Annotated in this window: 204 protein-coding genes, 2 tRNA genes and 1 pseudogene (1 of these 207 cut by a window edge); 137 read left to right on the top strand and 70 right to left on the bottom strand. The window is 44.7% G+C overall.

Features of this window, described 5'->3' with window-relative positions; all coding sequences use genetic code 11:
- A protein-coding gene (gene hemL / locus AB4585_RS07485) for a glutamate-1-semialdehyde 2,1-aminomutase (protein WP_010436060.1) crosses the window boundary here: on the bottom strand, window positions 1-852 show its 5' portion. 444 nt of this gene lie to the left of the window's left edge; only the first 852 of its 1,296 coding nucleotides appear in the window; its start codon is at window positions 850-852; its stop codon lies beyond the left edge, outside the window.
- Between the two features lie 296 nt (window positions 853-1,148).
- Here hemL and erpA point away from each other — a divergent pair, with 296 nt between their 5' ends.
- The 3 genes from erpA (at window position 1,149) to AB4585_RS07470 (ending at window position 6,080) form a co-directional block, all read left to right on the top strand.
- Complete coding sequence (erpA, locus tag AB4585_RS07480; RefSeq protein WP_004734539.1) at window positions 1,149-1,490, top strand: iron-sulfur cluster insertion protein ErpA; 342 nt, start codon at window positions 1,149-1,151, stop codon at window positions 1,488-1,490.
- 362 nt (window positions 1,491-1,852) lie between these two features.
- Window positions 1,853-2,977: an efflux RND transporter periplasmic adaptor subunit gene (locus AB4585_RS07475; RefSeq protein ID WP_017059405.1), complete on the top strand. Its 1,125-nt coding sequence runs from the start codon at window positions 1,853-1,855 to the stop codon at window positions 2,975-2,977.
- Between the two features lie 10 nt (window positions 2,978-2,987).
- Window positions 2,988-6,080, top strand: coding sequence for an efflux RND transporter permease subunit (locus tag AB4585_RS07470; RefSeq protein ID WP_372154982.1), 3,093 nt, complete (start codon window positions 2,988-2,990; stop codon window positions 6,078-6,080).
- A gap of 84 nt (window positions 6,081-6,164) precedes the next feature.
- Here AB4585_RS07470 and AB4585_RS07465 read toward each other — a convergent pair whose 3' ends face one another.
- Entirely contained in the window at window positions 6,165-7,454 is a 1,290-nt protein-coding gene (locus AB4585_RS07465; RefSeq protein WP_065584911.1) for a peptidoglycan DD-metalloendopeptidase family protein, read from the bottom strand.
- A 129-nt stretch (window positions 7,455-7,583) separates the two neighbouring features.
- On the opposite strand from AB4585_RS07465, the gene tyrS reads away from it, so the two are divergent.
- Window positions 7,584-8,771 (top strand): tyrosine--tRNA ligase, encoded by a 1,188-nt coding sequence (gene tyrS / locus AB4585_RS07460; protein WP_017059402.1) that lies wholly within the window; start codon window positions 7,584-7,586, stop codon window positions 8,769-8,771.
- 384 nt (window positions 8,772-9,155) lie between these two features.
- Window positions 9,156-10,001: a magnesium transporter gene (locus AB4585_RS07455; RefSeq protein ID WP_102428941.1), complete on the top strand. Its 846-nt coding sequence runs from the start codon at window positions 9,156-9,158 to the stop codon at window positions 9,999-10,001.
- A 125-nt stretch (window positions 10,002-10,126) separates the two neighbouring features.
- Here AB4585_RS07455 and dacB read toward each other — a convergent pair whose 3' ends face one another.
- Both dacB and AB4585_RS07445 read right to left on the bottom strand, forming a co-directional pair.
- Window positions 10,127-11,560, bottom strand: a complete 1,434-nt coding sequence (dacB, locus tag AB4585_RS07450; RefSeq protein WP_372169491.1) for a serine-type D-Ala-D-Ala carboxypeptidase — start codon at window positions 11,558-11,560, stop codon at window positions 10,127-10,129.
- A gap of 111 nt (window positions 11,561-11,671) precedes the next feature.
- Window positions 11,672-12,730 carry a porin gene (locus AB4585_RS07445; RefSeq protein ID WP_372169489.1) on the bottom strand — a complete coding sequence of 353 codons (1,059 nt, stop codon included), beginning with the start codon at window positions 12,728-12,730 and terminating at the stop codon, window positions 11,672-11,674.
- A gap of 511 nt (window positions 12,731-13,241) precedes the next feature.
- Here AB4585_RS07445 and greA point away from each other — a divergent pair.
- A complete protein-coding gene (greA, locus tag AB4585_RS07440; RefSeq protein ID WP_017059397.1) occupies window positions 13,242-13,715 on the top strand; it encodes a transcription elongation factor GreA in 474 nt (157 codons plus the stop codon).
- 125 nt (window positions 13,716-13,840) lie between these two features.
- On the opposite strand, the gene yhbY is transcribed toward greA, so the two are convergent.
- Window positions 13,841-14,137 (bottom strand): ribosome assembly RNA-binding protein YhbY, encoded by a 297-nt coding sequence (gene yhbY, locus AB4585_RS07435; RefSeq protein WP_004738252.1) that lies wholly within the window; start codon window positions 14,135-14,137, stop codon window positions 13,841-13,843.
- Window positions 14,138-14,251: 114 nt separating this feature from the next.
- Here yhbY and rlmE point away from each other — a divergent pair, with 114 nt between their 5' ends.
- From rlmE to AB4585_RS07350, 17 genes are all read left to right on the top strand, one after another.
- Window positions 14,252-14,881: a 23S rRNA (uridine(2552)-2'-O)-methyltransferase RlmE gene (gene rlmE / locus AB4585_RS07430; protein WP_017059396.1), complete on the top strand. Its 630-nt coding sequence runs from the start codon at window positions 14,252-14,254 to the stop codon at window positions 14,879-14,881.
- 107 nt (window positions 14,882-14,988) lie between these two features.
- Window positions 14,989-16,956, top strand: a complete 1,968-nt coding sequence (ftsH, locus tag AB4585_RS07425) for an ATP-dependent zinc metalloprotease FtsH (RefSeq protein ID WP_372132660.1) — start codon at window positions 14,989-14,991, stop codon at window positions 16,954-16,956.
- Window positions 16,957-17,044: 88 nt separating this feature from the next.
- Complete coding sequence (folP, locus tag AB4585_RS07420) at window positions 17,045-17,875, top strand: dihydropteroate synthase (RefSeq protein WP_372169487.1); 831 nt, start codon at window positions 17,045-17,047, stop codon at window positions 17,873-17,875.
- Between the two features lie 21 nt (window positions 17,876-17,896).
- On the top strand, window positions 17,897-19,237 hold the full coding sequence (gene glmM, locus AB4585_RS07415; protein ID WP_372169485.1) for a phosphoglucosamine mutase: 1,341 nt from the start codon (window positions 17,897-17,899) through the stop codon (window positions 19,235-19,237).
- Window positions 19,238-19,531: 294 nt separating this feature from the next.
- Window positions 19,532-19,864, top strand: coding sequence for a preprotein translocase subunit SecG (secG, locus tag AB4585_RS07410; protein WP_017059392.1), 333 nt, complete (start codon window positions 19,532-19,534; stop codon window positions 19,862-19,864).
- Window positions 19,865-19,880: 16 nt separating this feature from the next.
- Window positions 19,881-19,965: transfer RNA gene (locus AB4585_RS07405), tRNA-Leu, on the top strand.
- 53 nt (window positions 19,966-20,018) lie between these two features.
- Window positions 20,019-20,095, top strand: a tRNA-Met gene (locus AB4585_RS07400).
- 234 nt (window positions 20,096-20,329) lie between these two features.
- Window positions 20,330-20,785 (top strand): ribosome maturation factor RimP, encoded by a 456-nt coding sequence (rimP, locus tag AB4585_RS07395; protein ID WP_004738265.1) that lies wholly within the window; start codon window positions 20,330-20,332, stop codon window positions 20,783-20,785.
- A gap of 35 nt (window positions 20,786-20,820) precedes the next feature.
- Window positions 20,821-22,308: a transcription termination factor NusA gene (gene nusA, locus AB4585_RS07390; protein ID WP_017059230.1), complete on the top strand. Its 1,488-nt coding sequence runs from the start codon at window positions 20,821-20,823 to the stop codon at window positions 22,306-22,308.
- Between the two features lie 22 nt (window positions 22,309-22,330).
- Entirely contained in the window at window positions 22,331-25,021 is a 2,691-nt protein-coding gene (infB, locus tag AB4585_RS07385; protein ID WP_017059231.1) for a translation initiation factor IF-2, read from the top strand.
- 134 nt (window positions 25,022-25,155) lie between these two features.
- Window positions 25,156-25,569: a 30S ribosome-binding factor RbfA gene (gene rbfA / locus AB4585_RS07380; RefSeq protein WP_017065964.1), complete on the top strand. Its 414-nt coding sequence runs from the start codon at window positions 25,156-25,158 to the stop codon at window positions 25,567-25,569.
- Entirely contained in the window at window positions 25,569-26,522 is a 954-nt protein-coding gene (gene truB / locus AB4585_RS07375) for a tRNA pseudouridine(55) synthase TruB (RefSeq protein WP_017059233.1), read from the top strand. Before rbfA ends, truB begins: the two co-directional genes overlap by 1 nt.
- Before the next feature lie 213 nt (window positions 26,523-26,735).
- Window positions 26,736-27,005: a 30S ribosomal protein S15 gene (gene rpsO / locus AB4585_RS07370; RefSeq protein WP_010436144.1), complete on the top strand. Its 270-nt coding sequence runs from the start codon at window positions 26,736-26,738 to the stop codon at window positions 27,003-27,005.
- A gap of 378 nt (window positions 27,006-27,383) precedes the next feature.
- Complete coding sequence (gene pnp / locus AB4585_RS07365; RefSeq protein WP_019819855.1) at window positions 27,384-29,504, top strand: polyribonucleotide nucleotidyltransferase; 2,121 nt, start codon at window positions 27,384-27,386, stop codon at window positions 29,502-29,504.
- A gap of 124 nt (window positions 29,505-29,628) precedes the next feature.
- Window positions 29,629-30,552, top strand: coding sequence for a lipoprotein NlpI (nlpI, locus tag AB4585_RS07360; RefSeq protein ID WP_048658156.1), 924 nt, complete (start codon window positions 29,629-29,631; stop codon window positions 30,550-30,552).
- 140 nt (window positions 30,553-30,692) lie between these two features.
- Window positions 30,693-31,100: a MarR family winged helix-turn-helix transcriptional regulator gene (locus AB4585_RS07355; protein WP_009847536.1), complete on the top strand. Its 408-nt coding sequence runs from the start codon at window positions 30,693-30,695 to the stop codon at window positions 31,098-31,100.
- Window positions 31,101-31,189: 89 nt separating this feature from the next.
- Window positions 31,190-32,527 (top strand): MATE family efflux transporter, encoded by a 1,338-nt coding sequence (locus tag AB4585_RS07350; protein ID WP_055319586.1) that lies wholly within the window; start codon window positions 31,190-31,192, stop codon window positions 32,525-32,527.
- Window positions 32,528-32,613: 86 nt separating this feature from the next.
- Here AB4585_RS07350 and AB4585_RS07345 read toward each other — a convergent pair whose 3' ends face one another.
- The 3 genes from AB4585_RS07345 to AB4585_RS07335 form a co-directional block, all read right to left on the bottom strand.
- Window positions 32,614-33,492 (bottom strand): U32 family peptidase, encoded by an 879-nt coding sequence (locus AB4585_RS07345; RefSeq protein WP_048668750.1) that lies wholly within the window; start codon window positions 33,490-33,492, stop codon window positions 32,614-32,616.
- Window positions 33,493-33,510: 18 nt separating this feature from the next.
- Window positions 33,511-34,524 carry a peptidase U32 family protein gene (locus AB4585_RS07340; RefSeq protein WP_017068227.1) on the bottom strand — a complete coding sequence of 338 codons (1,014 nt, stop codon included), beginning with the start codon at window positions 34,522-34,524 and terminating at the stop codon, window positions 33,511-33,513.
- Between the two features lie 164 nt (window positions 34,525-34,688).
- Window positions 34,689-36,728 (bottom strand): EAL domain-containing protein, encoded by a 2,040-nt coding sequence (locus tag AB4585_RS07335; protein ID WP_372154984.1) that lies wholly within the window; start codon window positions 36,726-36,728, stop codon window positions 34,689-34,691.
- Between the two features lie 258 nt (window positions 36,729-36,986).
- Between AB4585_RS07335 and AB4585_RS07330 the strand changes: the two genes are divergently transcribed.
- The 6 genes from AB4585_RS07330 to AB4585_RS07305 all read left to right on the top strand — a co-directional run bounded on the left by AB4585_RS07330 (window position 36,987) and on the right by AB4585_RS07305 (window position 41,736).
- Window positions 36,987-37,514 (top strand): SCP2 domain-containing protein, encoded by a 528-nt coding sequence (locus tag AB4585_RS07330; protein ID WP_029235120.1) that lies wholly within the window; start codon window positions 36,987-36,989, stop codon window positions 37,512-37,514.
- Window positions 37,498-38,001 (top strand): GNAT family N-acetyltransferase, encoded by a 504-nt coding sequence (locus tag AB4585_RS07325; RefSeq protein ID WP_017063279.1) that lies wholly within the window; start codon window positions 37,498-37,500, stop codon window positions 37,999-38,001. Before AB4585_RS07330 ends, AB4585_RS07325 begins: the two co-directional genes overlap by 17 nt.
- Window positions 38,002-38,199: 198 nt before the next feature.
- Window positions 38,200-38,598 (top strand): DNA polymerase III subunit psi, encoded by a 399-nt coding sequence (locus tag AB4585_RS07320; protein WP_017063280.1) that lies wholly within the window; start codon window positions 38,200-38,202, stop codon window positions 38,596-38,598.
- Complete coding sequence (gene rimI, locus AB4585_RS07315; RefSeq protein ID WP_372154985.1) at window positions 38,591-39,046, top strand: ribosomal protein S18-alanine N-acetyltransferase; 456 nt, start codon at window positions 38,591-38,593, stop codon at window positions 39,044-39,046. The genes AB4585_RS07320 and rimI overlap by 8 nt, the downstream gene beginning before the upstream one ends.
- Before the next feature lie 172 nt (window positions 39,047-39,218).
- Entirely contained in the window at window positions 39,219-40,799 is a 1,581-nt protein-coding gene (gene prfC / locus AB4585_RS07310) for a peptide chain release factor 3 (protein ID WP_017059244.1), read from the top strand.
- Window positions 40,800-40,905: 106 nt separating this feature from the next.
- Entirely contained in the window at window positions 40,906-41,736 is an 831-nt protein-coding gene (locus AB4585_RS07305; RefSeq protein WP_136989294.1) for a LysR family transcriptional regulator, read from the top strand.
- On the opposite strand, the gene AB4585_RS07300 is transcribed toward AB4585_RS07305, so the two are convergent.
- Together AB4585_RS07300 and AB4585_RS07295 are read right to left on the bottom strand one after the other, a co-directional pair.
- Window positions 41,733-42,446 (bottom strand): hypothetical protein, encoded by a 714-nt coding sequence (locus AB4585_RS07300; protein ID WP_372111984.1) that lies wholly within the window; start codon window positions 42,444-42,446, stop codon window positions 41,733-41,735. The genes AB4585_RS07305 and AB4585_RS07300 overlap by 4 nt on opposite strands.
- 97 nt (window positions 42,447-42,543) lie before the next feature.
- Window positions 42,544-43,695, bottom strand: coding sequence for a hypothetical protein (locus AB4585_RS07295; RefSeq protein ID WP_372154986.1), 1,152 nt, complete (start codon window positions 43,693-43,695; stop codon window positions 42,544-42,546).
- 165 nt (window positions 43,696-43,860) lie between these two features.
- Between AB4585_RS07295 and AB4585_RS07290 the strand changes: the two genes are divergently transcribed.
- The 7 genes from AB4585_RS07290 (at window position 43,861) to deoD (ending at window position 51,207) form a co-directional block, all read left to right on the top strand.
- A complete protein-coding gene (locus AB4585_RS07290) occupies window positions 43,861-44,016 on the top strand; it encodes a DUF5363 family protein (protein ID WP_017066983.1) in 156 nt (51 codons plus the stop codon).
- Window positions 43,997-44,809 carry a TatD family hydrolase gene (locus AB4585_RS07285; protein WP_102319908.1) on the top strand — a complete coding sequence of 271 codons (813 nt, stop codon included), beginning with the start codon at window positions 43,997-43,999 and terminating at the stop codon, window positions 44,807-44,809. Before AB4585_RS07290 ends, AB4585_RS07285 begins: the two co-directional genes overlap by 20 nt.
- A 204-nt stretch (window positions 44,810-45,013) precedes the next feature.
- On the top strand, window positions 45,014-46,276 hold the full coding sequence (locus tag AB4585_RS07280) for a NupC/NupG family nucleoside CNT transporter (RefSeq protein WP_017058833.1): 1,263 nt from the start codon (window positions 45,014-45,016) through the stop codon (window positions 46,274-46,276).
- 520 nt (window positions 46,277-46,796) lie between these two features.
- Window positions 46,797-47,573, top strand: coding sequence for a deoxyribose-phosphate aldolase (gene deoC, locus AB4585_RS07275; protein WP_010436196.1), 777 nt, complete (start codon window positions 46,797-46,799; stop codon window positions 47,571-47,573).
- Between the two features lie 223 nt (window positions 47,574-47,796).
- Window positions 47,797-49,125, top strand: coding sequence for a thymidine phosphorylase (deoA, locus tag AB4585_RS07270; protein ID WP_017063283.1), 1,329 nt, complete (start codon window positions 47,797-47,799; stop codon window positions 49,123-49,125).
- Between the two features lie 76 nt (window positions 49,126-49,201).
- On the top strand, window positions 49,202-50,422 hold the full coding sequence (locus tag AB4585_RS07265) for a phosphopentomutase (protein ID WP_017068223.1): 1,221 nt from the start codon (window positions 49,202-49,204) through the stop codon (window positions 50,420-50,422).
- A gap of 65 nt (window positions 50,423-50,487) precedes the next feature.
- Entirely contained in the window at window positions 50,488-51,207 is a 720-nt protein-coding gene (gene deoD, locus AB4585_RS07260) for a purine-nucleoside phosphorylase (RefSeq protein ID WP_017063285.1), read from the top strand.
- Window positions 51,208-51,334: 127 nt separating this feature from the next.
- Here deoD and AB4585_RS07255 read toward each other — a convergent pair whose 3' ends face one another.
- Window positions 51,335-51,946 (bottom strand): YtjB family periplasmic protein, encoded by a 612-nt coding sequence (locus AB4585_RS07255; RefSeq protein ID WP_076655999.1) that lies wholly within the window; start codon window positions 51,944-51,946, stop codon window positions 51,335-51,337.
- Between the two features lie 109 nt (window positions 51,947-52,055).
- On the opposite strand from AB4585_RS07255, the gene serB reads away from it, so the two are divergent.
- Window positions 52,056-53,036 carry a phosphoserine phosphatase gene (gene serB / locus AB4585_RS07250; protein WP_017058828.1) on the top strand — a complete coding sequence of 327 codons (981 nt, stop codon included), beginning with the start codon at window positions 52,056-52,058 and terminating at the stop codon, window positions 53,034-53,036.
- Between the two features lie 122 nt (window positions 53,037-53,158).
- On the opposite strand, the gene AB4585_RS07245 is transcribed toward serB, so the two are convergent.
- Complete coding sequence (locus AB4585_RS07245; RefSeq protein ID WP_017058827.1) at window positions 53,159-55,504, bottom strand: PilZ domain-containing protein; 2,346 nt, start codon at window positions 55,502-55,504, stop codon at window positions 53,159-53,161.
- A gap of 161 nt (window positions 55,505-55,665) precedes the next feature.
- Between AB4585_RS07245 and radA the strand changes: the two genes are divergently transcribed.
- Together radA and fusA are read left to right on the top strand one after the other, a co-directional pair.
- Window positions 55,666-57,045 carry a DNA repair protein RadA gene (gene radA / locus AB4585_RS07240; protein ID WP_017063288.1) on the top strand — a complete coding sequence of 460 codons (1,380 nt, stop codon included), beginning with the start codon at window positions 55,666-55,668 and terminating at the stop codon, window positions 57,043-57,045.
- A 234-nt stretch (window positions 57,046-57,279) separates the two neighbouring features.
- The gene (gene fusA / locus AB4585_RS07235; RefSeq protein ID WP_017058825.1) at window positions 57,280-59,367 is read left to right on the top strand and encodes an elongation factor G; all 2,088 of its coding nucleotides are present in this window, start codon (window positions 57,280-57,282) and stop codon (window positions 59,365-59,367) included.
- A 229-nt stretch (window positions 59,368-59,596) separates the two neighbouring features.
- Here the strand turns inward: fusA and AB4585_RS07230 are convergent, their stop codons facing one another.
- Together AB4585_RS07230 and AB4585_RS07225 are read right to left on the bottom strand one after the other, a co-directional pair.
- The gene (locus AB4585_RS07230; RefSeq protein ID WP_012604684.1) at window positions 59,597-59,809 is read right to left on the bottom strand and encodes a VF530 family DNA-binding protein; all 213 of its coding nucleotides are present in this window, start codon (window positions 59,807-59,809) and stop codon (window positions 59,597-59,599) included.
- A gap of 45 nt (window positions 59,810-59,854) precedes the next feature.
- Window positions 59,855-60,805 (bottom strand): LysR substrate-binding domain-containing protein, encoded by a 951-nt coding sequence (locus AB4585_RS07225; RefSeq protein ID WP_372169479.1) that lies wholly within the window; start codon window positions 60,803-60,805, stop codon window positions 59,855-59,857.
- 104 nt (window positions 60,806-60,909) lie between these two features.
- Here AB4585_RS07225 and AB4585_RS07220 point away from each other — a divergent pair, with 104 nt between their 5' ends.
- Window positions 60,910-61,116 (top strand): DUF1127 domain-containing protein, encoded by a 207-nt coding sequence (locus AB4585_RS07220; protein ID WP_372169477.1) that lies wholly within the window; start codon window positions 60,910-60,912, stop codon window positions 61,114-61,116.
- 49 nt (window positions 61,117-61,165) lie between these two features.
- On the opposite strand, the gene AB4585_RS07215 is transcribed toward AB4585_RS07220, so the two are convergent.
- On the bottom strand, window positions 61,166-62,854 hold the full coding sequence (locus AB4585_RS07215) for an AMP-binding protein (RefSeq protein WP_372169476.1): 1,689 nt from the start codon (window positions 62,852-62,854) through the stop codon (window positions 61,166-61,168).
- A gap of 93 nt (window positions 62,855-62,947) precedes the next feature.
- Complete coding sequence (locus tag AB4585_RS07210; protein WP_171732469.1) at window positions 62,948-63,691, bottom strand: AraC family transcriptional regulator; 744 nt, start codon at window positions 63,689-63,691, stop codon at window positions 62,948-62,950.
- A gap of 193 nt (window positions 63,692-63,884) precedes the next feature.
- Between AB4585_RS07210 and AB4585_RS07205 the strand changes: the two genes are divergently transcribed.
- The 17 genes from AB4585_RS07205 to AB4585_RS07125 all read left to right on the top strand — a co-directional run bounded on the left by AB4585_RS07205 (window position 63,885) and on the right by AB4585_RS07125 (window position 79,946).
- On the top strand, window positions 63,885-64,073 hold the full coding sequence (locus AB4585_RS07205; RefSeq protein ID WP_136973754.1) for a Flp family type IVb pilin: 189 nt from the start codon (window positions 63,885-63,887) through the stop codon (window positions 64,071-64,073).
- A gap of 169 nt (window positions 64,074-64,242) precedes the next feature.
- Complete coding sequence (locus AB4585_RS07200; protein ID WP_372132630.1) at window positions 64,243-64,773, top strand: prepilin peptidase; 531 nt, start codon at window positions 64,243-64,245, stop codon at window positions 64,771-64,773.
- A 37-nt stretch (window positions 64,774-64,810) separates the two neighbouring features.
- Complete coding sequence (locus tag AB4585_RS07195; protein ID WP_372169475.1) at window positions 64,811-66,148, top strand: AAA family ATPase; 1,338 nt, start codon at window positions 64,811-64,813, stop codon at window positions 66,146-66,148.
- A gap of 3 nt (window positions 66,149-66,151) precedes the next feature.
- On the top strand, window positions 66,152-66,901 hold the full coding sequence (gene cpaB / locus AB4585_RS07190; protein ID WP_372169474.1) for a Flp pilus assembly protein CpaB: 750 nt from the start codon (window positions 66,152-66,154) through the stop codon (window positions 66,899-66,901).
- 8 nt (window positions 66,902-66,909) lie between these two features.
- A complete protein-coding gene (locus AB4585_RS07185) occupies window positions 66,910-68,364 on the top strand; it encodes a type II and III secretion system protein family protein (protein ID WP_061032537.1) in 1,455 nt (484 codons plus the stop codon).
- On the top strand, window positions 68,354-68,626 hold the full coding sequence (locus AB4585_RS07180; RefSeq protein WP_061032538.1) for a hypothetical protein: 273 nt from the start codon (window positions 68,354-68,356) through the stop codon (window positions 68,624-68,626). Before AB4585_RS07185 ends, AB4585_RS07180 begins: the two co-directional genes overlap by 11 nt.
- Before the next feature lie 16 nt (window positions 68,627-68,642).
- A complete protein-coding gene (locus AB4585_RS07175; RefSeq protein ID WP_372169471.1) occupies window positions 68,643-69,911 on the top strand; it encodes a pilus assembly protein TadG-related protein in 1,269 nt (422 codons plus the stop codon).
- Window positions 69,912-69,913: 2 nt separating this feature from the next.
- Complete coding sequence (locus AB4585_RS07170) at window positions 69,914-70,342, top strand: TadE/TadG family type IV pilus assembly protein (protein WP_105057538.1); 429 nt, start codon at window positions 69,914-69,916, stop codon at window positions 70,340-70,342.
- Window positions 70,342-70,836 (top strand): TadE/TadG family type IV pilus assembly protein, encoded by a 495-nt coding sequence (locus AB4585_RS07165; RefSeq protein WP_061032541.1) that lies wholly within the window; start codon window positions 70,342-70,344, stop codon window positions 70,834-70,836. Before AB4585_RS07170 ends, AB4585_RS07165 begins: the two co-directional genes overlap by 1 nt.
- 16 nt (window positions 70,837-70,852) lie before the next feature.
- The gene (locus AB4585_RS07160) at window positions 70,853-72,067 is read left to right on the top strand and encodes an AAA family ATPase (RefSeq protein ID WP_136973749.1); all 1,215 of its coding nucleotides are present in this window, start codon (window positions 70,853-70,855) and stop codon (window positions 72,065-72,067) included.
- A 33-nt stretch (window positions 72,068-72,100) separates the two neighbouring features.
- Entirely contained in the window at window positions 72,101-73,549 is a 1,449-nt protein-coding gene (locus tag AB4585_RS07155; protein WP_029222298.1) for a CpaF family protein, read from the top strand.
- Between the two features lie 9 nt (window positions 73,550-73,558).
- Window positions 73,559-74,524 carry a type II secretion system F family protein gene (locus AB4585_RS07150; RefSeq protein ID WP_102393194.1) on the top strand — a complete coding sequence of 322 codons (966 nt, stop codon included), beginning with the start codon at window positions 73,559-73,561 and terminating at the stop codon, window positions 74,522-74,524.
- A gap of 3 nt (window positions 74,525-74,527) precedes the next feature.
- On the top strand, window positions 74,528-75,499 hold the full coding sequence (locus AB4585_RS07145) for a type II secretion system F family protein (RefSeq protein WP_017080031.1): 972 nt from the start codon (window positions 74,528-74,530) through the stop codon (window positions 75,497-75,499).
- Window positions 75,496-76,500, top strand: coding sequence for a lipopolysaccharide assembly protein LapB (locus tag AB4585_RS07140; RefSeq protein ID WP_108117509.1), 1,005 nt, complete (start codon window positions 75,496-75,498; stop codon window positions 76,498-76,500). The genes AB4585_RS07145 and AB4585_RS07140 overlap by 4 nt, the downstream gene beginning before the upstream one ends.
- Window positions 76,501-76,518: 18 nt before the next feature.
- Entirely contained in the window at window positions 76,519-78,297 is a 1,779-nt protein-coding gene (locus AB4585_RS07135; protein ID WP_371722712.1) for a hypothetical protein, read from the top strand.
- Entirely contained in the window at window positions 78,294-79,223 is a 930-nt protein-coding gene (locus tag AB4585_RS07130) for a glycosyltransferase family 2 protein (protein WP_372169469.1), read from the top strand. The genes AB4585_RS07135 and AB4585_RS07130 overlap by 4 nt, the downstream gene beginning before the upstream one ends.
- A 9-nt stretch (window positions 79,224-79,232) precedes the next feature.
- Window positions 79,233-79,946 carry a class I SAM-dependent methyltransferase gene (locus tag AB4585_RS07125; protein ID WP_372169467.1) on the top strand — a complete coding sequence of 238 codons (714 nt, stop codon included), beginning with the start codon at window positions 79,233-79,235 and terminating at the stop codon, window positions 79,944-79,946.
- Between the two features lie 75 nt (window positions 79,947-80,021).
- Here AB4585_RS07125 and chrA read toward each other — a convergent pair whose 3' ends face one another.
- Window positions 80,022-81,170, bottom strand: a complete 1,149-nt coding sequence (gene chrA / locus AB4585_RS07120; protein WP_372169465.1) for a chromate efflux transporter — start codon at window positions 81,168-81,170, stop codon at window positions 80,022-80,024.
- A 101-nt stretch (window positions 81,171-81,271) separates the two neighbouring features.
- On the opposite strand from chrA, the gene AB4585_RS07115 reads away from it, so the two are divergent.
- Complete coding sequence (locus tag AB4585_RS07115) at window positions 81,272-82,198, top strand: LysR family transcriptional regulator (RefSeq protein WP_372169463.1); 927 nt, start codon at window positions 81,272-81,274, stop codon at window positions 82,196-82,198.
- Between the two features lie 235 nt (window positions 82,199-82,433).
- Here AB4585_RS07115 and AB4585_RS07110 read toward each other — a convergent pair whose 3' ends face one another.
- Window positions 82,434-83,507, bottom strand: coding sequence for a LacI family DNA-binding transcriptional regulator (locus AB4585_RS07110; RefSeq protein ID WP_372169461.1), 1,074 nt, complete (start codon window positions 83,505-83,507; stop codon window positions 82,434-82,436).
- A gap of 248 nt (window positions 83,508-83,755) precedes the next feature.
- Here AB4585_RS07110 and AB4585_RS07105 point away from each other — a divergent pair, with 248 nt between their 5' ends.
- Window positions 83,756-85,858 carry an alpha-galactosidase gene (locus AB4585_RS07105; protein WP_102398350.1) on the top strand — a complete coding sequence of 701 codons (2,103 nt, stop codon included), beginning with the start codon at window positions 83,756-83,758 and terminating at the stop codon, window positions 85,856-85,858.
- 102 nt (window positions 85,859-85,960) lie between these two features.
- Window positions 85,961-87,655: a solute:sodium symporter family transporter gene (locus AB4585_RS07100; RefSeq protein ID WP_102319935.1), complete on the top strand. Its 1,695-nt coding sequence runs from the start codon at window positions 85,961-85,963 to the stop codon at window positions 87,653-87,655.
- A 93-nt stretch (window positions 87,656-87,748) separates the two neighbouring features.
- Here the strand turns inward: AB4585_RS07100 and AB4585_RS07095 are convergent, their stop codons facing one another.
- Both AB4585_RS07095 and AB4585_RS07090 read right to left on the bottom strand, forming a co-directional pair.
- Window positions 87,749-89,089: an MATE family efflux transporter gene (locus AB4585_RS07095; RefSeq protein ID WP_372169460.1), complete on the bottom strand. Its 1,341-nt coding sequence runs from the start codon at window positions 89,087-89,089 to the stop codon at window positions 87,749-87,751.
- A 278-nt stretch (window positions 89,090-89,367) separates the two neighbouring features.
- Window positions 89,368-90,450 (bottom strand): ABC transporter ATP-binding protein, encoded by a 1,083-nt coding sequence (locus AB4585_RS07090; RefSeq protein WP_136973744.1) that lies wholly within the window; start codon window positions 90,448-90,450, stop codon window positions 89,368-89,370.
- 296 nt (window positions 90,451-90,746) lie between these two features.
- On the opposite strand from AB4585_RS07090, the gene AB4585_RS07085 reads away from it, so the two are divergent.
- From AB4585_RS07085 to AB4585_RS07070, 4 genes are all read left to right on the top strand, one after another.
- Window positions 90,747-91,667 (top strand): carbohydrate ABC transporter permease, encoded by a 921-nt coding sequence (locus tag AB4585_RS07085; protein ID WP_050619981.1) that lies wholly within the window; start codon window positions 90,747-90,749, stop codon window positions 91,665-91,667.
- Window positions 91,667-92,518 carry a carbohydrate ABC transporter permease gene (locus AB4585_RS07080; protein WP_050649668.1) on the top strand — a complete coding sequence of 284 codons (852 nt, stop codon included), beginning with the start codon at window positions 91,667-91,669 and terminating at the stop codon, window positions 92,516-92,518. The genes AB4585_RS07085 and AB4585_RS07080 overlap by 1 nt, the downstream gene beginning before the upstream one ends.
- A gap of 177 nt (window positions 92,519-92,695) precedes the next feature.
- A complete protein-coding gene (locus AB4585_RS07075) occupies window positions 92,696-93,922 on the top strand; it encodes an ABC transporter substrate-binding protein (RefSeq protein ID WP_372154702.1) in 1,227 nt (408 codons plus the stop codon).
- 161 nt (window positions 93,923-94,083) lie between these two features.
- Window positions 94,084-97,200, top strand: coding sequence for a beta-galactosidase (locus AB4585_RS07070; protein WP_372169458.1), 3,117 nt, complete (start codon window positions 94,084-94,086; stop codon window positions 97,198-97,200).
- A gap of 172 nt (window positions 97,201-97,372) precedes the next feature.
- Here the strand turns inward: AB4585_RS07070 and ygjK are convergent, their stop codons facing one another.
- From ygjK to ebgR, 7 genes are all read right to left on the bottom strand, one after another.
- Complete coding sequence (ygjK, locus tag AB4585_RS07065) at window positions 97,373-99,766, bottom strand: alpha-glucosidase (protein ID WP_372169457.1); 2,394 nt, start codon at window positions 99,764-99,766, stop codon at window positions 97,373-97,375.
- Between the two features lie 15 nt (window positions 99,767-99,781).
- Window positions 99,782-100,846 (bottom strand): protein YgjJ, encoded by a 1,065-nt coding sequence (gene ygjJ, locus AB4585_RS07060; protein ID WP_004734431.1) that lies wholly within the window; start codon window positions 100,844-100,846, stop codon window positions 99,782-99,784.
- Between the two features lie 427 nt (window positions 100,847-101,273).
- Window positions 101,274-102,707: an amino acid permease gene (locus tag AB4585_RS07055; protein ID WP_017069519.1), complete on the bottom strand. Its 1,434-nt coding sequence runs from the start codon at window positions 102,705-102,707 to the stop codon at window positions 101,274-101,276.
- A gap of 574 nt (window positions 102,708-103,281) precedes the next feature.
- Window positions 103,282-104,706 carry an amino acid permease gene (locus tag AB4585_RS07050; RefSeq protein ID WP_372154704.1) on the bottom strand — a complete coding sequence of 475 codons (1,425 nt, stop codon included), beginning with the start codon at window positions 104,704-104,706 and terminating at the stop codon, window positions 103,282-103,284.
- Window positions 104,707-104,848: 142 nt separating this feature from the next.
- Window positions 104,849-105,301: a beta-galactosidase subunit beta gene (locus tag AB4585_RS07045; RefSeq protein WP_017066026.1), complete on the bottom strand. Its 453-nt coding sequence runs from the start codon at window positions 105,299-105,301 to the stop codon at window positions 104,849-104,851.
- A 3-nt stretch (window positions 105,302-105,304) separates the two neighbouring features.
- Window positions 105,305-108,436 carry a beta-galactosidase subunit alpha gene (gene ebgA / locus AB4585_RS07040; protein WP_372154705.1) on the bottom strand — a complete coding sequence of 1,044 codons (3,132 nt, stop codon included), beginning with the start codon at window positions 108,434-108,436 and terminating at the stop codon, window positions 105,305-105,307.
- Between the two features lie 324 nt (window positions 108,437-108,760).
- Window positions 108,761-109,744 (bottom strand): transcriptional regulator EbgR, encoded by a 984-nt coding sequence (gene ebgR / locus AB4585_RS07035; RefSeq protein ID WP_017069515.1) that lies wholly within the window; start codon window positions 109,742-109,744, stop codon window positions 108,761-108,763.
- A gap of 393 nt (window positions 109,745-110,137) precedes the next feature.
- Here ebgR and galE point away from each other — a divergent pair, with 393 nt between their 5' ends.
- The 4 genes from galE (at window position 110,138) to galM (ending at window position 115,022) form a co-directional block, all read left to right on the top strand.
- Window positions 110,138-111,148, top strand: a complete 1,011-nt coding sequence (gene galE / locus AB4585_RS07030; protein ID WP_371720860.1) for a UDP-glucose 4-epimerase GalE — start codon at window positions 110,138-110,140, stop codon at window positions 111,146-111,148.
- 228 nt (window positions 111,149-111,376) lie between these two features.
- Window positions 111,377-112,432 carry a UDP-glucose--hexose-1-phosphate uridylyltransferase gene (locus tag AB4585_RS07025; RefSeq protein WP_065584017.1) on the top strand — a complete coding sequence of 352 codons (1,056 nt, stop codon included), beginning with the start codon at window positions 111,377-111,379 and terminating at the stop codon, window positions 112,430-112,432.
- Window positions 112,433-112,670: 238 nt separating this feature from the next.
- Window positions 112,671-113,831, top strand: coding sequence for a galactokinase (galK, locus tag AB4585_RS07020; protein ID WP_372154706.1), 1,161 nt, complete (start codon window positions 112,671-112,673; stop codon window positions 113,829-113,831).
- 111 nt (window positions 113,832-113,942) lie between these two features.
- Complete coding sequence (gene galM / locus AB4585_RS07015) at window positions 113,943-115,022, top strand: galactose-1-epimerase (protein ID WP_017063325.1); 1,080 nt, start codon at window positions 113,943-113,945, stop codon at window positions 115,020-115,022.
- 219 nt (window positions 115,023-115,241) lie between these two features.
- On the opposite strand, the gene AB4585_RS07010 is transcribed toward galM, so the two are convergent.
- Window positions 115,242-116,240, bottom strand: a complete 999-nt coding sequence (locus AB4585_RS07010) for a substrate-binding domain-containing protein (protein WP_017066816.1) — start codon at window positions 116,238-116,240, stop codon at window positions 115,242-115,244.
- Between the two features lie 197 nt (window positions 116,241-116,437).
- On the opposite strand from AB4585_RS07010, the gene AB4585_RS07005 reads away from it, so the two are divergent.
- Window positions 116,438-116,770: a tRNA-binding protein gene (locus AB4585_RS07005; RefSeq protein ID WP_017060796.1), complete on the top strand. Its 333-nt coding sequence runs from the start codon at window positions 116,438-116,440 to the stop codon at window positions 116,768-116,770.
- 46 nt (window positions 116,771-116,816) lie between these two features.
- Here the strand turns inward: AB4585_RS07005 and AB4585_RS07000 are convergent, their stop codons facing one another.
- On the bottom strand, window positions 116,817-117,371 hold the full coding sequence (locus AB4585_RS07000) for a gamma-glutamylcyclotransferase family protein (protein WP_017060795.1): 555 nt from the start codon (window positions 117,369-117,371) through the stop codon (window positions 116,817-116,819).
- A 288-nt stretch (window positions 117,372-117,659) separates the two neighbouring features.
- On the opposite strand from AB4585_RS07000, the gene AB4585_RS06995 reads away from it, so the two are divergent.
- Window positions 117,660-118,844 carry an NnrS family protein gene (locus AB4585_RS06995; protein ID WP_050619970.1) on the top strand — a complete coding sequence of 395 codons (1,185 nt, stop codon included), beginning with the start codon at window positions 117,660-117,662 and terminating at the stop codon, window positions 118,842-118,844.
- A 67-nt stretch (window positions 118,845-118,911) separates the two neighbouring features.
- Here AB4585_RS06995 and AB4585_RS06990 read toward each other — a convergent pair whose 3' ends face one another.
- Window positions 118,912-119,919, bottom strand: coding sequence for an adenosine deaminase (locus AB4585_RS06990; protein WP_017060793.1), 1,008 nt, complete (start codon window positions 119,917-119,919; stop codon window positions 118,912-118,914).
- 354 nt (window positions 119,920-120,273) lie between these two features.
- Between AB4585_RS06990 and AB4585_RS06985 the strand changes: the two genes are divergently transcribed.
- Window positions 120,274-120,591: a DUF3622 domain-containing protein gene (locus tag AB4585_RS06985; RefSeq protein ID WP_017069509.1), complete on the top strand. Its 318-nt coding sequence runs from the start codon at window positions 120,274-120,276 to the stop codon at window positions 120,589-120,591.
- Between the two features lie 202 nt (window positions 120,592-120,793).
- On the opposite strand, the gene AB4585_RS06980 is transcribed toward AB4585_RS06985, so the two are convergent.
- Window positions 120,794-121,840, bottom strand: a complete 1,047-nt coding sequence (locus AB4585_RS06980) for a succinylglutamate desuccinylase/aspartoacylase family protein (protein ID WP_017060792.1) — start codon at window positions 121,838-121,840, stop codon at window positions 120,794-120,796.
- A 271-nt stretch (window positions 121,841-122,111) separates the two neighbouring features.
- On the opposite strand from AB4585_RS06980, the gene AB4585_RS06975 reads away from it, so the two are divergent.
- The gene (locus AB4585_RS06975; protein WP_017070352.1) at window positions 122,112-122,651 is read left to right on the top strand and encodes a DUF3332 domain-containing protein; all 540 of its coding nucleotides are present in this window, start codon (window positions 122,112-122,114) and stop codon (window positions 122,649-122,651) included.
- A gap of 138 nt (window positions 122,652-122,789) precedes the next feature.
- Here AB4585_RS06975 and AB4585_RS06970 read toward each other — a convergent pair whose 3' ends face one another.
- Window positions 122,790-124,262: an aminoacyl-histidine dipeptidase gene (locus AB4585_RS06970; protein ID WP_017060790.1), complete on the bottom strand. Its 1,473-nt coding sequence runs from the start codon at window positions 124,260-124,262 to the stop codon at window positions 122,790-122,792.
- A gap of 1,063 nt (window positions 124,263-125,325) precedes the next feature.
- Between AB4585_RS06970 and AB4585_RS06965 the strand changes: the two genes are divergently transcribed.
- From AB4585_RS06965 to pgpA, 14 genes are all read left to right on the top strand, one after another.
- A complete protein-coding gene (locus AB4585_RS06965) occupies window positions 125,326-126,615 on the top strand; it encodes an NCS2 family permease (protein ID WP_017060789.1) in 1,290 nt (429 codons plus the stop codon).
- Window positions 126,616-126,699: 84 nt separating this feature from the next.
- Window positions 126,700-127,164, top strand: coding sequence for an oxytetracycline resistance phosphoribosyltransferase domain-containing protein Tet(34) (gene tet(34), locus AB4585_RS06960; protein ID WP_009847475.1), 465 nt, complete (start codon window positions 126,700-126,702; stop codon window positions 127,162-127,164).
- Between the two features lie 89 nt (window positions 127,165-127,253).
- Entirely contained in the window at window positions 127,254-128,507 is a 1,254-nt protein-coding gene (frsA, locus tag AB4585_RS06955; protein ID WP_372169453.1) for an esterase FrsA, read from the top strand.
- Window positions 128,508-128,651: 144 nt separating this feature from the next.
- Window positions 128,652-129,041: a sigma factor-binding protein Crl gene (gene crl, locus AB4585_RS06950; protein ID WP_017060787.1), complete on the top strand. Its 390-nt coding sequence runs from the start codon at window positions 128,652-128,654 to the stop codon at window positions 129,039-129,041.
- 76 nt (window positions 129,042-129,117) lie between these two features.
- Window positions 129,118-130,302 carry a glutamate 5-kinase gene (proB, locus tag AB4585_RS06945; protein WP_012604650.1) on the top strand — a complete coding sequence of 395 codons (1,185 nt, stop codon included), beginning with the start codon at window positions 129,118-129,120 and terminating at the stop codon, window positions 130,300-130,302.
- A gap of 66 nt (window positions 130,303-130,368) precedes the next feature.
- Window positions 130,369-131,619 carry a glutamate-5-semialdehyde dehydrogenase gene (locus tag AB4585_RS06940; protein ID WP_017060786.1) on the top strand — a complete coding sequence of 417 codons (1,251 nt, stop codon included), beginning with the start codon at window positions 130,369-130,371 and terminating at the stop codon, window positions 131,617-131,619.
- Window positions 131,620-131,775: 156 nt separating this feature from the next.
- Window positions 131,776-132,225 (top strand): transcriptional regulator NrdR, encoded by a 450-nt coding sequence (gene nrdR / locus AB4585_RS06935; protein ID WP_004734394.1) that lies wholly within the window; start codon window positions 131,776-131,778, stop codon window positions 132,223-132,225.
- Between the two features lie 40 nt (window positions 132,226-132,265).
- The gene (gene ribD / locus AB4585_RS06930) at window positions 132,266-133,345 is read left to right on the top strand and encodes a bifunctional diaminohydroxyphosphoribosylaminopyrimidine deaminase/5-amino-6-(5-phosphoribosylamino)uracil reductase RibD (protein WP_017060785.1); all 1,080 of its coding nucleotides are present in this window, start codon (window positions 132,266-132,268) and stop codon (window positions 133,343-133,345) included.
- A gap of 69 nt (window positions 133,346-133,414) precedes the next feature.
- Window positions 133,415-134,071, top strand: a complete 657-nt coding sequence (locus tag AB4585_RS06925; RefSeq protein ID WP_010436361.1) for a riboflavin synthase — start codon at window positions 133,415-133,417, stop codon at window positions 134,069-134,071.
- Window positions 134,072-134,179: 108 nt separating this feature from the next.
- Window positions 134,180-135,289, top strand: a complete 1,110-nt coding sequence (gene ribBA / locus AB4585_RS06920) for a bifunctional 3,4-dihydroxy-2-butanone-4-phosphate synthase/GTP cyclohydrolase II (protein WP_372169452.1) — start codon at window positions 134,180-134,182, stop codon at window positions 135,287-135,289.
- Between the two features lie 295 nt (window positions 135,290-135,584).
- Window positions 135,585-136,055 carry a 6,7-dimethyl-8-ribityllumazine synthase gene (ribE, locus tag AB4585_RS06915; protein ID WP_004741508.1) on the top strand — a complete coding sequence of 157 codons (471 nt, stop codon included), beginning with the start codon at window positions 135,585-135,587 and terminating at the stop codon, window positions 136,053-136,055.
- Window positions 136,055-136,522 (top strand): transcription antitermination factor NusB, encoded by a 468-nt coding sequence (gene nusB, locus AB4585_RS06910; protein WP_004734399.1) that lies wholly within the window; start codon window positions 136,055-136,057, stop codon window positions 136,520-136,522. The genes ribE and nusB overlap by 1 nt, the downstream gene beginning before the upstream one ends.
- Before the next feature lie 114 nt (window positions 136,523-136,636).
- Window positions 136,637-137,611, top strand: a complete 975-nt coding sequence (gene thiL, locus AB4585_RS06905; protein ID WP_017060783.1) for a thiamine-phosphate kinase — start codon at window positions 136,637-136,639, stop codon at window positions 137,609-137,611.
- On the top strand, window positions 137,611-138,117 hold the full coding sequence (pgpA, locus tag AB4585_RS06900) for a phosphatidylglycerophosphatase A (protein ID WP_146492068.1): 507 nt from the start codon (window positions 137,611-137,613) through the stop codon (window positions 138,115-138,117). The genes thiL and pgpA overlap by 1 nt, the downstream gene beginning before the upstream one ends.
- 144 nt (window positions 138,118-138,261) lie before the next feature.
- On the opposite strand, the gene dxs is transcribed toward pgpA, so the two are convergent.
- From dxs to xseB, 3 genes are read right to left on the bottom strand one after another with little or no spacing between them, the layout of a single operon-like run.
- The gene (gene dxs, locus AB4585_RS06895) at window positions 138,262-140,145 is read right to left on the bottom strand and encodes a 1-deoxy-D-xylulose-5-phosphate synthase (RefSeq protein ID WP_327783568.1); all 1,884 of its coding nucleotides are present in this window, start codon (window positions 140,143-140,145) and stop codon (window positions 138,262-138,264) included.
- Between the two features lie 21 nt (window positions 140,146-140,166).
- The gene (gene ispA / locus AB4585_RS06890; RefSeq protein ID WP_372169451.1) at window positions 140,167-141,051 is read right to left on the bottom strand and encodes a (2E,6E)-farnesyl diphosphate synthase; all 885 of its coding nucleotides are present in this window, start codon (window positions 141,049-141,051) and stop codon (window positions 140,167-140,169) included.
- Between the two features lie 20 nt (window positions 141,052-141,071).
- The gene (gene xseB / locus AB4585_RS06885; RefSeq protein ID WP_004734405.1) at window positions 141,072-141,314 is read right to left on the bottom strand and encodes an exodeoxyribonuclease VII small subunit; all 243 of its coding nucleotides are present in this window, start codon (window positions 141,312-141,314) and stop codon (window positions 141,072-141,074) included.
- A 297-nt stretch (window positions 141,315-141,611) separates the two neighbouring features.
- On the opposite strand from xseB, the gene pomA reads away from it, so the two are divergent.
- The 7 genes from pomA to rlmM all read left to right on the top strand — a co-directional run bounded on the left by pomA (window position 141,612) and on the right by rlmM (window position 148,775).
- On the top strand, window positions 141,612-142,376 hold the full coding sequence (pomA, locus tag AB4585_RS06880) for a flagellar motor protein PomA (protein WP_017060778.1): 765 nt from the start codon (window positions 141,612-141,614) through the stop codon (window positions 142,374-142,376).
- Between the two features lie 12 nt (window positions 142,377-142,388).
- The gene (locus tag AB4585_RS06875; RefSeq protein WP_017060777.1) at window positions 142,389-143,336 is read left to right on the top strand and encodes a flagellar motor protein MotB; all 948 of its coding nucleotides are present in this window, start codon (window positions 142,389-142,391) and stop codon (window positions 143,334-143,336) included.
- Between the two features lie 318 nt (window positions 143,337-143,654).
- On the top strand, window positions 143,655-145,103 hold the full coding sequence (gene thiI, locus AB4585_RS06870; RefSeq protein ID WP_029235325.1) for a tRNA uracil 4-sulfurtransferase ThiI: 1,449 nt from the start codon (window positions 143,655-143,657) through the stop codon (window positions 145,101-145,103).
- 671 nt (window positions 145,104-145,774) lie between these two features.
- The gene (locus tag AB4585_RS06865) at window positions 145,775-146,683 is read left to right on the top strand and encodes a transcriptional regulator GcvA (protein WP_012604639.1); all 909 of its coding nucleotides are present in this window, start codon (window positions 145,775-145,777) and stop codon (window positions 146,681-146,683) included.
- On the top strand, window positions 146,676-147,299 hold the full coding sequence (locus AB4585_RS06860) for an alpha/beta fold hydrolase (RefSeq protein WP_017069501.1): 624 nt from the start codon (window positions 146,676-146,678) through the stop codon (window positions 147,297-147,299). Before AB4585_RS06865 ends, AB4585_RS06860 begins: the two co-directional genes overlap by 8 nt.
- A complete protein-coding gene (locus AB4585_RS06855) occupies window positions 147,289-147,687 on the top strand; it encodes a DUF423 domain-containing protein (RefSeq protein WP_017060774.1) in 399 nt (132 codons plus the stop codon). The genes AB4585_RS06860 and AB4585_RS06855 overlap by 11 nt, the downstream gene beginning before the upstream one ends.
- Window positions 147,684-148,775 (top strand): 23S rRNA (cytidine(2498)-2'-O)-methyltransferase RlmM, encoded by a 1,092-nt coding sequence (gene rlmM / locus AB4585_RS06850; protein ID WP_017070491.1) that lies wholly within the window; start codon window positions 147,684-147,686, stop codon window positions 148,773-148,775. The genes AB4585_RS06855 and rlmM overlap by 4 nt, the downstream gene beginning before the upstream one ends.
- An 80-nt stretch (window positions 148,776-148,855) precedes the next feature.
- Here rlmM and xni read toward each other — a convergent pair whose 3' ends face one another.
- The 5 genes from xni to queF all read right to left on the bottom strand — a co-directional run bounded on the left by xni (window position 148,856) and on the right by queF (window position 156,176).
- On the bottom strand, window positions 148,856-149,629 hold the full coding sequence (gene xni / locus AB4585_RS06845; protein ID WP_372169450.1) for a flap endonuclease Xni: 774 nt from the start codon (window positions 149,627-149,629) through the stop codon (window positions 148,856-148,858).
- A 92-nt stretch (window positions 149,630-149,721) separates the two neighbouring features.
- Window positions 149,722-151,086, bottom strand: a complete 1,365-nt coding sequence (gene ppnN / locus AB4585_RS06840) for a nucleotide 5'-monophosphate nucleosidase PpnN (RefSeq protein ID WP_372083585.1) — start codon at window positions 151,084-151,086, stop codon at window positions 149,722-149,724.
- 243 nt (window positions 151,087-151,329) lie between these two features.
- Window positions 151,330-152,895, bottom strand: coding sequence for a GGDEF domain-containing protein (locus AB4585_RS06835; RefSeq protein ID WP_017069497.1), 1,566 nt, complete (start codon window positions 152,893-152,895; stop codon window positions 151,330-151,332).
- Window positions 152,896-153,013: 118 nt separating this feature from the next.
- Window positions 153,014-155,272: a tetratricopeptide repeat protein gene (locus AB4585_RS06830; RefSeq protein ID WP_372169449.1), complete on the bottom strand. Its 2,259-nt coding sequence runs from the start codon at window positions 155,270-155,272 to the stop codon at window positions 153,014-153,016.
- Window positions 155,273-155,330: 58 nt separating this feature from the next.
- Window positions 155,331-156,176, bottom strand: coding sequence for an NADPH-dependent 7-cyano-7-deazaguanine reductase QueF (gene queF, locus AB4585_RS06825; RefSeq protein WP_372169448.1), 846 nt, complete (start codon window positions 156,174-156,176; stop codon window positions 155,331-155,333).
- 131 nt (window positions 156,177-156,307) lie between these two features.
- On the opposite strand from queF, the gene syd reads away from it, so the two are divergent.
- Together syd and AB4585_RS06815 are read left to right on the top strand one after the other, a co-directional pair.
- On the top strand, window positions 156,308-156,853 hold the full coding sequence (gene syd, locus AB4585_RS06820; RefSeq protein WP_050633962.1) for a SecY-interacting protein: 546 nt from the start codon (window positions 156,308-156,310) through the stop codon (window positions 156,851-156,853).
- A 4-nt stretch (window positions 156,854-156,857) separates the two neighbouring features.
- Window positions 156,858-157,634 (top strand): Zn-ribbon-containing protein, encoded by a 777-nt coding sequence (locus AB4585_RS06815; protein ID WP_372154714.1) that lies wholly within the window; start codon window positions 156,858-156,860, stop codon window positions 157,632-157,634.
- A gap of 120 nt (window positions 157,635-157,754) precedes the next feature.
- On the opposite strand, the gene AB4585_RS06810 is transcribed toward AB4585_RS06815, so the two are convergent.
- The 3 genes from AB4585_RS06810 to metN form a co-directional block, all read right to left on the bottom strand.
- A complete protein-coding gene (locus AB4585_RS06810) occupies window positions 157,755-158,564 on the bottom strand; it encodes a MetQ/NlpA family lipoprotein (protein WP_017060765.1) in 810 nt (269 codons plus the stop codon).
- A 66-nt stretch (window positions 158,565-158,630) separates the two neighbouring features.
- Complete coding sequence (locus AB4585_RS06805) at window positions 158,631-159,314, bottom strand: methionine ABC transporter permease (RefSeq protein WP_017060764.1); 684 nt, start codon at window positions 159,312-159,314, stop codon at window positions 158,631-158,633.
- On the bottom strand, window positions 159,304-160,338 hold the full coding sequence (gene metN, locus AB4585_RS06800) for a methionine ABC transporter ATP-binding protein MetN (RefSeq protein ID WP_017060763.1): 1,035 nt from the start codon (window positions 160,336-160,338) through the stop codon (window positions 159,304-159,306). Before metN ends, AB4585_RS06805 begins: the two co-directional genes overlap by 11 nt.
- 207 nt (window positions 160,339-160,545) lie before the next feature.
- Between metN and gmhB the strand changes: the two genes are divergently transcribed.
- The 5 genes from gmhB (at window position 160,546) to treC (ending at window position 166,058) form a co-directional block, all read left to right on the top strand.
- Window positions 160,546-161,130, top strand: coding sequence for a D-glycero-beta-D-manno-heptose 1,7-bisphosphate 7-phosphatase (gene gmhB, locus AB4585_RS06795; RefSeq protein ID WP_017060762.1), 585 nt, complete (start codon window positions 160,546-160,548; stop codon window positions 161,128-161,130).
- A gap of 112 nt (window positions 161,131-161,242) precedes the next feature.
- The gene (locus AB4585_RS06790; protein ID WP_017060761.1) at window positions 161,243-161,584 is read left to right on the top strand and encodes an MliC family protein; all 342 of its coding nucleotides are present in this window, start codon (window positions 161,243-161,245) and stop codon (window positions 161,582-161,584) included.
- Between the two features lie 91 nt (window positions 161,585-161,675).
- Window positions 161,676-162,620 carry a trehalose operon repressor TreR gene (gene treR, locus AB4585_RS06785; protein ID WP_017060760.1) on the top strand — a complete coding sequence of 315 codons (945 nt, stop codon included), beginning with the start codon at window positions 161,676-161,678 and terminating at the stop codon, window positions 162,618-162,620.
- A 205-nt stretch (window positions 162,621-162,825) separates the two neighbouring features.
- Window positions 162,826-164,250, top strand: a complete 1,425-nt coding sequence (gene treB / locus AB4585_RS06780) for a PTS trehalose transporter subunit IIBC (RefSeq protein WP_372169447.1) — start codon at window positions 162,826-162,828, stop codon at window positions 164,248-164,250.
- A 122-nt stretch (window positions 164,251-164,372) separates the two neighbouring features.
- Window positions 164,373-166,058 carry an alpha,alpha-phosphotrehalase gene (gene treC / locus AB4585_RS06775; protein WP_136973729.1) on the top strand — a complete coding sequence of 562 codons (1,686 nt, stop codon included), beginning with the start codon at window positions 164,373-164,375 and terminating at the stop codon, window positions 166,056-166,058.
- Between the two features lie 180 nt (window positions 166,059-166,238).
- Here the strand turns inward: treC and AB4585_RS06770 are convergent, their stop codons facing one another.
- Window positions 166,239-166,841 carry a YitT family protein gene (locus AB4585_RS06770; RefSeq protein WP_048616195.1) on the bottom strand — a complete coding sequence of 201 codons (603 nt, stop codon included), beginning with the start codon at window positions 166,839-166,841 and terminating at the stop codon, window positions 166,239-166,241.
- Window positions 166,842-167,188: 347 nt separating this feature from the next.
- Here AB4585_RS06770 and glyA point away from each other — a divergent pair, with 347 nt between their 5' ends.
- The gene (gene glyA / locus AB4585_RS06765; protein WP_372169446.1) at window positions 167,189-168,439 is read left to right on the top strand and encodes a serine hydroxymethyltransferase; all 1,251 of its coding nucleotides are present in this window, start codon (window positions 167,189-167,191) and stop codon (window positions 168,437-168,439) included.
- A gap of 603 nt (window positions 168,440-169,042) precedes the next feature.
- On the opposite strand, the gene AB4585_RS06760 is transcribed toward glyA, so the two are convergent.
- The 6 genes from AB4585_RS06760 to tsaA all read right to left on the bottom strand — a co-directional run bounded on the left by AB4585_RS06760 (window position 169,043) and on the right by tsaA (window position 173,630).
- Entirely contained in the window at window positions 169,043-169,369 is a 327-nt protein-coding gene (locus AB4585_RS06760; RefSeq protein WP_017072003.1) for a hypothetical protein, read from the bottom strand.
- 232 nt (window positions 169,370-169,601) lie between these two features.
- The gene (locus AB4585_RS06755) at window positions 169,602-169,793 is read right to left on the bottom strand and encodes a DUF4250 domain-containing protein (RefSeq protein WP_004738555.1); all 192 of its coding nucleotides are present in this window, start codon (window positions 169,791-169,793) and stop codon (window positions 169,602-169,604) included.
- A gap of 1 nt (window position 169,794) precedes the next feature.
- Window positions 169,795-169,998, bottom strand: a complete 204-nt coding sequence (locus tag AB4585_RS06750; protein WP_009847436.1) for a YaeP family protein — start codon at window positions 169,996-169,998, stop codon at window positions 169,795-169,797.
- Between the two features lie 205 nt (window positions 169,999-170,203).
- On the bottom strand, window positions 170,204-170,893 hold the full coding sequence (locus tag AB4585_RS06745; RefSeq protein WP_108092863.1) for a tellurite resistance TerB family protein: 690 nt from the start codon (window positions 170,891-170,893) through the stop codon (window positions 170,204-170,206).
- Between the two features lie 224 nt (window positions 170,894-171,117).
- A complete protein-coding gene (locus AB4585_RS06740; protein WP_102503515.1) occupies window positions 171,118-172,833 on the bottom strand; it encodes a proline--tRNA ligase in 1,716 nt (571 codons plus the stop codon).
- A 101-nt stretch (window positions 172,834-172,934) separates the two neighbouring features.
- Entirely contained in the window at window positions 172,935-173,630 is a 696-nt protein-coding gene (gene tsaA / locus AB4585_RS06735; RefSeq protein ID WP_017063354.1) for a tRNA (N6-threonylcarbamoyladenosine(37)-N6)-methyltransferase TrmO, read from the bottom strand.
- 123 nt (window positions 173,631-173,753) lie between these two features.
- Between tsaA and AB4585_RS06730 the strand changes: the two genes are divergently transcribed.
- From AB4585_RS06730 to AB4585_RS06720, 3 genes are all read left to right on the top strand, one after another.
- The gene (locus AB4585_RS06730) at window positions 173,754-174,014 is read left to right on the top strand and encodes a type B 50S ribosomal protein L31 (RefSeq protein ID WP_054541634.1); all 261 of its coding nucleotides are present in this window, start codon (window positions 173,754-173,756) and stop codon (window positions 174,012-174,014) included.
- Entirely contained in the window at window positions 174,014-174,139 is a 126-nt protein-coding gene (gene ykgO, locus AB4585_RS06725) for a type B 50S ribosomal protein L36 (RefSeq protein WP_010436457.1), read from the top strand. The genes AB4585_RS06730 and ykgO overlap by 1 nt, the downstream gene beginning before the upstream one ends.
- 386 nt (window positions 174,140-174,525) lie before the next feature.
- Window positions 174,526-176,112: an AbgT family transporter gene (locus tag AB4585_RS06720; protein ID WP_029225911.1), complete on the top strand. Its 1,587-nt coding sequence runs from the start codon at window positions 174,526-174,528 to the stop codon at window positions 176,110-176,112.
- Between the two features lie 112 nt (window positions 176,113-176,224).
- Here AB4585_RS06720 and AB4585_RS06715 read toward each other — a convergent pair whose 3' ends face one another.
- Together AB4585_RS06715 and AB4585_RS06710 are read right to left on the bottom strand one after the other, a co-directional pair.
- Window positions 176,225-176,668, bottom strand: coding sequence for a YaiI/YqxD family protein (locus tag AB4585_RS06715; RefSeq protein ID WP_017063355.1), 444 nt, complete (start codon window positions 176,666-176,668; stop codon window positions 176,225-176,227).
- A gap of 54 nt (window positions 176,669-176,722) precedes the next feature.
- Window positions 176,723-177,010 (bottom strand): hypothetical protein, encoded by a 288-nt coding sequence (locus AB4585_RS06710; protein WP_017069390.1) that lies wholly within the window; start codon window positions 177,008-177,010, stop codon window positions 176,723-176,725.
- 768 nt (window positions 177,011-177,778) lie between these two features.
- Here AB4585_RS06710 and AB4585_RS06705 point away from each other — a divergent pair.
- On the top strand, window positions 177,779-178,297 hold the full coding sequence (locus AB4585_RS06705) for a GNAT family N-acetyltransferase (protein WP_017060749.1): 519 nt from the start codon (window positions 177,779-177,781) through the stop codon (window positions 178,295-178,297).
- On the opposite strand, the gene AB4585_RS06700 is transcribed toward AB4585_RS06705, so the two are convergent.
- Window positions 178,263-178,571: a DUF3301 domain-containing protein gene (locus tag AB4585_RS06700; protein ID WP_017060748.1), complete on the bottom strand. Its 309-nt coding sequence runs from the start codon at window positions 178,569-178,571 to the stop codon at window positions 178,263-178,265. The genes AB4585_RS06705 and AB4585_RS06700 overlap by 35 nt on opposite strands.
- Before the next feature lie 84 nt (window positions 178,572-178,655).
- On the bottom strand, window positions 178,656-179,696 hold the full coding sequence (locus AB4585_RS06695) for a DUF3549 family protein (RefSeq protein WP_017060747.1): 1,041 nt from the start codon (window positions 179,694-179,696) through the stop codon (window positions 178,656-178,658).
- 87 nt (window positions 179,697-179,783) lie between these two features.
- On the opposite strand from AB4585_RS06695, the gene AB4585_RS06690 reads away from it, so the two are divergent.
- Together AB4585_RS06690 and truC are read left to right on the top strand one after the other, a co-directional pair.
- Window positions 179,784-180,098 (top strand): YqcC family protein, encoded by a 315-nt coding sequence (locus AB4585_RS06690; RefSeq protein ID WP_017063358.1) that lies wholly within the window; start codon window positions 179,784-179,786, stop codon window positions 180,096-180,098.
- A complete protein-coding gene (truC, locus tag AB4585_RS06685; protein WP_017060745.1) occupies window positions 180,098-180,847 on the top strand; it encodes a tRNA pseudouridine(65) synthase TruC in 750 nt (249 codons plus the stop codon). Before AB4585_RS06690 ends, truC begins: the two co-directional genes overlap by 1 nt.
- A 153-nt stretch (window positions 180,848-181,000) precedes the next feature.
- On the opposite strand, the gene AB4585_RS06680 is transcribed toward truC, so the two are convergent.
- The 3 genes from AB4585_RS06680 to map form a co-directional block, all read right to left on the bottom strand.
- Window positions 181,001-181,384 (bottom strand): DUF3461 family protein, encoded by a 384-nt coding sequence (locus AB4585_RS06680; RefSeq protein ID WP_004734354.1) that lies wholly within the window; start codon window positions 181,382-181,384, stop codon window positions 181,001-181,003.
- A 181-nt stretch (window positions 181,385-181,565) separates the two neighbouring features.
- Window positions 181,566-184,187 (bottom strand): bifunctional uridylyltransferase/uridylyl-removing protein GlnD, encoded by a 2,622-nt coding sequence (gene glnD / locus AB4585_RS06675; RefSeq protein WP_372169445.1) that lies wholly within the window; start codon window positions 184,185-184,187, stop codon window positions 181,566-181,568.
- 138 nt (window positions 184,188-184,325) lie between these two features.
- Window positions 184,326-185,204, bottom strand: coding sequence for a type I methionyl aminopeptidase (gene map, locus AB4585_RS06670; protein ID WP_017060743.1), 879 nt, complete (start codon window positions 185,202-185,204; stop codon window positions 184,326-184,328).
- Window positions 185,205-185,661: 457 nt separating this feature from the next.
- On the opposite strand from map, the gene rpsB reads away from it, so the two are divergent.
- The 21 genes from rpsB to AB4585_RS06565 all read left to right on the top strand — a co-directional run bounded on the left by rpsB (window position 185,662) and on the right by AB4585_RS06565 (window position 208,388).
- Window positions 185,662-186,393: a 30S ribosomal protein S2 gene (rpsB, locus tag AB4585_RS06665; RefSeq protein ID WP_032546326.1), complete on the top strand. Its 732-nt coding sequence runs from the start codon at window positions 185,662-185,664 to the stop codon at window positions 186,391-186,393.
- 141 nt (window positions 186,394-186,534) lie between these two features.
- Window positions 186,535-187,380: a translation elongation factor Ts gene (tsf, locus tag AB4585_RS06660; RefSeq protein WP_017063361.1), complete on the top strand. Its 846-nt coding sequence runs from the start codon at window positions 186,535-186,537 to the stop codon at window positions 187,378-187,380.
- 161 nt (window positions 187,381-187,541) lie between these two features.
- Window positions 187,542-188,273 (top strand): UMP kinase, encoded by a 732-nt coding sequence (gene pyrH, locus AB4585_RS06655; protein ID WP_017063362.1) that lies wholly within the window; start codon window positions 187,542-187,544, stop codon window positions 188,271-188,273.
- 98 nt (window positions 188,274-188,371) lie between these two features.
- Window positions 188,372-188,929, top strand: a complete 558-nt coding sequence (frr, locus tag AB4585_RS06650; RefSeq protein ID WP_017060741.1) for a ribosome recycling factor — start codon at window positions 188,372-188,374, stop codon at window positions 188,927-188,929.
- A 98-nt stretch (window positions 188,930-189,027) separates the two neighbouring features.
- Window positions 189,028-189,780, top strand: coding sequence for an isoprenyl transferase (locus AB4585_RS06645; protein ID WP_372169444.1), 753 nt, complete (start codon window positions 189,028-189,030; stop codon window positions 189,778-189,780).
- A 15-nt stretch (window positions 189,781-189,795) separates the two neighbouring features.
- The gene (locus tag AB4585_RS06640; RefSeq protein WP_017063365.1) at window positions 189,796-190,638 is read left to right on the top strand and encodes a phosphatidate cytidylyltransferase; all 843 of its coding nucleotides are present in this window, start codon (window positions 189,796-189,798) and stop codon (window positions 190,636-190,638) included.
- Window positions 190,639-190,689: 51 nt separating this feature from the next.
- Window positions 190,690-191,898, top strand: a complete 1,209-nt coding sequence (gene ispC, locus AB4585_RS06635) for a 1-deoxy-D-xylulose-5-phosphate reductoisomerase (protein ID WP_017060737.1) — start codon at window positions 190,690-190,692, stop codon at window positions 191,896-191,898.
- Window positions 191,895-193,253 (top strand): sigma E protease regulator RseP, encoded by a 1,359-nt coding sequence (gene rseP, locus AB4585_RS06630; RefSeq protein WP_017060736.1) that lies wholly within the window; start codon window positions 191,895-191,897, stop codon window positions 193,251-193,253. Before ispC ends, rseP begins: the two co-directional genes overlap by 4 nt.
- A gap of 48 nt (window positions 193,254-193,301) precedes the next feature.
- Entirely contained in the window at window positions 193,302-195,707 is a 2,406-nt protein-coding gene (gene bamA, locus AB4585_RS06625; protein WP_372169443.1) for an outer membrane protein assembly factor BamA, read from the top strand.
- A gap of 27 nt (window positions 195,708-195,734) precedes the next feature.
- Window positions 195,735-196,235 carry an OmpH family outer membrane protein gene (locus tag AB4585_RS06620; protein ID WP_017056311.1) on the top strand — a complete coding sequence of 167 codons (501 nt, stop codon included), beginning with the start codon at window positions 195,735-195,737 and terminating at the stop codon, window positions 196,233-196,235.
- A 5-nt stretch (window positions 196,236-196,240) separates the two neighbouring features.
- Complete coding sequence (gene lpxD / locus AB4585_RS06615; protein ID WP_372154726.1) at window positions 196,241-197,272, top strand: UDP-3-O-(3-hydroxymyristoyl)glucosamine N-acyltransferase; 1,032 nt, start codon at window positions 196,241-196,243, stop codon at window positions 197,270-197,272.
- A 93-nt stretch (window positions 197,273-197,365) separates the two neighbouring features.
- Window positions 197,366-197,818: a 3-hydroxyacyl-ACP dehydratase FabZ gene (fabZ, locus tag AB4585_RS06610; protein ID WP_009847408.1), complete on the top strand. Its 453-nt coding sequence runs from the start codon at window positions 197,366-197,368 to the stop codon at window positions 197,816-197,818.
- 1 nt (window position 197,819) lies between these two features.
- Entirely contained in the window at window positions 197,820-198,608 is a 789-nt protein-coding gene (gene lpxA, locus AB4585_RS06605) for an acyl-ACP--UDP-N-acetylglucosamine O-acyltransferase (RefSeq protein WP_017069381.1), read from the top strand.
- Between the two features lie 129 nt (window positions 198,609-198,737).
- Complete coding sequence (gene lpxB, locus AB4585_RS06600) at window positions 198,738-199,934, top strand: lipid-A-disaccharide synthase (RefSeq protein WP_372169442.1); 1,197 nt, start codon at window positions 198,738-198,740, stop codon at window positions 199,932-199,934.
- Between the two features lie 33 nt (window positions 199,935-199,967).
- Complete coding sequence (gene rnhB / locus AB4585_RS06595; RefSeq protein WP_017063371.1) at window positions 199,968-200,588, top strand: ribonuclease HII; 621 nt, start codon at window positions 199,968-199,970, stop codon at window positions 200,586-200,588.
- A gap of 113 nt (window positions 200,589-200,701) precedes the next feature.
- Window positions 200,702-204,181 (top strand): DNA polymerase III subunit alpha, encoded by a 3,480-nt coding sequence (gene dnaE, locus AB4585_RS06590; RefSeq protein WP_050649624.1) that lies wholly within the window; start codon window positions 200,702-200,704, stop codon window positions 204,179-204,181.
- 45 nt (window positions 204,182-204,226) lie between these two features.
- A complete protein-coding gene (gene accA / locus AB4585_RS06585) occupies window positions 204,227-205,186 on the top strand; it encodes an acetyl-CoA carboxylase carboxyl transferase subunit alpha (RefSeq protein WP_017060731.1) in 960 nt (319 codons plus the stop codon).
- 124 nt (window positions 205,187-205,310) lie between these two features.
- A complete protein-coding gene (gene tilS, locus AB4585_RS06580) occupies window positions 205,311-206,645 on the top strand; it encodes a tRNA lysidine(34) synthetase TilS (protein WP_372113547.1) in 1,335 nt (444 codons plus the stop codon).
- A 58-nt stretch (window positions 206,646-206,703) separates the two neighbouring features.
- On the top strand, window positions 206,704-207,015 hold the full coding sequence (locus tag AB4585_RS06575; protein ID WP_372135703.1) for a cytochrome c: 312 nt from the start codon (window positions 206,704-206,706) through the stop codon (window positions 207,013-207,015).
- A gap of 130 nt (window positions 207,016-207,145) precedes the next feature.
- Complete coding sequence (glnB, locus tag AB4585_RS06570; protein WP_017063373.1) at window positions 207,146-207,484, top strand: nitrogen regulatory protein P-II; 339 nt, start codon at window positions 207,146-207,148, stop codon at window positions 207,482-207,484.
- A gap of 61 nt (window positions 207,485-207,545) precedes the next feature.
- Window positions 207,546-208,388 (top strand): endonuclease/exonuclease/phosphatase family protein, encoded by an 843-nt coding sequence (locus tag AB4585_RS06565; protein WP_372169441.1) that lies wholly within the window; start codon window positions 207,546-207,548, stop codon window positions 208,386-208,388.
- Window positions 208,389-208,494: 106 nt separating this feature from the next.
- Here AB4585_RS06565 and AB4585_RS06560 read toward each other — a convergent pair whose 3' ends face one another.
- From AB4585_RS06560 to gloB, 3 genes are all read right to left on the bottom strand, one after another.
- Window positions 208,495-209,181 (bottom strand): YIP1 family protein, encoded by a 687-nt coding sequence (locus AB4585_RS06560; protein ID WP_065583991.1) that lies wholly within the window; start codon window positions 209,179-209,181, stop codon window positions 208,495-208,497.
- Entirely contained in the window at window positions 209,178-210,752 is a 1,575-nt protein-coding gene (locus AB4585_RS06555) for a LysM peptidoglycan-binding domain-containing protein (RefSeq protein WP_017063374.1), read from the bottom strand. Before AB4585_RS06555 ends, AB4585_RS06560 begins: the two co-directional genes overlap by 4 nt.
- Window positions 210,753-210,822: 70 nt before the next feature.
- Complete coding sequence (gene gloB / locus AB4585_RS06550; RefSeq protein WP_372169440.1) at window positions 210,823-211,581, bottom strand: hydroxyacylglutathione hydrolase; 759 nt, start codon at window positions 211,579-211,581, stop codon at window positions 210,823-210,825.
- Window positions 211,582-211,634: 53 nt separating this feature from the next.
- Here gloB and AB4585_RS06545 point away from each other — a divergent pair, with 53 nt between their 5' ends.
- Complete coding sequence (locus tag AB4585_RS06545) at window positions 211,635-212,417, top strand: class I SAM-dependent methyltransferase (RefSeq protein WP_017060724.1); 783 nt, start codon at window positions 211,635-211,637, stop codon at window positions 212,415-212,417.
- A gap of 98 nt (window positions 212,418-212,515) precedes the next feature.
- Here AB4585_RS06545 and rnhA read toward each other — a convergent pair whose 3' ends face one another.
- Window positions 212,516-212,980 (bottom strand): ribonuclease HI, encoded by a 465-nt coding sequence (gene rnhA / locus AB4585_RS06540; RefSeq protein ID WP_017063376.1) that lies wholly within the window; start codon window positions 212,978-212,980, stop codon window positions 212,516-212,518.
- Window positions 212,981-213,036: 56 nt separating this feature from the next.
- Here rnhA and dnaQ point away from each other — a divergent pair, with 56 nt between their 5' ends.
- Both dnaQ and AB4585_RS06530 read left to right on the top strand, forming a co-directional pair.
- Complete coding sequence (gene dnaQ, locus AB4585_RS06535) at window positions 213,037-213,804, top strand: DNA polymerase III subunit epsilon (RefSeq protein ID WP_017060722.1); 768 nt, start codon at window positions 213,037-213,039, stop codon at window positions 213,802-213,804.
- 9 nt (window positions 213,805-213,813) lie between these two features.
- Window positions 213,814-215,061, top strand: a complete 1,248-nt coding sequence (locus AB4585_RS06530) for a TIGR03503 family protein (protein WP_372169439.1) — start codon at window positions 213,814-213,816, stop codon at window positions 215,059-215,061.
- Window positions 215,062-215,189: 128 nt separating this feature from the next.
- On the opposite strand, the gene fadE is transcribed toward AB4585_RS06530, so the two are convergent.
- Complete coding sequence (gene fadE, locus AB4585_RS06525; RefSeq protein WP_372169438.1) at window positions 215,190-217,655, bottom strand: acyl-CoA dehydrogenase FadE; 2,466 nt, start codon at window positions 217,653-217,655, stop codon at window positions 215,190-215,192.
- A 329-nt stretch (window positions 217,656-217,984) separates the two neighbouring features.
- Between fadE and lpcA the strand changes: the two genes are divergently transcribed.
- Entirely contained in the window at window positions 217,985-218,560 is a 576-nt protein-coding gene (lpcA, locus tag AB4585_RS06520) for a D-sedoheptulose 7-phosphate isomerase (RefSeq protein ID WP_017063379.1), read from the top strand.
- 67 nt (window positions 218,561-218,627) lie between these two features.
- Entirely contained in the window at window positions 218,628-219,473 is an 846-nt protein-coding gene (locus tag AB4585_RS06515; protein WP_136973718.1) for a class II glutamine amidotransferase, read from the top strand.
- A gap of 109 nt (window positions 219,474-219,582) precedes the next feature.
- Here the strand turns inward: AB4585_RS06515 and purN are convergent, their stop codons facing one another.
- Window positions 219,583-220,257, bottom strand: coding sequence for a phosphoribosylglycinamide formyltransferase (gene purN / locus AB4585_RS06510; RefSeq protein ID WP_372122443.1), 675 nt, complete (start codon window positions 220,255-220,257; stop codon window positions 219,583-219,585).
- 132 nt (window positions 220,258-220,389) lie between these two features.
- On the bottom strand, window positions 220,390-221,430 hold the full coding sequence (gene purM, locus AB4585_RS06505; RefSeq protein WP_017071054.1) for a phosphoribosylformylglycinamidine cyclo-ligase: 1,041 nt from the start codon (window positions 221,428-221,430) through the stop codon (window positions 220,390-220,392).
- A gap of 169 nt (window positions 221,431-221,599) precedes the next feature.
- On the opposite strand from purM, the gene upp reads away from it, so the two are divergent.
- Window positions 221,600-222,226, top strand: a complete 627-nt coding sequence (gene upp, locus AB4585_RS06500) for a uracil phosphoribosyltransferase (RefSeq protein ID WP_017060716.1) — start codon at window positions 221,600-221,602, stop codon at window positions 222,224-222,226.
- Window positions 222,227-222,367: 141 nt separating this feature from the next.
- Here upp and AB4585_RS06495 read toward each other — a convergent pair whose 3' ends face one another.
- Entirely contained in the window at window positions 222,368-223,606 is a 1,239-nt protein-coding gene (locus tag AB4585_RS06495) for a uracil-xanthine permease family protein (RefSeq protein ID WP_017060715.1), read from the bottom strand.
- 277 nt (window positions 223,607-223,883) lie between these two features.
- Between AB4585_RS06495 and AB4585_RS06490 the strand changes: the two genes are divergently transcribed.
- Window positions 223,884-225,143, top strand: a complete 1,260-nt coding sequence (locus tag AB4585_RS06490) for a DUF2066 domain-containing protein (RefSeq protein WP_372169437.1) — start codon at window positions 223,884-223,886, stop codon at window positions 225,141-225,143.
- A 110-nt stretch (window positions 225,144-225,253) separates the two neighbouring features.
- On the opposite strand, the gene AB4585_RS06485 is transcribed toward AB4585_RS06490, so the two are convergent.
- From AB4585_RS06485 to AB4585_RS06470, 4 genes are all read right to left on the bottom strand, one after another.
- Window positions 225,254-225,691, bottom strand: coding sequence for a DUF2069 domain-containing protein (locus AB4585_RS06485; protein WP_017060713.1), 438 nt, complete (start codon window positions 225,689-225,691; stop codon window positions 225,254-225,256).
- Window positions 225,688-226,281 carry an NAD(P)H:quinone oxidoreductase gene (gene wrbA, locus AB4585_RS06480; RefSeq protein WP_017066556.1) on the bottom strand — a complete coding sequence of 198 codons (594 nt, stop codon included), beginning with the start codon at window positions 226,279-226,281 and terminating at the stop codon, window positions 225,688-225,690. Before wrbA ends, AB4585_RS06485 begins: the two co-directional genes overlap by 4 nt.
- A 6-nt stretch (window positions 226,282-226,287) precedes the next feature.
- Complete coding sequence (gene arsC / locus AB4585_RS06475) at window positions 226,288-226,638, bottom strand: arsenate reductase (glutaredoxin) (protein ID WP_017060711.1); 351 nt, start codon at window positions 226,636-226,638, stop codon at window positions 226,288-226,290.
- Between the two features lie 122 nt (window positions 226,639-226,760).
- A complete protein-coding gene (locus AB4585_RS06470) occupies window positions 226,761-228,215 on the bottom strand; it encodes a M48 family metallopeptidase (RefSeq protein ID WP_017060710.1) in 1,455 nt (484 codons plus the stop codon).
- Window positions 228,216-228,393: 178 nt separating this feature from the next.
- Here AB4585_RS06470 and AB4585_RS06465 point away from each other — a divergent pair, with 178 nt between their 5' ends.
- Together AB4585_RS06465 and AB4585_RS06460 are read left to right on the top strand one after the other, a co-directional pair.
- Window positions 228,394-228,633, top strand: coding sequence for a sulfurtransferase TusA family protein (locus AB4585_RS06465; protein ID WP_017060709.1), 240 nt, complete (start codon window positions 228,394-228,396; stop codon window positions 228,631-228,633).
- Window positions 228,626-229,702 (top strand): AI-2E family transporter, encoded by a 1,077-nt coding sequence (locus tag AB4585_RS06460; protein WP_017060708.1) that lies wholly within the window; start codon window positions 228,626-228,628, stop codon window positions 229,700-229,702. Before AB4585_RS06465 ends, AB4585_RS06460 begins: the two co-directional genes overlap by 8 nt.
- Window positions 229,703-229,850: 148 nt before the next feature.
- On the opposite strand, the pseudogene AB4585_RS06455 reads toward AB4585_RS06460, so the two are convergent.
- Window positions 229,851-229,988: pseudogene (locus AB4585_RS06455) on the bottom strand (thioredoxin-dependent thiol peroxidase); the annotation flags it as partial.
- Between the last annotated feature and the right edge of the window lie 698 nt (window positions 229,989-230,686).

Genomic DNA, 230,686 nt, shown 5'->3' with positions numbered 1-230,686 from the left:
TTGCATCACGTCTTTACGACCACCGAAAGCGCCCACAGGCATGCCGCCGCCGATCACTTTACCAAGACACGTTAGGTCTGGCTTGATGTTGTAGTAAGCCTGAGCACAACCTTCAGCAACGCGGAAACCTGTCATTACTTCATCAAAGATTAGCAATGCACCTTCTTGGTCACAGATTTCACGTAGACCTTCGTGGAAGCCTTCTACAGGAGGGATACAGTTCATGTTACCCGCTACTGGCTCAACGATGATACAAGCGATCTCGCCTTTGTTTGCTGCGAAGATTTCACGTACTGAATCTAGATTGTTGAAGGTTGCCGTTAATGTCAGCTTAGCAAAGTCAGCCGGTACACCAGGAGAGCTTGGTTGACCTAAAGTCAGTGCGCCGGAACCAGCTTTTACCAGTAGACTGTCTGCGTGGCCGTGGTAGCAGCCTTCAAACTTAAGAATTTTGTCACGACCAGTGAAGCCACGAGCTAGACGAATCGCGCTCATTGTTGCTTCTGTACCTGAGCTCACCATACGTAGCTGTTCCATTGATGGAACCATCTCAGATACAAGTTCAGCCATTTTGATTTCAGTTTCGGTTGGAGCACCGAAGCTAAGGCCGCGTTGAGCTGCTGCAATCACAGCATCACGAATAACAGCGTGGTTGTGACCAAGGATCATTGGCCCCCAAGAGCCAACGTAATCGATATACGCTTTACCATCAGCATCAAAAATAAGTGGGCCATCAGCGCGTTCAACGAAGATTGGAGAACCACCTACGCCATTGAATGCACGAACTGGAGAGTTTACGCCACCAGGAATAGTTTGCTGTGCTTTTTCGTACAGCTCTGCTGATTTGGTCATTGATATATCCTCTTTTGACTGTCGGACCAATTGGCACGCATTGTACCTATCCCTAATCCAACTAGGAATGCTTTCGCCCAGATAATCACCCGAATCTGGTTGTTTTGTGTGGTTACACGTTTTAATTGTTAGATATTGGTGAGTTTACAGCAGTAAAAGGACCGATCCTGTGGTGAATACTTGAACGTTTCAGTCAGGTATTAGATAATCACCGGAATATAAGAAAATACTCAACAACTATGGTCTCGAATTAGATTTGTATCATGTTGTTTTTGACACAGGTAAGAGAGGTTGTCGTGAGCGAAGTAAATATCCCATTGTCTTTTTCTGATGCAGCAGCTACCCGCGTACAAACGCTAATTGCTGAAGAAGAAAACCCAGAACTAAAACTGCGTGTATACATTACAGGTGGTGGTTGTAGCGGTTTCCAATACGGCTTCACATTTGATGAAAAAGTAAATGATGGCGACACTACAATTGTAAACAGCGGTGTAACGCTGGTTGTTGACCCAATGAGCCTACAGTACTTAATGGGCGGCATGGTTGATTACACAGAAGGCCTAGAAGGCGCTCGTTTCTTTGTGAACAACCCGAACGCGACAACAACATGTGGTTGTGGTGCATCATTTAGCGTATAGCATGAGCTCAAAGCTGCATTAGCTGAAAGCCACACCAGAAGGTTGTAAACGCCGAACTTATGTTCGGCGTTTTTGTTTTTATATCCCCAAATTTCTCTTCATAACAAAGCTCCTTTCTTAGCAAGGCTCTTGTTTGTCACGCAGCCTCAAAATTGCTAAGACATATTAAGTTATTGCTTTTAAAATCATTCCAACCTTCTATTTTGTCATTTTTAGTACACGGCATATTTTTTAAACTGTCGATAGCGTCCAACTTCGTTGAGGATTGGTCTGTTAAGGTTACCTTTGTGCATAAGGAAGTTGCACATCACGCTATTAAGCCAACTAGCGCGCCTGAATGACATCGGACAAAAGGATTTGTTATGCCCACTCTATTTTCTAACTCACCACTTTTTCAGAAATTGAAGCAGCCGTGGCTGGTTTCTCTGACTCTAGTCGTGTTGTTGTCGATCTGGCTTGGTTTAGGCGTAGGGCAAGCAGAAGAGTCACCTGAAAAAAAGGCAACAGAAATTCCGCTGGCTAAGGTTTCCTTTCAAACCTTCACCTCATCACCGACCTTTAAAACGATTGATCTCTATGGAAGAACGGCGCCCGATAGGCATGCTCGTCTAGGTGCAGAAGTCGCGGGTAAGATTGTCAGATTGAATGTTGTTAAGGGGGGGATGGTTAAAGCAGGACAAGCCATTGCCCAGATAGATAAGGGTGATTTAGAGATTCAACTAGAGCGAGCATCTGCGTTATATCGCTTGAAGCAGAAAGAGTTCAAAGCGGCGCAGTCACTGAAGAAAAGAGGACTGCAAGGTGAAATCGCCTACACCACAGCTGAGGCTTCATTAACAGAAGCAAAAGCCATGATGCGCAATGCGGAGTTGGCTTTAAAGAATACTGTGATTACTTCGCCTTTTTCGGGTGTGGTTCAAGATTTGATGGTGGAGCTCGGTGATTTCGTTAGTGTTGGCGATCCTGTTGCTGGCGTGATTGACCTCGATCCTTTGGTTATTGAGGCGGATGTCAGTGAGCGTCATATCCAACATTTGCTAGTCAATCAATCTGCTTTGGTTCGTTTGTTAGGGCGAGAAGAAGCGGAAGGCCGTTTACGCTATGTTTCTCGTATCTCTTCTGTTGCTACTAATACCTTCCCAATCGAGATAGAAATCGATAACTCTAAAGGCCTATTACCAGCAGGTGTCAGTGCCGAAGTTAAACTCAACCTAGAAACAAGAGATGCAATAAAGATAACACCGGCGATGCTAGCATTGGATGAGGCGGGTAACCTAGGGGTCAAAACCTTGGTTTCAGTCGATGACTCACCAACGGTGAAGTTTGTAGGCATTCAGCTAGTAAAGGCCGAACAAGATGGAGTGTGGCTCACGGGGCTAGGTCAACGCGTCGATATCATCACAGTAGGCCAAGGGTTTGTGCGTGATGGTGATTCGGTGATTGCTGTTGAGCAAGTCGCTGAACTCTCTAACGTAACCGCAGAGTAGGAGATAACCGATGTATTCAATTATTGATGCAGCCTTGTCTCGTGCTCGAACAATGCTCTCCCTTTTAGCGTTAATCCTTGTAGCCGGTGTCGTCACCTATATCACGATACCTAAGGAATCGAGCCCAGACATTACCATCCCAATTATCTATGTTTCGGTCGGGCACCAAGGGATCTCGCCAACGGATGCAGAACGTTTATTGGTTCGACCTATTGAGCAAGAGCTGAGGTCGATTGAAGGCGTAAAAGAGATGACAGCAACCGCAGCAGAAGGGCATGCCTCTGTTGTGTTGGAGTTTAATGTTGGCGTCGATCTCACCAAAGCAATGGCCGATGTGCGTGACGCGGTTGATCTGGCTAAACCAAAACTACCAGAAGACAGTGACGAACCGACCGTAAATGAGGTGACGCTGGCTTCTGAGCAACCTGTTTTGTCTGTTGTGCTATTCGGTACCGTTCCTGAGCGCACCATAGTGCAAATTGCCCGAGAGCTTGGAGACAAATTAGAAAGCTATCGCCAAATCCTTGAAGTCGATATTGCGGGCGATCGCGCTGACATCGTCGAGATCATTGTCGATCCGTTATTGATGGAGAGCTACAGCTTAGATCAAGCGGATATCTATAATCTGATCGTTCTGAACAATCGAGTGGTGGCCGCAGGTTTTGTTGATACTGGCTACGGACGTTTTTCTGTCAAAGTCCCTTCGGTATTTAACTCCTTAAAAGACGTGCTTGAGTTGCCTATTAAAGTGGATGGCAAGCAGGTGGTCACTTTTGGCGATGTCGCTACGGTTCGTCGAGCGTTTCGAGATCCTGAAAGTTTTGCTCGTTTAGATGGCAAATCTGCGGTGGTGTTGGATATCAAGAAGCGTGCAGGTGAGAACATCATCGAAACCGTTGAGCTAGTCAAAGCGGTAATGGCTGGTGCTCAGCAGCAAGCGGAATGGCCAAATAACCTGTTGGTCAAATACACCTGGGATGAATCTAAAGATGTGAAGATCATGCTTAATGATCTGCAAAACAATATCTTATCCGCCATTATTCTGGTGGTGATCGTTATCATCGCGATTCTTGGTGTGCGTACCGCTTTGTTAGTGGGTATTTCCATTCCAGGCTCATTCCTAACCGGGTTATTGGTTCTTTCGGTGTTTGGCTTAACCGTCAACATCGTAGTGCTGTTCTCTCTGATTATGGCGGTGGGGATGCTAGTAGACGGTGCGATTGTGGTGACCGAATTTGCAGACAGGCGAATGCAAGAGGGTGAAGGGCGCAAAGCCGCTTACCGAGATGCAGCGAAACGGATGGCGTGGCCGATAACCGCATCGACTGCCACAACCTTAGCCGCATTTGCTCCGTTACTGTTTTGGCCTGATGTGACGGGCGAATTTATGAAGTTCTTACCACTAACTCTGATCGCGACTTTAACTGCATCATTGATCATGGCGTTGTTGTTTGTGCCCGTGCTGGGCGGTTTGATTGGCAAACCTCAATACGTATCGTCTAAAAGCCAAGCTCGAATGGTCGCACTGCATAATGGTGACTTTTCACAGGCTACTGGTTTAACCAAGGCTTACTACCACACGCTTTCTTTAGCGATTAAACACCCCTTTAAGATTTTGTTCAGTGCGGCACTGCTCGCGGTTGCAGTTGGTTTTACTTATTCAAAAGCGGGTCTAGGTGCAGAGTTCTTCCCAGAAGTTGATCCGCCATTCTTTAATGTCAAAGTTCGCTCGCATGGGGATCTGTCTATCCAAGAAAAGGATGACATCATGCGTGATATTGAACTGATGATGCTCAATCATGATGAGTTCGATACCGTTTACACGCGTACTGGTGGTGACGACCAGATTGGTTTGATCTCAATTACGCCTGTTGACTGGCAATATCGACGCAGCGTTAAGGCGATTATTGATGAGTTGAAGGTACAAACCGATCAATACGCTGGTGTTGAGATTGAATATAAGTTCCCTGATGCTGGGCCTCCGGTTGAAAATGACTTAGTGATTGAGCTGTCGGCAAGAACTCCAGAGCAGCTCAATCAGGCTGCAAAAATTGTGAGAGGTTGGGCTGATGGAAATAAAGCACTGACCAATATCAGCGATACTGCGAGTAAAGATGGCATCGATTGGAAGGTGGATATTCGCCGCGACGATGCTGCGCGCTTTGCAGCTGATGCGACCTTAGTGGGTAATACCGTTCAATTCGTGACTAATGGTCTCAAGATTGGTGATTATCTGCCCGATGACTCTTCAGAAGAGGTCGATATCTTGGTGCGCTACCCTAATGATAAGCGTGATATCGGGCGCTTCGACCAGCTTAGGGTGAAAACGCCAGCAGGTTTAGTACCTATTACTAATTTCGCTCAGATCGTTCCCGACCATAAGCAAGACACCATTAAACGCCTTGATGGCAAGCGTGTGGTGAACATCATGGCGGATATGGAAGAAGGGTATAACCTTGCTCTCGAACTACCAAAGATCGAACAAGCATTGAGTGAGCTAGGGCTGCCGAGTAGCGTGGAATTTCGCATCCGTGGTCAAAACGAAGAACAAGAAAACTCGTCAGCCTTTTTACAAAGTGCTTTCTTGGTTGCTTTGGCGGTAATGGCTTTGATTCTGATTACTCAGTTCAATAGCTTCTATCAAGCGTTTTTGATTCTGAGTGCTGTATTGTTTTCGACCGTTGGCGTGTTCGTTGGCTTACTGATCTTCCAACGTCCGTTTGGCATTGTGATGTCGGGAATTGGGGTAATAGCGCTCGCCGGCATAGTCGTGAACAACAACATCGTGTTGATTGATACTTATAATCAGCTCATCAAAAGAGGCTTGGACAAGCGAGATGCGATTCTAAGAACCGGTGTTCAGCGTTTAAGGCCAGTAATGCTCACGACGGTTACGACTATCTTAGGTTTAATGCCGATGGTGTTAGAGATGAACATCGACCTGATTAATCAAAAGATAGAGTTTGGCGCGCCAAGTACACAATGGTGGTCACAGCTTGCGACCGCTATTGCTGGTGGTTTGGCGTTTGCCACGGTGCTGACTTTAGTATTAACCCCTTGTTTGTTAATGCTTGGACGGAACAACAAACCTGAAAAACAGTAGCTAGTTGTGGTATGTGAGCATAAAAAAGAGCGCCTTGATGGGCGCTCTTTGCATTTTTCTATTTTGCAGTGAAGCTACAAACGCCTAGTTAGTCGCTAGTAACTGACCGTATCGCTCAAGGTTTCTTAATCGAATCTCTGAGTTGGCAATAAAGGTTGCTTTTGCTTTACCAGTTAACGACTTGGATTGAGGCAATTTCACGGTACGCGCATTTTTATGTACGCCATTAACCAAGAATTCATAATGTAAGTGCGGGCCAGTCACACGGCCTGTACCGCCCAAAGTACCAATGGTTTGGCCTTGTTTTACGCGCTGACCGGTTTTCACCATACGTCGCTTCATGTGCAGGTACTTGGTGATGTAGGTGTTGCTGTGGCGGATGAACACGTAGTTACCATTGAATTGGTTGTAACCTGACTTCTGAACAATACCGTCACCGGCTGCCCAGATAGGCGTGCCAACAGGGGCTGCGTAGTCAGTACCGCGGTGAGCTCGAATCTTACCGGTTACTGGGTGTCTCCTGGTAGGGTTAAAGTTCGATGTTACGCGACGAAAATCAATTGGTGAGCGCAAGAACGCCTTCTTCATCGCACGACCATTTTCATCGAAGTAGTTGCCGCTTTTATCATCCAATACCGCGGTAAATGAATCGCCTTGGTTTTTGAATACGGCTGCCATGATCTTACCGCGACCAACTACTTCACCTTCAACCACTTTCTCTTGGTATAAGATTTTGAAGCTGTCGTTCTTACGAATATCTAACGCAAAGTCGATATCCCAACCGAAGATGCCGGCCAGTTCCATAATTTGGTTTGCGGTTAAACCTGCGCTGACGCCAGCGTTCCAGAAGTTAGAGGTGATGTTGGCTTCGGCATAATTGTATTGGTATACCACTTCTTTTTTGTCGAAACTTGATGAGAAAGAATCGCCAGATTTAGTGATCTTGAAGCTTTCAAACGCACTAAGTTGTCGTTTTAACTGAATAAGGTCGTTGTTTTCATCAAAGCCGAACTGCAAGACATCACCAGGTCTTAGGTTAGACAGCTGCTTCTTAATATCATTATTGGTATTGAGTAGCGTGATCAGCAGACGGTATGAGAGGCCAATACGTTCAAATAAAACAGAGGTGCTTTCGCCAGAGCGAACGGTGTATTTCTCCCAATTGAGCACTGCCGTCGGTGGAGCGTCACTTGAGCTAATAAGTGCAGAGGCATTGATAGTCAGTGGGTAATGTTTTCCCACAACTAAAGCGCCCGAATCGTCACGCAAACTGTTGACGTCGGGGAGTAAGAAAATCGCGACGAAAATTATGGCACTAAAAAATGCGATAAAAGCCCGGTGCAAAATAGGAAGGCGTGCAAAAATAGACAACATGTTCCGGTTCGTTCTGTAAATATTATGAAAATCGACGACGGAATAGTGTAACTGGTTTCAAAATACATCGCTATTCAAGTAAGATGTCTAATTAATGTATTTTTGCCAAATCTGTGGGAGTGAACAAGAATGGCGAGTATTGAAGCTGCACTAGCCGAGATCAAACGTGGCGTAGAAGAACTGATTCCAGAAGACGAACTGATTGCAAAACTAAAAGAAGGTCGTCCTTTACGCATTAAGCTGGGTGCCGATCCAACAGCTCCAGATATCCACCTAGGCCATACGGTTATCTTTAACAAGCTTCGTGCTTTCCAAGAGCTTGGTCATGAAGTGACATTCCTTATCGGTGATTTCACTGCAATGGTTGGTGACCCATCAGGTAAAAACTCAACACGTCCACCGCTAAGCCGCGAAGACGTATTGAAGAATGCTGAAACTTACAAAGAGCAAGTATTCAAGATTCTAGATCCTGCGAAGACGCAAATTCGTTTCAACTCTGAATGGCTATCTGAGCTTGGCGCTGAAGGCATGATTCGTCTTGCTTCTAACCAAACTGTTGCTCGTATGCTTGAGCGTGATGACTTCAAAAAGCGTTACGCTGGTGGTCAACCGATCGCAATCCACGAATTCATGTACCCACTTCTACAAGGTCACGACTCTGTTGCACTAGAGAGCGACGTTGAGCTTGGCGGTACTGACCAGAAGTTTAACCTTCTAATGGGTCGTGAACTGCAAAAAGCAGCAGGTCAAAAACCACAAGCGGTACTAATGATGCCACTACTTGTTGGTCTAGACGGTGTTAAGAAGATGTCTAAGTCTGCGCATAACTACATCGGTATTAGCGAAGCACCAAGCGAGATGTTTGGTAAGATCATGTCTATCTCTGACGATCTAATGTGGAGCTACTACGAGCTGCTGTCTTTCCGTCCTCTTGAAGAAGTTGCGGAACTGAAAGCTGGCGTTGATGCAGGTAAGAACCCGCGTGACGTTAAAGTGCTTCTTGCTAAAGAGATCATCGCTCGTTTCCACAGTGAAGCAGATGCTGAAGCCGCTGAGCAAGAGTTCGTTAACCGTTTTGCTAAGAACCAAGTTCCTGATGAAATGCCGGAGTTTGAATTCGAAGCAGGCCTGCCAATTGCGAACGTTCTAAAAGAAGCGGGTCTTGTAAACTCGACTTCTGATGCGATGCGTATGATCAAGCAAGGCGCTGCTAAGCTTGAAGGCGAGAAGATTGAAGACAGCAAATTCGTGCCTGAAGCAGGTACTGCCGTTTACCAAGTAGGTAAGCGTAAGTTTGCTCGTATTACTATTAAGTAATAATGCACATCAATAATTGAACCAAAGGCATCCACGGATGCCTTTTTTATTGACTTAAAATTGACGAAACTTTGAAACGCCTATTGCTACACTATGCGCGCTGTCAAATTGACAGTAATTCTGGAGATTTTTATGAACAATACCGACCATCCTCCTAGTTTGAATGGAGAAGAATAACCTGTCTCGGTATTGATCTATTGTCCTGCCGTTCAGGTAGGGTATCTTTGTTTTTCCCCCTCATTCTTTTCCACACACTAGATTCTAACAAGTAGACACACCAGTAGCTTTCAGCTCTTGGTGCGCATAAATCTATAAATCTATAAATCTATAAATCTATGCTATTTGTTTTGATGGTCGTTACCTTTGCCAATCGGGAGATTCGCCATGACGGTAATGAACAACACTTTTTTATCTATTGAAGCTCTGTACTCAGAGCAAGACATCCAAGCTGTGTCGAATGCATTTCAACAGTACGGACGTGAACAACAAATTAACCTTTTGAACCGAATGCCGCTCGAAGATGCGGTGTTAGTGCTGGGGCAATGCTCTCTTAGTACGATTCAGACTTTACTTAGTGAGCTAGAAGAGCAGGGCTTTGAGAAGCGCTCTCGACATCTAGCTCACCAACTAGGGCTGATTTACTCAGAGGTAGAACCTCAGCAGGGCTATCTTTCTACTGGCGTCATGAGCCACGTTAGACAGCGTATCGGTTGGATTATTGCGTTAGCACTATTGGGCATCGTCTCAGGGCTTATTATCGCTCAATATGAAGACATTCTCAGTCAGTTGGTACTTTTGGCTATCTACATGCCGGTAATTGCTGCAGCTGGTGGTAATACCGGGACACAAGCCGCGACTTTGGTTATCAGAGCCTTAGCCACAGGTGAGTTAAAAAAACGCCAATGGGCTAACGTTCTGTGGAAAGAGTTTAGAGTCGCTATTTGTTTAGCTTTAGCTATTGCTGTGGTGATGATTGGACGTATTTTGCTCTTTAGTGAAAACCAAGCGACAGGTGGTTATGATATCAACATGATTGCGTTAGCTATTGCGGTAGCGCTGTTTATTCAGGTGACCATATCAACCGTGCTAGGTGGCGGATTGCCGATAGTTGCTAGGCTATTTAAGCTTGATCCAGCGGTGTTAGTGAGCCCAGTGCTTGCTTCCATAGTTGATATCTCAGGAATGTGGATCTACTTCACTGTGGTTAACTCATTCCTCGGTATCGCTTAGCTCCTATAAAAATAGGCACCTATAAAAATAGCTAAATACATCTGAGAAACAAAAATGGCGCTGAAGATTTAAGGTCTTTAGCGCCATTTTTATTGTTTGAGTAGAAGTTTACACAGAGCCAAACATTACTTCGATTTGCTTTGTGTTTGACTGAACTCAACTACATCTTTGTAGAAAGCACGCTCAAACTGGGTGATTGGAGCCTCTACCGGTCTGTCTGGATCTTGCTCTTCAGGGAAGTAATCACGAATAAACTGCACAAACAAAGAGTTTGGTTTCCCGGACTCATCTAAACCATATCCCGCCATGTTGTACGTTCCGTACAAAGAACCACTTTTGGCTGTGATGTTGCCCTGAATCGGTGCTTTTCTCATGCTTGGACGGTACTTGAGCGTTCCATTTACACCTGATGTAGGCATAGCCTCAATTAGGTTGAGCTGTTGATCGTTTTCCCAGATATAACGAAGCACTTGAGCCATGGTCTGTGACCTCATTCGGTTATTTCTAGATAGCCCTGAACCATCGACGAGCTGCGCTTTACTGAGGTCAATATTAGCCTTGGTCAGCAATATCTGCTTTATCGCTTCAGTACCGTTATTGAAACTGCCTGGTTGAACATAAAATGTGGCTCCTAGCGTTTTAGTTAGATTATCTGCGATAAGGTTATCCGACTTCTTGAGCATGATATCGAGCAGTTCAGGAAGCTTTTCTGAGTTGTGACTAGCGACTAACGTGGTTTTGTCTGCTTTCTCTTTTTTACCAATAATCACATCACCTTTTACTTCTATTTTCAGTTCTTTGAGAAGCGATGCAACAACTTGATAGGTGTAAAGTTCTGGATTTTGAATGGCGAACTTAAGTGGCAGTGGCTTTTTGCGCTCAACCAAGCAACCAGAGAGCTTGTAAGCGTTATCTGGTGTGGTGATGAGTTCCAAGTCGCATTGTGTCGCCTTCTGCCCAGAGCGAGTTACCGTGGCAGCGGTGGTTGTAACGTCTATCGGGTAGTGAGCGGGAATATAAACGCGTGTCGCACCATTATCTTTTGTATAAATAGAGGCTTGTGCGCAGTTGCTGTCCAAGGTCATTGCACTAGAAGGCGCGCTGTAACAAACCCCTAGAATGTCCCAAGGCCAACCCACCGCTCGCTGATAGCCCGTAAAAGTCGAGTTATCGAGGTATAAGTTGCCTTTGATAGTTCTTGATTGAGACTTAGCGTATTGAGCTAAAAGGCTTTTAAGCTGTTCTCGTTGCAGGGTTGGGTCGCCACTAAATGAAATGATAGAGTCATTCCTAGAACGAGCAATGCTGGTCGTGTAGTGAAAGTCATCTCCTAACTCCAACTTAGCCGCCAACGCTGTCACCAGCTTTAAAGTACTAGCGGGAGGATAGAAGCCATCACTGTTGGAATTCATTTTGTTTGAATCGCCCGTCAGGGATTCCAAAATCACACTGGTGCTACTGCCATCAGGCAGCTTATCTAGTGGTGAATAAGCGAAAGCGTTAATTGAGAAAGCGCTAATGGAAAAACTACATACCAGTAGTGTGGATAGAAGGCGCATAGAAGATTTCTTGGATGGCTGATGTTTTCAGTATACAGATATAAAAAACGCCCGCTAGATAGCGGGCGTTTTGATTCTCAATTAACTAATTAATCAATTAGATAATCAGAATTAGAAGTCGTAACGTAGACCTAGAGCGATTTCGTCTTCAGCTTGAGCAGAAGTTGCTTTGCCGTTAGAAGCTAGGTTTGTTGTACCGATCGTATCATTTTCAGAGATTAGGTTGAAATTGTACGAGATGTACGTACGGAAGTTAGGCTTGAAGTAGTAAGTTGCATCGATTGCAACGTTATCTGCAGAAGTTTCACCGTCAGTTTCTGCATTGTTGTACGTTAGCGTGAATGCAGTTTTATCTAGTGTGTACGCAGTTGCGAATTCGTAACCTGTGTAGTCTACAGAATCGTTCTTGATTACACCTGTAGTCTGTTTTTCGCCATCAGTGAATACACCAGCGAAGTAGAAATCGCTCATGCGGTAAGATGCAGAAAGCATGTATTCGTTAGATTGATCTTGGTCTGCGTAACCAGCACCTAGCTTAACGCCAGAATCGCCGATTGCGTAGATAGCAGATAGAGAGTAGCCATCTTTACCGTTGTCGCTGAACTCATCGTTAGCGTCAACATCACCGTCAGCGAAGCGGTAGCTTGCTTTTAAGCCTAGGTCTTGGAATTGACCTTTGTAAGAAAGCATGTTGTCTGAACGGTCAGCTACTGCGATTTTGTCTGCCGCTGAGTTACCGTGGTAAGACATGATATCGGTAAAGTCAGTGATAACGCCTAGCGCACCGTCGTTTTTACCGTATGTAACTTCACCGAATGTACCGCCAATACCAGCGTATGTGTAACGGTTTGTGATGCTGTCGCTGTTGCTGTCTGTAGCACCACCGTTTTCAGCAGTTGTGAATTCGCCTTCGTAGAAACCAACGCCGTATAGGCCGTCTTGGATTTCAACTTTACCTAGGAAGTTAAGACGTACACGTGTTTTGTCTTCAGCTTTGCCATCTTTTAGAGATAGACGAGCTTCAGCACGACCACCGATTTCTAGAGAAGTGCCGTTTGAGCTGTATACAGAAGTACCGGCAATATCACCAGCTTGTTTACCGTCGGCTGCCACTGCGTTAGTAGCAAGAGCTGCAGCAGATACAGCAAGCGCGATCATAGTCTTGTTCATGTTATTATTTCCTAATTACTGTCCATAGAAGTTTTATTAAGGATTTGAACCCTTTTGTGTATTGCCTGTATTAATCAGGCTTCATAATCATGATTAGAACAGAAGTCTGAAAATGCCAGTGCAATCCATGGGTTACTTTTTACCTCTAAAGTTCCATGGTCAGTTAGTAAAATGATATAAAACTAAAAAATGAACACTGTTTTATTATATCTTTTTTGTTTAAGTGGTTGTTTTTGAGTGTATTTTATAAAAGTGTGATCTGTGTTTATTTTGTTTGTTTTTTGTTTTTTTAGGTATTTAGCTCTCCACTTATTGATGGGGAGGTTATTATTCATTTTTGTGATGTCTGTAATTTAGACCTAGATAAAGCTTTTATAACGCAAAGTGGAATAAAGGTGATTTAGCCATAAAGTTTGTTTACACTAAGCCAAATCGTTTTGTTTCTATCACCCAATAAATACGTTGGGTGTATTTATGTTGGCCAAAGAAAGCTTTGGCATAGAGGTAAAAAATGGAAAAGGTTCCAATGACAGTACGTGGCGCTCAGCAGCTACGTGACGAATTAGATCGCCTACTTAAGCTACGCCCTGTTATCTCAGCAGCTATTGGTGAAGCACGTGAACTAGGTGACCTGAAAGAGAATGCTGAATACCACGCCGCTCGTGAAGAGCAGGGTATTTGTGAAGCTCAGATCCGTGATATTGAATATAAGCTATCACTGGCTCAGATCATCGATGTAACGCAAATGGATAATACGGGCAAGATTATCTTTGGTACGACAGTGACACTGATTGATGTGGATACCGATGATGAGTTCCGCTACCAAATCGTTTCAGAAGACGAAGCAGACATCAAAACGGGTCGCATTTCTGTGAAATCGCCAATTGCTCGCGGTCTTATCGGTAAAATGGAAGGCGACGAAGTCATGATCTCTACCCCTGGTGGTGACAAAGACTTCGAAATCGACAAAGTAGAATATATCTAATTGAATTTTCTTTGTTTCTGATAAGTAAAAAGGTCGCTAAATGCGACCTTTTTCGTTTCTCACGCTACACTAAAAGATAAGCGCTGTGGCTTCCTATTAGTGAAGTTAGCTTATATCAAACTCGCTTATTTACGTGGAATCTCGATTTTACGTGCTTCTGACTGGCGGAACAGTACTAGAACTTTACCGATAGTCTGTACTTTCTCAGCTTTAGTTTCACGTACAATTGCATCGATAATCAGTTGCTTAGTCTCACGGTCTTCTGATGCAACTTTAATCTTGATCAGTTCGTGGTGGTCTAGAGCTAATTCGATTTCCGCTAGAACAGCTTCAGTAAGTCCATTTGCGCCCATTAGCACAACAGGTTTTAAACTGTGAGCTAGGCCCTTTAGATGCTGCTTTTGTTTGGTACTTAGGTTCATTACGCGGCCAATTTTCTTTACTATTAGGGTTGAAAAAACCTATTTTAACGCCATCTAAAGCTGAAGACTATAATTTATTCAGCAATTAGTACTTTCCTCCAATTTAGGTATCCAATGAGCAAACAGAAACACTCGGCCAGTTCAGGCCGTTGGTTGAAGGAACACTTCGACGACAAGTACGCAAATGAAGCAAGAAAGAAAGGCTATCGTTCACGTGCTTATTTCAAAATGGAAGAGATTCAAACGAAAGATAAATTGCTGTCTCCTGGGATGACCATTGTGGATTTGGGTGCAGCACCTGGCGGTTGGTCTCAATATGCTGCTAAGATTGTTGGAGACAACGGACAAATCATTGCGTGTGACTTGTTACCAATGGATCCGATTGCTGGTGTTAGCTTTTTACAAGGCGATTTCCGCGAAGAAGCTGTGCTAGATGCCTTGTTGGAACGTATACAACCAAACATGGTTGATGTCGTGATGTCAGATATGGCACCTAATATAGCAGGCAACAATTCTGTGGATCAGCCAAGAGCTATGTATTTAGTTGAATTAGCTTTGGATATGTGTCGACAAGTTCTAGCTACCAATGGTAGTTTTGTTGTAAAAGTATTCCAAGGCGAAGGGTTTGACCAATACGTTAAGGACGTCCGCGAGATGTTTAAAACAGTAAAAGTTAGAAAACCCGACTCTTCTCGAGCTCGATCTCGTGAAGTGTTTATCGTAGCCACTGGTTACAAAGGTTAACGATTCTCTTCCAAGAGTGAGAGTTAACAACATGGCTACAGGTTACAAACTGTAGTACCCTACCTTTAATTACAATTAGTTATCGAGAGGCTTACACCTTGAGTGACATGGCAAAAAATTTAATTCTGTGGCTTGTTATCGCGGTAGTGTTGATGTCGGTATTCCAGAGCTTCGGCCCTGGGGAAAGTAACGGCAGAGCAGTAGATTACACCACGTTTGTACAGGAAGTTGGCCAAGGCCAGATTCAAGACGCACAGTTCAATAACAGCGAAATCACTTTCACACGTCGTGGTGGTGGTTCTAAGTATGTAACTTACATGCCTGTTTATGATCAAAAGCTTCTTGATGACTTAATTAATCAAAACGTAAAAGTTCAGGGTACGCCACCTGAAGAGCAGAGCCTGCTTGGCACTATCTTCATCTCATGGTTCCCAATGATCTTACTGATTGGTGTATGGATTTTCTTCATGCGTCAAATGCAAGGCGGCGGCGGCGGTAAAGGCGCGATGTCTTTCGGTAAGAGTAAAGCTCGAATGATGAGCGAAGAACAAATCAAAACGATGTTTGCTGATGTTGCTGGTTGTGACGAAGCAAAAGAAGACGTGAAAGAGCTTGTGGACTACCTTCGTGACCCAAGCCGCTTCCAAAAGCTAGGTGGTAAGATCCCGACAGGTATCCTGTTGGTTGGTCCTCCTGGTACGGGTAAAACATTGCTTGCAAAAGCGATTGCCGGTGAAGCGAAAGTACCGTTCTTTACTATCTCTGGTTCTGACTTCGTTGAAATGTTTGTTGGTGTTGGTGCATCTCGTGTGCGTGACATGTTCGAACAAGCGAAGAAAGCGGCACCTTGTATCATCTTTATCGATGAAATCGATGCTGTAGGTCGTCAACGTGGCGCTGGTGTTGGTGGTGGTCACGATGAACGTGAACAAACACTGAACCAAATGCTGGTTGAGATGGATGGTTTCGAAGGTAACGAAGGTATTATCGTTATCGCTGCGACTAACCGTCCAGACGTACTAGACCCTGCATTACTTCGTCCTGGTCGTTTTGACCGTCAAGTTGTGGTTGGTCTGCCTGATGTACGTGGTCGTGAACAGATTCTTAAAGTACACATGCGTAAAGTGCCACTATCAGGTGATGTTGAACCATCGCTGATCGCTCGTGGTACTCCAGGCTTCTCTGGTGCAGATCTTGCGAACCTTGTGAACGAAGCGGCGCTATTTGCTGCTCGTGGTAACAAGCGCAATGTATCTATGGTTGAGTTTGAACTTGCGAAAGACAAAATTATGATGGGTGCAGAGCGCCGTTCAATGGTTATGTCTGAAGAAGTGAAAGAGTCAACGGCTTACCACGAAGCGGGTCACGCAATTGTTGGTCGTTTGGTACCTGAACACGATCCAGTGTACAAGGTGTCAATCATTCCACGTGGTCGTGCGCTTGGTGTAACTATGTACCTACCTGAGCAAGACCGCGTAAGCATGTCTCGCCAACATCTAGAATCAATGATCTCTAGTTTGTACGGTGGTCGTCTTGCTGAAGAACTTATCTACGGTAAAGACAAAGTTTCGACTGGTGCGTCTAACGATATCGAACGTGCAACTGATATTGCTCGCAAGATGGTTACGCAGTGGGGCTTCTCTGAAAAACTGGGTCCTCTTCTATATGCTGAAGAAGAAGGTGAAGTTTTCTTAGGTCGTGGTATGAGCCAAGCGAAACATGTTTCTGACGATACGACTAAGCTGATCGATGAAGAAATTCGTATTCTTATCGACCGTAACTACGATAGAGCTAAGAAGATTCTTGAAGATAACATGGATATCATGCATTCGATGAAAGACGCTCTAATGAAGTTCGAAACGATCGATGCAGGTCAAATTGATGACTTGATGGAGCGTAAGCAAGAGATTCGTGATCCAGCTGGGTGGGGTGATCAGGTAAAAGCTGAACCTACAAAGGAAGAAGCAAAACCTGAAGCTAAGGCAGAAGAAGCTAAAGCGGAACCAAAAGCTGAAGAGTCGAAAGTTGAAGAAGCTAAATCTGAAGCAGATGATGCTCAAAACAAAGATTCTTAATTGCTAAGCTTTAAATTAAAACCCTGAGTACGCTCAGGGTTTTTCTGTTTCTAGCCCTAGATGTTTTTACCTTTAAGACCCACCTTCCATGATATTAAAAGCACACAATAAAACGCTCGTTTTAGACCGCCCACATGTGATGGGTATCCTCAATGTTACGCCTGACTCTTTCTCTGATGGCGGAAAATTCAATTCATTAGATAGTGCTCTACTGCAAGCAGAGCGAATGATTCAAGCTGGTGTTAGCATTATTGACATTGGTGGTGAGTCAACTCGCCCGGGAGCACCTGATGTACCTTTAGAAGAAGAGCTCGCTCGCGTTATTCCTGCCATTAAAGCAATTCGCGCTAAGTTTGATGTGTGGATCTCCATTGATACCAGTAAAGCTGAAGTGATGCGCCAAGCCGTTGAAGCGGGGGCTGATTTGATCAATGATGTGCGCGCACTACAAGAGCCCGGAGCTCTGGAAGCGGCCGCCGATGCTAATGTGCCAGTTTGCCTGATGCACATGAAAGGTCAGCCAAGAACCATGCAAGCTAACCCTAATTACGATGATGTCCTAATGGATGTTGAAGCGTTCTTTAAAGAAAGGGTGGAGGCTTGTGAGGCTGTTGGTATATCAAAAGACCAGCTGATTCTGGATCCTGGTTTTGGTTTTGGTAAAACCATTGAGCATAATTACCACCTATTAGCGCACCTTGAAAAGTTTCATTCGTTAGGCTTACCTGTTTTAGCGGGGATGTCGAGAAAATCGATGATCTTTAAATTGCTAGACAAGGTTCCGGCCGACTGCATGGTCGCAAGCGTCACTTGCGCGACGATTGCCGCGATGAAAGGCGCACAAATTATTCGCGTTCATGATGTCGAGGAGACACTGGAAGCGATGAAAATAATCGAAGTGATGAACAACAATCACTAAATATAATTAAGGAAAATCACTATGTCTGATAAAAGACGTTATTTCGGCACAGATGGTGTGCGTGGCAAAGTAGGCCAGTACCCGATTACACCTGATTTTGTTCTGAAGCTTGGCTGGGCTGCGGGTCGTGTTCTTGCGAAGCAAGGCACAAAGAAAGTCATCATTGGTAAAGATACTCGTATCTCTGGTTACATGCTTGAGTCAGCGCTAGAAGCTGGCCTTGCTGCTGCTGGTCTTCAGGCTACGTTTACTGGCCCAATGCCAACACCTGCTGTGGCTTACCTAACTCAAACCTTCCGCGCTGAAGCCGGTATTGTTATCTCTGCATCACACAATCCATACTACGATAACGGTATCAAGTTCTTCTCTTCTGAGGGAACAAAACTGCCGGACGATATCGAGTTGGCAATTGAAGCAGAGTTGGATAAAGACATCGAATGTGTTGATTCTTCAGAGCTAGGTAAAGCAGTACGTTTGAACGATGCGGCTGGCCGTTACATCGAGTTCTGTAAAAGTACGTTCCCACATAAAATGACATTAGCTGGCATGAAAATTGTTGTCGATTGTGCACATGGTGCGACTTACCACATAGCTCCTGCTGTATTTAAAGAACTGGGTGCTGAGGTCGTTGCGATTGGTGTTGAGCCAAACGGTACTAACATCAACCACGAAGTCGGTGCGACGGATGTACGTGCTCTGCAAGCAAAAGTGCTTGAAGAAAAAGCGGCATTAGGTCTTGGCTTTGATGGTGATGGTGACCGTATCATCATGGTTGACGAGCTAGGCAACAAAGTTGATGGCGACCAAATCGCTTACATCATTGCTCGTGATGCACTGCGTCGCGGTGAGTTGAAAGGTGGCGTTGTTGGTACACTAATGACCAACCTTGGTATGGAAAATGGCCTTAAGCAGTTAGGTATTCCGTTTGTTCGTGCTGCTGTTGGTGACCGTTACGTAATGGAACAGCTTCTTGCTAAAGGCTGGAAGATCGGCGCTGAAAATTCGGGGCATGTTATCCTACTAGATAAAGTGACGACGGGTGATGCTATCGTTGCAGCTCTGCAAGTGTTGGCTTCAGTTGTTGATAGTGAAATGACGCTGAATGAGCTGTCTCAGGGCATGACGTTATACCCTCAAGTTCTAGAAAACGTTCGTTTCAGCGGAGATTCAAACCCATTGGAAGCTGAAGCGGTAAAAGCAGCGGTTGTTGAAGTAGAAGCTGAGCTTGGCGAGAAAGGTCGTGTGCTATTACGCAAGTCTGGTACCGAGCCACTACTGCGTGTCATGGTTGAAGGCGAAGATGCAGAGCTTGTTCAAGCATCAGCGCTTAAGATTGCAGATGCAGTAAAAGCAAACTGCTAATTTAACCTTTTACTTAGCTGGCGCAGCGAATAGCGCCTGTGATTAGAAGTGGTTGACTTATATCACGGTCAAAAGATATAACGGTCAAAAGAGACGTAAATGAGTTTTGTGTCGCTTTTGACCTTTTTTTGACCATTCACTTGGTAAAGGCTTATTTTTTAGCAAATTCTCCTTGTCAGCCATCGTCGCATTCGCTAGTATTGCTCGGCCTTCAGTTAGGAGGTCGCTAGCCTTGTTCTTAAAAATAGTTTTTTGAACGGCGCTGGCTCAACAATTAGGAACATAGGTGGAAAAATGTTTACAGTTCTACTTGTGATTTACCTGTTGGCAGCGCTTGGTGTAATTGGCCTAGTGTTGATTCAACAAGGTAAAGGCGCAGATATGGGAGCCTCTTTCGGTGCTGGCGCTTCAAACACTGTGTTTGGTGCTGGTGGCTCAGGAAATTTCCTTACCCGAATGACTGCAATTTTTGCAACTACATTTTTTATCCTTAGCTTAGTGCTTGGTAATATGTCTACACATAAAACTGAGTCACAATGGATTGACCCGACCCAAGGTCAGGTGATTCAACAAGCTGATGATGCAGTGAGTGAAGTTCCGGCGCAAGGCGACGAAATTCCACAATAATCTGTAAAGATTTGATGCCGAGATGGTGAAATTGGTAGACACGCTAGCATGAGGTGCTAGTGCCTTAGGGTGTGAGGGTTCGAGTCCCTCTCTCGGCACCATGTTTACAAACTTGTAAAACATCTTGTTGGGCGTATAATGCTCGCAAGTCGGACGCGGGATGGAGCAGTTTGGTAGCTCGTCGGGCTCATAACCCGAAGGTCGTCGGTTCAAATCCGGCTCCCGCAACCAATTTCAATGCTATTATATAGCTTGTATTGGTAGCAAGTTTGCACAGTGTGAACCTCACTGTGAGTTAGGTGCGATATCGAATGTGATGGCACTTAACATATAAGGGTCCAGCAACAAAAACCCCGGCTTATACGGGGTTTTTTGTTATCTAAGCATTTGTAAATGTATTTAGATAATGTTTGCTTGGAATTTAAATTGGGCTTTGAGCCCTTTTTTTGTTTCTGGAGTGGTTAAATGACTGGTTTAGAAAGACAACTTACTGAAATGCTTGACGCTCCAGTAGCAGCATCAGGTTATGAGTTAGTTGGATTAGAATTTATTCGTGCTGGTGAGCACTCAACGCTACGTATTTACATCGATTCACCAAACGGTATCAATGTAGATGATTGCGCTGAAGTTAGCCACCAAGTAAGTGCCGTAATGGACGTTGAAGATCCAATTTCAGTGGCTTATAACCTTGAAGTGTCTTCACCAGGTTTAGAGAGACCACTGTTCAAAGCAGAGCATTACCAACAATTTATTGGTCACGAGGTAAGCATCGTTTTGAAAATGGCTGTCGGCAACCGTCGTAAATGGAAAGGTGATATCCAATCTATCGAAGGCGAGACAGTGAAAGTATTGGTTGAAGGACAAGAAGAAGAATTCGTCCTGAGCAATATTGCGAAAGCTAACCTGATCCCTAAATTTTAGTTCTCCTAGAGAGAAGAGCTTAAGAGGCTAGATTAATGAACAAAGAAATTTTGGCGGTAGTAGAAGCTGTTTCAAATGAGAAAGCAGTTCCTCGTGAGCGTATTTTTGAAGCGCTTGAAATCGCGCTTGCAACGGCAACAAAAAAGAAAAGCGAACTAGAAATTGAAGTTCGTGTTGAAATTGACCGTAAAACAGGTGATTTCGAAACTTTCCGTCGTTGGGAAGCTGTTGAGGAAGTTGAATTCCCAACAAAAGAAATCTCTATTGAAGCTGCAAAGTACGATGACCCAGAGATCGAACTTGGCGGTTTCATTGAAGATGATATCGAATCAGTAACGTTTGACCGTATTACGACTCAAACGGCTAAGCAAGTTATCGTACAGAAAGTACGTGAAGCTGAACGCGCTCAAATCGTTGAGCAGTTCATCGATAACGAAGGCGAGCTAGTAACTGGCGCAGTTAAGAAAGTTAACCGTGACACTATTATTCTAGACCTAGGTAACAACGCTGAAGCGGTAATCCTTCGTGATGACCAACTTCCTCGTGAAAACTTCCGTCCAGGTGACCGTGTTCGTGGTCTTCTTTACGCAGTTAAACCAGAAGCTCGTGGTTTCCAGCTTTTCGTTACTCGTTCGAAGCCAGAAATGCTAGCTGAACTATTCCGTGTTGAAGTGCCTGAGATTGGTGAAGAGCTAATTGAACTTAAAGGTGCTGCACGTGACGCTGGTTCTCGTGCTAAAATCGCTGTGAAAACAAACGACAAACGTATTGACCCAGTTGGTGCGTGTGTTGGTATGCGTGGCGCACGTGTACAAGCTGTTTCTAACGATCTTGGTGGTGAGCGTATTGATATCGTTCTTTGGGATGATAACCCGGCTCAATTCGTAATCAACGCAATGGCTCCTGCTGATGTTGCTTCAATCATCGTTGATGAAGACGCACACTCTATGGATATCGCTGTTGAAGCGGATAACCTAGCACAAGCGATTGGCCGTAGCGGTCAAAACGTACGTCTAGCGTCTCAACTTACTGGTTGGGAACTGAACGTAATGACTGTTGCTGATCTTGAGAAGAAGCACCAAGAAGAAGCAGTTGCTTCTATTGAAAACTTCATGAAGCACCTAGACATTGAAGAAGACTTTGCTCAAATGCTTGTTGAAGAAGGCTTCTCTACGCTTGAAGAAGTAGCATACGTTCCTGTGAACGAGCTTCTTGAAGTAGACGGTCTAGACGAAGGTATCGTTGAAGAACTACGTAACCGCGCAAAAGACGCACTGACTACTCTAGCGCTAGCGAAAGAAGAAACTTTCGACGGTGTTGAGCCTGCTGAAGACTTACTTGCACTTGAAGGTCTTGAGCGTGAAATGGCTTACAAGCTAGCAGCAAAAGGCGTTGCGACACTGGAAGACCTAGCTGACCAAGGCGTTGATGAACTAGAAGGCATCGAAGACCTAACTGCAGAGCGTGCAGGCGAGCTAATTATGGCTGCGCGTAACATCTGTTGGTTCGGCGACGAAGAATAATTCAGCAAGGAGAGAAAGCGGTATGACACAATTAACAGTTAAAGCACTGAGTGAAGAGATTGGTACGCCAGTTGACCGCTTAATTGAACAACTTGCTGATGCAGGCATGAAGAAAGCAGGGTCGGATCAAGTGACTGATTCAGAGAAGCAAACATTGCTAACGCACCTTAAAAAGGAGCACGGCGATACTTCAGGCGAAACAGAACCGACTCGTTTAACTCTTCAACGCAAGACCCGCAGCACGCTAAGTGTTGCCGCTGGAGGCGGTAAGAGTAAGGATGTTCAAGTAGAGGTACGTAAAAAGCGTACTTACGTGAAGCGCAGCACTATTGAAGATGAAGCGAAACGTGAAGCTGAGGAAGTAGCTAATCGTGAAGCGGAAGAGAAAGCACAACGCGATGCTGAAGAGCAAGCGAAACGTGATGCTGCAGAGAAAGCACAGCGCGAAGCTGAAGAAAAAGTAACACGTGAAGCGGATGCAAAACGTGAAGCTGAAGAGAAGGCTCAACGCGCACAAGCTGAAAAGGCTAAAAAAGACATGAATTCAAAAAATGCAGACGCTAACGCACAAGCGAAAAAAGAAGCGGATGAACTTAAAGCTCGTCAAGAGCTAGAAGCAACTCGTAAAGCAGAAGCTGAAGCAGCTAAGCTTGTTGAAGAAGCTCGTAAGTTAGCAGAAGAGAACCAAGAACGTTGGTCTGAAGAAGAGAAGAAGAAGAAAGAGCAAGAGAAATCTGCGGATTACCATGTGACTACTTCTACTTACGCTCGTGAAGCTGAAGATGCGGCAGATAAGAAAGATGAGAAAGCACCTCGTCGTCGCAAGAAGAAAGCAGCTCCTGCTAACCAACCTGCAAACAACCGTGGTGGTCGTAACCAGCGTGGTCGTGGCGGTAAAGGTAAGCTTGCTAAACCAACTTCAATGCAGCAAGGCTTCGATAAGTCAGCAACTGTTGCTAAATCTGACGTTGCTATCGGCGAAACTATCGTTGTTTCTGAACTGGCTAGCAAAATGTCAGTTAAAGCAACTGAAGTTATCAAAGTAATGATGAAGATGGGCGCTATGGCGACTATCAACCAAGTGATCGACCAAGAAACAGCACAACTTGTTGCTGAAGAAATGGGTCACAAGGTAATCCTACGTAAAGAAAACGAACTTGAAGAAGCAGTACTAGCTGACCGTGATAGCGATGCTATCGCTGAAGGTCGTGCTCCTGTTGTTACTATCATGGGTCACGTTGACCACGGTAAAACTTCAACACTTGATTACATTCGTAAAGCACACGTTGCTTCTGGCGAAGCTGGCGGTATCACGCAGCACATTGGTGCTTACCACGTAGATACTGACAACGGTATGATCACTTTCCTTGATACTCCTGGACACGCGGCGTTTACAGCTATGCGTGCTCGTGGTGCTCAAGCGACAGATATCGTTGTACTTGTAGTTGCAGCAGACGATGGCGTAATGCCACAAACAATCGAAGCAATCCAGCACGCGAAAGCGGCAGGCGTTCCTCTGATTGTTGCTGTGAACAAGATCGATAAAGAGGGTGCAAACCCAGACAACGTTAAGAATGAGCTAGCTCAATACGACGTTATCCCTGAAGAATGGGGTGGTGAGAACATCTTCGTTCACATCTCTGCTAAACAGGGTACAAACATCGATGGTCTTCTAGAAGCTATCCTTCTTCAGTCTGAAGTTCTTGAACTTACAGCGGTTAAAGAAGGCATGGCGTCTGGTGTTGTTGTTGAATCTCGTCTTGATAAAGGTCGTGGTCCAGTTGCAACAGTACTAGTACAGTCTGGTACTCTAAACAAAGGCGATATCGTTCTTTGTGGTCAAGAGTACGGCCGTGTTCGTGCAATGCGTGATGAAAACGGTAAAGACATCGAAACTGCAGGTCCATCTATTCCTGTAGAAATTCTAGGTCTTTCTGGTGTTCCTTCGTCAGGCGATGAAGCGACTGTTGTACGTGATGAGCGTAAAGCACGTGAAGTTGCGAACTACCGTCAAGGTAAATTCCGTGATGTTAAACTAGCTCGCCAACAAAAAGCGAAACTAGAGAACATGTTCGCGAACATGACGGCTGGCGAAGTTGCTGAGCTTAACGTGGTACTTAAAGCTGACGTTCAAGGTTCTGTAGAAGCGATTGCTGACTCTCTACTGAAACTGTCAACTGACGAAGTGAAAGTGAACATCGTAGGTTCTGGTGTTGGTGGTATTACTGAAACTGATGCAACGCTTGCTGCAGCTTCTAACGCTATCATCCTTGGTTTCAACGTTCGTGCTGACGCAACTGCGCGTAACACGGTTCAGAACGAAAACCTAGATCTACGTTACTACTCAATCATTTACCAACTAATTGACGAAGTTAAACAGGCGATGGGCGGTATGCTTGCTCCTGAATTCCGTCAAGAGATCATTGGTCTTGCACAAGTTCGTGACGTATTTAAGTCGCCTAAACTTGGTGCAATCGCTGGTTGTATCGTGACTGAAGGTACGATTAAGCGTAGCAACCCAATCCGTGTACTTCGTGAAAACGTTGTTATCTACGAAGGTGAACTAGAGTCACTTCGTCGCTTTAAAGATGACGTTCAAGAAGTTAAGAACGGTTACGAGTGTGGTGTCGGCGTTAAGAACTACAACGACGTTCGCGTTGGTGACCAGATCGAAGTATTCGAAATCGTTGAGGTTAAACGTACTCTAGACTAATCAGTCTGTACGACTCGACATATTGACTAAGGTTACTAACATTACTAGTAAAGGTAATAAGTAATCGGTTGTTGAATACACCATGGGGGGCTGGTTATTACCAAGCCCCCCATCTTTCTAAGTGAGAAAAGAAAATGTCAAAAGAATTTAGCCGCACACAACGTGTGTCTCAGCAGCTTCAAAAAGAGCTTGCGCTTATCCTACAACGTGAAGTTCGTGACTCACGTATTGGTATGGTAACTATCTCAGACGTAGAAGTGTCTCGTGACCTTGCTTACGCAAAAGTGTTCGTGACTTTCCTATGTGTTGGTGAGCAAACACCGGAATCATGCCTTAAAGCTCTTAAAGAGCATGAAGTGCCAGTTCGTATGGCTCTTGGTAAGCGTATTCGCCACCGTCTAACGCCTGAAGTTCGTTTTACTTACGACAACACACTAGTAGAAGGCATGCGTATGTCTAACCTAGTAAGTGAAGTTCTGAACGACGACAAGCGTAAGCAAGAAGAAGCTGGCCGCACTGACGAAACTCAGTCTAAGGGCGAAGAGTAATGGCTCGCCGTCGTAAAGGTCGCCCTATCAACGGGGTAATTCTATTAGATAAGCCGACTGGCATTTCGTCTAATGATGCACTGCAAAAAGTAAAGCGTATTTACTTTGCAGAGAAGGCAGGGCACACCGGTGCTCTGGATCCTCTTGCGACTGGCATGCTGCCAATTTGTCTTGGTGAAGCAACGAAGTTCTCTCAGTTTCTTCTAGATTCTGATAAGCGCTACGTTGTTATCGCTAAGCTTGGTGAGCGTACCAATACCTCTGACTCTGATGGTGAAGTGGTAGAGACACGTGATGTTAACGTGACTCAAGAACAGCTTGAACGTTGCATTGCGAGCTTCAAGGGTGAAACCGATCAGATACCATCAATGTTTTCGGCATTGAAGTATCAAGGTAAGCCTTTGTACGAATACGCACGTGCAGGTATCGAGGTTCCTCGTGAGTCTCGTAAGATCACTGTGTACTCTATTGAACTGCTTCGCTTTGAAGGTGATGAAGTTGAAATGGAAGTGCATTGTTCGAAAGGCACATACATCCGCACAATTACCGACGACCTTGGTGAAATGCTAGGTTGTGGTGCTCACGTGACCATGCTTCGTCGTACAGGTGTCGCAAAGTACCCATACGAGCGTATGGTGACTTTGGAGCAGTTAAACGAGATCCTAGAGCAAGCACAGGCGCAAGAAATTGCACCGAAAGAGCTGCTTGATCCACTGCTGATGCCAATGGACACTGCCGTTGAAGACTTACCAGAAGTAAACCTGAACGCGGAACTGACTGACCTAGTTCAGCACGGTATGCCAGTTCAGGTTGCTGGTGCGCCAACTGAAGGCACGGTTCGTATGACAAGTGGCGAAGAGAAGCTGTTTGTCGGCGTAGCTCAGATTGCTGAAGATGGCCGAGTTGCACCGAAGCGTTTGGTTGTTTTCAGAGATGAAGAGCCACAAGCGTAGCGCTTACATCGGATCTTAGCGCTGAGTCGTGAAAAGTGAGCAAATAAGATAGAAAGCGAACGCCTAATTTAGGTGGTTCGCTTTTTTCGTTTTTAATGGGTTCGATTGTTATTGCACCAACTGACAAACTTCCCTATAATCCTCGGCTCGCGTAGCGGCTGAATCAGAGATTGGCTGCTACAAATATAAACTTACTCTTATCAGGAGAGAATTATGTCTCTGAATGCAGAAACTAAAGCAGCAATCGTTGCAGAATACGCACAATCTGAAGGCGACACAGGTTCACCAGAAGTACAAGTAGCACTACTTACTGCTTCTATCAACCACCTACAAGGTCACTTCAAAGCGCACAAACACGATCACCACAGCCGTCGTGGTCTACTACGTATGGTTTCTAGCCGTCGTAAGCTTCTTGATTACTTGAAAGGCAAAAACCTTGCTCGTTACCAAGACCTAATCAAGCGTCTAGGCCTACGTCGCTAATAGCGATGTCTGCAAAGACAGTTTGAAGAAAAGGAGCATTTATGCTCCTTTTTTTGTGCCTGTAAGAAAATGCTAGGCTGGATGCTCAGAATATCATCTGGCTTTTTCTGATAGGAAATATATCTCCTAATAAAAATAGTTTATACTACGCCCGCCTATAGCGTTTTCAGCGTTTGGCAATCAACCTCTCAAGAGATTACAGTCACAGATGTCGGCCAATAGGTCGCGACTATTCAAAGGCGGATTTGGTCTTAATTCGGCGTATGAACACATACAAAGAGTCACCATCCTAAGTCCCTTTTCACTAGTCGCGATTGGTAATGTCTTGAGTCATTATTCACTTAATCTAAAGTCTGACTTTAGAGCTAAGGATATACAATGTTTGAAAAACCAGTTGTAAAATCGTTCCAGTACGGTAACCACACCGTTACTCTAGAAACGGGCGTAATTGCACGTCAAGCTACTGCTGCTGTAATGGCGACTATGGACGATACTTCAGTATTCGTTTCTGTTGTTGCTAAGAAAGAAGCAGTTGCAGGTCAAGACTTCTTCCCACTAACAGTAAACTACCAAGAGCGTACATACGCTGCGGGTAAAATCCCTGGTGGTTTCTTCAAGCGTGAAGGTCGTCCATCTGAAGGCGAAACACTAACAGCTCGTCTGATTGACCGTCCAATTCGTCCACTTTTCCCAAGTGCGTTTAAAAACGAAGTTCAAGTTATCGCTACGGTTGTTTCTATCAACCCTGACGTAAACCCAGACATGATCACTATGATCGCAACATCTGCTGCGCTTGCTATCTCTGGTGCTCCATTCAATGGTCCTATCGGTGCTGCACGTGTTGGTCACATCGACGGCGAACTTGTTCTTAACCCATCAAATACTGAGCTTGAAAACTCTAAACTAGACCTAGTTGTGTCTGGTACAGAAGGCGCAGTACTTATGGTTGAATCTGAAGCAGATAACCTATCTGAAGAAGAAATGCTTTCAGCTGTTGTTTACGGTCACGACCAACAGCAAGTTGTAATCAAAGCAATCAACGAGTTTGCTGCTGAAGTTGCAACTCCATCTTGGAACTGGGAAGCACCAGCAGTTAACACTGAGCTTAAAGCTCAAGTTGCTGAACTTGCTGAAACTCGTCTATCTGACGCGTACCAGATCACTGAGAAAATGGCTCGTTACGAGCAAGTTGGCGCAATCAAGAACGACGTTGTTGAAGCTCTAATCGCACAAGACGAAAACCTAGATGAGCGCGAAATCCGCGGCATGCTTGGTTCTCTAGAGAAAAACGTAGTACGTAGCCGCATCATCGCTGGCAACCCACGTATCGATGGCCGTGAAAAAGACATGGTTCGTGCGCTAGACGTACGTACTGGTGTTCTTCCACGTACACACGGTTCTTCTCTATTCACTCGTGGTGAAACTCAAGCACTTGTTACTGCAACGCTTGGCACACAACGTGATGCTCAAATCATCGATAGCCTAATGGGTGAGAAGAAAGACAACTTCCTTCTACACTACAACTTCCCTCCATATTGTGTAGGTGAAACTGGTTTCGTTGGTTCTCCTAAGCGTCGTGAAATTGGTCACGGTAAGCTTGCTAAACGTGGTATCCAAGCAGTAATGCCTTCTGTTGAAGAATTCCCATACACAGTTCGTGTTGTATCGGAAATCACAGAATCTAACGGTTCTTCTTCAATGGCTTCTGTATGTGGTACATCTCTAGCGCTTATGGATGCTGGTGTTCCAATCAAAGCTTCTGTTGCAGGTATCGCAATGGGTCTTGTTAAAGAAGGCGACGATTTCGTTGTTCTTTCTGACATCCTTGGCGACGAAGATCACCTAGGTGACATGGACTTTAAAGTAGCAGGTACTAACGCTGGTATCACTGCACTTCAAATGGACATCAAGATCGAAGGTATCACTAAAGAGATCATGCAAATTGCACTTAACCAAGCGCAAGGTGCACGTAAGCACATCCTTTCTGTAATGGATGAAGCTATCTCTGGTGCTCGTGAAGATATCTCTGAATTCGCTCCACGTATCCACACAATGAAAATCAGCTCTGATAAGATCAAAGATGTTATCGGTAAAGGCGGCGCAGTTATCCGTGCTCTTTGTGAAGAAACGGGTACTACAATCGAAATCGAAGACGATGGCACAATCAAGATTGCTGCTACTGAAGGCGCAGCTGCTAAAGAAGCTATCCGTCGTATCGAAGAGATCACAGCTGAAGTTGAAGTTGGCCGCATTTACCAAGGTAAAGTTGCTCGTCTAGCTGACTTCGGTGCATTCGTTACTATCCTTCCAGGTAAAGATGGTCTAGTACACATCTCTCAAATCGCTGACAAGCGCGTTGAGAAAGTGTCTGACTACCTAACTGAAGGTCAAGAAGTTCCTGTTAAGGTTCTTGAAATTGACCGTCAAGGCCGTGTACGTCTAAGCATGAAAGAAGCAGTTGAAACGCCAGCTGAAGGCGAAGCACCTGCTGCTGAGTAATTCTCAGTGTGTCGATGGTGATATCGCTTTTTAGTGATTTCTAACCTATCGTCAACAAAGCATGTTATAAAGGGGAGCATATCGCTCCCCTTTTTTATTGCGGTCATAACAGGAGTAATTATTTGTGAAATGGTTTCAAACCGCGAGTATGTGTTTACTGCTTGTACTAACAGGTTGTGCGACAACATCAGATAACGCCTCACGTTGGGTTTATCCACCGATGGCAGTGCCACTGCAACCAAGCGTTCAGCAAGAAGTTCAAATTGCACGTCTTAGTCAGTTATTACAGCGCCCAGATTTGAACGATGAAGTTCGAGCTAAGATGCTGTTTGAACGTGGTAACTACTACGACAGTGTTGGCCTGCGTGATCTCGCGCGTCTCGACTTCAACCAATCTCTTTCATTGAACCCAGCTCAACCTGATATCTTCAATCTTTTGGGTGTTTACTTTACGCAGGTAGGGGAGTTTGATGCGGCTTATGAATCTTTTGATTCTACGTTAGAGCTTGATCCTGCAAACTCTTACGCAGAAAGAAACCGTTCTATCGCGCTTTATTATGGCGAACGTTACGACTTAGCTAATGAAGAGATGATGAAGCACTATGCCGATGATCCTAGCGATCCGTTTCGCGCTCTGTGGTTGTACATCATTCAGCATGAGCTAACGCCAGAGCAAGCTAAGCTTGATTTACAAAAACGTTACGAGAGTCGCGATGAGCAGTGGGGCTGGGTATTAGTCGCGATTATGCTTGATGACATTACTGAAGAGCAGGCTTTTAAGGCGATCTTAACCGGTACTCGTGACAACACGTTACTAGCGCAGCGTCTAACAGAGACGTACTTCTACCTTGCTAAGCGTTACCATATGAATGGTGACTACGCGAATGCGATCTCTTTGTACAAGTTGTCAGTCTCTTTCAACGTGTATGAATATGTAGAGCACCGTTACTCTTTCTTAGAGCTAAGCCGTATCTTCACCACGCTTAAAGCCGAGCACTTAGCACAAGTTAAGTTAGCTGAGGCTGAAGAAGAAGCCAGCGCTAAGTAAGCAATACATTTTGACTCCGAGAAGCCGCTGCCTGTCAGCGGTTTTTTTATGATCTTCATCTCGTTTTGATTGCTTTTTATTTAAACAACACTAAAATAGTTAGCCTTGCTAACTAAATGCTATTCTTTGATTGGGTGAGTATGCTAAACCAGAATTTAGAAAAGATTGAGCGTTTTGCTTCAAAGATATGGCGAACTCAGGTAAATGAAGATCCTATTTGCCAATTGAGCTTTAACGAGTATGACTATTTGAAGGTCATTCAATCCTCTCCTGAACCGATCCGATTGACTGATCTTGCAATTGAGATGCAGGTGACCAAGCCTTCAGCAACCACTATGGTTCAGAGACTAGAGAGAAAGGGGCTTGTTGAGCGTAAAGCTTCGCTCGAAGATGCGAGGTCTAAGTTGGTTGTACTGACCAGCAAAGCTGAAGTCGGCTTAGAAGAAGAAAGTAAGATCTATCAGGTCATGGCACAAATACTGGAAAGTCGTTTGTCTGAGCAAGAATCTCAGCAGCTAAACCTATTATTAAATAAAGCTTTGAAGTAAATAATTTAGATATTTAGTTAGCCTTGTTAACTAATTTTTCGAGTCATATCTTGTTGATATGCGACTCACAAATGAAAGTAGAGTAAGAAATGAGTAACTCAATTAGTCGTCAGTTTTGGCGATACACAATCCCTACCGTGGCAGCCATGTTGGTTAATGGCCTGTACCAAGTGGTGGATGGCATTTTCATTGGCCGCTATGTGGGGGCTGATGGACTTGCAGGTATCAATGTTGCGTGGCCTGTGATTGGTTCGATTCTCGGTATTGGTATGTTGGTGGGCGTGGGTACAGGTGCACTGGTCTCGATTCGCCAAGGTGAAAAAGATACTCAAGGCGCTAAGCAGATCTTAGCAACGGGCTTAACCTTGTTGTTAGCGATAACGCCTATTGTCTCCGCATTGCTGTTTTTGTTTGCTGATAACTTCTTGCTTTGGCAGGGCGCTGAAGGGCGAGTGTATGAACTTGGCTTGCAGTACTTACACATTCTGATTGGTGCTAGTGTCTTCACGCTAGGTTCGATCGCGATGCCGTTTCTACTGCGTAACGATGACAGCCCTAATTTAGCGACGATATTGATGATCGTTGGTGCTGTGATTAATATCGTACTCGATTACCTGTTTATCGCTCTGTATGGTTGGGAGTTGATGGGCGCGGCACTAGCAACAGCTATCGCACAATTTGTGGTAACGGGCTTAGGTCTGGCTTACTTCTTTTCACGTCGAGCAAATTTACGCTTACGTTGGAATGAGTTACGACTGAAGCTATCGGTTATCCCACAGATCTTCGCCATTGGTACATCAAGCTTCTTTATGTACGCTTATGGTTCGATGATGGTGGCGCTGCACAATGCGTTGTTCTCCCAATATGGCGACCAGTTGATGATTGGTGCTTACGCGATTTTGGGCTACATCGTGACGGTTTATTATCTCACGGCTGAAGGTATCGCCAATGGCATGCAACCTTTGGTGAGCTACAACCATGGTGCGCGTAACCAAGCGAACATTCGTAAGTTACTTAAGATTGCGATGCTGAGTTCGGTATTGATTGGTGTGGCGTTCGTGCTGCTTCTGAACGCATTCCCACGTGAGTTTGTATCAGTCTTTAACTCGGACGAACCTCAGTTAGTTGAGTACACAGTATTAGGTATTCGACTACACATGTTTGCATTGGCGCTTGATGGTTTCTTAGTGGTAGCGGGCGCTTATTACCAAGCGGTAAACAAGGGCAGCAAGGCGATGTTTGTAACGATAGGCAATATGCTGATCCAGTTACCTTTCTTGTACATTATGCCTAAGTTGTACGGTGTGCCGGGGATCTGGATTGCATATCCACTGTCTAATATCGCGTTGAGCGCGGTGGTAATGGTGATGCTCTACAAAGACGTAAAGAAGCTCGACGCCTCGCCGATGGAAACCGCAACGGCATAGGTCGATTTTCTTGAGACGAACTAAAAAGGTCTAGCATGTGCTAGACCTTTTTAGTTTTGAAAATCGCTTCGTTTTGAAAATAGTATTTAGATGTTTTTGACGTCTAAACCGGCAAGCTGATGCCAGTAACCATTACATTGGCGGCTTTCAATCTTCATCGGGTTTTGACCGCGTTCATTCGCTCTGAAGTTATTAATTTCAGAGAAGGTATCAACGCCGAGTGGGCTTAAGCGAACCACATCAACCAGGTCGTGCATGTTGGGTAAATCATTGACTAGGTTGTAGCAGTAGCCCGATTGGGTCTGGATACCATTAAGGTTGAATACTGATTGGCCTTCTTGGCTTTCTACTTGTAGCCCTGTTGGGTACTTGATACAGCAGGTTTCGCAATCGTCTTTAGCTTTGTTTTCAGCGCGAGCGGTAAAGCAGCGTGCTGAGTAAGCAAGCGGTAGGTAGCCGTGGCTAAATACTTCTACTTCGAACTTATTACGAATATTGATTTCTTCGCACTGGGTCATTACGTTACTTAACCATTCGCGAGAAAGCTCAACCGGCATACACCAACGCGTCATACCTTGTTTCAAGAACAAGTTCAGCGTGCGTGCGTTGTAGGTGTTCACCGCAGGACCAACCACGAAAGGGACTTTGCTTTCGCTGGCCAGTTGAATTGCAGACACGTCGTTTGCTTCAATCGCGAAGTCACCGTTATCGATGTACTTCTTCATGATGTTGACTTCACTTGGCGCTTCGAGCAACGCCATGGTCGACAGTACCACTTGCTTACCTGAAGCAGACAGCTCTTTAGCGATGTCCATCCAGTGTTTTGCTTTCATCTCACGACGCTTTGAACACACGGCTTCACCGAGATATATGATATCAGCAGAGCTTGATTTCGCTTGCTCATAGAAGCTTTCAACGTCTTGTTTTGGCCAAAAATAAAGTAGAGGGCCTAATGCGTATTTCATTGAGTTCTCCATTTGGCTCTATTGCCATTTACGATGATAAGCGCCAAGCGTGGTTTGTGTACCTTCCGATACATTCGCCAGTGTCGCATTCCAAGCTTGTTCTACTTGGTATTGTTCAGGATTTGCTAAGTAGCGGTCGATGGCTGCGCGCCACGTACGAGTAACTTGCTCTACATAAGCAGGGCTACGCTGACGACCTTCAATTTTCACTGAAGCAACATTGGCAGCGAAAAGCTCTGGCAGCATTGATAGCGTGTTTAGGCTGGTTGGTTCTTCAAGTGCGTGATAGCGCTTACGTTCACCATCGATCTCTGCTTCAAAGCGGCCTTTACACAGCGTTGGGTAACCTGCGTTCTCACCTGCTTCATATTTATCGATAAGGATTTCGTTCAAGCGAGATTCGAGGCCTGTTTCTGTTTCTTGCCAGCGAACGTATTTCGCAGGAGAGCAAGCGCCAACCGTATTTGGTGATTCGCCAGTCATGTATGAAGAGAGGTAGCAACGACCTTCTGCCATGATGCACAAACTACCGAAAGCGAATACTTCAAGGTCAACGTCAGAAGTGATATTACGAGAAAGCTGTTTGACCTGATGGATCGATAATACACGCGGCAGTACCACACGCTTAACATTGAAGTTTTTATGGTAGAAGTCGATAGCAGCGGCATTGGTCGCTGATGCTTGTACCGATAGATGCAGTTCTAGATCTGGATATTTGTTTGCTGCGTACTCAAGCACCGCGATGTCTGCGATGATCAGTGCATCGACACCTAGCGCAGCAGCGTTGTCTACGGCATTGGTCCAACGGTCGAAGCCATTTGGGTGAGCAAACGTGTTTAGGGCAACATGAATTTTCTTGTTGTGGTCATGCACATACTGCACAGCACGATCGAGCTTTTTACCCGCAAAGTTTAGGCCTGCAAAGTGTCGGGCATTGGTATCGTCTTTGAATCCGATATAGACAGCATCCGCACCACAATCAATAGCGGTTTTCAAAGCAGGTAAGTTACCCGCTGGGCATAAGAGTTCCATTTGCTCACTACCAGTAGAATTGAGTTGAAGCGAGCATTTTATGAAGAATTGTGAATGACGGAATTGATGTAAGGCAGGTTTAGATGGATAAATCTGCTTTTACTCCGTTTGAGGTACTGACGAGTGACCGTTTTACATGTTGGCTTGGTTTAAATATGAGGTACTTAATTTTTATGGCGGCGGTTTTGGGCAAACAACTCTTCGACATCTTGTTTTGGTTGCGGACGGTAGAAGTGGAAGCCTTGAATCGAACTACAGTTGAGATTAGACAGCAGAGTCGCTTGCTCACTAGTTTCGACACCTTCAGCAACCACAGTTAAATCGAGAGACTTACCCAGGTTGATGATGTTTTCAATTACGGTGATTTGCTTTGGTAGGGTATCGATATCGGAGATGAAAGCACGGTCTATCTTTAGCTCATCAATTGGGAAGCGAGCAAGGTAAGACAGTGAAGAGTAACCAGTACCAAAATCATCGATGGAGAGAGCAAAGCCAAGTTTCTTGATGGCGTTAAGCATTTGAAGTGTGTGTTCACTATCACTCATTACCGCGCTTTCCGTTAGCTCAAACGTAATCGCACTTGGATCAAGCTCGGTCGAACGCAGCAATTTTTCCATATAATCAATCAGCTTTGGGTTACCAAACTGTTCTGGAGATAGGTTGATCGCGACACGACCTGGAAGGATACCTTGCATCTTCCAGCGCTTAACCGTAGCAAACACTTCACGCATTACCACTCGGCCAAGTTGTTCAATAAGTCCAGCTCGCTCTGCCACAGGAATGAACGCAGCAGGACTGATATAACCTTCGACAGGGTGCTTCCAACGTACTAGAGCTTCAGCGCCGTTAATGGTGAAGTCACGGGCATTGACCTTAGGTTGATACCAAACCTCAAGTCCATTTTGTTGCAGCGCCTTTTGTAGCTCTATCTCAAGCCACAGTCGCATGCGCGCTTCTTTGTTCATCTGTTCGTTGAACTTGATCAGGCGGTTGCGACCACGATCTTTGGCTTCATACATTGCTGTGTCTGCATTTTGCAGCAAGATACGAGCATCAGTCCCATCTTGAGGAAAGCTCACGCTACCAATTGAGCAGGCTAAGCGTTTGCTAAAGTGGTGAAGATCGAAGGGTTGGTTGATAAGGGATATGATCTTTTCAGCGAGCATTTCAGGTGTTCGCTGATGTTCAGGTTCTGGCAAGATAATACCAAACTCATCCCCGCCTAAATGCCCAATCACGGCCTTACGAGGCAGTAAGCGTTTAAGGCGCGAAGCGACCTCTTTTATCACCTTGTCACCGATGTGATGACCAAGTGAGTCATTGATATTCTTGAAGTTATCAATGTCTAAGTAGAGCATCACCACCGGCGTATCGTTGTGAATGAACTGCTCAAGACGCTTAGTAAACCCAACTCGGTTGTAGAGCTTGGTCAGTGCATCGATGTAGGCATCTTCACTGTTTGCCGGTGTGTATTGTTTTGCGGTTTCTTGTGCGTCTTGGATAAGCACCAACTGAGTGTTGCTTCCAAGAACAGTGGTGGAGTCGATGTTGAGCTGAACCTTACGTTCAAAGCCGCATCGTGCACCCGTTAAGCAAACCAAACCAGACTCAGAAATAATAGAGCTGAGGTTATTATTGAAGACTGTTTTGGTTTGTTCATCGATAAATAGGCGTCCCAACTCTTCACCAATTAACTCTGTGGTTGAGTTAAAGCCAAGCAAGCGCGCTGCTGCTGGGTTAGATGACAAGATGTAGTCACTTTCAACGAGCAGTAATCCATCTGGAAGTAGTTGAGATAGTTTGTGGAATTTGGCTTCGGATTCTTCTAAAGAACGGACAAGTACTTGGTTTTCTGATGTGTCGAAGGCGTGAAAGACGATGTAGTCGGTTTTGTTGCCATTGGTAAGCGGAGATAGGCTGAAATGAAGGCTGGTATCGAGGTCTGTTTCGTTGAGGGTGACTTCGGCCTCAATCGTTTCGCCACTGAATGCACGCTCATAGTAAGGCTTGAGATGTTGGTAGAACTGTTCGCCCAATGTTTGGCGATCATTCATGCCTGCAAGCTCTGGTTGACTCAAACCAGCAATATCGCAGTAACGCTCATTCACCATAAAATAGTTATGTTGAGCATCAAGTACTGCAAAAAAGAACGGACTATTTGCAGTTAGCTGGGTAAACCAATGTTGTAGTTGTTGGGGAGGCATCAAAGTACTACCAATTCTCCAAGAGCTTGAATATTCACTATCGATAAATATTTATTACTTTTTGTGTGGCTATCGATATTTACCTGTGAGTGCAGCGATCCGCTGTAATTCTCATTACCTGAGTTACTATAACTGTGATTTTCAGGATATTAAAGGTCGAGTATCAAACAGAAGTTAATTTGATACATAACAGTAACTGAGATCTCAACATCATCTATGATGCATTCCATATTATTGACAAAGTTACGGATAAGTCACGTGATAAACAAGATTCGCACTCAACTAGTTCAAAATGCCGCATCAATTTTGCGATCTCCAGTCCAGTTATTGCCTAAAACAGTACAAAAAAGAGCCTTATTGGAGGCGCTTAAGAATGTATTCAAGGAAGCTTTAGAGGACGGTGACTTTGAGTTTTTAGAAGACAAATGGCTGAAAGTCTCAATAAAAGACATGGGGTTAAGTTGGTGTATTAGCTACAAAAATGAGCAACTGGTTGTAGCTGATAAAGAGGTGGTTGAAGATGTAAGCTTTAGCGGCAATCTTAACGATCTTGTGTTGATTGCGGGGCGTAAAGAAGACCCAGATACGCTTTTCTTCCAACGTAGACTGTCTATTGAAGGCGATACCGAGCTCGGTTTAGAAGTTAAAAACTTGATGGATAGCGTAGATTTGGACTTATTGCCGACTCCTATGAAAACTTTGTTAAATCAATTAGCTGATTTTGTGCAGAAGGGAGTACAATCCCCAGATACACAAAGTGAGGTAATGAATGCTTATTCGAACTGAAGCACCGGCAGATATACTTGTCATTGATCGTTTATTGAAATCTGTTTTTGAAACAGATGCAGAAGCTAACTTGGTTATGAGCTTGCGTGAGAATAGCCATTTAACGCTATCGCTGGTGGCTTGTTCTGATGAAGGCGAGGTGGTTGGTCACCTGATGTTTAGCCCTATCACTCTTGATGGCGACGATCATAACTGGCAAGGGCTTGCGCCTCTCGCTGTGAAAGAAGAGTTCCGCAACCAAGGCATTGCCAAATCTCTAGTTGAAGATGCGTTTTCCACTTTGGTTGATTTTGGTTACCCAGCTTGCGTTGTGTTGGGTGACCCTGCTTATTACAGCCGCTTTGGTTTCAAGGCTGCGAGCGAGTTTGGCCTGAGTTGTGTTTGGGATGTGCCTGAAGGTGCTTTCCAAGCGATTGAATTGGTAAACGGTGCGTTTGCTGGACATGCTGGTGAGATTGCTTACAGCCCCGAGTTCAACGACTTATAAGCTGATTTATCACGCAACAAGATACAAACTGATTTAGTCTAAATAAAGGAGCTTGATGCTCCTTTATTTTTTGTTAGTATCAGCCCTGCTCTAATAAGCGCTCTTTCAATAGAGGCAGCTTTCACAAAACTAGTTCTAACAAACTTCTGGTTTCAATAAACTTTGGCTCCAATAAACTTAAGGTTACTACCGCTAGATATGTCACAAACACACGCGCAATACCTACATGAGATGGGCATTAGCCAATGGGAACTAAGTCACCCAGAGCGTTTAGCAGGTTATGAATCTGAATTGACTCCGCTCTCGAGCGATTGCAAGTTACTGTTGGTTTCGCCTGAAAAACCTCAGGAAGATCTCGCCGTGATGTTTGAGCGAGTACTCAAAAGTATCAAGCTCGACTTATCTCAGGCTTTACACCTTCAACCGCAACACTTGTCTACTGTGGATTTAGGTTCGGTTGAGTGGATATGGTTTGCTGGTTGTGAGTCGGCTCAAGAGCTGAAGGCTAAAACACTTCAATCGCCATTACTGTCTGACATTAACGGTAACAACCAACACCGCCGCGACTTATGGCAACAAATTTGTGCTTATGACTAATCAATTTTTACCGACTTCACAACAACACCTAGACGCCATTTGGAAGATAGAGCAGGCCGCGCATTCTTACCCTTGGTCTGAAAATATGATCCGAGATCTTGATAGCCGAGGCGCTTGTCATCATGTCCTTGAAGTTGATGGACAAGTGGTGGGCTATTTCTTCGCGCAAAACATCGTTGGCGAAGTCACATTGCTTAATATCGCGGTAGACCCAAGCCAGCAAGGCAAAGGGTATGGAAAAGCGTTAACGGAACATTTCCTTGATATGTGTGAGCAAGCTGACGCGGAAAGTGCTTGGCTAGAAGTTCGCGAAAGTAATGTGAACGCGTTTAATCTTTACGAAAAGGCAGGCTTCAACGAAGTTGATCGCCGTCGTAACTATTATCCAACTAAACAAGGCAACGAAGATGCCATCATTATGAGCTATCTTTTTATGTCTTTTAGCTAGTCATGTTACGTCTTTTCGCTAACTAGATAGCTAATCACAAAATTAGCCAAAAAATAGGGTGTAAACTGACCCTTTAGAAAGTGATACGCTTTCTGTATAATCCGCACACAGAATTCAAGGGCAAGTATTATCTACTTGCCCTTTTTACGCTTTAGATCAGCAAAGGGCGACTATGTCTTTCCAACAAGAAGTGAGCAAACGTAGAACGTTTGCGATTATCTCTCACCCGGATGCGGGTAAAACCACGATTACTGAAAAAGTTCTTTTATTCGGAAACGCGATTCAAAAAGCGGGTACCGTAAAAGGCCGTGGCTCTAACCAGCACGCTAAATCTGACTGGATGGAGATGGAAAAAGAACGTGGTATCTCGGTAACTACGTCGGTAATGCAATTCCCATACAATGATTGCCTAGTAAACCTACTAGATACTCCAGGACACGAAGATTTCTCGGAAGATACGTACCGTACGCTAACAGCGGTTGATTCATGTTTGATGGTTATCGATGCTGCGAAAGGTGTCGAGGATCGTACTCGTAAACTAATGGAAGTAACACGTCTGCGTGATACGCCAATCGTAACGTTTATGAACAAACTTGACCGTGACGTTCGTGACCCAATGGAAGTGCTTGATGAAGTAGAGAGCGAGCTAGGTATGGCTTGTGCTCCAATCTCATGGCCAATTGGTTGCGGTAAAGAGTTTAAAGGTGTTTACCACATTCACCGTGATGAAACGATCTTGTATGAATCTGGCCACGGCCACGAGATCCAAGAAGTTCGTATCATCAAAGGTCTAGATAACCCTGAGCTAGATGAAGCAGTAGGTGCTGATCTTGCGGAAAGCGTACGTGAAGAGCTAGAGCTTGTTATCGGTGCTTGTCCTGAGTTTGACCATGAATTATTCCTAGCGGGTGAACTAACGCCGGTTTACTTCGGTACTGCATTGGGTAACTTTGGTGTTGACCACATGCTTGATGGTCTAACGAAATGGGCTCCAGCACCTCAAACGCGTCAAGCGAACGAGCGTGATGTTGAAGCGACAGAAGAGAAGTTCTCTGGTTTCGTATTTAAGATCCAAGCAAACATGGACCCTAAACACCGTGACCGTATCGCATTCATGCGTATCGTTTCGGGTACTTACAACCAAGGTATGAAGATGAACCATGTTCGTACAGGCAAGAGTGTAAGTATCTCTGATGCGGTAACCTTTATGGCGGGTGACCGTGCACGTGCTGAAAAAGCATACGCGGGTGATATTATCGGTCTACATAACCACGGTACTATCCAGATTGGTGATACCTTTACTCAAGGTGAGAGCCTTAAGTTCGCTGGTATTCCTAACTTCGCACCTGAGCTATTCCGTCGTATCCGTCTACGCGATCCACTGAAGCAGAAGCAACTTCTAAAAGGATTAGTTCAGCTTTCAGAAGAGGGCGCAGTACAAGTATTCCGTCCTATGCAAAACAACGACCTGATCGTTGGTGCGGTTGGTGTGCTTCAGTTCGACGTGGTTGTAGCGCGCTTGAAAGCGGAATACAACGTAGAAGCTATCTACGAAGGTGTTAACGTTGCAACAGCTCGCTGGGTTGAATGTGATGACGCTAAGAAACTAGAAGAATTCAAACGTAAGAACCAATCTAACCTTGCGCTAGATGGCGGTGACAACCTGTCTTACATCGCACCAACTATGGTGAACTTGAACCTAGCTTCTGAACGTTTCCCTGAAGTTCAATTCCGAGCGACGCGCGAGCACTAATAGCGACAGTTCTACATAACATTGTTGGATAATATTAAAGCCGAATTGCTTCTAGCATTCGGCTTTTTTGTTACACTAAGAGTACACCGTTTTGATGGAGTAAAGCGTGTTTGATCTCAATTTAGTAAAGCCATTCCTCTCTGTATATCAACAAAGATCGATAACCAAAGCGGCTGAATCGTTAGAGCTAACTCAACCTGCGGTTAGTGCTGCAATCAAGAGGTTTGAAGCGGTGGTAGGCTATGCGTTGTTCGTAAGAGTAGGGCGTTCAATAGAACCAACGTCAATGTCTCACAAACTGGCTGGTCAATTATCTGATGCTTTAGAGTTGATGGAAGGTGCAGTATCAAGAAAGCGTGATTTTACGGTTTATATGCCTGCGAATCTGCTCCACAAAATGCCCATGCTCAATGGTGTTCAGTTAGTTGAATCCCCAATTTCTGTAGAGAATGTTGTCGAGGATATCCGACTCAATCGAGTAGATTTAGTGGTCGATACTGGTTTACCTAAACAGTCAAGTTTAGCGTCTGAATTTGCAACTACTGATAGATTGCTTCTTATGAGTGATCCTGAAAACAGTCAATTTGGTGAGAAGATTTCGATGGATGAGTTTCTTGAAGCACGGCATGTAACCTTGAAGTTACTTCGCCAAGATACTCAAATAGTCGACTTTCTTTCCGAAAAGAGCTTTACTCGTGATGTTGCTATCGAAGTAAGAAACATCACTAACTTGATATTGGCGGTAAAAGGGACTGACTATATTGCAGCTGTTCCGGTTAGCATGATCCATTTAGCAAAAATCATTGGCTTACAAATTCATGAGCCTCCATTCTCAATGCGTCCCGTGGAGTTTGAGTTTTTCTATCACAAGAAGTATCAAACTAATGGGCAACATCAAGAGTTACGAGATGAGCTTAAACAGTTATTAAATAGCTAGAAATCGAAGGCTAAACCGAATTCCACATAGTTTTTGGTTTCAGGGTATATGGTATAGGTAACGGACGGTTTTACGTACTTCAAGTTAAAGAATACAGCTACTTCGTGATAATGAATGTTGGTCCTAGTTTCATTTCTGATATGTCTAGATCTCGTAGTAGTCTCATCTTTAATATAAAAGTCTTGGGTATCTTTTTTGAATCCGATTTCTTGGTTGAATTTGTAAAGAAAGTCAGCATATTGAATCGGGCTCCACAGAGCGCCTGCACTATAATCGAATGTGTCAGAGGTTTTATATTCCATGCATAAGTTTGGAAGACAAGCATCGAAATCTCTGTCCATATAGTTGTAGTTGATATCGCCAAGCAGTGTCCAATTTTCATGAATCAACTTAGCAACAAAAATGCCTGTTGTGATCTCATGTTCGCTGACTTTTACGGTGTTTTCAGTGTAGTACGTGTCCCCTTGCCAGAATGAATATCCCAACCCTGCTTGCCAATAGTCTTGAGTATCAACCTCTCCAAAAACACGCAATTTATCATTGATTTGATAGTTTATATCAAGTGTGGCGACTGTCTTATCATTGTCTGGGCTTTGAGATAAGCTGACGGAAAAGATATCTGTAAAACGCTCAATAGATTCAATAAGGGTGTCATTTGCAGACGAGTAAAAAGGGAAAGTCAAAGCAAGTATTAATAGAAGGCGTTTCATATTCAAATTCCGAATCGCTTTCCTTAGCTAGTGAGTAAAAACACCCGATAATAGCGTTCACTATTATCGGGTGAGCGGGTTCAACTCAGGTTGAATTTTAGCCGCGTAAACGTTGTTGAATAGCGGATTTAGCTTTCTGTAGTTTAGTTGGGTCGATAGATTGAAGCTTGCTACGGTCGATGTTTGAACCATCAAACACATGATCGTGATTCTTTGTTTGAATACGTACACCGTCATCTATTTTTGAAACAGTCGCAACCCATTGACCGTTGCCTTTGACTAAAGAGAATTGGTCAGAAGTAACATCGCCTTCCACACGAAGTAGTGTTTTTTCAAAGTCACCGTTGCCAATAAATACGAGCTCGCCATCTTTGCGTTGTACAGTACCTACCCACTCGCTGGTGTTTTCGTCGATAATGTGGATTTCGCCGTTAATGATCTTAACTGTCAGGTCACGCTCTTCCATCTCGGGGCGGTCTTCACCGAAATCTGGAGACCAACGAGGTGTATCATCAAAGTCCATATCTGGGTGCTCTGGAGAGGCTGGGAGAGCAGGTCGTGGGCTATCAATTACAATAGTTCCCTTGCCACTAGTTATCTCAAAACCACTATCCACACGCTCAACAGTTGCTAACCATTCGCCATTACCTTTAACGATGGCTGCACTGCCGTTAGCTTCTAGGTCACCTTCAACTTTTACTAGAGTTTTTTCGAAGTCTCCGTTGCCACGGAAAATGATCTCACCATCCTTGCGTTGTACAGTACCTACCCACTCACTGGTGTTTTCGTCGATAATGTGGATTTCGCCGTTAATGATCTTAACTGTCAGGTCACGCTCTTCCATTTCAGGACGGTCTTCACCGAAATCTGGAGACCAACGAGGTGTAGCGTCAACATCAACGTCTGGGTGTTGTGGGAGATAATCCACATCATTGTCGCTATTGGAACTAGACGACGTGCTCAAAAGCCCTGCAACCAATGCAGCAGAAGCGGCACCAACTGCAGCCCAAGTACCGTTAGATTGTTTTTCGTAAGTGACGTCATCGATTGTGGCTGTCGTGCCTGGAGTTGCATTCGCGTATTGTTCGTTTAACTTATACTGAACAGACGCATCGATAGCGTTCATCTGCTCGTCAATAAGTTGAAGTGTTTGTTGGTTTGCTAGTTCTACGTCAACTTGAGGTGCAGAAGCAAAAGCAGGTGCTGCTAATACGCTAGAAATTGATATGGCTAAGAGTGATGCTTTCATAAAGTAGGATCTCGTTATTGAATGGAGCGTCTTGCTATCAATGCCTCCTTGGCAAGTGCGTTTATTATTCGCTGTGGTGAGATTTTCAACAATATAGCCAGCTAGTGTTGATGTATAAATCTAATTTATGCATTTGCGCTTTTTAGGTTGAGACTTGAGGTAAGTATGTTGGGTTGGATAAAAACTTGGGTTAAAAGATATGATAAGTGGTGTGAAGAGCTTGGCTTAACGCCTGAGAACAAGCGCAGTTGTGTTGCTTATCGTCGTGATCCTCAAGGGAAACAAATGGAGAGTAGGGAAAATGACACAGCAAATAAGTGACTTTCCGCTGTTTGATACTCATTGCCACGCGGATTTTGAGGCGTTTGAGCAAGGTTTTACACCTGATCAAACTATTGATGGCTATCTTAAAGAAGCGAAACAAGCGCAAGTCGAGAAGTTAATCATCCCTTCTATCGGCCAACGTAACTGGAGGAAGCTCGATGAAATCGCTCAATCTCACCCCAATATTTACTATGCATTAGGCTTCCATCCTTACTTTTTAGAACCGGCCAATGACGAACAATTTTCGGAACTTCGCCAATTACTCGCTTCAAAAAACAGCCAATGTGTCGCGATAGGTGAGTGCGGGCTCGACTTTTTTGTGGACGTTGAACGAGAGAAACAAGAGCGCTTTTTCATCCAACAAATGGAGCTTGCGAAGGAGTTTGACCTGCCTTTAATCATCCATGAGAGGAAGTCTTACAACCGACTTATCGAGCTAATAAAGCAGCATAAGTTCACCTTAGGTGGTGTGATTCACGGTTTTTCTGGGAGTGAACAGCAAGCTTTGGCGTGGATCAAGCTCGGTTTCTATATTGGCGTCGGTGGAACGATAACTTACCCAAGAGCGCAAAAAACACGCACAACCATCGCAAAATTGCCCCTTGAATGTCTGGTATTGGAAACGGATGCTCCGGACATGCCCATGTATGGAAACCAAGGAAATGTTAATCATTCCAAATATTTAGTTACGATCTTAAATGAACTTTTTTTGCTTAGAAAAGAGCCAAAGCAATCGATTGCAGCGCAAATTTGGCAAAATAGCCATCGCGCATTCGGTATATGTGAATAAAATCGAAGGTTTTTGTTTATCGTTTGCGTAAATTGCACTGAGCTTGTGATTTGGGTCACATTTGCGTGTGAATGGTACATGAATCTTCTACGAAAGTGTGAGGACGGCATTACTTTATTAGTGGTCGCATGAGTATAATTGCCTCCGCTTTATAGCCCCATTTTGTAACACGCCAATAAATAACTAATAAGGAAGTCATAAACTATGAGCCTGTTTATGAGCCTAGTCGGAATGGTTGCACTGATCGCAATCGCAGTACTACTATCTGACAACCGCAAAGCTATTAATCTAAGAACAGTGGGTGGCGCTTTCGCTATCCAATTCGCACTTGGTGCATTCGTACTTTACATCCCTTGGGGTCGTGATCTACTTGCAGGTTTCTCTGCTGGTGTAGCAAACGTGATCGACTACGGTAAAGACGGTACTGGTTTCCTATTCGGCAGCCTAGTTAACTTCTCAGTTGACGGTATCGGTTTCATCTTTGCTTTCCAAGTACTACCAACTCTGATTTTCTTCTCTGCACTTATCTCTGTACTTTACTACATTGGTGTTATGCAAATTGTAATCAAAGTTCTTGGTGGTGGTCTTCAGAAAGCTCTAGGTACTTCTCGCGCCGAGTCTATGTCTGCAGCAGCAAACATCTTCGTTGGTCAAACTGAAGCACCTCTAGTTGTTCGTCCATTTGTTCCTAAAATGACTAACTCTGAACTATTCGCAGTAATGTGTGGTGGTTTGGCTTCTGTAGCTGGTGGTGTACTAGCGGGTTACGCATCTATGGGTGTACCTCTAGAGTACCTTGTAGCAGCATCATTCATGGCAGCACCAGGTGGTCTACTATTCGCTAAAATCATCAAGCCTGAAACAGATACGCCAGACGACAACATCGCTGACGAAATGGACGGTGGCGATGACAAACCAGCTAACGTTATCGACGCAGCAGCAGGTGGCGCATCAGTTGGTCTACAACTAGCACTTAACGTTGGTGCAATGCTACTAGCATTCATCGGTCTAATTGCTCTAATCAACGGTATCCTAGGTGGCATCGGTGGTTGGTTCGGTATGGAAAACCTAACTCTAGAACTTCTTCTAGGTTGGATCTTCGCACCGCTAGCATTCATCATTGGTGTTCCATGGGAAGAAGCAACTATCGCTGGTTCTTTCATTGGTCAGAAGACAGTTGTTAACGAATTCGTTGCATACCTAAACTTCGTACCATACGTTGGTGAAAACGCTCAAGTTGTTGCAGCAACTGGTCAAGTGATGTCTGAGAAGACTCAAGCTATCATCGCATTCGCACTATGTGGTTTCGCAAACCTTTCTTCAATTGCGATTCTTCTAGGTGGTCTAGGTGGTATTGCACCAAGCCGTCGCCACGACATCGCACGTATGGGTGTTAAAGCGGTAATTGCTGGTACTCTATCTAACCTGATGGCAGCAACAATTGCTGGCTTCTTCCTGTCTTTCTAATTAGTTAGAAATCGATATATAGACGCCATAATAATATCGCCCCGTAGCAAGAAATTGCTGCGGGGCTTTTTTGTTTTTAGGCCTGCCGTTTTTAGTATATGCACGCGCTTATGCTTAGATTCGATGTAGGGTCTAGAATGTTTTTTTGAGATACAAACCGTTTGCGTTCTAAGGAGCACTACAATTTATTGATGGATACCTATAATGTATAAGCTAAAGGGATAGGATGTCTCTGTTGGCAAGAAAGTAACCTCGAAATCAACTCGAACGTTATTTTTCTGGGATTAAGCCAAAATTAGCGATACGCTATAGATGTTAGACACAACATGACTGATTTGTTGTGCCATAGACCAAACTGGTACTGTGCGGTGACAAGGATTGCAATTGGTAGCGAAAGTTATCAAGTCTTCAGGGAACCAAGTCCGTTCATTTGTGGCTACTGAGCATTACTAAAATATCCATCTATACTGGATGGAGGGCGAAGTAGTTAACTGTTTGAATATATTGATCGGAGATAGAAATGAGCGATTTAAAAGCAGCAGCTCTACGTGCACTTAAACTTATGGACCTAACTACGCTAAATGACGACGATACTACTGAAAAAGTAGTGGCGCTTTGTCATGACGCGAAGACTGCAGTAGGCAACACCGCTGCAATCTGTATTTACCCTCGCTTTATCCCAGCAGCTAAGAAAGCGTTGCGTGAGCAAGGTACTCCAGAAGTACGCATTGCGACTGTAACTAACTTCCCTCATGGTAATGACGACATCGAAATTGCTGTTGCAGAAACAAAAGCAGCGGTAGCGTACGGCGCAGACGAAGTTGACGTAGTATTCCCATACCGTGCTCTTATTGCTGGCAACGAAGAAGTTGGCTTTGAGCTAGTTAAACAGTGTAAAGCAGCTTGTGGTGACATCACGCTTAAAGTGATCATCGAAACAGGTGAACTGAAAGAAGAAGCACTAATCAAGAAAGCTTCTCAAATCTGTATCGAAGCAGGTGCAGACTTCATCAAAACTTCAACAGGTAAAGTGCCAGTAAACGCGACTCCAGAGTACGCGCGCATGATGCTTGAAGTTATCCGTGACATGGGCGTTGCTAAAACAGTTGGTTTCAAACCAGCTGGTGGCGTACGTACTGCTGAAGATGCAGCACTATACCTAGCAATGGCTGATGAGCTACTAGGCGCTGAGTGGGCAGACAACATGCACTACCGTTTTGGTGCTTCAAGCCTACTAACTAACCTTCTTAATACATTAGAAGTGACAGACCAGACTGCTGATCCAGCAGCATACTAATTTACTCGTCATATTTGACACCGCAGCGTTGTTGACTGCGTAAGTTCCTCCTAATCACATAGAGCCTCTATGCTCATAGGAATGAACTCACTGGTCGCCTAACTGCAACGCCAAATATTTAGAGTATTGAACATAATAAGTCTGTTTGATGGAGTGGCGTCAAGCCACTCCATATTACCTCTTTTCCCTACAAACCATACTCACTAGAGTTTGGGAGGCACTAATGTATCTACCTCAAGAAATTATTCGCAGAAAACGTGACGGTGAAGTCCTAACAGCTGAAGAAATTAACTTCTTCATTCAAGGTGTGGCTAAGAACACGGTTTCTGAAGGCCAAATTGCCGCATTCGCAATGGCTATCTTTTTTAATGAAATGACGATGCCAGAACGTATCGCACTAACGTGTGCAATGCGTGATTCAGGCATGGTGATTGACTGGAGCCACATGAACTTTGATGGCCCAATCGTTGATAAACACTCTACTGGTGGTGTTGGCGACGTTACTTCTCTGATGCTTGGCCCAATGGTGGCAGCATGTGGCGGTTTCGTTCCAATGATCTCTGGTCGTGGTTTAGGCCACACTGGCGGTACGCTAGACAAGCTGGAATCTATTCCGGGTTACAACATTACACCAACCAACGATGTGTTCGGTGAAGTAACGAAAGATGCTGGCGTGGCTATCATCGGTCAAACAGGCGATCTAGCTCCTGCTGACAAGCGTGTTTACGCAACTCGTGATATCACAGCAACAGTCGATAACATCTCGCTGATCACGGCTTCAATCCTATCTAAGAAACTGGCTGCGGGCCTTGATTCTCTAGTGATGGATGTAAAAGTAGGTTCAGGCGCATTCATGCCGACTTACGAAGCATCTGAAGAGCTAGCGAAATCTATCGTTGCAGTAGCAAACGGTGCGGGTACTAAAACAACAGCAATCCTAACGGACATGAACCAAGTGCTGGCTTCTTCAGCGGGTAACGCAGTAGAAGTTCGTGAAGCGGTTCAGTTCCTAACGGGTGAATACCGTAACCCTCGCTTGTTAGAGATCACTCTAGCATCGTGTGCTGAAATGCTGGTGCTCGGTAACCTAGCTAAAGACTCAGACGAAGCGCGCGAAAAACTGATGGCAGTACTGGATAACGGTAAGGCAGCAGAGTGCTTCGGTAAAATGGTAGCGGGCCTTGGTGGTCCAGTTGATTTCGTAATGAACTACGATAACTACCTAGAAAAAGCAGACATTATTAAGCCAGTGTACGCGTTAGAAAGCGGTGTGGTATCAGCAATGGATACTCGTGCAATTGGTATGGCTGTGGTTGGTATGGGCGGCGGTCGTCGTGTAGCAACTGACAGCATTGATTACGCAGTCGGTTTTGATCACTTCATTCGCCTAGGTGAAGTAGCAAGTGAAGATAAGCCATTAGCAATGATTCATGCTCGCAACGAACAACAGTGGCAAGAAGCTGCAACTGCATTACAAAATGCAATCACTGTGGGCGGAGAATATACAGCAACGCCAGACGTTTACCGTCAGATTCGTTCTGAAGACGTGTAAATAACCGTTATCGGTATGCCTCGCGTATACCGATAAACAGAGTTCTGGTGCAAAGAGCAATAAGTTGGTGAAGAAAATGAAAAGAGCATTTATTTTAGTTTTAGATTCATTCGGTATCGGTGAAACAGCGGATGCAGACAAATTTGGTGATGTAGGTTCTGACACTATGGGCCACATCGCAGATCATTGTGACCAAGGTCTTGCAGACAATGCAGATCGTAAAGGTTCACTGACATTGCCAAACCTGTCTAAGCTAGGTCTAGCGATGGCTCACAAAGAGTCTACAGGTCGCTTTGCTCCTGGTATGGATGCAGACGCTGAGATCATTGGCGCTTACGGTCACGCTGCTGAGCTGTCTTCTGGTAAAGACACGCCATCAGGTCACTGGGAAATTGCGGGTGTTCCTGTACTGTTTGACTGGGGCTACTTCACCGACAAAGAGAACAGCTTTCCAAAAGAACTGACTGACCGCATCCTTGAGCGTGCAGGCCTGTCTGGTTTCTTAGGTAACTGCCACTCATCTGGCACGGAAATCCTAGATAACCTAGGTGAAGAGCATATGAAGACTGGCTTGCCTATCTTCTATACTTCTGCAGATTCTGTTTTCCAGATCGCTTGTCACGAAGAGACATTCGGCCTGCAAAACCTATTAGACCTTTGTCAGATTGCTCGTGAAGAGCTAGAAGACTACAACATTGGTCGTGTTATCGCTCGTCCGTTCATTGGCCCAGGTAAAGGTCAATTCGAACGTACTGGTAACCGTCGTGATCTTTCTGTTGAGCCACCTGCAGCCACCATTCTTCAGAAGTTGGTTGATGAGAAGGGCGGTAACGTTCACTCAATCGGCAAGATCTCTGATATCTACGCGGGTTGTGGCATCACTCAGAAAACCAAAGCAACAGGTATTCCTGCGCTATTTGAAGCAACCAAAGAAGCGATCAATGAAGCAGGCGACAACACTATCGTGTTCACTAACTTCGTTGATTTCGACTCAGCTTACGGCCACCGCCGTGATGTTGCTGGTTATGCAGCGGCACTTGAGTACTTCGATGGTCGCATCAATGAAATCATCGATATGATGAAAGAAGATGATGTGCTTATCCTAACGGCTGACCACGGTTGTGATCCGACATGGCCAGGTACAGACCATACTCGTGAGCACATCCCTGTGATTGTTTACGGTCAGAAGGTTCCAGCCGGTTCTTTAGGCCGTCGCGATACGTTCGCTGATATCGGTCAAAGCTTAGCGTCATACTTTGGTACATCGCCAATGGGACACGGTACAAGCTTTCTATAATAGTTAACGAAGAGAGAGGGAAACCTCTCTCTTCTTTTTTTGTTTTGAGATTAAGGATATTTTCAATGGCTACTCCACATATTAATGCTGAAATGGGTGATTTCGCTGACGTAGTTTTAATGCCAGGTGACCCGCTACGTGCTAAATACATCGCTGAAACCTTCTTAGAAGAAGTGGTTCAAGTGTGCGACGTTCGCAACATGTTTGGTTACACCGGTACTTACAAAGGTCGTAAGGTTTCGGTAATGGGACACGGTATGGGCATTCCATCTTGTTCTATTTACGCGACTGAGCTGATCAAAGACTTTGGTGTGAAGAAGATCATTCGTGTGGGCAGTTGTGGTGCAGTGAGCGAAGATATCAAAGTGCGTGATGTGGTGATCGGTATGGGCGCATGTACTGACTCTAAAGTGAACCGTATTCGCTTTAAAGATCATGACTTTGCGGCGATTGCGGATTACAAAATGGTGCGCGCGGCAGAAGATGCAGCCAAAGCTCTCGGTGTCGGCGTAAAAGTCGGTAACCTGTTCTCGGCTGAGCTGTTCTACACGCCAGATCCAGAGATGTTCGAAGTAATGGACAAATACGGCATTGTTGGCGTAGAGATGGAAGCGGCTGGCATCTATGGTGTATGTGCTGAATACGGCGCAAAAGCTCTAACGATCTGTACTGTTTCTGACCACATCAAGACTGGTGAGCAAACGACATCAGATGAACGTCAAACGACTTTCAACGACATGATGGTTATCGCACTAGACTCAGTGTTGCTTGGTGACCAAGAATAATCTTGATTTGTCTTAGCTTGATAAGTTAACAGATAACAAAAAGCCCCGTTGCTGCCTGAGCGTCGGGGCTTTTTATTGGATTGCTGTATTTATTCTGAGTCTAGTATTTATTGTCAGCCTAGTGTGTTTATGAGCTTACATTTTTCAATAGTAAGTTCTCACCAGACTTAGTTGGTCTTCTGCGAATCAGCATGATGAACAACACGCCACTCACAAACCCCATCAACACCATACCGATCATGTAGCGATCACTTTTGCGGTAGTGGTGATCAGAAATCGCCGTCATCTTACCGGTTTCAAAAGTCACTCGAATAAAGCCGATGATCGTTTTCTCTGGAGAATAAATAGGTTCAACTAACTGTTGTCTGCCGATACTTGCTGTTGAAAGTGGTGTATCTAAGCCAAGAACCTCACGTACCGAGAGGGCTTTTTCGCTCGAAGCCAGTCGAATACCCTCTGCATCATAGATGGTGGTATCGAACACCAGTCGGTCTTGAGATAGCTGGTTAGTCAGATCAAGCAATCGCTCTTGGTCTTGTTGCGTGATCATCTTGCTGGCTGAAAGTGATGCCTGAGAGATAAGCAGCTTGGTAAGAGTTTCCAACTGTTTTGCTTGGATCTTCTCGTTACCTTTACTGATCACGACCGTATTTTTAATCGTTACAACGAACATGGTAGCCAACAAAATGAGGGCTAGCATTCGTAAAGCGTTACGTATTGAGAACAATGATTCATTCATGTTTCACGAAGCCTGAAATAAACAAATGTTATGATTAAGACATATTGAGACTTGCGTTTTCAAATTGCAATAGGTTAACGTTTAGCATAGTTAATTAGGAATCATACACATGGACGCTCAGAAATATCTGCCGATAAAAAGGCATACGACATTATTAACTCGACTCCCCGAGACTCGTTTCGCTTCTCAACTCGCTAAATCCAAGGCCAATTGGATTGTGTTTGGTGAGTACCTATCTCCACAATCTTTCGATGACATCGACTTTTTCACTGGCACTTACAACACCATCCTCGATACGTGGAAGGTTGGGCATTATGAAGTGGCTTTGATGTCAGGCAATCTAACGCCAGCACACGAAGAAATCCTCCAAGCGCTAAAGCTTGATTATGCTTGCCTTAGCGAGGTCCCAGACTTATCTAAGCCAGGTTTGATCGTGATGGATATGGATTCCACAGCGATTCAAATTGAATGCATCGATGAGATTGCCAAGCTAGCTGGAGTGGGAGAGTTAGTCTCTGAAATCACAGAACGAGCAATGCAAGGCGAGCTCGACTTTGAACAGAGCCTACGCCAGCGAGTAGGAGCACTGAAAGGTGCGGATGAATCGATATTAGAGCAAGTGCGTCAGTCATTGCCATTCATGCCAGACTTGGTCGGGCTGGTGAATACTCTAAATAAGCTTGGCTGGAAAACGGCGATTGCATCAGGCGGTTTTACTTACTTCTCTGACTACCTGAAAGATACCCTTGATCTAGACCATGCTCAATCAAACACGCTTGAGATCGTCAACGGTAAGTTGACGGGTGAAGTCTTAGGCGATGTTGTTTCGGCGCAGACCAAAGCGGATATCTTGGTAGAGTTGGCTGAAGAGTACGAATTGGAACTACATAATACCGTTGCCGTTGGTGATGGTGCCAATGACTTGGTGATGATGGGCTCTGCAGGTTTAGGCATTGCCTACCACGCAAAACCAAAAGTAGAGCAGCAAGCTCAAACTGCTGTTCGTTACGCAGGTTTAGGCGGTGTGCTGTGTATCTTGTCGGGTGTATTGGCTAAGCAACAGAAGATCAGCTGGCAAGCGAAACCTTAGGGGCTCTACCTAAGTGCTATTGGCGATGTATCTTATTTAGCAATAGTGGCTCAGACACAAAAAAAGCAGGCTATCAGCCTGCTTTTTCAATTTTCATGCTTAAGTTAATACGCCACTCGAGGCTAGCGTGTTAGCTCCAATCGAATCAGCACTTCATCGGTAATGTCCTCTATCTCGCCATAACCGATAAACGCCGTCACCTCATTCTCTAGCTTCTTAGCTTGATGCATACTGATGCGTGAAAGCTCTTCTAAATCCGACTGGAATAAACTCGTTAGCGGATTAAAGATAGGTGCCGTGGTGACTCGCAATACATACACATCACCTAAGTGCTGCGCTTTCTTGATGAATAAGATGCGTTCCTTTGCTGAGGCGAAGTCTTTGACCAACTTGGTGTGTACCGACTGGATTTTGTCGCCAAACTTCACTGCAGCAATGTACACGTCATGATGCTTAGGCTCCGCACCTTCAATTCTTTTTAGTGGCTCAGCCAACAGTGAGTTGGTGTGACCCTTGAAGATTGGCTCGAGTGAGAACTTTTGGTTGTGACCAAGTTTAGCAAGTAACGTTAGATGCTTATTCAGTGGGAAATTCACACCAATGATCTTACAGCGCAGCGTTGAACTTGGCTTATCAATGAATATTGGGTTACTGACCATCTTGCTCAACAAAATGTTGTGCAGTGATTCGAGTAGCGAATGTGTTGGCAGTATCTCTTGCTTCTTAATCAGCTTACTTTGGTTTTGATCGATAAGCCCATTAAGGAAAGCGATGGTACGCATTGTCTTGGCGTTCTCGGCAATAACCAACTGCACGTTGCGACCATTCGGACTCACTCGAATTACGTGGTAAGGCACTGTGCTCAGTGGCAGGTTCTTGTCATAGAGCTGCAGTTCATTGAAGTTCACTAATACCGGATCATTAATCTTGAGTACCATTGGGTGTTCAAGGCTAATGCTCAGTCCACGCTTCGAAATATCTAAGGTGTGTCCGTTCGCCGCTGTGCCATCTTGTGATGTAAGTTGCAACGGTGACTTAAATTGGTATCTCGGCTCTTTACGACGAGTCTGAGAGTCAAAGTAGATGCTTTGAATATTGCCGACGACAGTACGCGGGTGACGGAAGCGGTTCAATTCACTGCTTGGAATGCGTGGCTTTTCACTCAGAAGATAGTCCGCCGCACTTTCGTGATCGCCAATCTCTTGCAAGATTCCGCAATGCGTCAGTTGAGCTGAGCTTTGAGCCAGCGTATCCGAGTGTTTAGCTAATGCTTGTCGCTCAGTGTCTGAAAGTTCGAAAACCGAGAACTTGAACGCCTTCCAACTTTTACGTTTGCCACCGATGTGCCAGAACAGCTGTCTTTGTTCACGAGAGGCTTCAGGCAGCATCATTGAATAGAACAAGGTCTTGTTTTGGTGTTCATGGGTAAAAGAGTAGATAACGTTACTGGTTCCCTTCACTCCTGGTTTCGCCAACAGGTTCATACGTTGCTCGTTGAACAGGGTACCCAGCGCTTGTTGATTTCGTTCGTCGTGCCAATATTGCCATAATGGATGGTTGTTATCCGTCAGTAGGGCAAGCTTTAGTTCGCTGCCGCTGAAAAACAGGGGTAGGTTACAAGTATGCTTTAGATAGGTATGTTCGATTCCTCGAGTACGAGTTCGAATAATCCTATCTTGATTCTCATGGCTGGTTTTCTTACTGGTGCTATTTAAAGACTCATCGAGTAAGCGAGCCACAATATTGTTGTCGCTTACCTTGATGGTTCTTAGAAATTTGACCGCGTTGTTCTCATAAGATTCGTCGATACCCAAAACACGAAATTCAACCGCTTGGTTAACATCGTTTTCTTGGGACTTTTCGATAAGCTCTGAGAACTTAACGCTGATGATCTCGCCGAGGTTGTATCGAAAGGCGCTCGGTACTTTGAACTTTGCACCCGACGGGGAGATATCAACCGTTACACCATGTAGGCTTTGCCCTTTCGATGTGGTGATCTCGACCTGCGAGCTAATCTTGAGTCTGTTCTCTTGGCGTTTTAAGTCGTAACCTAGGTTAATAGCTTCCGCTTCGTACGGGCTATTGGCGCTAGTAATGTCGTGGTTACCTTGAGAAGATGTTTTAACAACGCTCAGAGGCTGAGTTCGCGGAGTCATTACTAACTCCCATGCGCCTTCTGTGTAACCTTTAAACTTTTTCGTACCACGTTGATATGCGTTTAAAGCGATATCATCGAGCCAGTGCTTACGGCCATCGAGAGTGAACTGACGACACTCATTATCAATACGCCCGCGTAAATCAATGCTCTTTGTACACGGAGCCATGATACGATTCAGTTCCATTTTAACGAGCAGCTTCAGAGACGGCGATTCCCCTTCTGTCATTTGAGAAAGAAGGAATTCGAAATCTTCGGCGTGGTAAGCCGGGATTAAACGTTCTGCTACAGATAGAATTTCAGATTGCTGCATACTTTTCTTGTTAGAATGGACGGTGCGTTTATGTTATCGACTAGTTTAAATCGATCTTTAAGTATAAGTGGTATGACTGCAACTTTTATTTTCATCCGTACGGTCAAATAAGTCACAAATTGACAACATCATTGTGTAATTGAGTAAATTATTGAGGTTTTATGGCGAAGGCAAAGCGAGCTTATGTGTGTAATGACTGTGGTGCCGATTTTCCACGTTGGCAGGGGCAGTGCAATGCATGTGGTGCTTGGAACACGATTACAGAAGTTAGGTTAGCCGCTTCACCTCAGGTCGCACGTAATGAACGATTGAGTGGTTATGCGGGCGGTGCAACTGAATCTTCGGTTCAAACGCTGTCAGAAATCGATCTGCAAGAAGTCCCACGTTTTAGCAGTGGCTTTAAAGAGCTAGACCGCGTACTTGGTGGTGGTGTCGTACCGGGTGCTGCGATCCTGATTGGTGGTAACCCGGGTGCCGGTAAATCAACGCTGCTATTACAAACCATGTGTCAGCTTTCTTCTCAATTACCGACTCTCTATGTAACCGGGGAAGAATCTCTGCAACAAGTCGCGATGCGTGCGTCTCGACTTGGATTGCCAAAAGAGCACCTAAAGATGCTCTCAGAAACGAACGTGGATAAGATTTGTCAGGTTGCAGAAAAAGAACAACCTAAGATCATGGTTATCGACTCGATCCAAGTTATGCACGTTGCGGATGTTCAATCTTCTCCGGGCAGTGTTGCACAGGTTCGTGAATCGGCAACCGCATTAACGCGCTACGCAAAACAGAATAACGTTGCTGTGTTCTTAGTTGGACACGTAACTAAAGACGGCACCTTAGCAGGGCCAAAAGTACTTGAGCACATTATTGACTGTTCTGTTTTATTAGATGGCGGAACCGATAGCCGTTTTAGAACGCTACGCAGCCACAAAAACCGTTTTGGTGCAGTGAATGAACTGGGTGTGTTTGCGATGACAGGCCAAGGGCTAAAAGAAGTCAGCAACCCATCCGCTATCTTCTTGTCTCGTGGTGAAGAAGAAACCTCGGGCAGTTCTGTCATGGTGGTGTGGGAAGGGACGCGTCCACTTCTTGTCGAAATCCAAGCGCTGGTGGATTATTCACAGCTGGCTAACCCACGTCGCGTCGCTGTCGGCCTAGAGCAAAACAGGCTTTCTTTGTTATTAGCGGTGCTGCATAAACACGGCGGCTTACAAATGGCTGACCAAGATGTGTTTGTGAATGTCGTCGGTGGTGTTAAAGTAACCGAAACCAGTGCTGATCTTGCGTTGGTGATGGCTCTACTTTCTAGTTTCAGAGACCGCGCATTACCAAAAGATGTGGTGGTATTTGGAGAAGTAGGCCTAGCGGGTGAGATTCGACCTGTACCGAGCGGACAAGAGCGTTTAAATGAAGCATTTAAACACGGCTTTAAGAAAGCGATTGTACCGGCGGCTAACATGCCTAAAGGTGGCATTCCAGGAATGCAGATCCACGGTGTGAAAAAATTATCGGAAGCAATTAATGCTTTTGATGAGTTGTAATTGAACTCACTTCAGCTACTCTATACAGCAGCAATTCAGCCTAACCTTAACGCCGATTAGGCTTTAGGTTAGCACTATAATTAACAATCATTTAGATTGTTACTACTGAGTGCCTTTTTCTATATGTTAGAAAAAGGCAAAGTTTTTTAGTCCCAAATGCATGCAAAGCTATCAGTCTTCACAGATTGTGATATACTCTGCGCGCATTTTATATCCTATTAACAGAGTAAGACAATGGCAGATTTATCGAAATACAGAAACATTGGTATTTTCGCGCACGTTGATGCGGGTAAAACAACTACCACTGAGCGTATCCTTAAGCTAACTGGTCAAATCCACAAGACTGGTGAAGTACATGATGGCGAATCAACGACTGACTTCATGGAACAGGAAGCTGAGCGCGGTATTACTATCCAATCAGCAGCTGTAAGCTGTTTTTGGAACGATCACCGTCTAAACGTTATCGATACTCCTGGACACGTTGACTTCACAGTTGAAGTATACCGTTCTCTTAAAGTTCTTGATGGCGGTATCGGTGTATTCTGTGGTTCTGGTGGTGTTGAACCTCAATCAGAAACTAACTGGCGCTACGCTAACGAATCAGAAGTATCTCGTCTGATCTTCGTTAACAAACTAGACCGTATGGGTGCAGACTTCTACAACGTTGTTGACCAAGTTAAAAACGTTCTAGGTGCAACTCCTCTAGTAATGGTTCTACCAATCGGCCGTGAAGACGAGTTCGTTGGTGTTGTAGACCTACTAAGCCGTAAAGCATACGTTTGGGATGACACTGGTCTTCCTGAAAACTACGAAATCAAAGATGTTCCAGCGGACATGGTTGATGACGTTGAGCAATACCGTGAAGAGCTAATCGAAACTGCTGTAGAGCAAGACGATGACCTAATGGAAGCTTACATGGAAGGTGAAGAGCCTTCTATTGAAGACGTTAAGCGTTGTATCCGTAAAGGTACTCGTGATATCGCATTCTTCCCAACGTTCTGTGGTTCTGCGTTCAAGAACAAAGGTATGCAACTTATCCTTGATGCTGTAGTAGATTACCTACCAGCACCAACTGAAGTTGATCCTCAACCTCTAATGGATGAGAACGGTGAAGAAACTGGCGAACACGCTATCGTTTCTACAGATGAGACTTTCAAAGCGCTTGCATTCAAAATCATGGATGACCGCTTCGGTGCTCTAACTTTCGTTCGTATTTACTCTGGTAAACTGAACAAAGGTGACACGATTCTTAACTCATTCACTGGCAAGACTGAACGTGTTGGCCGTATGGTTGAGATGCAAGCTGATGACCGTAACGAACTAACTAGCGCACAAGCTGGTGACATCATTGCGATCGTTGGTATGAAGAACGTGCAAACTGGTCACACTCTATGTGATCCTAAGCACCAAGTAACGCTTGAGCCAATGGTATTCCCAACTCCAGTAATCTCAATCGCTGTATCTCCAAAAGATAAAGGCGGTTCTGAGAAAATGGGTATCGCTATCGGTAAAATGGTTGCAGAAGATCCATCTTTCCAAGTTGAGACTGACGAAGAGACTGGCGAAACTATCCTGAAAGGTATGGGTGAACTTCACCTAGACATCAAGGTAGATATCCTTAAGCGTACATACGGCGTTGACCTAACTGTAGGTGCTCCTCAAGTTGCTTACCGTGAAACTATCACTCAAGCAATTGAAGATAGCTACACGCACAAGAAGCAATCTGGTGGTTCTGGTCAATTCGGTAAGATCGATTACCGTATCAAACCAGGCGAAGCAGGTTCTGGCTTCAAGTTCAACTCTGTAGTTGTGGGCGGTAACGTTCCTAAAGAATTCTGGCCTGCAGTTGAGAAAGGCTTCGCATCTATGATGGAAAACGGCGTACTAGCTGGCTTCCCAACTCTAGACGTTGAAGTTGAACTGTTCGATGGTGGCTTCCACGCAGTCGATTCATCTGCTATCGCATTTGAAATCGCAGCGAAAGGTGCATTCCGTCAATCTATGCCTAAAGCTGGCGCGCAACTTCTTGAGCCTATCATGAACGTTGACGTGTTCACTCCAGACGATCACGTTGGTGATGTTATCGGTGACCTTAACCGTCGTCGTGGCATGATCAAAGATCAACAAGCTGGCGTTACTGGTGTTCGTATTAAAGCTGACGTACCTCTTTCTGAGATGTTCGGCTACATCGGTCACCTACGTACTATCACTTCTGGTCGTGGCCAATTCTCTATGGAATTCGCACAATACGCACCATGTCCAACTAACGTTGCTGACGAAGTGATTGCAAAAGTTAAAGCAGAAAAAGAAGCTGGTAAGTAATTAGCCCTTTTCTCAATTAGCTAAAAAAGCCCCGCAAGTGAAAGCTTGCGGGGCTTTTTATTGCTTGTAACATACTGCGAGATGCGAGATGCGAGATGCGAGATGCGAGATGCGAGATGCGAGATGCGAGATGCGAGATGCGAGATGTGATATTGATATGGCCCCTAAAAAGTAGACACAGGGGTTGTCCCGTATTTAATCAACACGGGACAGATAAAGTAGGGAGAGATTAACGCTTTAAGTCGATGTAAATCTGCTCTACCTTGGTACGTGCCCAATCTGTTTTACGCAAAAATTTTAAGCTCGATTTAATGCTTGGGTCTTTTTTAAAGCAGTTGATGTTCACCATGTAACTCAACTCTTCCCAACCGTAATGTTCAACCAATTCAGTCAGTAGCTTCTGTAGCGTGATACCGTGAAGTGGATTATTGTCTTGTGTCATGAGATGTTCTCGCCATTTATTTGAGCTAAGTATACCAGTTTCGCTTTATGAATTATCCGACCATTTTAGTTCGTAATCGGTGTGGATAATCGACAGCTCTTCTCTGCCTGTATCACCAAACAATTTAACTTGAGCCTGCATCCATTCTTCGAATCGTTTTATCTTTTCTCGATGGAAGTAACCTGGAGGTGCACATAAAAAATAATTGTATTTAGGCTTCAGTGCTATGTTTCCGATTCGCACCAATTTCTTTTCTTGTAAATAGCGGTATACCAAGCTGTGCTTAACGAGCGCGACACCTTGAACGGATAGCGCACCTTCTAACACAAAATGAGAGCCATCAAATTGCAATGATGTGCGGCCAGCTTTTACCCCTGCGACTTGTAACCAAAGATTCCAATCCATATCAGGCCAACGGTCTTCAATAAGTTCAGCTTTATGCAGATCGTCGATGTCGTAAATACCATGTTTCTCTTGATAAATAGGGTGACAAACTGGGTACACCACCTCGTCCATTAACCAACGAGACTCAATATTTGCATAGTTACCGTGACCGTAGCGAACACAAATATCGACATTGGAATCTTCAAAGGTGACCAGTTTGTTGGTCGGCTCAATTAGCATGGATAGATCTGAGTGGCGATCACGAAAGTCGCCAATTCTAGGCACTAACCAATGTTGAGCAAAGGAAGGTACGGTAGATATGGATAGTTGAGTGGGGTTAGGGTCTTGATTGATTCGTCTTACCCCATCTTGAATATGGGCAAAGCCTTTCTTTGCTTGCTGGTACAGCACTTCGCCTTCATGGGTTAATACTATTTTTCGGTGTTGGCGAATAAACAGATCTGCGCCTAACCACTCTTCAAGTTGGCGAATTTGTTGGCTGACTGCTGCTGCCGTGACAAATAGCTTTTGTGCTGCGAGTTTAAAACTGCCTGTTTCTGCCGCAGTGTAAAAGTAATAGATCCCTTGGAATGGTGGGGCTCGTTCTCTCACATTAGTTTTCCTTAACTGAATGTCAGTATCAATCGTTTGTCGCTGATGTTTTGTTGGTTGATTATTAACCGCAACAAAGTGAAAGATCAATAGGGGAAAGGTGTATGAATACGATAACAGCAACGTCAAATCGTCATAATTCATTACTATCAATGTTATCAGATAAGAAATTCTATTCTAAATTGAGGCTGTATCTTCAGAATCATAGAACTAGAAAACAGCTGTCTGAACTACCAGGCTATCTACTGAAAGATGTAGGAATTACTTATGAGCAACTTGAGAGAGAATTGAAGAAATCGTTTTGGGAGTGAGAGTTTTTGTTGTGGAAAAGGAGCCTTAATGGCTCCCTCTCTATTTTGGTTACTCTTCCCAAACTACCAATTTATCTTTCGGCCAGTTATGTCCGACTTCGTGGTACTTTTGTTCAAGTATATGTCGCTTTATCTTGAGAGTAGGGGTAAGTACACCATTATCAATGCTCCATGGTTCCTTAATCATCAATACACCTTTGATCTTCTCATGTGAACCGAGCTGCTCGTTCATTTTCTCGATAACGCGCTTTGTCGTTTTCTCATAGCGAGCTCTATCGAAATTAGGGAAGTCATGCGGTACCACAAGTAGGATTGGACCAGGTAGGCCAAGGCCAATCAGACACATCATTTCTACGCGGCTGTACTCAAACAGTTTGTTTTCGATTGGTACAGGGGCAACAAACTTACCTTTAGCGGTTTTAAAGGTATCTTTCTTACGCCCACGAATCGTTAGGTAACCTTCACTATCGATATCACCGATATCACCGGTATGAAGCCAACCATCCGAGTTAAAAGACTCTTGGGTTGCAATATCATTCTTGTAGTAACCAGAGAATAAGCCTTTGCCTCGAACTAGAATCTCTTCATCTTCAGCTATTTTGAGTTCGATCCCTGGACCTGCATTACCAACCGTACCAATTTTATCGGCTCTGAATGGGTAGTTGAGCGTGCTGTAGGCGAAAGACTCTGTCATGCCCCATGCCTCGGTAATGTGCAGGCCAACACTCTCATACCATGCGAGTAGAGCGGGTGATACAGGTGCAGAACCACATCCAAGAACGCGAGCTTGGTCTAACCCTAAGCCATCAGCAAGTTTCTTCTTAATGATGTTGTTGATAAACGGAATCTTCAGTAAGAAGTTCAGTTTCTTCTGTGGCAATTTGTCTTGGATTCGCTGCTGGAACAGAGTCCATAAGCGAGGAACTGAGATAAACAGTGTAGGGCGATGCATTTTCACATCATCAATAAAGGTGTCTAAAGATTCAGGGAAAGCCGTAACCACGCCCCCCATCACGGAAGAACCAAAGATGTAAACGCGTTCTGTAATATGAGCAAGTGGTAAGTAAGAAAACAGGCGATCGCCAGGTTGGATTCCAATATGATCAATCAACCTTTGAACAGACCAAGTAAACGCGCCGTAGGTGAGCATTGCGCCTTTTGGTAGCCCTGATGTACCCGATGTATAAACAAGTGACATCAGCTTATCGTCGTGATGCTGAGGGCGTTTGGTTGATGGTTCATGTGTATCAATGAGCTGTTCGAAAGTGTGTTGGCACTTCGCTGCGCTGTCGTATGGCAGTGAAATACTCACTAAGCTCGGATTGTCATCAAGTACTTTTTGAGTGGCTTTAGGATCGTCAAGCTTACCTGCAATCACAATTTCACATTCACTGTGTTCAATACAGTATTGAATGGTATCTGCACCCGCTGTAGGAAAGATTGGGACGCTGACAAAATCTCCTAACATCATGGCAAGATCGCAGATGAACCATTCTGCACAGTTTTTCGATACGAGAGCGACTCGATCGCCAGGTTGGGCTCCGAGTCCTTCTAATGCTGACGCTAATTTCAGTGCTTTGTCGGCTACTTCTTTATAAGTAAATTCGACAAATTGGCGGTTAATAATCTGTTTCAAATAGACTTCATCTGGGCGTTCTTCTGCCCATTTTAAAATCATGTCATTGGGTGTAGGGAGAGCTGTTGCTTGTTCTTGGCTAAACTCGTTAGGCTGAATCATTGTCTAACTCCATGTTTTTCGCTAAGTTATTTTTGGTTATTTTTGTTAAAATCATGTTAAATGTACCATGATTTTTTCTTTTAGGGAGTAAAATTAGCGTTTTCTGTTATCTGTGCAGGCACGTCTGTAGCTTGCAGGGGTTACCCCCGTCCTTTTCTTAAAAATTCTTGAAAAATACGACACATCCTTGTAGCCACATTGATAAGAAATTACAGCTATTTTTGATTCGGTATCCGCCTCAATCAACTTTTTGGCTAACAGTATTCGTTTATCGCACACAAAGTCTCTAAAGCTTACTCCAAAGTGTAGATGAAACTTTTTAGAAAAATAGGTTGCTGAACAGTGACATTTTTCAGCTATGTCCGTTTCTCTTATTTCCTTGTTAATGTTATCCATAACAAAATTAACAACTTCAGAAGTAAACTGCTTGGTCGGCTCCTGGTTGTTGCTATTCATGTCTCTATCGAGGTCGAAGTGTGCTTCAAAGATATGCTGTGTTTTACTCTTTAATTCTTCGAAGGCACTGGTCAGATGATTGTTACTCGTTTCTATAATGAAAAATATATTCTTATGATTTCGAATGATATTAGGTATCTCAAATGGAGAAATTAAAACTATCCGCTTGTTTAGGTTTTTACAAATAGATAATGCCATGGTAAGTAATTGAATTTCACTTTCTCTATTTAAAATGAAAAATACAATTCTTACATCTAAGTTACTGATAACTGATATATCTTGTTGAAAATTTTCCACAGGGAAGTAGCGACTAATTTTATTTATAATAATTGAATTAAACTCGCTATCTATATCTGATAGCAGTGGTGTTATTAATTTCATTTCTACTAAACCTGTATCATATATAAAGGGCCAGATGTGAAAATTTAGAAATAAGGGAGTTATTACAGAGATTAGAAGTACAACAAAAAAGTGCAAGTAAATGGCAAAAAAATCCTAACCGAATGTGTGACTCACCTCTAGATTTACTTTACAGGTAAACGAAGCCTGTTATGAAAATCAAGGAGAGGTTGTCATGGGTAAGTTTTTGAATAATTGCAAAGAATTCATGAAAGATGAAGAAGGGTTGACTGTAATCGAGTATGTAATCGGTGCAGCATTATTGGTTTTAGGCTTAACAACTGTATTTTCAGGCCTAGGAAATACACTGGCAACTAAACTAAACACTATTGTTGCCAATGTTGGTAACACTTCGGGTGGTTAATACTATCATGGATAAGAAAAGAGCAAGACAGCAAAAAGGGCTTACTACGGTCGAATACGTGATTGGTGCTGCTTCACTTGTTCTTGCTGTTGGATTCATTTTTTCTGGAATGGCAACAGCCTTACTTAGTAAGTTCCAGAGTATTATATCGAGTGTATAAATAGAAAATATGATTAATGAGCCTTCTGCTTTTTGGGCGCTGCTAATTGCAGTTTCTGTATACGATGTTGAGAAGCATCGTATACCTAATAAAATATTGACTCTTCTTTTATTTGTTTATTTTTTGTCAATGTTTGATAGCAATTATACGTTGGGTTTTTTCTTGTCTTCATTAGCAGGGCTTGTCGTACTTTTTGGGTTTGGTTTGCTTTTGTATTTTATGAGAGCGATGTCTGCAGGTGATGTGAAGTTATTGGGTGTTGTGGGATTGTATCTTGGGTGGGGACAAATACTTGATGCGTCGTACTTTATCTTACTTGCCTCTGGGATGATCGGATCCTTTTATTTACTGTATAACTACGCTAACTCAAGTAGTGTCAGCATTAAAGGTTATTTCCAAAATAAACTTATTTTATTGAGTGGTGTTTCACCAGTCAAAGATGAGCGTACTAATTTTCATAATCGATACTTAAATAAAGTGACAATGCCTTTTGCCCCCTCTGTTGTCATAGGATTAGCGATGTATAGCTATTTTACTTAAATCCGTTGTTGGTTGCTTTTTATGGGGAGAGATATTTATGGATTCTATAGGGCATCGTGCTCCAACAACTTTGACGCCTCAAATTTCAGCCCCAACGGTCCCGACATCTCTTGATATGTTGGGTGTTCCTGAAGTGGTTATTGAAAACCTCGTGCTCAAACACTTGTCTGCTTACCCTAAGTCGGATGTGTTAGAGCTCTCTAATTATTTATGTGTTGTTACCCACATTGTGGAAAGTACTCTGGCTGTTTTGAGGAAAAAGTCATTGATTGAGGTTTTTCAACCGACTTCAGATCTTTCTCTCTCATCGGCCTCACATAGTCACGTTCGTTATTCCCTTTCAGAGAAAGGATTTGAAGAAGCTGATTTGGCTTTTAAGCGAGATGCTTATTTAGGCCCAGCTCCCGTTTCGCTTGCTCAATACAGTGAGATTGTAAAACAACAAGATTTGAGAGCAGAGTTGGTGACTCGTCCACATGTCGAAGCTGCGCTAAGTGATGTTTACGGCGTAGACAAAATGATCTCTGTGCTGGGACCTGCAATAAATTCTGGACGAGCATTGTTGTTATATGGCCATGCTGGTACTGGTAAAACCTTTGTTGCTAGCCGTATTGTCAACGCTTTGCACACTTCGGTGTTTATTCCTTATGCCGTCTATGCGCTTGGCAATATCATCAAGGTTTTCTCTGCACAACACCATAAACCTTTAGATAGAAACGGCAGTACCAAAGCTATCTCGCTAAAAGATCAATACGATAAGCGCTGGCTTAACTGTGAGAGACCGAATATCCAGGTCGGTGGTGAGCTCACCATGGATATGCTTGAGGTGAATCACTCAGAAAACAGTCGAGTCTGGTTAGCCCCGGTACAGATGATGGCAAACAATGGAATTTTCGTGATAGACGATCTTGGCCGTCAACCTATGCCTGTAGACACATTGCTGAATCGATGGATAGTGCCGATGGAGTACGCTTTTGATTATCTATCGCTGCCCAACGGTCAGCAAATTACGATGCCGTTTGTTTTAACTCTCGCCTTCTCTACCAACTTAAATCCAAAGAAGATCAGTGATCCCGCATTTTTGCGTCGTTTAGGTTACAAAATTGAATTTAAGCCTCTTATGCAGCGTGATTACGAAGCATTGTGGATGAATGTTGCCGCAGAGAAAGAGGTTGAACTTCAAGATGGTTTCTTTGAGCGTTTATCCCAAATGCACACTTTATACAAAGTGCCATTTTTCCCCTGCTTGCCGAAAGATCTGGTAGGTATAAGTAAAGATATTCTTTCGTTCGAGCAACTCCCGCCTGTTATCACATTCGATATTCTTTCCATGGCTTGGGAAGTTTATTTTACCTCTGATGGACATGAGGAATAACACATGAATAAGAGTCAAGTTTTCCTACTATTTTTACTGTCCGTAGTATTTGGTTTAGCTGCTGTTTTTTTCGCTAAACAATGGATGGATGATCAAGTTCAGCCAACCGTTGAAGTTGAAACGGTCGAGCGTCACCCCGTTGTTGTCGCATCACAAGAAATCGAAGCTGGAACCATAATTGAAGAGCAGTATTTAACGACGAAGTTGATGGAAGTTGATTGGATCAATGAAAACAACTATTCGGATCAATCTGAGCTAATCGGTAAGGTTGTCGCTAATACCATTTATGCCGGAGAGGTGCTTCACAAGTTACGATTTACTGTACCAGGAGAAGGGTCAACGCTTGCAGCTCTTATCCCTGAAAATAAACGTGCGGTAACGATACGTGTTGATGATGTTATTGGTGTGGCAGGTTTCTTATTACCGGGTAACAAGGTTGATATTCTCAATACGGTTTCTTACGGAAAAAATTCTGCAGCTACTCAAACGGTTCTTAAAGATATTAAGGTTTTGGCTGTAGATCAAACGGCTAAAACGAATGAAAACAGTCCAATTATTGTACGAGCGGTAACTCTTGAGATGACGCCGAAAGAGGCCGAGAAACTTCTCACGGCTAAAAGCAAAGGCAGTATTCAGCTGACTTTGAGAAACCCACATGAAGTTGAGAAAAAAGTGGTTCGTCGATATGTGCCTAGACCAAGTGTAACCATCATCAAAGGTACTCAAGCATCTAGTGTTCGCGTCAAGGATTGAGGTGAGATATGAAAATAATATTAACGTGTGTTTTGAGCCTAGTTTGTTTTTCTACATTGAGCTTTGCCGCTCTTCAAACTGGGAAAACCGTCACGGTTCCTCATCACAAATCAACGCATGTCGTTTTATCGGGTAAGGCTAGCAAGGTGTCACTTGGTGACCCTGATGTCCTTGATATTGTGATGCTTAAATCTAACGAGTTATTTTTGATAGGTAATAAATTAGGTGCTACCAACCTAATGGCTTGGGACGCTCGAGGACAGTTGATTGAGTCTATCAATATTGAGGTTACTCATGATCTTAATAGTTTAAAGGCGAAGTTATATGAGTTCCTTCCTGATGAAACTATCGAAGTACATAGTGCGCAAAACCGTTTGTTGCTGAGCGGTCAGGTGAGCAATCAACAGCAGATGAATGTCGCGATGAGAATTGCAGAAACTTACTCCTCCGGGCAAACCGCAGATGAGTCAAAAGAGAGTGGTAGTGAGCAAGCTGCGGCGACTGGGGTCATCAACTTAATGTCGATTGGTGGTGCTCAGCAAGTCATGCTAGAGGTCACTGTCGCTGAAGTGCAAAGAAGCTTAGTTCGAAAATTCGATGCTAACTTCCATTTCTTCCAAACCAGTGGTTCTGATTTTTCATGGGGAGCGTCTTCTGTGCCTGCTGGTGTATTGGGTGCAACGCCGATTTTTGATATTCCCACCTCAACAGATTATGGGATTTTAGGTTCTTTTATCGATAGCAATACATTGTTTACCTTTGCTTTGGATGTTGCAAAGCAGAATGGTGTAGCCAAAGTTTTGGCTGAGCCGAATCTAACCGCGTTAAGTGGTTCAAAAGCTGAATTTTTAGCGGGCGGTGAGTTCCCAATCCCTGTGCCTGATGAAGACGGCATCACCATTGAATACAAAGAATATGGTGTAGGGCTGAAATTCATCCCAACGGTTCTTAGTGATAAAAAAATCAACCTGAACTTGGCTGTTGATGTGAGTGAAATTGCGAATAGTAGCTCGCTAACGATTGATCCTGGTACTACCAACGCGACTTACTTCATTCCACCTATTACGCGTCGTAGTGCATCTTCAACTCTTGAGTTAGCAGATGGCCAGACTATCGGTATTGCAGGTTTACTGAGTGAGAATGTGAGAGATATCAGCAACAAGATGCCAGGCTTTGGTGATGTGCCGATTTTAGGGCAGCTTTTCAACAGCCAAGAGTATGTATCTGGCGAAACCGAACTGGTTATTCTTGTGACTCCAAGGCTTGCCAAGCCAATCGACCGCACGAAAGTGACATTACCAACAGATGCTTTCGTCGACCCTAATGACTTGGAATATTATTTGTTAGGCCGAAGCGCTTACATTGCTGAACCGTCTGAATCCACTTCAGAGCAATCTCAATCAGCACAGGCCGTATCGCCAACCGACGGCGGTAGTGAAGGCTCATTTGGTCATGATTTATAAGGAGATAGATATGATTAGAATAATGATGGTCTTTCTCGTGATGGTGCTAGTTGGCTGTGCTAATGATGCCCGTTTGGGACATTCAGTAGCACTAGTGAAAACAGAACAAACATATAACCCTAATGCGACCCAAGAGAATCTACTCGAAGTACCGGACGGTACAGGGGAGCGGATGCAGGCTGGTTACGACCGATATGTTGGCAGAGGTGAAAATGATCTGTCCGGAAGCAGTAGTAGCCAGATCCTAGAAGAGTTTAACTAAATCTGGAGGTACTCACATGTTGTATCGAGTATCACAAAGCCCCAAAAAGCAACAAGGCTTAGTCGTAGTCATGATTACAGCCGCTTTGTTGGTTTTTTTAGCTGTCTCAGCGTTAGCTGTCGATATAAACCATATGGTTGTGAATAAAACGCGGTTACAAAATGCAGTCGATTCTGCTGCGCTAGCTGCCGCAACTATTTTAGACAATAGTAAGGATAAAGATGCCGTAGATACAGAGGTTGGCACCGCATTAAATGCTATGGCAGCCGCCACAGGTAATCATGAATTTGATTTTAGTACGGCTTCTGTAAACATTGATTATTCAAATGATCCTAAGGATTTTACAGGAACAGCAACGTTCGGTGCAGATGATGATGTCTATGTGCGTGTTCGTGTCGATTCCTTGGATATGGATGAGTTTTTCATTCAAATGTTTGGACTAGAAAAAACCGTTTCGGCGAGTGCGGTTGCTGGCCCTAGTTCTGGTCAGGTCGTTGTTAATAATGTTGTGCCAATTGGTGTGTGTATTGGTGATGGCACGTCGGATAATGATGTCTCACCAGAAGATGGGTACCATGATGTTACTGGTGAGGAAATAACCAGTGTTTTTGGTTATGAAGTTGGCACCGTTCATGCGTTAAAGGTCGGCGACAGTAGCTTATCTGAAATGGGGAACGGTAATTACCACCTTCTTGATTTTGGATCTGGTGGTAAAACGGTGAAAGAAGGTTTAGGGGGGGACTATAGTTATCCTGTTGCAATAGGTGACGATATAACCACCAAACCAGGAGGAACGGTTGGTCCTACCGGTGATGGCTTAAATACTCGATTTGGTGATTATGGTGGAGGATTATCGGCATCAGATTACCCCACTGATTATGTAACGACTGAGCCTACTAATGAGATTACGATCGATGCTAGTACGGGAGATATCGATTTTGACGGCAGTTATACCTATGCTCAATATGAATCAGCGACTAACACATGCATAGCTAATAATGGTTCTGGGTGTGCGGCTAATGGTGTTGCTTGGCGTCGTATATTACCTATACCTATGGTGGATTGTTCAGGTAAAAGTGGCGGTGCGACTGAATTTACGGTGAACAAAATTGGTTGTTTCTTCTTGCTACAAAAAGCGCCGACAAATAATTCAGGTACTCCAGCCGTATTTGGTGAATTTATTCACTCCTGCAGTGTGACAGGTGGGGCGGGTAGTACGACCTCTACAACAGAAGGGACTTATAGGATTGTTTTGTATAAGGACCCTGATAGTGGGGAGTCTTGATTATGAAACGGTTGAGAAAACGACAAAGCGGTTTTGCAGCTATCGAGGTGGTACTGGCCACACCCGTATTATTGTTCTTTATGGTATTGGTGCTTGAATTCGGAAATATATTGATTCATTACAATGTCATTTCAAAGTCAGTGCAAAATGGAGCGCGTTATGCGGTTAGTGAAGTTTATGGGACTGTTGGCGGCACAATAGCCCCTACGTCAGAAATTCAGAATGTAGTGGTCTATGGTCAAAATAGTGTGGGCACGGCGGTACTCTCTTCATTGACGACAGCAGATGTCACTGTCACTCAGCCATCTGGTGATAGCTATGTGCGAGTAAGTGTTACCTATGATTATGTTCCACATTTCTTGTCTATTCCCTTTTCGTCGGAGAGCTTTGCCATTCCATTAAGTGTGACTTCGGTTATGAGGGTGCTGTGATGAAAAGGCTAAAAGGGCGTATTAAAGGACTTGCCATCGTTGAATTTACATTAGTGTCATGGCTGATTTTTCTTTTGATTTTTTTAATCTTGGCATTTGGTGCTTATATATTTTCACTACAAATGGTCAGTGAAGCGACAAGGAAGGCGGCTAGACTGGCGACAGTATGCTATGTCTTAGATAGAGATAATATTGGTGCAATGGTGGTGGATGAGATCCCGCTGGTTGGGTTTTCTGGTGCTAATTTAGAGGTGGCTTACCTTGATGCGAGTGGAGGGGAGATAGCATCAGATTTCGAAGATAACTTCGATGATATTAAGTTTGTACGTGCCAGAGCGACTGGCTACGGCATTCAGTTGATTAGTAACCTAAGTTTCTTAGGTAACAATGGGTTTCTTGCTGCCCCTGCATTCGAAACAATTTTACCGGCTGAAAGTTTAGGGGTTGTTAGGGCAGATTCTGACATTAAGAATCGATGTCCCGAAGTCATCTAGTACAGGAGTTTGATGTATGGGGGAAGCAATTCAAATGACGCCTAATGAGGGTGACATTACGCGTTTGAGAACTAATTTAAAGGTCTGGTTAATATACAATACTGAGGCTTTTCATTCGCATATGAGCCACGAATTGAAGAAATGCCGAAACGTACATGTGACGGCTTTTTCTCTTGCGGCAATGAGTGAGGAGTACTTAAAAAGTGCGGATGTTCCAGAGCTTATTTTCGTTGAAGCTAATGGGAATTGGGCGCAAAAAATGGTTGAGTTGCAAGGGTATGATTTGTCTTTAGAAGACAAGGATTTGTCTTTAGTTGTGCTTGGTGATGAAAGTGATAATGGATCACTAAAAATAGCACTTCGTTTAGGGGCATCAGATTTTTTGTCTCACCATGTGACTCTATCGGACTTACTTCCATTATTGAAGAAAACCGCTTCCGAAAAGCTTGAGAACTCCAGTTACGGAGAGTTTATCTTGTTTTTGAATACCAAAGGAGGGATGGGGGCAACCACCTTGGCGTTAAATACTGCCATTGAGATGGCTACTCAACATCCGAATGAAGTGCTTTTACTCGATATCGACCTTCAATTTGGCGTGATTCCAGACTATTTGAACATAGCACCGACTTATAGTGTTTCGGATGCGATCAACAGTTCTAATGACTTGGATGAAATGTCTTTGGGCTCTTTGGTAAATAAACACGAATCAGGCCTCCATGTTCTAAGCTTTAAACATGAAAATAACGCTGATGACTTCGAGCAGGCTCAGAAAATTGGCAGATTACTTCCAATTCTGCGTCGTTTCTACCCTTATGTGATCATTGACCTATCTAGAGGCTTAGATCACGTGTTTGCATCAGCAATATCACCTGCGACTAAAGTACTTTTGGTTTTGCAACAGAGCTTAGTGTCAGTAAAAAACACGAGCCGACTAATTAAGTCTCTGAAGTTTGAGTACGGCTTACAAAGTGACTCAATAGAGGTCATTCTCAACCGTTATGAAAAGCGACATTCAATTAAGTTGAAAGACATTGAGCAAGCAGTGGGCAACCACGACATACACCTTATGCCAAATGATTTTAAAGTTGCGCTAGAGAGTGCCAACTTGGGGCAGCCGTTAGTTCAGTCGAGAAAAAAAAGCTCTATTACTCGCTCTATCATCGACTTATCTCATGTTCTTTCACCACCAGAGCAGGAAGAGAAAGGGTGGCTGAAAAAGTTGTTTTCATAATGGGTTGATGAAAAGTAAACACGAGGGATTGTGATGTTCTTTAAACGAAAAAATGTAAATCCAGAGTTTGAAAAAAAAGTAGAACAGATTTCGCATGATTCAGAAGATGCCAATCCTGTTGAACGTTTATCAAGTGTTGAGACGTCCAGTAACTCTCGGACAGAAGCGAGCGTTGAAAAGGAGAAAGCGATCGATGAAGCTCGAAAAGTACTGGAGCAAGAATTATCAATCAAACACTTCTTTCACAAGCAGTTGCTTGAGACGTTAGACTTAGGATTACTTTCTAGCTTGGAGAAAGAGCGCGCCAAGCTAGATTTGCATGAAGCTATCGTTCAGTTGATGGCTGATGATGGTAGTCATGCACTCAGCGCAGAAGGTCGTAAACGGGTCATCAAACAGATAGAAGATGAAGTTTTTGGTCTTGGTCCGTTGGAGCCCTTGTTAGCTGATCAAACTGTGTCGGATATATTGGTCAACGGCCCAAAAAGTGTTTACGTTGAGCGAAGGGGTAAACTCGAAAAAACGCCCTATACTTTTCTTGATGACCGCCATTTGAGAAACATTATTGATCGTATCGTCAGCCAGGTTGGTCGTCGTATAGATGAAGCATCACCTATGGTAGATGCTCGCTTAGTTGATGGTTCCCGTGTTAATGCGATTATCCCGCCTCTCGCACTCGATGGCCCTTCAGTTTCGATTCGTCGTTTTGCCGTCGATCGTTTGACAATGGATAACTTAATTGGTTACGACTCAGTCTCCCCTCAGATGGCTAAATTTGTGGAGGCTGCGGTGAAAGGTGAGCTGAATATCTTGATTTCAGGAGGGACGGGGTCAGGGAAAACAACCACACTGAATATATTTTCTGGTTTCATTCCGCGAGACCAAAGAATTATTACCATAGAAGACTCGGCAGAATTACAACTGCAACAACCACATGTCATTCGCCTAGAAACCCGTCCTGCGAACCTAGAAGGGAAGGGAGAAATCAGCCAGCGCGAATTGGTTAAAAATACCTTGCGTATGCGACCTGATCGAATCGTGGTTGGGGAGGTACGTGGTAGCGAAGCCGTTGACATGCTAGCGGCGATGAATACCGGTCATGATGGATCTCTTGCTACCATTCACGCTAATACCCCTCGTGATGCCTTAAGTCGTGTCGAAAACATGTTCTCGATGGCAGGGTGGAACATATCAACCAAAAACTTACGAGCTCAGATTGCCTCGGCTATCCACCTTGTTGTTCAAATGGAACGCCAAGAAGATGGTAAGCGTCGTATGGTGAGTATCCAAGAGATCAACGGCATGGAAGGTGAGGTGATCACAATGTCGGAAATATTCCGTTTTCAGCGTAAAGGTATTGATGAAGACGGCAATATTATCGGTTATTTCACGGCAACGGGGGTCGTTCCTCAATACCATGACCAGTTAGTCAAACGTGGACTCGACCTACCTTTCGAGCTCTTTAGTGAGACCAAAGGTTAAGGAGAGATTATGGACAATGTAAGCGTTTCATTAGGTCTATTATTCATTGCGGTGCTTTTTATCTCTCAAGCTTTGTTGCTCCCTGCTGCAGGGAAAAAAGCGAAGCACAAAGAGTTGTCTCGACGTTTGAAAGAGACGCAACGTAATATCGATGCAGAGAGTTTGTCATTACTCAAAGAACACTATAACAAAGAACTGTCCCCGCTAGATCGTAAGCTCATCGTTATTTCTTTCTTCGCTGGCTTGAAAAAAATGTTGGAACTAGCCGGTATGAAAGTGACGTTAAGCAGGTTCTTACTTATTGTTTCTCTTTGTGGTGTGTCACTCACGTTGATATCGATAATGACGAACCAAGTATGGTTCATCAGTGTTGGAGCGTTCATTTTTGTTTGGGTTATCGCTTATCTATTTGTGCAAAATCGAGTGACTTACCGAATGGCTCGATTTGAGGAACAACTTCCTGAGGCTTTAGATATTATTCGACGCGCATTGCAAGCAGGACAACCGCTCGTCCAATCATTCAATGAAGTTGGCGAAGAACTTCCAGATCCAATCGGTATTGAATTTAAAAATACCTATAACCTACTTAACTATGGTTATGACTTACGCTTAGCGATTCTACAGATGACAGAACGAGTACCAACCGTCTCAATGTTGGCATTTTCTAGTGCTGTAATGTTGCAAAAAGAGACTGGGGGTAACCTATCTGAAAACCTGCAAAAGGTATCTGAAGTACTTAGAGCGCGTTTTAAACTGGAAAGGAAAATCAAAACGCTCTCTGCTGAAAGTCGTTTATCCGCATGGATCTTAACGTTATCCCCATTTGGTTTGTTCTTCGCTTTAAGGGTCGCTAGCCCCGAGTATATAGAGCCACTCTATAAAGATCCTCGCGGTCTCTCGATGGTGAGTGTCGGTATTGTTCTTTTGGCTATCGGAGCTTTGTGGATTAAAAAGATCATCAGCATAGAGATATAACCTATGGAATTATTAAATATTGAAGTTTGGAAGCAGATGTTAGCTGACTTTGGAGTTAGCTCTCAGATGGTTATCTATTCGATGATTTTGCTTACAACAGTCTTGTTAACGCTAACGCTTGGATTTCTATTTTTAGGAGCTCGTTCTCCTTTGGACAAGAAACTGAGACAGATATCAGAAGACGGAGCACCGACTGGCAGAAAACCATACGACTTCTCGAATACGTTAGAATCATTAAGCCCTTTTATAAGTAAAGGTAATAAAAAAGATAATGAAACTTACTCGGAAAAGTTGATGCATGCCGGGTTCCATGAGAAGAGTTCGTTATCGGTTTTCTATGCGTTGAAGGTTTTATCTAGCTTAATCGGTATCGTCGCGGGCTTTATGGTTTATTACATAGCGTTGGGCGGAGATTATAATAATTTACTCATCATGACCTGTGTTTTTCTTGGCACATTCACACCTAATATTATTCTAAGTAAGCTACAAAAAGAGCGTCAGAAAAAAATCAGAAACGGCGTCCCTGATGCGCTTGATCTTCTTGTTGTATGTACTGAATCAGGGCTTGGCTTTAATGCAGCTCTTGGACGTGTTGCATCAGAGCTTTATATCTCTCAGCCTGAACTTGCGGATGAACTAGAGACTGTGTTTGCTAAAATTCAAGCGGGCGTCACTATGCCTGATGCGCTTAGGCAGCTTATCGAACGAACCGGTTTAGTCGAATTGGAAGGCTTGGTTTCTTTGCTTTCTCATGCATCGAGAATGGGCGGAAGTTTAGCGCAAACGCTCCGTGACTATACTGAAGATTTTAGAGATAAGCGTCAGCAAGCCGCTGAAGAAATCGCGGCGAAAATACCGACTAAAATGTTATTCCCCATGTTGATATTTATTTGGCCTTGCTTTTTCATTGTTGCACTTGGCCCTGGACTCTTGATCGTAATGGACGCATTAAGTGCGCCGGGAGCAAGTTTATGATGCTATACAATAAGTTTCTTCTACTACTATTGCCAATTTTGCTACTTGGTTGTGCATCTTCTGATGAACCAACCAACCAATTTGATGCCGAATTGTATTCGGGTAAACCAATCGATAGTTTGACTAGTGATGATCCGCCGCTAAATGAAAAAGAAGCAATTATGCGCGGTGACATTGCTCTGCGAGACAACAATATAGACTTGGCGTTGTATGAATACATACGCTCTTTGTCTTTTCCTGAAAAAGAATTTCACGATAAAACCCTGTTCACTATTGGGCAAATACATTCGTCTCGCGGTAATTATGCGTTGGCCGAGAGAGCTTACCTTGCTGCGCTAGATTTTAACCCTGCCCACACTGAAGTGTTGGAACAGTTAGGCGTTCTATACACCAAACAACGTCGTACTGATGAAGGACGTAGTTATTTCTTTAAAGCGATTAATTCAGATCAAGTTCGTTTAAAAAGCAGTGAAACTATCCAAAATTACCAAGCTTTGAGCCAAAGTGAAGTGGCTAGTTTAAAGGTCGATAGTATGTCTCCAGCGCTAGCTTATATGGGAATTGGTGTATTGGAAGATGTTGACGGAAAGCATCAGATCGCACAAGAGTACTTTAAAAAGTCACTGACGATAGATAAAAGTTCAGTCAAAGCTTTGCTGAATATGGGCTATTCTCACTACATGTACGGTAACTACAAGGAAGCGTATCAGTACACGCGTTCAGCTTTAGAGTTAGAGCCGAATAATGAAAAAGCTCAGAATAATCTGGCACTTATTTATTTAGCGTCTGGGGATATTAAAAAAGCAACCAACGTATTCATGAGGCATATGGAAGCTCCGGAGGCATTGAATAATGTCGGCTACTTCTTGATATTACAAGGAAAGCCCGATCAGGCGGTTCCATATTTACAGCAAGCTATCGATAAAAAATCATCTTACTATAAAGTGGCTAATGAAAACTTGAACAGAGCACTAGCGGAAGTGAGAGAGATGGAACAATAGGAATTTGATTTTGGCTCAATGAAAAGGATATTCATATTGCCTAAAAGCGAAAGCTTTAATAAAGATATCATTGTAATTTCTGCCCTTTGGCTAGTTTGTGCCACAGTGATCTTTATTTACAAGTGGGAGAGTGTTTCAGCTCTTAACCTGAATGACAATGACGACTATATGCGTTTCGTTCAATTTCAGGATTGGATGGCAACTGGTCATTGGTACCTAGAACCAATGAATAATTTTAATGCCGCTGATGGCATTGTTATTCATTGGTCTCGTTTTCCTGATCTCGTTCTGTCGCTTGTTGCCTTTCCACTATTGTTTATCGTTGATGATAACCTTGCTTATACAATATCCATCTCTCTTGTCCCCCTGCTTTACTTGCTGCTTTTTTCACTGTCATGCTTTTACTTAGCTGACCACCTCTTTGGTGCCAAGTATCGCTTTATTAGCATGATGTTTGCGATTTCTTCGCCTTCAATTATCCATTTTTTACCCGGCTCTATTGATCATCATAATATTCAGCTTATCTTCGCTGTCTTGTTTTTAGCCTCGACGCCGTTAAATCACAACCAATTGTGCCAATCATGGCGTGTTTATGCTCAAGCAATCTTGTTGTCTTTATCTTTGTGGACAGGGTTAGACAATGTATTGTTATTTATGATTTTCTTCGCGATTTACACCGTGTATTACGGTCTTGTTCGCCATGAGTGGTTTGGTTATATCTCTAAGCTGTATGCGAGTTCTGCTCTGTTTGGGGTTTGTGCGGTTTTATTAAATCGGCCTTACGATGAGTTTTTTGTTTTTAAGTACGACGAAATATCATTTGCTCTCATCATCCTGTTCTTCTGTGGTTGGCTGTTCGTTAATGTTTATCATCGATTAATGAGTGAAGATAAAAGCCAGCTGCAAAAGGTTTTTCTGTTCGTATTTCTTGCTGTTTTATTTTTAATCCCAGTGGCAGTGCTTTATCCATCACTCAGCAGTGCATTGTTAATTGATTACCCTCCTATACTTAAAGTGTATTGGTTAGACCAAGTGACAGAAGCGAAATCGGTCGTTAGATATGTCGCAAGTCATGGTTTTTTCTCGATAGAGAATTACGCTTTGCTCGTGATTCCTGCCACTTTGTATCCATTTTTTAAGCGTAAAAACCACCACTGCACAATTTTGTATCTCATCTTTATGTTCAATTTAGCCCTTGCGATCTTTTGGCAGATTAGAGTCATGAGGTTGTGTTTTGTACTAGCAGCTCCCCTGCAAGCATATGTGATTCTTCAGTTAGCAGATTACATCCGTTCCTTCATCATAAAAGCGACCGTTATTATTTCTGGAGCACCACTAGCGGTCGCCTTTGTCATTCTTGCGTTGTCGCCAACCGAAGAAATTACAACTACTCTTGATCAAAAGGAGCAATCGCTGAAGATCCATAAGGTGCTACAAGATAACGATATCAATTCGCACACCATACTCTCAGGGATCGAAACGGGGGCTCCAGTGTTGGCAAAGACGGATAATCGAATTATTGCTGCTCCTTACCATAGAAATATTGTTGGGAACCAATTTCTTATTGAGGTGATGCTAGAGGAAGATCTGAGTTTAGCCGAAAGGAAAATCATAGAGAAAAGCATCGATATCATTGTTATTGGCAATGATCCGCATTTGTTGATTTTAAAGGACTCGGCGGGAGAGGAGGCGTTTATCAATAAATTATACAGCTCAGATACTCCAACTTGGTTGGAGGTTGTGCACGACAACATTGAAAGCGGCTACCGAGTCTTTAGAGTTAGGGGGAGTTCATGAAAAACCAAACCATTGCTGTGTTACTCCCGTGCTATAACGAAGCTGGTGCGGTCGGAAAAACGGTCACTTCTTTTCAACAAGCTTTACCTAATTCTACTATTTATGTTTATGACAACAATTCAACTGACAACACGATAGAAGAGGCGATGCAAGCCGGTGCTATTGTTCGACATGAGTCTCGTCAAGGGAAGGGGGAAGTCGTTAGGCGCATGTTCTCTGATGTTGAGGCTGATATTTACGTGATGGCCGATGGTGATGACACTTACGATGCGTCTATATGTCCGGCTTTGATCGAGCAATTAAATAATGAAAAGCTCGATATGATTATTGGAAGCCGAGAGCGCTCTTCCGAGGCTTATCCTGCAGGACATATTTTGGGTAATAAGATGTTTTCGACTCTGATAAATAAAGGGTTCAATGCTCAATTGAATGACGTTTTCTCTGGCTATCGAGTGATGAGTCGCCGGTTTGTAAAAACGGTCCCTATTTTCAGTGACGGCTTTCAAATTGAGACGGAACTAACCGTGCATGCATTGCACCACAATATGTCGATCAAAGAAGTACCCACTCATTATCACTCAAGGCCTGAAGGCACGGCGAGTAAGCTGAATACATTGAGTGATGGGATCAAAATCCTCAACTTTATTTTGTTCCTGCTACGAGACGTAAAGCCGATGTTTTTTTTCGGTGCTTTGTCGGTGTTGCTTTGCTTTATCTCATTGGGATTAGGGGTTCCCGTTATTATCGATTTTATTGATACCGGGCTCGTTGAAAGAGTCCCAACAGCTATTCTGTCTAGTTCAATTGCACTTATCGCGGTGATGTCTTTCTTTTGCGGCTTGATACTCGACAACGTGTCGCGCGGCAGACGAGAGATGAGGATCCTTTCAATATTAAGAAGTCACGATCACAAGCCATCTCAATAGGATTCAGGAATGAGAATAAACAAGGATGAAGACAAGGAGTGGCTCGATTATTTGTCCCGTTTCAGTGATGAATATGACGAGCGAGTCTACGAAAGCAGTACAACAGGCTATGTGATGAGGGCGGGTCATATAGCGTGTGAGAAGCCTTTCAGTAACAGAGAGCATTTCTCGAAGGTGCTAGAAGTGGGTTCAGGAACGGGTGAACACTTGAGACATGTTCAGCATAGTTTTGACGAGTATACGGTCAGTGATGGCGATTCTGCCGCACTTGAAGTGGCAAAAAGGCAACTCAGTAACACCAGTACTTATGACAAGCTCGTTTTTAATGTAACGAATGCACGAGCGTTAGACTTTGAAAGCAACTGCTTTGATCGTGTTATTGCGACACATACATTGGAACACCTTTATGAGCCTCATCTTGTGATTAAAGAATGGCTTAGGGTATTAAAGCCGGGCGGCACTTTGTCCATTTTGATTCCTACAGACCCAGGTATTGCATGGAAGGTTGGTCGTTATATGACGACAAGAAAACTTGGAGTGAAAAAGGGGTGGAACTACGATTACATTATGGCGAGAGAACATGTTAATCCCTGCAATAATTTGATCGCCTTTTTAAAGTACTATCTCCCTGATAATAAACACTCTTTTTGGCCGTTAAGCCCAATCCCGCTAATTGATTGCAATTTGTTTTTTAACTTCCATGGAATCAAGCCTGCTAGTTAAAGGTTCGACGGCTCCTATCGTTCAGTCGTAAGCAAGAAGTTAGGTATTCACTAACTTCTTGCTTCGGTTAGATCTTTAGTTAACAAAGCCAGTAAGAGCGCCGAATAGCATAAACATGCCGACAAGCCCTACGATTGGCATCTTGACCGTTTTCAGTAGCCACACACCTATGATGATCAGAGCGAAGTCTAAACCGCCACTCACCGCACTTGTGAAGATTGGCTGATACAGAGCCGCAAGTAGTAACCCGACTACCGCTGCATTCACACCGGTAAGTGCACCAGCAACTAATGGTTTACTTGCGATTGCCTGCCAGTTTTTCAATACCCCCAGTAGTAATAAGAAGCCCGGTAAGAACACGGCGATTGTCGCCAACAAAGCGCCAGTAATTGGTGCCGATGGCATTAATACATAGCCTAGGTATGTCGCTAAGGTAAACATAGGACCAGGTACAGCCTGTGCTGCAGCATAGCCCGTTAGGAACGCATCTTGGGATAGTTGGTCACCAATACCATTCTGCAACAATGGAAGTACCACATGACCGCCACCGAATACTAAGCTGCCAGCTTGATAGAACAGACCAAATACTTCAATACCTTGAGAGTATGCACTGAACAGAGGAAGGCCAACCAACAGCGCAACAAAAATAACGAGCGGTGTTATGGAGATCTTGTGTGTTGATGGAACCGTTTTGATGTCTTGTGAGGTCAAAAACTTGCTGCCAATGATTGCGGCAAATAGAAGTACCAAGATTTGTGGCCAGATCCCAGGAAGCAACAGGAGAACCACGGCAGTCATGACACATAAAGCGGTCGCGACTTTCGATTGGCAAAAGTTTTTGTACATGCCAAATGTGGCATCAGCAACCACCACCACTGCGAGTAGCTTCAAACCGTGAATGATTGAATTAAACAGAGGTGCTTCCAATAGTTGATTGCTCATCAAAGCTAATATCAACATTAAGATGACAGACGGGGAAGTAAAGCCGATAAACGCAGCAATCGCACCCGTTAAGCCACCTCTTTTGTAGCCAACCGCAAAGCCAACCTGACTTGAACCTGGGCCCGGTAGAAATTGGCTAAGAGCGACAATCTGCCCGTACTCTTCGTCGGACAACCAATTCAGTTTCTCAACAAAGGTTTTACGGAAGTAGCCAATGTGTGCTGCTGGTCCACCAAAGCTAATCCAGCCAAGCCAGAAAAAGGTTTTAAAAATTGAAAGCATGATCGATTCCAGATAAATGTTTAGCGTAATTTAGGTGGAGTTAGACTATGATTCAAATTAATTGTTTTAATTATAACTATGAATGAAATGGGTTGATTAGCATGGCTGATTTTAATTGGAAAGGGGTCGACCTTAACTTGTTGATTGCACTGCAGGCTTTGTATAAAACGAATAGCGTGAGTAAGGCTGCTGAGCGTTGTTATGTCAGCCAATCTGCGATGAGCCATAGCTTACAAAGGCTACGAAAGTTGTTTGATGACCCTTTGTTTGAGCGTGTAGGTAGCAAGATGGAGGCGACCGACCGAGCCATTGAACTATCAAGTACCGTGGACGCGCTACTGAATACCATCCAGTCTGAAGTTCTGTTATCTAAAACGTTTGATGCAGAGACTTATAAAGGGACTTGGAAGATTGGTCTCACTGATTATGCCGAGCAGATGTTCGCTCCAATATTGTTTGACCTGATTAAGCAATCCTCTCCTTATTCTCAAGTAGCGTTGTTCAATGTAAACCGGAGTAACTACCAGCAAGTCTTTGACGATGCCAAGCTTGATATGACGATAGGCAGCTTTGGTGAGGTACCAAAGCAATATCGAACAAAGCATTTGTATACGGAGCAACATGTTTGTTTACTTGATCAATCGGTTCTATCTATTGAGGAGCCGATGTCGCTAGAACAATTTGTTGCTGTCGAGCACGCGCTTGTTTCCCCTGCAGGGGCTTTAAAGACGGGAGTGGACACTCGTTTAGGTGAACTCGGCTTAAGCCGGAAAGTCGCGATATCTTCCAGTAACTTTTTAACTGTTAAACGACTCATTCGTGGCAGAGAATTATTGTGTATTGTCCCCAAGCTAGTCGCGCGCAAGGATATTGATAGTGAAGAAACCTTACTAGCTGTGAAGCCACCTATTGATGTTCCAGATTTTGATATCCAGCTTGTTTATAGAAAGGCAAAGCATTTAGATGATAAAAATAAACTACTTAGAAAGTTGATTACTAATGCGATCTCATCTGTGATTTCCGAATAGTTTATTGTGTCGGTTAATCGTCAAATTCATATGAATTAATTTTAGAAAAATCCGGTTTATTATAAGAACCCGACTATACTTAATTTACGACTCAAGGCAGTCGTAAAGAATAGGCTTTTTGATTTACCTAAGTAAAAAAATTGGTTATATCCTCATGATATAGCTTAAAAATCTACCAGGCTAAACGGACTTAGTTGGTCTTAAAAGCGCTAGCTCCCCCTAGCGCTTTTTCTTTTTATCTCGATTCAGGCAGAAGGGTTTGAATCCGTTGCAGCAGTTGTTCTATCTCTTGTTTCTCATAATGAGCAGTCACCTTAGGTTGGCTGCTTTCTCTTGGGAGTAATGTAGTTTCGATATAGTGTTGTAGCAAAGCATCTTGTGAATTAGCGTTGAGCTTCTCCGCAAGTACCACAGCTTGTCGACCAATCGTGGTGAAGTCTTGTTTGATGGTGGTCAGTGGTGGATTAAAAAACGCACTGTCCTCGATGCCATCAAAGCCGACGACCGCAACCTTGTCAGGGACTGGAATCTGCAGTTCTTGCAGTGCGCGTAAAACCCCTAATGCCATTTGATCACTGGCGACCAACACAGCATCAAATGGGATTTGTTTCGCAACGGCGTCTCGAATGCCAAGGTAGCCACTTTCCGCTTGCCAGTTTCCTTGATGTTGAAACTGTACCTGACAGTTTGCATCTGATAGCACACCCAACCAACTCTGAAGACGGATTTGTGAGGCACTGGATTCGTTAGGCCCGCTGATCAACAAGTATTCAGAGCGACCATTTTCAATAAGATGCTGAGCCGCCAGCTTTGCGCCCTCGGCGTGATCGCCGCATATATAGTTAACTTGGCTGTTAGAAGGGACATCAATGAAGATGAGGTTCAAGTGTTGATATTGTTCTACCAGCAATTCGGCGTCTGCACTCTTTAAAGGCACATTGAGAATGATGCTGTCGACCTGTTGAGCCATCAGTTCACGAATAGCCTCACGGGTGTTCGCGAGATTAGGCTCGGAAACAACAGAGAAAGCGACGCCATAACCCATATCATGAGCCTGCATTCGCACGCCATTGGCGATCATTGCTGCGCCATGCAGTGCCATATCGAGCGTGACTAAACCAACGCTGGTGGACTTGGCTCGACTGAGCATTTGAGCACCTTTATTGGGTACATAACCCAGTTGCTTTATGGCGGCGTTAACCTTGTTGCGGGTGGATTCCGCGACGTCTTGTGAGCCATTGGTTACTCGAGATACTGTCTGGGTAGATACCCCTGCCAGTTTTGCTACGTCTTTGAAGGTGATACTCATCGCTCTGCTCATCGAATATTTTAGAGTGAAATAATCCTACCGAAATTTACCAAACTAAACTCTGCTCACTCTCAAATAAATGTCTTTTAAAACATTAAAAATGTTTCCGGAAACAGTCGATCTTGTGCAAATTTTTCGAATATTAAAGCCAATTTACATCACGATTTTGTGGGTTTTGGATACTAATCTGGCGTGATGGGTTCACTATTATTTCTATATTATGTTTACGAAAACAATAGAGATTAGTAATGAACGAATTTATTCACTTAAAGAGTAAAAACCATAGTTTGATCATTAAATCAGGGCGTGTTCCAGAGGTTTTGCATTGGGGGGCAAAGATCGCAAGTATTGATGAAGATCTTCTGCTTTCGACAGAAAGACCGATTTCTCAAGCTCGACTTGATGTGGATGTGCCACTTTCTCTTTGCCCTGAGTTAGGCAGTGGACACTTTAACGCTCCAGGCATTGAAGGTCACAGAGAAGGGCGTGATTGGGCTCCTGTCTTTAAGACCGTTCGTTACGATGCTCAAGATCAAGAGGCGTGTTTTTTCCTTGAAGACAAGGTTGCTCAACTGAACCTTAAGGTAGAGATTAAGCTGGATTTCGAATCTGACGTCGTCCAAAAGCGTGTAACCGTCACCAATAAAGGCAGCAATAAATACTACTTGAACAAGCTTTCTTCAACGCTGCCATTGCCGAATCATGCTAACGAGCTTATGACGTTCCATGGCCGTTGGTGTCATGAGTTCCAAACGCAACGTCAGCGTTTTGAACACGGCGGCTTCATGCAAGAGAACCGTCGCGGTCGTACTTCACATGAAAACTTCCCTGGCATGTTTGCAGGCACTCAAGGGTTCTCAGAGCAGAACGGCTTGGTGTGGGGCTTCCATTTAGGTTGGAGTGGTAACCACCAAATGCGCGCTGATGTACGTAGTGATGGCCGCCGCTTTGTACAAGCGGGAGAGTTATTGCTAGCGGGTGAATCGATTCTAGAACCAGAGGCAACTTACCAGACACCTTGGCTCTATGGCTGTTACAGCAATTCTGGTTTGAACGGTATTGCTCAACGTTTTCAGCAGTTTGTTCGTGACAACATTATTCAATTCCCTACCGATAAACCTCGCCCAGTGCACTTGAATACTTGGGAGGGTATCTACTTCGACCATAAACCGGAATACATTATGCGGATGGCAACGGAAGCCAGCGCGATGGGTGTTGAACGATTCATTATTGATGATGGTTGGTTTATTGGTCGTGATGGTGAACGAACGGCATTAGGCGATTGGTACCTCGATGAAGTGAAATACCCAAATGGCTTAGAACCTGTGATTGAACACGTTAACCAACAGGGGATGGAGTTCGGGTTGTGGGTTGAACCTGAGATGGTCAGCCAAGACTCAAACCTATACCGTAACCACCCTGATTGGGTGCTTGGTTTGCAAGGTTATCATCAACCCTCTGGTCGTTGGCAGTATGTTTTAGACTTGCAGAATGAAGCGTGTTTTGACTACTTGTTCTCTCGCCTTGATACGCTTCTGACTACGTACAATATCGGCTACTTTAAGTGGGATATGAACCGTGAATTAGTTCAGCCGGGCCACCAAGGTAAGGCGGCGGTGCATGGTCAAACTCAAGCCTTGTATCGTCTCGTTGATCAACTGAATCAAGCACACCCTAAGGTCGAGATTGAATCTTGCTCATCAGGCGGTGGTCGCATTGATTTTGAAATCCTTAAAAGAACACATCGATTCTGGGCATCCGATTGTAACGATGCATTGGAACGACAAGCCATTCAAAAAGGCATGAGCTACTTCTTCCCACCAGAAGTTATGGGTGCGCACATTGGCCCTGCTGAGTGCCATTCAACCAATCGTCGTCACAGTATCAATATGCGTGGTGTCACCGCTTTGATGGGGCACATGGGCGTTGAACTTGACCCGGTTAAAGAGTCGCAACAAGAGAAGCAAGCTTTCTCTCACTACATCTCTCTGCATAAGCAGTTCCGCCATATTTTGCACTCAGGTCGTAGTTTCCGCATGGATCCCGCGGACAAAAACCAGAACATCTATGGGGTGCAGAATGATGATGAAATGCTGATCACCGTGTGTCAGTTGGCCATGCCTGAATACGCTCTGCCATCACCACTTCGTATTAGCTGCGTGGAAGACAGTGCGCTGTATCAAGTGAAGTTAGTGGAGATGCCACAAACCAGTTTCCAACTCATGAAGCAACGCCCTCAATGGTTAGATAAAACTCTGACTTTAAGCGGCGATAACCTCAAAGAGATTGGATTGACCTTACCTATTCTCGACCCAGAGTCTGCCTTGATTGTGCATCTAAAAAAGATGTGAATCTCTGACTCTGAGTACCCCTACAAATAAAAATCTAAATATAAAAATTATAATCGGCAGCGAGGTATTGCTGCCGCAATAACTCAACTTAAGGAAAACAAAATGTCTATTACCGTTCTGTTGTCATTTTTGTTATTTACTGGGTTTGTAGTCGCGTTTACCTACAACAAAGTGAAAAATGACAAAAACACCTCACAAGATGGTTTCTTTCTTGGCGGAAGAAGCTTAACCGGTGGCTTAATTGCCAGCTCACTTATCTTAACGAACTTGAGTGCCACCAGTTTCGTGGGCATGAGCGCACAATCTTACACCCACAACATGAGTGTCATGGGTTGGGAAGTGGCTTCTGGTGTCACCTTGGTGATTATTGCTTTAATGTTAGTTCCTCGTTATTTGAAACAAGGTATCACCACCATTCCTGATTTCTTAGAAAGCCGCTACGACATGTCGGTGAAGAAGTTTGTGACGTTACTTTTCTTGTGCCAATACGTGATCAACATTTTGCCTACCACACTTTACGCGGGCGCTGTTGTTTTGGGTGAAATCTTCGATGTTCAGGCCCTGCTAAATATTTCAGAGTTTAGTTCAATTGCACTGATTTCGGCGACGATTGGTCTACTTGGCTTCTTTTACGCGATTTATGGTGGCCTAAAGGCGGTTGTAATTGCAGATACCATTAATGGTGTAGGCTTGATTGTCGGCGGCATGATGATCCCTGTATTTGGTTTAATGGTGTTGGGCGAGGGGAGTTTCGGTGCTGGCTTAGATATTCTGCTTTATGCCGCGCCAGAGAAGCTTCAATCGGTGGGTACAGAAACCGATCCACTGCCGTTCTCAACATTGTTCACAGGTCTGCTTTTGGTGAACTTGTATTACTGGGGTACTGACCAATCTATCATTCAACGCGCATTGGGTGCTAAGAACCTGAAAGAAGGTCAGAAAGGTGTAATCCTTGCCGGTGCGATTAAGGTCATCTCTCCGCTGTTTTTGATCATTCCGGGTATCATTGCTTTCCATATGTTTGGCGCTGATGCGGGTAATCCAGACACCATGTACACCCGTTTAGTTAATGAAGTTTTGCCTAAGCCGCTAGTGGGCTTCTTCGTTGCGGTGATGTTTGGTGCGATTTTGAGTACCTTTAATGGTGTGTTGAACAGCTCAACGACTCTGTTTGCATTGAACGTGTATAAGCCGCTATTCGGACAAGGTAAAACCGATGAAGAGCTAGTGGGTAAAGGGCGTATTTTTGGTGTCGTGATTGCGATTATCTCGGTATGTATCGCACCATTCATCATGTACGCACCAGAAGGTTTGTTCCAATATCTACAAATGGTGGCAGGTTTCTTCAGTGTGCCAATCTTCACTATCGTGTTTGTCGGCTATATCTCTAAACGTGTACCAGCTGTAGCGGCGAAAGTGGCGTTGGTGGTGTTTGTAAGTTCTTACGCTGCAATGCAGTTGGTGTTCAAAACTCCGATTCACTTCCTACATCAATTAGCGATTCTGTTCGTGGTATGTACCGCGTTGATGTTCATCATTGGTTACTTTATGCCGCGTGAGTCTGAGTACGTGATGCCAGTCAATGAGAATATTGATGTGACACCTTGGGAGTTCCGTTTCGAGGCTTCGGCTATTATTCTTTACATGGTGCTTGGTGCTTACGTTATGTTCTCGGATGTGGGTTTTGTATCGGACGATCCAACCATCATGCAAGTTTATGGCGTGTGTGGCATTGTTATGTTGCTCGGTATTTTTGGACGACTAGCAAAGCGAAAGAAAGCACTTGCGACCGCGTAGATGAGTTCGGGTAATTAAAAACGAAAACGCCGCTCTTTGGAAATAGGAGCGGCGTTTTTCGATCTTGTGAAGATAAATGGAAGGCTAAAAAGTCTAAAAAGAGAATCGAGTCCATTTCTTAGCTCGCCAGCGATAGGCCATGATGATTCCACGGAACCATTCGTCCATCGCGATTGCCATCCAAGCACCCAATACGCCATAACCCCAATGCACGCCAAGCAAATAGCTCATGGCAACCCCAATGCCCCACATGCTGAGAATGCCCATTTTGATCGGGAATTTAATGTCGCCAGCAGCCTTTAGACAAGAGATAAAGATAAGGTTAAATACTCGTCCAGCTTCAAGAATGATGGAACCTGCAATCAGTGCCGCCGTTAGCGCAATGATCTCTGGATCTTGCGTGAACAGATCGAGAATTATGAAACGGAACACATACACCATACAGGTGATCGCGGTTGACGCGATAAAGCCAACCACAAAGTAACGTTGCACGCGCTTGGTAATCTCGTCGATCCAACCCTTACCAATGTAATAGCCTGTTTGGATTTGGCTGCCTTGACCAATTGCCAGTGCAAACGCAAAAGAGAGGCGAGCGATGTTTTGTGCGTAAGTAAACGCAGCCAGTGAAGACGTACCCATCTGCACTACAAAGAAGGTAATGCTGATCTGAGCCATGTTATAAGAGAGCACTTCTCCAGCGTTCATCGAGCCGATCTTCATGATTTTTTGATAGATGGCTTTCGGCACAGATTTAAACTGCTTCACTGGTAGATAAATCCCTTTGCTTCTGACCACACCAATCAAGATCAACATTCCGATTACTTGGCTAATGACGGTCGCGGTCGCAACCCCTTGCACGCCGTATACAGGCAAACCAAAAGGTTGATATAAGGCACAGTAGTTACCGAATACGTTGATGACACCTGCAATCATATTGATCACCATCGGTGACTTTGAATAGCCATGACTGCGCAAAATAGTGGTGAGAACCACACCTATGGTTACATTGAAGGTGAGAGCACCACTGATGAACAGGTATTCTTGCGCGTACTGTTCGACTTGAGGTTCGAGTTGATAAAGCGGGATAAAATATTCAGCAACAAGAACGGCAATCACACTCAGTAGCACACCGGCAATAATGGCCAAAATGATACTTGCTACACCCACGTGAGCGCTCTCTTGAGTGCGGGAAGCACCATTGTATTGCGCGATTAGAATACCCGTACCACTGCTGACCATGGTCGAGACAATGATCAGGAAAAAGGATATCTGAGAAATAACACCAACGGCAGACACGGCTTTGTCCGAGTATCCCGATAACATGAATACATCACTGGTGTTGAGTGCGGTTCTTAAAAGAACTTCGATAAAAATTGGCCAGGTGAGCGCAACGATTCCCATACGTTTGTTTAGGGTGGAATCAGCATTAGGCATTTAGGTTTTCTCAAAAAAGGGGTAGGCGACACTATAGTTTAGCTATTATTTAGTAAACGACTATCAAATTAATGTCCGGAAGGCTAATAAGGATAAATAAAATTCGAATAAGTCTTCAGAACCCAATATTTCAGTGAGAGTGATGAAATTTTTGAGTAAGATTTCATAAGCTATTAAGAGGATCAGAATGGAAGCAAGTGATTGCTTGAAACGACCGGAAAGTGAGTTTGAAAAGTGGCAAAGCTAGCGACATCGAGCTAGCTCTACCGTTTTAAAGTCTAGTTAATTCGTTGCCCTCGGTCATCGAATAGGTGGCAATCTTTTGAGGAGAAACTCAGCTCAAGTGATTGGTATCGAGTGACCTCTTGGTCTCCTGGTAGGTGCACCTTAAAGCTATCCACGCCACAAGACTGGCCAAACATATAAGTGCTGTTCCCTAGTCGCTCGACCACTTCACTTTGAAATTCAATGGTGATATCAGAGCCACTGTTAATCTCTAAATGTTCAGGTCGAATGCCCAGCGTGATACTTTGTCCCTCTTTTAATCCATCGCTTGGTAAGGGAAGGGTGATTTGGCTGACACCGTTAACGGCGAGTTGGGCGTGCGTTTCTGAGGTGCTGTTAACAACACACGGTAAGAAATTCATTTTCGGTGAGCCAATAAAGCCAGCCACAAATTCATTTTGTGGAGAGTGGTATAGATCGAGTGGAGAACCGACTTGTTCAACACGACCATCTCTCAATACCACGATCTTGTCTGCAAGCGTCATGGCTTCGACTTGATCGTGCGTGACGTAAATCATGGTATTTTGCAGATCTTGGTGCAATTTGGCGATTTGTAAGCGCATATCGACACGAAGTTCAGCATCGAGGTTCGAGAGCGGTTCATCGAATAAGAATACGCGAGGGTTACGAACTATTGCTCGACCGATAGCGACACGTTGACGCTGCCCACCTGACAGTTCTTTCGGTTTACGCTTCAATAAAGGCTCTAATTGGAGTGTTTTTGCCGCACTGGTGACTTGCTTTTCAACGACTTCCTTCGCTACGCCATTCATTTTGAGGCCAAAGCCCATGTTTTCTTCCACGGTCATGTGTGGGTAGAGTGCGTAGGATTGAAATACCATAGCGACACCACGCTCAGCAGGATCGACATCGTTAACAAGATCGTCTCCAATATGAATCTCGCCTTCAGTGATTTCTTCTAAGCCAGCAACTAAGCGTAAGAGGGTTGATTTTCCGCAACCTGATGGTCCAACGAATACGACGAATTCGCCATTATTTATTTCTAGATCAACACCATGGATGGTCTGTATATCACCATATCGTTTGATGACCTTTTTTAAGCTGATATCAGCCATGCTCTCTCCTTGCTTCGTTGGACTACATCTCTTTGCCTTTAAAACATACGCTTTCATCAGAAATTTGTTAGGTGCCTCGCATGATTTATTGATCATCGTCATATAAATCCCGCGATCTATACTGATTTTTGTGAAAACGTTTACATAAATAAAACATAACTGTGCGTAATGTTATCAATAAGCCTAATATTTGAACGTAATCATTATAAATGCTGAGCTACTGATTGGGATTTATAAATTCAGATGGAAGTTAACCAAGTAGTAAACCAAGCTTTTAATACAAGGAATTTTGGGAAATGGAGCAATCTGTGAAAACGATATACCCAGAAAATCGCACCCCATCAGCGAAGAAGAAAAGGCGCATCAGTTCCAAGGTCTCGCCTTGGCTGTTCTTGGCACCAGCCATCGCTATCTTCTCTCTCTATGTTATCTATCCCATCTTGGACAGTATTTGGCTGAGCTTCTTTGAGTGGGATGGATTAGGTGAAAAGGAGTGGGTGGGGCTTGAGAACTATCGTGAGCTTTTTGACTCAGATGCTTTTTATACTTCGTTAACGAATAACTTTCTTTGGTTGATCTTCTTTATGCTTGCGCCACCCTGTGGCTTGGCGATTGCCCTTTTCCTCAACCAACAAGTGAAAGGCATTCGTGTCGTAAAATCTCTGTTTTTCTTCCCATTCGTTATTTCTCAAGTGGTGGTAGGCCTCGTATTTGCTTGGTTCTATGACCCCTCTTTTGGCCTTTTCAATATTGCACTCGGGTCGCTTGGCTTCGAGCCAATTTCGATACTTGCTGATGAAGACTATGTGACCTACGGAATCATCGCTGCTGGCTTATGGCCTCAGATCTCTTATTGCATGATCTTATATTTAACTGGGCTGAATAACCTCGATCCTGAGCAGTTAGAAGCGGCTCGACTTGATGGTGCAAAGAAGTGGCGCATGTTGTGGTATGTGGTGCTTCCACAGTTAAGACCCGCAACCTTTATCGCCGTGGTTGTCACCGTAATTGGTGCCCTGCGTTCATTTGATCTAGTGGCGACCATGACGGCAGGCGGCCCTTGGGGCAGCTCGACAGTACTTGCGTACCAGATGTATGAAGAGTCTATCTTTAACTATCGAATGGGTTATGGCGCGGCGGTTTCCGTTGTGTTGTTCCTGATTATGGATATCTATATCGCTTACTTCTTGTGGCGTATGTTAAGGAGTGAAAAATAATGTATCCACAACCAATTCAAAAAGCAGGTCGCTTTACCAACATTAGCTACCGAGTCGCACTGCCTATTTCCATTGTGATGTGGTTATTACCACTTATCGCCGTAATGATGACTTCAATTCGTTCGATGGAAGACATCAACAAAGGTAACTACTGGGGCTGGCCTAGTGAGATTCAGTTCATTGAAAACTACACCCAAGTATTTACCTCGACGTCGATGGGGCAGTACCTCATCAATAGCTTAATCATCACATTGCCAGCGGTTGCTGGTGCCGTGGCGTTGTCGACACTGGCTGGTTATGCCTTGGCTAAATACAACTTCAAAGCCAATGTGTGGATTTTTGCGATGTTCATCGCGGGTAACTTTGTTCCGTTCCAAATTCTGATGATTCCAGTTCGTGATTTAACGATTGGACTCGGTCTATACGACACTCACTGGGCATTGATTTTTTTCCATATCGCTTTCCAAGCCGGTTTTTGTACCTTGTTCATGCGTAACTTTATTGTCGGGATCCCTGATGCCCTGATCGAAGCGGCGCGTGTTGAAGGGGTGAGTGAATGGAAAATATTCTGGCATGTCGTACTCCCTCTGGTTCGCCCTGCTTTAGCGGCGTTAGCCGTATTGGTGTTTACCTTTATTTGGAACGATTTCTTCTGGGCTCTAGTACTGGTTCAGAGTGATGATGTTCGTCCTGTGACTGCGGGTCTGAGCTCACTTCAAGGCCAATGGCTGGCGTCTTGGCAGTTTATGTCAGCGGGTGCCGTGGTCGCGGCTATCCCACCGGTAGTGCTGTTCTTTACCATGCAAAAGCACTTTATCGCAGGCCTAACATTAGGTGCGACCAAAGGGTAAATCACGAGATAAGAATCGATACACGAATCTAGCAATAGCGAAGGCTTTAAGTCGTTATTGCTACCGACATCCCGAATGGATGAATCATTGAAGAGAAACTAAAACACGAACAACCCTACGAGATAAAACAATAAGAATTGGACTTAGAGAGCTTAGCTCCATAACAAGGACCTCAATATGAAATACGTGAAACATATCGCTGCCAGTGCAGTGCTCGCTGCCTCCATGTCTGCAACATCGTTTGCAGGAACACTCGTTATCAACTCTGATGCTTCTGATCCTGCGCCAAAAGAGGCGTGGGGCGAGATCATTAACCGCTTTGAAAAAGAAAACCCAGATATTACGGTGAAGTACAACTTGTACGATCACGAGTCGTATAAAACAACGATTCGTAATTGGCTGGTCACTTCGCCGCCGGATGTGGTTTTTTGGTATGCGGGTAACCGAATGAAAGCCTTTGTTGACCGTGGCCTGTTTGAGGATGTCAGTGATATTTGGGCTGACAACAACATGAAGCAAGACTTTGCGGCTGCCGCGCCTGCGATGACAGTACAAGGTAAGCAGTTTGGTGTGCCGTACACGTATTATCAATGGGGTATCTACTACCGCAAAGACATCTTTGAGCAATATGGAATTGCGGAGCCGAAAACGTGGGATGATTTGAAATCTGCGTCTGCAACACTTAAAGAAAATGGTGTAGCGCCGTTTGCTATTGGTACCAAGTATCTTTGGACCGCCGCAGGTTGGTTTGATTACATCAACATGCGTACTAACGGCTTGGATTTTCATATTCAGTTAATGGAAGGCCAGGTGCCTTACTCTGATGAGCGAGTGAAGAAAACCTTCGCTAATTGGGCGGAGTTAGTTGAACCTGGCTATTTCCTAGAAAACCACGCGTCTTATTCATGGCAAGAAGCTCAACCTTTCTTGTACAACGGTAAAGCGGCGATGTACCTGATGGGTAACTTCATCACGCCTAACTTCCCAGCTGAGTTGGATGGCAAGATGGATTTCTTCCAGTTCCCGGTGATCGACCCAAGTGTTCCTATGTCTGAAGATGCACCAATGGATACGCTGCACATACCTTCAAAAGCGAAAAACAAAGAAGATGCTCGTAAGTTCTTAGAGTTTGTTGCTCGCGCTGAAAACCAGCAGCTGATCAATGAGATGCTGTTACAGATTCCAACCAACAACAAAGCTAAAGCGAAGTCTGACCCGTTCTTAGACAAAGGCGTCGCGATGTTGGCATCCAGTGATGGTACGGCTCAATTCTATGACCGAGACACTGATCCTGCGATGGCCAAAGAAGGCATGAAAGGCTTCCAAGAGTTTATGGTTCACCCTGAACGAATCGATAAAATCTTGAAAAAACTCGATAAAGTGAGCAAGCGTACCTTTAAGTAATATTTCAATAGCCGCAGCTGTTCTGGCTGCGGCTTTTTTTCTTCTCTTAAGGGATTATTGCAAGAGCTGTTTAGTTGGCGTTCGTAATGTTTGAACGCAATGAGGCGCTGAGCATCACTTGCAATGGTTCACGTTAAACGGCTTTTGGTAAGGAACACGTCATGAGAACTTTCTCTCAAATCATCTCTGCCCGTGAGTGGGAAAATCAACACATCACCCATCATAATGTTGTTGAGGCTCATGCTCCTTTAAATAGTTACACCTCGTTGGTTGAGGCTATGACGAAGAACTCGTCGAGCACTATGTCTCTCAATGGGACTTGGAAGTTTCAGCTGTTCGATTCACCAGAGTTGGTTTGCGAAGAGGTAGTATCGGAACATTTTGATGATTCTTCATGGAAGTCGATTTCAGTGCCAAGCAACTGGCAGATGCAAGGCTTTGATAAACCGATCTATACCAATGTGAAATATCCTTTCGCTGATAACCCTCCCTTCGTCCCTAGCGATAATCCGACAGGGCTCTACCGAACGCGTTTTAACTGCACGGAACCGGAGTTATTAGATACCCATAGGCTGACCTTCGACGGCGTGAATTCTGCATTTCATTTGTGGTGCAACGGCAAGTGGGTTGGCTATTCGCAAGACAGTCGATTACCGGCTGAATTTGACGTGTCTGAATACTTGCAAGCGGGCGAGAACACGCTGGTAGTGATGGTGCTGCGTTGGTCTGATGGTTCTTATCTTGAAGACCAAGACATGTGGTGGCTCAGCGGCATATTCCGTGATGTGACTTTATTGAGAAAGCCCAAGGTCGCAATCGAGGATGTTGGTATTGATACTCAGCTAGATGCTTGCTATCGCGATGCGGTTTTAAATATTTCTACGCAAATAACCAAGCACAGCAATGATGTAGAAAGCTGCTATAAGCTGAAAGCTGAACTTTATGATGCTCAAGGACAGTTGGTTTTCGAACCTCAAATCGTGGGTTTTGGTGAGCGTTATGTCGATGAAAAAGGGCCGTGGTCTGAAGTCGCAGAACACCGCATTTCAGTGGTGAACCCGAACAAGTGGAGTGCCGAGTCACCCTACTTATATCGCTGTGTGGTGTCATTGCTCGATGAACATGACGAGCTAATCGATTGTGAGGCTTACGATGTCGGCTTTCGAAGTGTTGAAATTACCGATAGTTTGCTAAAAGTTAACGGAAAACCGTTGCTGATTCGTGGCGTCAATCGTCATGAACATCACCCTGAATTGGGGCACACCATGACTCGAGAGGGGATGATTCAAGACATCAAACTGCTCAAACAAAATAACTTCAATGCCGTTAGAACCGCTCATTATCCGAATCATCCATTGTGGTATGAACTATGTGATGAGTATGGTCTGTATCTGGTTGATGAAGCGAATGTGGAAACTCATGGTCAATTTCCGATGTGCCGTTTATCCGATGATGCGTCATGGTTGAATGCGTACATGAGACGAATGACAAGGCTGGTGGAGCGCGATAAAAACCACGCCAGCGTGATCATTTGGTCGCTGGGTAATGAATCGGGTATTGGTCGCAATCACCATGCGATGTATCAATGGGTGAAACAAACTGATCCAACACGTCCCGTTCAGTATGAAGGTGGCGGGGCAGATACAGCAGCGACAGACATTTTATGTCCTATGTATGCGCGGGTTGATTGGGATTTACCTGTGGTTGAGAGTCAACCTGAGGTGACACCTCGCGTGGGTATTCGTAAAGCTATCGCTCTACCAAACGAGCATCGTCCTCTTATTCTCTGTGAGTACGCCCATGCAATGGGGAACAGTCTGGGCAGTTTTGATAAATACTGGCAGGCGTTTAGAGACAACCCAAGATTACAGGGCGGATTTATCTGGGATTGGGTCGATCAAGGGATCACCAAAACCGATTCGAGCGGCAAACAATATTGGGGCTATGGTGGTGATTTCGGCGACGAGATTAATGATCGCCAGTTCTGCATTAATGGTTTGGTATTCCCAGACAGGACGGTGCACCCAACGCTACATGAAGTGAAAAAAGCACAGCAGTTTTATCAGTTTAGACTGGTTTCGACTTCGCCTCTGGTGATAGAGGTGCACAGCGAATATTTATTTGTGACCAGCAGCATTGAAACGTTGAATTGGACGGTTACTCAGAATGGTGTAGTAATGAGCGATGGTTGTATCGAATTGATGGTTGGTGCGGGCGAGAGTGTTCAGATAGAGCTCAATGGTGTGACGATTCCTCATACGGCCAACGCGCTTAATTACCTTAATCTCGAAGTGGTATTAAACACCAATACTGCATGGGCGGATAAAGGTCATGTGACGGCGATTGAACAGCTTAGCTTACCTACTCAACCACAATTGATGTTGGATGCTAACCTCTCTCAATTTCCACCGAAAGTGACTGAAACCGACACGCTGCTGACGGTGATTGGTGATGCTTATCAAGTAGAGTTCGACAGATTGTCTGGGACATTAGAAAGCTGGAAAATCAAAGGGGTGGAACAGCTTGCTAGTGGCCTTCGAGATAACTTTTATCGCGCACCATTAGACAACGATATCGGTGTCAGTGAAGCAAACCGTGTAGACCCCAATTCATGGATCGCACGCTGGCAGGCTATGAGGTTAGATAGGCTCACTCCAGAGTGCATCGAATTTTCATCCATCACTCAGAAAAATAGGGTGTCGGTGACTGCAAGAATTGCCCACACGGTGGAAGATCAGGTTCGTTTGTTGTCGACTTGGCAATACCAATTATTTGCCGATGGTGAGGTCAAATTAGATGTGGATGGTCAAGCGGCGAAAGGCTTGCCGTCTCTGCCACGAGTCGGATTTGAGTTTGCTTTGAAGCATGTGCCTGATGGGGTGGAATGGTTTGGTCGTGGGCCACACGAAAACTACCCAGATCGAAAGATGTCCGCACATATGGGGCTATATCAGCAAAGTATTGAACAAATGCATACCCCTTATATTTTCCCATCTGATTGCGGCTTGCGTTGTGATGTTCGTGAGGCAAAAGTGGGCGCATTCGAATTGCAAGGAGACTTCCATTTCTCAGTCAGTCGTTTGGGGTTACAGCAGCTACAGAAGGCAAAACATACTTGTGACTTAACCGAACAAGAACAGCTGTTTGTTTATGTGGATGGCTTCCATATGGGGGTTGGCGGTGATGACTCGTGGACGCCAAGTGTCCATGATGAATTTAAATTATTGAAAGAGCATTACCATTATCAGGTGCGCTTCCATTGTGGTGATATAGGCTAATGTGCAGCGAATAGAGTAAAAGGATCATAGTAGGCCAAATGGTCTAAGTGCTTGTTTTTCGCTTACGTTACTTCAGATATAAAAAAGCACTCAGCGAGAAACTGAGTGCCAAAGCTGGAAATTTATGAGGTTATCTTTTCATTGAATTCCAGAAGACAGGTATAGGTTTGATTTACTCTGCGTCAGTAAAGAAATCGTTGTACAGCATGTACAGGTGAGCCGCACTCCAAGAGAAGTTTGGTGCGCCTTGTTGTTCACCGTTCAATGGGTTGTAGTTCTCACGGATAGGACCGTCTTGCACCAAGCCATCGGCGTGGTCAAAGAACGCGCCTGCCATTTCAATCGCATCGTCACGGTAGCCGTAGCTGTCCATGCCTTTTAGGCCGAAGTAGAATTGGTCTACCCAAACGCGTCCACGCCAGTAAATGTCTGGGCCGAATGCTGGGCTAGAAAGCGCCGCTGTGCCTAGTGGAACGTAGGTGTTGAACTCTTCCGTATCTTTCATCACAGAGACAACTGCATCAGCGTGATCTTGCGTTGCTGCGCCATTGAACAGTGGTGACCAACCTTCAGGGCCTTTACCACGTTCTACAATAGGTTTACCTGCACAGCCATTGGCTAGTGGTTTGTCTTCAATGCGAATGTCGTAGAAGAAATTAGTGCCTTCGTCGAACATACAAGTGTTGATGTAGTTCGATAGGTGCTCTGCTTTTTCACGGAACTCTTTCGCTTCTGCGTCTTTACCTAGAATGTCAGCCATTTCTGCTAGGTACTTGTTATCGCTGTACATGTAGCTTGCTTGGTCAACGGACTCTTGCAGCAATGAATAGCCAAGCAAAGTGCCGTCTTCAGCGCGGTTTTGAGCGAATTCAACATCCCAATCACTGCGCTTGCCACCGTTAGCAACGTACGCGTCTAGCTGGTCTTTATCGATGAAACCGAAGGCTGCTGCATCATCACGACCTGATTCCCAAGACGCAGCGGTTTGAGCTGGGCTCTCGATGTAATCGTAGTTGCCTTCTGCTACCACTTTATCCAGTTCAGCTTGGCCTACGACTGTTTCGTGTTTATCGCCACGAACCACGGTGAAGTACATTTCACCTTCAGGTGTGTTGTGTGCTTTGTCGCGTGCTGCGCCGTATTCTGGAACACCGTTGCCGTTGTTATCACGGTTGCGTAGCCACCAGTCGTGGTAAGCCACTAGCTTTGGATACATCTCTTCTAGCCAAGCTTCATCGCTGGTGGTCTTGTAGACTTCCATCACGGCCCATGCAGCTAGGCTTGGTTTGGTATTACGTTCGTTCCAGTTACCGCCGTCGCCGCCACGTTCTGGGCTTAGGTTGTAAGCCAATAGATCTGGCACGTAACCTTCATCCCAAGGGCGAACAGGATCGTCAGCTTGAATTTGGTAGGCAAACATCGCGCGGATGTTATCTTTCGCTACATCTGGGTTGAAGTGAGCCATTGCGTAGGCTTGCTTCCATGTGTCCCAAGGCCAAGTTTGGTTGCCCGAGAACCAACGCGCCGTCACGGATGGTGTCACAGAGTCAAACTCCATCGCACCTGCAGCGCCACGCCAGTTACCGTTTAGGGTTTCCATCGCTTTAACCGCAACACGCTCTTGCTCTGGTGTCGCGTTCGGGTTGGTTAAACCCATCTCAAGATAGCCTTCCCAACGTTCTGCTGATGCGGCTAAGAAGTCGGTAGGGTTTGCCATGATCTTTTTGATTTCAGGCTGTTCCGCTTGCGCTTCTTCTGCCGTTAGAACATGCGAGTATGTGGTGTAGATAGTCGTCGATGCTTCAATGTTTGCCGTTGAAGTAAACGCTAAACCATCAACCGTGGTTTTCGTTGGAATCGACTTGTGAACTTGGTATTCAGACTCACCAGAAGTCAGTAGATCCCATGTCGAACGAACCTTACCGAAGGTCACCTTTAGGCCATCGTCGGTTGCGACGATTTGACGGTCATACTCAGGGTAAGTTTCAGCGATTGTTTTGTCGGTTTGTGCCACGCCTTCTTTGGCGTGCGTCTTTTCTAGCAGTTCACCATCCCACACTAATTCAACCGGTGAGTCGGTAGTGATTTTTGTTTCTAGCAGAGAGGTACGGTTTGAAGCAAAACGCATCGTCATTTCTACGGTCACATCGTCAGATTTTAGCGTCTGAACCAATGCGCCCGGTAGGCTATAAGCTTCCATAGTGAAAGCCACTTTTTTGCCGTCTTTGAACACGCTTAGGCGGTCGAAGTTATCAGCCATGAAGTTGATATATTCTTCGGTAAGCAGTGCTGTACCTGGGAATCCGCCCATGCCTTCTGCACTGTCTGGCAGCAGATGACCGTGCCATGCACCTAGGTCGAAGAATGGGTTAAAGCGTTGGTGGTCATCGAAGTCGTAGTCACGCATGTATTCAGGTGAGCCAGTACGGTCGATAACGTTCTTAAATTCGTTGGCTTGCAGTTGCTCTGTGTCAGAGCCTGAGCCAGAGATTGAGTTTGAAGCACAACCAGTAACGACAAGGGCTGCACCGATAGCGAGAGCTGCGAATGATTTATTCAGTTTCATGATCAATTCCTGTTATTACCAGTAGAAGTATTGCATTGCGAACACCTGAGCGTCGCCGATTTCAGTGTCGCTGCCTACGCCAAAGCGGCTATCGAAAGCAGTCGCAAACGCGCCGTTGCCGTATTCATACCAAACGCCAGCATTGATGTAAGAGGTGATTTCTTTGTCGCCATTGTCACCGTCAAAGTTTGCGTAGTTGTAGGCTGCAGATAGGTAAACGCCTTGTGCCGCTTCGTACCATGCACTGGTTTGAATACCAGACTCGCTACCGAAAGACTCTTGGTTGCCTTTATCTGTATCGTGCCAAACACGAGTGGCGAAGTTTTTGTACTCAGCACCCAATAGCAATAGTTCACCACCATCGTTGTTACGAACTTCACCACCACCCATTAGGGTTAAGTCGTCGGTCAGATCGTATTGAAGGTAACCATTGACCATGGCGTTCTTATCTTTCCATTGGTCTGCGAAGCTGTCGTATTTACCGAAGTGAACAAGAGCATCGTCTTCCGAGAAGTCAGACTCTGGCGCGAAAGAAACGCTGTAGCGAAGCTTGCCTTCTAGGTTTTGAATCTTCACACCAAGGTGCACGTCTCGCGTGTTTGAGATCGCGTAGCCGTATTCAACCGTAGGGTCACCCCACCATTGAACGTCATCCAGTGACGAGTCCATACGACCAATCATGAATTCTGTTTTATTGTCTGTGCGGTAGCCAGCGTAAAAGCGGTTGAAACCACCTTCAAAACCGCCCCAGCCGTGGCCCGTTGCCCAAGCATTGCCTTCGTCATCGGCTTGTACTGTCCAGCCCTCCATATAAGCAAGACCAAACCAATTACCGTGCTCGATAGCCAAGCCAGCTTCAATGTAAGTACCGTCTGCGTAGCGGCCTTTATCATCACCTTCGAGTGCCACGTGACCACCAAGGCCAAGCTCACCATAAAAGTTAAATAGGGTTTCAGTTTCTGTCTGAGGAGGCTGAGTATCACTGTGGTTTGCTGCGGACTCTTCCGCGTGGGCAGTGGTACTTAAGGCAGCAAGAATACAGCTTGTAATAAGAGTGTTTTTAGTAAAACTACTTTTCATTTTAATCACTTCTGTGTCGGGGTTATAAATGAAGGTTCGCAAGCAGTTCTGACTTCTAATATGGGGTGCTCTTCAAGGCGTATTGGTCAGGTTACTTACGATCGCAAAACCAATATTAATGATAATTTTGATGTTTAAAATTAATTAAGTTTAAAAGTGTGATCTATTTTTAGTAAATATTTACTTTGTTTTTATTTTGACTTTCAGTTGAATTTGCAGAGGTATGGCTAGGGTTGTAAGTATTCGGGAGGTGAATTGTTTGATGGGTGGTTAGATTGTTGGTTCGAATGTTTTGATTCTTGAATGGCTTTGATTTAATCGAGATGGTTAGTGGAAATGTACCGACAAATAAAAAGGCACTCACCAAATGTGAGTGCCTGAAGTTTAAGTCAGAGTGCCCGAAGTTTAAATCAGAGTGCAGGGTAAACTAAGCGTTCGCCGGTTCAGGTTTTGCTTCTAGTTTTTTCTCTTCTGGAGATAAGCTTTTTTCATATTTTCCGTACTTCCACCACGCGTAGCCAAGGAAGATAACAATCCCGCCTACGTTGTAGAAGATGATGGTCATGATGTCAGCACCTGTTGGGAAGGTTGACGCAAAGAAGCCAACAGTGAAAATGCCGATCAGAATCGAGACCACGGTAATGCCTGTCATACGTGAGCCCATTCTGAAATCACGAGGTAAGTGATCCAACTTCAAACGTAAATTAAGGTACGCGATCATGATGAATAGCGGTGGCAACATCGATGCTGCAGCTGTCATGTTGATAATGGTACTCATCAGATCTTGAACCGTATCGGACGCCAGTGTCGGAATGAACATCAGTGGAATCACAATCAAGAACTGAATCCAAGCCGCACGCTCTGGAACGCCTTGTTTGTTTAGAGCGACCGTTTTCTCACCGAAGATACCTTTAGGGATTTCAGAGAAGAAAATCTTAACGGGTGTTGCCGTCCACATCAGCAGAGAGCCCAGCATCGCCGTGAATGAAACCACACCAACGAAACGGTTCATCAAGATTTCAGACAGGCCAAAGTGTCTTGCTAGCCCTTCAAATACCTGAACTGAGCCGCCTGTGAATTTAAGCTCTTCACGCGAAACAAACACGTTTGCTAACACAGATCCTACCGAGTAAAGCGCACCGATGAAGATACCGGCAATGATGATGACTTTAACGAAAGACTTGTGACCGCCTTTGATGTCGTTAACGTAAACTGCGACCGATTCTGCACCGCCTGCCGCCATGAAGATCCAAGTGATTACGCCAAGGAATGCCCAGTTGAAGCTTGGTGTCATGGCTTCAATGGTGATTGGGTCAGCTGGCTCGATACCGCCTACCAAAGCACCGCCAGATAGCAAGATGTAAGACATCGTTAGCAGCAGCATCAGTGATGATGTTAGTGAGGTGATAGGGCCCAGTAATTTCGCACCGTTATTCGAGATATGAGTCGCGACCGCAAACAAAATAGTACTTAGAATTGCGGTGGTCATTGGCGTGAATATGTACTCAAAACCTAAGAACGCATACGACGCGTAAGCGATGATTCTAGGGAGCAGAGAGGTGAAGAAGAACAGGTTAACAAACCAGTAGGTGTAAGCTGAAATAAACGCCCAGCGGCCGCCTAGAGAGCTTTTAACCCAAGAGTAAACACCCGCTTCAGAGTCTTTATTCAGTGACACAAACTCTGCAACGATCAAACAAAATGGCACAAAGTAAAAGATGGTTGCTAGAAAGAACATCGGAGCCGAGGAAAGGCCGATCTCGATGTTGTTATTAATGATGTTATTGAAGCTGTATACCGCCGCGAAGGTCATAGACAGTAGGGCAAATTTGCCTATCGTACTGCGTTTATTTTCGGACATGATGTTCTCCGGTGAATCACGTTGATGATCGTTATAACTTGGTCCTAGAGAGGGAAGCTCTAGGCCGCACTTTTATTGTTATGTTGGTTTGGCAAACACCCGCTTTGTTTTGTCAGGGTTGGCTCATTGTTGTTTTTATAGATTTACGATCGGACTTCTTTGGGATTTTTTTCTTTGGTATTTCAGTAAACTTATTACCAAAACAAAGAGTTAAAGATTAAGAAGTTCATTGAAGAGATTGCTTGTTTCATGAGCGACGATTTATAAGGCGTGTAGGGGCTTTTTTGTCGCTTTCTTTATATGAATCAGTTTGTCTCTTCAGCAAGAAGATTAAAGATTAAGCGGCGGGAAGTTAATCGAAATTGATCAAATATGTGACCTTGAGTAAATAAATTTAGTTAATGTTTTACCTTGGTTTTTATTTGAGTTTTATTACCTATTAATTGGTGTTTTTCGTGAACTGAAACCTTGACGGAACGCCGTTTTTATTTTTGGGGTTTTTATTTTAATTATCTGATTTAAAACAAAAAAAGCGCCAATTAAGGCGCTTTTAACTAGATGTATAGATTCTGGATTACGACTGCTTAGCCGTTTCTAGCTTTGCTTCTTTACCTGCTTGCTTCTTTTCAAAGCGAGAGATCCACCACCATGCGATACCAGAGAATACCGCTGTCATGAAGACGTTGATGAAGAAGGCTTGAACAAGGTCAACACCTGTCGGGAATGCCGATGCTGTCATGCTCACAATGAAGATACCAATCAGTACCGATACTACTGCAATACCTTGAACTCGAGTACCCATGCGGAAATCACGCGGTGTGTCGTCGTGTTTCAAGCGGAATACAAAGTAGGCCACCATGATGAAGATTGGCGGTAGCATTGCGGTACCTGCTGTTAGATTGATTGCTGTATTCATCATGTCTTGTACAGATTCAGAGCCGAAGCCGTTCACCACAAGCATCACGAATACAAACGCGAACTGCCACCAAGCTGCACGTACTGGCACGCCGTGTTCGTTAAGCTCTGTTGTCTTCTCGCCGTAAACACCTTTAGGGATTTCAGAGAAGTGAATTTTTACTGGAGCTGCTGTCCACATCATCATCGAACCGAACATAGCAACGAATAGGATAATACCGACGAAGCGACCCGTTAGAGATTGTGAAATGTCGAAGTAGTTCGCCATACCTGTGAAGATTTCAACCATGCCGCCAGCGTAGGTCAGTTCATCACGAGCAACGAATACGTTTACTAGAAGAGAGCCCACTGCGTACATTGCGCCGATTGCGATACCTGCACCAATGATAACCTTGATGAAAGACTTGTGACCGCCCTTAACATCGTTTAGGTAAGCGGCTGCGGTTTCTGCACCACCGGCTGCTTGGAAGATCCAACACATGATACCTAGCGTTGCCCAGTTGATGGTCGGTGTCATTGCTTCAAGCGTGATTGGTTCTACTGGCTCATGGTTGCCGCCCAGTGCCATTAGTGCACCGATAACGTAGATTGCAAACAGAGCGAATACACCGTAGGCCACGATCTCGGCAATCTTACCTAGCCAGCTCGCGCCTTTGGTTGAGATGTGAGTTGCTGCAGCAAACAGAGCAATCGAGATAGCCGATGTGACGACTGGCGAGAAGGCGTATTCATAGCCCAACATCGCGTAAGACGCATAGGCGATTACGTTTGGTAGCAGGGATACAAACCAGAAAAGGTTTACGAACCAGTATAGGAAGGAACCTAGGTAGGCTGCTTTTGAGCCTAGTGGTTTTTTTAGCCAGTCATACATGCCTGACTCAGAATTTTTATTTGCTGATACGAATTCAGCAATGATGAACACGAACGGAATGAAGTAAATAAGGGTCGCGAGCAAAAAGATAGGGGCTGAACTCAATCCCAATTCGATGTTGTTGTTTACAATGTTGCGAACGTTAAATACCGCTGCAAATGTCATGGAGAGTAGGGCAAATTTGCCTAACTTACCGCGTACAGATTCAGACATAGTGTCCTCCGAGGAATCACGTAATTATAGTCGTTATTTCTCAATGCTTCCTTGTAGGGAGGAAGCATTGAGGCTTTGTTCAGCATGTTGGAGCCTTGAACGGCAAGGCTCGATACATACTGTGAATAGATAGCGTTATTGTTTATTTATTGAGGAAGTAACCGTCTTCAATGGTCACTTTCAGTACCACTTTTCGAACTCGGTTATCACCGTGGAAACGGTAAGCCTGATTGTTGTCAAAGATCGCCACTTGGCCTTCAGCTAGCTCACGAGTTTCACCGTTCCCCATTAGGTGTTCGCGGTCGGTTTCATCGCTATAAGCTTGGATCTGCTCTAGCTCTGATTTCGCTGCGAATTCAACCGTTTCACGGCCTTCTAGGTAGTAGTGCACGTCGAAGTAACGACGATTACCGGTGAAGTTTTCTGTGTTACGAGCCACACCGTCTTCAATCATGTAAGCCAGTGAATCACCAATTGAATACATCACGCCATCTTTGATGTTTCCGATGTTTTCAATCGCTTCTACACAGCGTTGCCATTTACGACCATCGCGGTAGACGACTTTAAATTGTTCTAAGTTCTCTAAAACGATCATCGCTTATGCCTCGTTCAGTTGTGGTTGAGCTTTTGGTGCATTCACCGTAAAAAACTCATCGCCAAAGTTGTGATTGATTAGGTGCTGCGCATCGCAATCGCCTGCTTGGAATGGAATCAGAGTTAAACCGTAGCGGAACTCGTCCATGTAAACGCGGTAAGAATCGAGCACTTCGCTGCCCCAAGAGTTAGAGCCTAAGCCCATCACTTGGTGATCTAGGTTTAACGTGATGTAACCGCTTTTCTCTAGCTCAATGGTGTGTTGTGCTTGGTGCAGGTTTTGGTTGGTGTAGAACCATGCGCTGAAGTTGATTTCTTGCTGTGGTTTTACTGCAATACCATTACCCGCGCGGCTTGAAAGCGCAGCCCAACGAACGTGTTGGCGGTTGCCGTTGTTCTGTGGGAACGGGTAGTTCTCGAACATGTCTGCAACGGTTGATTGGTACACATCAATCATGTTGGCTTGCTTGCTGTCTTGGTAGTTCTCTTCAGGGCCGCGTCCGTAATATTGGACTTGGTCGAAGTCGCCGTTGATGCCCATATCAAAACCAATCACAGGAATTACATGAGGGTACTCACCGTAACGTTCGCCGCTTAGCTCAACGTTCAATTGGCCTTCAGCATTAACTTGGTAGCGATATTCACAACGCATGCCGAAATCGAATACTGGTGGAGCAATGATGCTGGTGGTGGTGATCTCTACCTTGCCATTTACCTGTTCAACGTTAACGCATTCAAGGTCAATGCTACGGAAGTGCTCCTGCATAATTTGCAAGTGTGCAGGCTCCCAGTAACCATCGTGCTCTTGTTTATGGTTATCGATCATTGGCTTGAAGAAGTTGATTCGTGGTTCTGACTTAATCATCTCTTCGCCATTGACCAACCATGACGTCAGCTTGCCGTTCACTTTCGAGAAGTTCAGTGCGAAGTTGTGGCCTTTGATTAGGTAAGCTAAACGAGACTCTTCCACATTCAGTGCTGTCGCATTGTTGTTAGTGAAGGCTTCTAGCTGTGCTGTGTTCTCTTTCACTTGGAATTGATACACCGCGATGTCGTGGTTCGCTTCGCTGTAAGGCGTACGAGAATCCTTGCGCACGGTAAAGTTCACAAACACTTCGCGCTCATCAAGTTGTGGCAAGTTAAGTGTCAGTTCACGGCTAGAGTTTTCAGCCAGCTCTTCAACCTTGATGTGTTGCACGGCAATGGTTTCACCCTCAGCGCGGACTTCCGCAGTGATGGTGTAGTCATTGATGTTTGAGAACCAAAGCTTGTTGTCTACCGTGAAGGTGCCGGTTTGTGCATCGAAATCGCGAAGCTTCACTGGGGCAATCACTTGCTTGTACTCTTTCAAGCCAGGGCCTGGCGTTTGGTCTGGGTAGATCAGGCCATCCATGCAGAAGTTGTAGTTGTTCGGATAGTCACCGTAGTCACCGCCGTATTTGTAGAATTCTGTGCCTGCTTCATCACGCGCTAGAATGCCGTGGTCACACCATTCCCAAACATAGTGACCTTGAATTGCATCGTGCTTGTAGAACACGTTTTGGTATTCGGTTAAGCCACCTGGGCCATTACCCATTGCGTGTGCGTATTCACAGATAATGCGTGGTTTTTCGTGTGGGAATTCACCGAAGGCATTCATCAGTTGGGCACGTGAGTACATGGTTGAAATGATGTCGACCACTTCAGCATCGCGGTCTTCTTCATAGTGAACCAAGCGGGTGTCATCAATCGCTTTTGCCGCATCGTACATAGAGCGGATATTGCAGCCGTAGCCTGATTCGTTACCTAAAGACCACATGATGATAGAAGGGTGGTTCTTTTGAGCGTGGATATGACGTTCGATACGTTCAACAAACACCGCTTCCCATGCTGCATCGTTAGTGATGCGGCTTAGGTCGCCAACGTTAGCAAAGCCGTGAGTTTCGACATCGGTTTCACCCATCACGAACAGGCCGTAGATGTCACACAGTTCGTAGAAACGTGGGTCATTCGGGTAGTGCGCAGTACGTACTGAGTTGATGTTGTGTTGCTTCATCAACACCAAGTCTTTCTCTACGCGATCCATGCCAACCGCACGACCTTTTAGGTGGTCGTTGTCGTGACGGTTTACACCGTGCAGCATCACGTATTTGTTGTTGATGTAGAACAGACCATCGCGAACTTTAATGTCGCGGAAACCAACGCGTTGTGGAATCACTTCCAACACCTTGCCGTCAGCGTCTTTCAGCGTAAGCAACAGTTGGTATAGGTAAGGGTTTTCAGCGTTCCATTGAACAGGGTTAACCACATCAATAGAGAATTGAGTATCTACATTGCCACCAGTCTGTTGGTTAGGAACAGTTAAGTTATCTACTGAGCCTTGCGAGATAACTTGGCTGCCATCAAGCAATGCGTACTCAAGGGTTGCGTTTACCGCTGCTGCTAGGTTTTCTAGTTCCACTTTGCACGACAGAGTAGCGCTTTGGTAAGCGTCGTCGAAGTCAGTGCGAACGGTAACGTCTTGAACGTGCAGCTGTTCTTTGCCCACTAGGTAAACGTCACGGAAGATACCGCCCGTCCACCACATGTCTTGGTCTTCAATGTAGGTAGAGTCGGCCCACTGCATCACTCGAATAGAAAGTAGGTTGTTGCCTGCTTTTACCTGGCTAGAGATATCGAACTCAGCGGTTAGGCGGCTGCCTTTGCTGAAGCCCACGTACTCGCCGTTTACGTAAACTTCGAAGTAAGTTTCAACGCCATCAAATTTGATGATGGTTTGTTTCTCGTCCCAGCTTTCGCCAAGGAAGAAAGAGCGTTGGTATGCGCCGGTTGGGTTGTCTGATGGTACGAAAGGCACATCAATTGGGAATGGGAAACCTTCATCTGTGTATTGAAGATCGCCGTGGCCTTCCATTTGCCACATGTTTGGAACCGTGATGTTTCCCCAGTCGCTCATTTCCTGAGAATAGAACTCTTCAGGAACCAATAGCGGATTGGTGAAATAGCTGAAATTCCATTGGCCACTCAATAGTTGGAAGTGGCTGCTCAGTTCACGCTGAAACGTTTTTGCATTTTTTTCTGATGCGTACGAGAAGAAGTATGCACGCGGTGCCATACGGTTCTCATGTAAGTTCAGGAAGTTTTCCCAGTTGTTCACGTTGCCTCTCTCTCGGTCTGAATGCAGTTTGCTGACCGACGTTCTTATGCGTAATTGGGTCGTAGTGAATACGAGTATTTTTGGACTGAGGTAATTATTAGTAAAAGTTTTACTAAATGAAATTGGTGAAAACGTTTTACTTTAACTTCATCACGTTTTTTTTGGTCTTTTTACGGTGCTGTGTGATCCACTTAAAAGAATGCTATTGGCTGATTTACGCAGTAGGTTAAAGAGGGAGATATGTGTCGATTGATGTATGTGACGGGCACAAAAAAGGCCACCTTCAACAAAGGTAGCCTTTATTTATGTACTTGATATGTTTAATTATTTTGTTGTATCGCGCAGCTTAAGTTTGCTTGGTACATAGACGCGTAACGGGATGGTTCGGCCGTCGCGTACTTTTTCAATCAGCAGGTTAACGCCTTGAATTCCCATCAGTTCAGAGTGAATACGAACCGTTGATAAAGATGGGAAGGTAAATTTAGCTGTTGGGATGTCGTTTACACTGATCAGCGCAATATCTTCAGGGATGTTTAATCCGTGCTCATGAACTGCTCGTAAAACGCCAATTGCGATGGAATCTGACGCAATAAACATGGCTTTAGGGTAGTCGCCCGTCGCGAGCATCTGTTTTGCAAGCTTGTAACCTGATGAGCTAGAGAAGTCACCACGGTAGATGTCTTGCTCACTGACAACGTTCTTGAGGCCACCATATTCAGCAAAAGCGACTTCACGAATATCAGGGGTATTGACGTCGTCTTGGCCACCAATAAAGCCGATGCGCTCATAGCCTTGGTTGATAAAGAAGTTGGTGATCTCTTTGCTGATCAAAGCCAGGTCGATATCGACAGAGTCATAAGGTTCTGAGTGATCGGTAAAATCGACATAACAGATATTATCGCTCAGCTTTTTAGCTTGCTCGATAACCTCTGGTGTCATTCTACCCACCAACAAAACACCTGTGATTGGTGCTGAATTGATCTGTATTTTACTTTCATAACAGTTGGTTAGCTTAACTTCCATCTTTTCACATTGGGTTTCAATCCCGTGGCGAATCGATAGGTAGTAAGGGTCGTTAACCTCTGCTTCTTGCTTGTAGTTATACAGTGCTAGAAAGTGATGGTTTTGTTTTTTACTGCTAACGGTTTTTCGTGAGCTGCTGGTTTTGTATTCCAACTTCTCTGCAATTTCAAAGATACGCCTTTTGGTCTCTTCCTTGACGCTTAATGTTGGATCTTCATTGAGAACCCTTGAAACTGTAGCCAATGATACATTCGCTTCAGTCGCGATATCTTTTAACGTTGCCATACTCACTTCCTGTTATTGGAACATTGCGCTGCTTTGAAATTGGTATTTAGTAAAAAAGCAATGCACCTCTTTATTCTACAGACCTATTGTAATCAAACTGGACGTCATTGCATTAACTTTTAGTAAAATAAATGCTCAACTCATCTGTGATGTCTCAAATCTAACTGTCTATAATTATCTTATTAAAATTCAATGAATTAGAGGTTAACAGCTATACGTTCTCTCTATGTCATGATCAGTTCCAATGATGAAAGTTAGTGTAAACGTTTACACTTCGTGGTTTTGATCACAGAATTATAGTCAAAATGGCTGCTACTATTTCTGACATACGGTGCTACTGAGCTGAATGTCAGTTCGAGTTAGCCCACGAATGACGACAAAGAGAGGTTGATTGTGAAAGTACTGGTTACGGGCGGCATGGGTTACATCGGAAGTCATACATGCATTCAAATGATACAGGCAGGTATGGAGCCGATCATTGTTGATAACCTTTGCAACAGCAAAGAGCTAGTGCTGAAACGAATCGAATCGTTAACTGGCAAGCGACCAACGTTTTATCTTGGCGACATTCGTGACCAATCTTTTCTAGATGGCGTGTTTTCAGAAAACGATATCCAAGCGGTGATTCACTTTGCTGGCCTGAAAGCGGTAGGGGAGTCGGTGGCTAAGCCTTTGGAGTACTACGATAACAACGTTAATGGTTCACTAGTGTTAGCTCGAAGCATGAAGAAAGCGGGCGTGAAAAGCATCGTATTTAGTTCTTCGGCTACCGTTTACGGCGACCCGGAAGTAGTGCCGATTACTGAAACTTCACCGACCGGCGCGACAACTAACCCTTATGGTCGCAGCAAATATATGGTGGAAGAGTGCTTGAGCGATCTGTTCAACGCGGAGAACGATTGGAGCGTGACTTTACTGCGTTACTTCAATCCAGTCGGCGCACATCCATCGGGCACTATGGGTGAAGACCCACAAGGTATCCCAAATAATTTAATGCCGTTTATTGCTCAAGTAGCCGTCGGTCGCCGTGAAAAACTGGCTGTTTTTGGAAACGATTACCCAACAGTCGATGGCACAGGCGTTCGTGACTATATTCATGTAATGGATTTAGCGGACGGTCACGTCGCAGCACTAAAAGTGGTTGGTGAGAAAGCGGGCTTACACATTTACAACCTAGGTACGGGCAAAGGCTCAAGTGTACTCGAGATGGTTGAAGCCTTCGCACAAGCATCGGGTAAACCGGTTCCTTATGAACTTTGTCCACGCCGCGCTGGTGACATTGCCGAATGTTGGGCAAGTACTGAAAAAGCAGAGCGCGAGCTTGGCTGGAAGGCGACGCGTAGCGTGATGGAGATGACGGCGGACACGTGGAATTGGCAGTCGAATAACCCACAAGGTTACTAAATAACTTTTAAATTATTGAAAAAATAGAGATTCCAGATATCTCGCACCTCGATTCTGGAATGACGGATGAGCATAAGGCTATGAAGTGGTTGCCTTTGCACAAATAGCACAACGAGATTACACGTCATTCCCTACAGCGAGGCACGAGCGTAATAGGGGATCTCCTTGTAGAAGAATTATTCATCTTGGTGAATTGACCAAGACACAAAATTTGAGAGCAATCTAAACATGTCAAAAGTTGAATTTAACCCAGTAGACCACCCGCATCGTCGTTATAACCCATTAACGGGTCAGTGGATCTTGGTATCACCGCACCGAGCAAAACGTCCTTGGAGTGGCCAAGATGAAAAACCATCGACCGCGCAGCTTCCTGCGTATGAGAAAGAGTGTTTCTTGTGCCCGACCAATACGCGTATCTCGGGCGACGAAAACCCAGATTACGACGGCACTTATGTATTCAGTAATGATTTCGCGGCCTTGATGCCCGATTCGCCTGACGCTCCAGAGTCTGAAAACCCTCTATTCAAGACTCAAGGTGTTCGCGGGTTGAGCCGCGTGATCTGTTTTTCTCCGGACCACAGCAAAACGCTGCCAGAGTTACCAGTAAACAAGATTCGCGGTGTTATCGACACATGGAATGAACAGATTGAAGAGCTAGGTAAAGACTACCTATGGGTTCAAGCGTTTGAAAACAAAGGCGAGACCATGGGCTGTTCTCAGCCACACCCACACGGTCAGATCTGGGCAAACAGCTTTTTGCCCAACGAGATTGAACGCAAAGAGAAACTGTTAAAAGAGTACTTTGAACAACAAGGTTCGAATCTTTTAGTGGATTACGTTGAATCTGAAATGAAAGACGGTTCTCGCACTGTGGTTGAAACTGAACATTGGATCGCTGTGGTGCCTTATTGGGCTGCGTGGCCATTTGAAACCATGTTGCTACCAAAAACACACATCCGCCGTATGAGCGAACTGACTGACGAACAACGTGATGATCTAGCGCTTGCGATTAAGAAGCTGACTAGTCGTTACGACAACTTGTTCCAGTGCTCATTCCCTTACTCAATGGGCTGGCACTATGCGCCGTTCTTCGAAGAAGGTACGGACATCGATCACTGGCAACTGCATGCATTGTTCTACCCGCCGCTACTACGCAGCGCATCGGTTCGTAAGTTCATGGTGGGCTACGAAATGTTGGCTGAGTCTCAGCGTGATTTAACCGCAGAACAAGCGGCGCAGCGTCTTCGTGATTTGAGTGACGTTCACTATAAAGATCAGGAATAGCCTGTTTCGTAGATAACGAGTGAGATTCCTGATATCTCGTCCCTCGATTCTGGAATGACGACAGGTGAGAAGCCCATAAGTTTAAGAGCTTAGAAGTATAGAAGTATAGAAGTTTAGTCGCTGATGTTGTCATTCCCTACCGTGAGAGACGAACGATATAGGGAATCTAAAAGAATTAAAGTGGTGCCGTGAAGGGCCATAACCAATTGAACAAAGAGTTTAACCAGAGAGTTTACTTATGTCTGACCTAATCCAAAACGTGAAAGCATCTTTTGAGCAAGTCCTTGGTTACCAAGCGACTCATATTATCCAAGCACCAGGTCGTGTGAACCTGATCGGCGAGCACACTGACTACAACGATGGTTTTGTTCTACCGTGTGCCATTAACTACCAAACGGTAGTCGCCGCGGCTAAGCGTGACGACAACATTGTTCGCGTAGTATCAGTGGACTACGGTAATGCAGTCGATGAGTTCGATTTAACTCAAGAGATCACATTCCAACAAGACAAGATGTGGGCTAATTACATTCGTGGTGTGGTGAAGTGCTTAAAAGGTCGCGGCTTTGAATTTACAGGTGCAGACATCTCTGTAACGGGTAACGTACCTCAAGGTGCAGGTTTAAGTTCTTCTGCGGCACTTGAAGTGGTGATTGGTCAGACATTTAAGGTGCTTTACAACTTAGAGATCACTCAAGCAGAAGTAGCATTGAACGGCCAGCAAGCAGAGAACGAGTTCGTTGGCTGTAACTGCGGCATCATGGACCAAATGATCTCTGCAGAAGGTCGTGCAAACCATGCGATGCTATTGGATTGTCGTAGCCTAGAGACTCAAGCGGTTTCAATGCCAGAAGATATGGCTGTGGTTATCATTAACTCAAACAAGAAACGCGGCTTAGTCGACAGCGAATACAACACACGTCGTGAACAGTGTGAAGAAGCGGCGCGCATCTTTGGTGTTCCGGCACTTCGTGATGTGACCATTGAGCAATTCAAAGCGAAAGAGTCTGAATTGGATGAAATGGTCGCGAAACGTGCTCGTCACGTGATTACTGAAAATGACCGTACTGTTGAAGCGGCTCAAGCTCTACGCACTCATGATATGAAGCGTATGGGCGAGTTGATGGCTGAATCGCATGCATCAATGCGTGATGATTTTGAAATCACGGTGAAAGAGATTGATGCGCTGGTTGATATGGTCAAAGAAGTGATCGGTGAACAAGGTGGCGTGCGTATGACTGGCGGTGGTTTCGGTGGTTGTATTGTGGCATTGGTTCCACCTGCATTGGTTGATGAAATCAAAACAACCGTTGAACAGAAATATCAAGCGGCGACGGGGCTAAAAGAATCTATTTATGTGTGCCAAGCGAAAGACGGAGCAGGCTTAGTTGAAGTAATCTAACGGCTTCGAGACTTAATATAGAGCTTACCAAGTAAAAAGATCATGGTAGGCCAAATGCTAAAGCCTTTACTTCAGGTAGAGGCTTTTTACTGGCACTAGAAGGAATTTAGAATGACACAAGAGCAAAACCTGCATCAATCCATGGCGCAGACTCCAGCCTATGATGGCCAACCCGCTCAGTTAGTGACGCTATCAAATACGCATGGGATTCAAGTGACATTCATGGATATTGGTGCAACATGGTTGAGCTGTATCCTGCCAGTAAAGGGAAACAAAAGAGAAGTGTTGTTGGGTGTTAACTCAATGGAGAACTTCGATAAACAAGCCAGCTATATGGGCACAACCGTTGGCCGTTATGCTAACCGCATTGCTAATGGTCGTTTCAAAATTGATGGTCAGAATTACAAGCTGGAAACCAACCAAGCGGGCAATACCTTACATGGTGGCCCGAACGGATTTGATAAACGCCGTTGGAATATTGCCGAGCAAACCGAAACGTCAGTGGTGTTCAGTCTAGAGTCTGCTGATGGCGACCAAGGATTCCCGGGGAATTTGAATGTGTCGGTACGTTATGACATCACCGAAGACAATCGAGTGTCCATTAATTACTCTGCAACCACAGACAAGCCGACTGTAGTCAACCTAACGAATCATGCGTACTTCAATCTACTTGGCGCTGAAGCTGGACACGATTGTTTGTCACACATTGTCAGTATCAATGCTAATCAGTTCTTACCGACCAACTCGGTGGGTATTCCGTTAGGTAACCTTAAATCAGTGAAATCGACCAGCTTTGACTTCAATCAGCCTATGATGATCTCAGAGCGTTTGTTGGGCGATGAACAGCAGAAAGCAGCAAAGGGTTACGACCACTCTTTCTTATTGGCTGATGGCTGCAAACGCACTCAATGCGCCGCGACCGTAACCTCACCGGATGCGCTCGTCACACTAAAAGTATTTTCAACCAAACCTGCGATGCAGCTATACACCGGAAACTGGCTTGGTGGCACACCAAACCGAAGTGGTGGCAGCTATGAAGACTACGCTGGTTTGGCGCTAGAAACCCAGTTCTTACCTGACTCTCCTAACCACCCAGAGTGGAAGCAGGACAGTTGTATTCTCAAGCCTGAACAAGAATATAACTACAGTACCTGTTACCAGTTTGAATTTTCGGGGGATTCTTCAAACTAGTACGCTCTAGCTCAAAGCGGTTACGTCAATATCTTTTGTTTGTGAATAGGACGATGTGAATTATCGCGTTGTTCTTGGGGGATGAGCAAAAGTGGCGCTCAACAAGAGTGCGGTTTATTAAGCGCAATTGTTGAGTATCTGAGTAAGGTAGGAAAGCCCTAACAGAAGCGATTCTGTTAGGGCTTTTTTTTGTTTATTGCTTGATGAGTCGACCAGAACCTAGACTTTCTCTACCGAATTACGGCGTACCAGAGTTGGAGAGAACATCATTGGTTCAGTTGAGGTGTTTTCACCTTTGGCTAAGTGCAACGCGAGTCGTGTCGCTTTCTCTGCCATCATCTGAATCGGGTAGCGAATAGTGGTGAGCTTTGGATGAACATAGCGGGCAATCAAACCATCATCGAAACCGATGATCGACATTTTGTCTGGCGCTTGAATACCGTTTTCATCAAGGACAGACAAAGCACCAGCTGCCATGTAATCGTTGTACGCCACAATGCCAGTGATTGGCAGTGACTTAGTCAGAAGGTTAGTCATGGCGTATTCGCCACCGTCACTGGTCGGCGCTGAGTATTCAATATAGCTGTCAGAGAGCGCTATTTTGTAATCTGAGAGTGCCGCTAAGTAACCTTGGATACGCTCATCGGCATCTTCAATGCTATGCGATGAGGCGATACAGGCAATGTTCTTATGGCCATGGCGGATCAGATATTCCGTCGCAAGATACGCACCTTTTTTGTTGTCTAAGAAAATACAGTGGTTGGCAATCTCAGCAATATAACGGTTGATCAGTACTAAGCCTTTGACCTCTTTTGCATAGGCAATCAGTTCTTCGTCGGTGAGGCCTTTAGAGTGGATCACCAGGGCGTCACAACGGCTGTTAATCAGCAATTCAATCGCTTGTCTCTCTTCTTCACGATCGTGCGAGCCATTACCGACAAGGATATGTTTTCCGTTCTCACGAGCGACATTGTCGACAGCCTTAACCAGCGTGCCAAAAAAGGGATCGGAGATGTCACCGACCAATACACCAACAGTGTTCGTGCTTTGGCTTACCAGCGCTCGAGCATTGGCATTCGGTCGATAGCCAAGTTTAGACATCGCTTTAGTTACAGACTCTACCGAGCTTGCACTCGCCTTGGGAGACTTGTTGATCACTCGAGATACGGTTGCAACAGAAACACCAGCTTCCTTTGCTACATCTTTAATTGTTGCCATTTTTAACCTCTATACATTGCTTCATCTATTTAACACCGACAATGATAGTAAGGCAACGAAACTCTCATTTTACTTCCAGTAATGAGATCTTTACCGCTTGTAATTATTAGGCTTAATGCTAGTGTAAACATTTACATTTTACTTAATTTTAGTAAATGATTTAATGAGTGAAAATAAACCAATATAGGAAGTGAGAAATGGATACTGTCTCTTATGGTGACTTTGCTAAGTTAGAAATGCGTGTGGGTAAGATCATTGAGGTTGTGCGTCATGAAAACGCCGACAAGCTTTACATAGTGCAAGTGGATGTTGGTGACAAGACACTGCAAACGGTGACCAGCCTAGTCCCTTACTACACAGAAGAAGAGTTGATGGGTAAGCAGGTTGTTGTTTTGTGCAATCTAGCGAAGGCGAAGATGAGAGGCCACACTTCTGAGTGCATGTTGCTTTGTGCAGAAACGGAAGATGAATCTGAAAGTGTATTGCTAACACCTGAACGTGCGATGCCAGCAGGTATTCGTGTCGTTTAAGCTCACTTTAGGTTGGTGAGTCAATGTGTTCACCAACCTAAATCAACTAGCTGCGTACAGTTAGTATCAAGCCATCAATCACACTGTGATGGTGATCGGAAACCCCAGCAAGGTTGCCGTATTTAGGCTGGTGGCGATCATTTTCTAATGGGTGATGCCAACCTTGTGTGTGTTTAACGAAGTGCGCCGCAAAGCTTTCAGACACCTCTAAACATCCTGCTAATACAGTATCGACGTAGGTTTGAACGATAGGGCTGTTTTCGCAAGGTGCTTCAATCTCGTCTTTGATGTAAACCCAGATCGGTTGATCCTGTTTGAATTCATCTTGGCTTTCTATCTGAGAGGCCTTTAATTCGATACGGTGATAACCACGCTCACGGCGATCAAACTCAGCCAGTGCAATATCATCCACCTCAAGCAACACACCATTCACTTGTCCTTCGCCGAGATTGACGATCAAAGGGGATAAGACATAGCTGTCATCGATCTTGCTCCAATGGCGAATCAAGCCATGAACAATCGCAGGGATCGCTTGCCCTGTCTGACCGGTAAGCTGACGTGAAGATGAGTTGATTAAACTGCCATAACCAAAAATATACATCGCATTCCTTGTCTGAGTTGTTCCATTTAAGTCTAGTCTTACTATATGTGGCGAGATACCAAAAGTCAGTAAGTTTCTATTTATACATGTATGTGTCTTTATGACTCTTTTGGTTGTGTTTTTCTGACTTATTTATTGGCTATTGAATCTCGTGAGTCGCTGTTTTTACTGGTTTTATCTAATTGGCGCGTTTCATGCAATGTGATCTGCATATTGCATCGGATTTGATGCACACAAAATTTGGTTTAGGTAATACCTTGGCCGCTTATCTGAGAATTAGGAGCGAGTTTGTTAAATATCACAGATAAAAGTGTAGAAGACGCGATTCCAGCCTACCTGCGTTTAGGCTTTCGACCTTTCTTCTTTTTAGGCAGTCTCTATGCAGTGATCGCGATTGTCGCTTGGGTCATCATGTTCCAAAACGGTCAGCCTGAGATTTTAAAAGTTCCCGCACTGTGGTGGCACGTGCATGAGATGCTGTTTGGTTTCTCAATGGCGATAGTGGTCGGTTTTGTGTTAACGGCAGTACAAACGTGGACGGGTGTCAATGGCACCAAGCATTATCGATTAGCTGCGCTAGTCGGTTTGTGGCTCGCACCTCGTATTCTGTTTTGGACACCCGCTCCGTTATGGCTGATCTCGTCGGTTGAGGCGCTGTTCTTAATCTTCGCCGCCTACGAAATTGGTTTCCGAGTCGTGAAGTCGAAAGGCTGGAAGAATCTATTCTTTGTGCCACTGTTTATATTGGCTATCGTGGCGAACTTTGCTAGTTACGCGACCATTAAGGGGATGCCTCCATTCCCATCGTCTGCAGTTTGGCAGGCTATGTTGTGGTGGTTTACCTTGCTCTTATCAGTGATGGGTGGGCGAGTAATCCCATTCTTCACAGCGCGTCGTTTTGATTTCGAAAAAGCGCAGCCCTTGGTTTGGTTGGAATGGTTAGCCAATCTACCTTTGGTTGGCTTATTTGTGTTGAGCTTCTTCCCATTGACCTTTGCTCAAGTCGGCAATGAGTTGATGGTATTTGCAGGTGTGACACAGTTGGTGCGCTTTATCCGCTGGAAGCCTTGGACAACACTATCAGAACCCTTGGTGTGGTCGCTGCATGCGGCTTACCTATGTATCCCTCTCAGCTTGCTGTTACGCGGTTTGCTAGATAACCCGTTCGCGAGCCATAACATGCTGCACCTGTTTGCGATTGGCGGTTTGAGTGGGTTAATTCTGGCGATGATCACGCGCGTGACAATGGGACATACTGGCCGTGCTATCTATAAAGGGCCAAGTATGGCTTTGGCGTTCTCGGCTATATTTATCGCGGCACTCGTTCGTAGTTTAGGTGTGACATTCTTCCCGGCGTATTTATTTGAGATGGTCAACATCAGCGCCGGTTTATGGACGTTAGCGTTCGGGCTGTTTATCTGGAAGTTCGGCATGATGCTGTTAACGCCAAGAGTGGATGGTCACCCGGGCTAAGCCAATTAATTATCAATTGATACAGAAAGGGAAGCTCAGAGCTTCCCTTTTTGATCTTGATAACTCATTAAGTATTCGCAGCAAGATATTGACGTACCTGTGTGATGAGATCTTCCTTGGCGTGAGGCGAGATGAAACTGGCTTCGATGGCATTAATACTGAATTGTGCTAATTCGTTTTTCGTCAGTGGATGAGCATTGGCGACCGCGAGGAAGTTATCATTCATATAGCCGCCGAAGTAAGCCGGATCATCGGAATTGATGGTGACGCACAGCCCTTTTCTCAGCAACTCGACGATGTTGTGCTCTTGCATGGTCTCAAACACCTTGAGCTTGGTATTCGATAGCGGGCAGACTGTTAGAGGTGTGCGTTTTGCTATTAGCTGTTCCATCAGATCCTCATCTTCTACACAGCGAACGCCATGATCAATTCGGGTAATGCCTAATAAGCTCAATGCGTCGATAATATTTTGTGCTGGGCCTTCTTCTCCGGCGTGCGCTACGGTCAGGAACCCTTGGTTGATCGCCTCTTGAAAGACATGTTTAAACTTCTCCGGCGGGTTGCCTTGCTCTGATGAATCTAGTCCAACGGCAATAATCTTATCTTTAAAGGGAAGGGCTTGTTTAAGCGTTTCAAAAGCGCTGTCTTCATCAAGATGGCGCAGAAAGCACATGATCAGTTGGCTGCTGATACCAAGCTCTTGCTCCACTTGATTCAAAGCTCGAGTAATCCCGCCAACGATGACTTCAAAGTCAATGCCGCGTTCAGTGTGAGTCTGAGGGTCGAAGAAGATCTCAGTATGAACCACATTATCTTGCTGACACTTCAACAGATAAGCCCACGTCAGGTCGTAGAAATCTTGTTCATGAATCAGTACGTTTGCACCTTGGTAATAGATATCGAGAAAGGATTGAAGATTGTGGAACTGGTACGCGTCTCGAACTTGGTCTGGGGTCTCAAAGGGAATCGACAGGTTATTACGCTTGGCGAGTTGGAACATCAGCTCTGGCTCTAATGTGCCTTCTATATGTAAGTGCAGCTCAACTTTGGGTAAATTTTTGATGAAGCTATCCATAGCAACTCCTTAGCTATTTTAATTATGAGCGGAGTAGGTGAGACAGTAGAGTCTATAAACCTGAGCAAGCAGGTATCTCTTTCATTTATCTCTGTTTGAGCATAGTTCATTTCATTGTTATCGATAAAATAGGATAGAAGTTGATGGTGAACCGAGAGTTATGAACCGATTGAAATTAGGCGCAAACGATTTGCAGCATTGGAGTGTGATCCGCTGCAAATATTTGCAGCAATATTCATTGATTTGTGCTCTAATACCGCGCTTACCAAGGGATGGTGTTAAAAGATGCTCACTTAGATGGAGTTATCAAAGTTGACCGATCCCTTAATGATCTCCCTTAGGAAAAAATAGAACATGTCTAAGAACAAAAAATTTGATATCCGCCTTACAGAAAAACGCAACGGTTGGTGTGCAGAGATTACTCGTCAAGTAACGTCTCGCAGCACTACAGTATCTAAGCGTGAGTCTGGTTTCGAAACTGAAGCTCTAGCACAAGAGTGGGCAGAGAAAGAGCTAGCATCTTTCATCGCTAACCAAGCTGAACGTAACGAGCGTAAATCAGAGCAACGTAAAGAGCGTGACGAACTACGTCACACTAAAGAGCTTAAAGCTGAGCAAGCACGTGAAGCGCGCGCTAAAGCTCGTGCAGAAGAGCAACAAGACGCTGAATAATTCAGTGCATGACTAATTTATAGATCCCTTAATTTTAAGATAAGGGATTTGTGAAAAAAAAGCCCCGATACAACTTTTTTCTTTCGAGTTAAAAGTGTTTTGGGGCTTTTTAGTTTGTGGAGTTCTGTTTTATTGTGTTTAAGAGCTCGGTTTGGCTTCTCGCTTTTAACGTCGAGCTCTTAAACTGTTAAGCATTGTCTGATCAGTTATTCAGTGCAGTTAGCCAATCGTCTTCTGCCACTTCTTCAATGTAGCTTTCTACTGATTGTCCTACTTCTTCATCGTCTTGCTTGAAGTAAGCGATGTGGAACACAGCATCACCTTCGTTGACCAAAGGCAGAGTTTGCTGACCAATCACGATACCGCCTTTGGTTGTGATCACTTGGCCTTCTTGGTGACCCAATGGAGAGCTGATGTAAGCAAGGGTTTGTCCTGCTTCAACCTGTTCGCCAAGTCTTACCATGTTACGCAAAATACCGTCTGATTCAGCGCGGATCCAGCTGGTGGATTTACTCAATACTGGCTCTGGTAACTTCTTACGGTTAGGGCGCAGCATGCCGATTTCTTTCATCACTTGATGCACGCCAAGGTAACCCGCACGAATCGCGAGGTGATCAAAACGCAGCGCTTCACCACCTTCGTAAGTTAATACAGGAATACCCAGTTTTTCCGCTTCGCTACGCAGTGAACCGTCGCGCAGTGGAGAATCAATAATCACGGGTGTTGCGAACGCTTTTGCGATGCGCAGTGTCTCAGGGTTCGATAGGTTTGCACGAATCTGTGGCAGATTGGTACGGTGAATCGCGCCCGTGTGTAGATCCAGAATGTAATCACAGTGCTTTGCCACGTTCTCAAAGAAGGTGTAAGCGATACGTGATGTTAACGATCCTTTCTCACTGCCAGGGAAGCAACGGTTTAGGTCACGACGGTCTGGTAGGTAACGAGATTTATGGATAAAGCCAAATACGTTAACGATAGGCACAACAATTAATGTCCCTTTCAGTTTCTTTGGATCAATCGCATTGGTCAGTTGTCGTGCAATCTCAACACCGTTTAGCTCATCGCCGTGGATAGCCGCATTTACCATCAGTGTTGGGCCTGCTTGGCGACCGTGAATAATTTCAATCGGGATCGAAAGTGGAGAATGCGTGTAAAGCTGAGCCGCTTGCAGTTCAATCTCCATTCGCTGTCCTGGCTGAACAGTATAACCAAGTAATTCGAATGGTTGATTAGGTTTTAGTCTTGCCATTTAGGTTGTTCTCAACATGGTGATAATTCGTTAACACGGAATGTAGCAATCGTTGATTTTTAGTACGAATCAATCGCTTTACGGTGACGACAAAAGTTTTTTATGAAGGGGCTTCTGAATTGGTTTCAGTTTTTTATCTGGCTAATTGAAGGGTGTTTAAAATTTTGAATTTTCTGACAATACATTAACTTAGAGCTGATATTTGTCATTCAGTTCGTTGGTATTATCCACCGCCATTTTTTGGCGGCCAAATTCAAATATTGAGATCAAAATGAAAAAAACAATTTCAAAAGTTGTAGCACTAGCGGTGGTATCTGTTGCTTTATCTGGCTGTGTTGGTAGCAACGCAGTAACGGGTTACCTAATGAAGTTCAACATCAAGGCTGTTGATAACCGTTACGCTCGTGGTGGTTTGAACATGCTATTTGCACCTGCATACGGTCTAACAGTTGCTGCCGATTACCTAGTATTCAACTCACTAGAGTTCTGGACTGGTAGCAACCCACTAACAGGTGCTCCGCACATCTTTGATACTAAGACTGATACTTACCTAGACATCAACCACCAACTTGATCCGTCTCTAACGGAAGCGCCAGTGGGTCCTATCACGAGTGCAGATGTGATCGAAAAAGGTCAAATGCAGCAGATTGATGAAAACACGATCCAAATGGACATTACTTACCAGTCTGGTGAGCGTGCGACGTTAATCGGTGTTCGTGATGGCGAGATGGTGACGTACTTCATCGATGGCGAAGTTGTGGCACAAACTTCAATTGATGAGCTAGAAAGCTACGCGGCTTCACGCGCTTAATTGTTTATTTAGTCACAAGTAGTAGCTACAAAGATTAGATACAAAAACAGGTACTCATTGAGTACCTGTTTTATTTTGTCTCAGATAAACGGTGTTTACTGTAAAACACCATTTACTGAACAAACATAGCTTATCGAATTAAGCTTTTTCTGGGATCGCTTCAAGCAATGCAACCATTTGGTTCCAGAATAGCTCAACGGTGTCGATCTTCACTTTCTCATCAGGAGAGTGCGGAAACTTGATGGTTGGGCCGAAAGAAACCATATCCATGTTCGGGTAAGGTTCTTTGAATAGACCACACTCAAGACCAGCATGGATAACCATGATGTTTGGCTTGTGACCGTAGATACCTTCGTACATGTCGCGGAAGATATGCATGATTTCTGAATCTGCGTCTGGTTTCCAACCTGGGTAAGCACCAGAGAACGCGATGTTAGCGCCTGCTAGTTCAGCAACAGAGTGAAGCATGCTTTCTACTTGGCTACGACCTGAATCGATAAGAGAGCGGATCAGGCAAAGTACTGTGATTGAGTTCTCTTCTGTTGTGATAACACCTACGTTTAGAGACGTTTCCACAACACCTTCAATCTCGTCACTCATACGAATCACGCCGTTTGGACATGCGTTAAGTGCAGCGATAAAGCGAGCTTGGTCTGCTGACGCAAGTGCGCCCATTTCTACAGAAGCTTCTTCATTGAAAGTCACGATGCTGTCTTCTACTTTACCTAGCTCTGTTGAAAGCAGCTCAGTGTAGTAGTTGTATAGTGAAGCCAGTTTTTCTTGGTTTGCCGCAGGAACAGCAACCGTTACGAAACCTTCACGAGGGATCGCGTTACGAAGGCTACCACCTTTGAATTCGACGATGCGAAGGTCTAGCTCTTTTGCGTGACCCGCTAGGAAGCGAGCAAGCAGTTTGTTTGCGTTTGCACGACCTGTGTGGATGTCACAACCAGAGTGACCGCCTTTTAGGCCTTTTAGCGTTAGCTTACGTGTTACGAAGTCAGCTGGAATCGCATTACGAGCAATTTCAAATGTCATTGCGCCGTCGATACCGCCAGCACAACCCATGTACACTTCGCCTTCTTGCTCTGAATCGGTGTTAAGAAGGATATCGCCTTCTAACCAACCCGCTTCAAGACCGAAAGCACCAGTCATGCCTGCTTCTTCATCTACTGTTAGTAGAACTTCGATAGGGCCGTGCTGGATTTCGTTTGAAGCAAGAACCGCTAGGCAAGAAGCCATGCCCATGCCGTTATCAGCGCCAAGCGTTGTGCCTTTAGCTGTAACCCACTCACCATCAATGTATGGTTGAATTGGATCTTTAGCAAAGTCATGAACTGTGTCTTCGTTCTTTTGTGGAACCATATCGATGTGAGCTTGTAGCACTACACCTTTTTTGTTTTCCATACCCGCCGTTGCTGGCTTTTTGATGAATACGTTCCCCGTTGGGTCACGACGTACATCTAGGCCTTGCTCTGTTGCCCAAGCAATAATGTATTGAGCAAGCTCTTCTTCATGCTTAGAAGGGTGTGGGATTGAGCAAATCTTATCGAAGAACTGCCAGATAGGGGCAGGGGATAATTTACTGATCTCAGAATGGAATTCAGACACGGATGACTCCTTTTTTATTTAATAACCATATATTTAGGTTTTGTATGGGGAAAAACCTAGAACAAAAATCTAAAATATGGGTCTGTTTTGATGGCAACAGCATACCACTTGAGCGTTTTGACGAGTAGCGGTTCTAAACCTCAAATAGCTCAAATTTTGAAAGCGATCTTGTCCATCTGATTACAGCTAAGCGCCTTGATGCTTATAAATGGAGTAGGCAAACGTTTGTTTAATTCTATTTTGTAATTTTATTACAAAATAAGTTTGCAAAATAACCGTAAATGGCCAAAAATGTGACGTATAGCAAAAAATACTTGTAATCTTTTTTCTTTAGGGTATATTAATAACCAACTTCTGAGGTGAAGAGTAAATGCTCAAAGGATGAGTCCGTTTTATCGCCTCCAAGGAACCGAGAAATCAAATTCGTTTTTTATTGATTTATTAAGGTGATAGTTATGAAAGGTTTACCATCTGCAATGTTCTGGATTAACAGCTCTGTTTACACTAGCAACTTTGCATACCCTACAAGCTTTGGTTACTAATACCGTAAGCATGTAACTCGAACAGTTTTGTTCACCCCTATATATTGGAATTCTTTTACAGCCCTTTTGGTTGACAGATTCTACCGCCACTCAGTTTTGAGTGGCGTTTTTTTTGCCTGCTACTTTTCCAAACCGCTTTCGCTTGTCACTTTCCTTGCTGTTCTGCGTGGTTGTTTTTTAAACGCCGAAATATCAATTTGCGCCTTATTACTGATCCTGTTGAAAAATACATAACTATTGTGAGTTTGAATTCAGAATTTACTGGCTAGATTATCAATGAAAATAACCGATGGTAGAAAAAACAACCAACTAGTTTTAGTGAGTCTATTGTTGTTAATTGTTTGTTTTTAATGGTTATTTATCGATGATATCTTCATTTTTAATCGCTTTGTTTCATACGGCATTCTGATAAATATCGATTAGAGCCTTAATTCTATCTGGAATTTGTTATTTGATAACTTTATAATCCACAGCCAATCGATTACGCAACCGTTTACTTTTTACCCTTATAGGATTCGATAATGTTCGAAAAGCTATTCAAACTCAGTGAAAATGGCACCAATGTGCGCACTGAAATCATCGCAGGTCTAACAACCTTCCTAACAATGGCTTACATCATTTTTGTAAACCCAATGATTCTAGCTGATGCTGGTATGGACCATGGCGCTGTATTTGTAGCAACCTGTTTAGCGGCTGCTATTGGCTGTTTCATCATGGGCTTTGTTGCTAACTACCCAATTGCTCAAGCTCCAGGCATGGGTTTGAACGCATTCTTTACCTACGCTGTTGTAATGGGTATGGGTTATACGTGGCAAGTTGCTCTGGCAGCGGTTTTCGTATCAGGCGTAATCTTCATCTTCTTAAGCATCTTTAAGATCCGTGAATGGATTATCAACTCGATCCCTATGTCTCTGCGTGTTGGTATCTCTGCAGGTATCGGTCTTTTCCTAGCGTTTATTGCGCTTAGCAATGCAGGCATCGTTGTTTCTAACCCAGCAACTAAAGTTTCACTGGGCGACATTACCGCGATTGCTCCTATCCTAGGCTCACTTGGTTTCTTCCTAACGATTGCTCTTGTTCACCGTGGCGTGAAAGGGGCAGTAATGATTGCGATTCTAGCTATCACAGCTCTTGGCATTGTTATTGGTGACGTTCAATACGGCGGCATCATGTCTACACCACCAAGCCTTGCTCCTACATTCATGCAGCTTGATTTCTCTGCTGTATTTGAAATCGGTATGATTTCAGTGGTATTCGCGTTCTTGTTCGTCGATTTGTTCGATACAGCGGGTACTCTGGTTGGTGTTGCAACGAAAGCAAACCTAATCAAAGAAGACGGCAAACTACCTCGCTTGAACAAAGCACTGCTTGCTGACTCTACAGCAACATCTATTGGTGCACTGCTAGGTACATCAAATACTACTTCTTATGTTGAGAGTGTTGCGGGTGTTGCTGAAGGCGGCCGTACCGGTCTAACGGCTGTTGTTGTTGGTATCTTATTCCTACTGGCTCTTTTCTTCTCGCCACTTGCAGGTATGATTCCGGCTTACGCAACATCAGGTGCACTTTTCTATGTAGCAATTCTGATGATGTCTGGCCTAGTTGGCATTGATTGGCGTGATCTTACGGAAGCAGCACCAGTCGTGGTAACATGTCTGCTTATGCCGCTGACGTACTCTATCGCTGAGGGTATCTCACTAGGTTTCATCGCTTACGCTGCAATTAAGCTGCTAAGTGGTAAAGGTCGCGACGTTTCACCTGCTGTGTGGGTAATGTCGGCTATCTTTATTCTTAAATACATTTTCGCTTAATCGTCTAGATTTCTGCTTAATCGCTGAAGAGGCTATGTTTGAAATAGCCTCTAATAACATGACAAAATTATTAGGTTTTATACTATGAGCAACAAATTCGTTATCACTTGGGACAACATGCAGACTTACTGCCGTCAACTTGCTGAAAAGCAAATGCCAGCAGAGCAGTGGAAAGGCATCTGGGCAGTAAGCCGTGGTGGTTTGGTTCCTGGTGCAATCTTGGCTCGTGAGCTAGGTATTCGTCACGTAGATACGATTTGTATTTCTAGCTACGACCACGATCACCAACGTGATATGACAGTAGTTAAAGCACCTGAAGGTGACGGCGAAGGCTTCCTAATCGTTGAAGACTTGGTTGATAGTGGTGACACTGCACGTAAGCTTCGCGAAATGTACCCTAAAGCGAAACTGATCGCTGTATGTGCAAAACCATCTGGCGCTGATTTGCTAGACGAGTACATTGTTGATATCGCTCAAGACACATGGATTGAGCAACCTTGGGATACTAGCCTAAGCTACGTAGAGCCAGTAAATCGCAAGTCAAAATAAGCGTAAACTTAGTTTTTTGAGAAATGACCCTTTATAGGGTCATTTTTTTTTATATTATTAGTGACAACCATTTCTTATTAAGTATCCCAATGTCTGAACCAGAAAAAACGAGCTCGAACCTTTCGGAAACTTTGTTTGTAAAGCACAAGCAAGCGAAAGAGACCTCAATGTTGACACAATACATGCCAAGCTCTGAAGCGCTATTGGATGAGAAACGTGAACAGCAAAACTCATCATGGTATCGAAACCTAAGACGTCTTCAGTGGGTATGGCAAGGCGTTAATCCAATAGAGCAGGAAGCGGTATTGGCTCGCATCGCGTCATCAGATAACTCTCGTACAACCGATGAGTGGCTTGATACGGTCATGGGTTACCGAAGTGGTAACTGGGCATACGAATGGACCAAGCTGGGTATGCAGCATCAAAATCGTTCTAATGAGAAGAATGGTGAAGAGATGGCTGAAGAGCTATTTTCCGCATCGTTGTGCTTCAGTATTGCGGGTTACCCACACCTCAAGAACGACAACTTGGCAGCTCAGGCTCAAGTGTTGGCCAACGCAGCGTATTCTGAAGCGATCAAGCACACTAAGTTGATCGTCAAGCAGATTGATATTCCATACCAAAACAAGAAGATCAAAGCGAACTTGCATCTAACCAAGACAGATAAACCACAACCGGTTGTGATTGTCAGCGCGGGTCTAGATAGCTTGCAAACCGATATGTGGCGCCTGTTTAGGGATTATTTAGCACCTAAGAACATTGCTATGTTAACGGTAGACATGCCATCAATAGGGCACAGTGCACATTGGCCGTTAACAGAAGACTCATCTTGTCTTCACCAAGCAGTGCTGAATGAATTGCCTAACATCCCATGGGTCGATCACCACAAAGTCGGCTTGTTTGGTTTCCGCTTCGGTGGCAATGCGATGGTGAGATTATCTTTCCTCGAGCAACATAAGATTAAAGCGTGTATTTCTTTAGGCGCGCCAATTCACGATATCTTTGTTCATGCAGACAAACTTAAGCAGATGCCTAAAATGCATCTAGATGTGTTGGCTTCGCGCCTTGGTAAAGGGGCGGTCGATATCAATAGCCTTTCTGGGCAGTTGATGGCGTGGTCACTCAAGGTACAAGGTTTGCTGTCAAACAGTAAAACCAGTGTTCCTATCTTGGCATTGGCTCTGGAAGGCGACCCGGTTTCACCGCCAATGGATAATCAACTGGTTGCTATTTACAGTGATTACGGAAAAGCGAAGAAAATCAAAGCTAAGTCAATTACACAAGGTTATGAGCAATCCCTCGAATTGGCGATAAAGTGGCTTGAGGATGAATTATTTAGATGACATTTCTCCTAAATTAGTTAAGCATGAAAAATGTACAAACTAAGTACCTGATACTCAGAGGTCATTTATAAAATCCAAATGCGTAGTTTCTACGTATAACAGTCTGAGTAACGTCATTCTTAACATTGAAAATGGAGATTCAATATGTCAGAAGTGACACAACAACCTACGCATTACCGCTTGTTGAATGTTTTAAAGGCGATCGGGCCTTACTTAAGGGAACCGCAATCAGAAGAAGGCCACTATATCTTTGATTGCTTGTCTGTATGTGTGAACGATAAAAAATCACCAGAAGAACGCGAGTTCTGGGGCTGGTGGCTGGAATTGGATAAGTCGGAAGAGGGATATTCGGCGAAGTACAATATCGGCAAGTACAACATCGATGGTAACTGGGATTCTTTGCCGTTACCTAAAAAGGCGGTCGCTGAGGTCTCTCGAACTCAAGAAGCCTTCCACAAGAAACTGGTTGATGAACTTCAAAGTAAGTTTGAAATCAGTATCCAATTAGACGAAGAGTCTGTCGAATTCGTCTAATTTTAAAGGTTACTCTTCTATATAAAGCAAAAAGGTGCGATTTCGCACCTTTTCTGCTTGTGAATTCCCCTTTTGATTGCTAAAACATCACCTCTTATTTGTTTTATCCATAAAAGACTTCATGACAACAAATCATCAAAGCGGGACAACAACACAGCGTAAAACTGTCGTTGTTAAACTGGGTACCAGTGTCTTAACTGGTGGAACATTGGCATTAGACCGCGCTCATATGGTTGAGCTGGTTCGTCAATGTGCTGAATTAAAAAAACAAGGCCACTCTGTGGTTATGGTTTCGTCTGGTGCAATTGCAGCAGGACGTGAGCACCTTGGTTACCCCGCACTTCCCAACTCAATGGCGAGCAAACAGTTGCTTGCGGCAGTTGGGCAAAGTCAGTTGATTCAAGTTTGGGAGTCTTTGTTTGCTATCTATGGCCTTAAGATTGGCCAGATGCTACTGACTCGTGCTGATCTCGATGATCGCGAGCGTTTTCTTAATGCACGTGACACGATCAACGCACTGGTTGAGCACGATATTATTCCGGTAGTAAACGAAAACGACGCAGTAGCAACCAACGAAATTAAAGTGGGCGACAATGATAACTTGTCGGCCTTAGTGGGTATTTTGTGCGGTGCTGATAAGCTTTTGCTACTAACAGACCAAAAAGGCCTGTTTACGGCTGACCCTCGTAAAGATCCAAATGCTGAGCTCATCAAAGAAGTGAAAACCATTGATGACACGCTGCGTAAGATCGCAGGTGGCAGCGGTACTACGTTGGGTACTGGCGGCATGGCGACAAAACTGCAGGCGGCTGACATTGCTCGTCGCGCAGGCATCGAAGTGATTATTGCTGCGGGCAGTGCTGAAAATGTGGTGTTTGATTCACTGAGTGATAACCCACAAGGCACACGTTTCTTGCCTTTAGCGGAAGCGCTTGAAAACCGTAAACGCTGGATTTTAGCGGGCCCTGCTTCAGCAGGTGACATCGTGGTTGACGACGGCGCAGTAAACGCAGTCAACACCAAAGGCAGCAGCTTGTTGGCGAAAGGGGTTGTTCGAGTTAAAGGCGAATTCTCTCGTGGTGAAGTTACCCAAGTCACAGACAGCAAAGGCAAAGTAATTGCGCGTGGTATCGCCAGTTATTCAAGCCAAGACCTAGCAAAAATTGCAGGCAAGCACAGTAAAGATATTGGCGACATCCTTGGATACGATTATGGGTCAGAAGTCATTCACCGTGACGACCTAGTTGTAATCCAAGAGTAGCTCGTGATGATAAGGTGAATCACCTTTTTGCATCCAAAGACAGACAGAATTTAGGGAGAGTTAAACGTGGATTTAACTAACATGGGTATCGCAGCAAAAGACGCTGCTTTCCACCTAGCGACCGCATCTACGGCGCAAAAGAATAAAGCATTGGCGATTATCGCTGATGAGCTAGAAGCAAACGCAACAACGATTTTAGAAGCGAACGCGAAAGACATCGAACTGGGTCGTGAAGCGGGTTTAACTGACGCACTGCTCGATCGTCTACTTCTTAACGAAGAGCGCTTAACCGGTATCGCTAACGATGTTCGTAACGTGATTAGCCTGAATGACCCAGTTGGCAGCGAAATTGACAGCAAAGTACTAGAAAACGGTATGTCACTGTCTCGCCGCCGCGTGCCACTTGGTGTGGTGGGTGTTATCTATGAAGCGCGTCCGAACGTAACCATCGATATTGCAGCTCTGTGTCTGAAGACAGGTAACGCAAGCATTCTACGTGGTGGTAAAGAGACGTTTTTCTCGAACATGGAACTGGTTAAGGTTATCCAGTCTGCATTAGAGAAAGCGGAGCTTCCAGCCGCTTCTGTTCAGTACATCGAGAAGCCTGATCGTGAACTCGTTTCTCAACTGCTTAAACTGGACGACTACGTGGATATGATCATTCCTCGTGGCGGCGCTGGTCTGCACAAGATGTGTAAAGAGAACAGCACCATCCCAGTAATCATCGGCGGCTTTGGTATCAGCCATATCTTCGTTGATGAAAGCGCTGATCTTGAGAAATCTGTCGATGTGGTCGAAAACTCAAAAGTTCAACGTCCATCAGCGTGTAACTCGTTAGATACACTGCTAGTGCATGAAGCGGTTGCTGAAGCTTTCCTAACTAAGCTGAAACAGCGTTTAGCCGGCAAGGTAACCTTAGTTGCTGATACCAGTGCAAAATCGCTGCTAGCGGGTTTTGAAGACCAACGTGATGCGGTTGAAGGCGACTTTGACACTGAATGGCTAAGCTACACGCTAGGCGTGAAAGTGGTAGCGGATGTGGCAGAAGCGATTGACCACATGCGTGTACACAACGCGAGTCATTCAGATGCGATCATGACCAATAGCTTAGAGAGCTCAGAGCGTTTCATTAACTCTGTTGGTTCTGCAGCGGTTTATGTGAATGCATCAACACGTTTCACTGATGGAGCACAGTTTGGTTTAGGTGCTGAAGTTGCCGTGTCTACTCAGAAATTGCATGCTCGCGGCCCAATGGGCTTAGAAGAGCTGACAAGCTACAAATGGGTAGGTAAAGCGAACTATTTAGTCCGCGGTTAACGCTGGTCGTTAATTTTACTCCTCAGCTCATTTTTGAAATGGCGGTCGAGTAGCAATAATCAATGAATCACCACACAAAAGGGCCTTAATTGGCCCTTTTTCTTTCCTAACGTTTGGCAATTCCGTTACACTGATATTCAATTATTTGGAGGTGATATGCATTGTCCTTTTTGTTCAGAGAACGACACTAAAGTAATCGATTCAAGACTGGTAGCCGATGGCCATCAGGTTCGTCGTCGCCGTCAATGCCTTGCATGTAGTGAACGTTTTACTACGTTCGAATCGGCAGAACTTGTGATGCCTAAAGTCATAAAGTCGAATGGAAACCGCGAACCATTTAATGAAGATAAAATGGTGGGTGGTGTACAGCGCGCCCTAGAAAAACGCCCAGTGAGTGCTGACGCGATTGAACTTGCGATCAGTACGATTAAGTCACAACTCCGTGCAACTGGTGAGCGTGAAGTACCAAGCGAGATGATTGGTAATCTTGTGATGGGCCAATTGAAAGAATTGGATAAAGTGGCGTACATTCGTTTTGCCTCTGTTTACCGCAGCTTTGAAGACATCCGAGAGTTTGGCGAAGAAATCGCTAAATTAGAGGATTAACTCCTCAATCATGTCAAACTTTACTCCCCTAGATTTTCAAATGATGTCGCGTGCTATTCAGTTAGCAAAACGCGGCATTTACACTACTGCGCCAAACCCTAATGTGGGTTGTGTCATTGTACAAACCGACGGTCAGATCGTTGGTGAAGGTTTTCATGCCAAAGCTGGCGAACCTCATGCTGAAGTACATGCCATGCGAATGGCAGGCGACAAAGCAAAAGGTGCGACGGCTTATGTCACGCTAGAGCCTTGTTCTCATTACGGTCGAACGCCGCCTTGTGCTGAAGGTTTGATTAAGGCTCAAGTAGCCAAAGTGATTTGTGCCATGCAGGACCCAAACCCAAAAGTCGCAGGTCGTGGTATCAAAATGCTACGCGATGCGGGTATTGAGGTTGAAATCGGTTTGCTAGAGCAAGACGCTCTCGACTTGAACCCTGCATTTATCAAGCGTATGCAAACTGGCATGCCATTCGTTCAGTTAAAGATGGCCGCTAGCCTTGATGGGCAAACGGCATTGGAAAATGGCCAAAGCCAGTGGATCACATCGCCAGAAGCACGTCGTGATGTTCAGAACTACCGAGCAAAATCAGGCGCTGTGTTGTCAACTAGCCAGACGGTGATTGAAGACAACGCGTCGTTGAATGTTCGTTGGGCAGAGTTGCCAAGCAGTATCAAAGGTCATTACGCTGAAGACGAGCTGCGTCAGCCGATTCGCGTGATTCTTGATCGTCAAAACCAACTGCGTCCTGAACTCAAGTTATTCCAGACTCCAACATCGGTGTTGAGAGTTGCCGAAGCATCTGCTGATATTGAAGTCGCAACCACAGATGCAGGTCAGCTCGATTTGCACGATCTGATGCGTCAATTACCTGCCAATCATATCGACCATATTTGGGTCGAAGCGGGCGCAACATTGGCAAAAAGCTTGATTGAAGAGCAGCTGGTGGATGAGCTAATCCTTTATTTAGCACCTAAACTTATGGGCAGTGACGGACGAGGTTTGATGGGTGCATTAGGGCTCACTTCAATGTCTGACGTTATTGACCTAGAAATTAAAGATGTTCGACAGGTTGGTGTGGATATTCGCATCGTTGCGAAACCCGTATTTCGAAACAGATAGTAACGAAACCACAGTGGAAATAGTTACTCCAACTACATACGTGTCGTTGACAACAAAAAGAGTTTTAAAATGTTTACAGGAATTGTAGAAGCCGTAGGTACATTGAGTGCAATCACTCCCCGCGGAGAAGACATCACCGTAACGGTTAATGTTGGTAAGCTTGATATGGCTGACGTTAAGTTAGGCGACAGTATCGCTACCAATGGTGTGTGTTTGACAGTTGTTGAATATAACGACCACAGCTACAGTGCAGATCTTTCGCTTGAGACCCTGAAAAAAACGGGTTTTGTCGATTACCAAGCGGGCGATAAAGTTAACCTTGAGAAAGCAATGTTACCAACCACGCGTTTCGGTGGACATATAGTGTCTGGTCACGTTGATGGCGTGGGTGAGATTGTTGAACGTAACCAAGTTGGCCGTGCGATTGAATTCTGGGTAGAAATGCCAGCAGAAATCTCAAAATACGTGGCTCAAAAAGGCTCAGTAACAGTTGATGGCATTAGCCTGACTGTGAACGATTTACGTAAGAACGCATTCAAGCTGACTATCGTTCCTCATACTTCTTCAGAAACCACCATCGACCAATTCAATGTCGGTCGTAAAGTGAATCTAGAAGTTGATGTATTAGCACGTTACATGGAGCGTTTACTGCAAGGTCAGCAACAAGAATCTGAGCCTGAATCTCGATTAACGATGGAATTCTTACAGCAGAATGGTTTTGCCTAACCGTTGATACAAAGTGCGTTAAGCGAGACTTTGTAAAGCGAAGCAATATCATCAGGTTTAAATAGTGTCGGTTCTAGGAAGCAGAACCATTTCAAAGGATATAGAACAATGCCAATTAGTACTCCTCAAGAAATTATTGAAGACATTCACCTAGGAAAAATGGTTATCCTGATGGATGATGAAGATCGCGAAAATGAAGGCGATCTGATCATGGCAGCAGAACATGTGACGCCAGAAGCGATTAACTTCATGGCGATGTACGGCCGTGGTTTAATTTGTCTGACGCTAACCAAAGAGCGTTCAAACCGCATGGGTCTAGCGCCTATGGTTCAAGATAACAACGCACAGTACACCACTAACTTTACTGTTTCGATTGAAGCGGCAGAGGGCGTAACAACGGGTATTTCTGCGTCTGACCGCGCGGTGACGGTTCAAGCTGCAGTGGCGAAAGATGCAAAAGCGGCAGACCTTGTCCAGCCCGGTCACATCTTCCCGCTGACCGCGCAAGATGGCGGTGTTCTCACTCGTGCTGGTCATACTGAAGCGGGCTGTGATTTAGCACGCTTAGCTGGCTGTGAGCCAGCATCGGTTATCGTTGAGATCCTAAACGACGACGGTACTATGGCTCGTCGCCCAGATCTTGAAGTGTTCGCAGAAAAGCATGACATCAAACTAGGCACAATTGCTGACTTGATCGAATACCGCAACAACACAGAAACAACGATTGAGCGCGTTGCCCAATGTCATTTGCCAACTGAGTTTGGTGATTTCGAGCTGGTGACTTACCGCGATACAATTGATAACCAGATCCACTACGCGATGCAAAAAGGCGACCTATCTGAAGGTGCTCCTTTGGTACGTGTTCACCTGCATGACACGTTCACCGATCTGCTTCATTCAGACCGTGGTACTGAACGCAGCTGGTCGCTAGATAAAGCGATGAAGCGTATTGGCGACGAAGGCGGTGTGTTGGTTATTCTTGGCAACGAAGAGTCGTCTGATTCTTTGATTCACAAAGTGAAGACATTCGAAGCGCAAGACAAGAACGAGCAGCCAACTATGGCGAAGAAGCAGGGTACCTCGCGTCGTGTTGGTGTCGGTTCTCAGATTCTTCAAGATCTAGGTGTGCACGATATGCGTCTGCTTTCTTCAAGCACTAAGCGTTACCACGCATTGGGTGGTTTTGGCCTTAACGTTGTTGAGTACGTTTGCGAATAAACCATGCGTTAGCAAGCAGACGTTTCTCCGTTTGTAGCAACATAATTTACCGATGATTTCAGTGGCTCTTTTGGTGATAAATCTTGCCAAAAGAGCAAAGTAGCCAAGTCCGACTCAAAACGTGTTCAACACACAAACTTGGTTACTCGCTGTTCCTATATGCTTGGGATCAGCGCTGCATTATCATCTTTACATTGCCGGTGTCTGTTCTTCTAAATTACCATTAGATATTGCTCACAGTTTTGTGCTAGAATCCGGCGATTCTCACTTGATGAAAATAGTTAAAGGAAGGCTTATGAAAGTGATCGAGGGTGGCTTCCCAGCGCCAAATGCAAAAATTGCTATCGTTATTGCTCGTTTCAACAGTTTTATTAACGAAAGTTTACTTTCTGGTGCAATCGATACTTTAAAGCGTCATGGACAAGTAAGCGAAGACAACATCACTGTTGTTCGTTGCCCTGGTGCAGTAGAACTTCCACTTGTAGCGCAGCGCGTTGCAAAAACAGGTAAGTTCGATGCGATTGTATCTCTTGGTACAGTAATTCGTGGCGGTACACCTCACTTTGACTATGTTTGTAGTGAATGTAATAAAGGTTTGGCACAAGTGTCTCTGGAATATTCTCTTCCAGTAGCGTTTGGTGTTCTTACTGTTGATACGATCGATCAAGCTATTGAACGCGCAGGAACCAAGGCTGGTAATAAGGGTGCAGAAGCAGCACTTAGCGCACTTGAGATGATCAACGTTCTTTCTGAAATCGATTCCTAATGGGGGCCAGTGTGAAACCAGCCGCACGTCGTAACGCACGTCAATTTGCTCTACAAGCAATTTATTCTTGGCAAATTACTAAAGAAAATATTGCTACCGTTGAAGAACAGTTCTTATCTGGTGGTAAGTATGATGAAGAAGAGCATCATGCTGCAGAGCCTGCTCTTGCTATGCCAGAAACAGACGTTGCATACTTCCGCGACCTACTAACTGGTGTTGCTCTTAGCCACATGGAACTTGATAGCAAGCTTCGTCCATTCGTATCTCGCCCTATGCAAGATCTGGATCTGATGGAACTAGCGCTTCTACGTTTAGCTATGTACGAGATGACTCGTCGCGAAGATGTACCATACAAAGTGGTTATCAACGAAGCTATCGAGCTTGCAAAAGTATTTGCAGCAGAAGACAGCCATAAGTTTGTTAACGGTGTGCTTGATAAAGCTGCACCGCACGTTCGTAAGAAATAAGACGTTCGTATATTGAATCTAAAGGTCAGCTTTTATGCTGGCCTTTTTTGTAACTAAATTTCTGTAATATCCATGATTACGGCGATTTTTATGAGACTAAAGATAGGGCATGTGATGTCTGGCGAATTTAACCTGATTGAAAAATATTTTGTAAATCGACAACCACAACGTAAAGACGTTCTTCTAGCTGCTGGCGATGATTGTGCTTTGGTCAAAGCGCCGGGCAATGTTGAGATAGCGATCAGCACGGACACCTTAGTGGCTGGTACCCATTTCTTAGCTGAGGCGAATCCGGCTTGGGTGGCACACAAAGCGTTGGCTTCCAATATCAGTGACCTTGCTGCAATGGGCGCAACGCCGGCGTGGGTCTCTTTTGCTTTAACTATGCCTGAAATCGACGAAGCATGGCTTGCTCCTTTCTGTGACTCTTTTTTTAAACTCGCAGACTACTTTGGTATTCAGTTAATTGGTGGCGACACAACCAAAGGTCCACTAAGCCTGACACTGACGGTACAGGGCTTTGTTCCTGAAGGACGAGCGCTGCGCAGAGATGGCGCGAAAGTGGGCGACTGGATTTACGTAACAGGTAATCTAGGTGACAGCAAAGCTGGCTTAGAAGTGTTACTTAACCCTGAGCAGAACAGAGCGAAGCCCTATGCTGCTGAGCTTGAAGAGAGACATTATGTGAGCGCCCCACGAGTGTTAGCGGGTCAGGCTCTAGTGAACCTTGCTTCATCTGCGATTGATATCTCTGATGGCGTTATTGCTGATTTAAAACATATCCTTAAGCGTTCTCAAGTTGGCGCGAGTATTGATGTAAGCACGCTGCCTATCTCTGCAGAGTTACGTCAGTTCGCTCCTGATATCACTTCAGCTCAGCAGTATGCGCTAACGAGTGGTGAAGAGTACGAACTGTGCTTTACTGTACCAGAAGAGAATAAAGGGTCGCTGGAAAGTGCTTTGTCACACACAGGTACAAAAGTCACCTGCATTGGCCAGATAAGACCTGTAGAATATTTTGAATTACACAATAATGGTGAACCACTAAGCTGGAACTTAACTGGTTACGATCACTTTAAGGTTAATTGATGACAAATCCACTTTCTCTTATTTCTCTTAAAAATCCTTGGCACTTATTGGCAACGGGTTTTGGCAGTGGCTTATCGCCGATAATTCCCGGAACAATGGGCACGCTTGCGTCTATTCCATTGTACTTATTGTTGGTTCAATTACCTTTCCCAGCTTATGTTGCCATCGTAGTGGTAAGCTGCATTATTGGTATCAAGATCTGCCAGGTGACCTCTGATGATATGGGTGTACACGACCATGGCTCTATTGTATGGGATGAGTTTGCGGGCTTTTGGATCACCATGGGCCTAGTGCCTTTATTGAATATCCCTGCTGATGACTGGAAATGGCTTCTGACTGGTTTTGTGCTTTTCCGCTTTTTTGACATGGTAAAACCATGGCCGATTGGTTGGTTAGATGCACGAATTCACGGCGGCTTAGGTATCATGATTGACGATATTGTAGCGGGTATTATGGCGGCTATTTCGTTGTATGCCGTGGCACATTTCGCTGGTTGGTTAGTGTGAGTTCACTGAAGGATTAAGGTTTAGTTGGCGATACACCAAACTAATTAACGGATACTAAAAAGGTTGACCCTAGGGCCAACCTTTTTTTGTTTGCGGAGCTTACGAGCTTACGAGCTTACGAGCTTACGAGCTTACGTATTAAGGCTACTTAGCAAGATAGTCAGAGATAGACTTCTCAATACCTTTCGCGTCTAAGCCAAGCTCTTCATGTAGCTCGCCTTGCGTACCTTGAGCTATAAACTTGTCTGGTAAGCCAAGGTTCAGTACTGGCATTAGCAGTTTTTCTTGCATCAAAAACTCAATTACACCTGCACCTGCACCACCGGCAATCGCATTCTCTTCGATAGTCACCAGTACATCGTGGTCAGCGGCAAGTTGTTTGATTAGAGCTTCATCTAGCGGTTTCACAAAGCGCATGTCTGCAACGGTGGCATCCATTGCATCAGCTGCTTGAAGTGCATTTTCTAAGAAGGTACCAAAGCTTAGGATAGCAACCTTAGCACCATCTTTTGCTTTTGAGCTTTCACGAACGATACGGCCTTTACCAATCTCAAGAGCAGTAAACTCACTTTGAATCTCAGTGCCCATACCATTACCGCGAGGGTAACGTACTGCACTAGGGCCTGTGTGTTGGTGGCCTGTGTATAGCATTTGGCGACATTCGTTTTCGTCGCTTGGTGCCATGATCACCATGTTTGGAATGCAGCGCATAAAGCTTAAGTCGAACGCGCCTTGGTGTGTTTGACCATCGGCACCAACAAGACCAGCACGGTCAATAGCGAACATAACCGGTAGATCCATGATAGCCACATCGTGGATCAGTTGATCGTAGCCACGTTGTAGGAAAGTTGAGTAGATAGCCACAATCGGCTTATCACCTGCAATCGCCATACCTGTTGCTAGCGTTACTGCGTGCTGCTCAGCAATAGCAACATCGAAGTATTGCTCTGGGTACTCTTTCGAGAAACGCACCATGCCAGAACCTTCACGCATTGCTGGCGTGATTGCCATTAGCTTAGGATCTTGCGCAGCCATATCACACAGGAAGTCGCCAAAAATCTTAGAGAAAGTTGGCTTAGAGCTGGTGCTCTTAGGTAGGCTTGAGTGTGCGGGATCGAACTTTGGTACACCGTGGTAACCGATAGGATCTTTCTCAGCTGGCTCGTAGCCTTTGCCTTTCTTAGTCATGATATGCAGGAACTGAGGGCCTTTAAGGTCTCTCATGTTCTTAAGCGTTTTAATCAGCTCATTTACATCGTGGCCATCAATTGGGCCAATGTAGTTAAAGCCTAACTCTTCGAACATGGTGCCAGGTACAACCATGCCTTTTAGGTGTTCTTCTGTACGACGAACCAACTCTTTAATCGGCGGAACGCCTGATAGCACTTTCTTGCCGCCCTCACGAATTGACGTGTAAAGACTGCCAGAAAGAACTTGAGCTAGGTGGTTATTTAGCGCACCTACGTTTTCAGAGATCGACATCTCGTTATCGTTCAGGATAACCAGCATATCATTGTGAATATCGCCTGCGTGGTTCATTGCTTCAAATGCCATACCAGCAGTAATCGCGCCATCACCAATCACACTCACGACTTTACGGTTCTTACCTTCTTTCTTTGCACTGATAGCCATACCAAGTGCAGCACTGATCGAAGTTGAAGAGTGACCAACAGAAAGTGTGTCGTATTCGCTCTCTTGACGCCATGGGAATGGGTGCAGTCCATCTTTTTGACGGATAGTCGATAAACGGTCGCGACGACCAGTAAGAATTTTATGCGGGTATGCTTGGTGGCCAACATCCCAAACCAACTGGTCAAAAGGCGTGTTGTACACGTAGTGCAGAGCTACGGTTAGCTCTACTGTACCCAAGCCTGATGCTAAGTGACCACTTGATTGGCTCACTGAGTTAAGAAGATAGGTACGTAATTCATCACAAAGCTGTGTCAGCGTCTCTTTTGGAAGTAGACGCAAATCCTCTGGCTTATCAGCCAAAGCAAGAGTTGGGTACTTTGATATATCAAGAGTCATAGGTAATGCGCGCTTATTGTCTTAGTTCTTGCGCTCGATGACGTATCGGGCGAACTCTTCGAGTAACTGGGTATTGTATGGGATTGCAGCCAAAGCTTGAAGCGCTTCCTGTAGCAGAGTTCGCGCTTTTTCTTGAGCGCCCTCTAAACCTAGCAAAGAAGGGTAGGTGCTTTTGTTTAATTCTTGGTCAGAACCCTGTGGCTTACCCAAAGTTTCAGTATCGCTAGTGATATCTAAAATATCATCTTGAACCTGGAATGCTAATCCAATGGCATCGGCGTACTTGTCTAATAGAGGCATCACTTCAAACGCTTTCTCGCCCGCAGCAAGCGCACCTAAACGAATCGCACATTTCATTAGAGCGCCCGTTTTATTGCGGTGAACTTCTTCTAACTCTTCTAGAGTGACAGAGCGGTTTTCAGCTTCAATATCAAGTGCTTGTCCAATACACATACCTTGTGCACCAGAGGCTTCTGCTAGGCGTTGAATCATTCGAACGCGATTGCTTTCACCGTCAGTACTTAATGTGCCTTCCGCAAGTATAGTAAAAGCGAGAGTTTGTAGGGCATCGCCCGTTAAAATGGCGGTCGCTTCATCGAATTTGATGTGACAGGTCTGATGGCCACGACGCAGTTCGTCGTCGTCCATTGCTGGCAGGTCGTCGTGAATCAGAGAGTAGGCATGAATACATTCGACTGCAGAAGCTGGAGTGTCGAGTTCTTCAGCGGTGCAACCGAGCATCTCCCCTGTAATATAGACAAGAAATGGACGCGCGCGCTTGCCGCCTAAAAGTAACCCATAACGCATTGCGTTGATCAGGTTCTGATTTTGGTGTGGCAGGCGATCAAGCCAAAGGTTCAGTTGCTCGTTATTACGTGCCTGATAAGACAATAAAGTCTCGATCATAGGGGATCTCATACAATTCGTTATTCTGGTTGTGGGTTAAAGTCACTAAGTTCTGCGTTTTCATCATTTTGCAGTAGGATGCTAACACGCTGTTCAGCATCGTTTAGTTTGCTTTGACCGGCACGAGCGAGGGAGATACCTCGTTCAAATTTTTTCAGCGCATCATCTAAAGCTAGATCACCGTTTTCTAGTTGATCAACCAAGCCGTCGAGCTCTTCGATTGCCGCTTCAAAGCTCATATTTTCAGGTTTCTTAGTAGCCATAATAAATCTGCGTTTGGAAAGATGAACGAACGTTACCTTAGGGCGTTGAGATGGTCAAATGTAACCAATAAATTTTGCTAGAAAGTTCGTTTTTAAGAGGCTTGAAGCCACTTTCATCTAATAACCTCACCTTTATCGAGTTTATGACTGTTCGAGAACGGGGAAGCGGGTAATAGTTGTGATACAAAAAGCAAAAGTGTGATACTTAGGCCAAGAATTTACTAAAAGATCTTATAGTCTTGCCGATAAAAAGATTATCGTCGACATAGAGCTACAAAAAAGCATGAGGAGTGCTCAGTGGATTTAGCAACCCTAATAGGTTTGATTGGTGGATTTGCCTTTGTAATTATGGCAATGATCCTAGGCGGAAGCCTCGGGATGTTCTATGACACGACATCCATTTTGATCGTAGTTGGGGGCTCAACCTTTGTTGTTCTAATGAAGTTCACCATGGGACAGTTCTTTGGCGCGACTAAAATCGCAGGCAAAGCTTTTATGTTTAAAGCGGATGAGCCTGAAGATCTTATTGCGAAAGTTGTAGAGATGGCTGATGCGGCTCGTAAAGGTGGTTTTTTAGCACTGGAAGAGATGGAAATTAACAACAGTTTCATGCAAAAGGGCATCGATCTTTTGGTGGATGGCCATGATGGAGATGTAGTTCGTGCTGCACTGCAAAAAGACATCGCATTAACCACAGAGCGTCATGAGCAGGGCGCGAAGGTGTTCTCTGCATTTGGTGATGTAGCACCCGCGATGGGTATGATTGGTACCTTGGTTGGCTTGGTTGCCATGCTTTCTAACATGGATGATCCAAAAGCGATCGGCCCTGCGATGGCGGTGGCACTTTTAACCACCCTATATGGTGCGATTCTTTCGAACATGGTGTTCTTCCCAATTGCCGACAAGCTTGCGCTGCGTCGTGACCAAGAGACACTCAACCGTCGTTTGGTTATGGATGGCGTACTCGCGATTCAAGATGGTCAGAACCCACGAGTAATCGATGGTTACCTGAAGAGCTACCTAAACGAAGGTAAGCGTACGATTGATGGTGAACCTGCGTAAGAGGAGTTGAAGATGGATGAAGAAAATCCATGTAAATGTCCTCCTCCGGGATTGCCTCAATGGATGGGGACATTTGCTGACTTGATGTCACTGCTGATGTGTTTCTTCGTACTGCTGCTCTCATTCTCTGAGATGGACGTACTGAAGTTCAAACAGATCGCTGGCTCGATGAAATTTGCGTTTGGTGTACAAAACCGCTTGGAAGTGAAAGACATTCCTAAAGGCACCAGCATCATTGCACAAGAGTTTCGACCTGGTCGTCCAGAGCCGACACCGATTGATGTGATCATGCAGCAGACGATTGATATTACGCAGCAAACGCTTGAGTTTCATGAAGGTGAATCTGAGCGTGCTGGCGGTACCATGCGTGATCAAGGCAAGATGACCGGAGGCAAGTCGCCAGAGGTTTCGACTCACGACAATCAAAACTCTGAGTCAGACCAACAGCAACAACAAGCTGAAGCTCAATCGCAAGAGATGGAAACCTTGATGGAAAGCATCAAGAAGGCGTTGGAGCGAGAGATAGACCAAGGCGCGATTGAAGTTGAAAACCTTGGCCAGCAGATTGTGATTCGAATTCGTGAGAAGGGTGCATTCCCATCGGGTTCTGCTTTCCTACAGCCTAAGTTCCGACCTTTGGTGAGACAGGTTGCTGAGTTGGTGAAAGATGTTCCGGGTATCGTTCGAATCTCAGGGCACACCGATAATCAACGTCTTGATTCCGAGCTTTATCGCTCTAATTGGGACTTGTCATCACAGCGAGCAGTGTCTGTTGCTCAAGAGATGGAAAAGGTGCGTGGTTTCTCTCATCAACGCTTGAGAGTACGCGGCATGGCGGATACCGAGCCAGTCGAGCCGAACGATACTGAATGGCAACGTAGCCTCAACCGCCGCGTTGAAATCAGCATCATGCAGGGCGAGCCGCTTTACAGTGACGAAGTGCCTGTTATTAATGAATAGCCGATACGTGTACACACGGTAGCATGCAGATAGCATCGAAAGCCCAACCTTATAATGAGGTTGGGCTTTTTGTTTGCTGGTCTTCAATGGTTCTCTCTGCGGCATTTATGTCGTTTCGAAACCTGCTACTGTTAATAACAAGCGGTTTAATGATGGTGTTACAGCAAGCACTCTTTTCCTTGCTTCACTTTCTCATGTATAATTCGCGCCCTTAGATTTAGATATGATCTATTCTTGCTTCAAGTGCTGTGTAAATTCTCTAATTTACTTGGCGATGAGCGTTTTCAAAATTTTGAACATTAATGTTGTGAAAGTACTATGAAATTTATTGTTAAGCCCCATCCGGAAATTTTTGTAAAAAGTGAATCGGTGCGTAAGCGCTTCACAAGGATTCTAGAGTGCAACATTCGTAACGTTATTCAACGTCGCTGTGAAAGTGTTGCGGTATTCAACCGTCGCGATCATATTGAAGTGACGTCTGAGAGTGACCAGTACTACGCAGAAGTGTTAGAGGCTCTGACTCACACTCCAGGTATTCACCACTCTCTTGAAGTTCAACAGTCTGAATTCAAAGACTTGCACGATATTTACGAGCAAGTACTAGAACGCAGCCGTGCTGACATTGAAGGCAAGACTTTCTCTGTACGTGCTAAGCGTCGTGGTAAGCATGACTTTACCTCTATTGAACTTGAGCGCTACGTAGGCGGCGGTCTAAACCAAGCAGTTGAGTCAGCGAAAGTTCGACTTAAGAACCCTGATGTAACCGTTAAGGTTGAAGTGGCTAACGACAAGCTAAACCAAGTTCTAGCTCGTCACAAAGGCCTCGGTGGCTTCCCTCTTGGTACTCAAGAAGATCTACTGAGCTTGATCTCTGGCGGCTTTGATTCTGGTGTTTCAAGCTACCTGCACATCAAACGCGGCTCTAAGGTTCACTACTGTTTCTTCAACCTTGGTGGCCCAGCGCACGAGATTGGTGTTAAACAAGTGGCTCACTACCTATGGAATAAATACGGCTCATCTGCAAAGGTGAAGTTCATTTCTGTAGACTTTGAACCTGTGGTTGCTGAAATCCTTGAGAACGTAGAAGACGGCCAAATGGGCGTTGTTCTTAAGCGTATGTTCATGCGTGCTGGTGGTATGGTTGCAGACAAGTTCAAGATCGAAGCGTTGGTTACTGGTGAAGCACTAGGTCAGGTATCAAGCCAAACGCTAACTAACCTGCGTCACATCGACAACGTGACAGATACTTTGATTCTTCGTCCGCTTATCAACTGGGACAAAGAAGACATCATCGACCTTTCTCGTATCATCGGTACTGAAGACTTCGCTAAGGTAATGCCTGAGTACTGTGGTGTTATTTCTAAGAAGCCAACAGTGAAAGCGAAGAAAGGCAAACTGGAAGCAGAAGAAGCTAAGTTTAACTTTGAAGTGCTGGATCAAGTGATCGAGAACGCTCGTGTTATGGATATCCGTGACATCGAGAAAGAGAGCCAAGAGCAAGCGCCTGAAGTTGAACAAGTTCAAGCTGTTGCTGAGCACGCTATCGTTCTTGATATCCGTAGCCCAGAAGAAGAAGACGAAAGCCCATTAGAGATCGAGGGTGTTGAAATTAAACACATCCCATTCTTCAAGCTTTCGACTCAGTTTGGCGACCTAGACCAAGCGAAAGAGTACTTGCTGTACTGTGACCGTGGTGTAATGAGCCGTCTACAGGCACTTTACCTACAAGAGCAGGGCTTCCATAACGTTAAGGTTTACCGCCCATAGTGGTGTGTTGACCAAGCGTTAATCATTTTGCAAAGCCGTTTACTGAAAAGTAAGCGGCTTTTTTATTTTCTATTGTGAATGATTTACAGTAGTCAGACAGAGGCGTGAGTTTGGGCGTGCTATCGTCATGCTCAGCTTTGAAATTTTTGATTGATAGAAAGAGTGTGTTCTAAACGGGTTTATAAGTACCGAAGAAGTGTGAGTATCTTGAAGTATTCTGTTACTTTTTAGTGCAACTCAATGGTGCTATTTGTATGTGTTCAGTTGATTATTTGAGTGGGTGTCTGATTCTGTGATTGGCGATGAAAAATAATAAAGATTAATTAGCACAGCTATTGATAAACTTGTTGTTACATTTCTTTGCACATAAAAAAACACCGCCCATAAGGCGGTGTAAACAAATTTGACAGACAGGTCAAAATAAATACAGGAAGTACATGCCTCGTTTCAGTATAAACTGCAACAAAACATTTGGTAGAACTCTACCCAACTCGAAAAGAACGAGTTTGCAAACACAACATCGCAGGAGCTAAGCCAATTGATTCTAGAGAGAATCAAGCCGTTCAGGCTAGCTGCTGCGGGATGAAATATAGAATTTCTCTGGCTGCTAGGCAATGGACAAATTATAATGTTTCAGATAAAAAAAACTAATGCTTATTTAGAGAGTAACTATGTCTCGTCGATTACCCCCATTAAACTCGCTAAGAGTGTTTGAAGCTGCAGCTCGACACTTGAGTTTTACGCGTGCTGCAGAAGAGTTGTTTGTTACTCAAGCGGCAGTCAGTCATCAGATCAAAGCGCTTGAAGAATTCTTATCTTTGAAGCTGTTTCGCCGAAGAAACCGCTCTTTGCTGCTAACTGAAGAAGGTCAAAGCTACTTCTTAGATATCAAAGATATTTTCACATCACTAGCAGAAGCGACAGACAAAGTGCTGGAGCGAAGTGAGAAGGGCGCATTGACCATCAGTTTACCGCCGAGTTTTGCTATTCAATGGTTGGTACCAAGGCTCGCTGACTTTAATCAGCAAGAGCCTGATATTGATGTAAGAATCAAAGCCGTTGATATGGATGAAGGCTCGCTAACCGATGATGTAGACGTCGCTATCTATTATGGCCGAGGTAATTGGTCGGGGCTTAGAGCCGATAAGCTTTACCAAGAATACTTGATCCCTCTTTGCTCACCTTCCGTGCTGCTAGGAGTAAAACCATTAGAATCTCTCAGTGATTTAGCATGTCATACGCTATTGCATGATACTTCTCGAAAGGATTGGAAACAGTTCGCTAAGCAAAATGGCATCGATGGGGTAAACGTTAATCACGGCCCTATCTTCAGTCACTCAACCATGGTGCTGCAGGCAGCGGCTCACGGCCAGGGCATTGCTCTGGGTAACAACGTGTTGGCGCAGCCTGAAATCGAAGCGGGTCGTTTGATTGCGCCTTTTGATGAAGTGTTGGTGAGTAAGAACGCCTTCTATGTGGTTTGTCATGAGAAACAAGCCGACATGGGTCGTATTGCTACCTTCCGCGACTGGATGCTAGCGAAAGCGCAAAGTGAACAAGAGGACTTACTTGATGAATAACCTCATCATTGATGGTGAAGACAACCCAATAACCTTTATCTTTGCACATGGTGCTGGCGCAGGTATGGATCATGAGTTCATGCAGTCGGTAGCAAAAGGGTTGGCGTTTAAAGGGATACGAGTGATTCGTTTTAATTTCCCTTACATGATCAAACGTGCTGAAGATGGTAAGCGTCGTCCACCTGATCGAGCCCCTAAACTGCTCGAAGCTTACCAAGATATTATCGGACAGGTAGATGCCGATAAGCTTGTGATTGGCGGTAAGTCGATGGGAGGACGTATGGCGAGCCATTTGTCTGAAGTTGATAAGGTGGCTGCAATGGCCTGTTTAGGCTTTCCTTTCCATCCGCCAGGCAAACCAGAGAAATACAAAGGTGAGCACTTGGCTGAGTTAGCAAAGCCGTGTCTTATTCTGCAGGGTGAACGTGATACCTTTGGTAAGCGAGAAGAGTTTGCTGATTTCGACCTGTCGGATTCGATTCGTGTTGAGTTTATTCCTGATGGCGATCACAGCTTTAAGCCTCGTAAGAGCTCTGGCTACACCGAACAGCAGAACATAGCGTTAACCGTTGAGAAACTATCGGCGTTTATCAAAGAGGTGCTCAATGAGAAGTAAGTATTTACTCACGTTTGCTGGCATCTCTGGCGCGGTTGCTGTGATGCTTGGTGCCTTTGCAGCTCACGGTTTGAAAGCTATCTTGCCTGAATATCTGCTAGGCGTATTTGAGACCGGTGTTCAGTACCAATTTATCCATACTCTGGCGATATTGGCGTGTGGTGCTCTGCTTCAGATGAAACTTGGCGCTAAATCACAAAAATATTTTTTCATTGCGGCAATTTGCTTTATCATCGGCATCCTTTGTTTTAGTGGCAGCCTTTATGGCTTAGCACTGACAGGAATAAAATGGTTTGGCCCTATCACTCCGTTTGGTGGTCTACTATTTATCATTGGTTGGGGAGTCTTCTCCTTCGCTGCTTTGAATATAAAAGAGGTAACTCAGTGAAACACGTACTACTTTATTGTCGCTCTGGTTTTGAAAAAGAATGTGCTGGCGAAATTCAAGACAAGGCAACACAACTGGAAGTGTTTGGTTTTCCTCGCCTAAAGAACAATACCGGCTTTGTATTGTTTGAATGTTACCAAGCAGGTGAAGCGGACAAGCTGATCAAAGAGATCGATTTCCAATCACTGATCTTTGCTCGTCAAATGCTAGCAGTGGCTGTTGAAATCAAAGACCTGCCAACCGATGACCGTATTTCTCCAATTCTTGAGGCGCTTTCTGAGAAAGAAGGTTTCCCTCGTTGTGGTGATATCCGTATCGAAACGCCAGACACTAACGAAGCAAAAGAGCTTTTGAAGTTCTGTCGTAAGTTTACTGTGCCGATGCGTCAAGCTATGCGTGGTAAAGGCCTGATGACAGCGAAAGATAACGCTAAGAAGCCTGTGCTTCATTTATGCTTCATCGCTCCGGGTCACTGTTTTGTTGGTTACTCTTACCCAACGAACAACTCACAGTTCTTTATGGGTATCCCTCGTCTGAAATTCCCATCAGATGCCCCAAGCCGTTCTACATTGAAGCTAGAAGAAGCATTCCACGTGTTCATCCCTCGTGATGAGTGGGACGAGCGTCTGGCTCCAGGTATGTGGGGTGTTGATTTAGGTGCGTGTCCAGGTGGTTGGACGTACCAATTGGTTAAGCGCTCGATGTTCGTTCACTGTGTTGATAACGGCATGATGGCAGACAGCCTAATGGAAACGGGTCAAATTAAGCACCACATGGTGGATGGCTTTAAGTTTGAACCAGACCGTAAGAACGTAACTTGGATTATCTGTGACATGGTTGAGAAGCCAGCTCGTGTTGCACACCTTATGGGTGAGTGGATCATCAAAGGCTGGGCGAAAGAAGCACTGTTCAACCTTAAACTGCCAATGAAAGGCCGTTACGATGAAGTACTGCAAGATATCGAGAACCTAAAAGTGTTCCTGATTGAGAACAAAGTGAAGTTCAAGATGCAGGCTAAGCACCTTTACCACGATCGCGAAGAGATCACGGTTCACATTCAAGCGCTTTCAAACATCTCACCGCACTAATATTTACGTTAGTGTATCAGTGATAAAAAATGCTCCTTTAAGGGGCATTTTTTGTATCAATATTATCGAGTCACAGCGACTTAAGCGTTTGCTTCGTAACGAATATCTTGCAGGTTGAACCCTAAATCAATATCGGTTTTGAGTGCCGATACTTGCTTACATACACGAGCGGATTCGATGTGTTCGTCGAACTTCTTACGATATTTTTTCGGCAGATCTTCTGATTGATAGGCCGCTTCGATATCTGGGTATGTGGTTAATATCTCTTTGGCTGCTTTTGGTCCGACACCTGGAATCCCCGGTACTTGGCTTGAGCTTACGCCCGTTAATCCCCAGTAATCCGCCAGTTGTTCAGGTTTGACTCCAAACTCAGCTTCGATAAAGGGTTTGTCTAACCAGCGGTGCTGGAAGTAATCTCGGATCTGAAGCGTTGGTGACAACAGTTGGCAGTAGCCCTTATCCGTCGAGACGATGGTGACGGTTTCTCCGTGGTCAGCCACTTTCTTTGCCAGTGTTGCGACGAGATCATCCGCTTCATCGCCATCAGACAGCAGTGAATCAATGCCTAATTCCCACCAAGCTTGTTGAATCGCATCAAGGCCTTTCATCAGTGGCTCTGGCATCGGTTTACGGTTCTGCTTATAAGCAGGGAGCACATCTGCGCGCCAACCACGGTCTTGTAAATGGTGATCAAATACCGCGATGATGTGGGTGGGCTTTGATTCATTCAGAATCTTATTGAGAGTGCGAGTCGTGGTGGTGATGGTTCTTGCGATATCGGTTGGATCCGGCTGAACAGAGTGCACGCGTCGGATGAGGTTTAAGGCATCGATAATAACAAGATGGATAGACATAAGTTTCCACTAAATAGGCAATAAAAAGGGGCTGCTAACCCCTTATAGTAACGTATCACTTGGTGAGTTGAAACGTTAGCGACGTAAACGCCTTAATCACGTGAGGCGATTTTATAGCAAGGCACGTAGTCGGTCCCTCCCGGTAACTTCATTCGATGTTGCTCAACAAAGTCATTCAGCAGTTGGTCCATCTTGGTCATTAGCTCTTTGTCGCCATCAATTAGGAATGGGCCGTGCTTCTCGATCTCCAGAATACCCTCTGCTTTGACGTTACCAGCCACAATGCCTGAGAACGCTTTACGTAAATTAGCGGCTAGGCTTTCTGTTTTTTGGTCCATATGAAGATCAAGCGCCGCCATAGATTCGTGTGTTGGGTCGAATGGCAGTTGGAACTCAGGCTCAATATGCAGTGACCAGTTGTAGCTGTAGGCATCACCGGTCTCTTTACGGTGAGAGCGCACATCTGGCATCGCTTGTTTCATGATTTTCGCAGCGCGTGCTGGGTCATCAATCACGATTTCATAATGTTTCTGTGCATCAGGCCCTAGAGTTTCACCAATGAACTTATCGATCGAGCGGAAATACGCTTCACTCTCTTTCGAGCCAGTTAGGACAATCGGCATTGGCTGCTCGGCGTTATTCGGGTGCATCATGATCCCTAAGATGTACAGCAGCTCTTCGGCCGTGCCTGGGCCGCCTGGGAAAATGATGATGCCATGCGCCATACGAACGAATGCCTCAAGACGCTTCTCGATATCTGGCATGATCACCAGTTCGTTTACTATCGGGTTTGGTGGCTCAGCGGCAATGATTGAAGGCTCTGTCAGCCCTAAGTAACGATGATCAGTATAACGTTGCTTAGCGTGACCAATAGCCGCGCCTTTCATTGGCCCTTCCATCGCACCCGGTCCACAACCGGTACAGATGTTCAGCTCACGTAGGCCCAGTTCATTACCCACTTCGCGAGTGTACTGGTATTCAGTGGCATTAATTGAGTGACCACCCCAACACACGATCAGGTTAGGCTCGATGCCCGGCGTAAGTGCGCCTGCATTCCTCAGAATACCAAATACGAGGTTGGTAATGTGAGTGGCATTAGTCAGGTTGAGCCTTTGGTTATCTGCGAGGTGCATGTTGACGTAAACAATGTCACGCAGCACTGAAAATAGGTGTTCTTGGATACCCTTGATGATCTCACCATCGACAAAGGCATGCTCTGGTGGGTTGCTCAGCTCGAGTTTGATACCACGCTCACGTCGCACTACCTCAACATCAAACGATTGATACTTGTCGAGTAGCTCTTTGGAGTTGTCGGTGTGGCTACCTGAGTTGAGTACCGCTAACGTACAGTTACGATACAGTTGGTATAGATCACTAGACGCGGTTTTCTTAAGACGCTCAACCTCAAGTTGAGAGAGTAAATCCATGCTACCGGCAGGGCTGATATGAGTGATCATAGTGCCTCCTTGTTGAAAAGAGCAGGGGACGTTGAAGTGACCCTCTGGCTCGAGAGTGAGAAGCAAACGTTGAAAGTGTTTGGTTAAAGGTAGGAGAGAGTTAACCAGACGAAACGGATACGACAGCGTTGCTTGCCATGAATGCTTGTTAAGCGAATGTTAATCATTAGCTTAGCAAACATTGAGGGAAATGGTATGTGATAAGTATTTGAAAAAATGAAATAAATTAAATCTAGGGCTGGCCTAGTGCCAAACAAGTTGGTTGGTACCGCGTTGTTTTGCTTTATTTAGAGTCTTATTGAGTCGCTCTAGCACTTCTTCAGGTGTATCTGACTCTTTAAACTGAGTACTTGCCGCGCATAAAGTGATCGTGATTTGCTGGTCACGGAATTTAAAGGGCAGGCGGCTTACTTGAGTTTGAATGTTCTGAATCACCTGATGGCAATATTCATCGGTTTGCTCTGGCAGCAATAACACAAACTCTTCACCTGAAAAACGTGCCACAGTATCGGTGGTGCCTGCTTCTTTGGTAATAGTTCTTGCGATGATCTTGAGTGCTTTGTCGCCCGCGGTGTAACCAAAGCTATCGTTAATTGCTTTGAAGTTGTCGATGTCGAGCAGTACTACGCGTAGCGAGTGTTGCGCGCGGATCCAGCGGCGATACTCAAGCTCTAAGCGATCAGTAAAGGCAGTGCGATTGTAAACCTTGGTTAGAGGATCAAGCAGCATACGCTGAGCCTGATCTTCCAAGCGCTTACGGTAATCTTGCGTCACTTCATAGAGTGAATCTAACTGAGTCTTTCCGTAACTCATTCTCTCTATCAGAGCTTGTTCTTTTTGCTCTGCGTGGTTCAGCCTTTCCGAAAGAGAGGCGATTTCACTGAGTAGCGGATTAATCGACAGCTTTAAACTATCAATATCTTTCGCTTTATCTACCGAGCTTTGGCTTCTAGTGACTAGTTCATTTAACTCAGAGTTTAGACCTTGTCGGTGCTCAAAGTAGCTCTGGCTCTGGTCGGCATTTTGGTCTGCCGTTTTGATGCTGGACGCTAAAGAAGAATTAAGCTGATCGATGAATTGTTCAGACTTCTTACGTTCTAGGTTGGTGCCTTCAATAACCAGTTTGAGGATCTGAAGTGTTAGCTCAAGTAGGTTTTGTGTGGAAACACCAAGCAGCAGCTTCGCTCGAATATCGGTAAGCAGATCACCCGATTCACCCTCGAAGTCGAGTTCAGTGATCAGATGTTGTAGTTCGTTTGATAGGTCGGAAAGGAGCTCTTGTTCCGGAGAGTGCGCAGCGTCAGCAAAATGGGTGCGTGAGTTATTCGCCATAATCTTTATGGCACGCTCATAAATACCGAGAAGTTTCATGGCGTGGTCGACTTTCTGACTGCCATTGCATTCGGAGAAGCTAAGTAAGTTTCGTAGGTCGCGTTTGAGCTGTGCTGGAAGGCCAGTTATGCGCTGCAGCGTTTCCCCACTGTGCTTAATGCTATCGTCCAGATACCCGTTCTGTTTATCCATAGCCAACGTTTTCTGCTTAAGCATCCTTTCTAATACTGCCAGTTTTGGGATCATTGAGCTAATGTCTTTTTGCTTTTCTAGCTCTTCCCTAAGGGCAATGAGGTTTTCATCTAAATGGCTGTTACTACCAACACATGCATCACTTAAAGACGTGACGATACGCTTTAGAACTTTCTGTTCTCTAATAAACTTGAACGAGGTGTCTCTTTGCGTCAAACGGACCTGCTCCAACTGAGATTTCAGCTGGTGGAGTTGCGCCTGAATGTCTTTTTCAAGAATGCCCATAGATGTATTTATTAGCGCCGCGTAGACCGATCTCGATCATTTTGATGAAATTCCGTTACATCGATAATAACAAAACTAAAAATAAGGTCACGACTTGCTGCTCTTAACCGCTCGCAAATCAGTCATCTTTTAGCATTTTTTTGATGTTGTCCTCATTCTGGTACGAGGATTGTATTTTTATTAACCCTTGATTAATCGCATGTTTACACGCTTCTCTTATGTTACCAGTTGCAAGGCTCGCTGCTGGTGCATTATCGATAGCTTTTAGATAGACCCATTGGCTACTGCGCTCTTTGAGACTGATCTCACGGGCGAGATTGGTCGACATCAACAATACGTCGAGCAGCTCTTGATCGTTAATTGCGGTGTAAGCGCGTGGCAAGAATGGGTAGTCAGCGATGCCCATACGGACCGTTCGGTTGATGTTTCGCTCTGTTTCGAAGTCATTCACCCAAGACTGAATCTTTCTGAACATGTCCTCAGGCGACAAATCACGGTCCGCGTTTGGCTCGATATAAAGCAGGTTCGCATCCGAGAAGTGGTAGACACGAGCTGGGCCTTCAAGCTTAGATTTTAGGAATTCACCGAAAGCGTCTTCCAGTTCTAGACCGGCTTTGTAACCGTTCTGCGTGTACATATTGCGTAAGAACGGTAAATCAATCATCACGAAGCGTAAGCGGTCGTTGAGTGGCTCATGAATCAATTCGCCAAGTTGCCACTGTTCGAAGGTCTGGCTGGTTTGTTCTAGCGAATTGGACAGCTTGGCATTCAGCATTCTGAGGTTCGGGAGCTTAGATCGTGAGTGCGTAAACAGGTCTGTTCGTAGTGAGTCGACTTCTTTGGCTAAGGTTTGAATGAGGTAGCCACGGCGAAGCACAAAGAAGAACAAGATAATACTGAACAAGAATAGGGCGAACGATATTTTCTGGAACTTGCGATGCTCTAGTTTGTACTTTTCTAGCTCTTGCGCTTGGCCTGCGTAGTGCAGGGTTTGTTCGGCAAATTCTTTCTGTTGACGGAACGCGTCTTCGCCAACACGGTTGAGTTTTTGCTGCTCTAGAGAGACAAGGCTGTTGTATTGCTTGAGGTTTGCCAATGCTTGCTGTGGACGACCTGCCTGTTCATAACCCAAAGAAAGTAAGTAGTACGAGCGTTGTGAAAGGCGCATGTTCTCTATCTGGCGTGAGATCTCAAGTGCACGTGTCGCATGCTTTATCACGTCTTCGCTTTCTTGTAGGTGATACGCTAACCCTGCAGATAACAGTGCAGCACGGCCTTCCAGCTTTGGAATGTCGGTATATTCCAGCAGCTTAAGGGCACGGGTTAGGTACTGTTCTGCTAGAGGGTAGTTATAAAGGCGTAAGTAGGTCGCCGATAGACTTAGTCGGATATCAATGACTTGGTGGATATCTCGGTCAGTGCTTTCGTGATCAAGAACGTTGAAGAAGTGTACCAAGGCAAGGTTATATTTCCCTTGATAGAAGTACACATCCCCCATTTTCTTAAGCACTTGTGCTAAGACAGGCGAGTTTTCAAAGTTGTCATAGAAATCAGCGGCTTGAGATAGGTGTTCTAACGCTTTATCCAACACTTGGCGCTCAAAGAAAAGCTGCGCAAGTAGGCGGTTGACCTTGGCCAAACGTGAACTTAGATTGCCCTCTACTGATTTCCAGTAGCCATACAACAACTCGGATAACGCGTGGTTGTACTCTTTGTGAGTCAGATAAAACTCGCCGACGGAGATATGGTAGTCGATGGTGACTTTTTCAGAGTAACGTTGATCGAGATAGGTTTTGGCTTCTTGATAGAACTTTTCGGCTTCATCGATCTTGTTGTCGTAAGAGGCGATGTCGGCTTTCAACATGATCAAGCGATAGGTAATGCCTTCCGTTAAGCGTAAGGTTTTATTCACCGACTCTAGATTTGTTTCAATGTTAGTGAGCTCTGATTTTGCTTTGGCTGATTTTCTATCACTCAGCCAAAGTAAGCGAACTTTTAGGATCTGAAGATCTATTTTTAGGTAATCAAGCTTATAGGTTTGCGCTAGCTCGGAGGCTTTGTCGATGTGCTGAATCGCAATACGCATATTGCCAAGGTTGTATTCCGCTTTGGCTAAGATCTTATACGCATCGATACTGCTGTTTGGTGTTCGAATCGAGGAGTCTGTCTCTTCGCGAGAAATAGCTGAAGGGCTTTTCTCGCGTTGATCAGAAAGGACACGCAGCGTTAGGTAGCTGTTGGCCATTTGTTTTGCTTGGCTCGGCTCGATCTCAACCAAATTATTGGCTTCATTGAGTAGCGCCGACGAATAAACCGACGCATTGACCGATGTGCTTAAGCTTAAAATAAATAGACTAACAACGTATAACCAACGCATTTCAATGTCCCTTTAAAGATTTGGTAGGTTCAAATAAGTGTGGGTGGTTCTCGCCTGATTATTGGCGAGCCATACGCTTATTGTGGCTTGGTCTATCTTGCTCTGTTGAACGGTATGGGTTGATATCCAGACCACCACGACGTGTGTAACGTGCGAACACAGTTAGCTTCGAAGGTGCACAGTATTTCATGATGTCAGTGAAGATACGCTCAACACATTGTTCGTGGAATTCATTGTGCTCACGGAAAGAAATTAAATAGCGTAGCAGAGCTTCACGGTCAATTTGCTTACCAGAATATGCGATCTCAACGCTGCCCCAATCCGGTTGATTGGTGATCAAACAGTTCGACTTCAATAGGTGGCTGTGCAGTGTTTCTTCAACGTCTTGTTCGCCAGCAGCGCCTTCAAGCAGCGACGCTTCAAAGTCGTAGCTAGTGATTTGGATGTCTTGGTTGTCGATACAGTCACCTTCCATCGTCACGATAGGTTGGTTAGTGTAGTCGGTTACTGAGTTTACATTCACAATCACCGTTTCGCCTGCACATGCCGACAAATCTTGGGTCAGGCGCTCGGTTACTTGATCCCAGTTTTCAAATTGAGTCTGGTTGTAGCTGTTCAGGTACAGCTTGAAAGATTTTGATTCAATTAAATTTGGGCTGGTTGCTGGGATGAAAACTTCACCGACAGCCACTTGTGGTAGACCATTGGTGTTTAGCCACGAAAGCTCGTACATCGTCCAAATATCATGACCAACAAAAGGCAGCTCGCCGTTTAGCGCAAGATCATCGCGATTAAGGCTACGAGGCACTGGTTGCAATAAACTTGCATCGTATTGGTTAGAGTACTCAGTTTTTTGGCCAAGGGTTAAACCCGCTAGCTCTTTTGCGTCAGAATATTTGCTCATACTTTCGTTTCAAATTCGATTAGAATGGGGTCGATTTTACTGAATCCCCCTTACCCTGTCATTAAGTCATCGCTTAATCGGCGCGGAAAGGGCTCGGATTCTATTTATTATTTTGTGTTTAGGAGATTTTCATGACTCAACGTGCTCAAGACGCACTACTTTCTTTTAGTCAGCGATACGTTGACGCGTGGCAGCAGAAACACCAAAGCTTACCTCGTAATGAGGAGTTGGTGGACATCGTATCGCCATGCGTAGAAGAAAAGAGTGGCGATGCCGTGTTGTGGAAGCACTATCCACGTGAGCAATTCGCGGATTTCACCAACGTTGAAACCGGTATTGAGTTGACTCTGCATGAAGACATCAAAACTTTCTACGGCGCACAATTCAGCGCAGATATGAACGCAACTTTCGATGGTAACGAATTGACTCTGTTACAGATTTGGAGTGATGAAGACTTCGAATGCCTACAAGAAAACATTTTGGGTCACCTAGTAACTCAGCGTCGCTTGAAGCTAAAACCAACGGTTTTCATTGCCGCGACCGATGCTGAGCTGGATGTTATCTCTATCTGTAACCTAACGGGTAACGTGATTTTGGAGCGCTTAGGTACCAAAAATCGTGATGTGCTCGCCGAGACATTGGCAGAATTTTTAGAAAAGCTACAACCAGCGGTATAAATAGATGTACGTACTAGAACTTCAATTTGAGTGTTTTGATAACACAACGGTAAGCGCTGTCGACAAGGCGGTTAATGGCTTAATGGATGCACTTCGTTATAACGGACAAGTGTTAGGTCGTGAGTTCCCAATCGTGATGGGCGATGGGGAATTCTATGTTCGCGTTGTGTGCCCGGAGCAAGATAGCTTGCACCCGCGGAATCACTCAGACTTTGTGAAAGTGTGTTTTGATCGCTTGTCTAACGCGAGCCTACTAGCGCCTAAAATGCGTTTGCTAGGTCGAGATCTGAACTCAGAAGAAGTGGCAGAAGATGAAACACCAAGCTGGCAGGTGTTATACACGACATTCGTGCACACCTGTTCACCGCTGCGTAGTGGCGATAGCTTGCTACCAATCCCTTTATATCGCAATCCACCTACCTTCAATGGCGACCATAAAGCCGTGTTGAAATGGCAGACCGAATGGCAAGCCTGTGATGAAGTACAAATGGGTGGTGGTTGTCGCGCGGAACATGCAACGCTAGCCGAGATCAGTGACACGAAGAGTGTGCTGTTTAAACGCGGTTGGGGTCTAAGAGGGCGCATTGAGTATCTGACTAAGGTTCCAACCTACTACTACTTATACCGTGTCGGTGGGATCAGCCTGAAAGATGAAAAAGAGCGCAAATGCCCGCAATGTGGTGGTGAATGGCTGCTAGATGCGCCTATCCACGATATTTTCTATTTCAAGTGTGATGACTGCCGATTGGTGTCAAACATCTCTTGGGATCACCTGAAGTAATCGACTTTGTTTCGCTTAAATCTGAGATGCTTTACTTTCTAGCAAATCTTTATCATTAAAAAAGGGGCTGACGTTATGTCAGCCCCTTCGGGTATCTATACAGTGCTGTCGTTTAGTTGATTACCAACCTTTAACGACGCCACCTTGGAAGATGTCAGAAGCTGCGTTGTACACTTCTTCAGTTTGGTAAGCTTTAACGAAGTTTTGTACGTTTTCAGCGTTTAGGTTGTCTTCACGAGAAACGATTAGGTTTACGTAAGGAGAATCTTTGTCTTCAACGAATACGCCATCTTTTTGTGGAGTCAGGTTGATAGAGCTCGCGTAAGTTGTGTTGATGATAGATAGAGCAACATCATCAAGAGAACGTGGCAGTTGAGCTGCGTCTAGTTCAACAATCGTTAGGTTCTTAGGGTTACCCACGATGTCGCGAACTGTAGCTAGAAGACCTGCGCCTTCACGAAGTTCAAGAAGACCTTGTTGCTCAAGAAGAAGTAGAGAGCGACCTAGGTTTGTAGGGTCGTTTGGTACAGCAATACGAGCACCGTCTTGGATTTCGTCTACCGATTTCACTTCTTTAGAGTAACCCGCAATTGGGTAAACAAACGTGTTACCAGCGATAGTTAGCTTGTAGCCACGGTCAGCCACTTGCTGATCTAGGTACGGTGCGTGTTGGAATGCGTTGATGTCGATAGAACCATCATCTAGAGCTGCGTTTGGTGTTACGTAATCCGTGAAAGTAACCAGTTCAACGTCTAGGCCGTATTTCTCTTTCGCTACTTTAGCTGCCACTTCAGCAACTTGCGCTTCTGCACCTGCCATTACGCCAACTTTTACTTTAGAAGTATCCACTTCTTTATCGCCACAACCTGCTAGAACTAGCGCTGAAGCTGCTGCTGCGATAGTTAGTAAACCTTTAAGGTTAAATTTCATAATAATCTCCTTTTAATAAATCTATTTAATTAGGTTCAGACGACTCTACTCTTTATGTGTGAGTCTTTATCTGTGGTCAACACGGCGAACTAATGAATCACCGATTGATTGAATAATTTGTACCAGCACAATCAACATCACTACTGTCACAGCCATGATGGTCACATCGTAGCGGTGGAATCCGTAACGAATCGCGACATCACCTAGGCCACCTCCGCCTACAGTACCGGCCATTGCTGAGTAGCTCACCAGAGTCACTAGCGTAATCGTTACTGAGTTGATGATAGTCGGTAGTGCTTCTGGAAGCAGAACCTTATTGATGATTTGTGTTGGTGTTGCGCCCATTGATTGGGCCGCTTCCACTAGACCTGTTGGTACTTCAAGTAGTGCACTTTCGATAAGTCGAGCCACGAATGGGATAGCGCCAATCGTCAGTGGAACAATCGCTGCTGTTGTACCGATGAAGGTACCAATCAGCATCTTAGTCAGTGGAATAATCGCAACCATCAAAACTAAGAAAGGTACTGAACGACCCACGTTCACAATCGCACCTAGAATCTTGTTTACTTTGGTGTTCTCTAACAGGCCACCTTTTTTAGTCGTATGCAGAATCACGCCTAGTGGAATACCGACCGCGAAGCCAACAATGCCTGCAACAGCAACCATGTAAAGCGTTTCGCCTGTTGCGCCTAATAGAAGGTTACCGTTAAGGCTGATCCAGTCAGCAATCTCGTTGAAACTAAAGGACATAACCAAGCACCTCTACTTTTACATTGTTGTCGCGTAGGAATTGGATAGCAGCATTATCATCTGCTTCATTACCGAACAGTTCAGCGACCATCATGCCGAACTTCACGCCACCGGCGTAATCAAGGTCAGAACTTAAGATGCTGACATCGATATTGAATTTACGTGCGATTTGCGTCATTAGCGGAGCATCAACCGTTGCACCAGTAAACTCAAGACGCACCAGCGGGTAGCTGCTGTTTACGCGAGTCTCTTGCAAACGTGCTTGGTAATCTTCAGGGATCGTCAGATCCAACGTTGAGCGAATAAACTGATGCGCTAGCTCTGTCTTCGGATGAGCAAAGATGTCACCGACTGTACCTTTCTCTACCAATTCACCGCCGCCAATGATCGCAACCTCGTGACAAATGCTTTTAACCACATCCATCTCGTGTGTAATAAGCAGGATAGTGATGTTCAGCTTGCGGTTGATTTCACGCAGCAGCTCAAGGATAGATTGAGTTGTTGCTGGATCCAATGCGCTGGTGGCTTCATCACATAGCAGTACTTTCGGGTCAGAGGCCAGTGCGCGAGCAATCGCCACACGCTGCTTTTGACCACCACTTAGGTTTGCCGGGTAGGTGTCACGCTTATCAGCAAGGCCAACCAGTTCAAGTAACTCGCTGACTTTCGCTTCAATAATCGCTTTATCTTTACCAGCAAGTTCTAGAGGCAGTGCTACATTGTTAAATACAGTACGAGAAGACAGCAGGTTGAAGTGCTGGAATATCATGCCGATGTTACGGCGCGCTTCGCTAAGCTCTGATTTGCTGAGTTTTGTTAGGTCGATACCATCAACAATCACTTCACCCGAAGTCGGGGCTTCCAACATATTTACACAGCGGATTAGGGTACTTTTGCCTGCACCTGAAGAGCCGATGACTCCAAAGATTTGACCTTGAGGAATGTGGAGGTTGATATCAATTAAGGCATTGATTTCTTTAGTGCCTTGATAAAAAACCTTATTGACTTGATTCACTTTAATCATAGAGAAACCCGTGCAGGTAGAACAGAATAATATGTCGATAGCTCGCTCGATTTACAGACGATGCTATGGTGTTCTATGATCTAAGTCAATAGATATTTTTACGTCTAGACGGCTAAACGTCGATTGTATGGCTAAGCTAGAAACAAATCGTTAACGAACGCAAAACTAAATAGATAGTGATGAAGCAAATAAAGCGTGTAATAATTAATGATTAATAGAGAGTTGATAGAGAACAAAATTTTGTCTAAACCTGCTGTTTTTTTAGATCGTGATGGAGTGATTAACGTTGATCACGGCTACGTACATGATGAGCATGACTTTGAATACATCGATGGTGTGTTTGAAGCGGCGAAAGCGTTTAAAGATATGGGTTATTTATTGGTGCTAGTGACCAACCAATCTGGTATTGCTCGCGGCATGTTTAGTGAAGACCGTTTTCTTTCTTTAACGCAGTGGATGGATTGGAACTTTGTTGATAATGGTGTCGAGCTCGATGGCATTTATTACTGTCCTCACCACGCTGAGCACGGTATTGGTGACTACAAGCAAGATTGTGAATGTCGTAAGCCAAAGCCAGGCATGTTCATTTCTGCTCGTGACTTTCTGAAGATTGATATGGCTAACTCGGTCATGATCGGCGATAAAGCGGAAGACATGATGGCTGCAGAAGCAGCAGGTGTTGGTACTAAAGTCTTGGTAAGAACGGGTAAACCCATCACTGAAAAAGGTGAAGCGTTGGCTAGCGTGGTACTTGATAGCATTAAAGACGTACCCGCTTTCTTAAAAGGCTAAACGTTTTATTTATCACTAAGGTATGGACCTATCATTAGGCACTTACATTAGGTTTGTTCGAACCTGTGAATAGGCTAAGTGTCGTTGACTATATAAAGATGAGGAACGAAGTATGAAAGCTATGTTGGTAGCATCTCTATGTACAGTAGCATTGGTTGGGTGCTCTAAATCAGCAGCCCCTGAGACTGATAGCGCAACATCGAATGATCAATTCGCGACTTATCAATGTGAGTCTGACGTCTCGTTTGATGTGTCTTACCTTGATAATGAAAAAGCGGTACTACGCTTGCCTGATAATGAATACCGCCTGACTCAAGTTCCAGCGGGCTCAGGAACCAAATACATCTTAGATGATGGCACTTCAGAGATGATTAACAGCATCACTTTGCGCACGAAAGGTGACAATGCGCGTCTAGAACTTGGTCGCGTAGTCTATCGAAATTGCCAAAAGTAAGTCATAGTAAGAACTGCTAGTATTTACAAACAGTTAAGTGAGGGAATCTACCCTCACTTTTTCTTCTCTTCCCTTTAACGTTAGACTTTTTATGAGCAAAAAACTCACTATTCTTGATATTGCAAAGCTGTCCGGTGTTGGTAAGTCAACCGTATCACGCGTTCTGACCAATGATCCAAAAGTGAAACCTGAAACCCGTGAAAGGGTGGAAAGAGTAATTCAAGAATCTGGGTACACGCCTTCAAAATCTGCGCAATCGATGCGCGGTGGCAGTCAAAAAGTCATCGGCGTAATCATTTCTCGTCTGGACTCTCCTTCTGAAAACAAAGCGGTAAGTACGATGCTGGCCGAGTTGTATCGAGCGGATTACGATGTCGTGATCATGGAAAGCCAACTTGATAGAGATAAAGCCAATGAGCACCTGCAAGTTCTAAAGCGTCGTAACGTTGATGGCATTATTGTATTTGGTTTTACTGACTGCGATATTCCGGCAATCGAAGCTTGGGAACACAAAGCGGTGGTGATTGCTCTGGATACCGAGAACGTGACGTCGATTAACTATGATAACCAACAGGTGATCAATAGTGCGTTGGTGCATTTATCGGATCAAGGGATCTCTGACGTTGGCTTTATCGGGGTTGATCCTAGTGATAAATCAACCGGTGAACTGCGTCTTAAGGCTTATCTCGATTGGTGTGAAAACACAGGTTCAGTGGCAAACTATCGTACTGGTCAACTTCATCACGAAAGTGCTTATCAGCTGGTGGATGAGGTGTTAACTCCCGCGACTCAAGCGATCGTTTGTGCCAGTGATACGCTGGCTCTTGGTGTAATCAAGCGTCTGCAAGAACTACAACGTGAAGATGTGGTCGTCACCGGCGTTGGTGGCAATGATCTTCTCTCTTTCTTATTCCCACGAGTATTTAGCATTGATCCTGGTTACCAATCTGCAGGTAAGCTGGCTGCTAATCTATTGATCTCTCAGCTTTTAGGCAATTCAGAGATCTCTCATCACACACAATCTCCTATTCTATAATCCACTCAATTAAGCGAAATTGAACCGCTTAGATTAAAATTAGAGTGTGATCTCTTTCAATTAATGGGACTGTTCCCATTTAAATTTATCATTCATGCGGGCATTATAATAACTGTGATTGGGAATGTTCCCATAAGTCTGAATCTTGAGTGGTTATCACTGCATGGTTTAGATGAGTAATTGAATGAAACCAGGGTGGGGTAGTATGAGTAAGATAGCGAAGCAAGACGTTGCGCGTCTTATCGAGTTAGTCGGTGGCAAAGAAAATATTGCGAGTGTCAGCCATTGTCTGACTCGACTGCGTTTTGTATTGAACGATACAGAGCAGGCCAACAAAGCTGAACTCGAAAAATTGAAGCTAGTAAAAGGCTGTTTTACGAACGCAGGCCAATTCCAAGTTGTGATTGGCACTGAAGTTGATGAAGTGTACGTACTTCTGATTGAACAGACAGGTAAAGAGGCATCATCAAAAGATGAGTCTAAGCTGGCTGCTCGTCAAAATATGAACTTCCTTGAGCGTGGTATCTCCCATTTAGCCGAAATTTTCGTACCACTGCTGCCTGCCATCATTACTGGTGGTCTGATTCTTGGTTTCCGTAATGTGATTGGCGACATTCGCATGTTCGACGGCAAAACCCTCGTTGAAATCAGCCAATTCTGGGCAACTGTTCACTCTTTCTTATGGCTGATTGGCGAAGCGATTTTCTTCTTCCTACCGGTTGGTGTGTGTTGGGCGACGGTTAAGAAGCTTGGCGGAACCCCTATTTTGGGTATCACGCTCGGTGTGACCTTGGTTTCCCCGCAATTGATGAACGCTTACATGATAGGTAAATCGGTACCTGAGGTGTGGGACTTTGGCTTGTTCGTGATTGAGAAAGTCGGTTATCAAGCACAGGTGATCCCTGCGATGCTAGCGGGTGTGGCTCTGGCGTTCATTGAGACTAACCTTAAGCGTATTGTACCTTCTTATCTGTACCTTGTTGTCGTGCCATTTGTATCGATTATTTTGTCTGTGATTTTAGCTCACGCTTTCATTGGTCCATTTGGCCGTATGTTAGGTGATGGCGTGGCATTCGCGGCTAAAGCAGCAATGACGGGTGACTTTGCGATTCTTGGTTCAGTGGTATTTGGCTTCCTTTACGCACCTTTGGTTATTACGGGTATTCACCACACAACCAACGCCGTCGACCTACAACTGATGCAAGACTTAGGCGGCACACCAATCTGGCCTTTGATTGCGCTATCTAATATTGCACAAGCTTCAGCGGTTGTTGGCATCATTATCTTAAGTAAACGCGAAGGTGAACGAGACATCTCGGTTCCAGCTGCAATCTCTGCCTACTTAGGTGTGACGGAGCCTGCGATGTACGGCATCAACCTTAAATACAAATTCCCAATGCTGAGCGCAATGATCGGCAGTGCTGCAGCGGCTGCAATCTGTGGTAGTGCAGGTGTGATGGCGAATGGTATCGGTGTTGGTGGCTTGCCGGGTATCTTATCGATTCAACCGCAATATTGGTCTGTTTACTTAATTGCGATGCTGGTGGCGATTGTACTACCCGTCACGTTAACCCTGTTTTTCTATAAACGAGCACAGATGAAAGGCGAGCTAGAAACCGCCAACGCGTAATGCATTAAATAAGCGATGACTCCAAAGTGAGCCATCGCTTTTTCTCTTAGTTATAACGGCTATTCGACCATGATTTGCATGGTGGTTTTTATTTTATATTTTCTGGTAAGTGAGTGTTAGAGATGGCGATGACTGAGCATGATGAAAGTTGGTGGAAAACCGCAACCATCTATCAAATCTACCCAAAGAGCTTTTGTGACAGTGGCAGTAAAGGTACTGGCGATATCAAAGGGATCATTTCAAAACTGGATTATCTTAAACACTTGAGTGTGGATGCAATTTGGTTAACCCCAGTTTACGCATCCCCAATGATCGATAACGGCTACGATATTTCAGATTACTACGCGATTAACCCGCAATTCGGCACCATGGAAGATTTCGACCTATTGCTGGCTGAAGCGCACCAACGTGGTATTCGTATCGTGATGGATATCGTGGTAAACCACACCTCAACAGAACATGCGTGGTTTCAGTCAGCATTGGGTGATAAAAACAGCCCATACCGCGACTACTACATATGGAAAGATCCTGTAAACGGCCAAGCACCAACCAACTGGCAGTCTAAGTTCGGTGGTAATGCATGGGAAATGGATGAAGCGACGGGTCAGTATTTCCTACACCTATTCGCGAAAGAGCAAGCCGACCTTAACTGGGAGAACCCGGTTGTACGCGAAGAAGTGAAAGACGTCATTAGCTTCTGGGCTGAGAAGGGCGTTGATGGTTTCCGCTTGGACGTGATCAACCTGATTTCGAAACAGCAAGACTTCCCCAATGATGATATCGGTGATGGTCGTCGTTTTTACACTGATGGCCCACGAGTGCACGAATACCTGAAAGAGATCAGCGAAGCGGTATTCCAGAAATACGGCAGCGTGACAGTAGGCGAGATGTCTTCAACGACACTCGAGCATTGCCAACAGTACTCAAACATTGATAACAGCGAGTTATCGATGGTGTTTAACTTCCACCACCTTAAGGTGGATTACACCAATGGTGAGAAGTGGACTAATGCGCCGTTTGATTTCTTGCAGCTCAAGTCGATCTTCAATCATTGGCAAACGGGTTTGAACGGCAAGGGCTGGGGCGCATTGTTTTGGTGTAACCACGACCAACCGCGAGTCGTGAGCCGCTTAGGTGATGATCAGCAATATCGTGTTGAGTCGGCCAAGATGTTGGCTGCTTCTGTGCACATGATGCAAGGCACGCCTTATATCTATCAAGGTGAAGAGATTGGTATGACCAACCCTGGCTATACTGACATCAGCCAGTATCGTGATGTTGAGAGTACCAATATGTACGACATCATGGTTAACCGTGATGGTGTGGCTCATCAAGATATGATGGCGATTCTAGCGCAGAAATCTCGTGATAACTCTCGTACACCAATGCAATGGAATAGTGAGCCTTACGCCGGATTCTCACAAGCTCAGCCATGGCTTGATGTAGCGAATAATTACTCTGAGATTAACGCTGAGCAAGCACTGGAAGACAAAGACTCTGTTTTTTATTTCTATAAGAGCTTGATTGAGTTACGCAAACAAGTACCAGTGATTACGGATGGCAGCTATCAAGATCTATTGCCTGAGCACCCGTCGGTATTTGCGTACTCTCGTGAGAGTGAAGGACAAACTCTGCTGTGCATTAACAACTATTATGGTGAAGAGGCTGAATGCGTTTTACCTGAACGTTTTGAGATGGCAAAGGCTAAGAGCTTGTTGTCTAATTATCAAGTGAGCGAGAGTTTAGTGGCGTCTCATCATCAAGTTTTGCAACCTTACGAGACTCGTATTCTTTTGATCGAAGGTTAGCCTTGTTTTTATTTCAATCGGCTTGATTCTCTTCCCCTTAAAGGATTCGGCTGTTAAAAGGCTTTGGAGTGCTCCCCAAAGCCTTTTTTGTTTTAGTGATGGCTGGAATATCGTGCCTCGAGTCTACTTGCTAGAAGTTTGAGCATCGAGTGCCAGCAACGACAGAGCAGGTAATGAACTTTAAGACGCGTAATTCACCGAGTAGCGAGTTGGTTTGTGGTTCATTGCCAATACGATGTTCAATACTGCGGTGCCTAATACAGATACGGCAATCACCCAAGGTGACACGAAGAAGAACGATGCAAACAGAATACACGCATCAATACCCATTTGTGTTTTGCCTACCGAGATACCGTAGCGGTCTTGGATAAACAAGCACAGTACGTTGAAGCCACCCAGACTTGAGCGGTGACGGAATAGGATTAGCATACCTAAGCCCATTAGTAAGCCGCCGGCAACAGCACAATAGATCTCGTTATGAACTTCTAGCGAGATAACTAAGTATAAATGATCGGCAAACACAGACACTAAAGCACCAGAAATCGCACTGCTAATAGCAAAGCTACGGCCAAATCGTTTCCATGCTAATAAGTAGAACGGGCAATTAGCAATAAAGTACAAAATACCAAAGGTTACAGGCAAGAATTGACTCAAAAGCAGAGCCAAGCCAGTAGTGCCACCGGTAAGCAGGTTCGCTGACTGTAAAAAGAAGACGCCTAACGCCACTAAAAACGTGCCAGTGAGAATCGCTACCCAATCTTCTTTACGTGAGTGTTTTTCCATCGTTTTTATAATTACCTAACCAATAAAGGCGTGCATAGTAGAGAAAAACCTTAGCTTTCGGTAGCTTGAGGTGCAAAATTAAGGTAAACCTATGTAATCTGCGTTTTACAGGGTGTAAAGCGTAAAATTGACAGTAAGCGTCATCTTTGGTTGGATAAGCTAAATAACCATGATGAATCTTATATGTGATTATGAAAAAACTGCATGATAAAATTGCAATTAGCTCTTTATGACCTAGATCAAATTATGTAGAATGCGTCACATCAAAACGGTGACGGAAACGTTTGCTTTCGGTCGTTGTGTGGTTTTTTCGAAACTTTCAGTACAATCTGAGTCAGGAGATACAGATGCTTAAGCGTGACATGAACATTGCTGATTACGATGCGGATCTATTCGCAGCTATCCAAGAAGAAACTCTTCGTCAGGAAGAGCACATCGAACTTATCGCTTCAGAAAACTACACAAGCCCACGTGTAATGGAAGCTCAAGGTTCTCAACTTACAAACAAATACGCTGAAGGCTACCCAGGTAAGCGTTACTACGGTGGTTGTGAGTACGTAGATAAAGTTGAAACTCTAGCAATCGAACGTGCATGTGAACTGTTTGGCGCTCAATACGCAAACGTACAACCTCACTCAGGTTCTCAAGCAAATAACGCTGTATACATGGCACTACTAAATGCAGGCGATACGGTTCTAGGTATGAGCCTAGCACACGGTGGTCACCTAACTCACGGTTCTCCAGTAAACTTCTCTGGTAAGCTTTACAACATCATCCCTTACGGTATCGATGAAGCGGGTCAAATCGATTACGAAGAGATGGAAAAGCTGGCTATCGAGAACAAGCCTAAGATGATCATCGGTGGTTTCTCTGCTTACTCTCAAATCTGTGATTGGAAGCGCATGCGTGAAATCGCTGACAAAGTAGGTGCTTACCTGTTCGTAGATATGGCTCACGTAGCAGGTCTAATCGCTGCAGGCGTTTACCCGAACCCAGTGCCACACGCTCACGTAGTAACTACAACGACGCACAAAACGCTTGCGGGTCCTCGTGGTGGTCTAATCCTTTCTAACGAAGGCGAAGATCTTTACAAGAAGCTGAACTCAGCAGTATTCCCAGGCGGCCAAGGTGGTCCTCTAATGCACGTTATCGCTGGTAAAGCAGTAGCGTTCAAAGAAGCTCTAGAGCCAGAGTTCAAAGAATACCAAGCACGCGTTGTTGCTAACGCAAAAGCAATGGTTGCTGAATTCCTAGCTCGTGGTTACAACATCGTTTCAGGTTCTACAGAGAACCACCTGTTCCTAGTTGACCTAATCAACAAAGACATCACAGGTAAAGAAGCAGATGCAGCACTAGGTGCAGCAAACATCACTGTAAACAAGAACTCAGTACCAAACGACCCACGTAGCCCATTCGTTACTTCAGGTATCCGTATCGGTTCTCCTTCTATCACTCGTCGCGGTTTCTCAGAAGCAGACGCGAAAGAGCTAGCAGGTTGGATCTGTGACATCCTAGATAACATGGGTGATGAGTCTGTTATCGAAGCGACTAAAGCAAAAGTACTAGAGATCTGTAAGCGTCTACCTGTTTACGCTTAATTTTTCTGCGTAGTAATTTGAACTTCGTTGTCGAGCATGCTCACTTACATCCGTAAGCTCCGCGTGCTCTCCTAGAATTTCAAACGACTACTTTGAAAAAGTACTTTTAAAGGGGCTCATTGAGTCCCTTTTTGTTTTAGGGAAAGGTGTTGAAGACTCTGCACCTGTTCCTTGAACTAAAGCTATTTGATTGAAAATACGATTTGAAAGGCTCCTGTTGGGAGCTTTTTTTGTTTTTTTGGGTATTACGTTGTCGAGCATGCTCACTTACATTCGTAAGCTCCGCGTGCTCTCCTAGAATTTCAAACAACTACTTTGAAAAATATTGATACTAGAGGCTCCTTAATAGGGGCCTTTTTTGTACTTGGAAGTTTTAAAATTGTTGTCGAGCATGCTCACTTACACCCGTAATCTCTGCGTGCTCTCTTAGAATTTCAAACAACTACTTTGAAAAGCAATGATACTAGAGGCTTCTTTAAAGGAGCTATTTTTTGTATCTGGTGGCTGGTGGCTGGTGGATTTGGGATTAAGAGTAAAGAAAAGCGGGTATTAAAAAGGGTTAATGCTTTCACATTAACCCTTTGGTATTTGGTAGTGTCGATTCTACTTTTTGATGCTAAGTAGGGTGCCTGACTTACACTTGAAAGAGTAGTAGTGGCGGCTTTCACTGAACTTACCTAGGCCTTCGCCATCACAGTAGTCGATGTTGATGTCACGCATCACTTCTAATGTGTCTTCGCTGTTCAAAGCGAATTTAGAGCCATCAGAACAGACAATACGAACTCGTTCATCATGGCTTACAGAGTAAATATCGACTTCAGTATTACACAGCTCAAAAGAGGCTTCGCGAAAGTTGTCTTGCTGAGTATTTGAAGCGCAACCTGCGGTGAGTGCGGCTGCGATAACGGCTAAAAGTCCGAGTCTTTTCATTGTTAATCCTTCACTATCATCAAGTTGAGTGATGAGTTTTATATGCTAGTTTAGGTAGCCTATACAACAATACGCTTTGGTTCAAGGCGCGTTCGTTGACTCTAAGATATAAAAGTATAGGTGCATACAGATAATTTATAATGGGTTTGCTGCGTGTTTCCTTATTACGTATCACCAACAAAAAAAGACCAACACAGAGGTTGGTCTTTAAATAGGAAGATTTTTTAAACGACTATCGAAACTGTTTAGCTTCTGGAAGATACTCAAAACCAGCAGACGCGAGCTTAGCGATTAAGGCTGCTTTGTCGATTTCGTAGAAGTTGACCACTCGATCTAAATCACCGCCGAAGTCGTCACGAAGCTTCATGTTGACGATGCTCATCAACATCACTGGATCCATCTTTTCAAAATTAGCGAGGTTCATATTAGTCCTCGAAATCTGAGATCAGCAGATTGGCTGCGGCAAATGCAGCGCGATCACGTGCTTCTTTAGGAAGAGACTCATCGGCAGCAAGGTCATTCAATGTTTTTACCGCGCAGGTGATCGCTTTAGGGATATAGCCTTGGTCGCCACTGCCAATTTGAGAATACAGTTCACGCACCAAATCACAACAATCGTATACTTTCATTTTTATACCTAACCAAATGATAACTGATCTCAATATACACATAGAGATAAGCAAAAACAAAGTGGATCTGATTAAGTTCAGAGTTAGTTTGTTCTTGCTCAATATCTCATTCTGTTAATGCTCAGCGTATCACTTTGCTAGTCTGCTACTTAGCGTGTATTTGCGGCTTAGCATGATATTTATTGGTTAGCCTAATATTGACCGCTTAACCAGAAATCTGCTGTTCAAGTTGATAAGTAACTTCATCTGCAAGGTTGAGTTGCTTAGCTAACTCTTTGAGGTAGGCCTTCTCCATAAAGTTCTGCTCGTCAGCCACAATCAAAGAGGCTAAGTAGATCTCACTCGCTTGTTGAGGTGAAGTTGCGAGCTGAGCAATCTCACTTGGGTCGAGTGGCTTGTGCAGCTCTTCAGAGACCAGTTTAGTCAGTTGATAGTCCGCGCCCATATTTTCGACCGCTTGCTCGATCTTGGCCATCTCCTCCTCATCGACATGACCATCGGCTTTGGACGCAGCAATCATAGATCTTAGAATCAGCACACTATGGTTTGAGTCGCTCTCATCAAATTGAGCTTGTTCGGCATTCGGTGTTTGGCCTTGTTTAGACTGGTAATCGTTATAGACCTTGTAAGCGAGTGCACCCAGTGCCGCTGCGCCACCAATACCAGCGGCTTTCTTACCCATTTTCTTGGTTTTCTTCGAGCCCATTAATGCACCTAAGAGTCCGCCGCCAACTGCGCCTGCACCGAAGGCTCCGAGCGTGCTTTTGTTGATACTCTTGCCATTGCTGCCTTGAGTTAGGCCACTTAAACTTGAAGACCCTTGTGAAAGTTTCTGAGTGCCTTGTTTAACGAGATCTGATTTAAGTGCTTGGTTCAGTAAGCTTTTGATATCCATCGATACCTCCAATGGTGAGCATGTCCAAAAAGTTGATGACACCAATATACGGATTTAAAGATGAACAGGGGATTAACTTACGTTATTTACTCTACTGATAAATAGAAGGGAGTTTGAAGAGAAACGACAGGCACAAAAAAGGCCACCTAATGGCAGCCTTTCAATGTTTATCTAGCGAGTAACCAATTATTTAGTCAATACAGACTTATTCAGTTACTTAATTACTAAGCTAGTTGAGCTTTAAGGTGCTCGATAACCGTGTCCATTGCGATAACTTCTTTATCACCAGTACGACGGTTTTTGTATTCGAAGTTACCTTCGTCCATGCTGCGATCGCCGATAACGATAGTGTGAGGGATACCCACTAGCTCGATATCTTTAAACATAACACCTGGGCGCTCTTTACGGTCATCGAATAAAACTTCGATACCCATAGCCGTTAATTCAGCGTATAGCTTCTCAGCGGCTTCTTTAACACGCTCAGATTTGTGCATGTTCATTGGTACGATAGCAACTTGGAATGGTGCTAGTGCGTCTGGCCAAGTGATACCGAATTTATCGTGGTTTTGCTCGATAGCCGATGCAACAACACGAGAAACACCGATACCGTAACAACCCATTTCTAGGATTACGCTCTTACCATCTGGACCAAGCACGTTACAGTTCATTGCTTTAGAGTAAGTGTTACCTAGTTGGAATATGTGACCAACTTCGATACCGCGCTTAAGCTGGATAGTACCTTGACCACATGGGCTTAGGTCGCCTTCAATAACGTTACGTAGGTCTTCAACTTGAGCAAGCTCAACGTCACGACCCCAGTTGATGCCGAAGTAGTGCTTACCGTCTACGTTTGCGCCAGCGCCGAAGTCACTCATTACAGCTACAGAGCGGTCAACGATGAATGGTAGCTCTAGGCCAACAGGACCTAGTGAACCAGGACCTGCACCAACAAGTGCACGGATTTCTTCTTCAGAAGCCATCTCGAGTGGAGAAGCAATTTGTGGAAGATTCTCTGCTTTCACTTCGTTAAGCTCGTGATCACCACGGATGATTAGTGCAATGATGTCTGCATCTACTTCATCAGAAGCTTTAACGAATAGAGTCTTAACGGTCTTCTCGATTGCTAGACCGTGCTGCTCTACAAGCTCTGCGATTGTTTTTGCGTTTGGCGTATCAACCAGTTCCATCTCTTGAGTAGGCGCTGCAACGTCTTCAGTAGGAGCTAGTGCTTCTGCTTTCTCGATGTTCGCTGCGTAATCAGACTCAGAAGAGAATGCGATTAGGTCTTCGCCGCTTTCGGCAAGAACGTGGAACTCTTGAGAGCCGCTGCCGCCGATTGCGCCAGAGTCTGCCAATACTGGACGGTACTCAAGGCCCATGCGGTCGAATGCTTTACAGTAAGCATCGTGCATCGCTTGGTAAGACTTTTCTAAGCCTTCTTTGTCGATATCAAAGCTGTACGCATCCATCATAGAGAATTCACGTGCACGCATTACGCCAAAACGAGGGCGGCGTTCATCACGGAATTTAGTCTGGATTTGGTACAGGTTTAGAGGTAGCTGTTTGTAAGAGCTGATCTCGTTACGTACTAGGCTCGTCACTACTTCTTCAGCTGTTGGGCTAAGAACGAAAGGACGAGAGTGACGGTCTGTGAAACGAAGTAGCTCAGGGCCCATCTTTTCAGAACGGCCAGTCTCTTCCCAAAGCTCAAACGGTTGAACTACGGGCATCAAGATTTCAACGGCACCTGCATTATCGATCTCTTGGCGAACGATATTTTCGACTTTACGCAGCACACGTAGACCAGTAGGTAGCCAAGTATATAAACCTGAAGCTAGCTTACGGATCATACCTGCACGTAGCATCAGCTGGTGGCTGATAACTTCTGCGTCGTTTGGAGTCTCTTTCAGAGTAGAAAGAAGGTAGTTACTGGTACGCATTCTATGGTATCCGTTTCATCATTGATAAAAGAAAACTTGCTGTCGTTCGTAACCACAGCAAATCTGATATAGCCGCATATAATATCAGCCTATTTGGGATCTCAAAAGCGTTCAATGTCAGTTACATTGATGAAAAGCGTTTCAACCACGAATTTCACGTTAAGATTGAACAAATTTACCGCATATTCCTTGTTGTCAGGCTTACCTTTCTTATAGGCAGGGCGAGGATCTTGGCCTAATACTTCTTTGATCACCTGAATGATATGGCGCGCTTGTGGATGGCTTGCGAGCTTACTTTGCGCTTGCTGCGAAAAGTTAACGTCGAGCACTTCTGGTTCATCGGCGGCAAACCCTCCCAATGCATCCGGAATCGAATCTGAATAGGGGATATAAGGCTTGATGTCGATGATCGGTGTACCGTCTACTAAGTCGACGCTGCCGAGATCCAACCAAGTCTGTCCTTTCTCTTGAGACACACCTTTTAGTTCAACCGCAGACATGCCAATTCCATTTGGTCTGAATGTGGCACGTGACGCGAATACACCAATACGTTCATTCCCGCCAAGGCGAGGTGGTCTCACTGTTGGTTTCCAGCCCGCTTCAAGGTTCTTATCGAACAAAAACAACAACCACACATGGCTAAATTGCTCAATATCACGAACAGACTCAAGACAGTTTGCTGCGTCAACCAGCCTGACTCTTGAGGTAGAAGTGGGTACTAACCTAGGCTGTCTTGGTACCGCGAACTTCTCTTTATAAGGAGACTCAATAAAGCCAACAGGTTCAATGGTGTACATAGCAAGGTGTTCTCTGGTTTCAGTTAAGACGGAAAAATATCATAAAATCACTTGTTTTTCTTTTGATAATAATTATCATTTGGGATGTTATAACATATCAATTTAATTGTTTAGGGAAATACAATGAAACCGAATATCCACCCTGACTACCGCACAGTGGTGTTCCATGACACCAGCGTTGATGAGTACTTCTTAATAGGTTCTACGCTGAAAACAGACCGCACTATCGAATGGGAAGATGGCAATACTTACCCTTATTTCACGATTGAAGTATCTGCAAAATCGCATCCTTTCTATACGGGTAAACAGAGAGTGCTTCATAAAGAGGGACGTGTTGCTAACTTTACTCGTCGCTTTGGTCAATTAGGTAAGGGAGCTAAATAATGAAAGTTGTTAAATCACTTAAAAGTGCGAAAAGCCGTCACCCAGATTGCCAGATCGTTAAGCGCAGAGGGCGTCATTATGTGATCTGCAAATCCAATCCAAGATTTAAAGCGGTTCAAAAATAACCGTCAATATGATGTGACGCGTGTGTAAAAACGAGGGGAAAGTCAAACTTCATTCATTTGCCTGTTTTTCTTTTCCTTCGAGCGGAACCTTGGCCAATATAGAATCTTCCTTTAGAGTATGGTGTGTTTTATTTTCATGTGAATCAATGAGTTATATTGTCAGTCATATTTGTAGTGAATGCTTGTTTGTGAATTATAAATCTATCTTTTGTATTTAATATAGATTTATTTGCTAATTAATTGTTCAAATAGAGTTAAAAGCCGTCGTTTGTTACACATTTTGTAACATTTTGAATTTCTAATTGATAATTTTGTCGCGTACTCTGCGCTGGCAATTTGAACATTTTTGTCACAATTGCACAGGAATCACTACAAGGAGGGAACTGATGAGTTCATCAGCTTCAATAAAAAACAACTCGCCAAAGAAACCTATTTTTACCCGCTTTCTCGATGGCGTTGAATATTTGGGGAACCTTTTACCCCACCCAATCACTCTTTTCGCAATCTTCTGTGTCGCAATCCTAGTTTCTTCAGGAATTGCTGGTTACTTCGAAGTATCTGTAATGGATCCTCGCCCAGAAGGTGCTAGCGGTCGTGCTGCTGATGGCATGATCCACGTTGTAAGCTTGCTTAATGCTGAAGGCTTACAGCTCATCGTAACTAATCTAGTTAAGAACTTTGTTGGCTTTGCGCCACTTGGTACCGTGCTTGTTGCGATGCTAGGTGTTGCGATTGCTGAACACTCAGGTCTATTATCTGCGGCAATGCGCGGCATGGTAATGGGCGCATCTCAGCGCATGGTTACTGTAACCGTGGTATTTGCAGGTATTATCTCTAACACGGCTTCAGAGCTAGGTTACGTAGTACTTATCCCTCTTGCAGCAATGCTTTTCCACTCATTGGGTCGTCACCCATTAGCAGGTCTAGCGGCAGCATTTGCTGGTGTATCTGGTGGTTATTCTGCAAACCTACTTATCGGTACGGTTGATCCACTGCTTTCTGGTATCACAGAAACAGCGGCACAAATGCTTGATCCATCTTACTCTGTTGGTCCTGAATCGAACTGGTACTTCATGTTTGTTTCGACCTTCTTTATCTCGATTGCCGGTGCATTGGTAACAGAGAAGATTGTTGAACCTAAGTTAGGTAAATACAACGATGAAGACGCATCTGAAGATCTTTCAAATGACTCTATGGGTAAACTTACTGCTATTGAGAAGAAAGGCCTTAAGCTAGCGGGTGTTGCTGTATTAATCGTGAGTGCACTTTTAGCTTGGACTGTGGTTCCTGCTGACGGTGTTCTGCGTTCAGAGGCAGGTACGATTTCAGGTTCTCCATTCCTGAAAAGTATCGTCGCGTTTATCTTTGTATTCTTTGCTATTCCTGGTTTTGTTTACGGCAAAGTTACTGGTTCAATGAAGAATGACCGTGATGTGATTAATGCAATGGCAACGTCTATGTCTTCAATGGGCATGTACATTGTTCTTGTATTCTTTGCTGCACAGTTTGTTGCTTTCTTTAAGTGGACTAACTTTGGTCAAGTGGTTGCTGTAGGCGGCGCAACATTCCTTCAGGATATCGGCCTAACGGGTCCAATGTTGTTCTTCGCATTCATCCTAATGTGTGGCTTCATTAACCTGATGATCGGTTCAGCTTCTGCACAATGGGCAGTAACAGCGCCAATCTTCGTTCCAATGCTAATGCTAGTAGGCTACGCACCTGAAACGATTCAAGCGGCTTACCGTATCGGTGATTCAACAACGAACATCATTACACCAATGATGAGCTACTTCGGTCTTATCCTTGCCGTAGCAACTCGCTACATGAAGAACCTAGGTATCGGTACACTGATCGCGACCATGTTGCCTTACTCAATGGTATTCATGTTCGGTTGGAGCATCTTGTTCTACCTATGGGTATTTGTATTTGGTCTACCAGTAGGTCCAGGTGCAGCAACGTACTACACGCCTTAGTTGTAGAGTAGGGGAAACCTTCTTCTAATTGATATTAAAAAAACCTGCATTGTTTGCAGGTTTTTTGATTTTTTATGGAGAGATAGAACTAGGTTAAGCTCGGATGAGCCAGCTAGCGTTTGGCTAGAATTCTATCTAAGTGGTTGGCAAACTCACGACGGTCGGTTTGAGAAAGGGCACTTGGTCCACCCGTTTGGATGCCACTTGAGCGCATGGTATCCATAAAGTCACGAATGTTCAGACGCGCTTTAATGGTCTCTTTGGTGTAAAGCTCACCACGAGAGCTGAGTGCTTGCCCACCTTTAGTGATCACTTCGTCAGCCAGAGGGATATCGGATGTAATCACAAGATCGCCGGGTTCAGTGCGCTTTACGATTTCATCATCAGCAATATCAAACCCGCTTGGCACTTGAATTGAGTGAATGTTATTGCGTTTAGGAACGGGAACCAGATGGTTTGCCACAAAGGTACATTCAACCCCTGTGCGCTCAGCTGCGCGTACGATTGTTTCTCGGATAACCTTTGGACAAGCGTCCGCATCAACCCATATCTTCATAGTGTTCTATTTCTCTGTTAGCTTATTTATCGGTCAACTTATTGCTCAGTTGCCTTATTGATCAGTTAGTTTAGCTTCAAGCATGGCAACGCGAGCAGTGAGTTCAAGGATTTGCTTTTCCAGTTGGCTAACACGATCAAGTGCTGGCTCTTCTTGTGTCGCGACTTCAACTTTAGGAACACGATTTGCGCTTTTCCAGCTCTTGATGGTCGTGATTAAAGCGGGCATCGGAACGGATGTGCTCATACGAGCCTTAACTAAAGCAACTGTCGGCTCTTTCCCTTGCGCTTGCAGTCCTTCAAGCACTGATTTCAACTCTTCAGAAACATCTTTTGTCAGCATGTTGATCTCCATTTTTAGTCTTTAGTCATTTTACTCGCTCTGGTGAATGATAGCGAATCATAAAACCGCCCATGGCTTGTGAGAGATCTCTTACAAAGGTTGTGAGATAACACGAATACATCGCTAGAGAGATTGATGTGCACATGGTTAAGGTGTTGAATTTTAATTGTTTTATATAATTAACAACTTTCTTGAATTCAAAATGTGATGCAAATCTATTGTCCGAAATCCTAAATCGCGTAAATTAAACCTTGTTGGAAGGATTCTGACACGGAACAGGAAAGCACCAAGGATTTGGTTATCTTCAGGATGAAGATTTGGTTACTTAGGATTGAGTGATCAAGCATGGAGCGTAAGGACATTGTAGGGATACAGTCAGTTAACAGGAAGTTAGCTGCAACGGAATGACAATGGACACCTTTAGGATTAAAGGGTTGGATTAGCATCAGGACGATGTAAAGGACACCGCTCACGGAACAAGTGATGTGCGCTAACTAGGATTGTTAGCTTTCAGGATGATTGGACACCGCTAGGACGGCGAAGTAAAGGAAAGAGCTGAAGGATTACAGCCACTATTATGGATGATGCATGGAGCATTAATTAGTAGCCGGACTGCTGCGAGTAAGACCCTAGCCCTGACACTTCGGTGTCGGGGCTTTTCTTTTCCTAAGGCTTTTTCTCTATCTAGGGGCTCTCTTTAATTCAGGAGCTTTTATCTAAGCACGCGACATCTGCTTTTCTGCTAATGGTCAACACAAGGAGTGTTTTATGACGATAGCAACCTCAAGAACGCTGTTGGTACCTTATACCGAGCAGTTAGAACATGACTTTATCAAGTTGAATTGCTGCCCCATCAATCGTGCTGAAATGAACGGGCCGCATTCTATTGCCTCTGCAAAACACCTATTTCAAGAAATACTGAACGACAACGTTGGTTTTTGCCGAGCCATTATCCACAACCAAACCCGCGAATACCTCGGGCATTTGTTTGTTTCGTCTGAAGAAGGGAAGCATGAACTGGGATTTATTCTGGACAAGGAGTTTTGGAATCAAGGCCTTGCTAGTGAAGTGCTAAAACCTTTCTTTAGTTTGGTTTGTTTTGAAGAACACCTAACGAATGTTGTCGCGACCGTTAATGTTGGTCATAACCCATCAATTAAGTTACTTGAAAAGTTAGGCTTTGCATTTAAAGAGACCAAACAAGATCAGTTTGGCCCTTATCATGAATATAGTTATACCGCGTATTGCGACGTTACATTCTATGAGGCTGTAGCTCAAACCGCATAGAACGGAAGCCCACCATGGTCAGTTTCCCTTGGTACAGGTCATCACCTAACGCTGAAAACTCAAATTGATACACGGTGTGCCAGCGCCAAATGGTGGTGAGCTCATGGCGCATCTTAAGTTTATGACCACTAAAGGCAACACTTAATAGCTGTAAGTCGAGCTCTTTACATTTTCTCGCAATGGCAGCTTTCGCAAGCTCGGATTGCCTGCGCTGTTGCCAAAACAGAAAGCAAAAGAAGCACAGCATCAAAATAGCCAATAAGTTATCTATCATTTAATCCATACTTCCTTTTATCTCTCTATTCCGTTCGTGATTTGAGCTTTTTGTTATGAGCTACTGAGCTGTTCTGTCTGGTATCTATTGCGACTTAGCCGCTTGTTGTAATTCTACAAGTGCATTGGCGAGTTCTGGTGATGGGTTCGAGTTCAATAATGGTAAAAATACCATTCTCAGTGTCGGAATCATCACTAAATCTGCAAATAACTGATTGAACAAGTTTTGGTTGCCCGTTTGTGCGAGACGCAGCAAGAACTGCTCAGCAATCGCAGGATCTTGCAGTGCGTGCCAGCTGCGACCAGCCAAACCAATCAATACTTCTTGGTGGCTTAAGCGCGGGCTAGCCAGAACTTGGTTAATTACGGCGTTGGTTGTGCTTTGCTCTGCGCCAGAAAGGGCACGTACCAGTGCTGACAGTAAGAACAGATCTGGCTCTTGACTGTTAATCTCATTCTCTGCCATTTCTTGTAAGCGTTGAGCGAGCTTGTCATTGATTTGCGTATGCTCAAGCGCCCCGAGAGTCGCGTATAGAGGTTCTGAAGGCAGCTTATTCAATGCTTTGCGAATCGCGACACCATTTTGTTGGCTGCCTAAACGAGCACACATATCAGTGATGCCTTGTAGGCCAACGGTTTTCCAGTTGTCCCAGCCTAGATCGCCTGTGAAGTAGTGTTGAGCGTGTTCATAGTATTGGCTCGTTGCAAGGTCTAAACCTGCTCTTACTTGGCTATGGAACACGGCCATTTTGTCTTCTGAAGGCTTGAAGGTATATGGGTTGTTTGACAGCTTTTGTTGTTGCTCTTCGCTGATCTCACCGTTCAAACGTGTGCCCATCGCTTCGATAACAAACTTAAGGAAATTGCCGACATCACCTTGATGTAATAGGCCTCTTTCGTCCAGTTTGAATTTTAGGAACCAGATCCAAGGTTGCTTGTGTTCGTTCCAGTAACTAATCGCTAAGTGAGCTTGTTTCTGAAGTGGAAATGGGTACGGCTGTTTCCCTTGCTCAACATCAGAGAATAAGGTGTTGTCGATCTTCTGAATACGGCGACCTAGGTCGTAGATATCGTACTGGCAACCGCTATTCTTTAGTAACTGAGTGAGCGTGTGAATCGTTTCCATAGTAATAAAGCTCCTAACTTTCTTTCCTAAATAGATGGTACTCTATGCCCCAATTTCAAGGTCACTAGATAAATAACTTGGTGAAAAATGACAGCAGCCACAAAGTTACCTCTTTTACTTCAACAATTAGAAGAACAAATGCGCCAATGTTCGCTATGGAGCACGCTTCCGCCTTCGGATGAAGCTCTGGCGAGCGTTGAACCTTTCGGGATTGATTCGTTACAACCGGAAGAGTGGTTGCAGTGGATCTTTATCGTTAAGATCAACGCAATGATGGATGCCCAAATGAGCCTACCGAAAGGCTTTGCTATCCATCCTTATTTTGGTGAAGTGTGGAAAAATGAGGCAGACAAAGTCGAACTGCTAGTGACAATTCAGAGCATTGATGAGGTATGTGCGTAATGTTAGAGATCATTTATCAAGATGAGTACTTTGTCGCGGTGAATAAGCCCGCTGGCATGCTAGTGCATCGTTCATGGTTGGATAAACACGAAACGCAATTTGTTATGCAGACATTGCGCGATCAAATTGGTCAGCATGTATTTCCATTACACCGCTTAGACAGACCGACATCGGGTGTGTTGGTGTTTGCGTTGTCGAGTGAGGTTGCTTCACAGGTGATGCCAATGTTCGCTAATCATGAGATGCAAAAAACCTATCATGCGATTGTCCGTGGTTGGATAGAAGAGGGCGATACGCTCGATTATGCACTTAAGGTTGAGCTGGATAAGATCGCAGATAAGTTCGCGAAAGAAGACAAAGAAGCGCAAGAGGCAGTGACAGTCTATGAACCGCTAGCAAAAGTAGAAGTGCCATATTCAACAGGACGCTTTCCTACGAGCCGCTACTGCTTGGTTGAGATGATGCCAAAGACAGGTCGCAAACATCAGCTGCGTCGTCACATGGCTCATCTAAGACATCCGATTGTCGGTGATACTTCACATGGTGATGGTAAGCACAATCGACTGTTCCGTGATGATTTAGATTCGCATCGTTTGTTGTTGCACGCTTCTGAGCTTCGCTTTATCCATCCTTTCACAAAAGAAGAGTTGGTGATGAAGGCCAACCTTGATGAAACTTGGCTAAGGTTGTTTGAAACCTTTGAGTGGGATACTAACTTAATCGATGCTCAAACTTGCTTGTCTAAGTAAGTCTCGCGTGTTTAGGCAATCTCCAGTCTAAGTGAATAGAGAAAATAGAATAAAAAACAAAGGGCTGATAGTGATATCAGCCCTTTTTGTATCTGTATAACCTTAACGGCATAACTAATGTTGGTTAGTTAACAGTAATAGTTAGTCGCGGGATCATTTTAGCTTTTCTAGATCAGCTTCGATCTCAGCGATTTTGCTTGATACCACTTTCTCTAGATGGCGTAAGTCGGTAAGGATCTTCTGCTTCACATCCACCTCAGCCGTTGGCGTCGGTTTGGTGATTTTGTTGAGTTCATCAATCACAAGAGTGAGGTTGCGGTTAATCTCTGTCACTTCTTTGTATTGATTATTGCCACCGCTAACAAGCACACTTTTTACTTGTCGTGGGTACTTAAATTTAACGCTTTTCGCGAACAGTTCCCCTTTCTGCTTACGAAAGTAAATCTTCAGGATATCTTTGTGCGCTTCTTGGCGAAGGGAGTAACGTTCAATCTGTTTAGGTTCGTGGATACCTAAGCCAGTGAGGTTTGGATACATAAGCGACCTCTAGGTTATGAATGTAATACTTTTATGTAATTGACTTGATCAATGTAGCAGCCTAACGACGAGCTAGATAGTTGATATCTGTGAATTGATTGTAAGTTGTGGGCAAGATCGCTCTCTATCTTTGCCCACACTTATTTGGTTATTAAACCTGTTTTTAGACTGAATTCGCTTTCTAAGGTGCGAGTTCAGAAACGTGCTCGGTTAATCGTTCTCTTAGTGCCTGTTCTTGTTCTTCAGACAGCCTTCCTCCCGCTTCACTGGTCAGAATAAACAGATCCTCTGCTCGCTCACCTATGGTGGTGATTTTGGCACCGTGCAAGTTGATGTCTAGCTCCGCAAAGGTTGCACCGACTTGAGCCAATAACCCCGGCGTATCAAGAGCTCTTAACTCCATCAAGGTACGTTTCTTGCTCTTGGTTGGTAGGAACTCAACTAAGGTTTTGACCTTAAAGTGTTGCAAGTTACGTGGCGTGCGACGCGTCTTAATCTTAGTCGGGCGGCCATCAGTCAATACATGAGTCAGATGTTTAGCAACGGCTTTGTGTCTTGCTTCATCAATCGCTTCGCCGTGCTGGTCTAGTACGATAAAGGTATCCAAAACATGACCATCTTTGCTAACCATGACCTGCGCGTCATGAACGTTAAAGTTACGTCTGTCGAGTTCGGCAACCACGGTCGCAAACAGTGCTGCTTGGTCTTTACAATAAACGAACACTTCTGTGCCACCGCGCGTCGCTTTCTTACTGATCAGCACTAACGGTTGGCTTGGGTCTTCTAGGCGAAGTAAGTGCTCACAGTGCCAAGCGATTTGTTTATGTGTGTGACGCAAGAAATAATCGGCCTTAAAGCGTTGCCACAACACTTCAATCTCACGAGCGGTGAAGCCTTCTTTACGCAGCAGTGCTGATGCCATTTGTTGGTTGTGACGAATACGGTCTCTGACATCGACAGGGTTTTCCAAGCCGCGGCGCAGTGCTCGCTGCGTTGAGTGGAACAGCTCAGCTAACAGGGTTCGTTTCCAACTGTTCCATAGCTCGGGGTTAGTCGCACAGATATCGGCAACGGTTAAACAAACCAGTAGCTCGAGTGATTCTTCATCACGCACTTTTTTGGCGAATTCGGTGATCACATCTGGGTCGTAGATATCACGACGTTGAGCCGTTACTGACATCAATAGGTGATTTTGTACCAACCACGCGACTTGTTTGGCTTCAGGCTTCGATAGCCCGTGTTCAATACAGAAAGAGTAAGCCTCAACCGCACCTATCTCAGAGTGGTCTCCGCCGCGGCCTTTGCCGATGTCATGGAAGATAGCGGCAAGGATCAGCAACTCTTTCTTCTGTACTCGAGGATAGACTTCACAGCAGATAGGGTGCTTATCGTGGTTTTCGATTTGACCAAAGCGGTTGATGTGCTTGAGCAGGCGGATACTGTGCTCATCCACGGTGTAAACATGGAATAGGTCAAACTGCATCTGACCAACGATCTGGCTCCACTGCGGTAAGTACGCAGAGAGCACGCCCAATTTGTGCATTAAGCTAAAGGCTTTGTGCAGGGCGTTAGGGTGGCGAACTAGATCCATGAACTTGTCACGAGCTTCAGGAATGGTATGCAGGAATCGGTTCAATCGACGGCGTGCCGTACGCAGTTGTCGCAATGTTGGTGGACTTACCCCTTCGATAGTCGAGTCATTGGCGATATGGATGAACATATCGAGAATGGTTTCTGGTCTTGCTTGGAATAGGGCAGGCTTGCGCGCTTCGATCAACGAACCTCGACGTTGGAAATCACTATCGAGAATTTCAGCGTCTTGGGTTTGACCGCCATTGATGATCGCTTGATCGAACAGCTTAAGCAGCATCTTATTCAGTTCAGCAACACGACGAAGGGTTCGGTAGAACTCTTTCATCATCATCTCAACACCACGGTTTCCTTCACCCGTATAACCCAGATGTTCAGCGACTTGAGCTTGATGCGCGAACGTTAAACGGTTGTCGTAACGGCGCAGTTCAATATGCAATGCAAAGCGAACACGCCATAAAAAATCTTGGCACTCAACGAGCTCACGATATTCAGCATCGGTCAGAAAGCCGTATTTGCTCATCTCTAACAAAGAGGTTGCGCCGAAGTGGCGACGCGCAACCCAGCTCAGGGTATGGATGTCTCTGAGCCCTCCCGGAGTCGATTTGATGTCCGGTTCTAAATTATAGGTGGTGTCGTGGTAGCGAGCATGACGCTCTCTCTGTTCTTGAATCTTGGCTTTGTAAAACGTCTCACTTGGCCAAAATGAATCGGAATGAATCTTCAGTTTTAGTTCTTGGAAAGTGTCTTCACTACCACATAACAATCGCGACTCTTGTAGGTTGGTCGCGACGGTTAAATCATCGGTGCCGATATCGAGACACTCAGTAATAGTTCGCACAGCATGGCCAACTTCGAGCTTTAAATCCCAAAGTAGAGTAATGAATTGACTGACCTTTTCACCAAGAGCTAGTGGTAGTGTTTTTTGCGAGACAATGAGAATATCAATGTCAGACAAAGGATGCAGTTCGCCACGACCATAACCACCCACTGCGACAAGTGAAATATGAGGCAGTTTGTTGAATCCGAAATTTTCCCACAAACGATTGAGAAGTAAATCCATGTATTCGGAGCGCAGTAGAACCAAATCGGTGACGGGATGGTGGTTCAGAAATTCATTTTTTTGATACTGCGTGAAGATCTCGAGCTGATTTTTTAATTCGCAGATTTCAATTTGTTCGTCATTGAACGTAAGAGGGCATTGATAAGGCATAGTCTGCTATCCGTGCAAGCAAATGAGAATAGTAAACAATTTAACAGAAGCTGATGGAAAATCGAAATTGAGTGGATAAAAAATATCCTCGACAATGCGAGGATATTTTTAAAAGGCTGATGCGCTCAGTTCGGTGAACTAAGCGTTCTTCATGATACGTGGGATTGTATCATCGCTGCGCAGTGTTAGTACTTCACAACCAGTATCAGTTACAACCAGAGTGTGCTCCCATTGAGCCGAGTTCTTGCTGTCTGCTGTGTATACTGTCCAGCTATCTTCGTCATCAAGACGACAGCCAAACTTACCCGCGTTGATCATTGGCTCGATAGTGAAGCACATGCCTGCTTTTAGCACGGTGCGATCGCTGTTCTTGTAGTGAACTACTTGTGGATCTTCGTGGAATTCAGAACCAATGCCGTGACCACAGTAATCTTTAACAATAGAGAACTTAGCGCGTGGGTTGTTCTTGTTGTTTGTTTTGATGTACTTCTCGATAGCAGTACCGATTTGACCAAGTTGAACACCTGGCTTAACTTGGCGCATGCCTTCGTAAAGTGCTTCTTGAGCAACCATGCACAGACGCTTGTTTGCAGGTGAAACCTCACCCACTAGGAACATCTTAGAGGTGTCACCGTGGTAGCCTTGAGGGCGAGTACTAAGATCGGCATTTGCGTCATCAGGGATGATAACTGTGATATCAACGTTCAGAATGTCGCCATCTTTGAGTACCGCAGGTTTGAATTGACCTGTGCTACCCGTCTCGTCTTGTGACGCGGGAATGCCGTGACACACAATATGATTGATAGACGTACAGATAGACTTAGGGAAACCGTGGTAATCGAGTGGCGCAGAGTATGCACCTCTTTCTAGAGCGTACTCATGACAAAGCGTATTGAGCTCTTCCGTCGTGGTACCCACTTGGATGTGAGGTTCGATCATCTCAATAATGTCAGCGGCCAGCTTGCCGGCGACGCGCATTTTTTCAATTTCTTCAGCAGTTTTAATTTTTACAGCCATTGCATATCTCTTAATTTGGTAGCACCTAAGTGTGCATATTGGGGTTATTCTATCAGTGCAGCAATTTAGCGCAACATTACCATGTCCGTACAATACTGGAGGATACTGTTAACGTGATTAAATAATGTTCGGTTAACAGATGCAGAACCTGCTTGATATAGACACTATTTTATAGAGAAAATTTACCTTTAGAGATCAGTATAGCAGTCGCCATTTTTAGAATTTTTTCTAGCCATAGATAGACAAAATATGGTATAAAGCGCGCCGGACATCAGGACTGTTTTCTCCAATTGGCGAAACAAGCTTTATGTCCACTAACTTATTTCTTTAAATCACACACATTCCGACACATGTTCCGGGGTGCCTCAACAACACAGATAACGGCTGAAAAGTGGTTAGTTGTTAGGGGTCGGATTCATGGGGGATGTGGAGGCCTAACCCCATAGAGGATTTTAAAATGGCAACTGTATCAATGCGCGATATGCTTAAAGCTGGTGTTCACTTCGGTCACCAAACTCGTTACTGGAACCCAAAAATGAAGCCATTCATCTTTGGTGCTCGTAACAAAGTACATATCATCAACCTAGAAAAAACTGTACCAATGTTCAACGAAGCTCTAGCAGAAATCGCTAAAGTTGGTGAGAAGAAAGGTAAAGTTCTTTTCGTTGGTACTAAGCGCGCTGCATCTGAAGCTGTTAAAGAAGCTGCTGTAAACAGCAACCAGTTCTACGTTAACAACCGCTGGTTAGGCGGTATGCTAACGAACTACAAAACTGTTCGTCAGTCTATCAAGCGTCTGAAAGAACTTGAAGCGCAAGCTCAAGACGGTACTTTCGACAAGCTAACTAAGAAAGAAGCTCTAATGCGCACTCGTGAAATGGAGAAGCTAGAGAAGTCTCTTGGTGGTATCAAGAACATGGGCGGCCTACCAGACGCTCTATTCGTAATCGATGCTGATCACGAACACATCGCAGTTAAAGAAGCAAACAACCTAGGTATCCCAGTTTACGCTGTAGTTGATACTAACTCTAACCCAGACGGCGTTGACTTCGTTATCCCAGGTAACGACGATGCAATCCGTGCAGTACAGCTTTACCTAAACGCTGCTGCAGACGCGGTTAAAGAAGGTCGTAACAAAGACGTTGCTGCTGTAGCTGCTGAAAAAGATGGTTTTGTAGAAGCTGAATAATAGCGGCTCTGAATCACGCTTGGCTTAGCTAATATAGATTTTGAAATCTTTATTAAATGTAAGCTAAGTTATAGTTAGATCGGGGGCCTCATTTTGGCCCCTGATTTTTACCTTATTTTCGAATCAACCGAGGAATAGAGAATGGCAACTGTAACTGCTGCTCTAGTTAAAGAACTTCGCGAGCGCACTGGCGCTGGCATGATGGAATGTAAGAAAGCGCTTGTAGAAGCAAACGCTGACATCGAACTAGCAATTGAAAACATGCGTAAATCTGGCGCAGCGAAAGCAGCTAAGAAAGCTGGTAACGTTGCTGCTGAAGGCGCAATCATCATCAAAGAAGAGAACGGTGTAGCTGTTCTTCTTGAAGTTAACTGCCAAACTGACTTCGTAGCAAAAGATGCTAGCTTCACTGCGTTTGCAGAAGAAGTTGCAGCTGCAGCAGTAGCTTCTAAAGCTTCTGTAGAAGAGCTACAAGCACAGTTCGAAGAAACTCGCGTTGCTCTAGTTGCTAAAATCGGCGAAAACATCAACATCCGTCGCGTAGCTTACGTTGAAGGTGCTGCACTAGCTTCTTACCGTCACGGTGAGAAAATCGGTGTTGTTGTAGCTGGTGAAGGCGAAGCTGAAACTCTTAAGCACGTTGCTATGCACGTTGCTGCTTCTCGTCCTGAGTTTGTTAACCCAGAAGACGTACCAGCAGACGTAGTTGCTAAAGAGAAAGAAGTTCAAGTTGAAATCGCTATGAACGAAGGCAAGCCTCAAGAGATCGCTGAGAAAATGGTTATCGGCCGTATGAAGAAATTCACGGGCGAAATCTCTCTAACTGGTCAAGCTTTCATCATGGAACCTAAGAAAACTGTTGGCGAAATCCTTAAAGAAAAAGGCGCTGCAGTATCTAACTTCGTACGTCTAGAAGTTGGTGAAGGTATCGAGAAAGCTGCTGAAATGAGCTTCGCTGACGAAGTTGCAGCGGTACAAAAAGGTTAATCCTTAGCGTATTGTTTGAAAAAAGACCGTGGCAAATGCTGCGGTCTTTTTATGAATAGTGAACTATTTTTGAAGGCAACGTTAGTGGTTATGAATGCAAACTGACTTACTCAGTTTTTATCCATGACTGTTAATCATCAACTCTTTGGAAGGTAAACTCCATGACTACGAACCCTAAACCAGTGTATCAACGTATTCTGTTAAAACTTAGCGGTGAAGCGCTACAAGGCGAAGAAGGTTTTGGTATTGACCCAACGATCCTTGATCGTATGGCTCAAGAAGTAAAAGAATTGGTTGAACTAGGCGTTCAAGTTGGTGTTGTTATCGGTGGCGGTAACTTGTTCCGTGGTGCTGGTCTTGCTGAAGCTGGCATGAACCGCGTTGTTGGTGACCACATGGGTATGCTTGCAACAGTAATGAACGGCCTTGCTATGCGTGACGCGCTGCACCGTGCTTACGTAAACGCACGTGTAATGTCTGCAATTCCTCTAAAAGGCGTGTGTGACGATTACAACTGGGCAGACGCAATCAGCCAACTACGTCAAGGTCGCGTTGTGATCTTCTCTGCTGGTACGGGTAACCCATTCTTCACTACGGATTCTGCTGCATGTCTACGTGGTATCGAAATCGAAGCTGACGTAGTTCTAAAAGCGACAAAAGTAGATGGTGTATTTACTGCTGACCCAGTAGCAAACCCAGACGCAGAGTTGTATGATACGTTGTCTTACAACACGGTTCTTGATAAAGAACTTAAAGTAATGGACTTGGCTGCATTTACGCTAGCACGTGATCACAAAATGCCAATCCGTGTATTTAACATGAATAAACCAGGCGCACTACGTCGCGTGGTTATGGGTGAAACTGAAGGTACATTAATCAGCGACGCTGACTAATTTTTCGGGCTTACTGAGGTGTTGTACCTTGGTAAGCTTATCCTTATCACTCCAAATAAAAAGCTTTCTTGAAGAAAGAACATAATCAAGGTGAAATTGTGATTAACGAAATCAAAAAAGACGCTCAAGAGCGCATGGTAAAAAGTGTTGATGCACTAAAAAACAGCCTGCAAAAGATTCGTACAGGCCGTGCGCACCCGAGCCTACTTTCTGGTCTTACTGTTGAGTACTACGGTGCTCCAACGCCTTTGACTCAAGTAGCTAACGTTATCGCTGAAGATGCACGTACACTAGCTATTACAGTGTTTGATAAAACACTGACTCCTCTAGTTGAAAAAGCAATCCTGACATCTGACCTAGGCCTAAACCCTATGTCTGCTGGTACGGTTATCCGTGTTCCACTTCCACCGCTAACGGAAGAGCGTCGTAAAGACCTAGTTAAAATCGTTCGTGGCGAAGCTGAAGGTGGCCGTGTTGCTATCCGTAACATCCGTCGTGACGCGAATGGCGATCTAAAAGCACTTCTTAAAGATAAAGAAATCTCTGAAGATGAAGATCGTAAAGCACAAGACGAAATTCAAAAGCTAACTGACGCTGCGGTTAAGAACGTAGACGAAGTTCTAGCTGTTAAAGAAAAAGAGTTGATGGAAGTTTAATTTTCCATATTCTTTTCTTTCCGGAAAAACGCTGTACTCACGGTGCAGCGTTTTTTTATGCTACTCTGTTCGACTATTAGAATTTGATTCACTCTTTTATGCATAATTCTCAAGCGTTCACAGACTCTCTTCCTAAACACATTGCTATCATTATGGATGGTAATGGTCGCTGGGCAAAAGCTCAGGGCAAGCCTCGCGTCTTTGGCCATAAAAACGGTGTTCAAGCCGTTCGTAAAACTATCTCTTCTGCAGCCAGACTTGGCATTAAAGCCGTTACTCTTTTTGCATTTAGTAGCGAAAACTGGCGTCGTCCTGAAGAAGAAGTCGGTATCTTGATGGAACTGTTTATTTCAGTGCTGTCGAGTGAAGTTAAAAAGCTTCATAAAAATAATCTACAACTTCGTGTTATTGGTGATAAAAGTCGTTTCAATGATCGACTACAAAAGAAGATAGAAGAAGCGGAAGCTTTGACTAGCACCAATACGGGTATGGTTATTAATATTGCAGCTAACTACGGCGGTAAGTGGGATATTCAGCAAGCAATGACCTCTATTGCTCAACAGGTAAAGTCTGGTGATATTAATGTAGATGACATTAATGAAGCTATGATTACACAGCACCTGACAATGGCAGATATTCCTGAAGTCGATCTACTTATCCGTACCAGTGGCGAATGCCGCATTAGTAATTTTATGCTTTGGCAGTTGGCTTACGCCGAAATGTATTTCACTGAACAATTCTGGCCAGACTTTAATGAAGACAGCTTAGTAGAAGCTGTGACTTGGTTTGTTAACCGTGAGCGTCGTTTTGGATGCACCGGTGAGCAAATTAAAGCTCTGATGGACAGTTAATAAGGATTTTTTGGTTTGAAACAACGAATTATTACGGCGTTGATTTTAGCTCCCCTAGTTATTCTAGGTATTTTCGAGTTATCACTTCCTACATTTATTCTTTCACTAGCGGTAATCTCGCTATTGGGTTTTTGGGAGTGGACTCAGTTTGTTGAAAGCAAATCACGTTATGTAGCGTTGATTCCAACGGTTGTGGTAAGTGCTGCAAGTTTTGCTTTTATCCCTTTTGATGCATTTAGCCTTAATAACTTGTCTACTGCTCACTACGCCATTCTAACGATTGGCTCGATTTGGTGGGTAATCGCGAGTGGCATGGCGGTGACTTATCCTAAGTCTATGCCTGCATGGAAAGACTCTTCTCTTCTTCGTCACGCCTTTGGTGTGCTGACTCTGCTGCCATTCTTCTGGAGTGTGGTTATCCTGCGTGCTAACGGTATCGATGCTGATCCTTACCACGGTGCTAAACTGGTGATGTTTGTTTGCTTGCTTGTTTGGGCTGCAGATAGCGGCGCATACTTTTCAGGAAAGAGTTTTGGTAAGCGTAAAATGGCACCAGCGGTAAGCCCTAATAAGACGATTGAAGGTCTTATCGGTGGCATTATTACTGCGGTGATCGTGGCTTGGATCTTTGCTGACTTGTTTGACATCCAATTCACAAGCCCACTTCACATGATTGTTATTACCCTTGTGACCGTTGTTATTTCTGTTCTAGGTGACCTTGTTGAAAGCATGTTTAAGCGTGTTTCTGGGGTGAAAGACAGCAGTAATCTGATTCCTGGTCATGGTGGTATACTAGATAGAATAGATAGCTTAACGGCTGCATTCCCTGTCTTTGCTCTGCTTTATTTAGCATTCTAATAAAAAAGGGCAGTGATTCTGCCCTTTATTACATTTCTACGGTCATATGTGATGCGAAATCTAACTATCCTTGGCGCTACCGGCTCAATTGGTGCAAGTACACTAAAAGTCGTTGAGCAAAACCCAGATCTCTATTCAGTGGTTGCACTGGCTGCAGGCTCGAATGTTGAAAAGATGCTGGCGTTAGTTGAAAAGTGGCAACCAAGCTATGTTGCTATGGCTTGCTCTGATGCAGCGTCTCAACTGACTGAAGTGTTGTCCGTGAGTTACCCTAACGTAAAAGTACTTTCAGGCACTGAAGGCATGTGTCAGGTTGCTTCTCTAGAGGAAGTGGACACGGTAATGGCCGCGATTGTTGGTGCCGCTGGTTTACTTCCTACTATGTCTGCGGTTAAAGCGGGCAAGCGTATCTTGCTTGCAAACAAAGAAGCTTTGGTGATGTCTGGGCAGTTGTTTATTGACGCCGTGGAAAAATACGGTGCAGAGCTGCTTCCTGTCGATAGCGAGCATAATGCTATTTTCCAATGCCTTCCGCAGAACGTACAAACTAACCTAGGCCGCTGTAACCTTGAAGAAAACGGCATTAACCATATTCTTCTGACTGGTTCTGGTGGTCCTTTCCGTTATACCGATGTGGCTGAACTCGAATCAGTGACTCCTGAACGCGCAATTGCACACCCTAACTGGTCTATGGGGCCTAAGATCTCTGTCGATTCTGCGACTATGATGAATAAAGGGCTAGAGTACATTGAAGCGAAATGGCTATTTAATGCTTCTCAGGAGCAGTTAAAGGTCATCATTCACCCGCAGTCTGTGATTCACTCGATGGTTCAGTACAAGGATGGCTCTGTGCTTGCTCAAATGGGCGAACCAGATATGGCAACGCCAATCGCTTTGACGATGTCTTACCCTAATCGTACCGAGGCGGGTGTTAAGCCTTTAGACTTTACTAAAGTGGGTGAGCTTACCTTCTTAGAACCAGATTTCAGTCGTTACCCGTGTTTGAGGTTAGCGATTGAAGCGTGCTACTTAGGTCAGCATGCGACAACAGCCATTAATGCAGCAAACGAGATCGCGGTCGATGCTTTCTTGAACAATCAGGTGAAGTTTACCGATATTGCTGTCATTAACGAACACGTTATGAGCAAAGTATGTGAACAACATAACTCTGAGGGTTTAGATAGCTTGGAAAGCCTTCTCGAGCTCGATAATATGTCTCGTCAAATAGCCATTCAATTTATTAAAGAGCAGCTAGCATGAGTGGAATTCTGTGGAACTTCGCATCTTTTATCGTAGCGCTTGGCATTCTGGTTGCTGTTCATGAGTTTGGACACTTCTGGGTCGCTCGTCGTTGTGGTGTGAAAGTTGAAAAATTCTCGATTGGTTTTGGTAAATCAATCTGGAGTAAAGTGGGCCGTGATGGTACTGAATACAGCTTGTCAGTGATTCCACTGGGCGGCTACGTTAAGATGCTCGATGGTCGTGTTGACGATCTTTCTGAAGATCAACAGCAATACGCTTTCGACAAGAAGCCGCTTTGGAAACGAACGGCGATTGTGGGTGCAGGCCCTGCATTCAACTTTATCTTTGCGGTGTTCGCGTATTGGTTAGTATTTTTGATTGGCGTACCCGCGGTTAAGCCCGTGATTGGTGAAGTCACTCCACAATCTATTGCTGCACAAGCCGGAATTGAAACTGGAATGGAACTTAAATCTATTTCAGGAATCAAAACCGCAGATTGGGAATCAGTCAATATGGGGTTGATATCGCACATTGGTGATCAATCCATGACAGTGACGGTTGCTTCTCAAGACGACATCGGCTTTGAGCAACAAATGACATTGGATATTTCAGACTGGTCGTTCAACCCAGAAACTGAATCTGCAATGACAACGCTGGGCTTTAGACCGTATTCTCCAGAGATATCGACCGTACTGGCTCAAATCATTGATGATGGCGCTGCATACGATGCAGGTCTTGAAGCTGGCGATAAAATTGTTGAGATTAACGGGCAACCTATTGAACAGTGGCAGTCGGTTGTTGAGTTAATTCGTGCTAATCCAATGACATCATTGGACTTGGTCGTATTGCGAAATGGTGCCGAGCAGTCATTGGTTATGACACCAAAAAGTCGAGAGCTTTCTGATGGTTCGACAATCGGCTATGCAGGTATTGCTCCGGAAGTCGCAGAATGGCCAGAAGATTATCGCTTTGAGTTACAATTTGGTGTAATTGAGTCTGTAGGAAAAGCATTTGATAAAACAGGTCAAATCATTGGATTGACACTGACAATGCTTAAGAAGCTCATCGTTGGTGATGTTGGCTTAAACAACTTGAGTGGCCCTATTTCAATCGCTAAAGGTGCAGGTACAACCGCCGATTATGGTCTGGTTTACTTCTTGGGCTTTTTGGCTCTGATTAGTGTTAACTTAGGGATTATTAATTTGGTTCCGCTGCCTATGCTTGATGGCGGACATTTGCTGTTTTTCGCTATTGAGGCCGTTACTCGTAAACCGGTACCTGAGAAAGTTCAGGAAATGGGATACAGAGTGGGAGGGGCAATCCTCTTCTCATTGATGGCTCTGGCAATATTTAACGATTTTACTCGTCTGTGAATGGTTTCTCACAGGCATTGGTAGTAGCAAGGAATAATTAGAATAAGTATGGCGATTAAGCAAATTCTGTTCGCAAGTCTATTGGCCACTAGTGTGGCTGCGAACGGAGCACAAAACTTTGTAGTTCAAGATATCAAGATCGAAGGTTTACAGCGTGTTGCACTTGGTGCAGCTCTACTGAAAATGCCAGTACGTATTGGCGATGAAGTAGATGAAAGCGATGTGTCTGAGATCATTCGTGCATTGTATGCTTCGGGCAACTTTGAGGACGTTAAAGTACTTCGTGATGAAGGTGTATTGATTGTTCAAGTTCAAGAACGACCGACCATCGCAAGCATCTCATTCTCTGGTAATAAAGCGATTAAAGAAGAACAGCTTCAGCAGAACCTAGATGCGTCTGGTGTTCGTGAAGGTGAAGCCCTTGACCGTACTACGCTGAGTAACATTGAAAAAGGCCTTGAAGATTTTTACTACAGTGTTGGTAAGTACAACGCGACAGTAAAAGCGGTTGTGACACCTCTGCCACGTAACCGTTCTGACCTTAAGTTTGTGTTTACTGAGGGCGTATCCGCTAAGATTCAGCAAATCAACTTTATCGGTAATGAAGTCTTCTCTGACTCTGAACTGCTTAGTCGTTTCAATCTGAATGTTGATGTTGCATGGTGGAATTTCCTTGCGGATGAAAAATACCAAAAGCAAGTATTAGCCGGTGATATCGAAGCGCTGAAATCTTACTACCTTGACCGTGGTTACCTTAAGTTTAAGGTTGACTCTACGCAGGTGGCGATCTCTCCAGACAAAAAAGGTGTTTACATCACGCTTGGCCTCGATGAAGGCGAAGCCTACACCGTTAAAGATGTCTCTTTCCGTGGTGAATTAATCGGTCGTGAGGCTGACTTCGAAGCGTTAGTGCCATTCGAAGACGGCGATACGTACAACGGTTCTTCGGTAACGTCTTTGGAAGAGAACGTAAAACGAATTCTTGGTGAATCTGGCTACGCGTACCCACAAGTTCGCACGATTCCTGAATTCAATGATGAGACCAAAGAAGTGTCGTTAGTTATCAATGTAGAAGCGGGTAGCCGTATCTATGTTCGCGACATTCGATTCACGGGCAATAACTCAACGAAAGATGAAGTTCTTCGTCGTGAAATGCGTCAAATGGAAGGCAGTTGGCTTAACTCTAAGTCAATTGATACTGGTAAGAGCCGTCTTAACCGTTTAGGTTTCTTTGAAACGGTTGATGTACAAACAGTTCGTGTTCCTGGTAGTGAAGACCAAGTTGATTTGGTTTACAACGTTAAGGAAGCTAACTCAGGCAGCATCAACTTTGGTGTCGGCTACGGTACGGAATCAGGTGTCAGTTTCCAAGTTGGTTTACAACAAGACAACTTTGCAGGCTCAGGTAACCGTGTTGGTGTAAGTGCCATGATGAACGATTACCAAAAGAACGTGAGCTTAGACTACCGTGACCCATACTGGAACCTTGATGGTGTGAGTCTAGGCGGTAAGATCTTCTACAACGAATTCGAAGCCTCTGAAGCGGGTATTGTCGACTATACCAACCAAAGTTATGGTACCAGCCTAACATGGGGTTTCCCTATGGATGAGCTGAACCGTATCGAGTTTGGTGTTGGCTATACACACAACAAAATCGGTAACGTTCCGACCTATATCCAAGTTGAACAGTTCGCGAGAAGTATTGACCAATATGGTGACGAGCACATCTTAACTGATGACTTCGATATCAATATTTCTTGGACGCGTAACAACTTGAACCGTGGTTTCTTCCCAACTGAGGGTAACCACCAACGTGCTTTCGCTAAAATGACAGTACCAGGCTCTGATGCTAAGTACTTCAAAGCACAGTACGATGTAAAACATTACATCCCGCTGACCAAAAAGCATGAGTTCACACTATTGATGCGTGGCCGATTAGGCTATGGTAATGGTTATGGTCAAACGGATGGTAACGATAACTTGTTCCCGTTCTATGAGAACTACTATGCGGGTGGCTTTACAACCCTACGTGGTTTTGGTTCTAACTCAGCAGGTCCGAAAGCCGTTTACGGAAGCAGTACAGGAAATAACCCTACATACAGCTCTGCAACCGATGATTCGGTTGGTGGTAACGCGGTTGCTTTGGCCAGTTTAGAGTTAATTGTCCCAACGCCGTTTGCTTCTGATGAAGCGCGCAGCCAGATTCGAACCAGTGTCTTCTTCGACATGGCAAGTGTATGGGATACAGAGTTCGTAGACCGTGGCGCACCTAACAGTGGCAGTCAGTACTACTACGATTACTCTGATCCAACAAATTACCGTTCATCTTATGGTGCTGCCCTGCAATGGATGTCACCGATGGGCCCACTGGTTTTCTCTTTAGCGAAACCAGTTAAAATTTACGAAGGTGATGATGAGGAATTCTTCACATTTACCATTGGTAGAACTTTCTAATATTTAAAGGACAATATTTTGAAAAATATGATTAAAGCAGCAGGTTTAGGCCTTGTAGTTCTTAGCTCTTCTTTCTTTGCAACAGCTGCCGAAGCTGCGCAAAAAGTGGGTTATGTAAACACTGCACAAGTATTCCAGGCTCTACCTCAGCGTGAAGTTGTTCTTCAAAAAATGCAGGAAGAGTTCAAAGATAAAGCGGCTGAGTTACAGAGCATTCAAGCTGAAGCAAAGACTAAGATTGAAAAGCTTAAGCGTGATGGCGAGCTACTAGGTCCTGACGAAGTTGAAAAGCTACGTATCGAAGTAGGTCAACTAGACAGCAAGTACAAAATCAAAGCTCAAGCACTAGAAAAAGCAAGCCAACGTCGTGAAGCACAAGAGAAGCAGAAGCTATTTAAAGTGATTCAAGATGCTGTAACGAAAGTTGCAGAGAAAGAAGGCTACGATATGATCGTTGATATTCAAGCTCTGCAATACGGCAAGCCAGAATACAACATCTCTGAGAAAGTAATTAAAGCACTGAAATAAGTTTTATGAAGAATCTAACTTTAGCCGAATTGGCAACGATTACCGGGGGAGAGCTACACGGAGATGGTACTATTACCGTTTCAGCAGTCGCTCCTATGGATAAAGCGCAAGAAGGTAACATTACGTTCCTTTCTAACGTAAAGTACAGCAAGCACCTAGGTGACTGTAAAGCATCCGCTATTATGGTTAAAGAGAGTGAGCGTGAACTTTGTAAGACGAACGTGATTGTGGTTAATGACCCTTACGTTGCTTTTGCTAAAGTTGCTCAAGCGCTTGATACTACTCCAGCACCCGCTGCGGCTATTGCTGATTCAGCTTCGATTGCAAGTGATGCGACCATTGGACAAAATGTGTCTATTGGTGCAAATGCTGTGATTGAGTCTGGTGTGGTACTTGGTGATGATGTGATCATCGGTGCTGGTTGCTTTATTGGTAAAAACGCGAAAGTTGGCTCTGGCACTAAGCTATGGGCTAACGTAAGTGTTTACCATGAAGTTGTGATTGGCGAAGCATGTTTGATTCAATCAAGCACGGTTATCGGCTCTGATGGCTTTGGCTATGCGAACGAGAAAGGTGAGTGGGTTAAGATCCCGCAAGTGGGTTCTGTTCGCATTGGTAACCGCGTAGAAATCGGCGCGTGTACTACCATTGACCGTGGTGCATTAGATGACACAATCATTGAAGATAACGTTATCTTAGATAACCAACTTCAAATTGCTCACAATGTTCACATCGGATATGGTTCTGCTCTTGCGGGTGGTACTATCATCGCAGGCAGCACGACGATAGGTAAGTACTGTATTATTGGTGGCGGCAGTGTGATTAATGGTCACATTGAAATCGTTGATGGCGTTACAATCACCGGTATGGGGATGGTAATGCGCAGCATCACTGAGAAAGGCATGTACTCTTCAGGTATTCCTTTACAGCCAAATAAAGATTGGCGTAAAACAGCAACGCGTGTTCATCGAATTGATGAAATGAACAAGCGTTTGAAAACTGTTGAAAAACTTATCGAGAAGAGCGCGGAATCATAATTCCAGCATTTCTAATAAAAGGCTCGCGTACAGCGAGTCTTTTTCGTTTATAATCCTTCTAATTAAATAAAGAATATATATAGGAATACGACTTTGACTACTGAACAGACAACGATGAACATTACTGAAATTCAGGAACTATTACCTCATCGCTACCCATTCTTAATGGTTGATCGTGTGACTAGCTTTGAAAAAGAAAAAACACTGACTGCGATTAAGAATGTCTCTGTTAACGAACCTCAGTTCACAGGCCACTTCCCACAACTTCCTGTATTCCCAGGCGTGTTGATCTTAGAAGCAATGGCACAAGCAACAGGCCTTCTAGCATTTAAATCTTTTGGTGCGCCTTCTGGCAACGAGCTTTACTACTTTGCAAGTGTTGATAAAGCAAAATTCCGTAAGCCAGTAGTACCTGGTGACCAACTGGTTATCGAAGTTGAATTCTTAAAAGAACGTCGTGGCATCGCATCGTTTAATGGTGTTGCTAAGGTTGACGGCGTAGTTGTATGTTCAGCTGAACTTAAATGTGCTCGTAGAGAGTTTTAATATGATTCATGAAACAGCGAAAATTCACCCGGCAGCAGTAATCGAAGGTGATGTAACTATCGGTGCTAACGTGACGGTTGGGCCTTTCACTTACATTGCTGGTAACGTGACAATTGGTGACGACACTGAAGTGATGTCGCACGTTGTGATCAAAGGTCACACAACCATTGGTAAAGAAAACCGTATCTTCCCACACGCTGTTATCGGTGAAGAAAACCAAGATAAGAAATACGGCGGCGAAGACACAACAGTTGTGATCGGTGATCGCAACGTAATTCGTGAAGCGGTTCAAATCCATCGTGGTACGGTTCAAGACAAAGCAACCACAGTGATTGGTGATGACAACTTACTTTGTGTTAATGCTCACGTAGCGCACGATGTTATTGTTGGTAACCACACTCACATTGGTAACAACGCTATTCTTGGCGGTCATGTAACGGTTGGCGACTACGCTGGTGTTATGGCACTTTCTGCGATTCACCCATTCTGCTCAATTGGTGCTTACGCATACATTGGTGGCTGTTCTGCAGTTGTTCAAGATGTACTGCCGTACGTGCTTGCACAGGGTAACCACGCGGCTCCATTCGGCCTTAACCTAGTAGGCTTGAAGCGTAACGGATTTGAGAAACCTGAAATTCGTGCACTACAGAAAGCGTACAAAGAGCTATACCGTTCAGGTAAAACACTTGAAGAAGCGAAAGCGGCTTTAGTGGAAATGGCAAAAGAGTTTACTTCGGTAGTTCCTATGCTTGAAATGCTAGAGAACTCTGAGCGCGGTATTATTCGTTAATACTCGATGTGGTTATGTACCAATCCGCGTAAGTATGACAATAATTACTTAATCAGATTGGTATAACAAAAAGATCGCTAATCATTAGGCGATCTTTTTTGTTTTAGGCAAGAAGGGAATTGGAAAACTATGGCACAGCAAGAAACAGCAACCAACAGCACGGACTTTGTTTCGAATGAACCACTGCGCGTAGGCATTGTTGTCGGCGAACTGTCTGGCGATACGCTTGGTGAAGGCTTTATCAAAGCGATCAAATCACAATACCCGAATGCAGAGTTCGTTGGCATTGGCGGGCCGAAAATGAAAGCCCTAGGTTGTGAGTCTCTTTTCGAGATGGAAGAGCTGGCCGTTATGGGCTTAGTTGAAGTGCTTGGCCGTTTACCTCGCTTGTTAAAAGTAAAAGTAGAGCTGGTTAAGTATTTCACTCAAAATCCACCCGATGTCTTTGTCGGTATCGACGCGCCCGATTTCAACCTAAGGCTTGAGTTAGACCTTAAGAACGCTGGTATCAAAACGGTGCATTACGTGAGCCCTTCAGTGTGGGCTTGGCGTCCAAAGCGTATCTTTAAAATCGACAAAGCAACCGACTTAGTCTTGGCTTTCTTGCCGTTCGAAAAAGCGTTCTACGATAAATATAACGTTGCCTGTGAGTTTGTTGGTCACACGTTGGCAGACGCGATTCCTTTAGAGCCTAGTAAACAAGATGCTCGAGAGCTGTTAGGTCTTGATCAAGACAAGCAGTGGTTAGCCGTATTACCGGGTAGTCGTGGTGGTGAGATGGGTTTGATTGCTCAGCCATTTATCGAAACTTGCCAACGTATCAAGCAGAAGTATCCGGATATCAATTTTGTTGTTGCGCTCGTTAACGAGCAGCGTAAAAAGCAGTTTACTGAAATCTGGCAATCGACCGCACCTGAGCTTGAATTCACGTTAGTCGAAGATACGGCAACCAACGTGATTACCGCCGCTGATTCTGTGCTCTTGGCTTCAGGTACCGTGGCTCTTGAATGTATGTTGCTTAAACGCCCTATGGTGGTTGGTTACAAAGTAAATAAGCTGACGGGTTACATTGTTAAGAAGTTGGCGATCACTGAGTTTGTGTCACTGCCGAATATTTTGGCTGGTGAAGAGATCGTGAAAGAGCATATTCTTGAAGAGTGCCACCCAGACTTTTTGTTCCCGTCTGTCGATAAAATGCTATCAGTCGATAACAGTGCCTTGATCAAACGCTTTACCGAGATGCATCACTGGATCCGCAAAGACGCAGACAAACAAGCCGCTAACGCAGTATTGAAATTGATTGACCGACCTTTTGTTGAAGCATAAAGCGCTTATTTACAGAACATTAAGAGATTAGTTATGGCAGTAAAAGAAAAAAAAGAGCTTCCTCCATTTGAATACCCGCAAGGTTACCAGCTGTTTGCTGGCGTGGATGAAGTAGGGCGTGGCCCTTTGGTTGGCGACGTGGTGACCGCTGCGGTTATCCTTGATCCAAACAACCCAATCGAAGGCTTGAACGACTCAAAGAAATTGTCTGAGAAAAAGCGTCTTGCGTTACTTCCTGAAATCAAAGAGAAAGCTTTGGCGTGGTCTGTCGGTCGTTGTTCTCCACAAGAAATTGATGAGTTGAATATTCTGCAAGCGACGATGGTTGCTATGCAGCGAGCTATCGCGGGGTTGAGCGTTCAACCTGATATGGCGTTGATAGATGGAAACCGAGTCCCAGAACTGCCGATGGATGGTCTTGCGATTGTGAAGGGGGACTTGCGAGTGGCTGAAATCAGTGCGGCGTCTATTATCGCAAAAGTCGTTCGTGACCAAGAGATGGAAGATCTTGATAAACTTCATCCAGAGTTTGGTTTTGCTAAGCATAAAGGTTACCCGACCAAAGCGCATTTCGAAGCGATTGAAAAACATGGTGTAACCGAGCATTACCGCAAGAGCTTTAAGCCAGTAAAACGTATTCTTGGTATAGATTAGAGCTTTACGTTAACTAGAGCTTAGCATCGAATAAAGTTGCTAACTTGTATTAGAAAAAAATAGAATACACACAGTTGTAATCCTAGGCTCAAACCTAGAACTCAGGAAAAATAATGTCAGATCCAAAATTTGTTCACCTACGCGTACACAGTGACTTTTCGATGGTGGATGGCCTATCCAAGGTGCCACCATTAGTTAAAAAAGTCGCTGAAATGGGTATGCCTGCTCTAGCATTGACCGACTTTACCAACCTGTGTGGTTTGGTGAAGTTTTACGGTACTGCCCATGGGTGTGGGGTTAAACCTATTATTGGTGCTGACTTCTTGATGCAGTCTCCAGAATTCGGTGACGAGTTGACCAAGCTCACCGTTATCGCAACGAACAATAAAGGTTATAACAACCTAACGTTACTCATCTCAAAAGCTTACCTTCGTGGTCATGTTCAACATCAGCCTGTTATTGATAAAGAGTGGCTAATTGAGAATGCAGAAGGCCTGATCATTCTATCGGGCGCCAAAGAAGGTGAGATTGGTAAGGCGTTGCTGAAAGGTAACCGTGACTTGGTTGCAAGCAGCGTCGAGTTTTACAAAACGTACTTCGCCGATCGTTTTTACTTGGAACTGATTCGTACCGGACGACCAGATGAAGAGTCATACTTACACTTTGCGTTAGAGCTTGCTGAACAGGAAGACCTGCCTGTTGTCGCAACCAACGAAGTGGTTTTTCTAACTGAAGACCTGTTTGATGCTCACGAAATCCGCGTGGCGATCCATGATGGTTTCACTATGGTCGATCCTCGTCGCCCTAAGAACTACAGCGCGCAGCAATATCTACGTAGTGAAGAAGAGATGTGTGAGCTGTTCTCAGACATTCCTGAAGCACTTGAGAACAGTGTTGAGATTGCTAAGCGTTGTAATGTAACGGTTCGTCTGGGCGAGTACTTCCTGCCTAACTTCCCAACGGAAGGTTTGGCGATTGAAGACTTCTTGATCAAGAAATCTGAAGAAGGCCTTGAGCGACGTCTAGCGTTCCTATTCCCAGATGAAAAAGTGCGTGCTGAGCGCAGACCGGAATACGATGAGCGACTCAAGATTGAGCTCGAAGTTGTTAACAACATGGGTTTCCCAGGTTACTTCTTGATCGTAATGGAGTTCATCCAGTGGTCAAAAGACAACGATGTGCCAGTAGGTCCTGGCCGTGGTTCTGGTGCCGGCTCTCTAGTAGCTTACGCCTTGGATATCACCGATCTCGATCCACTTGAATACGATCTACTTTTCGAACGTTTCTTGAACCCAGAACGTGTATCCATGCCCGATTTCGATATCGACTTCTGTATGGATAAGCGCGACCAAGTTATTGATCACGTGGCTGAGATGTACGGTCGTGATGCTGTTTCTCAGATCATCACCTTTGGTACCATGGCGGCAAAAGCGGTAATCCGCGATGTAGGCCGTGTATTGGGCCACCCGTTTGGTTTCGTCGATCGAATTTCAAAGCTTGTACCGCCAGACCCGGGTATGACGCTAGAGAAAGCATTCCTTGCTGAACCTGCATTGCCAGAGCTTTACGATGGCGATGAAGAAGTTCGTGAGCTGATTGATAAGTGTCGCATCCTTGAAGGTTGTACGCGAAATGCCGGTAAGCACGCAGGTGGTGTTGTTATCTCACCCACCACGATCACCGATTTTGCGCCAATCTATGCCGACGCAGAAGGTAACTTCCCAGTAACGCAGTTCGATAAGAATGACGTTGAAACGGCTGGCTTGGTTAAGTTCGACTTCTTGGGGCTGCGTACCCTGACCATCATCGACTGGGCGTTAGGCCTAGTGAATCCACGTTTGAAGAAAGAGGGGAAAGAACCGGTTCGTATCGAGTCGATTCCTCTTGATGACCAAGCGTCATTTAACCTATTACAAAATTCTGAAACCACCGCGGTATTCCAGCTGGAATCGCGTGGTATGAAAGACCTTATCAAACGTCTACAGCCCGACTGTTTTGAAGATATTATCGCATTGGTAGCCCTGTTCCGTCCGGGTCCTCTGCAATCAGGCATGGTAGATAACTTTATCGACCGTAAACACGGCCGTGAAGCGGTTTCTTACCCTGATGAAACGTGGCAACACGAATCGCTGAAAGAGACGCTAGAACCTACGTACGGCATCATCCTGTATCAAGAGCAGGTAATGCAAATCGCACAGATCCTTGCTGGCTATACGCTTGGTGGAGCGGATATGTTGCGTCGTGCGATGGGTAAGAAAAAGCCAGAAGAGATGGCAAAGCAGCGTGGTACCTTTAAAGAGGGTGCTGAAGCCAATGGTGTTGATGGCGAGCTGGCCATGAAGATCTTTGACTTGGTAGAGAAATTTGCGGGCTACGGCTTTAACAAATCTCACTCCGCAGCATATGCACTGGTTTCTTATCAAACGCTATGGCTGAAAACGCACTACCCAGCGGAATTTATGGCTGCGGTAATGACGGCAGATATGGATAACACCGAGAAGGTTATTGGCCTTGTTGATGAATGTTTCCGTATGAAGCTCAAGCTTTTACCACCAGATATCAACTCGGGTCTGTACCGCTTTAACGTGGATGAAGATGGCGCGATTGTTTATGGCATCGGTGCGATCAAAGGGGTCGGTGAAGGCCCTATTGAAGCGATTATTGAAGCGCGAAATAAAGGTGGTTACTTTAAAGACTTATTCGACTTCTGTGCACGTCTTGATCTGAAGAAGGTTAATAAACGTGTTATCGAAAAGTTGATTCTATCCGGAGCCTTAGATAGATTAGGTCCTCACCGAGCGGCGATGATGGCATCTTTGAAAGATGCGGTGAAGGCAGCGAGTCAACATCACCATGCCGAGTCTTTTGGTCAATCTGATATGTTTGGCGTGTTGACCGACGCTCCGGAAGAGGTTGAACACAAGTATACCCAAGTGCCTAAATGGCCTGAGAAGGTTTGGCTTGAAGGTGAACGTGAAACGCTTGGTTTGTATTTAACGGGTCACCCGGTTAACGCTTACATCAAAGAGTTAGCGAAATACACCAGCTGTCGTTTGAAAGATGCCACGCCAACGCGTCGTGACCAATCACTAACAATTGCCGGTTTGGTGATTGCTGCGAGAGTAATGACGACTAAGCGCGGTACGCGAATCGGTTTGATGACACTTGATGACCGATCGGGCCGAATGGAAGTGATGTTGTTCTCGGATGCGCTCGATCGCTACGCAGAATTGCTCGAAAAAGACAAAATTGTGGTCGTTTCCGGACAGGTCAGCTTTGATGATTTCAATGGCGGGCTTAAAATGTCCGCGCGCGAGGTCATGGACTTAGGAAGCGCCCGTGAGAAATATGCTCGTGGGGTGTCGATATCTATCGACCAATCCCAAATTAACGGTCAATTTTTTGAACGCTTTAGTCAAATCTTAGAACCTTATAGAGCCGGAACGGTCCCAGTCAATGTATACTACCAGCGTGCCGACGCTAGAGCGCGGTTAACATTGGGCACAGAATGGCGTGTGACGCCAAGTGATACATTACTAGACGAATTAAAACAGCTGCTTGGAAATAGCCAAGTAGAACTCGAATTTAACTAAAATTTAGCTTCGCGAATGCGGAGCTGAATCAACAAGGATTCATAGATGAGCCTGAACTTTCTAGAATTTGAAAAGCCTATCGCTGAACTTGAAGCAAAAATCGAAGCGCTACGTGACGTTTCGCGTCACGGTGGTGACACAGCGGTAGATCTAGACAAAGAAATCGAACAACTAGAGAAAAAAAGCTTAGAGCTTAAACAGAAAATCTTTAGTGACTTAGGTGCATGGCAGGTAGCTCAACTTGCTCGTCACCCTCAACGTCCTTACACCAAAGATTACCTGGAGCATGCATTCACAGAGTTTGAAGAGATGGCGGGCGATCGCGCTTACGCTGACGACAAAGCTATTGTGGGTGGTATGGCTCGTCTAAATGGCCGTCCTGTTATGGTTATTGGTCACCAGAAAGGTCGTGAGACTAAAGAGAAAGTGATCCGTAACTTTGGTATGCCAAAGCCAGAAGGTTACCGTAAGGCGCTACGTCTAATGGAAACTGCTGAGCGTTTCAACATGCCTATTATTACTTTCATCGACACAGCGGGCGCATACCCAGGTGTTGGTGCTGAAGAGCGTGGTCAATCTGAAGCTATCGCTAAAAACCTAAAAGTGATGGCTGGCCTTTCAGTTCCTGTTATCTGTAACGTTGTGGGTGAAGGCGGTTCTGGTGGTGCACTAGCGATTGGTGTTGGTGACTACGTGAACATGCTTCAGTACTCTACGTACTCAGTAATCTCTCCAGAAGGTTGTGCTTCAATCTTATGGCGCGATTCAGATAAAGCACCACAAGCAGCTGAAGCGATGGGCCTGATTGCTCCTCGTCTTAAAGAGCTTGAGCTTATCGACGAAATCATTCCTGAGCCTCTAGGTGGCGCGCACCGCGACCCTGCACAAACCGCTCAAAACATGAAAGACATGTTAGTTAAACAGCTAGAAGAGCTAGAGCAGTTTGATAACGAAACGCTGCTTGAGCGTCGTTACCAGCGTCTAATGAGCTACGGCTACTGCTGATAACTTGCCTTAGCGATAAGGCTAGCTATACGAACAAATGATGAAAGGGTTGGACTCAGTGCCAACCCTTTTTTATTATTAAAACATTATCCCTTAACACACGATCTCTTGGTTTATTAGCCTCATGACACACTTAATTGATACCTTCACATCTGTACTTGATCAAAGCGCGCTTAAGCCTTGTCGGTTGATCGTCGCTTTCAGTGGTGGTGTCGATTCACGAGTGTTGTTGGAGTTGGCTGCCCAATTCGCTAAGTCCCATCACATCGATTGCTGTGCGGTACATGTTCACCACGGCTTAAGCAACAATGCTGATTATTGGGCAGAGCAGTGCAAAACATGGTGTGATGCTTTGTCGGTATCCTTGTTCATTGAACGAGTCTCGCTAGATATTAGCCGTGGAGAAAGCGTTGAAAAGCTGGCTCGAGACGCGCGATACCAAGCCCTTAAAAAGCATATTAGACAAGGTGATGTGTTAGTGACAGGCCAGCACATCGATGACCAAGTCGAGACCTTCTTGTTAGCTCTTAAGCGTGGCAGTGGTCCGAAAGGGCTCTCTTCAATGGCGAAAGTGATGCCATTTTCAGGTGCTCATATCGTTCGCCCACTGCTGTCGGTGACGAGAACGGATATTGAAGGGGCGGCGCGCGATATGGCTTTAACTTGGGTAGAAGATGAGAGTAATCAAGACGTTCGCTTTGACCGTAATTTTATTCGTCATCAAGTCACTCCGACACTGACCGAGCGTTGGCCTAGTTTTCGAGAATCGGTCAGTCGTAGTGCTCAGCTATGTGCAGAGCAAGAGTTACTGTTGGATGAGTTGTTAGAATCTCACTTACAACAAGCTTTGACTGAGAAGCACAGCTTAAGTATTGAGGTATTATCTCAGCACTCTGATTTACTGCGTGCACGCTTATTAAGAATGTGGCTGAGCCGCTGTAATCAACCGATGCCGAGCCAAAAGCAGCTCAAACTTATATGGGATGAGGTGGCATGTGCTCAGGCAGACGCCAACCCTAAGCTGGTGTTGAATGAGGTTGAGGTTAGACGTTTTAATCATCAGCTCTATGTCGTAAAAGAGACCAAAGACTTGTCGAACTGGCAAAGTGATATCTCGATGGAAGAGAGCTTAGTTTTGCCTGACGGTTTAGGGGAACTACACTTAACTTCAGCGGCGAGTGATGGTGTATCTAACCACTGTGATGCGCAACATTTTAGTCTCAACACAACGAGAGGAACACTGCGAGTGATATTTAACCCTGAGGGATTGTCAGCACACCCTGTTGGGCGCGGTCATAGCAGGAAGCTTAAGAAGTTGTTTCAAGAGTACCAAGTACCCAGTTGGTTAAGACGCAGAACGCCGATATTAATGGATGGCGATCGAGTGATCGCTGTTTTAGGCTTATTCGTAGATAAAAACTACGAAGGTCAAGATTGTGAAGCGCTTTGGAGCAAGTAGAAAAAGTTTATGTCACAATTCACCGTCACTTTAATAAAAATAATTAATGGAATATGCAATGAAGAAAATTACACTAGGATTAGTTCTTGGATTTGGACTATTGAGTGGTAACGCTCTGGCGGCTGATGTTGCTGCGGGTCAAGCTAAAGCAGCAATCTGTGCGGCATGTCATGGTGCAGACGGTATCGCAATGATCCCTGGCTATCCAAACCTTAAAGGTCAAAACGAGCAATACATCGCTTCATCAATTAAGGCCTATAAGAATGGCCAGCGCACCGGCGGTTTGGCCGCTGTAATGCAGGCTCAAGCTTCAATGCTGAGTGATGAAGACATCGCGAATCTAGCCGCTTACTACGCAAGCCTTAAGTAAAACCTTCTCAAAGCGCTGATTAAACAAGATGATAAATTTCGAGCCAGAGCTTTAAAGCTCTGGCTTTTTTCATTGAATGTTTACTATAGCTAACCGATAATGAGCCATTCGCACAGTTTAAGGGATGAACATGAAAAAGATTGAAGCCATTATCAAGCCATTCAAACTTGATGATGTACGTGAAGCACTTGCAGAAGTGGGTATTACGGGTATGACAGTATCTGAAGTTAAAGGCTTTGGACGTCAAAAAGGTCATACTGAGCTATACCGCGGCGCAGAGTACATGGTCGACTTTTTACCTAAAGTGAAACTAGAAATCGTTGTGACCGACGAAGTGGCTGACCAATGTGTTGATACCATCATTGAGACGGCTCAAACAGGTAAAATTGGTGACGGCAAGATCTTCATTACTGAAGTTGAACGTGTGGTACGTATTCGTACTGGCGAAGAAGACGAAGACGCCGTATAAAAAAACTATTACCCTAAAAGGAGCGTTTATCGCTCCTTTTTCATCTCTGGTAGGGTGCTGTATGTTTAAGAAAACCATCATTGTTATCACGTTATTGATAACGCTTGCTGTCGTTAGTTTTCATTTTATCTTCGTGATCCCGAATAAACCCAACCTGATCATTTCCTCTCAAAGTACCAGTAACGACATCTACAGTTGCTACCAAAACTCTGCACCGAAAGCGATTGATGTGTCTGAAGGCTTAGACATTACGGTGTGGAATATCTACAAGCAAAACCGAAATAATTGGCAGAGTGAGTTAAATAAGCTGTCGGCAGGTAGCGATTTAGTCTTGCTGCAAGAAGCTAGTATGACAGAAGGACTTCGCCAATGGGTAATGAGCGGACAGTGGGGAAGCACACGTGTTAATGCGTTTGAGGCCTTTGAGCAAAGTGCTGGGGTACTCAACCTAGCAACCCATTTACCGATTGAAGCGTGTGCTTATACTCATGAAGAACCTTGGCTTCAACTGCCTAAATCGGCGCTTTGGTCGCGTTACCAACTAAACAATGGCGAAGAGCTGGCTGTGATTAATATCCACGCTGTGAACTTTACCTTTGGTACGGAAGATTACGAGGCTCAGCTCAAGAGCTTAACTGACAATCTGCAAAAGTATCGTGGGCCGGTTATTTTTGCTGGGGACTTTAATAGCTGGAGTGAAGCTCGCTTTGCTGTATTGAAAGATGCGTTGGAGAAGGTTGGTTTGACGGAAGTTGCCTTTGAGCCAGATAACAGAACTCAGTTCATTACAGGACTGGTGCTCGACCATGTGTTCTATCGAGGGCTAGAGGTAGAAAAAGCAAAAGCGCCCATTACGGACGCTTCTGATCATAACCCTATGCGAGTGACCTTTAAGGCTAAATAGTGATTAGCTATTAGTCATTGGAACTTAACCATTCGCACGGTGGTTACCTTGGGAAATCTAACGGAACAATAGGCTAGAGAGTCTTCGCTAGCCTTATCTCTTCTACTTAAAAGATTAAAATGTAGAGCGCCCAGATTAGGTAGTAGCCAACCCATGGTAAGCCTGAAATCACAAGCGCTTGCCCGCGTTCAAACTCAGTCCACGTTAATACCGCAGCATAACCTAGCACGATGTACCATGGCAGAAGCAGTGGTAATGAGCTAGCAAACTGTGACCAATCATTAGTTAGCGGTAACTTGATCAAGCCATTTAAGCTGTTCAAGTCGGCAGCGTAGTTCATCACATGTCCATGCTTGAGTATCAGGCTTGCGTAGCTTGCTACATCACCTAAAACAGCTGGGAATATAACAACCGATGCCGCTGCAAACCATCGCCAAAAGCTGTGCTGATGTTGGCTTGGCTTGGTTGCTAGGTTAAACCAGAATGCCAATAGAACGATGGTTAATGTTCGGCCAAATACGTCGCTGATGATTTCACTTGCGAGTAAGGTATTGCGGTCAAGTAACGCCAATTGGTCAGGGTTCGTTTGAGCCAGTTGCTGCGAGAGCTCTGCACTTAACCATGCAAAATCTACATTCGAAAAATAAGCACCCCAAAACAAAAATGGGCTGAGCATTAATACGACGTAGGGTTGCCATCCCCAAGCACTTCGTTGATAAAGCGCTAAGAAACAAGCTGTTGGCGAACGGAATATATCCAACAGCATGACGAGTGGGTTACTTGACGGGTTCATACACTTACCTTAGTTACATCAACATACAGCTTCAGTTTTTGTCCTGGCTGTAGGTATTTTTTGTTCTGCAAAGTGTTCCATTTTACAACATCTGTACTTTTTACTTTGAACTTTGATGCAATACCGCTGACTGTGTCACCTGATCTTACGTTATAAAAGATCGTACGAATGATGGCGCCGTCTGAGCCATTTTTCCAAATGACCAGTTCTTGACCAACTCTAAGCGTGTCGCGTGGCCCCATACCATTCCACTTAGCCAGTGATTGGTGAGAAACCTTATTTGCGCGTGCAATCGTCCATAGGCTGTCACCACTTCTTACAGTATGGCTGAGCTTATATTGACCACGACTCTTCGACTGTGTGCTTGCTAGGCGGTTTGAGGCGCTTAGGGCGTATGTCTTGTCGTCTTTGGTGGATGTTGGGATAAGTAAGTGCTGGCCAATACGAATATTGTTGTTGCTCAAACCGTTTGCAGAGCGGATCACTTTGCTGGTGGTGTTATATTTGCTTGCCAGTACGCTAATGCTGTCACCAGATTGAACCTTGTAACGCACCAACTTCATGCCTTTGCCTTTATTGGCAGCGACTTCTTTGTTGAATTTCTCAACTGAATCTAAAGGAAGTAATAGTTGTTGGTGTTTCTCTGGTGCCGTTGCCCATTGGTTGTAAGCCGGGTTGTAACCTTGAAGTTCTTTGACAGGAATGCCTGCGTAGTTCGCAGCAATGGCTAAATCAAGCTGTTCTTCAGGGTTAACCAGAGTCAGCACTGGCTTATTCGGGATCGCCGGAATATCGATGCCATACTTTTCTTGGTTGGCAATGACATCTGCTAGAGCAAGCAGTTTAGGTACATAGCTGCTGGTCTCTTTTGGTAAGTCCAAAGAGAAAAAGTCGATTGGCTTGCCAAGCTTCTTGTTCTTGCGGATTGCGCTGTTTACTCGACCACCACCACTGTTATAGGCAGCAATCGCATGATTCCAGTCGCCATCGAAACGTCGGTTAAGATCTGAGAGGAAGTCTAATGCGGCGTCGGTAGAGGCGGCAACATCGCGGCGGCCGTCATACCAAAAGTTCTGTTCAAGCCCGTAGTCTTTGCCAGTGCCTGAAATGAATTGCCATAGACCAGCAGCACTGCCATGAGAGTAGGCAAACGCATCGAAAGAGCTTTCTACAACGGGTAGTAGTGCCAATTCTAGTGGTAAGCCTTTTTCTTCAATCTTAGTCGTGATCAGATACAAGAAAGGTTCAGCACGCTTTGATACTGTTTTTAGATGACTCGGGTGCTTGAGATACCAAGTTCGGTAGTAGTCGACCTTCTTTTGGTCTGGCACTTCCATTTCAAGTTGCATCGCAATGCGTTTCCAAACATCTTCTTGTGTTTGTGGAGTAACGACAGGTGCTTCAACTTTTTGATCTTCTTTGGCTGTTGCTTCTGATGAAACGTTCGCTTGAGAAACTTCTTTAGTAGGAGATGTGTTGGTTTGCTCGGAAGCTTGGTCTGGATTCTCTGACTGAGTTAATTGGCAACCAGAAAGTAGTAATACCAAAGCCCAGCTGTACTTAACTCGCATGTTACAGCCTTTTTAATTAACGGCCGATGATAATACTTGCCACCCCCTATGAGTGACAAGTCTGTATTTGTTAAAATTCGTTCTTCCACGCACGTAAAGCGGTGAATACCGATAAAGGATCGGTCTGCTCGGTGCGATTAGACACTGATTTCACTACACTTGGCTCGGTATAGCGCAGGAAGGGGTTCACAAACTTCTCTTGTCTCAAATTTGTGGGGATGGTCGACTTATTTTGAGCGCGAAGTCGGTTCACTTGGTCGCGATATTGCTGCAAATGTTGGTTATCAGGCTCTACGGCTAATGCGAAAGCGATATTGGCTGCAGTGTACTCATGTGCACAATAAACTTCGGTTTCTTGAGGCAGAGACGTGATCTTATTCAGTGCATCGAACATCTGTTGTGGTGTGCCTTCCATGATTCGGCCACAGCCCGCAGAGAACAACACATCACCACAAAACAGTTTGGCATCGCCCACATAACCAATATGACCCGCAGTATGGCCACTGAGCCCTAGGACGAGGAATACTTCGCCAAACAGTTCTAATTGATCACCATCATCGACCGGATGAGTTAAGGTAGGGATAGGTTCATTCCTTGGACCGACAACATCCACGCCGGGAAATTGTCTAACGAGTTCTGGAACACCACCAATGTGATCGTGGTGGTGGTGTGTAATCAAGATTGCATCTAAAGTTAGCTCATGGTGTGCCAAGTACTCTAATACTGGAGCCGCATCACCAGGGTCGACGACAGCACAACGGCGATCGCTATTTTGAATCAGCCAGATGTAATTGTCGTTAAATGCAGGTATGCTTTTGATATGTAACATTATTGGTTCTCCAGTCACTATTAGTGCGACAGAATAAGTGAGACAGATTATTGATGAAGCCAGCACGTAGCAGAAAGAAGTTTGAACGTCCTTACACTTGGGCGCAATTGCACAATGGGGACTGGTTGAGAGAATCTATTCAAACTCGACTCGATGAGTGGTGCCCAAAGCTATTTGGTTACCATATGCTCAAGCTCGGTGGCCTCAGTAGTGAGATTTCTAGCTGCACATGCAACATTCAACATCAAGTAAACCTAGATATCCAGAACCCATTACATAATGTGATAGCGGATGGCTATAATTTACCCTTTTTGGAGAAAAGCTTTGATGTTGTAGTACTGAGTCATCAGCTAGATTATAGCAATGACCCGCATCGCTTATTGAGAGAAGTCGACCGAGTGATGATGGACGATGGCTATATCATTATCACGGGCTTCAACCCAATCAGTGTCACTGGGCTTGCCAGTTTGATGCCTTGGCGAAAGAACAGCTTGCCTTGGAGTGGGCGTATGTACACGCCAAGTCGAATTAAAGACTGGTTAGGTGTACTTAACTATGAAGTAATTCATTGTGACACCTACGCGCTGTTTCCGATGAGTAAGTATCAAGCGATGTGGACGTGGTTGGAGAACAGCTTAGGTGGTTGTGCATCCTTCGCCGGAAGCCAATACTTTATTGTTGCTCGCAAGCGTACTTACCCGCTAAAACCCATCAAACCACATTGGCACCTTAAGCGACGTTTCTCGCCTGTTGGGGCAAGTTTTAGAACCAATACGCGCCGTACAATGGATTCAGCCAAAGCGTCATATCCGCTAAAAACAGAAAAAGCCGATTAGTTGTCGGCTTTTCATCTATCAATTCGATTGAGAAATTGTCAATTAGTTTAAGAAATTATAAATCGCTTTCTGAAATGTGCGTCTAATTAAAAAGACGATTAGCTTGGTTGATAGCCCGTATCTTCTAGAGTCGGATTCTCCGCTGCATTTCGCGCTAAATCATCACACATTTCGTTTTCTCTGTGTCCGGCGTGTCCTTTTACCCAGCGCCAATCAACGTTATGGCGAGCGGTTTCTTTATCGAGCCTTTGCCACAGATCGGCATTTTTAACCGGTTTCTTGTCGGCTGTTTTCCAGTCACGCTTTTTCCAGTTATGAATCCACTGTGTGATGCCTTGACGCACGTATTGGCTATCTGTGGTCAGAATCACAGAGCAAGGTTCTTTGAGGGTTTGCAGAGCCACGACAGCGGCGAGCATTTCCATACGGTTATTGGTTGTTAGCGTGAAACCTTCTGCTAGCGTCTTCTCGACTTTTTTGTAGCGAAGTACGATGCCATAGCCGCCGGGACCAGGGTTGCCTAAACAAGAACCATCAGTGAAAATTTCAACTTGTTTCGTCATGATTTGATACTATTACCTCAAGCACATTATCGGCATAGTCTGACACAGTTATCCTTATGAATACCAGTAGCACTCCAGAACAAAGCACGAACGAAAAAAACAGTTCGAACGAAAATAAGCGCATTGTTGTACTCGATACCGAAACCACCGGTATGAATACAGAAGGTGGCCCTCACTATATGGGTCACCGCATCGTTGAAATTGGTGCAGTAGAGATCATCAACCGTAGGCTGACCGGGCGTCATTTCCACGTCTACATCAAGCCCGATCGTGCGATTCAAGAAGAGGCGATTGGCGTTCACGGTATTACCGATGAATTCTTGATTGATAAGCCTGAATACCAAGACATTCATAAAGAGTTTCTCGACTTTATCAAAGGTGCGGAGCTGGTGGCTCATAACGCGCCCTTCGATACGGGCTTCATGGACTATGAGTTTGAGAAGCTCAACCCAGCGATAGGTAAAACGGATGACTACTGTAAAGTTACCGATACCTTGGCAATGGCGAAGAAGATATTCCCAGGTAAAAGAAACAACCTAGATATCTTATGTGACCGTTACGGTATCGATAACTCGCACCGCACTCTCCACGGCGCATTGCTCGATGCGGAGATCCTAGCCGACGTCTACTTATTGATGACGGGTGGTCAAACTTCGCTGCAATTTAACGCTGGTCAACAGGAAGGTGAAGCCGAAAGCATACGAAGAGTAGAAAGTGGTCGAAAATCCCTAAAGGTTTTACGAGCTACGGCCGATGAAGTAGAAGCGCATCAAAGTCGTTTAGATCTCGTCGAGAAAAGCGGAAGCTGCCTCTGGCGTCAGTAGGGAGAAAGTATGTTAAGGGTATTGGCTACCGGTTGCTTATTGCTGTTAAGTTTTGGCTTACATGCAGCAACAGAATCCGCAATGAGTTTATTGGACAACCGTTTTCGAGTTGATCCCAGTATTGAACAAGTCACCTTTGTGATTTATCGAGCCGATAACTCTAAACCTGTCGTTTTGGTTCGCCCTGATGGCAAGAAATACTACTCTTGGCGCAATGCTGATAATGTCCGTTGGTACGAAGAATCGTCCATGGACATTATCTCTATCGACAATCCGATGCCCGGCCCTTGGCAAGCGATAGGTAAAGTTTCCCCTAAGAACAATATCAAGCTGCTGTCTCATCTTGTTTTGGATGCTAATGAGTTCCCAGATAAGTTGTATCAAACAGAGCGCATCAAATTTACCGCTCGACTGACTTCTGATGGCAAGCCGCTGGTGCTGCGCGATTTTCTCGATCGCGTGAAGCTTAAGGTTACCTTTACTAAGTTTGTTGAAAACGAAGAGTCTTTGGTGAGAGAAGCGCGCCCGGTGCCGGTTGTGATGGGCGAGTTTGCCGATGATGGCGCTGATCTTGATGAAAAGGCCGGAGATGGTGTGTTCACTGTCTCTTTGCCAATTGATATCGAGCCCGGTAAATACCGAGCGCGTATTACCTCTGGTAATGGCGTGTTCCTGCGAGCGCAAGAGCAAGAAGTCTTGGTTTACCCAACACCGATCACTAGCACCTTCATTCAATCACGAAAAGAGGGTTTACCTCATACTATTGTGGTGTCTGGTGAACAGGGGATGATCGCACCGAGCTCGTTAGCGGTTCATGTTGAGCACAAGGCTTCTGATGAATATGTGATGTACAAGCAGGGGCAAGCTGAAGTCGACGCAATGAAAGTCGCTTTAGAGGTGCCTTATAATGGCGATTTAGGAATTTATAATTGGTCAGGGATGGTTTATGCCACTGATGCTTCAAGTCAGCGCCCGCTGATTTTTCCAATTACCGAGCAGTCGTACAGCGTTGTTGAAGATATCGACTTAGCAGAGTCACGACGTCTTCAAGAAGAAGCTCTTGCTGAACAGAAGCGTATCGCAACAGAGTTGATGATCCTTCAAAAACGTGAAGATGACAGACAGCGCAGTATGATCATTATTGCGGTGGGTAATGTGGTCGCTATTCTATTGGGCTTATTGATTTGGTTTGTGGTTCGTAAGGTCAAGGCGAAGAAAAAAGCGTTACCTGAGATGCAGCTCAAGGCGCCCAAGTAACTCGCTTAGATGATTAGATTGTCTAGAGAGAATAAGCTGCTAGATAAAGCATTGGAATTTGTGGCAACGAAATCATGAACAAAAAAACGGGACTCATAGTAGTCCCGTTTTTGTTTCTTTTTCTGGCCTTAAGCGACGTTATCAATCGATTGGTCTGGGTACTGAGATTTTGCTGCAAGCTCCTCTGGTGAGAAGTCATCCACGTTAATCGTGTACAGTCTATGTTCCTCAGCGCTAATCAGAAGATTTGCTTCGTCTTGCGTTAAGATACCTTTCTCAAGTCCCAACTGAGCAACAAGATCAAGTCGTAAGAAGGCACGTTTTTGATGTGTCTCTTTGCAGACTTTGTCGAACAGAGGTTCAGCTTGAAGAATCACTTCTAGCGCTTTTTCAATCTTACCTACTGGGTTGTATTCCGTCGCTTCTAGGTATTGGCCGCGACCTATACGAGAGCGTGTTTCGCTTGGTGTTTGTAGAATGTGCGCAACTTTGCTATCGAGCTTGTCGTTTGGAGCACGACGGATACGACCAAATGGCATTAGCACAACACGAAGCAGACGACCAATCACAGGGTTAGGGAAGTTCGCTAAGAATTCATCAATCGCCACTTCAGTCTGACGTAAGCTATCTTGCATCCCCCAATGTACTAACGGTAGATCTTCAGCGTGGCTGCCTTCACTTTCAAAGCGCTTCAACGTTGCTGAACCGAGGTAAAGTTGACTTAAGATATCACCCAGTCTTGCTGATAAACGTTCTCTACGCTTCAGTGAACCGCCTAGAACTGCCATTGAAATATCAGACAGTAGCGCTAGGTTTGCACTGTAGCGGTTTAGCTGTTGGTAGTAACGCTGTGTCTGTTTATCTGTTTTATTTGAAGGTGTTGGCGCATCAGAACCACGACCATCGGTTAAACCAAACCACAAGCTGCGGACTAGGTTGCTCATCGTAAAGCTAACGTGCCCTGCTAACGCTGAATCAAACTTATCAAGCGCATCGCTGCTTTCAGAATAAGCCGCTTCCATTTCGTTCAGTACGTAAGGGTGACAGCGAATCGCACCTTGACCATAGATGATCATTGAACGAGTCAGGATGTTTGCGCCTTCAACCGTAATCGCGATAGGCGAGCCTTGGTAGCCACGAGCTAGGAAGTTCGATGGGCCTAAACAAATGCCTTTACCACCGACGATATCCATCGCATCAATGATGCTGCGTTGGCCACGGTGCGTACAATGGTACTTAACGATTGCAGAGATAACCGAAGGCTTTTCACCAAGGTCGATGCCCGCAACGGTTAGGTTACTTGCAGCGTCCATTACATAAGCGTTACCTGCAAGGCGTGCAAGTGGCTCTTCAACCCCTTCCATGCGGCCAATAGGCTGTTTGAACTGACGGCGGATACGAGCGTAAGCGCCAGTTGCAAGCGCGGCAGACTTGATGCCACCAGTTGAATTTGAAGGCAGTGTGATACCACGACCAACCGACAGGCACTCAACCAGCATACGCCAGCCTTGACCGGCCATTTTCTGACCGCCAATGATGAAATCGATAGGCACGAAGATATCGTCGCCTTGCGTCGGGCCATTTTGGAAAGGTACGTTTAGTGGGAAGTGGCGGTTGCCAATCTCTACGCCTTTTAAATCCGTTGGGATAAGCGCACAAGTGATACCAAGATCTTTTTGATCACCAAGCAGGCCATCCGGGTCACGAAGTTTAAAAGCTAAGCCTAATACCGTCGCGACAGGCGCGAGAGTGATGTAACGCTTGTTCCAAGTTAGGCGCATGCCGAGTACTTCTTCGCCTTGCCAGTCGCCTTTACAAACCACACCGTAATCTGGAATAGAGCCAGCGTCTGAGCCAGCTTCTGGGCTAGTTAGTGCGAAACAAGGGATCTCTTTACCTTCCGCTAGGCGAGGCAGGTAGTGGTTTCTTTGTTCTTCTGTACCGTAGTGTTGTAAAAGCTCACCAGGGCCTAATGAGTTAGGTACGCCAACCGTCGATGACAATACACTAGAAACGCCTGTTAGCTTCTGTAGAACCAAAGATTGAGCGTAAGCTGAGAACTCTAAGCCGCCGTATTTTTTCTTGATGATCATGGCGAAGAATTTATGGTCTTTCAGGTATTGCCATACTTCTGGTGGCAAATCAGCAAGCTCATGAGTGACTTGGTAATCATTGACCATTTCACACACGATATTTACTGGACCATCTAAAAACGCTTGCTCAGCTTCAGAGAGTTTCGGGTCAGCAATGTTCTGAAGCTTCTTCCATTCAGGTTTGCCTTTGAACAGCTCTGCTTCCCACCATACTGTGCCAGCTTCTAGTGCTTCTTTTTCTGTCTGAGACATAGCCGGTAGAACTTTCTTAAATAAAGAGAGTGCTTTTTGGCTGATCAGTGTCTGACGAATGGTCGGTACAGCAAAGATCGCAACGGCTAATAGATAGCAAAGCCAGCCAGTAACAGCCACGCCGCCAAACAGAGTTAATGCTACCATTGCGCCGGTTAATACAACTAATGCACGTACCAGACTAACTCTATGGTAAAGACAGACGCCTAAGATGACGGTCATGCCGAGTAGGGAGAGCAATATGTTCATGATCGATTTCCTTTTCAGAGATCACTTATTGTTATTAAGTTTTAGGTAAGAGGTCTAACCAGTCAAGTGTAAACAAAATATTAAATATTTGTAAAACTCCAAAGTGAGTAAAAAGTGATCTCAATAGAGTTAAAGTTCTAATTGTGAGAGGTTGGTGGCGAATATTTGGACGGATTTACAACGACAAGTTAATTAAGGTGGCAATCTTTGGGCTTAAGTGTCGACACTATTTCATGTTTGTGGGTAAACTCAGCTATAAAGAGGGGAAAACCCTCAGTTCTCATTTCACGCACTTTAAGCTGCGTCAAAAAAAATAAGAGATAAGCCTTATGTACCAAGACCTAATCAAAAGTGAATTGAACGAAGCTGCTGACGTTCTGAATAAGTTCTTGAGTGATGACCATAACATCGCTCAAATTGAAGCGGCGGCAAAACTGATTGCTGACTCATTCAAGCAAGAGGGTAAAGTGCTTTCTTGTGGTAACGGTGGTTCACACTGTGATGCAATGCACTTCGCGGAAGAGCTTACAGGCCGATACCGTGAAAACCGTCCAGGTTACGCTGGCATTGCGATTTCAGATCCAAGCCACCTGTCTTGCGTGAGTAATGATTTTGGCTACGACCACGTATTTTCTCGTTATGTAGAAGCGGTCGGTCGTAAAGGTGATGTGTTGTTCGGTCTGTCGACTTCAGGTAACTCTGCCAATATTCTAAAAGCGATTGAAGCTGCTCAAGCTAAAGGCATGAAGACGATTGCATTGACGGGTAAAGATGGCGGAAAAATGGCGGGTTGCGCCGATATTGAAATCCGAGTGCCACACTTTGGTTACGCAGATCGCATCCAAGAGATTCACATTAAGATCATCCATATTGTGATTCAGCTTGTTGAAAAAGAGATGGAATAACAGTTTTACAGACATTTGGAGCCCAGGTTTGTGGCTCCATTGGTTTTAATAGGGAGTAGATTAAACCATGTGTGAATTGCTCGGTATGAGCGCGAATGTGCCAACTGATATTTGTTTTAGCTTTACTGGTCTTATGCAGCGTGGAGGCAATACTGGCCCGCACCGCGATGGCTGGGGTATTACCTTCTATGAAGGAAAGGGTTTTCGTACATTTAAAGATCCTAACCCTAGCTGTGAATCTAAGATCGCTGAGTTGGTTCAAAACTACCCAATTAAAAGCCAAGCCGTTGTCAGTCATATCCGTCAAGCGAACCGTGGTGGTGTTAATCTAGAGAATACACACCCTTTTACTCGTGAGCTTTGGGGGCGATACTGGACCTTTGCTCACAATGGTCAATTAACGGATTACGACGATCTGATTAGTGGTCGTTTCAGACCGGTTGGCGAGACAGACAGTGAGCTCTCCTTCTGTTGGCTACTCAAACAACTTGAAGAGCGTTTCCCTGAGCCACCTCAAGATATGGAAGGTATGTTTCGCTTCGTAGCGGAATGTTGTGACCAGCTCCGAGAGAAAGGCGTTTTCAACATGTTGTTGAGTGATGGTGAGTACGTGATGACTTACTGTACTAACCATTTGTACTGGATAACAAGGCGCGCACCTTTTGGTAAAGCGAGCCTGATTGATGAAGATGTTGAGATAAACTTCCAGGAAGAAACTACGCCTAATGATGTGGTTACGGTGGTGGCAACTCAGCCTCTAACAGACAATGAACAGTGGTTTAGAATGAAGCCGGGCGAATATGCGCTGTTTCATTTTGGTGAGCTGATTGGCAACAATCATAAAGCGTTGGAAGATGTCGCTTATGCGCCGAAGAAGGTAGCAAGCCAAGCGCCAACTGAACCATTGAGCTGAGCTAAGTGTCTCGAATAGTATTATTTGAACCCTATAAAAAAAAGGCTGCTTACTGAACTAATGAATCAGTGAGCGGCCTTTTTTTGGATTTGATTTAGTTTCTGAAGAATTACTCTTCTGCGTAACCGTGTTTACCTAATGCCTTACCGTCTAAGACAGCTTGCCCATTTAGCATTGATAAACGATCTTCGGCGAACCATTTACAGACCATAGGGTAAATGCAGTGTTCTTGGGTAAGCACTCGGCTTGCCAGCATATCAGCATCATCATCTTCAAATACCGGTACCTTAGCCTGTAAGATCACAGGACCCCCATCAAGCTCTTCAGTAACAAAGTGGACACTAGTTCCGTGCTCTTTGTCTTGTGCATCAATGGCACGCTGGTGGGTGTGTAGGCCTGGGTATTTAGGCAACAGGGAAGGGTGGATGTTGACCATTTTACCCGCATAGTGACGAACAAACTCTGAACTCAGGATACGCATATATCCCGCAAGTACGATTAAATCGGGTTGGTATGCATCAATCTGAATCATCAATTCATGATCGAACTCTTCACGTGAACCAAAGTCTTTTGGATTCACTGAATGTGCGCCAACACCTGCGGTTTTCGCTCGTTCTAATCCAAAAGCCTCTGCTTTGTTTGAAAAGACAGCCTTAACTGAAGCATCAATCATATTGTTATCACAGGCATCCAAAATTGCCTGTAAGTTACTTCCGCTTCCTGAAACTAACACAACGATGTTTTTATTAGAGTGACTGGTTTTATTTGAGTGATTGTTTTTCATAGAGTGGGTCATACGATTGATTAACTGAATTGTTTACAATGTACCTACATAAACTAAGGTTTTCTGCGGGCTAAATAGCAAAATGAGGACCATTAGGTCCTCATTGATTAACTAAGTAAGTGAGCGTATCACTTATTTAATTTCAACTTGCTCTTCGCCAGCTTCAGCGTTTGCGATCTCACCGATAACCCAAGCGTTTTCGCCTTCAGCTTTCAGTAGTTCAACAGCAGCGTCTGCTTGATCTTTAGGTAGAGCAACAACTAGGCCTACACCACAGTTGAAAGTGCGGTACATTTCGAATGTCTCCACGTTACCTTTCTCTTGTAGCCAGTTGAAGATAGCAGGCCATTCCCAGCTCTTGCCATCAATGACTGCTTTAGTACCTTCAGGAAGTACGCGTGGGATGTTTTCCCAGAAACCACCACCTGTGATGTGTGAGATAGCATGAATGTCATGCTCTGCAATCATCTTAAGCGCTGATTTGATGTAAATCTTAGTTGGTTCTAGTAGGTGCTCACCGATAGTGCGACCTTCTAGTTCTTCATTCTTATCAGCACCAGAAACTTCTAGGACTTTACGAATTAAAGAGTAACCGTTTGAGTGTGGACCACTTGAGCCAACAGCGATAAGTGCGTCGCCTGCTGCTACTTTAGTGCCGTCAATGATGTCCGCTTTTTCTACAACACCAACACAGAAGCCAGCTACATCGTAGTCGTCGCCTTCGTACATGCCTGGCATTTCAGCAGTTTCACCACCGATTAGTGCACAGCCAGCTTGAACACAGCCTTCAGCAATACCAGAAACAACGTCTGCTGCTGTATCTACATCTAGCTTACCTGTTGCGTAGTAGTCTAGGAAGAATAGCGGTTCACCACCTTGAACGATTAAGTCGTTCACACACATTGCCACTAGGTCGATACCAATGGTGTCGTGTTTTTTCAGATCCAAAGCAAGGCGAAGTTTAGTACCAACACCATCAGTACCTGAAACAAGTACCGGCTCTTTGTATTTCGTTGGAAGTTCACATAGGGCGCCAAAGCCACCAATACCGCCCATTACTTCAGGGCGACGAGTGCGTTTAACAGCACCTTTGATACGGTCTACTAGTGCATTACCTGCGTCGATATCAACACCAGCGTCTTTGTAGCTTAGAGAAGAAGTATTACCACTCACGGGATAGTCCTCGAACTTAAGTTGGATGTGAAAACGGCGCTATTCTAACAGGGCTTGAATATGAAGAGCAAACGTTTGCGCGGTTTTTTTTATTAGAATAAAGATTCTGAAATAACCCTAGAGTTCGTGTATAATCTACAGGTTTGTTTAAATATTGCCGGAGTTGGAAATGAAAGTTGTTGAAGTGAAACACCCGCTAGTAAAACATAAAATTGGCCTGATGCGTGAAGGTGAGATTAGCACTAAGCGTTTTCGTGAGCTAGCGACAGAAGTGGGTAGCCTTCTAACATACGAAGCGACATCAGACTTTGAAACTGAGCGTGTGACGATTAACGGTTGGAACGGTCCAGTAGAAGTTGACCAAATTAAAGGTAAAAAAGTAACGGTAGTGCCAATCCTACGTGCTGGTCTAGGCATGATGGACGGCGTTCTTGAGCACATCCCAAGTGCACGTATCAGCGTTGTTGGTATCTACCGTGACGAAGAAACACTTGAGCCAGTACCATACTTCAACAAGCTTGCATCTAACATCGATGAGCGTATTGCTCTAGTGGTAGACCCAATGCTTGCGACAGGTGGTTCTATGATCGCGACTATCGACCTGATGAAAGAGAAAGGTTGTAAGCACTTTAAGATTCTTGTGCTTGTTGCTGCTCCTGAAGGTATCGCTGCTCTAGAAAAAGCGCACCCAGATGTTGAGCTTTACACGGCTGCAATCGATGAGAAGCTAAACGACAAGGGCTACATTGTTCCTGGTCTTGGCGATGCTGGCGATAAGATCTTCGGTACTAAGTAATTCGGTTTCAGCTTAAGTGACTCTAAACAGTTCCTTAACTCGCTGAATTAACCGTATTAATAAAAAGGGAGAGCATTCGATGCTCTCCCTTTTTTGATCTTGTTAGGTTGTGATTCTTTGGAATCTAGCCTTACCGACTCATTAATCGATTTGAGCTTTATCTACCACAGTGTTGTCACCTAGCTCTTCTGGAAGTACTAGGTTAAGTAGAATCGCAACGATACCGCACAAGCTTACGCCCTGTAGGCTAAAGTCACCGATACCAAAGGCCATGCCGCCAATACCAAAGACTAAAGTAATGCCCACAATCACAAGGTTACGTGATTTGTGTAGGTCAACATTGTTTTTGATTAGCGTGTTAAGACCCACTGTTGCGATAGAGCCAAACAGTAGAATCATGATTCCGCCCATTACAGGAACCGGAATCGTTTGAAGTAGTGCGCCTAGCTTGCCAACCAATGCAAGAACGATGGCTGTGACTGCAGCCCAAGTCATGATCACAGGGTTGAATGCTTTGGTAAGCATTACTGCGCCTGTTACTTCACTGTACGTAGTGTTTGGCGGCGCGCCCAGCATTGAAGCGGCAATTGTTGCCACACCGTCGCCAGTAATAGTGCGGTGTAAACCTGGTTTTTTAAGGTAGTCTTTACCGGTCACGTTAGATATCGCAAGCATATCACCTACGTGTTCAACGGCAGGTGCAATCGCGACAAATACCATAAAAAAGATAGCGTTGATGTTGAACTCTGGCGTTGTGAAGTTTGGCAGTGCTAACCAAGATGCTTGCGCTACTGGAGTGAAGTCTACCGCGCCGTATACCAAGCTGGTGATGTAACCCGCAACAATACCACCGAAGATTGGCAGTAGCTTAAGGAAGCCTTTTGAAAACACACTGATGACAATCGTCACTAACAGTGAAATTGAAGAGATCCACAGGGCAGCGTCTGCATCAACAAGCTGAACCGCACCATCGCCTGTCTTACCTAGCGCCATGTTAACTGCAACAGGTGCAAGACCTAAACCGATAACCATGATCACAGGGCCAACAACGACTGGTGGAAGCAGTTTATGGATGAAGCCAACGCCACGAACTTTAATTAACGCGCCCATTAGTACATACACAACACCCGCCGCCATCAAGCCGCCCATGGTTGCACCGACACCCCAAGTTTGAATACCAAACATGATAGGCGCGATGAATGCAAAAGAAGATGCTAAGAAGATTGGCACTGAACGGCGTGTAATAAGTTGGAATAAAAGGGTACCGATACCTGCGCCAAAGAGTGCAACGTTGGGGTCAAGTCCTGTTAGTAGCGGCACGAGTACAAGCGCACCAAATGCTACAAACAGCATTTGCGCACCTTGCAGAGCATTTTTCATGTTATGTCCTTAAAATGGTCGTTATATGAAAAGCGAAAAATAAAATTCGCGGGATTCTATCACTTAGCAATCGATTGCCACACCAAATAGATCAAATTTATTTATCTTAATGATGTTTTATATCCATCTAAGCCCTAGAAATTCAGTTTATAAGTGAGCGATTTATCATGGCCAGGTGATATTTTGTGGTTATTAAACACAGTGGGCTCTATCGACCTTGCCCCTCAATCCATAGTTGCTTATCATCTAGGCACAAGATTTGAATATTAGGATCAGTATGCGCTACATAGCATTGTTGTTGATGGGACTATTAGCCTCTCCGAGTTATGCCTTAACTCAAGTAGATATCTTTAGTGCTGAAGTTGCGATTAACGCTGAAGACAAACAGCCAGAACAAGTGGCAAGAAATACAGGTATGGAGCAGGTATTGATACGTGCGACTGGCCAAACTGATGTCGCTTCGAATGAGACGATTCAAAAGGCGATGCGCAAGAGTTCGCAGTACATGTCTCAAATGAGTTTTGGCGAAAGCAATGACCAATCAACATTGCGTATGCGTTTTAACGGTGCTCAAATCCGTTCTCTGTTGACTCAAGCACAGTTACCTTACTGGCCTGACACGCGTTCAAACATCCTTGTTTGGCTGGTGGAAGAGGACAACTACGACAAGAACATCGTATGGGAACACTCTAACTCACAGTTAGCAGCTAGCTTACAAGCGAACGCAAAAGAGCGTGGCTTGCCTCTAACGCTGCCTGTGGGTGACTTTGACGATATTACGGGTATTGCGACTTCTGATTTGTGGGGTAGCTTTGTTACGCCAATCAGTAAAGCGAGTCAGCGTTATCCTGTTGATGCTGTGTTGGTGATAAAGGCTCAATCTTCAGGCCTACGTTGGGCTCTATACGATCAAAAGCCAAGTCAATTGACGAGTGCACCAACATCGCCTGTAAGTGGTTCACTATCGGGTAACAGCGACACGACTTCTAAGAAGTTAGTTGACCAAATCAGTAACTACTACGCAGGCAAAAGTGCTGTGACGGTAGCGAGTGAGTCATCAGAATCGATTTTAACGCAGTTTATTAGCCTGAATAATGCTCAAGACTTCTTCCAGTTAGAGAACGCACTTAAGCGTCTAAACTCGGTGGCAAGCCTAGACATTCTGAAGATTCAGAACAACGAAGTCACTTTCCGAATTCACTTATTGTCGACTCAACAAGAGTTTGAGCAAGAATTAGCAAGTATTCGACAAGTCGCGAAGGTTGAAGAATCTTACATTGAGCCTGAAGTGAGCCCTGAATTTGAAACTCAAGACAACACAATGTCTGTAGGTGATGATTCAACAGACGCTGCTGAAGTCGTTGGTGACGAAACTGACTCAGGCGTACAAGTGATTAAGGGCAACGAGGTATCTGAGGATGCTGAGCTAACGAATACGCCTGACGCAACGTTAGAGGATTCTAGTACAGAAGATCTAACCATCACTGCGCCAGTACATGCTAAGCCAAGCTTGGTATACGAGTGGGTTCGCTCATAATTGTCAGCTGACATGACTGATTGAAATGAAAACTTGAAAAAAGCCCTGCAAGAGCAATCTCGCAGGGCTTTTTGTTTGTAAGCGGTCAGTTTAAAAGCATGGGCTTAATATTATTGCTCGAACTTAGCTTTTTCTCTCTTTTCTACTTCAGAAAGACGCTTCAACTTGATGCCTAACTCTTTGGCTCTAAAGCGAGTAAATAAGATATTGCCCGCGAAACCTAGAGTCGTCAGAAGCAGTTCTACAGCCGCTAATAAACGTTCACCATCGTCTACATACAAGATAGTTAATGCGTGTAGGAAATAGAGCATCAAGACGAAATTTGCCCATGCGTGCGTATAAGGTTTTCCTGCTAAAATGCCCGGTAATGGCAATAACAGCGGGATAGCCCAAGCAATCGCCAGTGTGACATTACTGAGATGAGGGTGCGGTGAAAGCGTCATCTGCCAAGCCACCACCCAGAATAAAAGCGACAAGTTGCCCGCTAAAGCAAGGTAGCGAAATAGCTTGGTTTTGGGAGACATAGCCTTCTCTGGCATATACATCATTGAGAAATTCCCTTCTGATTTATTGCGATGCGCGCTAGGCGTTTACCTAGGTTTTGCGCCAACTCAATCTCTTCTTTGCTAAGTGAAGCGCTCTCTCCAGTACTGCTTGCACCATAAGGCGTACCACCAGTTTGAGTGGTGTGCAGCGCCGGTTCTGAGTAGGGGATGCCCACGACTAACATGCCGTGATGAAGCAGGGGCAACATCATGCTTTGTTGTGTTGTCTCTTGACCACCATGCAATGATGAAGAAGAGGTAAATACGCAAGCTGGCTTATCGATGAGATCACCATTGATCCACATTGATGTCGTGCTATCCCAAAAGTGCTTCATTGGCCCGGCCATGTTACCAAACCAAACCGGACTGCCTAGCGCCAAACCATCACAAGATCGAAGTTCTTGTAACGAGGCAATAGGATCGGTTGGTTGATAACGCGAATCAGGCTGCTCTTCTACTGTGTACACGTCGTTCACCGTCCTTAGCATAGCTTCGCAGTTCGGGATGGATTCAACCCCTCGTGCAATCTGCCTTGCTAGAGCTTGTGTGTTGCCGTGGCGACTGTAATAAAGAACAAGAATGTTAATGCTCATATTGGATTACAGAATCTCTAGCACTTGCTCTGGTGGACGACCAATTTTTGCTTTGTTGTTCGCGACAACGACTGGGCGCTCAAACAGTTTTGGGTTGGTTGCCATCGCGGCGAAAAGATCTTCATCAGTAACTGAAGCATCGCCAAGGTTTGCTTCTTTGTAGTCCGCTTCTTTGGTGCGCATCATGTCGCGAACACTGTCAAAACCAAGCTGAGTGAACAGTACTTTCAGCTGTTCAACTGTTAACGGAGTCTCCAGGTATTTGATGACCTCTGGCTGTACGCCGTTTTCCTGAAGCACTTCTAGAGTTTGACGGCTCTTTGAGCAGCGTGGGTTATGATAAATCACGACAGACATGGTTCTTCCTCATTATTATTTTTGATTTAGTTGTTTAGCTGAAGCCACCAGGGGTGACTTCTTTTTTGTGTAACGTTGAGCTTTCTTTTTATTCTGGTAACGATCTGTTACCAGTAAACACTCTATTGTAGCGACAAGAAGCGCTCTCGTTGAATCATTAGCTGATCAATTCGAGCATCGTAGCGTGCTTGTTTTAGGCTTCCTAATTCTGCGATTTGGCTTGCTTGCGTGTAGTACTGAATCGCTTTGTTCCAGTTGGCTTGCAGTGCCAAAATTTCTGCACGAGCAGCCAGTTCTTCGTCGCTATTACCAAGGCTCGTATTTACTTTTGAAAGTAAGTGCCAGCCATTGGTGTCATTCGGGTTATCGTGCGTGTAACGCTGCAATACGCGAACCGCTTCTTGAAGATCTTCATTTTCAATCAGTGCGTTGGCGTAGTTAATGGTCAGAACCGGGTTGTTTGGTTGACGAACCAGTGCCGATTTAAGTTCTTTAATCGCAATCTCAGGCTGCTTCTTCTCGATGTGCAGATCCGAAATAGCATCTAGATAAAACAGGTTGGTTGGATCGCTGTTAATCAGCTTGTTCAGGATGGGCTCTGCTTTGTCTAATTTTTTAGAGTCTAGGTAAACCAGTGCTTGGCCATATTCTAATGACGGAACCAAAGCTTTAGGGGCTTTCTTTAGCTGACGCTCAAACCAATCAAGAGCAGCATCATTATTAATGCCAGCATAGCGCGCAACAATGCGGGCTCTTGCTAGGTGGTAGTCCAGAGAGGGAGCCAGTTTCAGTGGCGGGTAACTACGAGCACGAGCACGTGAATCGGTAATTCGGTCTTCTGGTAATGGGTGAGTCAGTAGCATTGGCGGTGGTGTGCTCGCATAGCGATATTCATCAGCTAAACGGCCAAAGAAACGTGGCATCGCATTCACATCAAACCCAGCTTTTGCTAGCGTGTTGATACCAAAGCGGTCGGCTTCTTTTTCATTACTACGGGTGTAGTTGATTTGGCTTTGCATATTACCCGCAGTCGTTGCCGTTAGGGCTGCAATGCCGGCTTCAGGAGCTGCAATTGCCAGTAATACAGAGGCTGCTAGCGCTGCAATGGTTGCTGGAGAGCGGCGCGCTTGGTCTTCCATACTACGCGCTAAGTGACGTTGGGTTACGTGCGCGATTTCGTGCGCTAATACAGAAGCTAATTCACTTTCAGATTGTGCATGCAGGAATAGACCTGAGTGCAAAGCAACATAACCACCAAAGAAAGCAAAGGCGTTGATGTTGCGGTCACGGATCATAAAGAACTGGAAAGGTGTCTTTACATCATTTGCGTTCGCGACCAGACGATGGCCAAGAGTATCAATATATAGATTTAGAACTGGGTCGTTTACGATAGGCTGGCTACTTCTGATGATGCGCATGTAGGCATCACCATAGATAAGCTCTTGGTCGATAGTGAGTGTGCCGCCAGCAGCGGTACCGATATCTGGTAGCTCCAAACTATTGGTATTCGCCATAGTTGGGGTGCTTAATGTAGCTGCGATGCATAAGCAAGCAATTGAGCGAGCGCGTTTAAACATATTAGTCAGTAATACTCCGTTTCTTCTGACAGTAAGACAAGTGCAATGGAAATTGGTTCTTTATCTGATTTAACCTTTGCCAAGTGCGTGCGCTATCATGAAGGAGGATGAATGAATGATGGCGCGTTTTCAAAAACAGATTACAATACGACACTTATAATAAGCATCGAGCTCAAGAATGACACCTAATATTCTAGATTTACGCCAAGAGCGCTGTCCAATGGCGCTATTATTAGCCAAGCGTCACAGTGTAAAGTTAGAAGTAGGGCAGTCATTGTCAATTTATGTGTCTGATAACAGTTCGATGAAAGATATTGTTACTTATTTGTCTAAGCAAGCCTATGACGTCATCACTGAGGTTTGCTCTAATTACCATCATCTCCTCGTCACTAAAAAGGAATTGCAGTCAGATGCTTGAAATGGTCAATCGTTGGTATAAACGACGTTTCTCTGATCCCCATGCTGTCAGTTTGGTTGCCATCATTCTCTTCGGCTTTATTACGATCTACTTCTTTGGTCACCTAATTGCGCCACTCTTGGTTGCAATTGTGTTGGCTTATTTGCTTGAGTGGCCTGTTACCCAACTTCAAAGACTCGGTGTTCCAAGAACGCCTTCGGTGATGTTGGTGATCATGATGTTCTTTAGCCTGATGTTGCTGGCGCTGTTTGGTTTAGTGCCTACCATTTGGGAGCAAGTGGGTAACCTCATCAATGATATTCCAAGTATGTATGGCGGCTTACAGAAGTTCATCGCGACGATTCCTGAGCGCTATCCTGAGTTAGCAAACTTGCAGATCGTTGAATCGATTGTGTCTAACGCGAAAAACAAAGCATTAGGCTTTGGTGAAAGTGTTGTTAAAGGTTCTTTGGCTTCTCTTGTGAGCTTGGCTACGCTTGCGGTTTACTTGATTCTTGTGCCGCTGCTGATCTTCTTCTTATTAAAAGATAAAGAAGAGATGATCAGCATGGCGAGTGGCGTGTTGCCTAAAAACCGTCGTCTAGCGACCAAGGTTTGGGTTGAGATGAACCAACAAATCTCGAACTATATTCGCGGCAAGGTCCTTGAGATCTTGATCGTCGGTGGTGTCAGCTACGTGACCTTTGCGATTCTAGATTTACGTTATTCAGCTCTGCTGGCTGTCGCGGTTGGCTTCTCGGTACTGATTCCTTATATCGGTGCGGCGGCTGTGACCGTTCCTGTCGCGATTGTCGGTTTGTTCCAGTGGGGATTAGAACCTCAGTTTTACTGGTTGCTTCTCGCTTACGGTATTATCCAAGCGCTAGATGGTAACGTGCTCGTTCCTGTTCTTTTCTCTGAAGCGGTGAACCTGCACCCAGTGGCCATTATTGTTGCCGTGTTAGTGTTTGGTGGACTGTGGGGATTCTGGGGCGTGTTCTTTGCTATCCCGTTGGCAACGTTAGTTAAGGCGGTTTGGAATGCCTTACCGAGTCACGCATTAGACGATGACCCCGAACATCAAAAGTAATTGATCTTGTTATAGAAAAAGGCCGAACATCCATGATGTTCGGCCTTTTTGCTCTTAGCTTAATAATTAGCTTAATAATTAGCTTAATGAGTGTTGCTATTGCCTTAGAAAGTGATGAATCTAAGTCATTAACTCACTCAAATCGCCCTTAAGCTTCTTGATTGAAGTAATCTAGAACCACTTCGTGGTGAGTCTTAGTCTTGAACTTGTTGAAGACATGTTCAATCTGACCTTCTTCATCAATTAGGAAGCTAATACGGTGCAGACCGTCGTAGATTTTACCCATGAGAGCATACCCTTGGAAAAAATCTAAGACGACAACTTTGACAATTTTATGAAAAATCTTTTTTTAATAGTGGTTTAGGTTAATATTTTCTCTTGTTCAACTACAAATATAGCAGTTGTCATAATTTTTTGTAAATTTGGCTCTATTTACCGATTTTCCAAGTGAAGCCTGTCATAAAAATCTTAGGTAAGCTATGACGTGGAGCTACTAGTATATATGACAGAATCGCTTGATGATCACACCTGTAACTCACTTTTGGACATAAATGAGTTTCAGGAATTCTAACATTAGAGATTCATGAATAACTTTTTTCAGGCACATCGCAAAGGTCTACAGTAATCGACTACGTGGTGCGATGAGTACTTGTTAAAGTTACTACGACTGGGCACGAGACGTTCCTTGTGGGATTAACTAGTCCTCCTTTTGGTCATATCAAGGAGAAGAAGCCGAACCTTTATCGAGAGGGGGCGGCTTTTTACTGGTTGGTTCTCAATACAGTCCAATCGTCTACTTAATCAAGAGAAGGTAGGCTATTATCGCATCTTTGAGCATTAGAATGCGCTAACACTTTTCCGACAGAAGTTATGGTTAAGAGTGTTGGTATATTATCCCACCAATTTATCAACGTTCTTAGATTTTCTCTCTGGTTCCATTCATCCATGAATAACTTAATGTTTTGTCATAGACAGGATCTTAAG

This window comes from Vibrio sp. 10N.222.49.C9, from assembly GCF_041474985.1.
GTDB classification, from domain to species: Bacteria; Pseudomonadota; Gammaproteobacteria; order Enterobacterales; family Vibrionaceae; genus Vibrio; species Vibrio crassostreae_C.
This window is presented reverse-complemented; position numbering and strand designations above follow the sequence as displayed.

Excerpts from the sequence above, each read along its gene's own strand:
- AB4585_RS07220 (WP_372169477.1), top strand. The coding sequence starts at position 60,910 with ATGAATACGATAACAGCAACGTCAAATCGTCATAATTCATTACTATCA.
- AB4585_RS06975 (WP_017070352.1), top strand. The coding sequence starts at position 122,112 with ATGAAAAAAACAATTTCAAAAGTTGTAGCACTAGCGGTGGTATCTGTT.
- AB4585_RS06495 (WP_017060715.1), bottom strand. The coding sequence starts at position 223,606 with ATGAAAAATGCTCTGCAAGGTGCGCAAATGCTGTTTGTAGCATTTGGT.
- glnD (WP_372169445.1), bottom strand. The coding sequence starts at position 184,187 with ATGCCTTATCAATGCCCTCTTACGTTCAATGACGAACAAATTGAAATC.
- glnB (WP_017063373.1), top strand. The coding sequence starts at position 207,146 with ATGAAAAAGATTGAAGCCATTATCAAGCCATTCAAACTTGATGATGTA.
- rpsB (WP_032546326.1), top strand. The coding sequence starts at position 185,662 with ATGGCAACTGTATCAATGCGCGATATGCTTAAAGCTGGTGTTCACTTC.
- AB4585_RS06555 (WP_017063374.1), bottom strand. The coding sequence starts at position 210,752 with ATGCGAGTTAAGTACAGCTGGGCTTTGGTATTACTACTTTCTGGTTGC.
- bamA (WP_372169443.1), top strand. The coding sequence starts at position 193,302 with ATGGCGATTAAGCAAATTCTGTTCGCAAGTCTATTGGCCACTAGTGTG.
- treR (WP_017060760.1), top strand. The coding sequence starts at position 161,676 with ATGAGCAAAAAACTCACTATTCTTGATATTGCAAAGCTGTCCGGTGTT.
- galM (WP_017063325.1), top strand. The coding sequence starts at position 113,943 with ATGACACAAGAGCAAAACCTGCATCAATCCATGGCGCAGACTCCAGCC.
- AB4585_RS06855 (WP_017060774.1), top strand. The coding sequence starts at position 147,289 with ATGAGAAGTAAGTATTTACTCACGTTTGCTGGCATCTCTGGCGCGGTT.
- AB4585_RS07075 (WP_372154702.1), top strand. The coding sequence starts at position 92,696 with ATGAAATACGTGAAACATATCGCTGCCAGTGCAGTGCTCGCTGCCTCC.
- metN (WP_017060763.1), bottom strand. The coding sequence starts at position 160,338 with ATGATTAAAGTGAATCAAGTCAATAAGGTTTTTTATCAAGGCACTAAA.
- nusA (WP_017059230.1), top strand. The coding sequence starts at position 20,821 with ATGAACAAAGAAATTTTGGCGGTAGTAGAAGCTGTTTCAAATGAGAAA.
- lpxA (WP_017069381.1), top strand. The coding sequence starts at position 197,820 with ATGATTCATGAAACAGCGAAAATTCACCCGGCAGCAGTAATCGAAGGT.
- purN (WP_372122443.1), bottom strand. The coding sequence starts at position 220,257 with ATGAAAAACAATCACTCAAATAAAACCAGTCACTCTAATAAAAACATC.
- AB4585_RS07055 (WP_017069519.1), bottom strand. The coding sequence starts at position 102,707 with ATGTCCGAAAATAAACGCAGTACGATAGGCAAATTTGCCCTACTGTCT.
- ygjJ (WP_004734431.1), bottom strand. The coding sequence starts at position 100,846 with ATGAAAAGTAGTTTTACTAAAAACACTCTTATTACAAGCTGTATTCTT.
- AB4585_RS07470 (WP_372154982.1), top strand. The coding sequence starts at position 2,988 with ATGTATTCAATTATTGATGCAGCCTTGTCTCGTGCTCGAACAATGCTC.
- AB4585_RS07340 (WP_017068227.1), bottom strand. The coding sequence starts at position 34,524 with ATGGAACTCTTATGCCCAGCGGGTAACTTACCTGCTTTGAAAACCGCT.
- AB4585_RS07210 (WP_171732469.1), bottom strand. The coding sequence starts at position 63,691 with ATGAAATTAATAACACCACTGCTATCAGATATAGATAGCGAGTTTAAT.
- rnhB (WP_017063371.1), top strand. The coding sequence starts at position 199,968 with ATGGCAGTAAAAGAAAAAAAAGAGCTTCCTCCATTTGAATACCCGCAA.
- AB4585_RS06645 (WP_372169444.1), top strand. The coding sequence starts at position 189,028 with ATGCATAATTCTCAAGCGTTCACAGACTCTCTTCCTAAACACATTGCT.
- AB4585_RS07320 (WP_017063280.1), top strand. The coding sequence starts at position 38,200 with ATGTCACAAACACACGCGCAATACCTACATGAGATGGGCATTAGCCAA.
- AB4585_RS06690 (WP_017063358.1), top strand. The coding sequence starts at position 179,784 with ATGACAGCAGCCACAAAGTTACCTCTTTTACTTCAACAATTAGAAGAA.
- AB4585_RS06695 (WP_017060747.1), bottom strand. The coding sequence starts at position 179,696 with ATGGAAACGATTCACACGCTCACTCAGTTACTAAAGAATAGCGGTTGC.
- dnaQ (WP_017060722.1), top strand. The coding sequence starts at position 213,037 with ATGAATACCAGTAGCACTCCAGAACAAAGCACGAACGAAAAAAACAGT.
- AB4585_RS07135 (WP_371722712.1), top strand. The coding sequence starts at position 76,519 with ATGAAAAGGATATTCATATTGCCTAAAAGCGAAAGCTTTAATAAAGAT.
- AB4585_RS06745 (WP_108092863.1), bottom strand. The coding sequence starts at position 170,893 with ATGGATATCAAAAGCTTACTGAACCAAGCACTTAAATCAGATCTCGTT.
- AB4585_RS06485 (WP_017060713.1), bottom strand. The coding sequence starts at position 225,691 with ATGATGTATATGCCAGAGAAGGCTATGTCTCCCAAAACCAAGCTATTT.
- AB4585_RS07000 (WP_017060795.1), bottom strand. The coding sequence starts at position 117,371 with ATGTATATTTTTGGTTATGGCAGTTTAATCAACTCATCTTCACGTCAG.
- treB (WP_372169447.1), top strand. The coding sequence starts at position 162,826 with ATGAGTAAGATAGCGAAGCAAGACGTTGCGCGTCTTATCGAGTTAGTC.
- AB4585_RS07165 (WP_061032541.1), top strand. The coding sequence starts at position 70,342 with ATGAAAAGGCTAAAAGGGCGTATTAAAGGACTTGCCATCGTTGAATTT.
- AB4585_RS07145 (WP_017080031.1), top strand. The coding sequence starts at position 74,528 with ATGGAATTATTAAATATTGAAGTTTGGAAGCAGATGTTAGCTGACTTT.
- AB4585_RS07100 (WP_102319935.1), top strand. The coding sequence starts at position 85,961 with ATGTCTATTACCGTTCTGTTGTCATTTTTGTTATTTACTGGGTTTGTA.
- AB4585_RS07160 (WP_136973749.1), top strand. The coding sequence starts at position 70,853 with ATGGGGGAAGCAATTCAAATGACGCCTAATGAGGGTGACATTACGCGT.
- infB (WP_017059231.1), top strand. The coding sequence starts at position 22,331 with ATGACACAATTAACAGTTAAAGCACTGAGTGAAGAGATTGGTACGCCA.
- rseP (WP_017060736.1), top strand. The coding sequence starts at position 191,895 with ATGAGTGGAATTCTGTGGAACTTCGCATCTTTTATCGTAGCGCTTGGC.
- queF (WP_372169448.1), bottom strand. The coding sequence starts at position 156,176 with ATGAGCAAATATTCTGACGCAAAAGAGCTAGCGGGTTTAACCCTTGGC.
- greA (WP_017059397.1), top strand. The coding sequence starts at position 13,242 with ATGGAAAAGGTTCCAATGACAGTACGTGGCGCTCAGCAGCTACGTGAC.
- AB4585_RS06715 (WP_017063355.1), bottom strand. The coding sequence starts at position 176,668 with ATGAAGATATGGGTTGATGCGGACGCTTGTCCAAAGGTTATCCGAGAA.
- tsaA (WP_017063354.1), bottom strand. The coding sequence starts at position 173,630 with ATGTACACCATTGAACCTGTTGGCTTTATTGAGTCTCCTTATAAAGAG.
- AB4585_RS07200 (WP_372132630.1), top strand. The coding sequence starts at position 64,243 with ATGATTAATGAGCCTTCTGCTTTTTGGGCGCTGCTAATTGCAGTTTCT.
- AB4585_RS06700 (WP_017060748.1), bottom strand. The coding sequence starts at position 178,571 with ATGATAGATAACTTATTGGCTATTTTGATGCTGTGCTTCTTTTGCTTT.
- AB4585_RS07010 (WP_017066816.1), bottom strand. The coding sequence starts at position 116,240 with ATGGCAACAATTAAAGATGTAGCAAAGGAAGCTGGTGTTTCTGTTGCA.
- AB4585_RS07325 (WP_017063279.1), top strand. The coding sequence starts at position 37,498 with ATGCTTATTCGAACTGAAGCACCGGCAGATATACTTGTCATTGATCGT.
- AB4585_RS07445 (WP_372169489.1), bottom strand. The coding sequence starts at position 12,730 with ATGAACAAGACTATGATCGCGCTTGCTGTATCTGCTGCAGCTCTTGCT.
- AB4585_RS07265 (WP_017068223.1), top strand. The coding sequence starts at position 49,202 with ATGAAAAGAGCATTTATTTTAGTTTTAGATTCATTCGGTATCGGTGAA.
- truB (WP_017059233.1), top strand. The coding sequence starts at position 25,569 with ATGGCTCGCCGTCGTAAAGGTCGCCCTATCAACGGGGTAATTCTATTA.
- AB4585_RS06490 (WP_372169437.1), top strand. The coding sequence starts at position 223,884 with ATGCGCTACATAGCATTGTTGTTGATGGGACTATTAGCCTCTCCGAGT.
- dnaE (WP_050649624.1), top strand. The coding sequence starts at position 200,702 with ATGTCAGATCCAAAATTTGTTCACCTACGCGTACACAGTGACTTTTCG.
- lpcA (WP_017063379.1), top strand. The coding sequence starts at position 217,985 with ATGTACCAAGACCTAATCAAAAGTGAATTGAACGAAGCTGCTGACGTT.
- pyrH (WP_017063362.1), top strand. The coding sequence starts at position 187,542 with ATGACTACGAACCCTAAACCAGTGTATCAACGTATTCTGTTAAAACTT.
- ribE (WP_004741508.1), top strand. The coding sequence starts at position 135,585 with ATGAAAGTGATCGAGGGTGGCTTCCCAGCGCCAAATGCAAAAATTGCT.
- syd (WP_050633962.1), top strand. The coding sequence starts at position 156,308 with ATGACTCAACGTGCTCAAGACGCACTACTTTCTTTTAGTCAGCGATAC.
- AB4585_RS07345 (WP_048668750.1), bottom strand. The coding sequence starts at position 33,492 with ATGAAATACGCATTAGGCCCTCTACTTTATTTTTGGCCAAAACAAGAC.
- AB4585_RS06465 (WP_017060709.1), top strand. The coding sequence starts at position 228,394 with ATGACACCTAATATTCTAGATTTACGCCAAGAGCGCTGTCCAATGGCG.
- tyrS (WP_017059402.1), top strand. The coding sequence starts at position 7,584 with ATGGCGAGTATTGAAGCTGCACTAGCCGAGATCAAACGTGGCGTAGAA.
- AB4585_RS07285 (WP_102319908.1), top strand. The coding sequence starts at position 43,997 with ATGACACAGCAAATAAGTGACTTTCCGCTGTTTGATACTCATTGCCAC.
- tsf (WP_017063361.1), top strand. The coding sequence starts at position 186,535 with ATGGCAACTGTAACTGCTGCTCTAGTTAAAGAACTTCGCGAGCGCACT.
- AB4585_RS07105 (WP_102398350.1), top strand. The coding sequence starts at position 83,756 with ATGAACGAATTTATTCACTTAAAGAGTAAAAACCATAGTTTGATCATT.
- deoC (WP_010436196.1), top strand. The coding sequence starts at position 46,797 with ATGAGCGATTTAAAAGCAGCAGCTCTACGTGCACTTAAACTTATGGAC.
- treC (WP_136973729.1), top strand. The coding sequence starts at position 164,373 with ATGGCGATGACTGAGCATGATGAAAGTTGGTGGAAAACCGCAACCATC.
- AB4585_RS06770 (WP_048616195.1), bottom strand. The coding sequence starts at position 166,841 with ATGGAAAAACACTCACGTAAAGAAGATTGGGTAGCGATTCTCACTGGC.
- AB4585_RS07025 (WP_065584017.1), top strand. The coding sequence starts at position 111,377 with ATGTCAAAAGTTGAATTTAACCCAGTAGACCACCCGCATCGTCGTTAT.
- AB4585_RS06875 (WP_017060777.1), top strand. The coding sequence starts at position 142,389 with ATGGATGAAGAAAATCCATGTAAATGTCCTCCTCCGGGATTGCCTCAA.
- xseB (WP_004734405.1), bottom strand. The coding sequence starts at position 141,314 with ATGGCTACTAAGAAACCTGAAAATATGAGCTTTGAAGCGGCAATCGAA.
- nrdR (WP_004734394.1), top strand. The coding sequence starts at position 131,776 with ATGCATTGTCCTTTTTGTTCAGAGAACGACACTAAAGTAATCGATTCA.
- AB4585_RS07335 (WP_372154984.1), bottom strand. The coding sequence starts at position 36,728 with ATGCCTCCCCAACAACTACAACATTGGTTTACCCAGCTAACTGCAAAT.
- cpaB (WP_372169474.1), top strand. The coding sequence starts at position 66,152 with ATGAATAAGAGTCAAGTTTTCCTACTATTTTTACTGTCCGTAGTATTT.
- pnp (WP_019819855.1), top strand. The coding sequence starts at position 27,384 with ATGTTTGAAAAACCAGTTGTAAAATCGTTCCAGTACGGTAACCACACC.
- AB4585_RS06755 (WP_004738555.1), bottom strand. The coding sequence starts at position 169,793 with ATGAACCTCGCTAATTTTGAAAAGATGGATCCAGTGATGTTGATGAGC.
- nusB (WP_004734399.1), top strand. The coding sequence starts at position 136,055 with ATGGGGGCCAGTGTGAAACCAGCCGCACGTCGTAACGCACGTCAATTT.
- AB4585_RS07255 (WP_076655999.1), bottom strand. The coding sequence starts at position 51,946 with ATGAATGAATCATTGTTCTCAATACGTAACGCTTTACGAATGCTAGCC.
- dacB (WP_372169491.1), bottom strand. The coding sequence starts at position 11,560 with ATGCGCCTTCTATCCACACTACTGGTATGTAGTTTTTCCATTAGCGCT.
- deoA (WP_017063283.1), top strand. The coding sequence starts at position 47,797 with ATGTATCTACCTCAAGAAATTATTCGCAGAAAACGTGACGGTGAAGTC.
- ygjK (WP_372169457.1), bottom strand. The coding sequence starts at position 99,766 with ATGAAACTGAATAAATCATTCGCAGCTCTCGCTATCGGTGCAGCCCTT.
- AB4585_RS06760 (WP_017072003.1), bottom strand. The coding sequence starts at position 169,369 with ATGAAAAGACTCGGACTTTTAGCCGTTATCGCAGCCGCACTCACCGCA.
- rnhA (WP_017063376.1), bottom strand. The coding sequence starts at position 212,980 with ATGACGAAACAAGTTGAAATTTTCACTGATGGTTCTTGTTTAGGCAAC.
- AB4585_RS06985 (WP_017069509.1), top strand. The coding sequence starts at position 120,274 with ATGTCTAAGAACAAAAAATTTGATATCCGCCTTACAGAAAAACGCAAC.
- AB4585_RS06515 (WP_136973718.1), top strand. The coding sequence starts at position 218,628 with ATGTGTGAATTGCTCGGTATGAGCGCGAATGTGCCAACTGATATTTGT.
- AB4585_RS07095 (WP_372169460.1), bottom strand. The coding sequence starts at position 89,089 with ATGCCTAATGCTGATTCCACCCTAAACAAACGTATGGGAATCGTTGCG.
- AB4585_RS07085 (WP_050619981.1), top strand. The coding sequence starts at position 90,747 with ATGGAGCAATCTGTGAAAACGATATACCCAGAAAATCGCACCCCATCA.
- AB4585_RS07185 (WP_061032537.1), top strand. The coding sequence starts at position 66,910 with ATGAAAATAATATTAACGTGTGTTTTGAGCCTAGTTTGTTTTTCTACA.
- AB4585_RS06620 (WP_017056311.1), top strand. The coding sequence starts at position 195,735 with ATGATTAAAGCAGCAGGTTTAGGCCTTGTAGTTCTTAGCTCTTCTTTC.
- AB4585_RS07180 (WP_061032538.1), top strand. The coding sequence starts at position 68,354 with ATGATTTATAAGGAGATAGATATGATTAGAATAATGATGGTCTTTCTC.
- folP (WP_372169487.1), top strand. The coding sequence starts at position 17,045 with ATGATATTAAAAGCACACAATAAAACGCTCGTTTTAGACCGCCCACAT.
- AB4585_RS06860 (WP_017069501.1), top strand. The coding sequence starts at position 146,676 with ATGAATAACCTCATCATTGATGGTGAAGACAACCCAATAACCTTTATC.
- rpsO (WP_010436144.1), top strand. The coding sequence starts at position 26,736 with ATGTCTCTGAATGCAGAAACTAAAGCAGCAATCGTTGCAGAATACGCA.
- AB4585_RS07290 (WP_017066983.1), top strand. The coding sequence starts at position 43,861 with ATGTTGGGTTGGATAAAAACTTGGGTTAAAAGATATGATAAGTGGTGT.
- AB4585_RS06730 (WP_054541634.1), top strand. The coding sequence starts at position 173,754 with ATGAAACCGAATATCCACCCTGACTACCGCACAGTGGTGTTCCATGAC.
- thiL (WP_017060783.1), top strand. The coding sequence starts at position 136,637 with ATGTCTGGCGAATTTAACCTGATTGAAAAATATTTTGTAAATCGACAA.
- chrA (WP_372169465.1), bottom strand. The coding sequence starts at position 81,170 with ATGCTTTCAATTTTTAAAACCTTTTTCTGGCTTGGCTGGATTAGCTTT.
- AB4585_RS06575 (WP_372135703.1), top strand. The coding sequence starts at position 206,704 with ATGAAGAAAATTACACTAGGATTAGTTCTTGGATTTGGACTATTGAGT.
- AB4585_RS06560 (WP_065583991.1), bottom strand. The coding sequence starts at position 209,181 with ATGAACCCGTCAAGTAACCCACTCGTCATGCTGTTGGATATATTCCGT.
- AB4585_RS07295 (WP_372154986.1), bottom strand. The coding sequence starts at position 43,695 with ATGAAAGCATCACTCTTAGCCATATCAATTTCTAGCGTATTAGCAGCA.
- thiI (WP_029235325.1), top strand. The coding sequence starts at position 143,655 with ATGAAATTTATTGTTAAGCCCCATCCGGAAATTTTTGTAAAAAGTGAA.
- AB4585_RS07350 (WP_055319586.1), top strand. The coding sequence starts at position 31,190 with ATGAGTAACTCAATTAGTCGTCAGTTTTGGCGATACACAATCCCTACC.
- truC (WP_017060745.1), top strand. The coding sequence starts at position 180,098 with ATGTTAGAGATCATTTATCAAGATGAGTACTTTGTCGCGGTGAATAAG.
- AB4585_RS06990 (WP_017060793.1), bottom strand. The coding sequence starts at position 119,919 with ATGGATAGCTTCATCAAAAATTTACCCAAAGTTGAGCTGCACTTACAT.
- AB4585_RS07170 (WP_105057538.1), top strand. The coding sequence starts at position 69,914 with ATGAAACGGTTGAGAAAACGACAAAGCGGTTTTGCAGCTATCGAGGTG.
- AB4585_RS06815 (WP_372154714.1), top strand. The coding sequence starts at position 156,858 with ATGTACGTACTAGAACTTCAATTTGAGTGTTTTGATAACACAACGGTA.
- accA (WP_017060731.1), top strand. The coding sequence starts at position 204,227 with ATGAGCCTGAACTTTCTAGAATTTGAAAAGCCTATCGCTGAACTTGAA.
- dxs (WP_327783568.1), bottom strand. The coding sequence starts at position 140,145 with ATGACTCTTGATATATCAAAGTACCCAACTCTTGCTTTGGCTGATAAG.
- ribBA (WP_372169452.1), top strand. The coding sequence starts at position 134,180 with ATGCCAATTAGTACTCCTCAAGAAATTATTGAAGACATTCACCTAGGA.
- prfC (WP_017059244.1), top strand. The coding sequence starts at position 39,219 with ATGTCTTTCCAACAAGAAGTGAGCAAACGTAGAACGTTTGCGATTATC.
- AB4585_RS06565 (WP_372169441.1), top strand. The coding sequence starts at position 207,546 with ATGTTTAAGAAAACCATCATTGTTATCACGTTATTGATAACGCTTGCT.
- AB4585_RS07110 (WP_372169461.1), bottom strand. The coding sequence starts at position 83,507 with ATGAGTATCACCTTCAAAGACGTAGCAAAACTGGCAGGGGTATCTACC.
- yhbY (WP_004738252.1), bottom strand. The coding sequence starts at position 14,137 with ATGAACCTAAGTACCAAACAAAAGCAGCATCTAAAGGGCCTAGCTCAC.
- AB4585_RS07175 (WP_372169471.1), top strand. The coding sequence starts at position 68,643 with ATGTTGTATCGAGTATCACAAAGCCCCAAAAAGCAACAAGGCTTAGTC.
- AB4585_RS07115 (WP_372169463.1), top strand. The coding sequence starts at position 81,272 with ATGGCTGATTTTAATTGGAAAGGGGTCGACCTTAACTTGTTGATTGCA.
- rimI (WP_372154985.1), top strand. The coding sequence starts at position 38,591 with ATGACTAATCAATTTTTACCGACTTCACAACAACACCTAGACGCCATT.
- AB4585_RS06810 (WP_017060765.1), bottom strand. The coding sequence starts at position 158,564 with ATGAAATTTAACCTTAAAGGTTTACTAACTATCGCAGCAGCAGCTTCA.
- AB4585_RS07050 (WP_372154704.1), bottom strand. The coding sequence starts at position 104,706 with ATGTCTGAATCTGTACGCGGTAAGTTAGGCAAATTTGCCCTACTCTCC.
- wrbA (WP_017066556.1), bottom strand. The coding sequence starts at position 226,281 with ATGAGCATTAACATTCTTGTTCTTTATTACAGTCGCCACGGCAACACA.
- AB4585_RS06530 (WP_372169439.1), top strand. The coding sequence starts at position 213,814 with ATGTTAAGGGTATTGGCTACCGGTTGCTTATTGCTGTTAAGTTTTGGC.
- AB4585_RS07195 (WP_372169475.1), top strand. The coding sequence starts at position 64,811 with ATGGATTCTATAGGGCATCGTGCTCCAACAACTTTGACGCCTCAAATT.
- ftsH (WP_372132660.1), top strand. The coding sequence starts at position 14,989 with ATGGCAAAAAATTTAATTCTGTGGCTTGTTATCGCGGTAGTGTTGATG.
- rbfA (WP_017065964.1), top strand. The coding sequence starts at position 25,156 with ATGTCAAAAGAATTTAGCCGCACACAACGTGTGTCTCAGCAGCTTCAA.
- AB4585_RS07090 (WP_136973744.1), bottom strand. The coding sequence starts at position 90,450 with ATGGCTGATATCAGCTTAAAAAAGGTCATCAAACGATATGGTGATATA.
- ebgR (WP_017069515.1), bottom strand. The coding sequence starts at position 109,744 with ATGGCAACGTTAAAAGATATCGCGACTGAAGCGAATGTATCATTGGCT.
- AB4585_RS07140 (WP_108117509.1), top strand. The coding sequence starts at position 75,496 with ATGATGCTATACAATAAGTTTCTTCTACTACTATTGCCAATTTTGCTA.
- lpxB (WP_372169442.1), top strand. The coding sequence starts at position 198,738 with ATGGCACAGCAAGAAACAGCAACCAACAGCACGGACTTTGTTTCGAAT.
- tilS (WP_372113547.1), top strand. The coding sequence starts at position 205,311 with ATGACACACTTAATTGATACCTTCACATCTGTACTTGATCAAAGCGCG.
- fadE (WP_372169438.1), bottom strand. The coding sequence starts at position 217,655 with ATGAACATATTGCTCTCCCTACTCGGCATGACCGTCATCTTAGGCGTC.
- AB4585_RS06460 (WP_017060708.1), top strand. The coding sequence starts at position 228,626 with ATGCTTGAAATGGTCAATCGTTGGTATAAACGACGTTTCTCTGATCCC.
- crl (WP_017060787.1), top strand. The coding sequence starts at position 128,652 with ATGTCAGAAGTGACACAACAACCTACGCATTACCGCTTGTTGAATGTT.
- frsA (WP_372169453.1), top strand. The coding sequence starts at position 127,254 with ATGTCTGAACCAGAAAAAACGAGCTCGAACCTTTCGGAAACTTTGTTT.
- AB4585_RS06790 (WP_017060761.1), top strand. The coding sequence starts at position 161,243 with ATGAAAGCTATGTTGGTAGCATCTCTATGTACAGTAGCATTGGTTGGG.
- xni (WP_372169450.1), bottom strand. The coding sequence starts at position 149,629 with ATGTCTATCCATCTTGTTATTATCGATGCCTTAAACCTCATCCGACGC.
- lpxD (WP_372154726.1), top strand. The coding sequence starts at position 196,241 with ATGAAGAATCTAACTTTAGCCGAATTGGCAACGATTACCGGGGGAGAG.
- AB4585_RS06965 (WP_017060789.1), top strand. The coding sequence starts at position 125,326 with ATGTTCGAAAAGCTATTCAAACTCAGTGAAAATGGCACCAATGTGCGC.
- AB4585_RS06545 (WP_017060724.1), top strand. The coding sequence starts at position 211,635 with ATGAAGCCAGCACGTAGCAGAAAGAAGTTTGAACGTCCTTACACTTGG.
- AB4585_RS06720 (WP_029225911.1), top strand. The coding sequence starts at position 174,526 with ATGAGTTCATCAGCTTCAATAAAAAACAACTCGCCAAAGAAACCTATT.
- AB4585_RS07205 (WP_136973754.1), top strand. The coding sequence starts at position 63,885 with ATGGGTAAGTTTTTGAATAATTGCAAAGAATTCATGAAAGATGAAGAA.
- AB4585_RS07230 (WP_012604684.1), bottom strand. The coding sequence starts at position 59,809 with ATGACACAAGACAATAATCCACTTCACGGTATCACGCTACAGAAGCTA.
- AB4585_RS07465 (WP_065584911.1), bottom strand. The coding sequence starts at position 7,454 with ATGTTGTCTATTTTTGCACGCCTTCCTATTTTGCACCGGGCTTTTATC.
- arsC (WP_017060711.1), bottom strand. The coding sequence starts at position 226,638 with ATGTCTGTCGTGATTTATCATAACCCACGCTGCTCAAAGAGCCGTCAA.
- fusA (WP_017058825.1), top strand. The coding sequence starts at position 57,280 with ATGGCAGATTTATCGAAATACAGAAACATTGGTATTTTCGCGCACGTT.
- AB4585_RS06830 (WP_372169449.1), bottom strand. The coding sequence starts at position 155,272 with ATGCGTTGGTTATACGTTGTTAGTCTATTTATTTTAAGCTTAAGCACA.
- rlmE (WP_017059396.1), top strand. The coding sequence starts at position 14,252 with ATGAGCAAACAGAAACACTCGGCCAGTTCAGGCCGTTGGTTGAAGGAA.
- AB4585_RS06680 (WP_004734354.1), bottom strand. The coding sequence starts at position 181,384 with ATGTATCCAAACCTCACTGGCTTAGGTATCCACGAACCTAAACAGATT.
- ispA (WP_372169451.1), bottom strand. The coding sequence starts at position 141,051 with ATGATCGAGACTTTATTGTCTTATCAGGCACGTAATAACGAGCAACTG.
- AB4585_RS06705 (WP_017060749.1), top strand. The coding sequence starts at position 177,779 with ATGACGATAGCAACCTCAAGAACGCTGTTGGTACCTTATACCGAGCAG.
- ppnN (WP_372083585.1), bottom strand. The coding sequence starts at position 151,086 with ATGATCACTCATATCAGCCCTGCCGGTAGCATGGATTTACTCTCTCAA.
- AB4585_RS06740 (WP_102503515.1), bottom strand. The coding sequence starts at position 172,833 with ATGCGTACCAGTAACTACCTTCTTTCTACTCTGAAAGAGACTCCAAAC.
- secG (WP_017059392.1), top strand. The coding sequence starts at position 19,532 with ATGTTTACAGTTCTACTTGTGATTTACCTGTTGGCAGCGCTTGGTGTA.
- AB4585_RS06710 (WP_017069390.1), bottom strand. The coding sequence starts at position 177,010 with ATGCTGACAAAAGATGTTTCTGAAGAGTTGAAATCAGTGCTTGAAGGA.
- AB4585_RS06865 (WP_012604639.1), top strand. The coding sequence starts at position 145,775 with ATGTCTCGTCGATTACCCCCATTAAACTCGCTAAGAGTGTTTGAAGCT.
- AB4585_RS07005 (WP_017060796.1), top strand. The coding sequence starts at position 116,438 with ATGGATACTGTCTCTTATGGTGACTTTGCTAAGTTAGAAATGCGTGTG.
- gloB (WP_372169440.1), bottom strand. The coding sequence starts at position 211,581 with ATGTTACATATCAAAAGCATACCTGCATTTAACGACAATTACATCTGG.
- rimP (WP_004738265.1), top strand. The coding sequence starts at position 20,330 with ATGACTGGTTTAGAAAGACAACTTACTGAAATGCTTGACGCTCCAGTA.
- AB4585_RS07300 (WP_372111984.1), bottom strand. The coding sequence starts at position 42,446 with ATGAAACGCCTTCTATTAATACTTGCTTTGACTTTCCCTTTTTACTCG.
- AB4585_RS07070 (WP_372169458.1), top strand. The coding sequence starts at position 94,084 with ATGAGAACTTTCTCTCAAATCATCTCTGCCCGTGAGTGGGAAAATCAA.
- AB4585_RS06805 (WP_017060764.1), bottom strand. The coding sequence starts at position 159,314 with ATGTCCTTTAGTTTCAACGAGATTGCTGACTGGATCAGCCTTAACGGT.
- AB4585_RS07130 (WP_372169469.1), top strand. The coding sequence starts at position 78,294 with ATGAAAAACCAAACCATTGCTGTGTTACTCCCGTGCTATAACGAAGCT.
- AB4585_RS07125 (WP_372169467.1), top strand. The coding sequence starts at position 79,233 with ATGAGAATAAACAAGGATGAAGACAAGGAGTGGCTCGATTATTTGTCC.
- AB4585_RS07150 (WP_102393194.1), top strand. The coding sequence starts at position 73,559 with ATGGACAATGTAAGCGTTTCATTAGGTCTATTATTCATTGCGGTGCTT.
- ribD (WP_017060785.1), top strand. The coding sequence starts at position 132,266 with ATGATGTCGCGTGCTATTCAGTTAGCAAAACGCGGCATTTACACTACT.
- AB4585_RS07355 (WP_009847536.1), top strand. The coding sequence starts at position 30,693 with ATGCTAAACCAGAATTTAGAAAAGATTGAGCGTTTTGCTTCAAAGATA.
- AB4585_RS06980 (WP_017060792.1), bottom strand. The coding sequence starts at position 121,840 with ATGGCAAGACTAAAACCTAATCAACCATTCGAATTACTTGGTTATACT.
- ispC (WP_017060737.1), top strand. The coding sequence starts at position 190,690 with ATGCGAAATCTAACTATCCTTGGCGCTACCGGCTCAATTGGTGCAAGT.
- AB4585_RS07280 (WP_017058833.1), top strand. The coding sequence starts at position 45,014 with ATGAGCCTGTTTATGAGCCTAGTCGGAATGGTTGCACTGATCGCAATC.
- AB4585_RS06925 (WP_010436361.1), top strand. The coding sequence starts at position 133,415 with ATGTTTACAGGAATTGTAGAAGCCGTAGGTACATTGAGTGCAATCACT.
- radA (WP_017063288.1), top strand. The coding sequence starts at position 55,666 with ATGGCGAAGGCAAAGCGAGCTTATGTGTGTAATGACTGTGGTGCCGAT.
- glmM (WP_372169485.1), top strand. The coding sequence starts at position 17,897 with ATGTCTGATAAAAGACGTTATTTCGGCACAGATGGTGTGCGTGGCAAA.
- AB4585_RS06750 (WP_009847436.1), bottom strand. The coding sequence starts at position 169,998 with ATGAAAGTATACGATTGTTGTGATTTGGTGCGTGAACTGTATTCTCAA.
- deoD (WP_017063285.1), top strand. The coding sequence starts at position 50,488 with ATGGCTACTCCACATATTAATGCTGAAATGGGTGATTTCGCTGACGTA.
- AB4585_RS07455 (WP_102428941.1), top strand. The coding sequence starts at position 9,156 with ATGACGGTAATGAACAACACTTTTTTATCTATTGAAGCTCTGTACTCA.
- AB4585_RS06470 (WP_017060710.1), bottom strand. The coding sequence starts at position 228,215 with ATGTTTAAACGCGCTCGCTCAATTGCTTGCTTATGCATCGCAGCTACA.
- upp (WP_017060716.1), top strand. The coding sequence starts at position 221,600 with ATGAAAGTTGTTGAAGTGAAACACCCGCTAGTAAAACATAAAATTGGC.
- AB4585_RS07045 (WP_017066026.1), bottom strand. The coding sequence starts at position 105,301 with ATGATCGTTTTAGAGAACTTAGAACAATTTAAAGTCGTCTACCGCGAT.
- gmhB (WP_017060762.1), top strand. The coding sequence starts at position 160,546 with ATGATTAATAGAGAGTTGATAGAGAACAAAATTTTGTCTAAACCTGCT.
- galK (WP_372154706.1), top strand. The coding sequence starts at position 112,671 with ATGTCTGACCTAATCCAAAACGTGAAAGCATCTTTTGAGCAAGTCCTT.
- AB4585_RS07245 (WP_017058827.1), bottom strand. The coding sequence starts at position 55,504 with ATGCAGCAATCTGAAATTCTATCTGTAGCAGAACGTTTAATCCCGGCT.
- AB4585_RS06835 (WP_017069497.1), bottom strand. The coding sequence starts at position 152,895 with ATGGGCATTCTTGAAAAAGACATTCAGGCGCAACTCCACCAGCTGAAA.
- glyA (WP_372169446.1), top strand. The coding sequence starts at position 167,189 with ATGCTTAAGCGTGACATGAACATTGCTGATTACGATGCGGATCTATTC.
- ykgO (WP_010436457.1), top strand. The coding sequence starts at position 174,014 with ATGAAAGTTGTTAAATCACTTAAAAGTGCGAAAAGCCGTCACCCAGAT.
- AB4585_RS07475 (WP_017059405.1), top strand. The coding sequence starts at position 1,853 with ATGCCCACTCTATTTTCTAACTCACCACTTTTTCAGAAATTGAAGCAG.
- serB (WP_017058828.1), top strand. The coding sequence starts at position 52,056 with ATGGACGCTCAGAAATATCTGCCGATAAAAAGGCATACGACATTATTA.
- AB4585_RS07215 (WP_372169476.1), bottom strand. The coding sequence starts at position 62,854 with ATGATTCAGCCTAACGAGTTTAGCCAAGAACAAGCAACAGCTCTCCCT.
- AB4585_RS07155 (WP_029222298.1), top strand. The coding sequence starts at position 72,101 with ATGTTCTTTAAACGAAAAAATGTAAATCCAGAGTTTGAAAAAAAAGTA.
- AB4585_RS07080 (WP_050649668.1), top strand. The coding sequence starts at position 91,667 with ATGTATCCACAACCAATTCAAAAAGCAGGTCGCTTTACCAACATTAGC.
- map (WP_017060743.1), bottom strand. The coding sequence starts at position 185,204 with ATGGCTGTAAAAATTAAAACTGCTGAAGAAATTGAAAAAATGCGCGTC.
- pgpA (WP_146492068.1), top strand. The coding sequence starts at position 137,611 with ATGACAAATCCACTTTCTCTTATTTCTCTTAAAAATCCTTGGCACTTA.